A 161725-nucleotide genomic window follows, 5' to 3' on the forward strand; every position below is an offset into this window, starting at 1 on the left:
GTGGCGCGAACAGCGGCTCGAGATCTGGCCGTTGCTGGTACAATGCAATCAACCGCTCGCGTCGCTTCCCCGGTGTGCGGGCAGCGCCGAGACGAAGGCCGAACAACTTCAGGAGTCCGCGCAGCTGGTTGCCCATGGCCACGCGCGTGGTGATCAGTTGCGCACGAATGCGCAGCGCAGCACGGTCGATGTGCGTTGCTGACGCTTTCATATGTACGCGCTTGAACCAGCCTGTACGAGCAAGCTGCGACAGTCCTTCCGCGTCATGAACATCGCTCTTGTTCACGCGAGCTGCCAACACGCCCTTTGCGTGACGGGCACAGATACACTCGACCGGTATGCCGCGCTCAGTCAGCCCGTGGTACAGGAAGCTTGATAAGGGGCCGGTCTCCAGCACCACTCGAACCAAGCCAATACAATGCTTACCGAACCACTTGGCCAAAAGGCTTGGGTCACTGGCGACAACGTCACGCTTTAGGATCGCTCCGTCATCGTCCACCACGCACACGTGGGTGGTCTTGTCACTCACATCCAAACCAGCAAATATCGCCATCGGTCACCCTCCTGCATTGAAGCGCCAAGGCGACTTCGTACCATCCAGGAGGGTGGCTAAATCAATTACGCGGTGTCCAACAAAGCTGCCGCTTCTGACGGAGTTGATTTCGCGGTGGTCTTCTTCAATCCTTCGGCATCCGATCAAAAGCGATGTACCGGACAGACGCCGGCACTCACGCTTGAGCTGCGAGGCGATGTGGGAGCCAACCGCGAGCCCGCCCCGGTCAGTGGGTGCAGCTACGGTGGAACCTTCATATCCGATGCATTGCCACTTGCTTCTTGGAAGCCCCTCCTCGAAGATTCCGCCGATGCGAACCGGTCTAGATCATCTTCCGCGCTCGAAGCAGCGCGAGCTCGAACATGTCACGCGGACCCTATTCGAAGAGTTCGAGGCCGCCCATGCGATGGCAACGCAAAAATGGAAGAAGCAGGCGCGCATCTTCAAGGTCGTGCTCTACGGTTCCTATGCACGCGGCGACTGGGTCGACGATCCTGTCGGCGGATACAAGTCCGATTACGACATACTGATCGTGGTCAACGACGAGCGCCTGACCGACTTCGAGCTCTGGTCGGCCGCCGACGATCGGCTGATGCGCGACGTGACGATCCACCGCACTCTCTCTGCACCTGTCAACTTCATCGTTCACAGCCTTACCGACGTGAACAAGCAGCTTGAGCGCGGACGACCATTCTTCGTCGACATCACGCGACACGGCGCGGCGCTATATGAGGCCGAAGGAGTCCACTTTTCGCAGCCGCAGCAGCTCCCGCCCGAGGAGGCTCGCGCGGAAGCTCAGGAGCAATTTGACCGCTGGTTCCGAAGCGCCTGCGAATTTCGTGAGCTGGCGATGGCGGCGGTCGAGATGGGCATGTCGACAAAGGCCGCATTTCTGTTCCACCAAGCGGCCGAGCACTTCTACCACTGCACTCTGCTCGTCCTGACCCTCTATAGCCCCAAGTCCCACCGCCTCAATTTCCTGCGCAGCCACGCCGAGGAAGTGGCGCCCGAGCTGGTCGAGGCCTGGCCGCGCGCCGACAAGTTCTCACGCCGCTGCTTCGAGCTGCTGCGCGAGGCCTATGTCAACGCGCGCTATTCGCCGCACTACACGATCAGCGAGGAAGAACTGGCGTGGATCGGCGAGCGGGTCGCAGTGCTCGAAGAGCTCGTGCGCACTGTCTGCGAACGCCGCCTCGCCGAATAGCCTCCTGCATCACCCGATTTCGGGGCCGGTTCGCCCGCGCCCGATCGTCCAACTGACGCCGCGCTCGCGCATCGTGCCGCCGACCTCCTTGCTCAGGTGGCGGGCGAGCACCGGCTTCCACGGCACCAGCGTGAATTCGTGGGCCTTCTCGACGAGCGCATAGCGGCCGCCGGCGGTGTCCACCCGCCGCGCCAATGTGCCCTGCACGCGCTCGCCGTTCGGGGTCTCGACAAAGGGCTTCTCGAGCTCATCCGACAGCCGCCGCGCAAGCCGCAGCAGTTCGCGCCGCTGGAGCCCTGCCAAGGCACCGGGCCGGTAGACCATACCCTCGCCCGCCGGATCGGCCAATTCCTCCTCGACCAGCCATTGGCGGCGCGCCGCCGCCGCCTGGCGGACCTCCCGGCCGAAGCCCTTGTCGCGCAGCGCCTCGGGGCGCTCGGCCAGCGCTTCGTGGTCGAGCCAGGTCACGGCCTCGGCGTGTGCCAGCCGCTCGACCGGTATCGGGGACAACACCTCGACCGCGACGGGACGGTCCTTTAGCCGCATTTCCTCATAAGCGGCCGCACGCTGCAGATGATCGGCCGCGATAGTCCAGTTGCCGTCGTCCAGACGCTCTACAACGCCAGCGCGCCGCATTGCTTCCAGCCGCCGGTTATGCGCCTGCACGAATTCGCTGCCGGCATCGGGATCTTGCAAGCGATGGGCCTCCACCGAATAGATCCCGCCGTTCGCCTGCGCGACCGCGGCGATCGTGCGGTCGACTTCGCGCACCTCCGCGCGCGCTGGAGCGATGCGGACGATGGCGTGCTCGGGCAGCGGCTCGGTCCGCTCGCCCCTGCCGATCTCGACGTAATGCGTGCGCCCATCGGTCGCTTCGACCACGAGGTAGTGCCGGTCGGCGAGCTCGTCGGCGAGCCCGCGCAGGACCACGCGGCCGACCAGCGACGCCGCGAGCGGCCGGTCCGGTTCGTGGATCACACGGTCGGCCGGCAGCGGCGCCCTCCCCGAAAGCTCGCGGTTCAACGCCAGTATGATGTCGCCGCGCTCGCCCATCCGGCGCAGGGCGTCCGCCATCTCGGGCGCCAGCCGCCAGACACCCGGCGCGACTTCGTCGGCAAGGCCGAGACGTTCCAGCTTCTGCAACCGCCCCGCCCTTACCGACTGCTCGAATGGATCGCGCGCACTTGCCGAAACCACCGGCGCGCGCTCGGCTTCACGCAGCAATTGCCGGTCGATATCGGTCAGCCGTTCGGCGTCGATATCGCGGCGCATGCGGTTCTCGATTTCGAGGCGCGTGACGGGCCCCAGATCCTGGGTTGCGATCTCGCTCGCACGGGTGCGGAATCCGTGCGCGATGTACTCGCGGGCAATGACGAGATTGGAACCGGTTTCGTCGGTCCCGCGCAGCAGAATATGGCTGTGCGGACGGCCGGTGTTGAAGTGGTCGACCGCGACCCATTCGAGGCGGGTATCGAGGTCCTTTTCCACCTGCGCCATGAACCGGCGGACGAACGGCTTGAGATCGGGGTAGAGATCGCCGTCCTCGGGCGAGACGATCAGCCGGAACTGGTGCCGGTCGCCGGCGGTGCGCTCGAGGAATTCCTTGCCGTCGGCCACATCCTCGCGCGCCGAGTAGAGCTCGCCCGGCAGCCCCTCGCGGGTGACACCGTCGCGCTGGATGTATCTGAGGTGCGCGCGCGCCGCGCCTACGCCCTTGCCGCCGAACTTCACCAGGCGCGTCTTGACGATCACCCGCCGCGGTCCTCCTGCCCGCCCGCCGGTGCGCGCGGACAGCAGCCGTCCGCGCGACGCCCCGCGCCCGATGCGGCTGCCATCGAAGCGGGCGCGCCGGCTTGCCGACACCCGCACCACGGCGCCGGCCGCCAGGATGCGGCCAAGGTACTTGCGAGCCCGCCTTCCGCGCACGCTGCGCATGCGGCCGATTCTGGGCTCGAACTCGTCGTCCCCGCCGCTCACGGGCATTTGCCTCGCGCCGCATCGCCCGCCGCTAAGCCCGCGCTGACCGCGAGCGCCGCAATCTCGCAGCGGGAGCCCAAGTCTCGCGGCAAAAGGATGTGCAGACAGTGAGATAGCCGCGTTCGCGAGGCTATCCCTTTATCTTGCCCTCCCGCACCTTCACGGCCGCTGTCTGCCCTTCCCCGCTGCCGTACGCCATCCCCTCGCCGCCTCTCCCAGGCGCACACGGCAAAGGGGAGCAGCGCCCAGTGGACGCCGCTCCCGCATTGGCCGTGGGGCCGCTCAGCGCGCATCGGCAAATGCCTGGTCGGTTGCATCGCGGCTCCCGAACCGTCGCAATCCGAGCATGGCATGGACCCGGTCGCGGGCGTCCACGACGAGGACCGCGACATAGAAGCGACCATCCAGGAGCCCGGTGACAGCGACCCGATCGAGCAATTCGTCTTCGTCCAGATCGGGGCATTCGTAGCTGCCGAGCCAGCGCAGATCGCCCCGCGCATCCCAGTAGAAGTCGGCCGCTTCGGCTTCGACGAACACCCGCGCCAGCCCCTCGCCAGCTGTGTTTCCGAACTCCGCCTTGAGCCCGGCAACGAGCCGTTCGAACACGCCGTCGGCGCTCTCGTTGCTTGCCATATCGAGCATGAGATCCTCCTTGATGCATCCGTTCCCCGCATCGGGAACGGGGTCTCGGAGGCGGGCGGCGGCGCGCCTGTCAGGGCCGCGCGGGCCATGCCCGCGCGCCGCGAAGCGGCGGCGGAGGAACCGATTTGCGCAGCAAATTGGAGGGGCCGCCGGCCTTGCACAGGCGCGCCGCTGCCCGTCACACTGGGCCTGTCACGAGACGAGCCCACCCTCTCCAGCTGGCGCCCCATCACGGCTCTCACTCCCCGCGCTGCGCTGCGGGCCGGCGCCACAGGAACACGGCATCGCGCGCGTTCGGAGGGTGCGCTGATCCATCTCGAGCGCCATCGTGCGGCGCTGCCGCGGGCACGCTGGCCGCGGCGGCTTCGTCCGCTGGTACGCGCGCAGCGGCGCCGCGCGGCAGCGGCTGCCTCGGGGCGTCATCCGTCGCCGCTCTGCGCCCAGGCTGGACCCGTGCGGAGACAAGGAAGATTGGGTCCGGCGCGGCGACGGGCGTGCCACGACGGTGGCCTTCCCCGCGCTGCAGGACATTGCCGCGACGATGCCCGCGCAACGCCTCGCCCCTCCCGTCGCCGGCAATCCGCGCGACATAGAGGCGCGTCTCCAGCGGCAGCGGACGGCCGCGCTCGAGGTAATCGCGGTAGCGGCCCGGTCCGGCATTGTAGGCCGCAAACAGGCCCGGGTAACCGAAGCGATCGTACATCCGGCGCAAGTACGCCGTGCCAGCGAGGATGTTGTCGCGCGGGTCGTGAGGATCGGGTCCGAGCCGGTGATCCCGGCGCAGCTCGGTCCAGGTTCCGGGCATGAGCTGCATCAGCCCCATGGCGCCGGCAGGGCTGGTGATCGGCCGGCCGCGAAGGTGCGTGCGCCCGCCGCTTTCGGCATCGATCACGCGCAGGATCCAGTCCTCGGAGATGGCAAAGCGCGCCGCGGCCTCGGCGACATGGACGCGCCAGGGCGGCGCCTCGCGCGCCCGCAAAGGACCGGCCAGGAGCGTAGCGGCGAGCGCCAGCGCCAGGACGGCGGTGTGCCTCAGCGCGGCCACAGAAGCCATGCCTTTCCGACGATATCGCGCGCCGGCGTCGGCCCGAAATAGCGTCCGTCGAACGAGGCGGCCACGCCCGCCATCAGCAGGAAGGCCTCGCCCTCGCGCAAACGGCGGCACCCGTCCGACCACGGCAGCGCGCGGCCTCGGCCGTCGCGCGTCCGGCGCGTGGCAGCGATGGTCCCGTTGATCGTAATCGCCTGGCCGCGCGCGCAGACGCGGTCGCCGCGCACGGCCGCGACGCGCTTCACCAGCGGAACGTTGGCGGGAAGATAGTGCCGACGCGCGGCGAGCGCGCGCCACGGCGTCGGGGTCCGGGCGATGACCATGTCGCCGACGGCGATCGCTGCATCGGGGCTGACGCGGTAGAGCCCGCGCGGCGCGCTGGCGCTGGCGTTCCACACGAGGCGCGGCGCCGGTGGATCGACCATCGTCAGGCCGAGGGCAGCGATCCCGAGCATAGCCAGGGCGAAGCGAAGCCGCAGCCGCCGCAGCGTCTCGCACGCCGACTGCGTCCGCGCGTTCCACGCGAAGCGCGGGAGGTTGCGCCCGTCAGCCATCGCCGCGTTCCGCGTCCTCGGGCACCGTGTCGGCTCCACGGTTCCGCACTTTCTTGCCGGCCTTCCTCCGCGCTTTCGCGCTGCTCGGCGCCGCGCTGGCCCCTCCCCTCACCTGGTCTTTGCGCGCTGGTTCCGGCGTCTCGACCTTCGGCGAAGTGGAGCGCGACCAGAAGATCAGGTCGTCGATATGGTAGCGCACGAAGCGGCTGTGGAGCCGGTAGCGCGGGCCGGTGCAGCGGCTGCGCATGTACTGCAGCTTGCGCGCCGAGATTCCCAGATAGGCGGCTGCCTGTTCGGTGTTGAGGAACGGCGTGCCGCGCCTCGCGGCCAGCGCGCGGGCGGTCTCGTCTTTGTCCTTGTCGTCATCAGCGCTGGCCATGTTCGTATGCCTCCTCATCCCGTGTCTCGCGCGACCAGTTCCTGCCGCACGGTGCGCCCGACTTGCCCGCCGCTGCCGCGGGCGAGGAGGCTCGAAAATCCCGCACGCGAAAAAAGAGCCCCCGCGCGCCGAGGCGCGGGGGCGAGGCGGGGAGAGCCGGATCAGTCGGCCGGATTCCAGATCAGGGCGTAGACGTTCTCGTCGTCCTGACCGGCGGCGCGGCCGAGGTTGGCGTAGATCCGGCGCGGCCCGAATTCGGGCGCGGCAAGACTCAGCGAAACGTAGTCGCGGCCTGAGGCTTCACCGGTGCGGATCCAGCCTGCGCCGACTTCGACGCCGTCCGAATAGACCCGATAGTCGGGCTGCGCTTCGCCGGTCTTCGACCGGTTGGGGCGGATTTCGACGTTCGCCCGGATCGAAAGCGTCTTGAGCTGGCCTTCGAAACCCTGTTCGATCGTACCGCTCACGTAACCGATTGCTGCCATGGTTCATCTCCTTTGCTCGCAGCCGGAAGACCATCTTCCGGTGCGCGGGCAGACCGTCGGAACGGGGCAATGGCGCCGCGCGCACCCGCAGGGCCGCAGCGTCAGCGGAGGACCGGTGCCTGCGCGTTTTTTGGCGCGGCAGCGCGCATGCGCGAGGAGCCCGCAGCATGCGGGCGGGGAAAAAACCGCAGGCGCCGGTTGCGCGCGGCGGCGCACCGTTCCAGGTCGCTGTCCCCGGCACGAAGATGGCCTCCCCTGGCCCCAGCAAAGGACGATGCATGGCGGACTCAGGTGGAGCCTTGCGGCCCGAATTCGAGGATGCGGGCCAGCCGCTTCGCTCCGGTTCTGGCGCCGGAAAGCAGCGCCGCGACAGGCAAGCCGCCCTTCCAACCTCAGCCGGACTGCACCGAGCTGCGCGCGCATCCGCACAAGCGCAATCGGCTGTGGGCGCTGCGCTCTCGTTCGACGCCGGCGGCCGCGATCCAGCTGATCTGACCCAAGCAAGCGCCGAGCTATGGGCAGCGCTGTTTATCGACGAGGCGGCGCGCGGGGTGCTGCGCCGCGACGGGCTCGACCCGGCTAGCCTTCCTCTGTCCGGCCCGCATCCGTTCGCCTACGCGCGGGTCGGCGATGGCGCCCGGACGGAGGTGAGCGTTGCGGGGGCGGAGGGCGCCACGGCGGACAGCCTGTTCGACCTTTTCCGGGTCTATTTCCTCCGGCGGCTGAGCGCCTGAGCAGGGCTGACGGTGCGAGGCCGGGACGTTGCCGGGCCGGCGAGTGTTGTTCGTTTGCGCGGTCGGGTGCCGATCGACAACAAGCACATGCAGCGCCTTCGTCCCGCCGCTCCTGTGATTTTCAGCGATGGGTCTGCACGCGATTTCGGCGGAGATCGTGCTCAGCACGCCCCCTGCACTGATGCGCCTCAAGATCTCCCCAACCGGGCGGTCGCGCAGTATCGCCGAGAGGAAGCTCTGATTGCAAGCCCCACGTCGCGCCTCAGGCTTGGGCGGTCAGTGTCACCTTGACTCTAATCAATGTAGAAAAGGCGAAGGTTTGAGATTGGGCGACATTCCGTTAGGAGAAGCCTTTTACTTCGAGGAAATTGAAATTGTCGTCGATTTACAAGCGATCCGAGCCACGAAAGAAGCGGCAGAAACGGTCCGGTGACGAGGTCCGCCAGGAAGCGCTGATTGTTGGCCGGATGCTCCTATTAAAAGGCGGACCGAGTGCTGTTACAGTTGCTAATGTGGCGAACGAAGTTGGCATGTCGCATGCCAACGTCCTGCATCACTTCGGCTCTGCGGCTGCGCTACGATCGGCCTTGATGGGTTCGATGATCGCTGACTTGACCGATGCGTTCGGCGGCGTCGTGAGATTGCTGAAGACCGAACCAGCCGGCCCGCGCCAAGTGGTCGACAAGGTCTTCGATGCGTTCGACAAAGGTGGTGCGGGCCCGCTCGCCTCGTGGATCATCCAGTCGGGTGAGGTGGAACATTTGGAGCCTGTCAGACTCGCGGTTCGCGGGCTCGTCGAGGCGATCGTCGGTCAGTCGACCGATGGCGATGCCGACACCCGGGTTCGCCTGGCCGTCCTGATCATGGCCGTATCCGCGTACGGGGATTCGATGATCGGGCCCTACATCCGGGATATGCTTGATCAGGACGAAGCGGCCGTGCGTCAGCTGCTGGCGCGCGTCCTTCCGCTTTTCCTCATCCCGTCAGGCATTCCGGATCCGTCGGCGCAAGGCTAATCCTGACCGCGCCGGCAAGTGCGACTCAGAAGGTCTTGGTTGCCGTGAGCCGGACCGTTCGTCCCAAAGGGTCGATCAAGTCGCGTTCGAAGCCCGGTGCAGGCGCGCCATTGATCGTCACACGGCGATACCCACCCAGGAGATTTTGCACGTCCAGCGAGATCTTCAAATCCTTCGCCCACGCTTCCTGATCGGCCCACAGGTGCTCCGGCTCGGCATAGATTTCGAGGTTGAACAGTAGCGTCGGTGCGTAGCGATAGCCGGCGCCGCCCACTCGCGCCTCGCCTGACCAGTTTCCGTTGAGCGTGAGGCCGAGTCCGCTGCGTGCGGCAACAATCTGCATGTTGGCGCTGTGCCGCGGCGACGCGCCCTGTTCGAGCCGATCTATCGGAGCAATTCCTCCGCCGGTGACGAGGATGTCGTCCAGCTGCCAGCGGTGCGAGAGCGACATGCTAAGCCGCACGGGTCGGTCGCCGCTGCCGGCCCATCGAATTGCCGCCCCGCTGGTCAGCTGCGCGCGTGTTTCGTTTTCGATGTTGATGGGACGCGCGTCGACTGCGATCAGCCGCCCGTCAGCATCGCGGATGAACCGGTCTGGAAACGCCGCTTCTACCGCCGGCGTGAGCTCGGGAAGGGCCGTGATTCCGCCGATCTTACGCTCGCGGCGATAGTTAACGTTCAAGGTCAGTAGCTGATTCCCAAGAGGCCGCACCATCGCTTCGATCGACAACCGCCGTCCGCTGCCATCCCGCAGCGCCGGATTGCCACCGGTGATCCAGATCACCTCGGCCACCTCCTGCCGGGCGAAGTCGAATACCCTGCTGACCGATTCCACCAGCGGGGCGCTGAGCTGCTCGAACGTCGGCAATCGTTGCTCATATTCGTAGCTCGCGCGCAATCGCAGCGACTCGATAGGAGACCATGTGCCGCCCGCGTTCCAGCGCCAGCGCAGCGGGGTGCTCGCCACTTTATCCGCGCTGGTGCCGATATCGACCGACAAGTCGCCCAGTGGCTGCAATATTTCGAGCGCGCGGCTTGAAACGGGAAGGGCGAGCGTCGCGCCGGCCGACACTTGCTGCTGCGTCGCCTTGAAATCGTCCGCACTGCCGTCGCCGGAAGTGCGCGTCGTCCTGCTCTCACTGGAAACCCCGCGAAGACTAAGAACCATTCCGGCCGGGCCCGCAGGAACTGTGAGGATGTTCTTCCGTGCTTCGAGGTCCAGGCTGGCTGTACGGGTGAATCCGTGCGTTCGATCAGTCAATCTCCCACGGTTGATGACAGCGGAAGATGCGCGATCGAAGCGGTTTTCATTCCAGCTTTGCACCATGTTGAGGGCCGCTTGGGTGCGCCAGTCGGAAAGGCGCCCGGAAATGCTTGCCCTGAACCCCAAAGTCTGCACCGCACTGGTGGATCTGAGCGGTTCTGCACGACCGCTTCCACTTTCCTCGTTGGGGACCAGGCCCAGCAGGCCCTCGCCGCCAGCAGCGGTGAAGTTGAGGTTCGCCGTGCCGCTGAAGCTGCCCACCGGATGCGTGATTCCGCTGTTGAGCGAGAGTGATGAGGAGGAAGGTAGGAGTGTTTCGTAACGTTGCGGCTCCAGCCCCGCCGCCACTGCGCGTTGGTCTTCCGGCTCTTCCAGCAGCTCGCGATCCGACTTCAGCAGCCGGCTGTCGTACGAAACCGCCCCTTGCAGATTCCACCGCAAGTCGCCCGCGATCAGGAAGCGCCCGGCATTCAGGCGCGCGCCGCGACGGCCGCCGCGCGTCGCCGCCGATGCGGATGTGACTGCGTTCCAACTTGCGTAGTTCTCCTTCAGCACCAGATTCACGACCCGCTTTCCCGGATCGAATCCGTATCGTGCTGCCGCTTCCGGAGAGAGAATGGTAAGGCGCGCCAACACCTCCGGTGGGAACGCCCGTATCGCTGCCGGATCGACTCGCTTCCCGTTAATGACCAGTTCCGGGAGCTCGCCGCTGCCATCGATCTCGGGAGCGATCCGCTCGAGCAGTTGCTGGATGCTGTCGGCGCCGTAGATGCCGATATCCTCCTCGCCGAGTTCTGTCTCCGCCGCTACCAGCGCTTCGCCGCGGCGATCGGCGGTCACAACAATCATTGCGGGCTCCTCGCCGCGCGGCTCGGCGCCGTTCGCCTGAGATTCGTCAGGCCCAGCGGAAGGAGTGTCGGCGTGGTCCACTAGCGCCGCTGCGGCGGGGGCGGCGGTCAAGAGCAGCGCCGCTGATGACAAGACGACCGTTGCGGTTGCGGGCATGAGATGGGCGGCAGCTCTCTTCGCACCAACCACATGGCCGGTTTCAAGCGGCAGAGATGCCGGACGTATCATGGACAAGTCATCAGTATTCAGGGCTCAGGGGCGTCGTCGAGCCTCGATCCGCAAAAAGTGATGCCGCAGCCCGGTAGAGGGCTGCGGCACTACTTTTCGCTTCGCAGGATTCAGCCGCCCTGGGGGCGCGTGAAATCAGGAAAGCGAGCCCACGACGGTGCAGTCGCCGGTACCGGGGTCGACTTCGTCGAGGACCGCGTTCACGGTCACGACGCCGCCGCTGAGAGTCCCCGTGAGGTTGCCTTCGCAATCGCCGGGGGTGAAGGTGGTGTCGGCATAGACGTTATTCACCGTGAACGCCGATCCGGGACCATGAGTGATGCTGTGGGGCGTGTTCGGAAACTGAACGGTCGCGCAGAGTCCGAGGAAGCCGCCGGTGAGGGTGAAGCCGGTGACCTGCGTCGAGGTCGAGGGCGAGGAGCCGTTGAGCGTGGCCGTCGCCGTGCACGTGAGCTGAGGGCCGTTGCCCTTCTGCACGGTCACAGTGCCGGAAATGGACGAACTCTGAGCCCAAGCCGCCGTCGGTGCGACCGCGCAGAGGGCAGCGCTGGCTGCGATCAAAGCAATTCGTTTCATGATCCTTCTCCGTATATTCTCTCGTTGCGCCGGGTTCGTCCGGCGGCTCGGGAGGGTTCTCTCCGAAGCAGCCGCAGAGTCACTAACTTGAACATCAATGTCAATAAAGCGACGGACCGGATGCCTAGAACCGTAAGTATCTCACTGATTAGGAAAAGCTTTTTTCGTGTCCGCTTTGGTTGTCCAAAATGGACCTAAATGGCTTCGCGGCGTCTCGCCTCCTGCCTCGTCGTGCCCATCCGCGACCGACATCGCAGCTAGGCTGCATCGGCTCACGAACCGATCGTCCTGTATTCCTCCTGGAAAGAGGAAGGGCGGTCCGTTTGCACGAACCGCCCCCTGCCCCCCCCGTTGGGACGAACCCACGGAACTGCGCAGCCTGTCGTTCTAAAACCCTACGGTCGCGCTAAGGCCAATGATGCGCGGATCGAGTGTAAACGCGTTCGCGGTAAGCCCGGTGTCGTCGCTGTTCAGGAAGAAATCTGTGATCGGCGCATCGTTGAACACGTTCTTCACGTAGAGCTGCAGCGCGAAATCATCATCCGGTCGCACAAGCGTGATGGCAGCATTGACGTTATCCCACGCCTTCAACCGGTCTATTTCCGTGTTGTACACCCGCGCGTAGCTCTCAGATTGGCGATAATAGTCACCGCGCAGCGTCAGCATCCAGTCGCCGCCATCGATCGGAATCGTATATTGGGCACCGATATTGAACGTCAGATGCGGCGCGTTGGGGAGCTCGTTGCCTGAAAGGTCCGCGAAGAACCCGCGCCCGCCGTTGGGGGCATCGGTGAGGGGATCATAGGTGAATCCGAAGAGCGCATGAAACGGTAGCCCGGGCCGCTCCGGGTCGAAGCTACCATATCGCTGCGATCCGGCGCAAAGGGACCCGAGGGCAAAGTTGGCAAGTCCACCGTCAGGGGGCGCCGCCAGGAAGCTGTTCATTATGATCTCAACTTTGTCCCTGGGCGCGATGCAGTTCGACGGCACCGCCGGCGAGGGTCGGATCAGAACCCAATCCTCGTTGCCTTGGGTGCGGTTCATTACATCGATCGACTGTTCGCCGTTGCCGATACGGGTCTGGAGAAAGCCAAGCGTCGCATCGACACGGAATCGCTCCGTCGGGCTCCAAGCGGCCTCCAGTTCGGCGCCCCACGTAGTGGCATCGAAATTCTCGTTGAGCGAGATCCGGTCGACGATTTGCGAGACCTGATAGTCCTTGTAGAGGTTAAGGAACGCTGTCGCGTTGAGGGACAGGCGCCCGCCGGCAAAGCTGTTTTTCGTGCCGATCTCGAATGCTGTGACGTACTCGGGATCGAAATCGGCGGGAAGCGGCTCGTACTGAATGACCGCAGGATCCACATCGATCCGGGGCGGATTGGTACCGCCCGCCTTATATCCACGCGACACCGATGCGTACACGAGCGTATCGTCGCTGAAGGACGTCATCGGCTGCCAGTCGATCACGAAACGCCCGGTGAAGGCGTCGGACTTCAGCACCGACGGCGGAAATTCGCGGAACCCCCGGCTGATATAGCCGCCCGAGGTGGGCCCGGTGTCCTGACCGAAGTTCGCGGCGCCGAGCAGCAGCTGCGTCGGGATCGGCGTGGTCGTCTTGGTGTCTTTCGTATAGCGGCCGCCAAGAGTTACCTTCAGGCTTTCGGTCACGTCCCAATAGAGCTCGCCGAATGCCCCCCAGGACTCGATCTCGACGACGTTCTTGCTACGGAAATAGTTGTGGCCCTCGCCGTTGATTTGATCGATCGGATTGGGATCGACGTAGACGCATTCGCGCGCCTCAGTTTCCGGTGGCCCGCAATTCACGGTTGTCACGCCGTTGGTTAGACGGTCGGCATTCGAGTTGAACAATAGGTCCGCAATGTACGAGAAGACATTGCTCATCACGTAGTAGTCGTCTTGCGTATCGAAGTTCAGGTAGTTCGCGCCGACATTGAAGTTGATCGGGCCATCCATGTCGGACTGAAGGCGCAGCTCCTGAAACCACTGCTCATTCTCGGACTGGCTGATGTCTACCGTCAACCACCTGTCGGATGGACCGAGCTGCGGATCGGTATAGACGCCGCCCGGGGTGAGGCCGGGATTTGGGAGTAAGTTACCGCTAGCATCGACAAGCGCGGCGCTGTCGGGAAAAATCGGCGCGGAAACAAATCTGCTATAATCCTGGGAGGAGTAATAGCTGTCCTTTGCGAAGGTCGTCTGCGAGTACAGGCCGACGCTGCCCAACCCCAGTTCGAGATTGAGCTGGAATATATCGTTCTTTGCCCGGAACACCGGATCATAGCTCGTTTCGATCTCGCGCAGGTTACGCGACTGAACGACGCTGGCGTAGGGCGACGTGTCGAAACTGATGCCCTGGACATTTTGGCGTGTGATGGGATCGCGGCCGACAGCCACGACACCCGCTGCAAAGAACTGCGACGAACCGCGCAAGTTTGGCGCTCCGAAGGCCGCGTCGCTGTACAGGGTGCTCGGCAGACAGCCTTGGCTCAGCTTTGCCTGCATGTAGCCGTAGGGCACGGTCGTATCGCCGACCTGCGTCGGGCCCGGGTCGCGCGTACACAGCTGCTTGCCCGTTCGCGAGCGGTTGTCGTCCTCCTCGAAATGCTGCCAGATGAAGCTCGCGCTGAAGTTGTCGCTCGGCTCCCACCCAACCGACAGGCGCGTGGACCACAGATCGCGCCCGTTCACCCGCTTGTTGGTATAGGTGTTGAAGTCGTAGCCGTCGCGCTTGGTCATCATGCCCGCGGCGCGCACCGCGAGAGTGTTGCCGAGCGGCACGTTGATATGACCGCTGAGTCGGCGGGTGTCGTAGCTGCCTGACTCGGCCTTCACCTGTCCGCTGAACTCCGAATATTCGGGAAGCGCGGGGATCATGTTGACGACACCTGCCGTCGCGTTGCGGCCGTAGAGCGTGCCCTGCGGCCCGCGCAGCACCTCAATACGCTCCATGTCGAAGAATTCGGACTCGAACAGCCGATTGCGGATGAGCGGAATGTTATTGAAGCTGACTGCAACCGCCGGATCCGACGCTGCCGAAATCGCCTTGGTCCCAATGCCGCGGATCGAGAAGTTGTACATGCTGAAATTGCTTTTGGAGAAGTTGACGTTCGGCACGGCTCGCAGCAGTTCCGAACCGCCCTCGATCTTGTACTCGTCGAGCGCTTCGCTGGAGAGCGCGGTGATCGCAATCGGAACGTCGATGAGCCGCTCTTCGCGTTTCTGCGCGGTCACGATGATGAGGTTGTCGCCGGTCCCTGCCGCGGCCTGCGCTTCGCCCTCGGCGGGTTCCGTCACCGCCTCCTGTGCATGAGCGGCGCCCGCAAGCGAGATAGCCATGGCGATCGTGCTGGAAACGCCTGCAGTTGTCCTGAATCTCATTATTCTCTCCCCATGGTCCTCGGGCGCATGCAGAGATTTACCCCCGCCCCCGGAATCCGTCTCGATGCAGCCATGCGGACCTTGAGGAACTCACCGCTTCCAGTGCCGCGTGTGAGCCGGTCCGTTCTGTCTGACTGCAACCCTCGCCAATCATAATGGCTTAGGTTACATTGATGTCAATAACGAAAAGATGTCCCGGACTGGAATGGCTCCCGGTGCGCAGGGCCGCCCCCTATTTGCCAGGGCGCCGCACCACTCATTCCGCTCGGGAAACGGGGAGAGAACGACGAGCAGAACGCCGGCGTTACGAGGAGATGGCCAGCAGATGCATGGAACTCGATCGAAGCGGATAATGCGGCCCGGACCGAACGAAAGCCGCTGTGCGTTCGCTGGTAGCGATGCGTCCTCCACGACGCGTGGCCCACCGCCGAGGTGCGCACCCTTCCCGGTGCTGGCACCTGCAAGGCGAGTGCACAGGTTCTTGTCGCCGGTCGGATCCGGGAGCCGTTCCGCTTCGGCCCACCACCCGCGATTGAATAGGGTGAACAACCCGGCGGCGCGTTCCGTCGCTGATTCGCACGTCTCTGCGGCGCTCACCGGAAACACCCGCCGCTGCGCCGGCGGATCACGGAACACCCCGGACCAAAGCGTCAGCTTGTACAAGATTTTAGCGCTCGCGCCCGCGCGACGAATCGTTAGTGTGGTCCGATGAACGATCCAGGGGGCTCGATCACCAACATGGCAAGAAGCGAAGTCGCGGCCACACGTGCGCCGCGGTCAGCTCGCAGTGCGTTCGCCGGACGCATGTCGCGGGGCCCCGTGCGCTGTGCCGCGCACGGGCGGCGTGCGTCATGGCACCGGGCACGCGGCGATTCGCATGCGCTGCACTGCGACAGCGGCGACAAGTCGGCGCCCGGCCGCGGGTCCTCTTTCTGCAATCCTTCGCGCGAGGCGATATAGTTAACGGCAATGGCACGAAGCGGAACGTCGCGGTCGAGGAATCCGGAAAGCGAACTTTCCGAAGGGCAGAAGACCTGTCTGCGGCTTGTTGCACAAGGCATGACATCGAAGGAAATCGCGCAGCAAACGGGGCTCGCGCCGCAGACGGTCGATACCTATCTGAAGGTGGCCCTCGCGCGTCTGGATGTGACGAACCGGCGCGAGGCGGCGCGAAGATTGGTGGCTTGGGAGCTATCCCAAAAATCGGGATCACCATCGGGAGCTGTTGCCGGCGAGCCGCCATCGTCCGATCCTCCTTCTCAGACCGGCGGCAGGACTTGGCACACTCTGCTGGGCCTGCCGCCGGTCGGAGGGGCGCTTCATGATCTGACATGGGCCCGGAAGACGTACTTGGCCTTGCGAGTGGCCTTCATCAGCGCGGCGGGGCTTTCCGCCGTGACGCTCGTGATCGCCGGTCTGTTCTGGACCCTTAGCGAGATCGGATGAGCCCTTCTCCGGATGCGTTCGTGGAGCGCGAGAGGTCCGCCCAAAGCGGGCCCGCAACGAGGAGGAGATGCTGATGTACGAATTCAGACCGGGTGCAGGCGCCGTCGTCGCAGCCGATACCCAGAACACGATTTCCGCTGTCGATGATGCGCTGCTTAACGGCGTGAAGATGTGCGCGTCGGTCATCGAGGCGACACAGGGGTCCAATCTCCCGGCTACGCAGAGCCAGAAGCTGCTCATGTCGCTGAGCGGGGGCATCCAGTCGGTCGTTCAGGGCCGCGGCGAGATCGTCGCTGCGATCCGGCAGCTGACGGCGATCAAGGCGCGCAGCAACTTCGCGCCCGAGAACTTCGGGTGCCCCGCAGGCTGGGAAGACCTCGTCGCGCGCGGTGTGGCTGAGGCGCAGCCCGCGACTTCAGGGGTCGAAGGCTGATCCCGGCCGGATTGACGGATCGGCGGGGACCTGATCGTGTCCAATCATGATCATCGCAGTTCTTTTCTGGCTCCTCGTGATTGTGACGTGCGCGCACGCGGCGACCTTCGGGGGGAAGGACGGGCGGCGGGCCGCGGTCCTGGTGATCGCGGCATCCCTGCTGACGCTCCCGGCGACGGTGCTGGGGCGCGGGTGGGGGAGGACGGAACTGGCGATTCTCGCCGTGGACGTGATGCTCCTGATCGGCCTGTATGCGCTGATGCTCCGAAGCCGGCGCTATTGGCCGATCTGGATGGTGGGCTTCCATCTCGTGGCGGTGGCCAGCCATCTCGGCACGATTGTGGTCCCCGACTTCACGCCTGCGATCTATCGCGCCCTGGGAAGTCTCTGGGCAATTCCGATGCTGCTCACGATGATGATCGGCATCGAGCGGGATCGCAAGGCGCTCGCTCCATAGGCTCCCTGGGTGAGCGTGCCGCGGACCAGACATCGCCACCGGTCGGTGCATCGGGCACGGGAACGTTGCACGACCTGGCGGAAATGGCACGGTCGCTCGCGCAGCGCTTGGCGGTCATCGACAGGGAACTTGAGGCGCCGGCCGGGACACAGGGCCCGCGCGTCGGCGATAACGGAGTCTCCGAGGTGTCTGGCCGGCGCGAGCTGGCCGCGACAGCCCGGCACTACCTTCGCTGCCGGCGGCAACGGGCAGGCGCCCTTTCCGATGACCTGTTCGCCGATCCCGCGTGGGACCTTCTGCTCGACCTGTTCGCCTGCGCGAATGAGGGCAAGCAGGTCACGGTATCGGACGCGTGTATTGCCGCAAATGTTCCTGCCAGCACGGCGCTGCGGTGGCTGTCGCGGATCGAGTGCCGCGGGCTCATTGCACGCCGGCCGGATCCTGCAGATGGGCGCCGCACGCATCTGGAGCTGACGCCCGAGGCCGAAAAACAGATGGCGCAGTGGCTGCGATCCACCTTCTCGGCCGGCTAGGGGTGGTTCCGATGCGCGCCGAAGGTCCAGCAAGGAAGCAGTCGCGCAGCGAGGCTCAGGCAAAGGCGCGATCGGCTGCGACGGCTTGCCCGCTGTCTGTTGCAGGTGCGCACGGAGCGGCTTGTCCGGCGGCGAAGGCGCGCCGCCTCGTCAACCGCCCTTCCCTTTCGGATCGGTCGGAAGCTGATCGCGTCGCGCGCGGCGCAGCGCCGCCTCGGCGCCGATGAGGGAGCCGCACCGGCGCGCCGCATCGGTCCAGACGGAGAGCCGTACGAGCGGTTCGAAATGGAGATCGCGCTCGATGCCGAGGCCAAACGGGAGCCGCACCGAGACCAGTTCGGCGAGCGAGAAGGTGCCAAGTTCGGGGCATCCGAAGCCAAGGTCGGCGAGGCCGGACAGGGTGTCGCCGTCCTCGTCCAGCTCCGTCGCGATCCAGGTCGCGGCGCCAGCGGGATTGAACAGCTTGAGCACGGGCCAGGGATCGAAGGCCTGCCCGCGCTCGGCGTGGCGCCGTGCCAAGGCCGCATTGAGACGCAGGACCCGGACGACAGGGGACGGAAGGTCGATCATGCCTGCGCCTCCGTCTTTCGCACGCGGTGCCGGGCGAGCAGCCAGTCGGCGGCCTTGCTTGCCGCGCTTGCGGCACGGAAGATCGCCCGGCTGTCCTCGCGCAGCACGTCGAGCCAGCAGGCGATGTAATCGGCGTGCCGGACGGTCGGACGGATGCCGAGCGCCGCGCAGAGGAAAGCGCTGCCGAGTTCGGCGACGAGTTCCTCACGCGCGTAGCCTTTGGAGCCGAACGGATCGGTCAGATCGCGCGCGAGGCGCGAGGCGTGTCCGGTCGCATGGGTGAGCTCGTGCAGGCACGTGCGGTAATAGTCGATCTGGTGGAAGAACGACGGCTGCGGCGGAACCTGCACGTAGTCGGGACCCGGCGCATAATAGGCCATGTCGCCGCCGATCCGGACCTCGACGCCGCTCGCTGCGATCACCTCTTCGGCGACGGGAACGACCTCCCGCTCGGGCAGCGGCGGGGCGGGCACGGGAATGTCATCCGGCAAGCCCTCGCACTGCGCGGCATTGAACACGGTGAAGCGCTTGAGGAACGGGACGCTGCGCGGTTCCTCTCCGGTTTCGCTGGCGCGCTGCCGTTCGGCTGCGGGAACGAAGCGGTCGGCAAAGACGACCGCGGTGCCGCGCTCGCCCTTGCGCACCGAGCCGCCCGCTTTGCGCGCCTGCCGGAAGGTCAACCAGCCTTGCGCGGGATAGCCATGCTCGATGACCGCGCCCCACAGGATGAGGATGTTGATACCCGAGTAGCTGCGGCCGGTGAGCGCGTTGCGCGGGAGGCCGGGTCCGGGTGTGCCGGCACTGGTGCCCCACGGCTGGACCCATGGCAGGCGGCCTGCCTCGAGTTCGCCGACGATCCGCTCGGTGACGTCGTCGCAGAGATCGGCGCACGATGGTCCTGCCGCCTTGTCTACGATGGCGGACGGAGTGAACCGGCAGCGCCGGGTTCCGGTGCGGCAGTCGGGGTCCGGGTGCATGATCGAGCCTCCTTCCCGCCCCAAACCCGACCGGGCCTCCCCCGAAGCGGGGGGTGGGCGGTGAAGCGACCTGCCGGGCTCGCCGCACGCGGCGGCCCGCACCGTCAGGCCGGAACGATCAGTGGAGGAGCCGGCGTCAGCCGGCTTGCGGGCCGCAGCGGGCGAGCCCAGAAGGGAGCGCCGCCCACCCCGCGCGAGAGGGGCAGGCCCATCAGGAACGCCGCCGCGCGCCGCGCGGCGTCCGCTTTGGGTCATGCGCCTGTGCCGACCACAAAAAGACGCCCGCGGCACCCATGGGCGTCGCGGGCGCGCAAGGGACGGATGCGACTTCGTCCCTTGTGAGGAGCCCTTCACATGATCAGCGCACGCGGGTCCAAACCTTGGTGCGGCAGAAGATCGCGGCCTTGCAGCCCTTGACCTCGAGCTTGCCGTCGCGGCGCAGGGTCAGGTAGCCCTTGGCGGCTCCGTCGCCCGATTCCGGATCGTAGACCGGGCCGCCCTGCCATTCGGCCGGGCCGCCGGTGAACCCGCGCAGCACCACCAGGCCCTTCAGCTTGCGGTCCCTGAGCGACTTGTCGGGATTGCGCACGTCCCGCAGGTCGGGATTGGCGCGCAGCCGCGTCGCGTCGATGATCTTGCCGCACACGGCCGCGCCGCAGCGGTAGATCTCGACCCGGCCGCCTTCGCTGCCGGTCGCCCAGACGCCGAGAAGCCGGCTACCGTCCGCCGCTGCTGCCGGCGCGGTTGCGGCCAGCAACAGCCCGAGCATGACCGCCACCGCCCTCACGACGCCGGCTCCGCATCGGCGGGAGGCGTGAGCGTGTCGAGGGCCCTGGCGACGAGCGCGCGGTCGTCATGCTGCCACGGGTGGAAGCCCGGGCGCATGTACCCGATCGCGCTGCCCACCAGCAGGCGCATGGCGCCGGGGCGGACATAGAGGTAGTGCAGCAGCTTGCGCCAGGTCGCGAAGTCGTTCCTGCCGTCCTGCTCGAGCAAGCCGGCAGTGTTGCGGAAGATCACGTAGTGGAACCGCACGGTCGCCGCCGCCATCGCGAAGGAGCGTCCGAGCCACCGCCGCCAGCGCGGGAACTTGCGCGTCGCGTGGAGCCAGGTGTCGAAAGCGACGGCCTTGTGCTCGATCTCCTCGATCGCGTGCCAGCGCCACATGCGCTGCGCTTCCGGCTCGGCGCCGGCAAGATGCTCGGGGTTCGAGAGAACGGCGTTCGCCAGGGTCGCGGTGAAGTGTTCGAGCGCGCAGGTGGCTGCAAGCTGCATCACCGGCTTGCGGCGCTTGGCCCAGGCAATCGTGCGCGCAGCGCGGTCTTCCGCCGGGCGAATGTCGTATCCCGCATCGCGAGCCTGCTTGTTGAAGAACACGTGCTCGCGCGTGTGCATCGATTCCTGATAGACGAAATCGTCGATCTGCGCGCGCAGCGTCTCGGGCGCGTCGTCACGGTAATGGCGCACCGTGGTCATGAAGAACTTCTCGCCCACCGGGAAGGTCGAGGACAGCGCGTTGAAGAACGCGGTGCGCCCGGGGTCGCCGTCGTGCCACCAGCGGCGGACGGGCTCCTCCCGGCCGAATTTCCAGTTGCGCTTGTGAATCGTGATATCGTCGGGGGTTCGGGTTGAAGACATTGTCGAATCCTTCATCACGTGGAGTCTCTAAGCTTGCTCCGCATGATAATTTACATTGATGTATATGTAAACTCATTTTATGCATGCTTTGGAAGGCGGTCGGAGGGGCGCGGCACCGTGCTCGCGGATGCAGCGCATGGATCCGGACGGCACCGTCAGAATCTGATCGGAGCAAGCGATGGCATACAGAAGGAGCGAACCGGTCCGGCGGCGCAAGCGGATGGGGGACGAGGTCCGGGACGAGGCGCTGGCGGCCGCTCGCGCCCTGCTGCTCAGCGGAGGTCCAGCCTCTGTCACCGTTGCCAGTGTCGGGAGTGCACTTGGTATGACCCACGCCAACGTGCTGCATCACTTCGGATCGGCGGCGAGCCTGCAGTCCGCACTAATGGGCTCGATGATCCGCGACCTGACCACAGCACTCGACAACGTGGTGGAGCTGCTCAAGACCGATGCGGCGGCGCCGCGGACCGTGGCCGACAAGGTGTTCGACGCGTTCGATGAGGGCGGCGCGGGACCCCTCGCCGCATGGATCATCCTGTCCGGCGACGTGAAGCAGCTTGAACCCGTGCGCGAGGCCGTGCGTGCGCTGGTCGAAGCAATCGTCGGGCAGTCCACCGACGATGCGGCGCCGGAACGGGTCCGTGCCGCGGTGCTGATGATGGCGGTCAGCGCCTTCGGCGATGCGCTGATCGGTCCGCACGTGCGCGAGATGCTCGGTCAGGACGACGGCGCAATGCGCGACCTGATCGCGCGGATCCTGCCGCTGTTCCTGATTCCCTCGGGCATTCCCTCCGCAGCGGTTCCCTGACGCTGGAAGCACTTGCGCGAGCTGGCGCTGATCCGGGCTGCGGCCCAACGAAGCAGATCATCACAGTGCAGTCGACCGTGCGAACGAAGTCCGCTTGAGAAATCCGGGTCGCTTGCCGCGGTGGCCGAGAAGCGACCCCGACGACCAACGGTTCGCAACTACACCTTTGAATAATATGAAATATACTCGTGCAGCCTCCGTCAAGCTAACGGTTTATGTGGACCGCCACTTCACTCACGGGCCGGAACGGTCAATTACATCCATAGTGAACCCGTTTCATCTGCAACCATGTTGCATCTGATTGATGCAAGGCTATGCTGACCAGGCATCGGGCAACGAGACGCACGATGCCGGGCTTGAGAACCCGCTTGAATCGAGAGTTTCAGCGCCATCCGGCCGGGTGGCCGTCGCGCATGTCCAGGCGTTTTCGCTAAAGGCGGCGGCGCATAGTCAAGTATGTTCTCGACACCCGGCTTCGGCCGCCTCGTCGTCCAGCGCGGACGAGGCGACTTGGCGATGGATCACGACGACAGCAGCACGCTCCGAGCCCGCGGCATTGCGACAGGCGATCCCTTACCGCCCGATAACTGGGCCGCCCACGGCGCTCGCGCCCGCGCGGCAGCTGTCTACAGCGAAGAGCACCCGAGGCTTGCCCGCTTCCTCAAGGCACGGGCTCCAGCGCAGGACATCGGAGACCTCATCCAGGAGTGCTTTCGCCGTCTGATGGCGAGCAGCGCCTATCCACGCGTCCTGACGCAGCAGCCCGGCCCATACCTCTTCCGCACCGCGCGCAACCTTCTGGCCGAGCGCGGGCGCGCCGACGCACGCCGGATGGCCGCGCATCACACAAGCTACGAGGAGCCCGAGATCGCAGGTCCCGATCCCCATGCCGCGCTGGAGGCGCGCGACGAGATGCGGCGCGTCGGCGAGGCGCTTGGCCGGCTGCGGCCCAAGACCCGTGACATCTTCCTGATGCACAGGATAGACGGTCTCACCTATGAGGAGATCGGGTCGGCCATGGGGATGAGCGTGAAAGGCGTCGAGAAGCACATCGCGAAAGCCATGCGCACGATCCGGCGGGTACGGAGCAAGCGTCCGTGACACGCGATCGGAAGGCGTCCGAATGGTTCGCGCTCATGCGCGGCCCCGATGCAGACAAGCACCGCGCCGCTTTCGAGGACTGGCTGCGCGATCCGCGCAATGCTGCCGCCTACGCCAGCTGCGAGGACGACTGGCATTTCACCCGCAATCTGGCCCGCGGCGACGTACCCAGGCCCGAGGAAGCACGTGGCGCTTTGCGGCGGGTGCCGCTGCGCTGGGCGGCTGTGGCGGCCGCAGCAGTCGCCCTCGTGTGCGCCTGGTACCTGCAAGCCACCCCCCGCATGAACGACATGGCCGGAACGGAGGCCGCGGCCGGCACGCTGCGCCTCGCCGACGGCAGCACGGTCCTCCTGATGGACGGGGCGCAGATCGGGACCGAGTTCACGGCCAGCGAGCGGCGCGTGCGCCTGGAGGGCGGCCGCGCGCGCTTCACGGTCGCGCACGATGCGAACAGACCATTCATCGTGCTCGCGGGCAATTCGCAGACCACCGCGCTCGGCACCGTGTTCGAGATCGATCTGCGCGGTGCCCACCCGCGGGTTCATCTGATCGAGGGCGCGGTCGAGGTGCGCTCCTCGCCGGACGCCGAGGCCGTTCGACTCGCGCCGGGGGAGAGCGCCGAAGTCGAGGGCGGCGCGCCGCGCCGGATCACTCCGGCGGCGGGCGCTCGGTCGCAGCATGGGCACGCGGACGCCGCCCAAGGCACTGCCACCACAACGATGCTCGAGGCCGACGGACTCCCGCTTCGGACGGTGATCGAGGCTGCCAACCAGCTCAATCCGGTCCCGATCGGGCTTGCCGAGCCGGAACTGGGCGCCCTCGCCCTGTCCGGCCGCTTCGACCTCGCCGACAGCGCGGCCCTCGCCCGCAAGCTCGCGGCTGCGCTCGACCTCGAGGTTGCAAGCAGCAGCGACGCGTATGTCCTGAGCGCCCGGCGAAAAAACCCGGGGGGATAAGCCGCCGACCGGCATTTGCCCCTCCCAGACGGCCGTCATGGCCGCATGGGAGGGATGAATGCACAAGAGAGTCCTGGCCGCGCTCCTGGCGTCAAGCTGCGCAGTGGCCGCCACGTATGCCCAGCCTGTCCTGGCGCAAGCGAGCGACGCCGACCGCCGGGAATACGACATTGCCGAGCAGCCGCTCAGCGAGGCCCTGCGCGAATACGCCCGCGTCTCCGGCCGCGAAGTCGTGGCCGATGCGAGCGTGATCGAGGATCGGCGCGGCAACCGCGTCCAAGGGCGGTTGTCGGCCGACGAGGCCCTGCGCCGGCTCCTTGCGGGAAGCGGCTTCACGACGGAGGTCGTCGGCGGCGCTCTCGTCCTGCACGCCGAACGCGGCACCCGCGTGGCCGCTAACGACGGGTCAACGGAACCGATCCTCGTGGTCGGTACTAGGATTCGCGGTCAGCAGCCCGTGGGTTCGCCCGTGCTAACGCTGGACCGGGCCGATATCGAACGAAGCGGCCTTGGGACCGTGCAGGATCTCCTCCAGGCGGTACCGCAGGCCTTCGGCGGCGGGCAGAACGAGGCAACCCTCGGCGCCAGCACGCGCAACGGCGCCGGAACGAATGGCGGCTACGGCTCCAGTATCAACCTGCGTGGCCTCGGCGCCTCGTCGACGCTGGTGCTGATCGACGGCAACCGCCCGGCCCTCGGCGGGCTCGGGGGCGTATTCGCCGATCTGTCGCTCATCCCCGTGAACGCGATCGAGCGGATCGAGGTCATGACCGACGGTGCATCGGCCATCTACGGCGCGGACGCGGTCGCGGGTGTCGTCAACATCCGCTTGCGAAATCGGTTCGAGGGCGCCGAGACGATGCTGCGCGTGGGGACGGCAAACGGTGCCATGGGATCCATCCAGCTCGGCCAGCTTCTCGGCAAGCGGTGGGACAGCGGCGATCTGGTGCTTGCCTATCAGTTTCACGACCGAGACCGTCTGCCGGCGAGCGCACGTCCGTTTGCGACCGAGGATCTGCGGTCCTTCGGCGGTCCGGACTATCGCTCCCATTATGGTGCGCCTGGGACGATCGTCGCCGCAGATGGGGCCACCTTTGCCATCCCCGCCGGACAGGACGGACGCGCGCTGGATCCGGCGGCGCTTGTGGCGGGAACGGCCAATCTCCACGACGTTCGCGCCGCAACGGACATTGTTCCGAGCCAGCGCACGCACAGTTTCTACGCAGCCGGGGCGCTGTGGCTGGGCGAGACTTCGAAGCTGAGCGCCAGCGTGCTCGCCGCCCGGCGGTCCTACGAGAAGGTCGCCCTTCCCGAGACGGACACGGCGGTGACGGTGCCCGTGATCAACCCGTTCTACATCGACCCGATCGGCACCAATCAGCCGGTCATGGTGCGCTACAGCTTCGCCGACGAACTCGGTCCGCAGATCGACCGCGGCCGTGTCTCCGGCATCACGGCAGCGGCGGACTTCGAGCAGTCGTTCGGTGCATGGCGCATCCATATCGGCGGCACATACGGGCGCCAGCACGAGCGGCGCACCGACCTCAACGTCCCCAACCGCGCACGGATGGCCCTGGCGCTTGCCGATGCCGATTCCGCGACGGCGCTCAATGTGTTCGGTGACGGGAGCGGCAACAACCCCGCGACCCTCGACCGGATTCGAGGCAGCCGTGTGTCGACAACCCGCTTCGAAAGCCATGCAGCTGCGCTGCGGGCGGATGGCCCGTTGTTCCGGCTTCCGGCCGGTGAAGTCCAGCTGGCACTCGGCGCGGAATACCGGCGGGAGAAGTACGATGCGCACTCTCGCGTCGATATCAGCACACTCGCGCCGGTCGAGCGGGACGCCCCGGAATTGCCAGGACCGCGCCACATCCGTTCGGCCTACGCCGAACTGCTCATCCCGATTTTCGGAGATGAGAACGCCATGCCCGGCCTGCGGCGCCTCGACCTTTCGCTGGCCGGCCGCATCGAAGATTACAGCGACGTCGGCCGCACCGCCAATCCCAAGCTAGGTGTCATTTGGGAACCGGCTGAGGGAATCCGATTGCGGGGTTCCTACGGTACATCGTTCAGGCCGCCGAGCTTCGAAGAGCTTATCGGCCCCACGGTATCCCTCTATCTCGCGACCATCGTCGCCGACCCGAACGCGCCAGGGCGGGCGAATGTCCTCGCTCTGTTCGGATATGCGCCCGGCATTCGGCCGGAGCACGCAACGACATGGACCGCCGGCATCGACCTCACGCCATCGCTGATTCCGCACTTCCGGGCCTCGCTGACCTATTACGACGTCGATTACCGGGACCGCATCGGCACAGCGACGCAGGATTTTGCGAGCTTCCTGAGCCGCCGCGATGTGTTCGGCGGCTTGATCGACGAGCCGCCATCCCCCGAGCGCGTCGCCTTCTATTATGCGGCTCCGACGTTCTCCAATCCGCTCGGGATCGCGCCATCCGAGATCACCGCGATCCTGGACGGTCAGGTCCGCAACCTCTCGGCGGTCCATCAGACAGGGCTCGATGTCGAGGTCGGCTACACGCCGCCGCTGGCCGGCGGACGGCTCGATCTTGGCGTGATGGCGAGCCATATCTTCAAGATCGACCAGCAGCTGGCACCGGGCGCCCCCTTCACCGACGTGGTCGGCACCTTTGCCCATCCCGTCGATTGGCGCGCCCGCGGGCGCGCTGGATGGTCCCGCGGCGGGTTCTCCGCCACCGCCCACGTGAATCATACCACCGGGTACACGAACCAGATTCCCGCGGTTCCCGAGAGGGTCGACTCCTGGACAACGTTCGATCTCCAGCTCGCGCAACGCATTGAGGACCTGGCTGGCAGCCGTGAGCTGCAACTGGCGCTGTCGATCCTCAACCTGTTCGACAGCGCACCGCCTTACGTGAACAACAAGACCATCACATCGGCGCTGGCCTACGATCCCGAAAAGGCGGACGCGGCGGGGCGCACCATCGCGCTGCAGGCGACGGTCCGGTGGTAAGCCACCGGTTCGCATGGCCGCTGGCGCTCGCTCTCGCAGCTCCGGCGATGGCGCAGACCACGCCCGCCGAGATCGTCCAGATCGCGGACATCTCCGGCCTCTCCGCGTCGCCCGACGGTCGCTGGATAGCCTATCGCCTCGAGAGACCGTCGATTGCGCGCAACGTCATCGTGACGCGGTGGTACGTGGTCCCCGCCGATGGTTCGGGTCGCCCGCGTGATGTCGGAAGCGGTGGTCTCGCCATGTGGAACGGCGTCGGCGTCGTCCAGCCAGGCACGGCACACTGGGCGGCGGACTCCGGGACCTTTTACGCGCGCGCGCTGATCGACGACGCGGTCGGCATCTGGGCGTTCACGATCGACGGGCAAGCGCCGCAGTCGGTTGTCGTAGGCGACGCTAATGTCTCGCGCTTCACCACGATCGGCAACGGGGAGATCGTCTACGAGACGGGTCCGTCGCGCGATGCCGTCGCACGGACCGAGGCGGCGGAGCGCGATCACGGCGTTCTAGTGGATGAGCGAGTCGATCTGGCTCAGGGCGTCTACCGCGGGGCGGTCATCGACGGGCGGGCCGCCAGCGAGCGATGGTCGGGACGCTGGTATGAAAGGGAGCCGCTGCTCGCGTCGGCGGCGCGGACGGTGCGTGTCCATAATCATCTCACCGGCCGCGAACGCGCCGCGACGCCCGGCGAACAATCGCGTCTGGACGTTACCGGATCGGCGCTGCCAGAGGACATCGAAGGGATATTGCCCCACCCAGCCGAAGACCTTTCGGTCGTCAGCCATGTCGCGCTTTCCGGCGAACGGTGGGCGATCACGCTTCAGGATAAGGCGATCCGGCAACAAATCTGGATCGTCGATCGGGAACGCGGTGCTGCAACGATTCTGCAGGAAAGCGAAGGCTTGCTGAACGGCGGCCGGGCCGAGACGTCGCCGTGCGCCCACGCTGCCGAGGCGCTCATCTGCGTTGAGGCGAGCCCTGACGTCGCGCCGCGGCTCGTCCGCATCCCGCTTGCCGGCGGCCCTATCCAGGTTCTCCATGCGCCTAATGCGGATCACCCCGGCGGCGGGCTCGACGCCGAGTTCCTGACCTGGAGTGCAGGCGGTGAAGATGCGTCGGGCTGGCTCATCCGTCCCGAAGGACCCGGGCCTCATCCGCTCTTCATCACTTACTATCGCTGCTCCGGCTATCTTCGCGGCGGCCTTGGCGACGAATGGCCGCTGTTCGCCCTGGCGAGCAGCGGGATTGCGGCGCTTTGCATGAATGCACTGCCGATGGTGGAGGACAGACCCGAGGCACGGTACAATCACGGTCTTGCCGCCGTCCGATCGGCGATCGAGAAGCTTGAGGGCGAAGGCATAGTCGATCCGAAACGGGTGGGCATGGGCGGCCTGAGCTTCGGCAGCGAGGTTGCGATGTGGATCGCCGGCCACAGCGATCTGCTCACCGCCGTCTCGATCGCATCGGTCCAGATCGAGCCGGCGTATTACTGGTTCAACAGCATTGCGGATCGCGGCAGGTTCGGTGACATACTTCAGCGCCACTGGGGCCTTGGCTCGCCCGACGAGACGCCCACGGTATGGGAACGGCTGTCGCCGGCCCGCTACAGCGCCAGCGTGCGCGTCCCGGTCCTGATGCAACTGCCCGAACAGGAGGCACGGCTTTCGCCCGAGCTTCACGCAAAGCTTATTGCCGCGGGGGTCGGCGAACTGCACGTGTTCCCGCTGGCGCCGCACATCAAAGTGTCGCCGCGGCAAAAGCTGGCAGCCTACGAACGCAATCTGGACTGGTTCCGCTTCTGGCTCCTAGGAGAAATCGATCCCGATCCGGCGAAAGTGGCTCAGTACGCACGCTGGCGGAAGCTGGGCGCTCAGCGGCCTCCGGGTCGTTCGACGGCCTGCAGCCAGAGCTCGAGATCGGCGATTTCCATCAACCGGAAATGCCGGAAGTCGTCTTCGACCCTGCTTTGGGAAAGATAGGTCTCGATTGCCGGCCGATCCAACAGATGCATCGCCGCAAGGCGTCCTTCCAGAAGCAGCGGCCTGAGCTTTGCGCGCTCGCGGACAAAGATCTGGCCAGCCATGGTCTGCAGCCTTCCCTTCGTCCTGCGGCCTGCGACCGAGGGCGGAAGGCGCCCGGCGAAGGCTTTGCGCGCCACTGCGCGATCGCGTCCGCCGTCAACCCACTCCCAGCTGGGTACGGAAAGGCAAAGTTCGACCAGCGGCTGCGAGAGCAGCGGGGCGACGACATCGCGGCCGTACCAGCGATCTGGGCGGTCGAGGAAATCGGAGATCCGGATCAGCGCCTCGACGTGTTGCCGCGCACCCGGCGGTCGGTTCGTTGCATCCAGCAACCAGGGATGCAGCGGCGGCTTTTCCGGCAGCGAGTCCGGTACGGCAAAATCGGACTCGCGCGGCCATGAAGGTCGAGCGCCCCGTACCCGCCGGTGCAGGTAGACACGTCCGACGTGCCAGGCGGTGGTGCTTGTCACGCGCGCAATATCGCCAATCACCTGAAGGAGGCGCCGCCCGGTCCCGAACCTGCAACCAGCGTCGAGAGCGGGCGCAATCGAGTTGCTGTAGTTGAAGACGTTGTCCCCGCCGATTCCGCTCAGATAGGTGGCCGATCGGTCCCGCTGCCAGACGCTTTCGATCGCTCGATCGAAGCCGCGCAGGATATTGGCCGCTGCCGGGCGCGGTGTAAGCCTCTCAGGGGCACGCGTCAGATCGACAACGGCGTCGTCATGCCAGACTTCCGCAAGCTCCCCGCCCGTGTGTGCGGCCACATCGCGCGCGAAGCGTCTTTCGTCGCCATCGGCGCTTGCGGTGGCTACCGTCACGGCCCTGTACCGCCGTCCGGCCTCCGCGAGGCACTCGGCAATGATGGAGCTGTCGAGCCCACCGGACAACTCGAGCAGCAAATCGCCGCGGCGTGCCGACCATTGGTCGACCGCCGAAATGGCGCACTCCGCCAAGGCGGCGGGTGCACGGGCAGAATCAGTCTCGACCTGCAGGGCGGCAAAGGTCCAGGGGGACCAGACCGGATCGATGTCCACGCGTTCCCCGTCGCTGCGGAGCCGCGTACCGGCAAGCAGTTCGCGGACGCCGGCAAGACCGGTGCGTGCGGTCCGCAGGTTGCGGTAGGCGAGGCTGAGCCGCAGGAAATCGACGTCCGGTTCAAGCGTGAGGAGGTCGCTTGCCAGCTCGAGATGCGAGAATCCGAGGACGCCGCCTCCCAAGCGGGCCCAGTAGAACGGAAGGCCCGTCAGGGGCGCGCGAACGATCGATACGTCTCCGCCCTTCTCTTCGGTAAGCCGCAGGAAACTGCCCCATGCGTCGGCCGCGCCCCCGGTCGCATCGAACATGTCGCCGATCACCAAAGTACCGGGTTCGGTGTGGGCAACCGCCAGGCCCTGACCGGCGAACAGGAGCAGGTTCGGGCTCGCGACGACGGGCCGCAGCCGCTCGCGCTGCGCCGCAAGGCAAACCTCCCGGCGATGACCGCCACCGGCGACGAGTGCAAGGAGCCCGCGGCGCATCACAGAACCGTGATCGGCGTGAAACCGAGAGCATCGTCGGCCGCGCAAGTCAGGATATGGTGCTCCGTCTGGACCCAGCAGTGGGCGGCAAAAGGATCTGTGCGGACACCGAAGACGAGGGTGGCGGCATGCCCCCTCGCAAGGAGGAGGTCCATCAGCGCAAGCGAATCGATCAGACACCGCCGCGCAATCGGGACGAGTGGCCTGCAGGCGGAAAAGCCGAGAGCGGTCGCGATCACGGCTGCTGGGTCGGAGGGCTCTGCGAGCTCGCGCTTGCGATCCTGGAGGGCGAGAATGGTCTGCGCGATCCGGCCACGGCGCGCGGCGCGCTTCGACCGCACGAGGCTCGCCGAGACGCGCGCAATATCGCCGAGCGATGCCTGATTGTCGCTCAAGGGACCGAGATCGTCCTGGGGCACCGCAACAGAGACTGGATTCAGGTTGCTCTCACCCGCGACGGCGACCAGAAGTCCGGCGCCGACAAGGCGGGCAGCGTCACCGGGATGCACCTCCCGACCCTCACGCATCGCTTTAAAGACGGCGCGGTCCCCGGCTGCCAACGAGACATAGCGGTCGGTGTGCAGATCGAAGAAGATCGGCTTGCCGCCCACCTCGCAGAAGGCGACGCCCGGCGAGAGATGCCATCCCATGGAAGTCTCCGGCTTGCCGGGTGCCAGCACTGCCGGCACCCGGCTTTCACCGATCAGTCGTCGCTGAGACCGATCACGGGAAGGAGGCCCGCGCCTTCGAATGGCCGGCCTTCGTTGCCCTGCGTGTCCGCGCTGATCGCTCCCAGCTCGATGACATCGAGCGGTTCGCTTGTGCGTTCCATGGTCACTTCCTTTCAAGAGCACCGCAGGATTGCGGCATCTCGAAGGCTATGGGGGCGGAGCGATATAGCCAGTTTATACGGCCGCTATGCTACGAATGTTGCGCCAGCCCTGGAGGTGGGGGCCGCAGGCGCTCGGCGATCCGGTCCGCTGCCGCGATACGCGCGCGGTGGAACTGCCCGATCTTCTTGCGAAGGTCGGCCCACCGGCCCGCTTCGAAGTCGGCCTCCATTGCCCGCAAGGCGTCCACGCTCGCAGGATCGGCTGCAAGTTCGGCCCGCCTGAGCACGTGGCACCGGTCGACGGCGTTGAAGATGGCAAAATGGAGCTCGCGGTTGCCGGACTGCAACGCGATCGCGCGGAACAGGTCCGCGATACGCAGCGGGTAGTTGTCGGGCGTCGCAGCGGGCGATGCGCCGCCGAGGCGAGGAGGCACGCCGGGCGATCTCAGGGCGAGGCGCAGAAGCGCTTCGAGCCAGGCGTAGGAATCGCGCAAGTCGCTTTCGCTGAGCGCTGCCTGGCGGAAGCCCTCGTGATGCCGGCTCTCGACAAGGCGTTCGCCACTGAGCCGCTGCAGCGCGTCGCGCACCGGTGTCGCGCTCGCGGTCAGTTCGTGCGCCAGATGCGCGGGCTCGAGCCGGGCGCCGGGCGCAAAGTGCCCGCTGATGATCCGCTCCTTGAGCTCGCGGTAGACGCGCTCCATGGTTGCGCCCGGGCTCACGGCGCATTCTCCGCAGCGTCCGCTTTGCGCTGCTGGGCGACATGCTCGGCGAGCAGCGCCGCCTGGTCTGGGCGCAGCGCGTCGATTGCGGCTAGCGGCTCGCCCGGATAACCGCCGAACAGGACCGAGGGGCACTGCCCCTCGAAGTTCCCAAGGTTGGGCCGGTGCTGCGCGTATCCGACGAGTGCCGCGAGCTCGGGCGAAAAACGCCGGGCCACGTCGGGCGGATAGGCGAGCCACTGGTTCTCGTAAGGCTTGAGCCAGCCAAGGCAGTAGCTGACGATGATCCCGCGCCGCACGCGGCCGCTCGAGTTGCCGCCGGCGCCGTGCAGGGTCGAGCCGAGGAAGACGATCGCATCGCCGGGGCCGGCCTCGGCCACGATCGGTTCGCCCTCCGGTGTTTCGGAATGTGCGGCCGCGCCGTGGCTCCCGGGCCAGATGCGCGTCGCGCCATTGTCCCTGGTGAACCTCGAGAGCGGCCACATGACATTGACGAGGTATTCGGTGCGGCCCGTCTCGCCCGCCCACATGTCCTGGTCGCGGTGCGGAAACTGCGCCCGCGCGCCGGGATGGAGCTCGATCGCCTGGGTCAGGTTGAGCTGGATCCGCTCGCACCAGGGTCCGAGCGCGCGCTCGGCGAGCGCGAGGATTGCCGGATGCATGACGAGGCCGGCGATATGCGGCGAACGGATCAGGAGGCGGCCGAAGCGCTTGGTGCGCTCGCCGTAGAAACCGCCCTGGCAGAACGGCGTTGCCGCGAAGCGTTCCTCCAGATCGGACCCGATCTCCGCGATCCGCGAGGCGGGAACGGCCCCGCGCACGATAGTATGACCGTGCTTCATCAAGGCTGCGGAAGGGCTTTGGTTGCCGGCGTCGGGGATATGCGGCGCGGCGATGTGGATGGTGTCCATGGCGCCCTCCCTCATGCCGCCTGGGCCGACAGCGCGCGAACCTGCGCCTCTGCCGAGATGCCGTTGAGCGCGAGGCGGGGAATCGTCGTGTCGTCGATCTCGATGCGCAGCGCGGTCAGGAGGCGGCCGCCCTCGCCCCTCGGCGCGCCGAGCGAGCGGCAACCCCAGCCGAAACGCCTGATCTGCTCGAACCAGGAGACTTCCGCGACGCCGGTATAGCTGCAGATGCCGTGATCGAGCGCATACTGCGCAAGACCGACGAGCAGCGCGTCGCGTGCCTTGCGCCGGAGGCGTGCACCGATCTCAGGCGACAGGCAAAAGCGCGTGATCTCGAAGACATCGGGTCCGCGCGGAACGGGCCCGTCGACGAGCTCGGGATAGAGGCTGTCGAGCAGCGCCGGCCGCGTCGTTTCAAGCAGACGCGCGGAAGCGAGGTGGCATGCGGCCTCGTCGGTGACGATGATATAGACCGCGTTCCCGTCGTCGAACTGGTCGACCTCGTAGCGCCCGGCGAGAACCGGCAGGTCCCATTTGAGCAGGTCGACGAAGACGCGCTTGCGCGCTTCAAACATCGCGCGCAGCGCCTTGTGCTCACGGTTGCGGGCCTCGCGGCCGATGATGCGTAACATTGGACTGTCTCCCCTTGTTGCGAGTGAGACAGACCAATTGAACGGCATGTGCGGCGAAGACCATTCCCAGAAATGGGGGTGTCAGGGCTCGCCGATCTCGCCGAAATGCAGGGCGCCATCGAACAAGGCGCGCACGGCCAGCCGCGCGCGTGTGGGAGCTTCGTAACGGCGGCGCGCATTGCGCATATGCTCCACCACGGTCCCGTGCCGGATTCCGAGAATGCGCGAGATCTGCGGATCGGTTTTGCCGCGGGCGGCCCACACCAGACATTCGCGCCGGCGATCGGTCAGTCTCGGCGCCGCAGCGACCGGACCGCGATACAGGCTGCGCGCCGCCTCGAACGCGAACGCCGAGATCGATTGCGCGAATGAGAGCGCCCGCACTTCCGGCGCCTGGCCCTCGCTCCAGGCGAACGAGCAGGAACCGTGCGCATCGCCGGGAACATGGGCCGGAATCGTGAGCCCCTCGCCGATCCCGTGGCGGCGTGCACGGTCGAGCACCGCAGCGTCGGCAGGGCGAAGCTGGATGATCTTGGGCACATCGCGCCAGGCAAACCCGGCGGCGGTTCGCCGGCTCGCCCGGTGGACGGGATCGTCGATACCGAGCCGCTGGCTGTCGAACCAGTGCACCCAGTCTTCGGGGTAATTGTGGAGACGGACGCCCGCGTCGGGCGCGCCAAGGAAGTCGACATGGTGTGTGAGCGCGTAGAAGCTGCAACCCAGCAGCGCGCAGACTTCGCCGAGCAGGTCCTTGAGATCTGCCGCGGTGCGGACTTGGAAGAATTCGAGACGGAACCGGTGCGCCGTTTCCAGCGTCGCCATAGTCGCTGCGACGAACAGGCGATGCGTTTCAAGCCGCCCCGGCAGTCCGCCCCTTTCCACCAGTCCGAGCCGGCTTTGCTCTCCCGATAAAGCGCCGACACGGGATGAATAAACCAACAGCCACAGACCAGGGCGGCTGACACCGAAAAGCCTTTTCACTAAACACGAGACGGTGAATATATTCGAACTATATTCCAAATATCGCCGTTGATGTCAAAGCGCCCTCCCTTCGTCAGTACGGACAGCACTGAGAACTGGCGGAGCGCTGCACCCTATATTGCCTTGATGCGCGCGGATCGTCGCAGCTTCGCCTGGGAATGGCTCCGTCGGCACCGCCCCTACCGTCAGGCCTGGGAGGAGCGTCATGTGCCGCCTGCCGCGTTCGGCCTGCTGGCCTTCGAGGATCCCGATCGCCCCACCCCGCTGGCGCGGCCGATCTGGACACGCGAGCGCGACCCGCGGGTGATCGAGAGCACGCCTGTGGCAGGAGCGCATGGCGAGGGCGATCTCCTTGACATCCGCACGCTCGCGGACCTCGTCTCGGTGGAAGTCGACGAGACCGGTTCCGAGCACTGGCTGCTCAGCGACGGCCATTGGGCCGTGCGGCTAGCGCTCCACGATGGAACCCTCCTCGCCGGACCGGCCCTGCTCGAGCACCGTCTGGTCGGTCTCGACGCAGCCGAACCCAAGCTCGAGACGCTCGAACGGTTGATCGCGCTCGCGCGCGGCGGCGACATGCCCGCGAGGCTCCGGCCGCGCGAGGTCCGTGCGCCGCGCTGGATTTTGGAACTTAGGACCGCCGATGGCCTCGCAGCCGGGGCATCCCAACAGGTGCTGGCGCGCGCCTTCTTCGGCTCAGCCATACCGGGCCGTCGCTGGCGCACCGACAGTGCCTCTTACCGCCTCCGTGTGCAGCGGCTCGTGAAAGCCGCGCGGCGGCACCTGACAAATCCGCTCGACGGGCCCTGGTTCTCATAACGACTCGCGAGGCTGACGCTCTCGGAAGCGACTCGTCGCCGCGCTTCCGGGAGCGGCGGGATCGGCGCCCCATGCGCAGACAAGCAATAGCGTTCTGGCGTTATGCGATTGCTTCGCAATAGTCAAAGCTCTAGGGGCACTTGCGATCGATTCGCAAGTGTGGGAGTAGTCGAGTGTTCGGGCATGTTGCACGCCGTCTACAGCTGGTTCTCTTGGCCGGCAGCTTCCTGTCCGCTCCACTGCTGGCGCAAGGCGTTCCAGACGATGAGATTGCGGAGGCTGACACGGGAGCCGACGTTGATGCCGCCGTCGATACGGACGGCACGATCGTCGTCACCGGCCGCGCGCAAAAGCTCTACCGCCTGGACGAGACCACCTCTGGAAAGATGGCGGCGCCGCCCCTGGAATCGAGCCTGGTCATCGCGACCATTTCGGAGCAGCTGATCGAGGACCAGGGCGCACGGGACGCGCAGGATCTCTATCGCAACATCTCGGGCGTCAGCTTCTTCAGCTATGCCGGCGTGACCGCGCGCGGCTTCCGGCAGGAGGAGATTTTCTACGACGGATTGCGCGGTGATCCCTATGCCGGGTTTTCCGTCCCGCAGCTGTTCAATATCGAACGGGTCGAGTTCCTCAAGGGTCCGGCCGGAATGCTCTACGGCCCCGGCGCGCCAGGCGGTCTGTTCAACTATATCACGAAGAAGGCCCAGTCGGATGCCCTGGCCGGCGAGGTCAAGGCGATTGCGGGAACGGAAGGCCGCTGGGGCGGGTCGGCCGAGCTCAACGCGCCGCTTGGCAGAGGCTTTGCTGCTCGCGGAGGGTTGTTCTACGAGGACCGCGGCACGTTCCGCTACAACGCCGCTTCGCGCACGCTGATCGCCGATGGCGGGGTCTCGTTCGATCCGGGTCCTCTCCGGCTCGATCTCCAGGCGACCCGCTACGAGCAGGAACTCGATGCCAATCGCCTGCGCGGCGTACCCGTCGATAACGAGGGCGAGTTCCTGACCAGCCGCCGCTGGAACCACAACGAGCCGACCGATTTCCTCAACCTGGAATCCGACGTTCTCCAGGGCCGATTGGAAGCGGAACCCCTGGCCGGCCTGACGCTCGACGCGACGGTCCGCTACAACAACGCGGTCGAGGTCCAGAATTACCATGAGCCGCGCGGACTGTTCGATTCCGACGGGGACGGTGTGATCGATGCCACAATCCGCGAATTCCGCGACCAGCGGCGCGAGCAGGAGACCTGGTCCTTCGGCGCGAATGCGGTCTGGGCGGCCGAGCTTACGCCATCGGTCCGCAACCGCGTTCTGGCGGGCTTCGACCACTTCATCTCCGACCAGCACTTTCAGGGTCGCTCCCTGCGCGGGGCAGAGGTAGCGACCGCCGGGCTACCAACTCCGCTGAGCCTGTTCGATCCCCAATACGGCATGTCCGATCCTGCGACGTACAACCAGGGGCCGTTCGACACCACGTTGACCGATGCCGAGCGGACCGGCTTCTATCTCCTCGACGAGCTTACGATCGGGCGGCTGATCCTGGTCGGCGGGGTCCGGCGCGACAGCTTCTCCGATAACGCCGACGGTACGGTGTTCGAGGATGAGGAGACGACCTACCGCGCAGGCGCGGTCTACCGCCTGACCGACGAGATCTCCGCCTTCGGCCAGTATGCGACGAGCTTCGAGCCGCAGAGTGCCAGCTCACAGAACCCGCTCACCGGCGGCCCTTTCGCGCCGACCTCCGGAAACATCGTCGAAGGCGGGTTCAAGACGGCCTTGGCGGGAGGACGCGTTCAATCGTCGCTGTCGGCCTATCGCATCCGGCGGACCAATATCCTGCAGGCGGACCCGCGCGGTGATACGGGGGGCGACGGGGTCGACGATCTGATCGCGCTCGGGGAGATCACCAGCAAGGGCATCGACTTCGACATCGCGGCCGATGTCACGCCGAACTGGGTTGTCACTCTCGCCTATGCTTACAACGATACGCGGATCACCCAGGACAACGACGGGGGCGGGTTCTCCAACAATGTCGGGGACCGCTTCGCCAACGCGCCCGAGCACCAACTCGGCTTCTGGACACGCTACCAGTTTCCTGCGCTCGGCCTCGCCGCGGCGCTTGGAGGCGACTACGTCTCCGACCGGATCAGCATCGATGGGCAGCCGGTCAACGCCTACATGATCTTCGATGCGTCGCTCATCTACGAGACCGGACCGATACGGGCGATGCTGCGCGTCGATAACCTGTTCGACACGACCTACGCTGCTTCGGGATTCATCTCGCGCACCGGCCATTTCCCGGGCGAGCCGCGGTCGGTCTTCGTCGAAGTCGGCTACAGCTTCTGATGGATATGGCGCGCGGAATCGACGGCGGGAGCGTGGTCCGCGCGAAGCCCGCGCCGAAGGCCGCGCGCGCCTGGTGGGCCGTTCACCAGTGGGTCGGCCTCAAGCTGAGCCTGTTCATGACCTTCGTGCTCTTCACGGGCACCCTGGCGGTGATGAGCCACGAGATCGACTGGTTGCTGCAGCCGAGCTTGCGCGTTGCGCCGTCGAGCGCCGAAGGGCCCGTCGCCTGGGCGAGGATCGCGCAGAATGCCGCCGCCTGGCCCGGCGTGGCGAAAGCCAATGCGATCGATGCGCCGACGGCGTCTGCCTTCGCAGCCAGAGTGACAGTCGAGCGTGCCGATGGCTCGCTCGGGTTCCTCCACGCGCATCCGAGAACGGGCGTGATCCAGGGAGAAGGCCCGTGGGTCGGTGCGCAGCGCGTGCTGCGCAACATGCACCGGCACCTCAATCTGCCGGTGATGTACGGCGTGCCGATCGTCTCGTCGCTTGCATTCCTCCTGCTGGTCAGCCTCGTCACGTCGTTCGTGGTCTACAAGAAGTGGTGGCGCGGCTTTGCCAAGCCGCTGCGGCGCCGCGATGCGCGGACCTGGTGGGGCGACTTCCACCGGCTTGCGGGGGTCTGGTCGCTTTGGTTTGTCGCGCTGATCTCGCTTACCAGCCTATGGTATTTCGCTGAAAGCCTCGGCCTCGATGCACCGGGACCGCCGCGCGTGGAGCGCGAGGCCCTGCCGGCGGTGTCAGTGGGCACCAGCGACCTTTCCGCATCGTTCGCGGCGGCACGCGCGGCCTATCCCGATCTGCAAGTGCAACGGGTGATCCTGCCGAGTCACGATGAACCGCTGCTCCAACTGCACGGTGATCACGAAGCTGTCCTCGTCCGGCCGCGCGCCAATGCCGTCTGGGTCGACACGCGCACCGGCGAGGTCCTGCTGACCACCGACGGGCGAGACATGAACCTGCACCAGCGGATCGGCGAGATGGCCGATCCGCTGCATTTCGGCACTTTCGGCGGCTACTGGACGAAAGTGCCGTGGTTCCTGTTCGGACTAGCGATGACGGCGCTCTCGCTCTCGGGCGCGGCGATCTATTCGCTGCGGATCGCGCGCGAGCGAGAGCAGGCGGTCCGCATCGGGCGCAGCTTTTCCGGTCTGTGGCGTGGGATGGGCCGCTGGCGCTGGATCAGCGTGGCCCTGATCGCCACCGCCTTCCTGCTCCTGCCGTCTTTGGCCACTCAGGCGAGCTGAATCGCTTTCGGCCTCCCGTGCTCGTCGACAGCGACAAGGGTAAAGCGCGCAGTCGCGGCATGTCTTCGAGCCCCGCTCAAAAGAGCCTCGGACCACAGTTCGACGGTCACATGGACAGAGCTGCGGCCGGTCTTCGTCACCTCCGCCACCAGTTCGACCATATCACCTTCACCGATCGGCGCGGTGAAGTCGATCCGCTCGGAGGACGCCATGACCAGCACCGCCCGTGCGCGGCGCGTTGCGGCGATGAAGGCGGCCTTCCCCATCATCCGCAGCGCGTCCCCGCCATAGAGCGTGCCGTAGTGATTGGTCTGGCCCGGGAAGACCATCTCGGCGAGCCGCAGCACGCCCTCCGGCTTTGCGGCTTGGTCAAGGACCAATGGCGGCAGCGGCAGCAGGGTGGCGGGACCCTTCCGCGCCACCAACGTGAAGCGCCCTCGCGTGCACAGGCGCCGCTCCCCCGACACCGGCACTTCCGCGACCAGTTCCACCTCCACCTCGAGGGAGCTCGTGCCGACCTGCACCACGCGTCCGGTGACCTCGATCATTTCGCCTGCGAACGCGGGCGCGGCGAAGTCGATCTTCTCCGACGAGGCGGTGACGAAAGGCGCACGGCCGTGCCGCGACGCCGCCAGGAACGCGACTTTGTCCATGTGCGCGAGGGCGACGCCGCCGAACAAGGTGCCGTGGTGATTGGCGTCGCCCGGGAATACCATGTCGATGAGCTGGACTGCCGGCCCTACCCTCCCGCTTGGGTCTTGAATCGTCATCATTACATCAAGCTCCCACTTGCGCCTGCGAACGCAGCTTCCGCGCCGCCCCAACCATCGCCGCGATCGCCGGCTTCACCTCTTTCCAGGCCCGCGTCTTGAGACCGCAGTCCGGATTGACCCACAGCTGCGCGGAACGAAGGTGGGTCTGCGCCAGGCGCATGAGAGCGACCATCTCGTCCTCGTCCGGCACGCGAGCCGAGTGGATGTCGTAGACCCCCGGCCCGATCGCGCCGGGATAGCGATACTGCGCGAAGGCCTCGAGCAGCTCCATCTGCGAGCGTGCCGTCTCGATCGAGATGACGTCGGCGTCCATCGCCCCGATCGCGGGCAGAATGTCGTTGAACTCCGAGTAGCACATGTGCGTGTGGATCTGGGTCGCGTTCCCCACGCCCGCTGCGGCGAGGCGGAAGCAATCGACTGCCCAATCCAGGTAGTGCTGCCACTCGCGTCTGCGCAGCGGCAGCCCTTCGCGCAGGGCTGCCTCGTCGATCTGGACCGCCTTGCATCCCGCCGCTTCGAGATCGAGGACCTCGTCGCGAATGGCGAGCGCAATCTGACGGCAGGTTTCCTCGCGCGGCTGGTCGTCCCGGACGAAGCTCCAGTTGAGGATCGTCACCGGACCCGTGAGCATGCCCTTGACCGGTTTGTCAGTCAGATCCTGCGCATAGCGCCACCAGTCGACCGTCATCGGCGCGGGCCGCGATACGTCGCCGTAGAGGATCGGCGGACGCACGCAGCGCGATCCGTAGCTCTGCACCCAGCCGCTGACGGTGAAGGCGAACCCCGCGAGCTTCTCGCCGAAGTACTGCACCATGTCGTTGCGCTCGAATTCGCCGTGGACGAGCAGATCGAGCCCCACGTCCTCCTGCCAGCGGATCGCCCGCTCGGTCTCGGCCCGCAGGAACGCCCCGTAGGCCGCCTCATCCATCGCGCCGCGCTTGTACTCCGCGCGCGCTTTGCGAACCTCGGGCGTTTGCGGGAACGAACCAATGGTGGTGGTTGGTAAGGCGGGCAACGCGAGCACATCAGCCTGCACACGGGCGCGCTCCGTATAGCTCGCGCCACGCTCGCGCATCGCAGGTGTGAGCGCAGCGACGTGCGCGCCTACCGCGGGATCATGGATCCGCGTCGACAGACGTCGCGCCGCGACCGCTTTTTCGGCCACCGCAAGGTCCTCGGCCACTGCCTCGCGGCCGCTATTCAGCGCACGCTTGAGCAGATCGAGCTGCTCGATCTTCTGCACCGCAAACGCGAGCCATTGCCGCACTTCTTCGTCCAGTCTCGTCTCAAGCGCGAGATCGACCGGCACGTGGAGCAACGAACATGAAGGCGCGAGCACGAGATCACGTTCCGTCGCAAGTGGCGCGAGCCGGTCAATCAGGCCCGCGATATCCGTCCGCCACACGTTGCGCCCGTCGACGACGCCCAGCGACAGAAGGCGGTCCTCCGGCACCGCCTCGACCACTGCGCCCAGTTGATCGGGCGCGCGGACGAGATCGACATGGAGCCCGGCGACCGGAAGCGATGCCGCCAGCCCGAGATTATCCCCCAGGCCGCCGAAATAGGTCGTCAGCATCAGCTTCGGGCCGGCGCCGGCCAGCTTGGCATAGGCGCGGGTGAAGGCGCGCCGCTGACGTTGGGACAGATCGGTGACCAGGATCGGCTCGTCGACCTGCACCCATGCGGCGCCCGCCTGCGCGAGCAAGCCGAGGAGGGTGGCGTAGTGCCCGAGGACATCGTCGAGGAAATCGAACGGATCGACGCCGCGGCCCTTGGCGAGGCTGAGCCAGGTGATGGGACCGAGCAGCACCGGACGAGTCTCGAATCCTTGTGCCCGGGCCTCGCGGTATTCCTCGAGCGGCTTGAAGTGGCAGAGCCGAAGTGCGCAGCCCGGTTCGATCTCGGGCACGATGAAGTGGTAGTTGGTGTCGAACCACTTGGTCATTTCGCCGGCGGTGACGCTCGCGGGTGCCTTGCCGCAGCAATCGCCGGTGCCCGCCGCGCCCCTCGCCATCGCGAAATAGGTTTCGAGGCCGGCAGGCCCTCTCCTCTCGCCATCGTAGCGCGCCGGAATAGCCCCGAGCATGATGCTGGTGTCGAGCACGTGATCGTAGAGCGAGAAGTCGTTGGAGGGCAGCCAGTCTGCGCCAAGCCCGCCCTGGCGGGCCCAGTTGGCACGGCGCAGGCCGGAGGCGGCCTCTTCGAGTTCCGTCTGGGTCATCGTCCCGGCCCAGAACTTCTCGAGCGCGAACTTGAGTTCGCGGCGGGGACCGATACGCGGAAATCCAAGTGTAGCAACGGTGACGGTCATCTTCATAGAACCCCGATGAGGACGGGGGAACCGATCGGGCACGCACGCCGGACGCGCCGCGGGAAGTCCGGCCGCGCGCCATGCAAGCGACCAGACCGGGCACCCCGCCGGTGGACGTTATCGCGTCGGAGGCAGGTCTCCTGGCTCGCGGGTCACCGCAGACAGTCAGGCCTTCCCGGCGGAAGTCCGCCAGTGGCACATCTCGACTGTCTGCTCGCCGCTTACAGTTGCGGGGGCAGCGCCGGCATCGCACCGGCTTCCCGTCTTAGCTCCGGGACGGCAATGGCCGCCGCGGAGAACCTCGACACGCGCCTACTCGGAGGTCTGCTCCGCGAAGTCAAGAGGCATATAAAGATATCTTTATATCCAGATTGCTCGTGCAAGGCCGCCGAGCCAGCCGCTCCGCTGCGGGCGTGGCGCCGGTTTCTCGTCAGCCCGAGCCTATCCGCTTCGTCCGATTCATATCTCGCCCCGTCGCGCCACCGGGAGCCTTTGTGCGATCCGTCCGTCCACGCGTCACCAGGGGACGTTGCAAACTAAGGACGGTCAATGAAGATCATGTCAAACTCGCTGCTTACCAAAGCTTCGCTCGCGCTGGCGCTCGCTGTGGGCGGAACCGCGCTCCAGGCCCAGGACACTGACACGCCTCCGCCGCCCGCTCCGGAAGAGCCTGTGCCGGCGGAACCCGCACCGGAACCTGCGCCTGTTCCGACGGATCCAACTGCTGAACCCACGAGTGAGCCGGTCGACGCGGATGGCGATGGAATCGACGATGTGACGGGCGAACCGGTCCCGCAAGACAGCGACGCATCACCGGACCCCCAATAGCCTGAGGGGCGGCCGGGGCTGCTCGGTCGAATCTCACGCAAGGGCGGCGGCAGATCCGCCGCCCTTGTGCCATCAGCCTCATTGCATTGCGCCGGAGCCAAGCAACGCGGAACGTTCACCAGTTTGGATTGTCCTCAGCTCGCCGAACCTGGGGGCTGCGGCGGCACCTGCGGCTCACGCAGATGGGGATACTGCGTCAGGAATCGCTCCTGGGCCTGAGGCGAACCGACGACATAGATTTCGCCCGCGCCGCAGGCCTGCTGCAAGGCACGCTTGCGGTCCTCGTCGATGGCCGCGCTCGCCGGGCCTGCCCAGCTCATATCCTCGCCGATGCGCGCGAGCGTCTGTCCGCTGACCGGGTCGCGCAGGATGACATAGGCGGAAGGGTCAACGTCGAGCCCCATCTCCGCGTGGGACCATGCAAGCTTATCCGCGGGCTTGCCATAATACAAGCACCCGAGCCCACCTACACCTCCGGCGTAGGTGTGCTGCCACCCTCGGCACAGGCCCGTACGCGTGCGTGTCGAAGCATTATCGGCGCTGCCAACAGCCTCGTTGGGTCATGGCTAACCTTCGCTTCAACCCCGGATCGCTCCGCTCTCTTGGCCCTGATGGTCATCCAGAGGCGGACGCAGATACTGGCTCGGCGCCGCCCCAAATGCGCGTCGGAACATCGAAGCGAATCCACTCGTGCTCTCATAGCCCACTTCGAAGGCGACCTGCGTGATCGGCCTACCAGCGGCTAGCAGGGAGAGCGCCTCCATCAGCCGCACCTGCTGACGCCATACCGCGAGACCCATCCCGGTCTCGTGCTTGAAACTACGCGTCAGCGTGCGGCGCCCCATACCAGCAATCTTCGCCCAGTCGTCGAGGTCACGCGGATCGGATGGATTGGCGAGGATAGCATTGCACACCCGCAGCAACCGGTGATCCGAGGGCATCACGACCTGATATGGCGCATTGGGCATCCGTGCGATCTCGGCGAGCAGCAGGGCGATGATCGCGCCCTCGCGGCCTTGGAGATCGTACAGCGGCGGGAAGTCCACAGCTTCGAGGATCAGCGCCCGCAGCAGGTTCGAGACCTCGAATACGCGGCAAGCGGCGCGGGCGTGTTCGCCGCCAAGGCGCAAGTAGAGGGTGCGCAGCGAGACGGGCCCGCGGCAGGCTACCTCGTGCTCCATTCCAGCCGGCAGCCACACAGCGCGCTGAGGGGGTATGACGAAGCTCACATCGCGCGTCCGGACCGCCATCACACCCGAGGAGGCATAGAGGATCTGGACGTGATCGTGTCTGTGCATGGCGTCGACGAACCCGGCCGGATATTCGTCGCGCAGGGCGATCACCGGACGGTCGTTCAACAGCACTTCGTCACTGCGTCGCATGGCCCATTCCTGACAGACTGCGCCCGATTGCACCAGTATGGCCAGGTTCGCGGCGCCGCAACGGCCGACAGGCCGATGGCCTGTCTCCAGCGCTCATTGGCCCGAAATCATCGGCTCCATTCGCGGTCGACCGGCTATGTCTATCGAGCAAGCTTCGGACAAAGAAGGAAAAGACACGTGCCCACCGCCCCCGAGGCCAAGACCGACGATCCGATCGATCCGGATATCCGCCGTTTCGTCGACGCGATCAACGCGGCCTATGCGAGCCATCTGGGACGAGCGAACGAGGGTATGGCTGCGCGCCGCGAAGTTGCCGAGCTGGTGCGAGAGAAGTGGCGCAGCGGCGGGCCGATAATGGCGGAGAGCCGAGAGCTGGACATGGGCGGCCTGCGCTTGCGCCTCCACCGGCCGAGCCTGGCCGAAGCGCTGCCTGTCATGCTCTACGTCCACGGGGGTGGCTGGACTCTGTTTAGCATCGACACCCATGACCGGCTGATGCGCGAATATGCCGCGCGCGCCGGCATCGCGGTGATCGGCATCGACTACAGCCTCGCGCCCGAAAGCAAGTTCCCCACGGCGCTGGAGGAAGTCGCCGATGCGCTTGACTGGATCGCCGAGCGGCCCAGCGAGCTCGGGATAGACGCCGATCGCATATTCGTGGGCGGCGACTCTGCGGGCGCGAACCTTTCCGTCGCGGCCTGTCTTCTGCGGCGCGAACGCGGCCGGCCGCGGCTGGCGGGCATGGTTCTCAATTACGGCGCGTTTGCCGCCGAGGCGACCGACAGCTATCGCCGGTTCGACGGGCCGCTTTTTTCCCTCGAGGCCGCCGAAATGGACCAGTTCTGGGAGAACTACGTCCGCAGTCCGGATGACCTCGTCAACCCGCTCGCCGCGCCGTTGCACGGCGATCTGCACGGACTGCCACCAGCATTTCTGGCGATCGCCGAGTGCGACATCCTCGCAGATTGCAATCGGGCGTTGGCGCGGAAGCTGGTGGCCGCAGCCGTTCCGGTAGAGGCGGTCACCTACGAACGCGCCACCCATAGCTTTCTCGAGGCCATGTCGATCGCGCCGCTTGCATCCGCGGCACTCGACGATCAGGCAGCTTGGATAGCGAGAATAGTGGATCAGGTAGAGCACGGAACATGAGGTTCTTCTTCGACCATCGGCAGACCGAACACGCACCCGAGCGGGAACTGCATAACGGCGACTGGCTGACCTATTCGGAAAGCCCGCAGCGCATCCTCTCCATCCTCGACCGATTGGCCGAATACGAACCGGTCAGCGATCATGGCATCGCGCCGATCCTGGCGGTCCACGACGAAACCTATGTCGCGTTCCTGCGCTCGGCTCACGCCGACTGGCTCGCAGCGGGCCGCGCAGGCGACGCAATCGCTTATACCTTTCCCGTTGTCGGCCGCCGTCCCCTACCGCTCGACCGGATCGACGGACGCCTCGGCGCCTATAGCTACGACGCAGGCACACCGGTAGCGTCGGGCACATGGGAGGCGGCATACTGGTCCGCGCAGACCGCGTTGTCGGCACTGGGCGCGCTTGCCGCCGGTGAGCGCCGCGCTTTTGCCCTCTGCCGCCCGCCCGGCCACCATGCGGGCCGCGATTACATGGGCGGCTATTGCTATCTCAACAATGCCGCGATCGCCGCACGCCAGGCACAATCGCTCGGGCTAGGCCCGGTCGCGATCCTCGACATCGATTACCATCACGGAAACGGGACGCAGGACATCTTCAGCGACGATGGCGACGTGTTCTTCTGCTCGATCCACGCCGATCCGGTGACCGACTACCCCTTCTATTGGGGCCACGCCGACGAAACCGGCATAGACGAAGGGGCCGGAGCAACGCTCAACCTGCCTCTGCCCCGCGGAACGGGCGGCAGCGCCTATCTGCAGGCGCTCGGCGCGGCGCTCGATGCGATTTCTGTGCGCGACCCGAAGTTGCTTGTCCTGTCCTTCGGCGCGGACACGCACGCGAGCGATCCGATCTGCTTCTTCGATCTCGACCGCGACGACTTCCACGCGATCGCAAATCGTATCGCAGCGCTCGATGTTCCGGTGCTGATCGTGATGGAGGGCGGATACGCGGTCGGCGACCTGGGCCTCAACGTATCCGCCTTCCTGTCCGGCTTTTCGGCTTGATCAGTTCAGGTCGAACCGCAGACTCGCGCCGACCGTGCGCGGGCGCGTCACCGAGCCGGCGAACTCGAACGGCGCGTTAAGGATGCCATAGGTGTTGGTGATGTTCTTCACGAACACACCCAGGTCCAGACCGGGCGAGACCTCGGCCGAGGCGTTGAAGTCGAAGATGTTGTAGTCGCCCTTCTCGAGCGTCGCCCCGAAAGCGACGGGCGCTTCCGAAACGTAACGGTGTGAGAAGCCGAAACGAGGCCTGAGCGGTGCGTCCGCGAAGTTGAATTCGAGCCGGTTGGCGATCGTCCACTCCGAGGCGCCCGGCAGGCGCGAGCCCTCCGAATATCCGCCGCCCGGCGCGAAGCTGTCGGGCAGCATCTCAGAAAGGCGTGCGTCGTTGTAGCTGATGCTGGTGCCCAGATTCACGAAGTCGACGGGCCGCACGTTGATCGCCGCTTCGAAGCCGTCGATCTCCGCACCGCCGCCGTTGGTGGTGTAGGCGTCGAAATCGACCGGCGTGAACAGACGAACCTGAATGTCGTTCCAGTCCATGTGATAGGCGGTCAGATCGATCGTCACCCGCTCCTGCGCACCCGTGATCCTAAGGCCCACTTCGTAATTCGTCGTGTTGTCGCTGTCGAACGTCAGCGGGGCGCCGGAGGCTACCGCGTAGACATTGGTCCCGCCGATCCGGAAGCCTTCCGAATAGAGGGCGTAGATCATGAAGGTGTCGTTGGGCGTGTAGGTGACCGAGACCTTCGGGATGAACCCGGATTCCTTCTTCTCGCCCGGCTGATAGTCGAACGGCGGGATCAACTCCGCGTTGGGCAAGAACTGCAGGCGCGGGCTCGAGCGGTATTCGAACAGCCGGCCGCCCACGGTGAGCTCGAGCACATCGGCAATGGTGTAGGAGCCTTCGCCGAATAGCGCGATTTCCTGCACATCGTTGCTGTTCACGGTCCGTTGGAGGAAGTCGTTCGGTGCGATCTCGCTGCTCGGCTGCCCGTCGAACTCGCCGGGATTGGCATCGATGTAGTCGCCGATCCCTTCGAGGTAGGCGTGATCGGTCCCTTCGGACTCGAGCTTCGTGTAGTTTGCGCCGACCAGCCACTCGAATGGCCCGGCGCCGTTGGAGACAAGGCGAAGCTCCGCATATCTGGTTTCCGACGTCCCGGTCGAGCCCGAGAGTTGCGGCGTCCCCGTGCGCGGATCGATGCCGAGGAAGACGGAGTCGTCGAGCGCGAGATCGTTCTCCTTGCGCACGTAGCTGCCGAGTGCACTGAACGTGGCAAAGCCCAGATCCTGCTCCAGCCGCAAGCTGTGGAGCTGAAATTCAGTATCCTGATATTCGGGAACGTTGGTGTTGCGCTCGTATGTCTCCGGGTCGTCGCCGAACAGGACATAGGTCTGATCGTCGAGGTCGTATTCTTGATACATGCTGAGCGCCGATACAGTGGTCGTATCGGTGGGGGTCCATACAATGGAGCCGCGCAGCCCGCGCACCCGCAGGTCGTTACTGCCGTCGATGCCGGTGCCAATATTGTCGAGATGGCCGGCGTCATACCGCTGCAGCGCCACGACGCGCACTGCGAGTTTGTCACGCACGATCGGCACGTTGATCAGGCCCTTGACCGCGTAGTTCGCCTCCCCCGCGCGCTTGGTGCTCGACAGGATACCTTCGAATCCAGCGTCGAGCCCTGCCGGGTCGGCCATCTCGGCGACATAGTTGATCGCACCGCCAAGCGATGAGGAGCCGAACAGCGTCCCCTGCGGTCCGCGCAGCACCTCCACCCGCTCGAGATCGAAGGTGTCGACATCGGGGATCGCGAGCGGAAAACCCGGTTCGATCAGCGGGATCTCATTGAGGTAATAGCCGGTCGTGGCCTGATTGGCCTCGTGATAGGTGGTCGATGCCACACCGCGGATCACAACTTCCGAGACGCCGGGCTGGTAGTCGTTGAACACCACGCCGGGGACCCGGGTGACATAGTCCGACAGGCTCTGCGCATTCAGCTCGTCGAAGTCCTCGGCGGTCACCGCTGAAATGGAGCCGGCGATTTCCCGCAGCGACGCCTCCCGCTTGGTCGCTGTCACGATGATTTCCGTGCGACTTGTCGCGTCCGTGGCAGGCGCCTGCGCCTCCGGCTGTGCCTGCGCCTCCGGCTGTGCCTGCGCCTGGGCCGAGGCCGCCGTGCCAAGGGCCAGCAGCGAGATGCCGACGGCGATTGTGGTCCTGGCCGATAGGAAGGTCATCGCGGGTGCTCCCTGAGTGCTTTTCTGTCGCACGATCAGGCTATCATCTTCGCGCGCGCCAGCGGTGGCAGTCGGGCCAGTTATCCGAGTGATCGGGCCACTTGGGTCACTCGCATGTCATATCCAGCGTCTAGTGCGCCCCCCTTTGGCCCAATCGGTGGACTGGGTGACCCGTTCCGCGCGGTGACCTCTCGCGTCTTGCATATGCTGCGGCCACCGGCGACTGGGCAGAGGAAGATTTCATGAACAGGTCCGTTCACCTGCCCCAGCGGCTTCCTTGCGGGCGTCGCCCCGAGCCCTCTGGTGGCTGGCGCGCCTGGTGCGGCCTTGGCTCACACCGCGCGGCGGGTGGCCTGCGGCCCGATATCGAGCCCCCGCATCCGCCTCGCAATCCGCACCGATTCGAGCAGCTCGGCCGTACGCGCGACGACCGCGTCTCGTATTGGGAGCCCGCGAACCAGGTGGCACAAGTGCGCCACCTCCCGACATTGGATAATCCGGCGATGCCGATGGCTGATATGTATGCAGGCCATCAGGGCAGCGCAGATGTCCGTAGGCAGTTCAACGAAATGGCGCTGTTCTGGGCGTTCGCCGCGCATTGCGTGAGCGGATCGGCTGACACGCCCATAGCGTCCTGACGAGGTAGAAAAAGGCATGTCCCGCAGCAAGAGCAGCGATATGAACGCGCACGAGAGCGACGAGTCCGTGAGGGAGCAAGGCATGACCAAACGGGGTCCGTTCGACCGCTTCACGCATGCAGACGTGCGCGTGCTGATCGAGGAGTACCCACTTGCATGGGTCATCTCACCACACAGCGGCGCGGCGAGCCTCCTGCCGCTGGTGGGGGAGTTTGACAACGAGAACCGGCTGACGGCGCTGATCGGTCACTTCGGTCGTCGTAATCCGCTGGAGCAGGCATTCACTAAGCAGGCGCGCGCATTGATCCTGTTCAACGGGCCGCAGTCCTACGTTTCGAGCGAACTGGCTGTGCGCGCCGATTGGGCCCCGACCTGGAGTTATGCGCAGGTGAGCATTGAGGCCAGCGTCGCCCTCGAACCCGAGCGGACCGACGCTGCGCTGAACACTCTAGTGGAGACGATGGAGAGGCGCGCCGCCCAGCCCTGGCGGATTGCGGCATTGGGAGAGCGCTACCCTGAGATGCTGCGGCAGATCGTCGGCTTCAGGGCAAACGTCAACCAAGTCGGGGGTCGCTTCAAGCTGGGGCAGGACGAAGACCTGGAAACGCTGCGCTCCATCATCGCTGGAACCAGCAATCCGGCGCTCGCTCGGTGGATGGTGCGGTTCAATCGCGAGCGATTGGCAGACGAGCAGCCTGATGCCACTGCCACGTAACGGCGTCCACGTGACCGGCGGCCGCCGCTGGCGCGGTGCGAGGTCGAGCTATGCTCCGAAGTCGCGACCCTTGCGGACATCTCAACGGAGGGCGCGAGCGCGATGGCGGCGGTCGCGGCGACTGGTTCGATGCCGGGGATGGTCATCAGCCTGTGTCGCACCTCACCCTCCTTTGCCCACCGCGCGATCTCTCGGTTGAGTTCAGATATCTGCTTGTAGAGCTCGGCCGTCGCCGCAGTCTATGTGCGTGTATTCAGATCAATATAGGAGCGGCTACGGTGCAAGTTCTGGATGCTTTTGCATCGCGAACCCTGTTTCGAATTGAATACTTAGTGTCTCATAGTCTGAGCACAGGGGGCAGGGTTCGCCCGATCCAGGGCGAAGCCTGCTCATAGGCATGGCCGACCTGTAGCACCGCCAGGTCGGCATGGGTCGGCCCGATGATCTGCATTCCAATCGGCAGATCGTGCGCACCGCCGAATCCCGCGGGCACCGACAACGCCGGCAGACCGGCCATCGTCACGGGCAAGGTCACCTCCATCCAGCGGTGATAGCTGTCCATGTTGTGCCCGGCGATCTGGGCCGGCCAACGCAGTTCGATGTCGAACGGAAAGACCTGTGCGCTCGGCAGAACGAGGAAGTCGAACGTCTCGAACGCCTTGCGGAACGCCTCGTAGATCCGCGTACGGCCTATCTGCGCCTCGGTAATCTCGACGGCGCTGAGCTTGCGATAGCCCTCCACCTCCCAGATCGCTTCCGGCTTCATCATCGAGCGCTGTCCGGGCTTGTCAGCGAAGGGGAGCAGATCGGCACCGACCGACCAATGGCGCAGCGTCACCGCGGTCCGCCACATTGCCTCCGCCGGCTCGGCAAGCTTCGCTAAATCTACGGTCATGCCGATCGCTCCAAAAGCGTGCAGCGCCTTCTCGCAGGTTTCGAGCACGCCCCGCTCCATCGGCAGGGCGCCGCCCAAGTTGCGCAGCCAGCCGATCCGCTTGCCCTTCCAATCGCGACCCAACGGCTTCGTGAATATCGACGGATCGTCCTTGAGCGAGAAAGGCACGCGAGGATCGGATCCGGCCTGCACCGAAAGCAGCAGCGCGACATCCTTCACCGTTCGCGCCATCGGGCCGGAGGTGGCGAAGGTCTGGCCGAATATATCGCTCGATGGTGCCGACGGCACCCGGCCGAATGCCGGCCGAAAACCGAAGATATTGTTCCATGCCGCCGGATTACGCAGCGAGCCGCCGAAATCGCTGCCGTCCGCCAGCGGCATCATCCGCAACGCCAGCGCCACCGCGCTTCCACCCGAGCTGCCTCCCGCTGACTTGCGTGGATCAAAGGCGTTGCGTGTCGTGCCGAAGACCGGGTTGAAGCTGTGCGAGCCGAGCGCGAATTCCGGCACGTTGGTTTTGCCGGTGAAGATCGCGCCGGCCGCCCGCATGCGCGCGACGACGAGGGAGTCCGCCGTCGCAATATTGTCGCGCAGCAGCGGCGAACCTTGGGTGTGCGCAATGCCGCGTGCCGGGGCCGTATCCTTCACGGCATGGGGAAAACCGTGCAGCGGCCCGCGAAATCGGCCTCCCGCGGCCTCCTCGTCCTGCGCCGCGGCTTCGTGCAGCAAGCGATCGCCATCCACGCGGGACACGATAGCATTAAAGTGCGGGTTGAATGCGTCGACGTGGGCGAGATGCGCAGCCATGAGTTCGCGGCTTGACAGATCGCGCCGCCGGATCGCCGCCGCCAGATCGACGGCCGGCATGGCCAGGATATCGCTCCGGAGCGTGGTCGCGGCGCGCGCGTCGCGGCTCATGGTCTGACCGGCAATCGCCACGGCCGGGGCCGCTGCGAGCAGCGCGCGCCGCGTGATATTCATTGTCGATCCTCCACCGCTGGGCTCGGCCGCCCCCTCGTAAACCAGGGTTCGGGCAGCGCACGATGGCGCGGCCATTGCTCGGCCAGCGTTCCGGCGTCATAGATCCGGCCATTCTTCATCACGCGATCGATCGCCGCTGCATTCTCAATCCGCTCGAGCGGATTGGCGGACATGATCAGGATGTCGGCATATTTGCCCGGCTCTAGGCTGCCTATCTGGCTTTCGCGCCCGATCACCTCGGCGCTGTCGAGTGTCGCGGCACGCAATATTTCATGCGGCGTGGCGCCCCCCTCGGCATAGGCGCGCATCTCGTAGTGATAGCCCAGACCCTGGATCACCGCATGGCTGCCGATCCCGATCAGTCCGCCGGCACGGCGGATGCGGATCGCGTCAGCGGCGAACGAGGCTACCGAGCGGTCCATCGGCGCCACCCAGGTGCGCCCGCGCATCTTGGTCTCTATAATCCCCGAAGGCACGAAGCGGCGAAGCTTGGCGTCCTCGTCGATTGCGCCCGCGATCACCTGATTGTCGAATGGCGAGAAGCCGCCATAGAGCACGCCGAAGGTTGGGGTGTAGCCGATCCGCGTCTCAGCGTAGAGGCGTACGACATCGTCGCGAAGCGGCGAGATCGGCAGATTATGCTCATTCCCTGCCATGCCGTCGATCGCGTGAGTGAGGTTCAGGTTGAAGTCGCTCGCGCCCTCCGTCGTCGCCATCATCCCCATTTTGCGCGAGGCATCGACCACCAGTTTCCGCTGGGTGCGGTTGCCGACCAGATAAGCTTTGAGATTGTGCGTGCGGTAGTAGTCGCGATAGCGGGTGAGCACCGCGGCCGCTTCTTCGGCCGAATTGATTTCGCTGTTCACGAAAATGCCCGGCCCGGTCGAGAAGGCACGGGGTCCCACCATGACGCCGGCGTCGATCATGTCTTGATAGCCGAACACGTCGATAGTGAACGGCTGGACGTCGAGCCCGCTGGTCACGCCGTAAGCGAGGTTGGCGAGCAGGCTCCAATGATTCGCCTCGAGTACCTTGCGCGGCAGCTCGAACCAATGAGCATGGGTATCGACGAAGCCGGGGGTCAAGTATTTTCCGGTGACATCGAGGATCGTTGCGCCGGCGGGAATTTCGACCTCGCCGGTCCTGCCCACTGCCGCGATGCGATTGTTGGTGACGACGACGTCGGCGCCCGCGATCACCTCGTTGCCGCGCATCGTGATCGCCGTGCCGCCACGCAGCACCACCGTGCCCTTAGGCACATCGCGCGGCAGCTCGACCACCGCCTCGACGGTTGCCGCCTGCTTCTCCGCCGCACCCTTGGGTAGCGACGCGGCGCGATCGAGATCAATCGTACGAACGGTCGAGCCGAGCGACCACAGCAGGGTGCGCCCGTCGCGCGACCAATCGAGATAGTCGGCGCCGATGTCGGTGAGTCGCACCGCCGAGATTGCAGGACGCGAGAGCTCTAGCGACGGTGCATCAGCGGTGAAAGCAGGCGGCGCGTTGACTAACCAAGCCTGCGAGGCCGCCTTGACCAACAGCCGCGTGCCGTCCGGGCTGACGCGGATATCCTCGGGGGGGGTCTGGATTGCCGAGAAATAGCGGTTGGAATTGGGCACGCGCAGGTCGACGAGCTTGCGCGGTGCGCCGCCCGTCACCGGTACCGCCTCGACCGAGGCGCCAGTGGTGTAGCGCAGCCACTTGCCTTTGGCATCGAACGACAGCGCCTTGACGCCCGATTTGCTCAACACGATGTGCGGCTCCCCGCCCGCGAGCGGCACCATCACGATGTCGGTGGGCCGGTTGGGCGCGAGATCGGATGCGGATTGCAGCCGCTCCAGCGCGTTGGCGCGCAACACCGCTACCGAGCGCCCGTCGGGTGAGACAGCGGGTTCGCTGTAGAAGGCGGAGGCGCGCAACAGCCGACGTGGCTTACCCCCCGCGGCGGAAATCGACCACAGCGCGCCACCCTCGCCGCTCCATGTCACATAGAAGAGTGAACGACCATCCGGTGACCAGGAGGGTTGGAACGCCATCCCCTCAACCCCCGACACCGCGCGCGGCGCACCGCCGGCGCGATCTTGGATATAGAGCTTGCCCAGCGCGGCAAATGCGATGCATCTCCCGTCTGGCGACAGGCGCGGCGCCTGAATCACGCGCACGCGCACCGGGCCGGTCTCGTCGGGTACTTCAACGCGCGTATTCGGGCGCACCGCCAGATCGACCGGTGCGGTGAACGGCACCGGCGTGCGCTTTCCGTCGGCGAGCGCGATGCGCACAAGCTTGCCGGCGATTGCGGTCAGCACCTGGCGATCGCCGGGCATGAAAGCGACGCGCGGCACGAGATCGTTGTAATAGCCGCCCATTTGGCTGTCCGGATCGACCGGGAAGCTGAGCCAGCGGTCGTCGCCGGTTTCGAGATTGCGGACGCGAAGGCCGGTCTGCGCGCCCCAGCGGCTGGCATAGACGAGCAGCTTGCCATCATGCGATAGCGCCGGGCGCATTGCGGCGCCGGGAGAAGTAATGATCCGCTCGTCGGCGCCGGTCGACAGCTCGCGGCGGACGATTTCCCAGTGCGGCAAATTCTTGTCAGACCACAGCGCACCGGTCTTGCGCGCGAAATAGAGATAGTTGCCGTCGGGCGAAGCTACCGCGCCCATCACGTTGACGCGTTCGTCGTGGCGCTCGGTGCCGTTGGGCCGCGCCTGAGTCACCTTGATCCCCGCACCGCCGCGCGGGTCATAGGCATGTAGCTCAAAGGCTAGGATATTGTGAATCGTCCGCGACACATGGACGAACCGCCCGTCGGCCGACCAGGACGGTGAGGTGTAGATCGCCGGCTCGGTATCGGCTGACAGTTTGCGCGCGTCGCTGCCGTCGGCATTAGCGACCCACAGGTTGGCGGCGCCCGACTTGTCGGAGATGAATGCGATCTGCCTGCCGTCGGGCGAGAAGACCGGCTGCGTCTCGAACGCATCGCCCGCCAGCAGCGGGCGCGCCATACCACCGGCGATGTCGAGCGCATAGATATCGCCGAGCAGGTCGAACAGGATCGTCCGCCCGTCCGGTGATATGTCGGGGGCGATCCACGTACCCTCCTGCGCGTCGAAGCGCATCCGCTCGGCCGCGGATGCGGTCGACGCGGCGGGAACGGAAGGCTCCTGCGCAAGGCCGGGGGCGGCGGCGAACGCTACCGCCCCTGCCACGGCGGAACGAACCAGCAGGCCAGGCCGCTTCAACACTCCTCCCCTCACAGACGGACGCGGGCACCGACGGTCACGAACCGACCGACCGTATCGTAGAAGGGTGAGAAGAGCGACGCGATCGGAGGATCCTTGTCGAACAAATTCGACACATTGGCATAGACATCGATCTCCCGGCTTCCCCACTCGACCGTCTTGCTGAGATGAAGATCGACATAAGTATAGGCCGGAACCCGGTTGTTGGTGATGTTCTGGTTCCGGTTATAATAGCCGGGCGCGATGTGGCGCGCACGAACTACGGCGTTGAAGCCGTTGTCGGCATAGCCGATGCTGCCGTTGATCCGCCAGTCGGGCATCCCGGTTACGAAAGCGTAGCTGGTGTTCTTCACATATTCGATTTTGTCGATACCGTCATCAATGCTGAGGCTGTTCACCCAGGTGCCGACCAAGCGGAAGCTGAGCCGCCGCGTCGGATCGTCTCCGAGCGAGGTGGCGTAGGCAATCTCGCCGTCCACGCCGTTGGTGTGGTAGCGCTGGAGATTGACCGAGTTGGACTGCACCCGGATCAGGTTACCGCCTGCATCACGGAACACGCGGGCGCACAGTTCTTGATTGCCGTTGCGGCAGCGGTTGACCAGGTCTTGCGCCCCAACCGACGAGATGACGCCATTGATCCTGATGTCGTAATAGTCGAGCGATGCGGTCAGCCCGCGCAGCGGCGAGGTGGTGACGCCGGCGGTCCAGGTGTCTGCCTCCTCGGGCAGCAGGTTGGGATTGCCGCCACCGTTGATCAGCACATTTACGGTCTGGCTTACGTTGGTTACCGGGTTCACGTCGACGATGTTGACGTAGCTGATCGTTTGAGTGCTGTAGAGTTCGCTGAGGCCAGGTGCGCGAATATCGCGCGAGCGCGTGACCCGGCCGATCACTCCGGGAACGAACTCGTTCGTAGCGCCAAGCTTCCACGACCAGATGCCGCCGCTGTTGCGATAATCCGAATAGCGCACCGCGCCGTTGAACTCGAGATTGTAGAAGAATGGCACGTCCCTGAGCAGCGGGATTACCACTTCGCCGAAAGCTTCCTTGACCGAATCCTTGCCCGCGAGCTCTCCGAACTGGAAGGTAGTGAAGGCGCGTGCGCGATCGAGCGGGCCGGATACCGAGCGGATCGATTCCCAGCGGCCCTCGACACCGACCGCGATGGACATAGGACCTGCCCACAGGTCGAACGGCTCACCGCGCAGGCTGACGCCAAACGTGTCGAGCTTGGTCGTCGCGCGCGACTGCGGCGTGCCGGTGACATAGGCGATCGCCTCCGCCGAAGGTGCGCCATGGCCGAACAGATTCAGCGGCACGCAGTTTGTGGAAGGGTCGGTAAGCGCGACGCGGCAGACCGGCGTCCCGTCCGGGCCAATCACCGAATCCACCGCATTGGCGAACTCGCTGGTCAGGCGGAACCCGGGAGTGTCGATGTTGTTCTGATACTCGCCGTGGCTGTAGTAGAGGCCGTATCGCCACTTGCCGCCTCCAAAGCTGCCGTCGAGCGCGATCGTTCCCTGATAGGTTTCGCGCTCCAGATCGATCGTGGTGTACGAGAGATCAATATTGTACCGGCCCATCGTGAAGCTGGTCTCGCCCGCCGCGTCGAGTTGTGCCTGGATTTCGGGTCGCAGGAAGGCATTGTCACGCTGGATCGTGATATTGCCGCGATTGTGGTCCCCGAACCAGATATAGTTGCCCCAGTAACGCGAATAACGGCCTTCAAGCGTCAGCTTTGCGTTGTCGAACACCTCGTAGGAAACATTGATCAGGCCAGCGACGCGTTTTTGCGGCGTGGCGAGCGGGCTGTACTCGTCGTCCGACGGCGCTTCGCCGCCGATCATGCTGCTTACGCCGGAGACAGGATTGTCGACGCCAACTTTGACGCCCAGCGCCGGAGTACGCAGCGATCCGTCCGGATTGAAACCCCTGTCCTTGAGAACGCCCGAGGTGATGATGCCGCCGATGAACGCGTTTCCGTAACCGACGTCCGGCGTCAGCGTAGACACACCATCCTGCGTGATCAGCGACCAGCGTCCGGTATTTTCGCGTGCCGTCTTGGTCATCAGGCCGTCATTCTCGAGATATTCGCCGCCGACCATAAAATGACCGCGGCCTCCCCCGAAATCGGTGCCGAATGCGGCTTCAAGCCGACGCTGGCCGGCATCGCCGTAGGTTGAGATGCCTGCCTCGGCGCCCAGCTTGAAGCCCTCAAGGTCATGGTCGAGCAGGATATTGACGACGCCAGCGACGGCGCCCGACCCCCAAGCCGCCGACGCACCGCCGGTTACGATATCGACATTCTTGACCAGTACCGAGGGGACGGTGCTGAGGTCGTTATCGCTGGAGAAGCGGCGGCCGTCGAGTAGTACCAGTGTGCGCGCCGCACCAAGGCCGCGCAGGTCGACCGGCATGCGACCTGCTTGGGCATTGGTGCCCGAGGTCTGCGGCGACTGGCCCGCCTTGAACTGCGGTAGATCCGCCAGCGCGGCGCCGACATTGGCGCGGCTTGCGATGCTCAGTTCCTCCGCGTCCACGCGCAGCAGCGGTGTCGGCGATTCGAAGCCAGGCCGATCAATGCGTGTGCCGGAAACGACGATTTCCCTTTCTTCCGCGACGGCCGGCGGCGTATCCTCACTCGTCTGCGCGAAGGCGGGCGTCGTGCTAAAGGCGGCACCCACGAGGGCCGATGTGCCGAGAATGGCGCCCCGGAACGTCGCGCTCCACAAGTCGATCTTGGTCATGTTTCACTCCCTAATTTCTGTACGTAGCTTGCCGCGCCCATTTTTGGGTCGTCAGCGATCGGACTTGTTCTCCTGCTTAAGCGAACTCCTGTAGATGCGTCGCAAAAGGACCGTTGAAGGACGTTGCCGGAACCAATCGGCCCGTCAGGCTTCGGAACCGGCGTATCGCTCGATCCCATCGACAAAGGTCCGGAGCACCTTCGCCTGTAGATATTCGGATGAGGGCACCGTCAGCAGATCGCGATCGAACACGGCGAGATCGGCAAGATAGCCGGGCGCAATCCGCCCGAGCCGGTCTTCCTGGAACCCGGCATAGGCCGCAGTGCGGGTATAGGCGATCAGCGTCTCCTCGATGCCCACGCGTTGCTCCGGATGCCATCCGCCCGGATTGGCGCCGTCGATTGTCTGGCGCTGCACCGCAGCATCGATCCCGGTCAGCGGGTCGAGCGGGGCCACCGGCCAGTCCGAACCGAAGCAGGTCGCGACCCCGGCATCGAGCAGCGACTTGAACGCATATGTCCGGTTGAGCCGCTCCTCGCCGATCCGCTTCACCGCCCAGCGCCCATCGTCGGCTGCATGATAGGGCTGAACCGAGGCGATCACCTTCTGCCGCGCCATCTTCGTCCAAGCGCCGGGCGTGAGGTGCTGGGCATGCTCGATGCGAAATCGGCGGTCGCGCGCGCCATTTCGGCGCGCCGCATCGGCGAAGATGTCGAGCACCGTGTCGTTGGCCTCGTCGCCGATCGCATGGACGGTCATGTTGAGTCCGGCGGCGTCCGCGGCGGGGATCCACTCGCGCATCGTCTCGACCGGCACGGACCACACGCCGCGCTGATCGGGAGCGTCGACATAGGGCTCATAGAACCGCGCCGTCCGCGCGCCCAGCGACCCGTCGGACACGCATTTGAGCGCCCCCCAGCGCACCCAGTCGTCACCGCGGCCCTCTGCCTCGACTAAAGCCGCCAACCTCTCCCAATCGCCGAGCGGCACCATCGAATAGAAGCGCAGGTCCGTAGGCCCTGCGCGGCGCAGACGGCGCACCGCATCCTGCACCGACCAGTCGACTTCAGTGTTGTGAACCTGCGCGACTCCCTTGCTCAGCGCATGGCGGATTCCGCCGCGGATGCGTTCGTCGATCATCGCCTCGGTCAGCGGCGGAATGATCTTCAACACGCCGTCGCGCGCATTGTCCTTGAGCACGCCGGTCGGTTCGCCCTTGGCGTCGCGCTCGATCACGCCCCCCTCGACATGCGGCGTGTTACGGTCGATTCCGGCGATCCTGAGCGCTGCCGAGTTGAGGAACAGCGAGTGCAGATCGGTGCGCGGAATTGCGATCGGGCGGTCGCCGGTCACGCCATCGACCCACGACCTCTGGGGGAGTTCGCCGCCCCAGCGCTGTTCATCCCAAGGGCCACCTGTGAGCCATTGCCCGGGGCGCAATTGCTGGACGGCCGCGCCGATCCGCTCGACGAACTCGGCTCTCGATTTGACACTGAGAAATTCGGGTTTCTGCAGAAAGTTCGAACCGCGCAGGAAATGGGTGTGGCAATCGATGATGGCGGGCATCACAAACGCGCCCTTGAGATCGATGATCTGCGTGCCCGGCCCACTCGCCGTCCGCACAGCATCCGCGCCCAGCGCGGCGATTCGGCCGCTGGCAATCCCGACCGCATCGCTTCGCCCGCCGCGCTCGCCGGTCCATACCCGGCAATTGATCAGCGCGATGTCGAGGCGCCGCGACGCCGCGAGCAGCGGACCGCAGAGAAACGCCGCTGCGGCGGTTCCAACGAAAGCACGGCGATCGATCGAGATGGGCATCAGGTCGTGCGACTCCCGTTAGCGAAAACCCTGGGCGATTTTATTTCATACGTGTGACGCCACAGTCATTGCGCAACCTGCACATGAGCGCGGTAAAATATTAAGGCAAATGTAGTGCCGGCATTGGCATTTTGATGCGCGTTGGGAAATGACGACGAAATTTCGCAACAGAGCGTTTGGAGGTCGACCTCATGAGGACGAGGGTGGGGCCACAGTACCACGGCCTTGCGTTACTCCGCCGGAGAAGTCCGCCGGAACGGCGGCGCGATTGTCCGGCGTGATGGGGGTTGCTATCAACCCGAACAGATCCCGCGGATCGCCCGGCGCCGTAATCAGGTCGAGCGTGCGCCCGCCGCCAGTCTCGGCCGCGAGGTCGCGCAGCAGTCGAAGCGCCGCGAAATCCTCGACCGCGAAACCGACCGAGTCGAACAGCGTGATCTCATCGCGCCGCGTCCGCCCGGGCGCTTCCCCGGCGATGACTCGCCACAATTCGGTCACTGGGAAATCGGCGGGCATCTGCTGAATTTCGCCCTCGACGCGGGTTTGTTCGGCCAGTTCCACGAACACGCTGGCACGCGCCAATATGTCCCGGTGCAATTCGGTCTTACCCGGACAGTCACCGCCGACGGCATTCAGATGCATGCCGCTGCCGACCATATTGTCCGACAAGATTGTCGCATGCGACCTATCAGCGGTTACCGTCGTGACAATATTGGAGCCTATCACTGCGGCGCCGGGTTCTTCGCAAACGGTCAGGTCCAAGCCGCGCCCGGTCATGTTGCGGACGAACTTTGCAGTCGCCTCCGGATCCGGATCGTACACTCTCAGTCGTTCGACTCCCAGAATCGTTCGGAACGCGATTGCCTGGAACTCCGACTGCGCGCCCAGTCCGATGATTGCCATGCCGCGCGCATCGGGAGGCGCGAGGTGCTTCGCCGCGAGCGCGGACATCGCCGCCGTCCGCAGCGCAGTCAGAATCGTCATCTCCGAAAGGAACACCGGATATCCAGTCGCGACATCGGCCATCAGTCCGATTGCGACCACCGTCTGCAGCCCCACCCGGTGGTTGTAGGGATGGCCGTTCACATATTTCACGCTATAGAGCGCATCGTCCTGCGTGGGCATCAACTCGATTACGCCACAGCGACTGTGGCTCGCCAGTCGAGGCGCGCGTTCGAACTGCTCCCAGCGGCGGAAATCGTCCTCAAGATAGGCGGCCATTCGCCGCAGAGCGGCATCAATCCCCACCCGCTCAAGAATCTGCTTTATCTCGGGCACGCCGACGAACTGCACCATTGCCGCCTCCTATCCTCGCCGGCGATGCTAGGGGGCGTCGGCGCGCAAATGACAGGGCCAGACTGCGCAATCTATCAAACGGATTCGTGCACCTTGTCGCGTTCCTTCAGGCATTGTGCGAATTTGCTGCGTCCAAGAAACTTGGACCGTGACAAGGGTCGAAAGACGAGTCTAAACTGATCGCGATGCACAACATGGACAATCTCGACCGTCGCCTGATCGCCGTATTGCGTGAGGACGCGCGGATGCCGATCACCCGATTAGCCGATGTGCTCGGCATCTCGCGGACGACTGCTCAGGTGCGGCTCGACCGGCTCCTGGAGAGCGGCACGGTCCTCGGCTTCACCATCCGAGCTCAGCATGCGGAAGACAGCCTGCGGGCGATCATGATGATCGAGATCGAGGGCCGTTCGACGACCGCGGTCATCAAGCGGCTACGCGGTTTCCCGGAGATCGTTGCGCTGCACACGACCAATGGCGGCTGGGATCTCGTCGCCGAAATCATCGCCGCGACGCTCGTCGATTTTGACCGCATCCTGCGCGAGATTCGGCAGGTCGAAGGGGTGCTCAACAGCGAGACGAGCCTGCTGCTTAGCAGTCTCTAGAGAGACCCGAAAATGGGTTGGATGCCGCTGGTCAGCGCCGGTGCGAGCCGCCAAGGGCGAGTATCCACGTTCCGTTTAATTTCGGCTGTCCAAGCTCCGTGCGAACGATGCAGCTTTCGGGATCACCACGGATCACCCGTGGAGGCGCAGGCATTACCTTTGTGCCGAAAACAATTTACAATCGTCCTTCGCGGCTCGGCTCGGGCATCACAAGGGCAGTTATGAAAGCAACACCGGCGGCGAATGCCACGTACCAGTAGAATGCGCTCTCGAAGCCTAGTTGCTTACATAGCAAGGCAACCCACTCTGCCGTGCCACCGAAAATAGCTGCGGCGACGCTGTGCGCAAAACCTACACCGAGTGCACGAACGTGCGCTGGGAAGAGTTCGGCTTTGAACAGTCCGCTTACCGATGTGTAGAAGCTGAGGATTAGCAGTGCTGCGACTACCAAGGCGAAGGCCCCGCGGGGCGTCGTTCCTGCGTTCTCAAGCATCGACAGGAGCGGCACGGCTGCCAGTGTCATCATGCCGGAAAAGATAAGAAGACATGTCCGCCGTCCGATCGTATCCGAAAGCCGGCCGATGATAGGCTGCAACAGCATGAAGACGATGACCGCGCCAGTCATCACGCCGCTCGCCGTCTGCGCGCTCATGCCGGATGTGTTGACGAGGAATTTCTGCATGTACGTGGTGAAAGTGTAGAGGCAGATTGCGCCGCTTGCACTTAGCGAAACGACAAACATCACTGATTTCGGATGTGCGGCAAGGGCCCGGAAGGTGCCGGCGTCGAGGTCAGGAGTTCCAACCTGCCCGGTCTCGTGCATATGGTTTCGGAAAAACAGAACGGTAAGCGCCAGCACTGCCCCGATCGCGAACGGTACGCGCCATGCCCACTCGCGTATTACCTCATCCCCCAGCGTCTGCTGAAGCACGACAAGCACAAGCAGCGCACTTAGTTGACCGCCGATAAGTGTGACGAACTGAAACGACGCAATGAAACCACGCCGGCCTTTTCGCGAAATCTCGCTCAAATAGGTCGCGGCGGCTCCATATTGACCACCTGTCGAGAATCCCTGGATGAGGCGGGCGATGAGAAGCAACAGCGGCGCGAATGCGCCCGCTTGCGCATACGTAGGCAGCACCGCGATCATGAGCGATCCCACGCCCATCATCAGCACCGAGACCACCATACCAGCTCGACGACCATTGCGGTCGGAAAACCGACCGAAAAACCAGCCGCCGAGAGGTCGGATAAGGAACCCTGCCGCATATATCCCTGCCACGTTGAGCAGCTGGGCCGTCCGGTCGCCTTCGGGAAAGAAGGCGGCGGCGAAGTAGAGTGATGTGAACGCGTAGACGTAGAAGTCGTACCATTCGATCAGGTTGCCGGCCGATCCAGCCACGACCGCCCGCACACGTTGGCCGACCGTCAGATCCTCAGTGGAGGACGGGTGTTGAGCAACACCAGTCATGTGCGGTCTCCCGAAGCGACGAGGGGTGGATTCGCGGACGCAAATAGGGCGCCGGTTGCAATAAGATCCTCGATCTCGTCGTCATCGAGTCCGCAATCGTGGAGCACTGAGCGACTATCCTGCCCCAAACCACCGGCTGGCAGGTCGGGCATCCGGTCGATGCCGCCGAAATCTACAGGTTGCGGAAGTGCGCGCCGAATACAGGACGGATACTTCGAGCTGACATCGAAGAAGCCTGTCTCGTTAAGATGGGGATCGCTTAATAGATCCTCGAGCAAATTCACTTCCGAGCATGGCACGTCGCGTGCCGCCAGCGCGGCAATCCATTCGGCAGTGGTTCGGTTCGGAAGCACTTCCGCCACCACGGCGTAAAGATGATCGATCCGCGACTGCCGCAAGCGTGCATCGTTGAACCAGGGTTCGGCCGATACGTCGGTCCGACCGACTTCAGTGAGAAAGCGACGCCACTGCTCGCCCGTATATGGCAGTACCGCAATCCAACCATCCGCGGTGCGGTAAGGCCGCCGGTCGGCGGCCATCACGCGGGGGTAACCCAGCGGGCCTGCATCGCAAAAAGTGGCCCCTGCGAGATGTTCGTTCAGAACGAATGATACCATCGCCTCGAACATTGGCACCTCAACCCGAAACGGCCCGTCCTGACCATTTCGGCGAGCAACTAGTGATGCCAACACCCCATAAACGACGTGAAGCGCCGCCACCTTGTCTGCGAGGATCGTGGGTATGAACTGCGGATCACCGCCCTTCTGGGTCGACAGGCCAGCCAGACCGCTTGCCGCTTGAATGATATCATCGAAGGCTGGACGGTCACGGTAGCGACCTCGTTGCCCAAATCCGATCGCTGCACAGTGGACAATGTGCGGATTGATTGCAGCCACCGACTCGAACTCAAGTCCAAGCCTGGTGGCTGCATCGGCGCGCATGTTATGAAGTAGTACGTCACTTCGCTCGATCAGGCGATGAAGCGTTGCACGGCCGCGCGGATGCTTGAGATCGAGCGCGATCATCCGTTTGTTGCGGTTATTATTAATAAATAGAGCGCCTGCACCGCCAGAGCTGGGATGCGACTCGCGCGCGACATCGCCGGTCAGCGGCTCAACCTTGATCACCTCGGCTCCGAGATCGGCCAGGATCTGCCCTGCATAGGGCCCGAGCACAACCGCTCCCACCTCCAGTACGCGGATACCTTGAAGCAACGGGGTCACGCTTGGGGCTCCCGCGGAAATTGCCTCGATGCTATGTTCATTTCCCCCGCCCTCTTTTGCTGCTCGACCGGCTCGTTTTTCCGGCGTCGGTTGGGGGCAAAGCGTAATCAAAGCCAACGATCGCTCAATGTCGTCGTTGATATTGGTCAATGCATGTCGCGCGACCACCAGTTGACGGGTCAACAGCGCGGCCATAACCCTCTCACGACAATGCGCCAGCGCCTTTCACTGTCCCAGCTCGAAGCGTTTCTGAAACTGGAGGCGACGACCAGCTTCCGAGATGCCGCTCTTGAACTTGGCGTTTCCCAGCCGGCGCTCAGTCGCACTATTCAGCAAATCGAAGCTCGGCTTGGTGTCCGCTTATTTGACCGGGATTCGCGGCACGTCCGGCTCACGATGGCGGGGGAGCGCCTGCGTCCGATAGCCGTGCGGTTGCTGAATGAGCATGAAGAGCTTTTCAGCGACTTTGAGGCGTATGTTGATGGGCGGGCCGGCTCAGTTCGGGTGGCCGCCCTTCCTTCTGTCGCTGCAACATTGTTGCCGGGCGCTGTACGCCGATTTCGAAAAACGCACCCTGGCGTCACCGTGGAAATCTGGGAAGATGTCGGCGCGCCGGTTCACTCTGTCGTCAAGGAAGGCGAGGCCGATCTCGGCATAGCGCCCCCTCCCCCGGAAGCGCGTGGACTGAATTTCCGAACTCTCTACCAAGACCGGCTGGTGCTTGCGTGCCGTACGGATGACGAACTTGCCTCCAGCGCCCGCCATGATTGGTCCGTTTTCCGGGAACGACCATTCATCGCCATGTCCACTGACACTGGCCTGCGCACTCTCATTGATCGCGCGTTCGCGAATGCGGAAATCGTCGTGGAGCCCCTGTTCAACTGCAAGCATCCCACCACAGCCGGCGCGCTCGTGGTGGCCGCGCAAGGGATCAGCGTCCTCACGCGGCTCACGATGGAACAGATCCGACTACCCGAGCTTACCTGGCGAGCGCTCGACGCGCCCGAGGCGTCCCGGCCGATCGGACTGGTCACCTGTCCGTCGCGTTCAATGATGAGTCCGACTAGGGATTTTATCCGGGATCTGGAGATAGAAGCGCGTGAATTCGCGCTGTCGTCGGATCAGCATTAATCCCCAATAGCGATCCGGAACCAGGACGTTATTGACCGATCACCTAATTGTCATTGCCGCCCGGCCGAGCTTCGGGCCAGTCTTCTCCATCCGTACCGCCGCTGAGGTCACGGATCACCGCCACGGCAAAATGCCGGCGGATTTATTGGGGAGGACGAAATGAGTAAGAGCTCCTTCGAGCAGCGGGTTTCCCGCGCGCTGAGTTCCACCAGCTCGCTTGTGCTTGCACTCGGGTCGATTCTATTGCTCCCGCAAGCAGCGCTCGCGCAGAGCACATCTCAACCTGCGGACGATCCGACGCAGGAGGCAGGGACGCAGGAAGCAGATGTGGCTGCGCTTCAGGAAGAGCCGGTGAGCGGTCCCGAGATCACCGTCACGGCAACACGCGTCGTCAGAGACGGCTACTCGGCCCCGACTCCGCTCACCGTCTTCGGCGAGGAAGACATCCTACGTGCTGGTGCGGCCAACGTCTTCCAGGCGGCCGTGCAGCTTCCGTCGCTGGCCGGCAGCAACGCGACGACGACGTTCGGGACGACGCAGAGCACCGGGACCGGCGGTCTTTCGACTCTCAATTTGCGCGGTCTCGGCACCAATCGGACGCTAACGCTGCTCGATGGGCAACGCGTGGTTGGAGCTCTGAACATCGGCGTCACCGACGCGGGAGCCTTTCCCCAAGCGCTCGTAAAGCGCGTCGAGATCGTCACGGGCGGCGCCTCTGCCTCCTGGGGCTCAGACGCGGTGGCCGGTGTGGTCAACTATGTGCTCGACCACGACTACGTTGGCATAAAGGCCAATATAAACGGCGGCATCACTACCTATGGAGATGACGAGCAAGGTGTGGTGTCATTGACCGCCGGCACCAAGTTCCTGAACGACCGCGCGCATTTCATCATCAGCGGCGAAATCCAGCGTAACGCCGGCATACCACGCGGGATCGGCGATCGCGACTGGTATGATGGTACACGCATCCTTCAACGTACCATAGCGGGTACACCCACCGGAGAGCCGCAATATATTGTGGCCCCCCACGTCGTCGATATGCGGTTGGCGCCAGGCGGGATCATCACCGGCGGACCGTTGATGGGCATCGCCTTCGGCCCTGGCGGTCAACCTTACAATTTCCAGTACGGCTCTCTCATTGCCAGCCCCAACATGTCGGGCGGCGATCAGAGCGGCGATATCGGCAACAATTCGAACCTCGACGCAGAGCAGAAGCGCGACACGCTTTATGTACGCCTCGCCTACGATATCTCGTCCGCCTTCACAGCGTACGCGACCTACAATCACGGATCGGTGCGAACGAGGGCGCATTCTTATCCTGGCCAGTACCGCACCGGTACGCTGACGATGCAGTGTGACAATGCCTATCTGCCGGCGTCGATCACCGCCGCTTGTGCGGAGAATGGCATCACAGGTTTCCAGTACGGCAGCTACATTGCCGACTTGCCCGACAGCATCGCCATCAACAAGCGCAGTATGGATCGCTTCACAGCGGGCCTTGATGGGACATATTCACTGTTCGGCAGCGATTGGACACTCAGCGCCTATTATGCACATGGTGAAACGTTCACGGAAAGCCGGATTCTGAACGCCGGTCTAAATCCGCGCCTATTTGCCGCAATTGACGCGGTGGAAGGGCCAAATGGAACCATCGTGTGCCGCTCGGCACTGGCGCAGGAAAACGGGTGCGTTCCTTTCAACATAATTGGCACCGGCGTCGCGTCACAGTCCGCAATCGACTGGATACTCGGCGAACCATATCTCCATACTTGGCTCACGCAGGATGTCGTAGCCGCAAGTACTTCCGGTGAGCCCTTCAGCAATTGGGCGGGACCTGTTTCGCTCGCCTTAGGTATCGAATATCGGCGGGAAGGCTTTCGGCAAGAGGCGGATCCGCGCTCAACTGGCGACGCCGGCGACCCGCTACTGAATCCAAGTGGCAACAATTGGTTCACCGGCAACTTCCGGCCAGCCTCAGGCCATTACGATGTGCGCGAAGCCTTCATCGAAACGGTGATACCGCTCATCGACAGCACGGCCCTCGGCAACGCCGAGCTTAACCTAGCGGCACGCGCGACCGACTACAGCCAGTCCGGGTATGTCACGACCTGGAAAGTCGGCGGCACCTGGGACACCCCACTTGACGGAATGCGTTTGCGGGGACTGATCTCGCGCGACATCCGCGCGCCAAACCTGAGCGAGCTTTACCGCGCGCCGCAGAATTTCACAGGTACGGTGATTGATCGCTTTCCTCCTTTCGCGGGGGTGGATCAGACGATCAATCAGGCAACGCTCGCAAACCAAGATCTGGATCCCGAGAAATCCCAGACGAAGCAGGTCGGTATCGTCTACCAGCCCGGATGGCTTCCCGGCTTCAGCACGTCGGTCGATTTCTACAGCATCAAGGTCGAGGGCGGTATCGGGACGATTAGCGCCCAGCAGACCGTCGACCTTTGCTTCCAGGGCAGCACCGCGATCTGCAGCTCCATCATCCGTGACTCTGCGGGTCGTATCAGCGAGGTGCGGCTGGTTCCGTTCAATCTCGCTTCGACAAAGACCCGGGGATTGGACATCGAGGCGTCATACCGCACGCCGCTCGACGATATCCTTCCTGGGACCGACGGGATGCTGACGGTCCGCGGCCTTGCTACGCACGTCTTCAACTTCGATACAAATTCGGGTCTTCCCAGTGCTATCGAACAGCACCTGGCCGGACAAAACAGTGGCAACATCGCGAACTGGCGCATCTACGCAAGCCAAGGATACAGCGACGATCGCATCTCGTTCACAGTGATGGAGCGGTACGTCAGTCCCGGTGTCATCAACAACAACTGGATCGAGTGCACAGCCGATTGCCCACTGCCGACGCTGAACAATCCGACGGTGAACAACAACCGGATCGACGGCCGCTTCTACGTAGATATCGGTGGTAGCTGGAAGCTCACCGACCCGGATCAGGGTTTAAAGAGCGAACTCTATTTCAAGATCGACAACCTTTTCAACGTCGATCCACCGATTGCGGCATCCGCCGGCGCGAACCCTTACCTCGTGCGTGCGACCAACGCATCTCTCTACGACCTGCTTGGCCGGTTCTTCCGCGTCGGGGTCCGACTGTCCTTCTGATAGCACAACAAAATTCGAATTACGTGGAGGAGATTGCGGTGATGTCTGCGAAGCTATTCCTTTCTACAGCGGCAACGCTCGCCCTTGCAACTGTCCCAGCACATGCCGAGGAAGGGAATCCATCCGCCCAGGAAACCGCCGCCTCGCGGGGGCACGGCAGTGTGACGATCAAGCGCGACCAATATGGGGTGCCCAGCATCCATGCCGACGACCTCTACAGTCTATACTATGGCTACGGCTATGCGCTCGCCGAAGACCGCCTGTTCCAGATCGAAGCCACCAAGCACGCCTCGCAAGGCCGTGCGGCCGCCGTGTTCGGCGCGGACTATCTCGAAAAGGATCGCAACATCCTGGCCAACTACGATCCGCAGTCATTACGGCCTCAACTCGCGGCGCTAAGGGGCGAGCGACGGATTGTGCTCGACGGGATGGCCGCTGGCATCAACGCGCGCATTCGCGATGTGCTCGCCGATCCGCAGAATCTCCTCCCCAAGCAATTCATTCACTACGAGTTTCAGCCGGAACCTTGGACCGATCTCGATGTCGTCATGATGTGGGTGGGGCATCTGCTGTTCAAGTTCTCCGATTATTCGTCGCAGATTTCAAACGCCGCGCTACTTGAGGAGTTGCGCGCCCAGCACGGCGATGCCGAGGGGCGGCTGATCTTCTCCACGTTGCGTTGGCGGCATGATCCGGCCGCACCGCTGACGGTTCACGTCGAGGATCAGGAAGCGGGACGCGCTGGCAAGCCGGGGCTCCCGTTCCGTCCCGTAGAGTTTTCAGGCCTCAGGCCGATCTCGCCTGCCGCCGGCGCCGCCGAGGTCCGCCAATCGATCATTCTGTGGGGCGGGACGGGCCCCGATAAAACGCCGAGCGCCAGCAACACCTGGCTGATCAATCGTGACAAGCTCGTAGACGCCGATGCCGTGATGGTGAGCGGGCCGCAGGTGGGTGACCAAGTGCCGAGCAAGATCTGGAGCGCGTCGCTGCATGGCGCCGGACTTAGCGTGACCGGCATGACCTATCCCGGCCTTCCTTATCTGCATTTCGGCACCAACGGCAGTATCGCATGGGGACGCACCGCGCTCGCTGGAAGTATACTCGACATCTATCAGGAACAGCTCAATCCGGCGAATCCGCACGAATACCGCTTCGAGGGCCGCTGGGTACCGATGACAAAGCGTAGCGTGACGATCGAAGTCAAGGGCGGACAGCCCGTTACACTTGATCTCTACTCCACGGTTCACGGTCCCATCTTTACCTGGGATGAGGAAAATCACACCGCCTATTCCAAGCGTCGGGCCTGGGCAGGCCGCGAACTCGAAACGATGTTCGCCTACTTTGATGAGATGAAGGCGACGAACTTCACCGAGTGGTCGGCGGCGATCGCCCACAAGTCTAACAATCAGAGCCAGTACTATGCGGATAGCAAAGGCAATATCGGCTATATTCAGGCGGGCCGCTATCCGATCCGTCCAGAGGGAACCGATGTTCAGCTGCCCACGCCCGGCACAGGCGAGCTCGAGTGGACAGGCTTCCAGCCCGTGGCCGACAACGCACGCGTACTAAATCCCAAGCGCGGATATATCGCCAACTGGAACAACCGCCCCTCGATAGACGTGCTCAACACCGACACGCTCCTGTGGTCGCGGTTGAACCACGTCGACGCGATCACTCGCCAGCTGGACGCAAAGGCGAAGCTCACCGTTTCGGAAGTCTGGGACATCAACCGCGACGCCTCGCACGCGTCGGAGCAGCATACCTACTTTGTTCCACTCATCGAGGCTGCGGTCGCTGGCGAACCCGCGAACAGCCGCATCCGCACTCTCGCCGACGTGATCACATCGTGGGACGGACAAGAGCGCGATCCGACACATTCGGGGCATTATTCGTCACCGGGTGTGGCCGCGTACTATCAGTGGATGGAAACCGCACTCTCGCAATTCTTCGCACGCGATGTTCCAGAAAAATACCTGGGAGGCTGCGAGTCACAGGGCGCGGCGCTTAACTGCCCTTGGGGACAGCCGCTCGGCGCACAGGTCCTCTACTTCGCGCTTACTGAAGGAAAGGCGGGCAGCCCCAAGCCGGCGTATGACTTTCTCCACGGCACCCCTCCTGCCGCATTCATTCGCGCGACCCTGGCTGCGGCGGAAGCGGAGTTGCAGCAGCGTTACGGGGCCGATCCGGCCACTTGGCTGCTCGAGACACGGCCGAAGACCTGGGATACGACGAGCCCCCTCGATGTCCCTTGGAACATGCCAAGCGAACGGATCACCTTCACACCGGATCAGAAGCGTGGAGCGATGAATGCGATCTATGTTTTCCGCGAAGGGAAGATCACGATGTGCGAAGCCGTGCCTCCCGGCCAGAGCGGCTTTATCGCGCCCGACGGCACGCCGGATCCGCACTATCGCGATCAACAGAGCCTCTACACAAGCTTCGGCTGCAAGAACCGTCCGGTGACGCCGGCTGAGATCGAGGCCAGCAAGGTCAGCGAGAAAAGGCTGTCCTTCTGATCTCGCTTTCGGCGCATTCGACTTAAGGAGGAGATATGAATTTCACGATCTCGATGACCCGCTTCATCGTAGCGGGGGTCCTTGTGGCATCGTCGATCCCGGCCTCGGTCGCTGCGCGGGCAGACACATCTCGGTCAAGCCAGCACGCGGTCAAGCCGCCCACGGTCCGAACGCTGACAGAGCAGGAAATGATCGACATGATGGTCGGATCGGGGATCCAGGCCACGCGAGCGACGAACACGGAAAGCATGGTCAGGCAGGTGCGGGAGGCGTTCGCGCAAGGCCGCAAGTTCACGATGGTCGATCTCGATGCCGTCGAAGACGACTGGATCATCGCAATGCCCGGCGCAGTCGGAGGCGGCGGCCGGTGGGATTTCGTGCTCGACTACGCGGAAAAGGCCAGCCTGCCGACGATCCCCGATCCATCGCTGAAAGCGATGGAGGTCTTGGGGGAATACAGCGGTCGCAAAGTGGACGCCGTCATCCGTGCCGAGTCAGCCGAGGCAACGCTTCGCGCTTTTCTGGTTGCGAGTTCGCTCGGCGTGCCGGTCCTGGACTCCTGCCTCTCTGGCCGCGCGAGGCCCGAGGCGCAGCAGTCGATTCCGGATGCTCAGAATATCAGTCGGGCGGGCGTAAGCGCGGGTGTGAGTCGCTGGGGAGACGTGCTGGTGTTCGAGCATGTCGCCTCGCCGGTGCGGCGAGAGCACTTGATGCGTGCGCTTGCCGTCGCGAGCGGCGGTGGCATCGCCGTCGCCAGCACTCGCTACACCGCCGCGGAAATCAAATCGGCGACCATCGGCGGCAGTCTCTCGCAGGCAATGCTCTGGGGTCGCACCGTGCGTGAGGCTGCCGCGACAGGACAGGACCCGGTCGACGCCCTCGCTGCAGTGTCGCGAGGATACCGGCTTTTCCAAGGCATCGTGTCGAAGGCGGAAATGAATGGCGACAAAGGCTTTACCTACTGGGACGTTGAGATGACCGGTACTGGCGCGTATGCCGGCCATCATTATAAGATCTTCGTGAAGAACGAGAACATCGTGACTTGGCTGGACGGCGAGCCAGACGCAATGTCGCCCGATTTCATCGCGAATTTAGATCCCGAGACCGGTATGGCGATCCCCAGTGGAGGCGAGCTTGGCGGCTACGATATCGGACGCGAAGTCGTAATCGTCGGTATTCCTTCGTCACCTATGTGGCGGAGTCCGCGAGGAATAGAATTGCTCGGCCCGCGGCACTTCGGTTTTGACTTCGATTTCGTGCCGATCGAACAACAAATCAGGCACCGCCCGCAGTTCGCGACGTAGTGCGCGTTGCGGCGCCGCACATTGCGCCGCGAGCCGCTTGAAAAATGACCGCGTCGTCTCACCTACCGGTGTACTTCAGCCCTTGATGTCACCGACGTCAGCAGATGGTCGCACGCGCTCCTTCTGCGGACAAGGCCAGTTGAAGGTCCAGCCCACCGGACTGACCATGCGCCGAGCCCGGCTCGGCCGACGCGGACCGGTCGGACCTTCAGTTGAGCAGAGCTTTGTGAGTGGGTGGCGTGCCGACCGACCGGTCGCTGCCGACTGCTTCCAGAGCCGAGAGGATAAGGCAGAAGCCTCTTCATCTCGTCGCGTTCAGAAGCAGTTGCCTGTTGGGTAAGTCGGCTCTCTGCACGATCAGCGAAAAATTTCAGGCGGCGGGGATCACTTCACCGGCGGTGGGAACCCAGGCGCAAGTCCCGCATCGCCGCATTACAGCGCAGATCTAACCCATCGCCTGGTGCGTGGCTCGCCACCTAGTCATGGAAGTGCCATCGACCGAGCGTCAAAACCACCTTCACGGCCGGCTTTCCCGTGACCGCCCCTTCTTCAGATTGCATGATTCCCCCGGGAACTACGCCCAGGCCCCTTCAACGGACCTTCGCGCCCGGCAGTGGTGGTCGTATGGCCGTCGATGGGTAACCCATTGAGCAGTCGCAAGAACCGCTGCAGTTACCGCTTGTTTTTATCACAGCACCACGCCCGAACGGTGCGCAAACATTATTGCTATTGCGTCTCAATACGCCTTGTGCAAGTGGCTGGAAATCAGGGGTCTGAGTTTTGCGATTCAGCCTTGCCGTGCCGGAGAAGCACCATCGTGTATGCCTTTCTTGATCGACGTGTGGGACAGCTCGGCGAGCGCGATCTATTTGTTCTTACCGCCATGCGGGAGTGGATTGCGGCGGCGAGTACCGGCAGGTGCGTCCGCAAGGCTCTGTCGCGCCGCTTCGAGGCACGGGAGGTCTCGGAGGTGCTTGGCGATTTCGTTTCGGTCATGACCGCACTCAAGCGAAACGCCTACGCCAAGCTCCGTTTCGCGCCGCCCGGCTGGCGCAAGGTTACCGACGACGAGGCACGCCTCCTCACTCTCTTCGCGCTTGTACGGGGCGGCGAGCCGGAGCGGGTTGCGGCGGCCGCTTCGGGGCTCGTCAGCGACAATGCGGTGCCACCGCTGCTCGCGAGCATCGATGCCGTTGGGCGGGCGCTGGCGGGATACATGTCATGAACATGCTGACCCGGGTTCCCGCGGCCATTCCCCCTGCCGCCGCGTTCCAGATCGTATCCGTGACTTGGGTGCGCCACTGGAACGAGCATCTCTTCAGCTTCGCCGTGGAGCGACCTGCCTCATTTCGCTTCCGCTCCGGTGAATTCGTGCTGATCGGCCTGCCCGGTAACGATGGCAAGCCGCTCATGCGTGCCTATTCGATCGCCAGTCCGGCTTGGGCGGATGAGCTCGAATTCCTGTCAATCAAGGTGCCGGACGGGCCACTCACCTCCAGGCTGCAGGCGGTACACCCGGGGGATCAGCTCTATCTCGGGCGCAAAGCCACCGGAACGCTGGTGGCCGATGCACTGCTCGGCGGCGGACGGCTGTTCCTGCTATCTACTGGCACAGGTCTGGCCCCGTTCCTCAGTCTGGCGCGCGACCCCGAGATCTACGAGCGGTTCGATGACATCGTGCTTGTCCATTCGGTGCGCCGCGTCAGCGATCTTGCCTATCACGAAGCGCAAACGGCTCTCTGGGCGCAGAACCCGCTGATCGGCGAGGCTGCGGCGGTGCGCTTCCATTATTTACCGACCGTTACGCGCGAGCCGTTCCATACCACCGGCCGTATCGGTACCCTGCTCGAGGCCGGCACGCTGTTCCCACCCGGGCTCGCCGGACCGCAACGGTTCGACCCGGCCAGCGACCGCGTGATGTTGTGCGGCTCGATGGCAATGATCCGCGATACCGCCCGATTGCTGGAGCAGCGCGGATTTGCAGAAGGCTCGAATGCGCAGCCGGGCAGTTATGTGATCGAGCGCGCATTCGTCGATTGATCTAGTGAGTGTTGGCCATGAAACAAAAGATCGACATTGAGACATTGTGCCATGAGAAGGGTCTGCGCATAACAGAACCGCGCCGGGTGATCTCGCGTGTTCTCTCGGAGTCCGACGACCATCCGGACGCCGAGACACTGCACGCGCGCGTCACGGCGATTGATCCGGGAATATCGATCGCCACCGTCTATCGGACACTGCGTCTGTTCGACGATGCGGGCATTCTCGACAGGCACGAGTTCGGTGACGGACGCACGCGCTATGAAGCTGCGTCGGACGCGCATCACGACCATCTCATTAATGTCGAAACCGGCGAGATCGTCGAGTTCGTCGACCCTGAGCTCGAGCAACTCCAGGCGCTGATAGCCGAACGCCTGGGCTATCGGCTCGTCGATCATCGCATGGAGCTCTACGCCGTCCGGCTCGCTCGGCCCGCAGAGAGGTGACCGGCTCCCGGAGCGAGCTTGCCTGTCTCATTGCCGGTACTTGAAGCGGCGCGAGGGAAGCCCGCGCGCTCCAGCAGCGGATGCCGTTCTACCGCACGAATGTCAGGGTGGAGATGTGCTGCACCTTGGTCACTGGCTGACTGGCGACCGTGGCAGAGGCGTCCTCACCGTGCACCGTTCCCAGAATGTAGCGGCCCGCGCCCCGGTCGGGCACTTCCAGCCTGCCACTCGCGTCGGCGGTGAAGGTCTTCTGCCAGCGATCAGGCGAGATCACGTTGACGCTCGCACCAGCGAGCGGTTGGCCGCGGAACAGGACGGTAAACGCGTCAGCGCCAGGACTGACCGGCACGATTTCAAGGTCAAGCCTGGCCGTGGTCTCGGTCCGACCTGCGCGGGCATAGAAGATCGCGCCCGCCTTCGCGCCATCCGCTTCCCATGGTTCGAAAACGCTGTCGTCGCGCACGCGGACATCGCCCACATCTTCGATCGCCGCAGCGAGATGGTTGGCATGCCGCGTCGTGGCGATCGCCGCTGACGCATCAGCGAGGAACACCTGCGGTGCATTCAGGCGGTGAAACTCTGGATCGCCCTCTTCCGGCACCGGTTGGGCCGGCTCGCCCAGATAGATCCGCGCCGGCCCGCCCGCGTCGCGCTCGACCCAGACTTCGTGCGCCGCGGCAGGCGCGGCGAGAGCAAGGGCGGCAAGCATCATCGGTAGCAGTCGGCGCATCAGTTTTCTCCTTTTGAAAAAGCGGACGTGTTCGAACGGACGGGACGGCGGCGCGCGCGCCAGGTGATCCAGGCAACGACGCTCCAGGCACCGGTGCTGAGATGGCCGAACCAGGCTATCGCACCATAGGCCGCACCGAAGGCGGCAAGGTCGACCACGAACGCCAGTCCCAGCAGCGCATAGCCGCCGATGCGTACCCGCAGGGATGCGACCGGGCCGAACCGGCGTCCAGCGATGCCCGTCTGGTGCCGTTCCATCGACAGCGCGACAAGCACGAAGCCGGCGAGCGCGAGCAGGATGGCGAGCAGATGACTCATGCCGCCACCATCGCGTCTGCGCGTTCAGCCCGGCGGCGCAGCGCTGGCGCGGCGCGCACGCGCGCTGCCTTGCGCGCCGCCCAGCCGAACCCGGCCGCGAGCAGCAGCATCGCGCAATCGAAGCCGACGAACAGCCAGTCCCCCGTGGCGAGGCTCGGGAACAGGCCGCGCGGCGTGGTCAGCGCGTTCACCACCGGCACCACCGCAAAGAGCAGCGCGGTCGCCGCAAGGCCTTCTACCCAGGCCCGCTGGACGGGGCGGACGATCGCCCACGCCAGCATCGTGCCCCAGGCGATGAAGAGCGAGTGGGTCTCCCAATCCGCGCGTCCCTCCATGCCGAGCGGCAGCAGGCGATTGGCGAGGAAATAGACCGCCAGCCCCGCGCCCAACCCCGCGATCGCGGCGACGTTCAGCCGTTCGACGAGGCGGAAACCGAAATGCGGCCGATCGGGGTTCGCCAGCTTTGTCCGGCGCTTGACCGTCCACATGACGAGCCCGCTGCCGACCATGATCGTCCCTGCGACCCCAGACAGGAAATAGAGCCAGCGCAGACCCCATTCGGCGAAGCGGCCGGCGTGAAGGCCGATCATCACGCTTTCGGTCTCCAGCGCCGGACCTTTGGGCAGACCCGCGTTGATCGGCCGGCCGGTGACGCCATCGAGTGTCAGAGTCTCTCCGCGCGACCCAATTGCATCTTCGGGCGCGCGAGTCAGGAGGACGGTCGCAGTCGCATCGCCGGGATTCTTCACGGTCAGAAATCCCGTCGTCGCACCGCCCCATTCGGCCGATGCCGTGCGCATCATATCGCCGATCGGGGCGAGCGGGACAGATTCTCCACTGCGCTCGACCTGCTCGGACTGGGCAAAGACCGTTTCGAAGAATCTGTTCGAATCCGCGTAGTTGGCGGCGATCCCCCATGGCATGTAGAGCGTCGCGAGCGTCACCAGGCCGGTGAAGGTGATCATCAGGTGGAAGGGCAGGGCCAGTACCGCGGTCACATTATGCGCGTCGAGCCAGCTTCGCTGTCCCTTGCCGAAGCGCAGCATGAAAAAGTCGGCGAAGATCTTCTTGTGCGTGACGATGCCCGACAGGATTGCGACGAGCATGAACATCGCCGCGATGCCGACAAGGTAACGTGCCCAGATCACCGGCATGTAATGCAGGTCGAAATGGAAGCGGTAGAGGAAGAAGCCGCCGCGCGTCTCGCGCGCGTCGATCTTGTCACCATTGCCGTCCAGCACCGCGCTGGTATCGCCCCGGCCGGTGCGGGGAGCGTCGCCGCCGGGCTGCCAGAAAACCTGTGTCGTCGCGCTGCGGCTGTTCGGCGGCGTGATGAACCATGTCTCCGCGTCGGGGGCGACGTTCTGGAGATAGCGGACAGCGCCCTCGGTCGCGATAGTCTGATCGGTCGCGCCGACCACCTCCGGCTGCATCCAGCGGGTGATCTCTTCTTGGAAATAGGCCGCGGTGCCGGTCGCGAACATCGCAAACAGCAGCCACCCGAACAGCAGCCCCGTCCAGGTGTGGAGCCAGGCCATGGATTGGCGGAGACTCTCCTTCACAGCCGCCCTCCCACCTCGATTGACAGCCAGAGGCCGCCGCCCAGCACCGCCGCGGCGACAGCCATCGAAAGCCACAGCCGCGCCAGCGAGCGCATCACGAACGCGGTCAGCGCGAGTATCGCGAACAGCGCGAAGGAAAAGAGCGTCGCCGCAACGCTCGCTTCCGCCGGCGAGGTCGGAAGGAGCCGCGCCACGCAGGCCGTGACGAGCGAGGTCAGTACATAATTGGCCGGAATCGCCGCCACCACGCGCGCGGCAACGTTCCAACGGCTCACGCCCCTATGCCGGAAAGCATCGGTCGCCACGGCTTAGAACCGCCGCCCGAGGCTGACCATGAACGTGCGCGGCTCACCGGGAGTGGTGCGCGTCAGCGAGGCGGTCGGGAAATAGCGTTCGTTGAACAGATTGCGGACGTTCGCCTGCGCCGACCAGTCGCCGACGCGATAGAACACCGCCGCGCTGACCAGCGTATAGCCGTCGAGATAGAACGGCGTGGAAGTCGCCGAGGGGGTGCTCGCCGGGCGATTGCTCTCATGATGCACGCCAAGCCCTGCGCCGAGATGGGCAAGTGGGCCGTCCTGAACTGTATAGCGTCCCCAAACGTTGACGACATGACGCGGCACGCTGGAGAGACGCGCGCCCACCAGCAGCCGGGAATCCGCCGTGACCTCGGCGTCGAGGAAGCTGTAGGCGCCGGTCAGTTCGAGGCCCCGCAGCGGGCGCCACGCCGCCTCCAGCTCGATCCCTCGCGTTCGCTGCTCGCCGGTCAGCACATACGTGTTGGGCGGTGCATCGGGGGAGAGATCGGCAGTGGCGACATTGGTGCGCGTCAGCTCGAACACGGTGGCCATGCCCGTCAGCGTGCCGTCCGCGCGCGCCACCTTCACTCCGGCTTCATAATTGACACCGTGCTCGGGCGGCAGAGTGGAGCCGTCCGACGCGCGATAGCTGCCCTGCGGGTTGAATGACTTCGCGTAGTTTACATAGAGGGACACCGTCTTGCTCAGCGCCAGCGTCGCGCCGGCGCGGGGACTGAAGGCGGTATCCACCACCTTGGGATTGACGTCGCCGTTGTTGTTGATCGCGCTCGACGCACGGTCCCAGCGACCGCCGAGCGTGACCGTCAGCAGGTCACCGAGCGTGACATGGTCCTGCAGGTAAAGGCCGCGCTGCTTGGTAACGCTGGCATAGGTGGTGCCTGGTACATCGGGATTCGGCCCGCTGACGGTGCCGTAGACCGGCTCGTAGAGATCGAGCCAGTAAGGCCCGCCATCAAACAGGTTGGTCTGGTTGCTCTCGCGGCGCCCGTAGTCGAGGCCGGCGAGAACGTAATGACCGACCGGCCCGGTCGCAAATCGCAGGCTCACATTCGTGTCGACACCGAAATTGTCGCCGTGCTCGTCGAACGGGCCGTAATAGAAGCGCCCGACCTCACGGAAGTCGTCGGAGATGCTGCTTACGAACAGCCAGTGATCCCAGGTGTTGTGGAAATTCTGATAACGCAGGGTCTGGTGGACGGCGATCGCGCCGTTGAACGCGTGATCGAAGACGTATCCCAGATTCCAGCGCGCGTTTTTCTGGATCGCCGGATACTCCCCGTCGTTGATCGACAGGTCGATCGGCAGCGGACCGTTGGGATTGGGCAGCGCGGTGCCGTAGGCCGTAGTCGGCGACCAGGGGTTGATCTTGTCATCGACATAGCGGCCAAGCAGCGTCAGATTGGTCTTCGGCCCCGGCTTCCAAGTCAACGCCGGCGCGAAGAAGAGACGCCGCTGCCCCGAGTAATCAACGAAGAAATCCTGATCGCGATAGACTGCGGCGACGCGCGCGAACAGGCTGCCGTCGCTGGTGAGCGGCACATTGCCGTCCATCTGGAATTCGAACAGTTCGTAGGAACCGCCCGCAAGCGAGACGTCGAGAAACGCGTCGTCACGCGGGCGTTTGCTCACTAGGTTGACGATGCCGGACAGCGGCCCCTGCCCGAACAGTCCCGAAGCCGGCCCCTTGACCACCTCGATCCGCTCCAGCCCGGCCAGTTCGCTGGTTGCGTAGCCGGTATCGTCGCGCAGGCCGTCGAGGTAGGTCGCGCCCGAGGAAGCGTCGAATCCGCGGATCTTGAAGCCGTCGAAGAAGCCGTAGGTATTGCCGTGCGACACGCCGGCGACATTGTGGAGCGCATCGCCGAGGCGGCGCACACCCTGATCTTCGATCAACTGCTCGGGCAGGATCGAGATCGCCTGCGACGTTTCGAGCGTCGGGATATCCGCCTTGGACGCCGACGCGCTCTCATCGGGACGGAGGCCGGTGACGATGATCTCAGCGCGGCGGCTCGATGCATCCTGCGCCTCGGCTTCCTGGCCGCTTGCCGGCACGGCCGGCATACACAGAGCAACGACGGCCGCACCGAGCCCGAGACGCATAACGATTTCCCCCTTCGCGTTTCGCGGCCTTTATCGCTATTGCGAATTGATCGCAACTGTTTATTTAATCTTTTTCAGTCTTATTGCAAATGCATCTCGATTGCTGATAAGGCGCCCGCGCCGACCACACGGCGACCGAAAACGGTCCGATGAAATCGACCGCTGTCCGGTTGAATAAATGGGGGTTCCTTCGATGACGGCTAAATTCCTGCTCCTCGCATGCAGCGCGCTTACCGCTGTCGCTGCACCGGCACTTGCGCAGACGGATGCGACGGACGAGGGCCGCGGAAGTGCCACTCAGGCCGACACCGTCACTGAGGATGACGGCGAAATCGTCGTCGTCGGCCGCTACACGCTGCCCGACAGGATCGATACGGCAACCGGCCTCGGGCTCACCGTTCGCGAGACGCCGCAGTCGGTGAGTATTATCACCTCACAGCGCATCACCGATCAAAACCTGCGCAGCGTCGCCGACGTGATCGAAAACGGCGTTGGCGTGACGATGACCGAGATCGACGACGTGCGTAACAGTTTCTTCGCGCGTGGCTTCGATATACGGAACTATCAGGTCGATGGTGTGCCCACCGCCTGGGCCCTGGCGGGGAGTGCGGGCGAGACCATCGCCGACGTCTCGATCTACGAGCGGGTTGAGATCGTGCGCGGCGCGACCGGCTTGCTGAGCGGCGCGGGCGATCCCTCCGCCTCGGTCAACCTCGTTCGCAAGCATGCCGACCGCACCGACTGGGCCGGTTATGTCAACGCCAGCTACGGGAGCTGGGATACATGGCAGGTATCAGGCGATATCGGCGGTGCCGTCACCTCCGACGGCCGTCTGCGCGTCCGCGCAGTGGGCCGCTATGAGGAGGGCGACAGCTACATCGACCTCTACCACAACAAGAAGCTGGTCCTTTACGGCACACTGGACGCGGACCTGACCCACGACACGCTGCTCCGGGTCGGATTCAGCCATCAGGAGGGACGCCCCGACGCGCCCGCCTGGGGCGCCCTCCCCTCATTTTACAGCGACGGCAGCTTCGCCGCCTGGCCGCGTTCGAAGACCGCCTCGGCCGACTGGACCTTCTGGGACACCACCAACCAGAACTTCTTCGCCACGCTGCGCCAAGATTTCGGCGGAGGCTGGAGCGCGCAGGTCAACTACAACCGCCTACGCAACGCGGAAGCAACCAACATCCTCTACATCTACGGGACGGTGGACAAGGATACCGGCCTGGGCCTCGCCAGCAACCCTTTCGCCGACGAGGGCGAGAGCATCCAGAACAGTTATGACGCCCAGATCAAGGGCAGGATCCGCTTGTTCGGCCGTGACCACGACATCGTGCTGGGCGCACTGGACAGCACCATCAACCGCTACACCAACACCTTCCAATCGCTGAACATCACCGATCCAGCGAACCCCTATTCCTTCCCGCCGGCGGGCGATTTCAACAATTGGGACGGCGATTCTTATCCCTACCCTGGCTTCTCTCCCACACCCACGCTGGCGGTGAAGGAGCGGATTGAGCAGACCGGCTATTACGGCGCGCTGCGCCTCAACCTCGCGGATTCGTTGAAGCTGATCGGCGGCGGACGGCTGGCGAGCTGGAAGCAGAGCGGCTTCAGCTACGGCGTGAGCAGCGACTACGGCAACGACGACGTCTTCATCCCCTACGCCGGCGCACTTTACGATTTGACGCCGGACCACCGGCTCTATGCGAGCTACACCGAGATCTTTCAGCCGCAGAATGCGCTCGACCGCAACTTCCGGCAGCTCGATCCGCTCGCCGGCAAGGCCTATGAGGTTGGCATCAAGAGCGCCTTCTTGGGCGACGCGCTCCAGACCTCAATCGCGCTGTTCCGCATCGAGCAGGACAACGTGGCCCAGCCGGACGGCGCGCCGATCCCGCCTCCGGGCGGCGGCGTGCCGCAGCAGACTTACATCGCTGCCGACGGTGTGGTCAGCAAGGGATTCGAGGTCGAGATCACTGGCCAGCCACTCGCGGGCTGGAACGTCAACTTCGGATACAGCCAGTTCGGGGCGGAGGACGCCGAGGGCAACAAGGCCAACACCGACCAACCCCGCCGCCTGCTCAAGCTATTCACGACCTACACTTTCCCGAGTGCGCTCGACCGCCTGACGATCGGCGGCGGCGTCAACTATCGCAGCAAGGCCTATTCGGAAGGCGACAATCCGGTCACCGGCATGCCGTTCCGCTTCCAGCAGGACGGCTACGCGCTGGTCAATCTTATGGCGCGCTTCGCGGTGAGCGACCGCCTGCAGCTCCAGGCCAATGTCGAGAACCTGTTTGACGAAACCTATTACAGCCAGATCGGCTTCTACAGCCAGTATCGCTACGGCGCCCCCCGCAACCTCACCGTCAGCGTGAATTACCGATTCTAATCGTTTCGCAGGCCGCTACCTATGATCACTCGGGCACTCATTTCAGAAGAACATGGGGACTTCGTCCGAGCCCAGTTGGAACCTCGACGCTCGCGCATTTCGAAAGGGCCGTCACAGCGTAGCCGGGTGCGCCGTACGGCGCTCGACGTCCCTCAGTTGGCTCCGCGAAAGCTGGTGATTGCACCGGAGGTGTCGTGGCCTCCCCGCTTTAACGAGTACGGAAACTATGTTGCCTCAATTGGTTGTCCTCCGGCGACGCCGACCCGGAACGGCCTATGCGGAAAATCACTCGCTCTTTGGAGGCCTGTCAGGGCGGCTCGACCCGCGGGGGCGTCGCGCCCGCGCGGTCGCACGAAACGTCGCCAGCCAGATAGAGCTTCCGCCCCGCGCCGTCACCGATGGCGCCGCCGAGGTCGAGCGGGCGACAGCCGGACCCGTCGTCGAACGACACATTCAGGCGTTCGCCTGCGTGTACCGAGACCAGGAAATACCCTCACTCGTCGGTCGTCACGACATCGGCACGCGTGCGCAGGATCCAATATCGGATCGGGATGATGAGCAGAAAGAACAGGAACGTGCCTTCAAGGGTCGATGACGCGGGACGTGGTCGCATCCTGCATGGCTAACCGGGCGCGCGCCGTGTCTTTATATCGCGAGAGCTGGAACAATCGAATGCCGTCCCCATTCAATGCCCCGTGTTATATAGATCCCTGACGGTGGCCGCGGCGCTGCTGTTCGCATCTGCGTGCGAACAGGCAGATGGACCAGCCGCGGAGTATCAGCCGGGCGAAGCCGGGACTGTCGACCACGCGCTCTGCCTGCTCGGATTTGCAGCGATTCCTCTGGAAGAAGTCACGACAGGCCATCATCTCGTGCAGGCGCGCATCAACGGCACCCAGGCGAGCTTTGTCCTCGACACTGGTGCCAATATGACAGTCGTCGACACCGCTCAAGCCGACGGGCTCGGAGTCTCCACTGGTGCTTCTACAGTCGGCCGAGGTTTCGGCCGTGCCGCGGTTCCCGGGGCAGGCGGCCGCGCAAGGCAGGTCGCAATCGAAACATTTTCGATCGGATCCGTCACCATCAGGCAGAACCGGATCGTCACCAGCGATCTCGCGCATCTGCTCACGCCTCTGGGGCGGATCGCAGGCGAAGAGGTGGTAGGTATTATCGGTCAGGACGTGCTGAAGGAGCACCGTGCTACAATCGATGTCGCCGGATCCATGCTCTACCTTATGGCAGCGGACGAAGACCCGTCACCCGTCCACGCGGAGGCGTGCCGCGGGACAGAGCGGGAAAGCGAGTCCGTCACGTAAAAGCCGGATCGCAGGAACCGGGCGACTGACCTGCCGCCGTTGCAGCCGCCTTTCGCAAGGTGCTGCGCACGATCGGCGCTACATTCAGTTGAGGCCGACTTCTGCCTTGTAGATGCGCAGATAATCATCCAGCCGACGCTGCCGCTCTGCGTCCCAGATACCGTTCAACCGCTTGGGCTTGTCGTGCGAGAAGGCGAAGCGGAACTTGCCCGGATAATCGACGCTGAGCTCGAAACCGCCAATCACCTCCCCGGCTTCCTGCTTGCGCTGCTCGTAGAGGCGGGTGATCGCCTGCTTGCTTTCGGCGCCCAGGCGGAACTGCGGATCCTCAAGTTCGTCCCGTTCGTTCCGGCGGATCACGATACTCACGGTATCGAGATCGTAACCATCGGCTTGCTCGGCGATTTCGACATCCAGGAGGATACGCTCCCAGTGCGGATAGGGAACGTCGCGCACCACGGCGACAACCACCGCCTGCTGCGCCTGAATGAAATCCATAAAGCGCCCTACTTGTTAACGAAGGATTGTTCCATCCACCGACCCCCGTTGACCCGGTATGCCGCATCGAACGAGTCCGGGCGGGCCGTCGCGTTAGTCGCATCGTAGTTCATCTCGATGCGCACTTCAACGCGATTGCCCGGCTGCTCCGCCAGCTCCGCAATCCGATCCTCGAAGCGGGAATAGGCGCCCTGGTTCAGATTGGGTTGGCCGTCGCCCAGCGGTTTGCCGTTGCCCGGCACGACATTCAGCCGGTTGGTTTGTCCGCCGAAGCGGTCGGCAACGACGTGGAAGCCGACATCGGTGTCGCGGCCTTCATGCCCGATCTGTCGCTGCAGCGACGGATCATTGCGGCCTACGGGGTCCAGCGCGATTTCCCCTTCGGCGACTTCAACCCTGCCCCGCGCATCGGTACTGTAGCTGTAATTGCCGAATTCGTAGCGGGTGTTGGCAGCGGCGTGGTTGGCCGCGCGGTTGAAGTCAGCAGCATCGTCGAAGCTGCGGACGGCCAGCTCGGCCGCGTCGTCGGCAGCGCGCCCGCCTCCGGCCAGGAATTCGTCGAGCTGCGAACGCATGCTCTCGATCGACTGCCGCGCGCCCATGGGCAAGGCGTCGATCGCGCCTTGCGGAATGGCGTGTACGGCGTCGCCGACCGTTTTCAGCGCCGGTTCGAGCGCCTCGCGCATGGCAGGATTGCGGGCCACGGCGCCGACGGCGTCGGCTACGGTCTGGGCCCAGTCGCCGATCTTGCCTGCCTTGGCCAGATCGCCGAGCGCGGGCACCATCGACACCGCCGAAATGCCGGCGTTCAGCAGGTGAGCGCCAGCCCCGCCCCAATCGCCGGAGAACAGCGATCCGAGAGACCGACCGGCGGAAACCGCTGCATTGCTGCCATCAGAGATCGGCGTCGGATCGATGATCCCGGTGATGTCCAGCGTCATCTGCGCCAGGTCGAGCGCCAGCTGCGCGGAGTTGCGCCCCCCGCCAGGGCTGTTGTCGTTGGCCGGGGGATCGGACGGACCGTCGAGCGCGGCGGCGAGCTGCCCGCGCTCGACGGGGGTCAGCGTTTCTTCGAGCCTGGCGAGAGTCGCCGCAGCCCCCTCCGGATCGGTGGCCCGCTGGTCGCGAACATCGGCCGCCAGGGCTTGCATGTCGAGCCCGTTCGCGTCGGTATGCCTGGCGGCCAGCCCGGCGGCCGCGTCCGTATCGCCGGCGGGAGGCACCGGGGGAATGGTGCCAGTCGTCTCCAGTCTGGTTTCCGCGCTGACAGTCATGGCGATCCTCGCTTTGGCCCGTGGTGTAATTCAGCCGATATCGGCCCGCAGCATAGCGGCCGGGTTGACCGACGCGCCCGAGAAGGCGTCGGCCATGGTGTCGACGATCCCGAAGAACAGGAAGGTCGAGAGCACCTGGCTGATCTCGCCCAGGCTGGGCATCGTGCTGCCGGGACCGTAGATCTGACCCGGCTTCGTCAGGTTGAGATCGGTCTGGGTGGCGATCTCGCCGGTCAGCTCCGAGCGCCAGCCCGAACCGGTCGCGTTTTCATTGAGCACGAAGCCGTCGCGCGTCATCGCGTCGACCATCTCGCCGTTGTTCGACATCGACAGCGACAGATCGCCGAGATCGTTCTGGCTGATGCCGTCGACCACGATCGCCTGGTCGCCCTTGGTGATGGTCACCTTGCTGGCGACATAGGCGTTGGGGTTCTTGCCCCATTCCTCGGTGTCGATGGTGATCTTGGTGCCGTTTTCCAGCTCGAACGTGGTCGTGCCCCAGAAATCGAACGCCCGCTTGCCGTCCACGTCGACGTGCGGATCGCCCCAGATGCAGGTCACTTCCCCGGTCTCGGCGTTCTTGATGAAGATTTCGGAGTTCCGCTCGTCCAGCTCGAGCGTGTAGCCGTCGCCCAGATCGATGGACGCCTCGTGCTCGCCGTCCATCGAGGCGGTCCACTGCGCGCCCTCCGCCGGCTCAAACACAGGGCCGTTCTGGCCGGCCGCCATGCTACCACCAGTGACGAGGAATGTGCTCGGGAGGCTCGGGAAAGCCAGCGGCCCCGCGGGCAAGCGGCTTGAGAACAGCGCCAGGATGCCCCGGCCGATCTGGGTCGCGATGCCGTCGATAGGGGCATTCCCGGTTGCACCGGGGTTCAGGTAGGCGTTCACCGTCAGGTTCGTGTTGTAGATGATGTCGGTCATTGCGCTCATCCTTCCTTGAGGGGGATCACGATTATCGAGCTGCGGCCACGGCGGCCGCGATACGTTCGATGGACTGGATGACGTTGGCGGGCGTCGCGGGCGCCTCGCTTTCGATGACCGAGCCGATCGCCGCGTCGAGCCGGTCGAGCGTGCGTCCGTCGGCAAAAGCAGTCATATCCGCTGCGATGGCGCCGGCGAGATCCTGCATGGCATTCTCGAGTTCAACTGTTTCGAGCGCGGTTGCCGAGATAGCCTGGCCGAGTGCATCGGCCAGACGGCCGATCTCGTACGGCCGCGGCGGCTGCGACGGGTCGGCACCGCGCAGAAACTCGCCGGCAAGCCGCCCGGCCACTTCGAGTGCGACCGACCGCGCGCCGGCAGTCGCGGCCTGCCCGACACCTTGCGCGGACGACGCGAGAGAGGTGAGGGCGGTAGCGGCGGAAGTGATGCGGTCGATGGTCATTGCCGTTTCCTGACGAGCTGTTGGGAAGCATAAGACCACATCGCACCGCGCGCCGCGCTCCACGATCCGATTAAGCAGCTAATCGATCTGATTAGACCAAGCCCAGCCGCGGCGAGCCGCTCTGCGGCAGGAGGAGCAGCCCCTGCCGCCGACAGGCCGCTATTCCTTGCGGAATCCAGCGTCAGTCAGCGTGATCCGGGTAGGGTCCATGGTGAAGAGCATCCGCCCGCCCTTGCGCGCGAGAGCGGCGTAGCGGTCGAGCGCCGCCTGGTCGCCACTGCGCACGGCCGCTTCATGCGCGCCGGCCATGATCACGCCCTGCACCGCCAGCATCTCGGCGAACTCCTGACGTAGCGAGTCGCTCGAAAGCCGATCGGCCACGGTTACGTAGGCATTGGCGGCCTGGCGCCGGACCGCCGCCGCCTGCGCACGGCTGACATCGCCGCGATAGTCGTTGGCCACGCCCCACTGCGCGAGAAGATAGAACGCCAGTGCATCGACAGCATCGTTGGCGCGATAGCCCAGCCCCGGGGCCACGCGCTCATATTCCCTGAGCGCCTGCTTCGAGAGCACGAGCTCGCGCATCTCGCGCGCTTCGGACGGTCCGGCCCTGCCGGCGCCGTCGGCCATGATTTGCGCGAGCCGCTCCCGGACGGCATCGCTCGGCGTGTAGCGCGCCGACACCGCCACGACGCTCGGCGTGCTGTCGAGGGAGCGCGCCAGCGAACGCGAGAGCTGACCCAACGCGGGGGCATCCGATGCCGTCGCATTTTTTGCGCTACGAGCCCTTTCGGACCGAGTTACGTGATCCTGCGAAAGCGTGTTGGTCAGCGCGCCCATGTCGAAGGCGCCGTATTGGGCCACGACAGCCTCGACAGGAGCCGTCGCAAGCAGAAGAAGCAGTATCGTTTTACGCATGGAACAGTCCTTTCCTGAATGAACCAGCCCCCAATTGCCGTAAAGCCCCCTTGAGCCCCATTGCCCTTCGTCCGGCGGACGCCTGGATAGCGCGAAGGGTCCGGAGGGATTGCCCCCGGACCCCGCAGTATTCGCGATGGTGCGCAGCGTTTACTGCTTGCGAGCCATGCCCGACATCGCCTCGCCGATCGCCTTGATCGCGGTGCTGGTGGCATTGAACATCATGCCGAACTGCTGAGACAGCGCACCGAACTGCGCGGTCATGCTCGGGTCGTCCTTGCTCAGCTGGCCGGCCATGTCTTCCAGGTCGCCCGCCATCTTGTCGAGTTCCTTGCCGAGCTGGGTGGCGATCGCCATCAGCCAGCCGCCGGAGCGCGCCTCGCGCGATTCGCGACCTTCGCTCAGCCGCGAAACGAAATCGTTGATGGTTTGCTGCATTTCGCGCTGGGCATCGCCGATCTGCGACGGACTGGCCCCGGTCTGCGCACCGAACGCTTCGATCGCTTCGTTCAGGTTCAGCATCTGACCCTGCACGTCGCCCAGCGAACCAGCGAAAGCGCCCTGTGCCATGTCGATGACCGACTGTGGCATGCCCAGCTGAGTGCCAAGCTGTTGGATGATCTGCTGGCCGATGCTGGAGGCAAGCTGCGAGATAAGTTGCGAAGCGATTCCGCCGAGCGGACCCATGGCTGCGGTGGCAACGAGGTTCACGGGATTGAGATTGATGCCGAACATTTCTGCTTCTCCTGTGCGAACGGGCGCCCTGGCCGGGCTCTCGTCGAAATGCGTTCGAAAGAACGTGGTCGACGGCAGTGTTATGGGTCATTCTCGGCATCTCATCTCTCAACGATCCGACTAAGCGGGTAGTCGGATCGCTTAGGTCAAAGGGTGGAACATCAGCCCGGCGAGCGCCGACAATTCGCGCACGCCGTCGAGCTCTAGCTTCTGGCACATATTGTTGAGGTGCACGCGCACGGTGTTTTCGCGGATGGCGAGCAGCAGGGCGATATCGGCGTTGGACCGCCCCCAGCCCAAAAAGCGCATCACCGCGACTTCGGTTTTCGTGAGCTGCCCGATGGTCGCGGCATGCCGATCCGGAATGCGCGAGCGCGGAATGCGAAAGTCGCCCACGACCTGTTCCTGCGGTTGTGCATCGTCCGCCTTGCGCAAGAGACGCATCAGGCGGCGCAGTTGTGCCTGCTCGTCCTGGCCCTGCAGATCGTCGCTCATCTGGCAAGGACCTCGATTATAGCGCGAACCTGATCGTTGCGGCTGGCGAGATCGCCGATCACGGCCCGCGCGAAAGCCGGCACCAGAAGCGCGATCATCAATGTCGCCGCCCAGTTCTTGAGCGACAGGGACATCGCGAAGACATTGAGCTGCTGCGCGAAACGGTTGAGCAGCCCCAGGCCCGCATCGATCACATAAAGTAACACCAGCACCGGGACTGCGAAGAGGGCCACCAGGGCCATCAGGTGTCCGAACGCAGTTTCGAAGACGAGTAGGGCGCTGGCATCCAGCGTCGGCCAATCCGCGCTCATCGGCCACAGAACGTAGCTTTCCATCACTACGCCGACGAGCAACAGGATGCCGCCCGCCGACGCGAAGATGACTTGCGCCAAGCGGCCAAGCAGGGCGCCGTGGAGCGACGTCATGCTGCCGCCGAGGGGTTCGGTCACCTGGCCGATCGTGGCGCCCACCTTGGCATCGATCAGCTCGCCGGCGGCTTCGAGGGCCCACATCACCGCACCGAACAAGAAGCCGATCGTCAGGCCGACCGCGGCTTCCTTGAGGAGGAGCCGTGCCCAGGCGAAGGCGCCTATCTCCGCCGGATCGAAGGGCGGTTGCATGAAATACGAAACCATGCCCAGCGTGATAACAATGCTGTTGCGAACCATTGCCGGAATGGTGTCGGGTGCAAAGATCGGCACCAGGACAAACGCGAATCCGAACCGCGACGCGGCGACGGCCACGATCAGCAACTGGTTCATCCATTCGCCGGTCCCTTCCACCGCCTATCCCCTGACCATGGCGGGAAAACCGGAGAAGATGCTGTCACTGAACTGATAGAGCGTACCGCCCAGCAGCGACGCGGTGATGAACAGCGTCAGCACAACGGCGAAGAATTTCAGCGTGAATTGCAGGGTCTGTTCCTGCAGCTGGGTGGCCGCCTGCACGATTGCGACCACCAGCCCAACGACAGAGGCGGCGATAATCGGAGGGGCGGAAAGCAGGAGCACCAGCCACAGGGCCTCGGTCGTAATGCCGATGATATTGTCGGTCATCGCCATGCCTCTGGCGCGGCGGGCGGCGCGAGACGCTGCATGAGGATCGCGCGCCTAGGCATAGCTCAGCACGAGGCCATGACTGATCTTCACCCAGCCATCGACGAGCACGAACAGCAGCAGCTTGAACGGCAAGGATATGGTCACCGGAGACAGCATCATCATGCCCAGCGCCAGCAGGATGTTGGATATGACGAGATCGATCACGAGAAACGGCAGAAAGATCAGAAAACCGATCTGGAATGCCGTCGTGAGCTCCTTCACCACGAATGCGGGGATCACCACGACGAAGTCGGTCTCCTGCGCGGGGTCGGTGCCATACGATGCGGCAATTCGTTCCTGGGTGCGCTGGAAGAAGGCGCGCTCGTCCGGATCGCTGTGCTTCAGAAGGAAGGCCCGCAACGGCTCTTTCGCAAGGTCGGCGCGCTCGAACAGTTGCTCGGTCTGCGCCTGCGCCTCCACATCTGCGGAAGCCGCCTGCATCTGCTGCAGGGTGGGATACATGACGTAGAGCGACAGGATCAGCGCCAGGCCGTTGAGCACGATATTGGGCGGCACCTGTTGCAAGCCCAATGCGTTGCGGATCAGCGAGAGCACGACCACAATCTTGGTGAACGACGTGACCATAACCGCGAAGAACGGCGCGAGCGCGATCAGAATGACGGTGACGAGCGCGGAACCGGGGGTGAACGCGGAAAGATCCATCGCCTAGCCCTCCCCTTCCACATCGCCCACGAGCACGCCGTAGCCATCCCCGATCGACACCAGCGTGCCGTTCGCCAGCAAGCGGCCGTTGGCCAGTATCCGAACCGGCAGAGTGCCGTCGCCGGACGCGACATCGAGAACAGCGCCCCGCTGAATGGACTGCAGGCGGGACAGCGGCAGGCTGATCGTCGCGAGCTCGAACGAAAGCGGCACGGTAATGGATGCCCCGTCACTGGTGCCCGTACGGTCGTCTTTGCAAGAAGGCTGCGCCGCGTGTTCTCCGCCCGGCTCGGGAACGGCGGTGTCCGGGGTCGGCATTTGGCTCAAGACATGCTCCTGTCATCCGGAAGCGATTGAAAACACAGGCTGTGGGGATCGAAGTGTCCTTGCACCGGCGCGCGCGAACGCACGTGGAGGCCCGCCCGAAGCCGGCCGCCGCCCAGCAGGATGAGATCGCCGCGCGCGAGGTCGGCTGCCTCATGCGGCGCGAGCCGGGGCCCTTCGATTACCAGATCGACCTCGACCGCCACCTTGCCGAGCAGCTCGGGCGCGAACGGCGCGGGATTGGCCCGCACGCCGCGTTCGCGCGGGATAGCGAGGAAAAGACGGTGCACGACCGCCCCGGCCGCAAGGCCCTCGACGGCCAGGACAAGGCAACCTCCAGGCGACCTCTCGATCACCAGGTCGACCGGCTCGAGCTCGAGGCCCAGAGCGGCTTCGATCACGGCGACCGCCGATTCTGCGCGTTCGAGCCAGTCAGCCGCAACAGTGCTGTCGCGCGGCAGGAAGCGGACGGCTTCGCCAGACCACCGCTCGATGGCGATATGCAGGCCCCCGGCGCAGCGAAACCAGCAGACTGCCGGCAAAACCTCTGGCAGCACGGCCGCCCGCAGCGTGACGCCCTCTACGTGCACACCATTGAGCGAAATCAGCAATGCCTCGCGCTGGGTCCGCTCTTCGCGCGAGATCCGCGGGAGTCCGACAAGCCGGTTCATTGCGACGTCCCATCACCAGCGGCCGGCCAGCGGGCGAGCAGGCTGATGCCGCCAGGCGTCACACCGATCAGGATGGTTTCGCCCTCCGCCTCGATCAGAGCGACACGCTCGTTCTGTCCCACCGGCATCGCGCGCAGGAAGCGGAGCGGGCGGCCGCCTTCTTCGTCTCCGCCCCGGAACCGGTCCTGCCAGTGCTTCAGCCCCTTGATCGCAAGCCAGGCGAGGCCCAGAACCAGCGCGAGGGCAATGGCGACCGCCGCAAGGCTGCCCAGAAATGCCCCGGCGTTCATGGCTGGTCCTCCCGCATCCGGTCGGCTGCCTCGCCGGCGCGTGCGCGGCGCGCCCAGAGGATGATTTCGGCGATCGCGTCGAAATGGGCCTCGGGGACGAAGTCGCTGACGGCGCAGTCCGACCAGATGGCGCGCGCGAGACCGACATTGCGGACGATGGGAACTCCTTCGCTCTGCGCGCGCGCGCGCATGGCGGCGGCAAGCGGGCCTTCCCCCTTGGCGGCGATCACCGGCACCGGGCACCGCTCGGGATCGTAGTCCAGCGCGATGGCAAGATGGGTCGGGTTGGTCAGGAGCACATTGGCCGTACCGGCCGTGGCGATGGCGTTCTGATTGGCCCACTCCTCGTGCATCTGCCGCCGCTGCTGCTTGAGATGCGGGTCGCCTTCGCTGTCCTTGTGCTCCTGCCGGATATCGCGGCGGCTCATCATCAGCTTCTTGATGTACCGGTGGCGGGACCAGGCCCAGTCGGCGAAGGCGACCAGAAGAAACACGGCCATTGTCGCACCGGCGAGCTGGATGGTGAGGGAGCGGGTGAATTCGAAAGCAAGCCGGGCCGCCTGGGGGCCGGCCGCCGAAAACAGGCCCCAACCCGATATCTCCAGCACTTCCGTATAGCGATCGAACGACAGGGCGATGATCAATCCGGTAATCGCCAGGATCAGGACGGCCTTCACGAGCGTTTTTGCCAGCTCGAACAGATTGTCCATGCTGAACATCCGCTTCAGCCCCGCCAAGGGATTGAGCTTGTCCAGGCTCGGCTTCATCTTCTCCCCCGTCAGGAGAGCGCCGGTCTGGAGGAACTCCCCGGCCATGCCGACGAGCGCTGCCGGGATCAGGGTCAATCCCGCCGCCAGCAGGACCAGCCCCAGCGCTCCCCAGCCGAGATCCACCACGGCGTGTTCGAAGCCAGTCCCGGTGGCGAGGCTGAGCGTATCGCGCGCAAAGGTGTCCAGGCGCGACCCGAGATAGCCCGTCGCCGCGATCGCGAGGACGAACCAGGCGACCATGCCGATGCCGCTTCCGAAATCCTTGGACTTCGCCAGATCGCCCTTGCGCCGCGCATCGCGCAGTCGCTTCGGGGTCGGCTTTTCCGTTTTGTCCCCGCCGTCGTTCTTTTCGGCCATGCACGCTCCGGCCCCGGCCACGCCAGGATTGATCGTTCTGCAGGGCTAGACGGAAGGGGCGACTCCGAAGGTGGCGAGAATATACGCGCGTGATGCGTTAGATCAACCCGTGAAGCGAGTATCTACATGCCACCGATAATTAATTACACTAAGAAGACTCCTTTTACATTAGAGTTACACGAAATAGCTCGAACAAATTAGTGTCAAAATAATGTCAATCTCATAATCTGCGGGTCAAAATTCTGTTATTTAAACCGCTCATCGGCTCAAAACACACAGCTCATCGCTCGACGGTTTCTCACTAGCCGAACCGAAAACATAACGGCGCCAATGGAATCGAAACGGCGATTCTCAAAGATAATAGACTCTATAATAAGACAATATCGTCATCAAACACGCAGAGAAGGCGCGAGTGGGCGACTCGTCAACTACTACCTGCGGGTGATATGCGAGGTAATTCCATGGGGGACGCGACCGGTTATAAAGTCTCGATCATTTTGTCAGTTTTCTCGTTATCCGTTCTTTCCATCCATGTGCCACTGAAGGCGGAATCATTTAGATCGATAGATCCGGGTGTTTGCCCGGTAGAAGGGGACATTCGCCTCTCCGCCCCTTCGACTGCGAACAAGTTCCAGGCCCTCGCGCGTTGCCACGTCGAAACCGGCGAACCGGCAACCGTCTCGAACGTGCCCCCGGCGATGGCTCGCATAATCGGCATGACGGAAGAACAGATTCGCGAGCTGGAAGAAGATCGCGAGAGGTATGAAGCACAAAAGGCCAAGCGGCATTCTACGCTGCACCCACAGTCAATCTCTTCCCCGTTCGATCGGGAGATTCGACAAGTAGCTCGGCAGCACAATATCGACCCGCTCTTCCTCCACGCCATCGTGGAGACGGAGTCCGCCTATCGCCCCACGGCGGTTTCGCACGCCGGTGCACGCGGCCTGATGCAGATCATGCCTGCGACAGGGGCTGAGCTGGGGCTCGACGAAGCAGCGCTTTTCGAGCCTTCGCGCAATCTCGAGGCGGGCGCACGCCATCTCAAGACGCTGCAGCGCCGGTTCGGCCGCAATCTCGAGCTTGTCCTGGGGGCCTACAACGCGGGCGTCGGCGCAGTGGAACGATACGGGAGCCGCGTGCCGCCTTATGCCGAAACGAAAGCTTACGTCGGCAAGGTGATGGGGCGATATCGCGCAATGCTCGGCCATGGAGGGGGCACGCCCTGATGCTGGCAGGCTGGCGCCGGAGGCTTCCGCACAGCCATTTCCGCGCGGCGGATCTGCTGCTCGTGCTAACAGTCGTAGCCGTCATCGGGCTGCTGATCCTGCCCCTGCCCGCGCTTGCGCTCGACATCCTGATCGCGGCGAACATGACCGTCGCCGTCCTGCTCCTGCTTAGCACGCTCTACGTAAGCAAGCCCCTCGACTTCTCGACGTTTCCCACGGTCCTGCTGCTCAGCACCCTGTTTCGGTTGGCCTTATCGATCGCCACCACCCGGATGATCCTCACCCACGCGGAAGCCGGGCATATCGTCGAGCAGTTCGGGCAGATGGTGGCGGGCGGCAATCTGATCGTCGGACTGGTCGTGTTTCTGATCATCACCGTCGTCCAATTCATCGTAATCTCGAAGGGCGCCGAACGCGTCGCCGAGGTGACGGCCCGCTTCAGCCTCGACGCCATGCCGGGCAAGCAGTTGTCGATTGACAGCGATTTGCGTTCAGGCCTGATCGACAAGGACGAGGCGCGCAGCCGCCGCCGGGTTCTGGAGCTGGAGAGCAAGCTTCATGGCAGCCTCGATGGCGCGATGAAGTTCGTGAAAGGCGACGCCATCGCCTCCATAATCATCGTGCTGGTCAATCTGATCGGCGGGCTTGCCATCGGTATCCTCTCGCACGGCATGTCGGCTGGCGAGGCCATGACCACCTTTTCGATCCTGACTGTCGGTGACGGGCTGGTGGCACAGCTTCCGGCCCTTCTCAGCGCCATGGCCGCTGCCTTGCTGGTCACCCGGACCACGGACGAAGACACCGAACACAGTCTGGCCCCCGCAATTGCACGCCAAGTCGGCGGCAAGCCGCGGGTCCTCTTCATCGGCGCCGGATTGTGCGTCCTCCTGGCACTGATACCGGGCTTTCCAACTCTCGTCTTTCTAGGCCTTTCAGGCGCTCTCGCCCTGGGCGGCGCATGGAACACGCCCGAAACCGGCGAATGGATGCGCGCCCGGCTCAAGCGGTTCGAAACCGCCGACACCACCGCCCCCCAGCGCATAGACGCCGTTCCGCAACCGCTGCGCCCGGTGCGCCCGCTGGTGATCGAGATCGCCCGCGATGGGCTGGATGCACGCGCGATGCAGGATCTACGCGACAGCATCTCAGCGATGCTGGATCGGCTCCAGCTGCGTGTCGGATTGCCATTGCCGCCGGCGGAGATCGTGCAGGAGCCTTCTGCCGGGCCGAACCGGTGGGCACTCTATCTCTATGACGCGCCGGTTGTTGCCGGGCAGATCGGCGACGATGCTTTCGCCGAGGATCTCGCCGAAGCTGTCGAAGCGGCCCTGCGTCGGAACCTCGGCCGCTTCCTCGGGCTGCAGGAAGTCACCTCGCTGCTCAATCGGCTGGGCACGGACTATCCTGACGTCGTCAAGGAAGTCGTCCGCGCGGTATCCGCCGCGCGGATAGCAGAGGTTCTGCGCCTGCTCGCAGAAGAGGAGGTGCCGCTCCACAACATGCGTGACGTGCTCGAAGCGCTTGCGGAGGCAGGACAGTCCGAACGCGCGGCTCCTCCGCTCGCGGATCGGACGCGCGTCGCGATGCGCCGCTACCTCACGCCGCCCCACTGCATCGAAGGCCGTTTTCGCACCATCGTGATCGGACCGCAGCTCGAACAGTACCTGCGCCAGAATCTGCGCGACATCGACGGCTCTCAGCGCCTTGCCATTCAGCCCGAGCATATCCGTACGATGCTCGACATGATCGCGCACGAAGTCCGCTCCAGCAACGCGCGCGCCGTTGTCACGGCGTACGACCTGCGCCGCCCCTTGCGCGGCCTGACCTCGGGAGAACTCTTCTACGTGCCCGTCTTCGCTTTCAACGAATTGTCGCCTTCGGTTCCCATCGATGTGGTTGGCCAGCTCGATCGCACACCTCTGGCGGTGACGGCCTCGCGCGAGGAGGAAACAATATGAGAGCGTCGCGCTTGTTGCCACGCCTCGCCCTGCTCACCTGTGCCGGCGTCGCCCTGGCCAGCGCCGCGCCGTCGCTCGCGGGCACACCGCCTTTCTCCGACGACGAGGTCGACTTGATCGCGCGCGACCGCGAGGTCGGGACCTTCGTGAAAGAGTTCTTCTCGGCTGCGGGGCTGTCGGCAACGGTCGATCCGCACGTGCGCGGACGGGTAAACGGCCGGTTCGAGGGGCCGCCGGCCATAGTGTGGCAACAGCTCGCACGCGCCTTCGACCTCGTCGCCTACTACGATGGGGCAGTCGTTCGCGTCTATCCGGCGTCCGCCGTGAACAGCGAGGCGGTCGCGGTCGCGAGCGGGCGCGCCGGAGACCTCGCCGGTGCGGTCAAGGCTGCAGGGCTGCCGGATCCGCGGAACACCGTTCGCGTCGCTTCAGCGACCAGCGTGATGGTGACGGGCGTTCCCCGCTTCCTGGAACAGGTGCGCCAGCTTGCCGGCAGCGGATCGGGGACTGTCCGCTCCTTCGGCCTGGGCTCGCCCGAGCCAGCGGTCACTCCGATGCGCATCGAGAGGGCCGGACCGCCACTCGAGCCCTACGATCTACGGGTGTTCTATCTGCAGTATGCGCGTGCGGACAGTACCCTTTTGAGCGCTGGCGGGCGCGAAGTGCTGGTTCCCGGAGTGGGAGCCACGATCTCGCGCATCATGGGTGACGGTGAGCCGGTGCGCGGCGATATCGCAGCCTCGTTCGATGGGCGCACGCTTCGTCAGTCACAACCCCGTCTCGGCGGCCGTGGCCTCGATTCGATCCCTCCCGGCCCGGCGCAGATGCCAGCTGAAGACGATTACCTGGGCATCCCGCGCAGGATGCCGGTGGCAGACAGTAGCACGCAGTCACGCCGTGAAGCGGCCGGGCCGCGCATCGCGATCGACCCGTCGCTCAATGCCGTGATCGTGCGCGACCGGCCGGAGAACATGCCGGCCTACGAAGGTCTCGTCGAAGCTCTCGATATCGAGCCGCAGATCGTGGAGCTGGAAGCCACGATCATCGATCTCAACATGGACCGCTTGCGCGAGCTCGGCATCAACTGGCGCATCCGCAGCGAAGGTTTCAACGCCGTGTTCGGTGGGGACATCGTGCGCCGCTCGGGCAACCCGGCGATCGACAGTCCGGCCAATCGCGGCCTGTCGCTGCGCGGCGTGATCGGTTCCAACCGGGAACTGATCGGCCGACTCACCGCGCTGGAGGAAGAAGGGGCGGTGCGGATCGTCTCGCGCCCCCAGCTCGTGACGCTCTCCAATGTCGAAGCGGTGTTCGATCGAACAAGCACGTTCTATGTTCGCGTGGCGGGGGATCGGCAGGTCGATCTGTTCAACGTGACCGCCGGAACGATGCTGCGCGTCACGCCGCACGTGATCGTTGACGACGGGGCGACTCGTATCCGCATGGTGATCGAGGTCGAAGACGGCACCGTACTCGACAGCGAGGTGGATGATATTCCGATAGTGGAGCGCGCCAGCGTGAATACGCAGGCGCTTGTCAACGAAGGCGAAGGCCTTCTGCTGGGCGGTCTTACCGTCAATTCGGAGTACGATGCGGAAAGCGGCATTCCGCTTCTCAAGGACATTCCGGTCGTCGGGAACCTGTTCAAGACGACATCCCGGCGGCGCCAACGCATCGAACGCCTGTTCCTGATCACGCCGCGTCTGGTCAGTCTGGATAAGGCCGCTGAGACAAACCAAGGCGGAGCCGAGCAGGCTTCGATCGAGCGCGCTCCGGTCGTGCCGGTAAGCCTGGGGGCACAGTGATGGCAGCCGAGCCGGACACCCTGGTCGCATCCGACGAAGTTGTCCGTGTCATCGGCGGCAGGTTATCCGGCCGCGAGCATCCGGTCGTTGGCCAGGAGCGGATCTGCATTGGCCATGGCCTGGCCAACGATATCGTGCTGCGCGGCCGCGACACGCGCGACACGATGCTGGAACTGCGCCGCAATGGCGGCAGCATGGCGCTGAAAGTCCTGCGCGGCCGGGTCGACCTGCTTGGCCGCGCTTTCGAGGAAGGCGAGGAAGCGGCCCTGCCGCCCTATCTTCCTTTCCGCCTGGGCGAGTTCGTTCTCGCTTATGGACAAGCGTCTTCCGATCGCTGGCAGGACGCTTCCCGCGCAGCCGTCTCCAGCGAAATCATGCCGAAGGTTTCGCTGCCGGCGCCGCGACTGAGCGAACGGCTCTACCGGATCGGGCATAGCCATGTGGCTGGCGCAGGCCGGCATCTGGCGCAGCCGCGCGTACTGCTGGCGGGCTTTTCGTTGCTTGCGGTGGGCGTCGCGGCAAGCGCCATCTGGTCGAACTTCGACGCGCGACGCTCGTCGCCGCCCGGTTTCGAAGAAGTCCTGCGCGACAATGGCCTGGGTGGCCTTGCCGTCGCCGCAAACCCGGCAGGCGGGCTGATCGTCAGCGGCGCGGTGTCGAGCGAGACGGACCTGAAACGGCTGCACGAGCTGGCCGCTGACGCGCAAGTGCCGGTCATGCTCGACGTCAGCACATCGCACGCCTTGGCGAGAACCGCGACCGACGTTCTGCTGGCGCAAGGCGTGGATGCCAAGGCGCGGGCAGATACCGCGACACCCGGCGGCGTACTCGTCAGCGCTCCCTATCTGACCGCAGACCAGCAGGAGGACCTGCGTGATCTGCTGACGCGAGACGTGCCGGGGCTCCGCCATGTTGCTTTCACCATCGATGATGCCCGGGGCGACAATGCATTGCAGAGGTTTTTCGCAGCGAGCGGTGCGGGGCTGGCGACGCTCGTCCAGGACCCGCCACACATCGTGACCGCCGATGGCGCACGCTGGTTCCCCGGTTCCGTCTTGCCCACCGGACATCACCTGATCGCAATCGAGAAGAATCGTATCCGCTTCGAGAAGGACGGACGCGTAGAAGAACTGCAACTCTAGCCGGAAGAAAGGATCCACAGATGACCAACCTGACCATCAATGCCGACATGGGAACCCTGGCGGCAACCCCGCTGACGGGAAACCGGATGCGCCAGAGCGATGCTCCGTCCAACTGGTTCGAAGCCTTCGCCAGCGCGTGGGGCCGCGCGCTCGACACGCAGGCGGCAGCGATCGAACAGCGTTCGGACATGGTGGCCAATGCAGGCGGCGACAACCCGTCGCAGATCACCGAACTGACCGCCGAATCGCTGAAGATGAGCTTCCTGGCCAACAGTTCGCACAGCTCGCTCGACAGTGTCGGCAAGGCTCTCGAAACCATGGCGCGCAAGAGCTGATCATGTCGGTAGAGGCCATTGCATCGATCGCCCCGCCGCAGCCCCGGATCGTCGATCTGGGTCCGGCGACGCCCCAGCAACCGAGCCAGCAGATGGCGGGAGATTTCGCCGCGGCGCTGGACCGTAGCGCCGGCACTGCACCCGTCGGCGACATTCCGCCCGCCGTGCGCGGCATGTTCGAGACGCTCGACCGTGTGAATACCGAGGCACAGAATGTCACCCAATATGCACGCGTGGCCGAAAGCTCAGGCGGCGAGTTGACGCCCGGCGAGATCGTGGAACTCACCATGCGCTGCCAGGAATTCATGTTCCATTGCCAGCTGACCTCCAACATCGCGAACCGCAGCTCCGACGGGATACAGCAATTGTTCCGGCAACAAGGCTGAGGGTTCGCTCCGGGAGAAACGATCATGGGGAACATCACGCTTCCCGTTCGCCGGGCATCGCTCGCCGCCTTGTTGGCGGTGATGTTGGCCGCGTGCGGCCAACAGGATGTCTACGGGCAGCTGCAGGAAAGCGAAGCCAACGAGATGGTCGCCGCCTTGCGCCAGGCGGATATCCCGGCGGACAAGCGCCAGTCGGGCGATGGCGAATGGAGCGTCTCCGTCACGCGCGAGGAATTTCCCGAAGCGGTCCGCATTCTCAATGCAAGCGGCCTGCCCCGGAACGACTTCGCCAGTCTCGGCGACGTCTTCGAAAAGGAGGGGTTCGTATCCTCCCCGTTGGAGGAACGAGCGCGCCTGATCTTCGGCCTTTCGCAGGAGCTCAGCCATACCGTGAGCGAGATAGACGGCGTGGTTCAGGCCCGGGTGCATCTGGCGATACCCGAGGCTGCGCCGCTGTCGGACGAGACCAAGCCGTCTTCGGCAGCGGTGTTCGTCAAGTACCAGCCTGGCTATGATCTGCCCGGAAGGACCGGGGCGATCAAGACGCTGGTCACCAACAGCATCGAAGGCCTCAGCTACGACCGGGTCTCCGTCGTGATGGTCGAAAGCGAACCAGCCGCCGGCGGCAGTCAGGCGCTGGGCGGGACCGGCTTTCCCATCGTCGCAGCGATCCTGGGCGTGCTCGGGCTGACGGGGCTTGCCGTCGCCCTGTTTGCGCGTCGCCGGTCGGGACGGCGGCGCGAGGTGGCCACCGTGCCGCAGGCGGCCGAATGACCGGTGGCGGGGTCATGAGCCGCCGGCGGCTTGCGGACACGGCAACCATCGCCCGTATCCACGGCCTCGCCCTCTCGCGGGCCGAACGCTTTCGCATGCGCCTTGGCGAAACCGCGTCCCCGGCTCGCCCTCCCGCGCTCGACGAGATGGCGGGCTGGCCGACGTGGCCGCTGCGGGACGATCAAAAGCGCCGGACGATCTTTGCGCTCGCTGCCCTACTTGCCTGCCGGGAGAGGCTATCCGGCGTGGTTTCCGGCCTCAGCCTGCGCAGTTACGCCGCAATCGTCGGCGAGGATATGCTGGAACGCGTGCTCGACTGGCCGCGTGCCGGCAATGCTCCCCTTCCCGCGGCGGAAGACCTCGACAATGCGGGGCGAGCACTCGCGGCCGCCGAACTGCCGCCTTCGCTGGCAGAGGCCGTGCTGCCGCCAGCCGAAGCGCCGGCCAGCCGCGCGGCCGATGCCTCCGCCGGCTGGGTTGTCGAGGCCGAGAAGCTGCTTACGGCGGCGGGGCGGCTATGACGTTCTTCCTCCTTCACGACGGTGGGGCGGCAGTCCTGGCGACCGATCGCAGGATATTGAAGGCGCAGGAACGCACGGCCGTAGAAGACGCCACAACCCTCCTGGAACGCGCGCGCGAGCAGGAACAGACCCAGCAGGCGCGATGCGCCGCGGCGCGGTCCGAGGCGCACGAACGCGGCTATCGCGACGGGCGCGAGGAAGGCCGGGCCGCCTTCTCGCAAGCGATAGCCGAACTGGCGCGCCAAGCGGAAACGCATCGGCGGGCCGAAGAGCGCGAGATCGCCGCCCTCGCCCTTTCGGCCCTGCGCCGAATGATCGACGATATCGGCAACGCCGAGATCATGACCGGGCTGGCGAAGCGGGCCGTCGCCGCTGTGATCGGTCAGGGCGAAATCCGAGTCCATGCCGCACCGCAACTCTGTTCCCGCATTGCAGAAGCTCTGTCCGCCGACGAGGCCACGTGCGATGTTCCGGTGTTGCCCGATCACGAGCTTGCCGAGCACCAATGCCGGATCGCCGCGGGCGGAACGCGGATCATTGCCGATCTGCCCCTGCAGATTGCAGCCATCGAGAAACGCTGGAGCGTCGGCCATGGCGATTGAAAGCCGCGTGCGCGCGCTGCACGATCTGCTCGACGAAGGCCCGCCTTACGAACAGCGCGGCCGCGTGCGGGGCGCCCTGGGAACCGCGATCCGCGTCAGCGGGATATCCGCCCGCATCGGCCAGACCTGCACTCTGTTCAACGATGCCGGCAAGCCTGTTCTACTGGCCGAAGTGATCGGCCTGGCCGATGGCGAGGCGCTGCTGGCCCCGATGGGCAACTTGCGCGGGCTGTCGGCCAATACCGAAGTGAGCTTGAGCGTCGGGCGCGACTACGTACCCGTGTCGGACGCGCTGCTGGGACGCGTGCTCGATGCCAGACTGGAACCGCTCGACGGCGGCCCGCCCATCCAAAGCGATGCACGGCAGCCTCTTTACGCCCCCGCCCCCAATCCGATGGAGCGGCAGCGCGTCGATCGGCTGCTCGAGACCGGCGTGCGCGCGATCGATGCCTTGCTGTCGATCGGGCGTGGTCAGCGCATGGGCGTCTTCGCCGCCGCCGGCGGGGGCAAGAGCACGCTGCTCGCCACGCTGGCGCGGCAGGCCGAAGCCGACGCAACGGTGATCGGACTGATCGGAGAACGCGGCCGTGAGGTGCGCGAGTTCGTCGAGGACACGCTCGGGAGTGAGGGGCTGGCGCGCTCCGTCGTCATCGTCGCAACCTCGGACCGTCCGGCGCTCGAGCGCGCGCGCGCGGCGCACGCCGCCACGGCCATCGCCGAAGGTCTTCGGCGCCAGGGACGGCACGTTCTGCTGCTGATGGATTCGGTCACCCGCTTTTCCCGCGCCTTGCGCGAGATCGGCCTTGCGGCAGGCGAGCCGCCGGTCCGCCGCGGCTTTCCGCCCTCTGTCTTCGCGGAGCTTCCCCGACTGTTCGAGCGAGCCGGCTGTGATGCGAATGGCGCGATCACCGGCATCTACACCGTCTTGCTCGAGGACGAGGACGACGATCCGATCGGGGAGGAAGTGCGCTCGCTGCTGGATGGCCACATCTATCTGTCGCGCAGCCTTGCAGCGAAGGGGCACTACCCCGCCGTAGACGTGCTGGGCAGCCAGAGTCGGTTGTTCGCAGCGCTTGCTAGCGAGCCCCAGAAAACCGCCGCCCAGGCGCTGCGCGGCCTCATGGCCAAGCTCAAAGAGATCGAATTGCTGGTTCAGATCGGAGACTATCAGGCCGGGCAGGATGTGCTGGCCGACAGGGCGCTGGCTCAGCGCGACGCGATCGACCGCTTCCTGCGTCAGCCAATGCACGAATGCAGCGACTTGGACGCCACACTGGCCCTTTTGCGGAGTTTCGAACCATGAGCGAGGAAGTCGGGCAATTGCTGCAGCTTCGGCGCGTGCGCTTTACCGACCGGCACCGGTGCGAACGCCAGCTCAAGGCCGCACTCGAGCGTCATGACGAGGCAGCAGGGATCCTTGACGCTCTCACGCAAGATCTGGTCTCAAGGGCTGCCGACTGCGAACGGGCCCGACAGACCCGGATGAGCCGCCCGTCCGATCCTGGCGTCGCCGACTATTGTCGTGCGACCGAGGCGACGCTCGCTGATTTGCGATACAAACTGCAGGCGGCGCAATCCGGTCTCGACGACGCGGTTCAGGCGTTGATAGCGGCGCGCCAGCGGCGCGCGCGGGTGGAGCAGTGGGCCGGGGCTATCGAGGATCGCCTGCACGACGCACAGAAGCGCGAACGAAAACGTCGCCAGTCGCGGCGCGACGACGACCAGGCTGCGCAATCTCCCCGCGACCTATGCGAGATGCCGCTGTGAATGGCCCGGTCTCCGCCGCTTCGCCCCGTCCAACCAACGAGGCGCGCTCCTCCCCTCGCGCAGTGAATCCGGCTCCGGACGAATCGAATGCACTGCGCGATCGTTTCCAGCAGGCGCTGTCCAAACGTGGCACGTCGCTGGACGACGAGATGGAGGCTCGGGCGAGCGAGGACGGTGGTCGAGCCTCAATGGGCGAAATGTCTCTTCCGGCAAGCGCGTCTTCGGGCAAGGAGGAGCAAGGCGCCGCCAATCGGTTGCCCGAGGCTTATGCGGCACAGACGAATGCATCGCAGCAGGCGGCCGCATTCGTATCGCAAGGAGGCGAGACCGCCGGCCCGGCTGGACACGCTATGGACACAGCAATGCTCACGCAGTTCGCCGAACGCATGGCGCTGCCTGCTTCGCAGTCCGGACGAACGATCATGACGCTCGATCCAGCTCAGTTCCGAGTAGCGGAAGTGAGGATCGAGGGTGCAGTAGCCGAGGGTCTCTCCATTACGCTGAAGAACCATTCAGATGCGACAGGCGGCGGTGCTGAGGGAGAGAAGCACCAGCCCTTGGAAGCTCTTCGCGCCCGACTTGCGGCTCGCGCGATTCCCGTTGCCCTGCTCGACCAGACCTGAAACGAAGCTGCTTCCACCGGTCTTTGTAGATAGTTCACCTGCGGCTTAGGCAATCATGGACGACGCGGAGAGATCAGCCCTTTTGGATGCGGCGCGCCTGCCGGTCAGCGAACAGATGGGCAAACCGCCCCTCTTTGTCGTGCGTCAGCTTAACACCGATGGTGCCTGGGCTTTTCTCTTCGCCGATATGCAGCAGCGGCACGGCGTGCCGTATGATTTCTCGGGGACGCCGAAATCGGAAGCCGCCCGGCACGGCGCCGTGTCGCGCAAATACGTCGCACTGCTGCGCAAGGGGGAGACCGACTGGCAGGTGATCGCCTGCGCTATCGGTCCGACCGGCGTAGTGTGGGAAAGCTGGCCGGAAAAGTATCGGCTCCCCCAGAGCCTGTTCGACCTCGTCGCCGAGTGACCGGGCCCTAATTCGGACCCTCCTAATAGGTACCGTGCTCGCGGTCGGGATGCCACCAGGCGAATGTGAACTGCAGATCGAAGGTGCTGAAGATCACGTTGCCGCGGTTACGTTCGTAGCCCATCGCCGGTTGGCCGTTCAGCGTTCCGGTCCACCAGCCCGTCTGGCTGCGCCCGACGAAAGTCATTCTGCGCCCGTCATCAAGGTGGAAATCCATATAATGGACGCCGTCTTCGACGGTGTCGCTAATGGTGCAGGCGCGGTCCGGCGCATGATCGATCGAGCACCGCAGATCATCGTTCGCCAGCGCGGGGCTGCTGTGGCAGGCTGCCCCGGCCATCAGCAGCATTCCGGCAGTGATGGACCGGCATGTCATCGATTGAATATATCAACCGCCCGGCTGCCGCGGCGTACGGCCTCGCCGGCGCTGTCCGCCGGCCGTTCATACAGCCGTGTTACGAGAGACGCCGCCTCCGCCGGATCGTCTGCGCCGCGTAGTGCGTTGCCGGCAGCCGATTCAGTATGCGTCAGTTCCCATTGAATGAAGTCGAGCTGTTCGGCAAAGGTCGAGCTTTGGATATCCTTCCCGGCCCATTCGCGGAAGCTGGCCTGGCGCGGCCCTTCCCACTGGGCAAGCCCATAACCGGGCCCGCCGCCGATCTGGTGGATGTAGGGGTTCATGCCGCTTTCGGCGTCGAGATTGGCCACGATGCCGGCCGCCTGTGCTTCAGACCAGCCTTGCGCCCGGAAATAGCTCATGGCCTGATCGATCCGGCCGCTACGGCCACCCGCGCCGCTCGGCGTCACGCCTCCGGCAGCCTGCGAACTGCCAGCTTCCGTTGTGCCCGGGGTCCCCGGCGGCGCGCGCAGGATGACCGCATCGTGCTGGAGCGCCCAGTCCAGACCGTTCTCCGAAATGCGCTGCGAGCCGTCGGCGTTGACGTTGTTCGATCCGATCATCTTGCCATTGCCGGCATAGATCTCGGTATGCGAAACGCCCCCGCCCTGGATGATGACCACATCCCCAGGCCGCGCTTCCGCGGGCGAAACGGGCGTCCATCCACGGCCGCGCAATGTGCTGTCGAGTTGATCCACGGAATCGGTGTGGAGGCCGGCGGGCAATTGCCCGGCTTCGGTCAGGACCGCCGAGACGAAATTGGCGCAGCACACATTCGACGGTACGTTGGCGTTCATTGGAAGATCGTCGCTCTGATCGACCTTCAGCGACGACGCGTTCTGGCCCAGATACTGGCGCGCCACATCATAAGCATTCGACGAGCCGCCCGCCTGCGCACTCTCGACCGCACCGACCGAGCCCGCGCCGCCTGCCGATCCACCTGTCGGAATGGTGATCCGGTCCCCCGGAAAGATCAGGTCGGGATTGGCGACGTGAGGATTGGCCGCGATCAGCTCATCGAGCGAGACGTTGTGCGCCCGCGCAATATCCCAAAGCGTGTCGCCCTTCACCACGCCGTAGTCGCCGGTGGGATTGGGACCATTGACGTACGATGGATTCTGAACCGCGGAAACGCCCGTCATACCAACACTCCTGCGACTTTGTGGTTGTGCTGGAGGGCAGCTTATGTCGGCGAGCCTGGCCGGTCTGTAATCGGATCGTGCATCAACAGCGCCGTTTGTCTAATCGTATCGAGTACTGACAATCCGGAGCGACGGACCATTTTTGCGGGACGGTTTCCAGCTCGGAGAACGACCATGACGCTGACGCCCGTTCAACAGGCCGCCTACGACGACATCTCCTCGCACCTTGAAGACGGCTGGTTCAGCGGCGTCAACGAAGACGACCTGAACGCCATCCGGACCACCCTTGGCGATCTTGGCGCAACCGACGCCGACGCCGTGATCGACGCGATGGCCGATGCAGGCAAACTGCAGAAGTTCGCCGACGAACTGAATCAGGGCGAATTCGCCGGCATCGGTCAGGATGGCCTGAGCAACGACGAGCGCAAGGCGTTGTTTGCCGATCTGGCCGGCAAGCTGGACGGGGACAGCCTGGCGAATTTCAGCAACGCGATCGCCGAGGCCGAGAGCAAGCACACCGATTTTCAGTACGTGACCGAACTTGGCGATGCTGTGGCGACGCATGCCTCGCCGCAGGTCAAGCTCGATTACATCGAGGGGCTGTCGGACAAGGTCGGCGGTGAAGGAATCACCGACGTCGATCTTGGCGGCGGATCCTCGACCCGAAACATCGATTCCGAGGCCGGCGCGATCGGCACCGTCCTCGGCTCGATGAACGGCTCGTGGGCGGAGCAGGCGTTCCGATCGCTTTCTAGCGAACAACTTGACGCCGTGCTGGCAACGGGAATTGACGAAACGGTCAGGGTTTCCGGATCTTCGGTGACCTCGAGCTTCGATACGGCGCGCTACGAAGACGTCATTCGTGCCGCCGGCACGATGAACGATGCCGATCTCAAGGCACGGATTTTCGACGCGGCGGCGAAACCGCTTCGTACCGTGCGAGACGCCGACGATTTTCCCGCCATCTCGCTTAACGACGAAGATCTGCAGGGGATGAGCACTGCGCTCACGAGTCTGATAGAAAGTGACACGACGGGCATTATCCGCGAACTCACCTACAATACCGAGACACAAGACGGCTCGGCCCTCGCGGCCTATTCCCAGATCATGATCGAAACTGGCCAGACCGAGAAGCTCGCCGACCATATGACGAAGCTGCAGTTCGGAAACGATCTGTCCGAGAATGCGATCGAACGGCTTGACGAGGTCACGGTTCGCGATGGCCAGGAATTCCGCGAGAACGCTGCGGCTCTGGGGTACTTTACCGGAGCGGTTTATGCCGGGGCCGAGGCGCATTCGGGGGACGTGAAGAAGCAGCAGGAAGTCGTGACCGGGTTTCTTGACTTTGTTCTCGGCAAAATTCCTGGCGCCGGCGGTATCAAGCCGACCGATGCCCTGCTGGGCCAGGATATGGTAGGAGCAGCGGTCGAGGCGGCCATCAACGATCCGGGCGCGGCGCCGGCACAGCGGCTGGAGCGGGCAGCGCTTCCACAGAATCCCGGCACTGGGGAACTCGCCGTGGGCGATCCGATTACCAATTCGTTCGACACGACCATCAATCGCGTGATCCGCTCGGCGCAACCTTGATCTCGAAGGCCGCATCACGATTTGCGTTGTGTGCTGCTCTTGCGCTGCTCGCGGGCGCGTGCGGAGACACCGACGGCGTGACGGATTTCCCCAATCCTCCAGCAACGCTGATTCAACCCGACGAATATGCCTGGGGTGACGCCACCGCATCACGCGACGAACGCATGGCGCGGCATGTCACCAATCGCCTTGGCGAACGCTTCGGCCAGGCGCGGGAGTTGCACTACGTAGCCCCGGATCCGCAGACCGTCCGATATCTGGAGCAGTGGTACCTGACGCGATTGGGAGCCGGTTGGACGCCTCTCGACCTTGCTGGAACGTTCGGTCCGGGGGAGGCGGGTTTCGGCTTCGTGCGCGGCGATCACGCCATCGTCGCCGCATGGCTGCAACCGCAGCCAGATGGGCGGGTTCCCGTCACCTTCTTTCGCTACGGCCAATGATCCAGGCGACGGCGCCCACGAGCAAGGGGACGCCTAGTGCCTGGTGCCCTTTAGCATCGCTATCACCTCGGGCGGTGCGGGTTTCAGCCCCGCCTCGCGAGCACCGGAGGGAGGCCAGGCGTTCTCCGTCACCAGCTTGCGGACCGTGGTCGGGTCCGGCGGCGGCCACGGGACGCCCGGGCGGCTCAGGAGAGAAATCAGCCGCTGCCGGGCTGCTTCCTCCGCCCTGGAGGTGAGCCGCAACGGCTCCGTAATACCCCGTGCGGGAAGCGCCCCGCCGGCCCCAACGGCCCAAGGATCGGCGCCGGCCTCAATCAGTACTTCGGCCACCCGCATCGAATCCATATCGACGATCGTCTGCAGCGCGGTCGTACCTGTCGCGTCGGTCCAGCCGAGATCGGCGTCATGGCGGATCAGCAGCCGCGCCGCGTCGGGCCGCGCATGACGGCCGGCGGTCAGCATCGGCACGATTGCTCCCCCCGTCTTCTGCGGGTCGGGGCTCGCGCCAGCCTCAAGCAGCCGTTCCGCAAGGTTCATGTCGCCGGCCTGGATCGCAAGATCCAGTGGTGCCCCCGCCACGACGCCGTTGGCTGGTGCACCGAGCGCCAGGAGCGAGTCCACCATCCTCTGGTCGCAGCGCGCCACCGCAAAAGTTAGCAGGTCGCCAAACTGTCCGTCCGGCCGGAACTCGGGATAGACTTTGGGCGGAACGTGCGTGTCGAGGAGGCGCGGATCGCCGCGGGCGAGGCGGACCACCGCATCGACATCGCCGGCGAAGACCGCAGCGGCGATGTTGCGCCCCGGCTGGCCGTTGTTGACCGCATCCAGGACCAGTCGCTCTTCGGGCAGAGTCACGTGCCTCTCATCGAAACAGGCCGACGCAGCATCATCGCATCCTCCCGCCGACAGCAATGCGAGCGTCACGGCGAAACCAGAGAGCCATTGCCTCCTCATCAATGGGGCAGGTTGTGGAGCACCCAATCCATCCCATGGCGATCGACCGGATTGCTCCAATCGAGCCAGTTCTTGCCCACCGGCCTCGAAGCGTCAAGGGCATGCGGGGTGCCGTAGGCTTCCGGGATATCCGCAACCGCAGCTCCGCCAATGCCGCCCGCCACCCCTCCTACCGGGCCGAGGAAACCGCCGAAGAACCGCCCAATCGCGCCGCCGATTACCCGGTCGCCGCCATTCTGCAGGATCGAGAGCACCTCGCCGTCGACGTACCAGGCATCGACCTGCGCTTCGGTCGCTGTGCCGTTCGCCTGGTGGATCGCGTTCGCATCCGCGATCGTATCGTTATGGAGCCCGGCAGCATTGAAGGTGTTGGCTGGGCGGCCCGCAGCAATTGCCGCTGCGGAGGCGAGACCACCGCCGAGTGAATGGCCGGCGAAACTCACCTGATTGGCGATTTCCGAACGACCAATCCGTTCGCCGATCGCAAGCGCGGCACGATAGTGGCCAGAATCGATGCCCGCGCTCTGCTGCACGTTCGCAATCCAATCGCCCAGGCTCTGCGAACCGCGAAACGCCACAACATATTCCGTGGAAGTGCCCTCACCGGTCGCATAGATGCGGGCGCGGAAGTCGGCACCGACCAGCAGCGAGGGGTCGAGGTTGAGCGCTCGCAGATCCGCCTCCGAAGCCACGCGGTAGCCGTCGGGCGGGTGGGGCGAATCTGCGTAGACGTCCTCTGCGATCAAGGCATGCGCGCGCAGTTCTTCCGGTGTGGGCGAGGCGGGTGTCAGCCGCGAAGCCGGCGATGCCTGGACAGGATCGGGGCGCACGTCACCGGGGGCATGCGAAGAGGCTGGTCTTGGATCTTCGGGATCGCCCGCGAGGTATCTGGCGTCCCGCACCGTCGACATACCGGAAATCGGATCCAAGCTCACCAGCCGTCTCCCTGCACTGACGATATGTGGCTAGCCGGCCGAACGGCATGCGTCCCTAATCGATCGGATTAAGCCTTGTCGAAATTTTACGGACCGGGACGGCTATATCGATGAGGCCGAGATCAGCGCAGGCTGGAGCGGCGAGCGGCTGGGACGACGCAACCCCTCCGGTCGGTCCGACGCAAGTTCCAAGGCTGTGGCGAGCGTGCAGTGAGAAGTGAGACGGGCGGCGGCCGGGTCGCGTGACCGCCGCCCGTCGCAGCGGCCTCTGGCCCGCCGGGGGGATAAAACCCGGTCAAGAGGGGCGCTGCCGGGTACTAGGCGTTGCCCACCTCGTCCGCTCCGTAAGCTCCCCGGACGAAGCTTCCAAGATAAAGAAAAGTTGATAATCGAGAGAGCGCCACGGCCGCGCCGGTGATCTCGACCGTCGCGAGCATCGGCAGGCGGACGCCTGACGACCGCTTGGTCAGCACTCGCCCGCCGCCCGCCTCGGTTGAGAGTCTAAAGGAGCTGGCACTCCATCGTCTCGAGCAGCAATGCCAGCCGATCTGTCTCGGCCTGCAACGTTCTGCGATCAGCAACATCGGACCGCACGGTAGGAGGCGTTACCGCTACCTCGACGAGATTTACTGCCTCGATGGGATCTCGATCGAGATCGTAAAGCTCCCATTCCTGATCGGCCTTTCCCGCAGGATCGAAATAGCGGACCAGCTTGTACCGCGATGTTCGAACGCATCGGACATGATTGGGCTGACGGACAGCGCCGGCCGTCATCGTCACTGGCCCCTTGCCGTACGTGCCCTCCCGTACCGCATCTACCGTTCGGGCATAAATATTGAAGTGCTCGTTGGCCCGGCGCTGGTGCGAATCCGGGCTCGCGGGCAGAGGCGCGGTGATTTCGTCATCGGTGATGAACAGGACCCCTTCCCGCTCCCGTCCGTCGGCTTCGAGGACTGTGTCATTCGGCCATTCGCCCTTGACCAACGGCGTCAGGTCGATCCCCGGCAGCGGCGGGACCGGGCGGCGTTCGGCGAGCCGGCGATGAATTGCTGCCCGCTCAGCCTGATCGACGCCAGCGAGGCCGAGCACGGTGGGCAATATATCGATGTGGCTGGTCACGGCGCCGACCTGACGTACTACACCGTCATTCCCCGGGTCCGCTGCGGGTTTTGAATGCGCAATCCGGGGATCGCGCACGACAACCGGGACATGCAGTGCCTCCGCATATGCCGTGTGCCACTTCTCCATCATCATGCCGTGGGCACCGCCATACTCGCCGTGATCGGTCAGGAAGATCACGATCGTATTATCGGCCTGCCCCGACTCCTCGAGCGTCTTCAGAACCGCCTCGATGTGCGTATCGACCACGGAGTGCAGCCAGCCGTAGAGCTGGAGAAACAGCAGGCAGTTCAGATCAGGATCGTCCGCCAACTGGAAGGGAATGCAGCTCTGCAGGGCGGTTCGCACCGCAAGTTCGGCCGTTTCGTCGGGGGCGCGGTGGGCCCGTTCGGCGACACTCAGGCCCGCTTTCGCGGCAAGGGCCAAGCCCATCTTGTATGCGTATTCATGCTGGCAACTCGGCTTGCCCGCCAGCGTCTCGTTCTGTGTCGGCGAAGGTGCGGCGCAGTTCTGCGGAAAACCCAGAGGATTGAGGGGAATGCGCGCCGTTCCCGCGACAGGTGCCGGCGCGAGCTCCTGCACTCCCGGCACGGTCAGGGGGCCGAAGATCGACTGTGTCGTCGGAACATAAGTCCGGCCATCTGGAAGTTCGATCGGCTGCGACGCGCCGCTCGCAGGCAGCGCCTGCGCCACCACACCCGGATAAGTCGCGATGTCGTGCGGATTGGTGAAGGAGACGACCGCCAGCCAGGGTTTGGTGTCGTCCGCTTTCGGACGGTCGCCGCCCGGATCCTGCGCCGCATCCGAAGCATAGATGCGGTTGTAGTCAAGGCCCAGTGCCTTGCGGCGGATGAAGGTACAGGCGAGATCCGAAAAGCCGACATCGCGGTAGATCCCCAGATCGTTCGGCAAGGGCCCGTGCGGCTCGGGATAGGACGTTTCCCAATCGTCGAAGCCGTAGCGCTCGAGCGAGTGGTCCGGCGGATTGCTCACGTGCCATTTGCCGAAATAATGGGTGGTGTAACCGGCTTCGCGCATCCACGAACCAAGCGTCGGGATGCCGTCGGGCGCGAGCCAGGGAAACGCTGCTGAGTCGCCGCTTTTGAAGAGCCCGTCGGTTTGCGTGACGCCGGTGCGCGTGCCGTACTGGCCCGTATAGATTGCGGCGCGACTGGGAATGCAGGCGCTCGAGGCGATGGTATGGTTCCGCAGCACGACCGCACCCTCGCGCAGTCGCAGGAGTCCCGGAAAGAACTGCGCATAAGGATTGGTAGGACTCACGTCGCCCTGGAAGCCGAGGATCGCCTTGAGCTCCGGCGCCAGCCCGCCTTCTGCACCGTAAGAGAAGCGTGGGAAGCGGTACTGGTCGCACGTGATGAGCAAGATGTTCGGGCGGCGGGAAGCGGTCATGTCCTTGGTCATGTGGCCCTCCGGGTAAGTGGTTTGCGAAGTTGCAGCGGCTGAAGGAGCCGCGGCTAAAGGATGCCGCCCCTGACCGAACTGTTGGTGGCGGGGACTGTCGACGGCAGCGAACTCACACTGCCCGCTGCACCTCGCGCGTCGGCGATGATCACCGCGGCTGCCTTCTCGCTGATCATGTAGATGGGCAGAACGATGAATGTTCCGGGTATGTGCGGGAACACGCTCGCATCGACCACGCGCAGGTTCTTCGTCTTGCGCACCCGGAAATCGCCGTCGAGGACGGCCTCGGGGTCGTCGCTCCTGCCGATCTTGCAGGTGCACGAACAATGGTGGCCCCAGGCCTGATCCCTGACCCACTGCGTTAGCGCCTCCTGCCCCTGGATCTCCGGCCCCGGCATCAGCTCGCGCATCACGTACGGGGAGCCCTTCATCATGCTCCGGGCGAAGCCCACGGCCTCCACCACGGCAGCAATATCGGCGCCATCAGCGTCGCTACCTTCCTCGAAATAATGGAAGTTCACATAGGGGCGATCGAGGGGATCGGCGCTGACCAGCCTGACCTCGCCGGCCGTGTTTCGGGTGTGTCCTTTGAGAACGGCCCAGGTGAACTCATTCCGCACCGGCTCGAAGTGCGAGAAGTAGCGCGGAAAGTAGCCTTGGAAATGGGTTGCCAAGGCGAAGACGAATAGGTCGGGATCCGGCTCTTCGGGCGCCGATCGCCTGAGGAAGGCAAGTGCGCTCCCGCCCGATGTGTAGACGCCCGTTCGGGTAGCCTGCCACTGTGCCAGCGCTGCGTCGAAATCGGGATCGTCGCCGAAAGTGGCATCGGCATTCACCGTCCAGTCGGAGGCCATTTCGAAGACCACCCCCACTTCGTAGCGGTCTTGCAGATTGCGGCCCACGCCCGGCAGGTCCGCACGGACCGGAATGCCATGGTCGGCAAGATGCTCTTTCGGTCCGATACCCGATAGCATCAGCAATTGCGGTGTGTTGAAGGCCCCGCAGGCGAGGATGACCTCGCGCACCGCATGCACTTCTCCGCGCGTCGGCTCGGTCACTTTGCAACGAACCCCGGAATTGGGGTCCGCGCCGTAAAGATGTTCGCCTTTCAGATACTCGACGCCGATCGCCACGTTCTCGTCGCCATCCGCGAACAGGATGCGGGTAATGTAGACTCCAGTCCAGATCGTGAGATTTTCCGGAAACTGCGCCGCTACCTGGCGGATAAATTCGCGCGGGCCGCTGCGCGCATGATCGGCCGTGGCCAAAGGGATCGTCAGATAGCCCTCCCGGCCCTCATCCGCCGCCCTTTTGGTATTGGGGTCGAGCAGCGGGTCGATAGGCGCCATGCCGTAACCTTGCCCGGCCACCCCGACGGCGTACTGCAAGGTCGTCTGGAGCTGCCAGTCCTGGGGGCTGCCGCTGGTGTCGGACTTCTCCGTCACCAGCCATCCACTGCTCCCGTGACCGGTCGCTATGACCTCGGCGGGGCTCAGATATTCGCAGCGTTCGAGCTTCTCGAAATATTTCCGCATCGAGATGGCGCTCCAGGTTTCGTCGCCGGTAATCTCGGCGATACGGTCCCAGTCGCTGTTGGAAGGATAGACGGTGATCAGAGCGTTGTGGGCGGTGCAGCCGCCCAGGGCACTGGCGCGCGGGTAAAGTACCCCGTCCTGGCTTGGCACGAACTTCGGGTCGCGCTCCTGCTGTGCCTGGTCCCGGTAATGGCGAACGTAGTAGTCCCACCGGCAGTCCTGATCCTCTGTCGCAAGGCCGTTGAAGCCGGGAACGGAATAGTTGAGGTTGTCCTCGTCGCCGCCTGCCTCCATGAGGAGGACCTTGAAGCCCGCTTTCGCGAGGTTGGCCGCCAGCGGCCCACCGCCCGCGCCAGAACCCACGATGATATAGTCAAATTGGGTGCTGTCGTTCACCACGCCCCTCCTGCTGCCCTACTCACGGGTTTGAACGTAAGCACTTTGGGAGAAGGCCCGCCGATGCGTCCACCGATCAATTCTTATGAATTCTCGCGAAATCTTACCTTCATGAAGAGGTTCAGGGCCGCAGATGCTCATTTACGCTCTGCAGAAACTCGGTGATTGCATACGTTTCAAATGGTCATTTTGATGCTCTCATACGCCGGGCGTTGCCCGGACGCACTTCAATGGTACTGCAAACCGCCGATGGACCGATGCAGTGATGGACGTTACCGCTTGCCGGAGGGAGGGCGAGGCTGCCTTCCAGATTGGGCGTTGCGGATGCCGGGTTCAGTGGATCGGATGATCAATGTACTTTCTCGGGCGGCGCCATCCCATTTGCGGCACGCGCCCTTTCCGCATCTGGTCGTGCAGGAGGCGCTCGATCCGCGGGTCTACGCGACATTGGCGGCAAGTTTTCCTCCCCTCGAAACCCTCGCCGGACGCCGGGCATGCGAGGATCGTGCGAGCAATCGCAGGTATTCCACACCCGCCTGGCCATTGATGCTGCGCGAGGACGTGGCACCGATTTGGAAGACGTTTCTGCAGCAGCATGTGTCGCAGGCTTTCCTTGATGCGGTGTTCACGATCTTTGCCGGGTGTTGGGACCAGGGCCTGCTCAATCTGCTGGACCGCGGCGACCGAAAAGCCGGCGTTCTTTACCGCGACAGCCATCGGGAATTCCGAGTCCTCGCCGACGCTCGAGTGGAGATCAACAGTCCGGTTCGCGGTCCGGCATCATCGCCGCGCGGAGCTCACCTTGACGCCCCGAACCGGCTTTTTAGCGGCTTGTTCTATCTGCGCGACGGGGATGACGATTCTGTCGGCGGCGAACTGGAGCTGTTCCGATGGAGGTCGCGGCCCAGCGAGGCACTCGATGTCTTCGAGCTGCCCGCTCACGCCGTCGAACGCGTGGCGACGATCCCGTATCGGCCCAACCAACTGGTGCTCTTCCCGCAAAGCCTTTTCGCCTTGCATGGCGTCGGCAATCGACAGCCGACCCCGCACACCCGCCGCTATGTCTTTATCACGGCGGAAATCGAGGACGATTGGCTGACCTCGCATCACACCAATCCAGCTGCACCGGCCTCGTCCTCGTGCGGCTGCTGATCTACGGCATGCAGTCGAGCGGGGCGACCGCATTCAGCCTCTTTCTCGCACAAAGGCCGGGCTGCCTTGCTCTGGTGGATGTCCTGAACAACTACGCGGCCCCGCACGTCGAGACCGAGCGCGACATCCTCGCGAAGGTCGTGCTCACAACGGCATACCCGTTATCCGTCCATCGGGAGCGCTTCCGGCCGGACCGGACGATCCTGTTCCTGCGAGACCCCAGGGACAATTTCGAGAGCTTGCGCCGCAAGCATTATCGCAATCATTCCGGGCTGATCGATGAAAAGTTCGCGCTGCTGGACCGCGTGTTTGCGGCGCGCGAGAGCTTCGATGCGGTGATCGAATACGAGGACTTCGTCATCCGTGCACCGAAGGTGAGCGCGGCGGTCACCGACCTTGGATGGCCGGTCGAGCAATCGTACTACACCTTCCGGCGAACGCACAAGGAACTGGCGGAGGCGTTGTGGAGCGCGGTCCCGGACCTGTTCGATCACTTCGAGTTTTCGTTCGGCAACGTGCAATCGGGCGAAGTGTCGGCGCAGTTTGGCGATCGAAGGCCAGTGGTGGGGCTGGAGGCTCTTCTGGAGACGCTTTGTCCGCTGGTTCTTGACCATTATCGCCAGCGCGAAGCGAGAGGCCGCCCGCCTGGTGGCGCCTAAGAGGAGCGGGCCGTCGGAGGCAGCCGATCAGGTCGCCACTCTAACGCAATATAACCGCGCTCGGTGGCGAGTTCCCGTATTCCCAGGCGTGCGTAAAGGCGGCGTGCCGGATTGTAGGGCGTAACGGACCCTTTCAGGATGCGGCCGCTTTGTCTGCAGGCATCCATGAGGGAAGCAAGCACGGCCGCTCCCAAACCGCGGTTGCGATGGTCGGTATGGAGCACCAGGTCGACCACCCACAATGCACCGGACTGCTCTGCCAGGATGATCATGCCGACCGGAGCGCCCCGGCCGCCGGGCCGGCCGTCCCCTCCGAGGACGACAAACTGCTCTGCGTCGGGATAGTCGACTTTCACGCCGCTCTGCTGAATTCCAAACTGCTGCCTCGCGATCGTCTCACGCAGCTCCACGGGCAGCGGCGCAAGCTCTCGCTCCCGCGATGCGACGAACATCTCGTACAGGAATGCTTCGTCCTCCGGCCCGGCCGGACGAAGCGTGAATCCGCAGCTCTCGATCAACGCACACCCCGTGGACCGGCACGGCAAGATATGAGATTGGCAGTGCAGAGCGTTTCGAACGGGGACGGAAGCAAGTGTACGATCATGTCTTGCCTATCACGATGGAAGAGTTTCAGCCGTTCCTCGGGCGGTCCTTCAACGTCAAGAACATCGACGTGGCGGTAGAGCTCAAGCTGATCGAAATCCAGGAATCCACCCAAGGGCGGCCCTGGCCGCCGAACCTTTCCAAGCCGTTCCTGATGATCTTCTCCGGGCCGCCCGAGCGGATCCTGCTGGAAGGGCTGCGCCTCCTGGAACTGCCAGGTGGGCCGACCTTCCAGCTCTACGTCATCCCCATTCTGACCCACGACCCGGCCTCGACCGGGCAACAGTACCAGGTCATCATCAATTGACCGGCCGCACTGCGGCCATCTTAGTTGCGGGAGGGGAATACGCCTTCGAGCGCAATCACATAGTTCAACACCTGGTAGGGTTGAACGATGCTGAACGGCACTGAGTTACCGCTTGGTCCGACAGCAACCGTGCCTTGTACCTGCCCATTCAACTGCGCCGATGCACCGCCTAGCGGCACCTGGGTCCCCCCTGCGGCTGCATAGACCCGCGTGCCGCCCGGGCTCACGACCCCAAGCTGACCATCTTGCTGCGGGCTGTTGCTGCTGGCCGGTTGCGTGGTTGCGTTCACGGTCACGTCTACGCCGAGATTCCCCGTCGGCGTGAAGGTCGCCCCATGTGTGTGGATCGGCATCTGCGCCGAGGTGAGCGTGACGTTTTCGGTGCCGCTCGTTTGTCCCAAAGTATAGTGGCCGAGGCCCGGAGACTGCCCCTGTCCGACCGGTACCCTGCCTTGCAGATTCGGCAATGCGAAGGTGGTTTGTCCGTTGCCGCCGTAAACTGTGCCGAGCAGGGAAAAAAGCGCGGTGTTGCTCGAGATCGCCAAGAGCTGCCCCTGGCAAAAGGCCCATCCGCGAGGCGCAAAGTTTGGCGCCCAGATCATCACGGTTCCCAGGAATGGTTCACTCATTGCCAGCGCTCCTCAGTTGATGGAGGAGCTGGCCGGCAGCCGCCGGAACGCTTCCCCCAATGGTCGATATCCGGAGCGGTCGGCGGGGAATTCCCCTTCCCCCGGCCGGGTTGCCCCCACTCTCCAGCATGGGTAACACAAACTCGGTTCAAGTAAAGCCGATGATGATCAGGGTGGACTCAGTTGCTGACTAAGAAGAACGTTAGCTAACAGGTGAGTTGACGCCGGCATGACTGCTTGCGAACGGCGAAACTTCGAAAACCCGATCTTGTTGGGCGACCCTCCAGCGGCGTCGCTGCAAAAAAAGATCCGGTAACGACTTGTTTAGGCAGACAGACGCATGTCTATTTGATATTGCGGTCGGCAGGGGAGGATCAGCGCGGCGCGTCAACGCCAAGTTGATCCGCAAATGGCCTTGGGGGGATCGGGCCGGTGCGTACATTCGCTTTCTCGCTCGCGTTATCTTGGGCCTCAATGGTTAGCACCTCGCTCGCGGTGCTTCGTCCGGCCGGCTTGCGCAAAGCGGCTGCCGGCACGCTCACCATGATCGCGCTCGCACTCATTATTCCGCAGCAGGCTCTGGCGCAGTCGGCGGCGTGCAGCGCTCTCAATGCCGATTACAGTTCGGGTGCCCCGATCACGCTGGCCCCTCCCTCCGGAAGCAACGACTCCCGGTACACTGAATATGGGCCGCCGTTCGCCGGTGCACCATTCGCGGTAGGCGAAACGATAAGCTGGTCAGCGCAATCATCCGGTCCCGGCGATACGACGGGGAGCGGAGACTGGACAGTTGCCCTCACCTTAGCAACGAACAGCCGTTTCCCGGCAGACCTCTACAACGACGGCGGCAACTTCAATGACTCGGGATCTTTCCAGATCACAGCGGCCGATGACGGATATCTTTCCGTTTACGCGCTCGTCGAGAATGTTCATCCGATCTCCGGCCTTCCCCAGGATCCACCGAGTTCGCTCACCTTTTCGGTAAGCTGCGCTGCCGCCCTTTCGCCCCCAACACTCACAAGCCTCACGCCGACCACCGGCACCATCGCAGGCGGTACAAGCGTCGTTCTCACCGGCACCGGCCTGACCGGCGCAACCGCGGTGACCTTCGGCGGCGCAGCAGCAAGCAGCTTCACCGTCGACAGCGCGACGCAGATTACCGCGGTCACGCCTGCGCATGCTGCCGGAGCTGTCGATGTCGTGGTCACCACTCCCGGCGGCAGCGCGACCGCGGCGGGGGCATACACGTTCGAGGCGCCGACCCTGTCAGTCGGCGACGTGTCGTTGGCCGAAGGCAATGCCGGGACGACCAGCTTCACCTTTACCGTGTCGCTCAGCAGCCCTGCCGGCCCCGGCGGAGTGACGTTCGACATTGCCACCGCCGACAACACCGCCAGCGCGGGGGATGGCGACTATACAGGAAGTTCGCTGACCGGGCAGACCATTCCAGCCGGTGCGAGCACCTACGATTTCACTGTGTCTGTGAATGGCGATACCGCCTTCGAGCCGAACGAGACCTTCTTCGTCAATGTCACGAACATCACGGGCGCGACGGTTGCCGATGGCCAGGGAACCGGCACGATTCTCAACGACGATGTCGCTGCTCCCACACTCACCAGCCTTGCTCCGGTCACCGGTACGACGTCAGGGGGGACGAGTGTCACGATTGTGGGCACCGACCTGACAGGCGCGACCGGAGTGACCTTTGGCGGGGTTGCGGCGACGAGCTTCACGGTGGACAGTGCAACGCAGATCACAGCGGTCACCCCGGCTCATGCGGCCGGCGCCGTCGATGTCGCGGTGACGACGCCCGGCGGCAGCGCGACCTCGGCGGGCGGCTTCACTTATACCGCTCCTCCGGCGCTATCGATCGACGACGTGTCGGTCATCGAAGGAAACTCCGGCAGCAATTTCGCCATCTTCAGCGTGTCGCTCAGCGAGCCGGCTCCGCCTGGCGGTGTAACGTTCGACATCGCGACGGCCGACGGCACGGCCACGGCAGGCGAGGACTATCGCTCGTCGAGCGACCTTGGCGTGACCATTGGCGCAGGGTCCGTCGCCGCCCCCTTCTCCGTGGAACTGTTCGGAGACACCGCCGTCGAACCGGACGAGACGTTCTTCATCAACATAACCAATGTCACCGGCGCGACCGTGAGCGATGGTCAGGGCACAGGCACGATTCTCAACGACGATATTGCCGCCCCTACGCTGACCAGCCTCGCCCCGGATACTGGCAGCACCGCGGGCGGCACGAGCGTGGTCATCACCGGTACGGATCTGACCGGCGCGAGCGCTGTCACCTTCAGCGGCACCGCGGCAAGCAGTTTCACGGTCGACAGCGCGACCCAGATCACGGCAGTCACGCCGGCGCATGCGGCTGGCACGGTCGACGTTGTCGTGACCACCCCCGGCGGCAGCGCCACCGCGGCGGGTGCCTTCGCCTACGAGGAGCCGGCGTCCACCGATGCAAATCTGGCGAGCCTGGCGATCAGCAGCGGTACGCTCGACCCGGCATTCGCGCCGGGGACCACGAGCTATGCGGTTGACGTACCGAACGCCGTCAGCGCGATCACCCTCACCCCAACCGCAGCCGATGACGGCGCAAGCATCACGGTCAATGGCACTCCGGTCGCCTCGGGCGCAGCCTCTGCCCCGATCGCGCTCAGCGTCGGAAGCAATCCGATCACCATTGTCGTCACCGCGGAGGACGGGGTCACCACCCGAACCTACAACATCGTCGCCGCGCGCGCGATCGCGGTGCCGACCATTACCAGCATCGCGCCGGATACCGGCAGCACCGCGGGCGGCACGAGCGTGGTCATCACCGGCACGAACCTGACCGGTGCGAGCGCCGTCACGTTCGGCGGTACCGCTGCAACGAGCTTCACGATCGACAGCGCGACCCAGATCACGGCGGTTACGCCTGCACACGTCGCCGGCGCCGTCGATGTCGTCGTGACGACACCCGGAGGCACCGCCACCGCGGCAGGTTCCTTCAGCTATGAGGAGCCAGCTTCGACCGACGCGAACCTGGCCGGCCTCACGGTCAGTACCGGCACACTCGATCCGGCGTTCGCGCCGGGCACCACCAGTTATGCGGTTGACGTACCGAACGCCGTGAGTTCGCTCACCTTTACTCCAACTGCGGCCGATGACGGAGCAAGTATCACAGTCAACGGCGCCCCGGTCACGTCGGGTGCGGCCTCGGCGCCGATCGCGCTCAGCGTCGGTAGCAACACGGTCACCGTCGTCGTCACCGCCGAAGATGGCGTCGCCACCCGGCTTTACACCATCGATGTAGCTCGGGGTGCAATGCCCGCGCCGCAGATCACCGGTGTCGATGTCCCTGTCTCTGGCACGTACAAGGCCGGCGACATCCTTAGCTTTACGGTCGACTTCGATCAGCCCGTCATTGCCAATATCGCCGGAACTCCCGCTTTGTCGCTCGATGTCGGAGGCTCCGCACGCGGCGCATCGTATATGTCTGGAAGCGGAACCGCAGCCTTGGCCTTTCGGTACGTGGTGCAGCCCGGCGATCTGGACGCGAACGGCATCGCGATATCTGCACTCGAGCTGAATGGCGGGACAATTACGAACGTCGACGGAACCGGCGCGGACCTCACTCTTCACAATGTCGCTTCCACCGCTTCGGTGAATGTCGATGCCGTCGCCCCCACCGTCCTTTCTTCGGACGTCAGCGGCAGCCCCGCTTCCGACGCGACTACTGCGGAGTTCGTCGTGACGTTCTCGGAACCGGTTACCGCCGTCGATTCTGCGGATTTCAGTCTGGCAACCACTGACTCTGCCGCCGGAACCATCAGCGGCGTCTCGACGGCGAACAGCATCAGTTACACCGTTGCGGTAAACGGGATTTCGGGAACCGGAACGCTGCGCCTCGACGTGGTAGACAACGGCTCGGTCCAGGACGTGATCGGCAATCCGCTGGCGAGTGCTTTCACTTCGGGCACGCCATGGGCACGCGGCGGTTCGGCAAACTCGCAGCTCTCGGCCCTCGTCCCGAGCGCCGGCACTCTTGACCCGGCCTTCACGGCGGGAACCCTCAATTACGTGCTTGAGGTCGCTCATAGTGTCGAAGCAGTGACACTGACGCCTACGGCTGCAGATACGAACGCAACGATCACGGTCGACGGTCAGGTGGTGGGATCGGGCAGCGCCAGCCAGTCCTTCACGCTCGCGGTCGGTATGACGCCGGCAGTGACTATCGAAGTCACCGCGCAGAACGGGAGCAGCACCGTATACACCGTGGCGTTCTCCCGGGCTGCGTCAGCCGACGCCAATCTCTCCAACCTCGTGCCAAGCGCCGGCGCGCTGGCTCCCACCTTCGACCCGGCAACCACGACTTACAGCATCGCCGTCGCGAACCCCATCGACACGATCACCATCACGCCGACCGCAGCCGACAGCAACGCGTCGATTGCGGTGGACGGGCAAACAGTGGCGTCAGGCAACGCGAGCCAAGCAATTGCTCTCGGAGTCGGCTCGACCATGATCCCCGTGGTTGTCACCGCACAAGATGGCGCCACGGTCAGAAGCTACACCGTCACCTTCATCCGGGCGGTGGCAGCGCCGACCGTCACAAGCATTTCACCGGCGAACGGCTCCACAGCTGGCGGCGAACCTGTCGTGATTGCCGGCACGGGGTTCACGGGGGCGACGACGATCACATTCGGCGGCGTCGCGGCAGCGAGCTTCACGGTCGACAGCGCAACCCAGATCACGGCCGTTACGCCGGCACACGCGGCCGGGATCGTGGACGTCGCGGTGACGGCACCCGGCGGCAGCGCCACTGCAGCGGGCGTATTCACCTACGAGGAGCCGACTCCGGCGCCCACGCTCACCAGCGTCGCTCCGGATGTCGGTACTACGGCCGGCGGCACGAGCGTCACGATCACAGGCACGGCATTGACCGATGCGACGACCGTTATCTTCGGCGGCATCGCCGCGACGAGTTTCACTGTCGACAGCGCCAGCCAGATCACTGCGGTGACGCCGGCTCATCCTGCCGGTCCCGTGGACGTGGTCGTCACCACTCCCGGCGGTAGCGCCACCGTGGTCGATGCGTTCACCTATGAAGACCCCATTCCCACGCCTACGCTCACGAGCGTTGCACCCGATGCCGGCACCACCGCTGGCGGTGTGAGCGTCACGATTACAGGCTCGAACCTGATCGGCGCGACAACCGTCACCTTCGCCGGTCTCGCTGCAACGAGCTTCACGATCGATAGCGCAACGCAGATCACCGCAGTCACCCCGGCGCATGCTGCCGGCGCGGTTGATGTCGCGGTGACGACACCTGGCGGGAGCGCCACTGCGGCAGGCGCCTTCACTTACGAGGAGCCCATTCCTGCGCCGACGCTCTCGAACGTTTCGCCGGATACTGGCAGCACCGCGGGCGGCACGAGCGTGGTCATCACCGGTACGGATCTGACCGGCGCGAGCGCTGTCACCTTCAGCGGCACCGCGGCAAGCAGTTTCACGGTCGACAGCGCGACCCAGATCACGGCAGTCACGCCGGCGCATGCGGCTGGCACGGTCGACGTTGTCGTGACCACCCCCGGCGGCAGCGCCACCGCGGCGGGTGCCTTCGCCTACGAGGAGCCGGCGTCCACCGATGCAAATCTGGCGAGCCTGGCGATCAGCAGCGGTACGCTCGACCCGGCATTCGCGCCGGGGACCACGAGCTATGCGGTTGACGTACCGAACGCCGTCAGCGCGATCACCCTCACCCCAACCGCAGCCGATGACGGCGCAAGCATCACGGTCAATGGCACTCCGGTCGCCTCGGGCGCAGCCTCTGCCCCGATCGCGCTCAGCGTCGGAAGCAATCCGATCACCATTGTCGTCACCGCGGAGGACGGGGTCACCACCCGAACCTACAACATCGTCGCCGCGCGCGCGATCGCGGTGCCGACCATTACCAGCATCGCGCCGGATACCGGCAGCACCGCGGGCGGCACGAGCGTGGTCATCACCGGCACGAACCTGACCGGTGCGAGCGCCGTCACGTTCGGCGGTACCGCTGCAACGAGCTTCACGATCGACAGCGCGACCCAGATCACGGCGGTTACGCCTGCACACGTCGCCGGCGCCGTCGATGTCGTCGTGACGACACCCGGAGGCACCGCCACCGCAGTAGGCTCCTTCACCTATGAGGAGCCGATACCCACTCCGACACTGACCGGGGTTGCGCCAGCTAACGGGACCACCGCAGGTGGAACGAGCGTGGTCATCACCGGCACTCATCTGCTCGATGCCAGCGCCGTTACGTTTGGCGGGATCGCTGCGACGAGTTTCACGGTCGACAGCGCCACGCAGATTACCGCGACGGCGCCGGCGCACGGAGCAGGTGCGGTGGATCTGGTGGTGACCACACCGGGCGGCAGCGCGACCGCTCCGGCTGCATTCACTTACGAAGTGCCCATCCCCGCACCGATCGTGACCGAGATCACGCCGGATACCGGCACGACAGCGGGCGGTACGAGCGTCACCGTCACCGGCACCGACCTCACCGGTGCGAGTGCCGTCACTTTCGGAGGCATCGCTGCGACGAGCTACACCGTCGATAGCGGGACGCAGATCACGGCCACAACCCCGGCGCACGCGGCGGGCGCAGTGGACGTGGTAGTCACCACCCCCGGCGGTAGTGCCACCGCCACGGCGGCATTCACCTATGAGGAGCCCACTCGTCCGGACCCGACCCTCGACCCGGAAGTCGTCGGTCTTCTCAAGGCCCAGGCCGACATGGCCACGCGCGTCGCCCAGAACCAGACCCGCAACTTTCACCGCCGACTCGAGCAGTTGCACCAGGAGGGCGATCGCCGCAGCTCTAGCATGAGCGTCCGCATCGGCTACTTGCAGGATCATTGCGGCAGCGCTTCCGAGCAGCAGCTTGCAAAGCTGCTCGCCCTGTCGGACGTCAGCCCCGACCAGATCGGAAGCGCAAACCCGATGTCGGATGCGAACGCCTGTCGTTCGAGGGGCGAACCGATGCTGGCGGCGCGCGATGGGGCCCCGGTGGATAGACCCTCGCGTCTAGGAGGATCGACATCAGGGCCGGTTGCCGTGTGGTCGGGCGGTTTCGTGAACTTCGGCCAGAGCGACGGCGGCGAGCTGGATCTCGATTACACAATGATCGGGGTCAGCGGCGGGGTCGACGCACTTTTCTCCGATCGGCTCGTCGGCGGGATCGGCTTCGGTTACGGCCGCGATCGCGCAGATGTCGGCAGCAACGGCACCAGGAACCGCGCGAACGCCTACAGCGGCGCGCTCTATGGAAGTTACCAGCCAGTCAAACAGCTGTTCATCGACGGTCTGATCGGTGGCAGCCTCCTTGAGTTCGACTCGCGCCGCTTCGTGACTGCGAACGGCGAATTTGCCACGGGGAACCGTAGCGGAACCCAGCTGTTCGGTTCGCTGACGGCGGCTTACGACGTTCGAAACGAGAAGTGGCTGCTCGCCCCCTATGGGCGCGTGGAGTTCTCCCGCTCATGGCTCAAGGGATTTACCGAGGCCGGCGGAGATATCTACGGCCTGACCTATGGTGAACAGACAGTCGATATCCTGTCGGGGGTGGCGGGCCTGCGAGCAAACTATGCCTTCGAGATGGAATGGGGCATTCTGAGGCCCGGTCTGCGCACCGAGTACACGCACGATTTCCGCAGCACATCGCGGGCGAGCCTCGGCTACACAGACCTCGGAGGACTTCCATATTCGCTTGAGTTCGACCCGAACAGCCGCGATCATGCCACCTTGGGACTATCGCTCGAGATGATGTTCCGGAACGACATCAATCTTGGCGTGGACTATCGCACTAGTTTCGGCGGATCGGGCAATCAGGATCACGTTGTCGGAGTTCAGGTCGACGGGCGATTCTAGCAGCGCTAGCGGTACGCAGCCAGCGTGCCATCGGTGGGCGTGGGTCGGTGAAGATCATTTTGAAGCAGGATAGCGCAATGCTCAACTTGATCGGTGCCATCAAACCAGACCTCATGACGTGAGGACGTGGTCCCTGAGCTCTACCGCGCCCGACAGGTGCGGAAGGCTTCGCGATTGGCGATAAGCGGTGGGAATTTCTGCCAGGATTTCTGTCAGGATTTTGGTTGTGGCGTGAGAGCGACATTAGCTATAGGGCAAAAATCCGCAGAGTTCTGCGGATCTCGGGAACGCTGTGGCGTCGCCGGAATGGTGAGTAGTCGGTTTTTGGTACCGGCATTCGCAGGTTCGAATCCTGCCGCCCCAGCCAACGCTGATCTAAGTGCAGGGTGTGCCAGCGCGCTGACCGGAAAAGGTCGCGCATGTCGTTCCAGCATCTCTACCTTAGGGGCCACGTCTTCTGGTGGCGCCGAATTCATCGACTCTCCGATAGCCGAACGCTGAATCTGAGGTTCCTTGAGAACTTACGAGCGATCGCAAGCAGTTAGCCGGGGGGCTGCGCTGACTGCCGCGACAGGGGGCGTGGTCACAATGTTGGAAAGTCGAATTCGGGCCGCATCTGTGAAGCCGACGGAGGCAAGCGTGGATCAACTGGCCGACAATATCGGCGCAACGAAAGTTCGGCTGTAGGCGGATGACCTCGCCACTGGACGAACTTGCCGTCTTCCGGCGGAGTACCCGGGATGGATGCTGGAGCGTCAGGGCGGCTACCGCACCTGAAGATTGGCGGCGTCTCAGCGGCGGCGCGATTCACTCACAGCTGCATTTAGGCGCTCGTTGCCGCCAGTCGTGCGATGATGCGATGCAGCCTTGAGCGGGCTCCGGACTCCAGCGCATCTCCGCGCGCCAGCCGTTCGCGAGGAGCACTCGAATTTGCGCGCAGCCCGGGACGGCGAAGAGCCATGCGAGACCGCTCGTCAAGGCGACAGCCGATCCTCCAGTGCCCGCCGCGCGAGATAGAGCGGATCGTCGCCTCCCGGAAGGTCGGGACGAACCCCCGAGCCTTCCCAGTTGGCACCGGTCGTCAGGTTGACCGGCCGCGCGTCCGGTATCGAGATCGCATACCTCTCGCCAAGGTCGACAGGTTCGCCAATCAGATTGGCGACACCGCCGCTGCGAGAACCGACAATAAGGGCACGCCCGAGCGCTTGGAGCGAATAAGCGACGAACTCGGAAGCAGACCCGGATCTCCTGTCGATGAGAATGGCAACGGGTCGCGCAGTCCCGCCAAGGGGCAACTCGAGCGCCGGCAGACTTTCGCTTGACGTTCCGCGACGCCGCTCAATCGTCTGCACCGCCTCTGTCATGGGCGCCAGGGCGCGAACCATGTGCTGTGCGGTACGCGCGTCGCCCCCGCCATTCCCCCGGAGATCGATGATGAGGCTGTTGGCGTCCGACAAAAGCGACGCAGCAGCCTCCAATTTCGGCTTGGCGAGATCCCAGGGATAGAAACTTGAGATCCGCAGATAACCGACATTACCCTCGAGCACCTTGGCCTCGCGAACGCCGGCGTTGACGTTCGCGCTTTCCGAACGCCATGCCATGAGCCAATCCTCTGCTCCAGCGTCGCTCCCCGGCCGCTCGAACATGAAGTGCGGATCGTAGCTGTCGAGGAGGAGGTTCGTTTCGGCGACGAAGGCAGCCTCCTCCAAACATGTCCGCTGCCGAGCTTCCGCTGCCTCCTCCTGCAGACGGCGCGCAATCCGGCTCGCCATGTCCTCTTCGAAGTACCGCGTTTCGATGGCGCTCGCTGCGGCCTCCAAGGCGGCCGCCTGCTGGGGACAGGCGCCTGCGGCTGCGAGCGCAAGAATAGGAACTAGCATCGGTCTATCCTTGTTTTACATAAGGACTTATGTATAAGCACGCATATGCAGAGACATCAAGCTACTTTGGGTACCCTGCTTCGCCGCCTCATCGACGCGCTCGATGGTGCGGTGGAAAGTGCCTATCGTGAGGCCGGCCTCGACTTCCGGCCGCGCTACACGCCCGTCATCAGGCTGCTCTTGGACGCAGGACCAATGCCGATCAGGGACATCGCCCGGCATGCCGCCGTCAGCCATTCTGCCTTGAGCCAGACGGTGTCACAGCTTCAGCGGGAAGGCTGGGTCGAACTGCAACCCGGCCATGACCGCCGAGAGCGTGTGGTCCATCCATCCGCCAAGACGCGCAAATTGGAACCCGCTCTTCGTAAGCGGTGGGCGATCACCGCAGCGGCCGCAGCATCTCTCGACGCCGAGCTGCCTTGCGCGCTCGAGCCACTCCTGCGGCAAGCGCTCGAAGCGTTGGATTCCAAGCCGTTCAAGGAGCGTCTCGCTGAGGCCGCTTCGGACACCGACGGAACGTAAAAGCTACAGAGACTGTCGAACCCGCTTGCAAAAGCAAAACGATAGAGCAGGCGACGCGTCGCCGCGCCGAGCCAGAAGGCGGCGTTGAGGGCATGGGAAAGCGATCACGACCTCTTCGCTCGCGGCATTGCCGAGAAGGTCGAAGACCCCGAACTGATGCGCGAGCCGCTCAGCCAGCCGGGCGTGGTGATACGCCGGCTGTGCGGCACTGAGCGAGCAGATCGCCGCTCTACCGAAGAACAAACCTGCGAGAAAGCGTTCCCCCGCGCCCAGAGCGGGTGGACAAGCCAGCGCGCAACCCGCCCTCCCGGCCGAAGAAACGGACAGTACCGCCGAAGCCAAAGCGAGGCCGAACAGCGCCACACAAACGAGCGCGAGGCCCCAGCCAAGCGCCTGTCGGAACCCGAACGCGCGCGGCGTGGGCTTGAGCGCAGCCACTCCACCGAAATTTCGAAACTGCAAGTGAAGGTGAAGAAGCCCTTGGAGCCACCGCACAAAGCAACCAAAACTGGCTTGCCTCGTAACGGCGCCATGGTTGACCGTTCACGGTGGGAACTGCACCGCAGCAAGCGGCTCCCAGCGAACGCTTGCTTTCAATCGTTCGTCACGACGGTCGCGCATCATCGACGGAACGGAAGTTCTCCTCCAGAGTTTATTCGCATCTGGAAAGCGTTTCACGGCCGCCCTGCGGCCGGGCGAACTTTCCCTCGGGGGACTCTGTATGGGTGCGAGCAGTTGAGGGGCATGGCCACTAATCGGATTCTCTCCCCACCAAGTCAATTGAGTGAGTACGAGGCGCTTATGGCGGCCGCGCCGAGCGTTCTGGAGGCACTGCCGGGTGCGGTCTATCTCTGCGATGCCGAAGGTTACCTCACGCGTCACAATCTGGAAGCGGAGACGCTGTGGGGCCGCAAGCCCGCGCTGGACCGGCAGGAACGGTTCTGCGGATCGTACAAGCTCTATCTAGCCGATGGAACGCCGCTTGCGCCCGAAGACTGCCCGATGGCAGTCGCTGTCGAGGCGGGCAAGGAAACGCGCAATGGCGAAGTCGTGATCGAGCGGCCCGACGGCACGAAGATCACGGCGCTGGTGAACATTCGGGCGCTACGCGGTCCGGACGGCGAAGTTCAAGGGGCCATCAACTGCATCCAGGACATCTCGGAGCGCAAGGCGCTCGAGGAAGAGCTCGTGCGCAGGAACCGCGACCTCGAGGATTTCTTCGACAATGGTGCCGTCGGCCTGCACATCGTCAGCGGTGACGGCACGATCCTGCGCGCCAACCGCGCAGAACTCGATTTGCTCGGCTACTCCGCCGATGAGTACATCGGACGATCGATCACGGACTTCCATGCCGATGCTCCCGTAATCGACGACATTCTTCATCGCCTGTCGCGCGGCGACCAACTCGACCGCCATCCCGCCCGGTTGCGCGCCAAGGACGGCTCCATTCGTGAGGTGCTGATCACCTCCAACAGCCGTATTGAGGACGGGGAGTTTGTGAACACCCGCTGCTTCACAATCGACGTGACCGACTGGCGCAAGGCTGAGCAGGCGCAACGCGAGAGCGACGAGCGCCTCGCCGCGACCCACGAGGCCGCCCCCGTGGGAATAGCGGAGGTCGACGAGCAGGGCCGCTACATTCGTGTGAACGACGCCTTGTGCAGCATTCTCGGTCGCTCGCGCGACGAAGTGCTCTCTTCGAGTTTGGTGGAAATCACGCACCCGGAGGACCGCGCTCGCGAAGCCGAGCAGTATCAGAGCCAGGTTCGCGGCGAGATCGACAGCTATTCGAGCGAGAAGCGCGCCATTCGGGGCGATGGCTCGATGGTCCATCTGGAGGTTGCAAGCTCGTCGGTCCGTGATGCGCAGGGGCGCTTCCGCTTTGGCGTGCGGATCATGCAGGACGTGACCGAGCGCAAGCGCATGCAGGAGGAGATCCGGGCGAACGAGCGTCGCTTGAGCGATTTGCTGCAAGCACTGCCGGCGGCGATCTATACGACCGACGCAGAAGGCAGGATAACCTTCTATAATCAGGCGGCCGCTGACCTCGCGGGCCGCGAGCCCGAACTGGGCGTCGACGAATGGTGCGTAACCTGGAAGCTTTTTTGGCCGGACGGGACGCCTCTGCCCCATCACGAATGCCCGATGGCCGTGGCCTTGCGAGAAGACCGGGCGGTTCGCGGCGAGGAGGCGATAGCCGAGCGACCCGACGGAAGCAGAACGCCCTTCATCCCCTACCCGACGCCGCTGCGAAACGCCGAAGGCCAGCTCATCGGCGCAGTCAACATGCTGGTCGACATCAGCGACCGCAAGGCTGCCGAAACGCGGCAGAAGGTTCTGATCGACGAACTCAACCATCGGGTTAAAAACACGCTGGCGACAGTGCAGTCGCTGGCCCGGCAGACCTCCCGGCATGCGCGGGACCTGCACGGGTTCGGCGAGACCTTCGAGGCGCGGCTTCTGGCTCTGGCGAGAGCGCACGATCTCCTGACGGCACGTAGCTGGACAAGTGCGCCTCTCGAGAAGCTGCTCGACGATATAGTCGCACCATACAGCGGCGATCGCGGACGCCTGCGGATGAACGGGCCGCACGTGGAGCTCGACCCTCGCACGGCGCTCTCGATGACCATGGTGCTGAGCGAACTCGCGACGAACGCGGCGAAGTACGGCGCGCTCAGCAGGCCCGCCGGCACCCTTTCGGTCGACTGGGAACTGTCGGATGACGCGGACGGCGCGCTCGAACTGACCTGGTCGGAGCGCGGAGGCCCACCGGTACGTGCGCCGGCTCAGCAGGGCTTCGGTACGCGGCTTATCGAGCGCTGCATCCAGCGCGACTTGGGCGGGCGGCTAAATCTGCAATTTGCGGAAAGCGGCGTTGAGTGCCGGATCGAAGTCCAGCTCGGGGTGTTGGCGGCGGATGCCTGATTTTACCGGAGTTCGCGTTCTGATCGTCGAAGACGAGGCGATTGTCGCCATGATGCTGGAGGAAATGCTCGAGGAACTCGGCTGTGAGATCGCGGCGTCGGTGGCCACCGTGGCCGGAGCCGAGCACGCCGTCCGGACAACTGATGTCGATCTCGCGCTGCTGGACGTAAATCTCTCTGCCGAGACGACAATCGACTTCGCGCGCGGATTGGCCAGACACCCGATCCCGTTCGCTTTCTGCACCGGCTACGGCAGCGCAGGTGTGCCCGAGGACCTACAAGACCGGCCCGTGCTCACGAAGCCGCTCGCGCCTTCGGAACTTCGCAAGGCGATCGAGCGCGTGCTGTCGCCGAGCGACTGAATATCGCGTCGAACCCCTGCCGCGTGCGCGCAGTGTCTGCCGAATGGACGAGTGCGAATCGGGCGTTCGCATGATGCGGCCCGGCTAAGGGTGCCTCTCCGGCGCCTCGGACCGGGCTCGAGCCGCATGACCCGGAATGGACGTTTAACTGATCTGACAGCCAAGACCTGCCCCGTTGTCCCTCACCCAACACCTGTTTCCGAGACAGCGATACCGTTGCCGGCATGGCCGCAGCTACCGGCGCCTCCGACATAGCACATCGGGAGCATTCATGATTCGCGAAGTGCTGCTCACCACCGCCGCTCTTCCGGCATTCGAAGCACACGCGCAGGACGCGCATCCTGCCCCGATGAGCGACAGCGAAATTGTCGTGACCGGCACGCGTACGGAGGGGCGAGCGGCGCTGGAATTGTCGGCACCCGTGGACGTTTTGGGAGGCGGAGAGGTCCTGGAGAGCGGCTACCCGGATCTCGGCCGCGCGCTCAACATCCTCGAGCCGGGCGTGAACTTCGCACGCGCCGCAACCACCGCGACCAAAGTACCGTGTTCAAGCTATCCTCCACTACCTGAATGAGACCATCGGGATGATCGTAATCCACCGGCAGTAGGATGAGGTTGCTGCATGCAGCGCCCACGGCACCGGCCAGTTCGCGTGACAGGATGGCAGGTTCGCTTGCCGTATCGTAGCAAGTGACGGCTGCCAGATTTTACGCAGCTTTCAGCACAGCGCTGTGGCGGGCGCGGTCTTCGCATTCTTGAAGCAAGGCATCGGAACGGGGCAGCGGCGCTAAAGCGAGGAGCAGTATTGTGAGGAAGGGGAAAAACTACGACTTCTCGCGCGGCGCCAAGGCATCGAGGCTACCGGCGAGTCCCTATCGATTTGTCCGCACCCGCCGGACCGGTCGAGCGGCGCACTACAAGCTCTCCTTCCATCTGCAAGGGCTCGGATGGTGGAGCGTGGGTGCGGGCGTCGATCAACATTTCCACAGCACGGCTGACGGTCGCCGCGATCGGCTGTTCGATTGCGGTCAGCGGCGGATCGGTGAAGCGCACTACCGGCGAGTTGTCGAAGCTGATCAGCGACAAGTCCTCAGGTACGGCTAGGCCTCGCTCGCGTGCAACCTGTAGTGTGGCCAGCGCCATCTGGTCGTTGCTGGCAATGATGGCGGTCGGATGATCCCGGCGATCAAGCAGCGAGTTGGCCGCGGTAATTCCGCTTTCAAAGCTAAAATCGCCTTTCTCGCACAAGCCATCCACGGAAAGGCCGGCGCGCTCCATCGCTTCGCACCATCCGTCGATGCGCCAGCCTGCCAAGCTATACTCATCGGGCCCGGCAATGAACCCGATGCGCCTGTGGCCCAATCTGAGAAGATGGTCGGTCGCCAGCGCGGCGAGGTACTCGTCGCCCATCGTAATCGCTATGCCCGGGCCTTTCTCTTTCGAACCGATACGAGCGAAGGGAATGCCGCTTTCCGCCAACAGACCGGTGATCTGCAGGTTCTCCGAATGCGGCGGCGTCACGATTACCCCATCGGGCCGCAAAGCTGCGATTGCCGCGCCCAACTCTCGTTCGACATGGTCGCTATGGGTATCGACCAATTCAAAGATCATGCGATAACCGCGCTCGGCCGCGGTCAGCATTCCCCCCAAGAGCATCTGATCGACCCAGTCGCGTCCCTCGCGCGCGCGCCAGTCGGCTATCGTGCGGTCGCGGTCGTTGATGGCAAGGATCAAGTAGGAACGCGACCCACTCATCCGCTGCGCTGCTATTGATGGTACGTAACCGAGCTTATCGATACTTGCCTGGACCCGTTCCTTCATGGCTGGACGGACATTGGGGCCGTTGTTGATGACGCGGCTCACGGTCTGCAGCGACACTCCCGCATCGGCTGCCACGTGTTTGATGGTGACCGTTTGGCGGCGCCTACCCGTTGGTACTGAACCCCGATTACCCACTGCCATTAGCGTCCCCGTCATTCACCTGCCAAGAGTGGATCAGGCAACTGTGGCCTCTTCTGCTCTGCAGAACTGTGCCACATAGTCTTCGTGCTTAGGAAAGGTCTTCACTGTTTTGTTGACGTTTTCCCGCAATGAAGAAAGAAATCGTGACAGTTCCGCGTCACTCATTTTCTTCGCGATCGGATGATGATTTTGCGGCCTGATGCCTTGGCCAAGCATGACCTGCACCCAGCTGTTCTCGGCGAATATCTCCTCATTCTTTCGGAATACGCGGCCCGTTTCCCGGAACAGTTCGATCTTCTGGCGCAGCGTATCGGGGATTTCCATCATGGCGCACTGCCGCCAGAACGCGCTTTCGCGCCGGTCGGTGGCCTTGTAGTGCAGGATCAGGAAATCGCGCACCTGGATCACATCAGCAAGTTGCTGGTCGTTGAACTCGGCAATATCCCGTTCGCTTACCCGGCCCGCCGGCATCATCCGTATCAGCCGCACGACCGCGCGCTGGATCAAGTGGATGCTCGTAGATTCAAGCGGCTCGAGGAATCCGCTGGCTAGGCCAATGGCAACGCAGTTGCGATGCCATTGCTTGCGCCGGACGCCAGCGGTGAAAGGTATCGCACGCGGTTCGCTGATAGGCGTGCCTTCGAGCGTTGACATGAGTCGTTCGCGCGCCGCGTCTGGCGACAGGTAGCGGCTGCAGTAGACGATGCCGTTCCCGCCACGGTGCTGCAGGGGAATCCGCCACTGCCAGCCTGCATCGTGCGCAATGGCGCGGGTATAGGGTACCGGTGGTCCGGAAAGCTCCGTTTGCACCGCGATCGCACGATCGCACGGCAGATAGTGAGACCAATCGTCATAACCGACGTGCAGCGCGCCTTCGATGAGCAGCGCGCGAAAGCCCGTGCAGTCAATGAACAGGTCACCTTCGAGCCTCTGATCATCCTCCAGACTCAACGCGGCGATGTTGCCGCTGTCGCGATCGAGGTGGACCTGCTCGATCTTGCCCTCGACGCGTTTTGCACCGGCTTTCTCGGCAATACGGCGGAGAAAGGCAGCATAGGCAGTTGCGTTAAGGTGGTAAGCATAGCTCAGGCCGTTCTTGGGAAGATGTGTGAATTTGCGCGCATAGGCGGCAACAAATTCCCGGCAGTAGTCGCCGTAGCTCTCCGCGTAGCCCCGCTCGCACCCTTCGGCCCAGAAGTGCTGGAATCCCGCAGCCCAATGATCGCGGCCCGTGGTCCCGAAGGCATGAAGATATTTCTCTCCGTCACGCCTCCAGTTCTCGAATTCGACGCCCAGCTTGAAGGTCGCCTGCGTCTCACGCATGAAATCTGCTTCAATTACGCCGATCAAGCGATTGAACAGGATCAATGGCGGGATCGTCGCCTCCCCCACGCCGACGGTGCCAATGGCGTCGCTTTCGACCAACGTCAGTTCGATCGCCTCGCCCATCGTATGCGCCAGCGCCGCGGCAGCCATCCAGCCTGCAGTGCCTCCACCGGCGACGACGATCCGCATAGGTGTGAAGTCGCTTCTCATTTGTTCAGTGTCCTGAGCAGGTAAGTCTTTATCCTGCCTGCGGTCTCGGCGGTCAGCGGGGCAAGGATGCCTCGGGCCTCTGGTGGGATATGGTCGGTCACCTCCGGCGGATTTTCAAAGACGTAATGGTCGAACAGATCGCGCCAGAATGCACGTTCGGGTTGTGGCAAGTCGCGCAGCGCGAGGATAGCGTGATTGAGCGCGTCTTGAGGCTGGCCGAGAAAGCTCGGCGTGTCGCGCCACCAGTAGTTTACAAGCACATTGAAAGGGTCGAGTCCTTCGACATGGTGCCACCACATTGAGGGAATGTAGACCGCGTCCCCCGGCTCCAGTTCGACCACTTTCGCATGCTTCAACGCCTCGGCGAAACGCGGGAAGGCATCGAAGTCGGGCGCGTGGAAATCGACCAGGCTCACTGCACGACCGGCCGGCGTGTTCTCGAGCGGGCCGATGTAGAGATTCGCGAACTGCTCGGGTGGGAAGATAGTGAAGCGTCGTCGGCCAACCACACAGCAAGCCAAATTGCGAGGGAAGTCGTTGTGAGCCGCCACGCAGGTGTCGCTACCGATCCAGATGCTTTGGAGCGGTCCCCGGTCCGCGACCGGCGAGATATTTTCTTCGACCAGCCCGTCGAAGAACAGCTTCATGTCAACAGAGGCGAGGTAGATCGCGGGTGCTTCCGTGCGCCCTTCGTTGTCATCAAAGCCGCGAAAGATGTCAGTCAGCTTCCCGCGTGCGGTGCGGAAGTTCATCCCGAAGTCGTCGTTGTAGAACAGTCGTCCGCCGCCGCCCGGCTGACCGATGGTCACCGTGAAAGGGACCGAACGGGCACGATCCAACAGGTAACGGCGGGCGGCGCGTCCGGATTGGAGCCCCGCCTTGACCAGTGGCCAATCCGATACCAGTCCGCGCACCACGAATGGAGAACCGGTTTCATCAAGTATCGAAGAAAGCGCGGCACTATCGCTCGCCTCGCGCTCCGGGACTTGCTCGATGCCCGTGAAAATTGAAGAGTCGGGCTCAGCCACGCGCCTGCTTCGCATCCTTGCGGGCGATCAGCTCAGAAAAATTGGACAGCGAGGCAAGCGCCATGAAGATGGGCATGAGATAGCCATCCTCATGCAGCGAGCCGAGCGCATCGGCGTCTAGGGCGCGCAATTTATCTTCGTCGATGATGTGGAAGCCAATCAGCGATTGATTCGACCCGTCGCTAAGCGACACCTCGAGGGTGAACGGCTCGAGCAGATCGTGACGCGCAAGGGTGTCGTAAAAGGCGCCACTTTCCTGATAACCGGCATGCAACGCGCCGAGTTTCTCGGTGATCGTTTCCAGAAATGGTGTCGCGCGACCGGCTTCATCGAAGACCCGGATCCCTTCGCCGCTGACCGAAACGCGCGGGTGCCCCATATCAACATGCACTTGTCCCGCGCCTTCGCCATCGCGTGAAAGCCCCACAAGGAACGGTTGGATAGCCATCGAGAGCGGCCGATAGTGCGCCTCCCACTCACCGTCCGCGAGGAAGAGGTTCTCACCACTCTCGAGGCCGAACAAAGCGAGTGCCGAAAAGCGCCCGCCATCGGCCTCGCGGCGGAAGACGATCGGATAGTGTGCCTGCACCTTGCGAAACTCATCGGGCACCGCCAGCGCGGCCATGACCGCATCGCCCAGTTCCGCACCCGCGCCGGTGTGGACGCGTAAGTCGGCGTGATCTTTGGTGTTGAGTATCTCGTGTTTGCTCATTGGGAGGCGATCTCTCCTTGTGCCCTTGCAGGCTCTCCGGCGAGAGCATCGAAATAAGCGCGATTTGTCGGCAGCGCAGACGCTAGCGCTCGCTCTCGTTCACGAACCTCGACCAGCTTGCTTCTCGCCTCATCACCCGCAGGGAACTCGGAATCGGCGGGGAGGATGGATCCCATGCCGTAGAGCACGTACTGCTGGCTGGCGGCGGAGAAAATCTCGTTGATCTGGGGGAAGTCCGCCTCCGAAGGAGGGTGGTCACGCCACAAGACGAGCTGGTCGGCCAGCGACTGCGGGATTGTCGCGGGGTCGCGCTGTGCCAGCCAGTAAGGTTCCGTGCGGGCGCTCAGCACGTAGTGAAGTTTGAGAAAGTCGACCGTCCGGTCCCAGCGATAGCGGAAGAGCGAATTGAACCGTGCTGCGTGCAGAATCAGGGCTTCGCGGCTGCGCGGGAAATTGTCGGCCAAGGCCTTGAGTGACAATTCGATCAGCACGATGGCAGAGGCTTCGAGCGGTTCGATGAATCCGGCGGACAGACCCACGGCCAGGCAGTTCCCCCGCCAGAATTCCGCGCGATGGCCTGTGGCGAACTGGAGTCTGCGCGGGGTAAGCGATGCAGAGTCCACTCCGGGAACATTGGCCGCGATATATTCAGCAAGCACTTTGGCTGCCGCGTCGTCGTCCATGAAGCGTGAGGAATAGACACAACCAATGCCCCGGCGCGACGGCAGCGCGATATCCCACAACCATCCTGCCTTGTGAGCAGTCGCCACCGTCTGCGAGGCAATCGGGCTGTCGGGCAATGTCGGCACTTGAGCCGCCAGAGCGCGGTCATTGAAGGAGACATCCGAACGATCGACCCATTCGACACCGATCTCTTGGCCGATCAGCCGCGCGGCCATGCCGGTGCAATCGATGAAGAAATCGCCCCGGAGCGACTCTCCCTCCCGAAGGCGGAGCGCGGTGATGAGCCCATCCTCGCCGGTTTCGACGTCCATCACCGTATCGCGGACGTGGGTGACGCCAAGTTTCCGGACGGCATGGCGTGCGAGAAGCACGGCCAGCTTCCCGGCATCTAGGTGGTAGCCGTAGTTCAACGCACCGGCAAAGTCGGGCATGGCGCGCTGCCGCGGTGCAAGGTTGCGATCACAGATCGAGGCTTGCGGGTTCATGGCATAGGAAAAGGGCAGATCGTCTCCCCTTTCCTTCCATGCGGCCAGAAGCTCAGCCATGTCCCCGGCAATGGGTGCCGTGAATGGGTGGTAATAGCTGTCACCAGGTCCGCCGCTGACCCAGCCATCGAAGCGTGACCCCTGTTTGAACGAAGCATCGCAGGCAGTCAGGAACTCGACTTCGCCAATGCCGATGGTGGCAAGTGTCTTGCGCAGGGTCGGCCAGCTTCCCTCGCCCACGCCGATCGTGGGAATGTCGGGCGCCTCGACGATCGTGACGTCGAGTTCAGGGCAGCGCGCGGCGAGGTAGGCTGCGCTGAGCCAGCCAGCAGTTCCCCCGCCTACGATCACCAGTCTCGCAAAGTCGCCGTGCATACGCTCATCCCATAGCCCCGGACCTCATCGGAGACAAAGAGTCGCACTGCGCGAAGGCAGTGCGACTCTCTTGCAAGCCGATGGGGGCGGGAACGCCCCCCACCACTCACCAGGTAAAGCGCACGCCGGCTGCGTACCGAGCGTAGCCCGGGGCCGCGAAATACACCGCCTGATCAGACCTACGATGACCACGGCGGCCTTCGCTCAGGAGGTTGATGGCCTCGCCGAAGATGGTGAGCCCATTTGCGAATTCGTAGCTCGCGCTTGCATCGACTTGACCGTAGGCCTCAATGTAAAACGGATCGAACCCGTAGTTGGTCAAAAACTCATCGCGCCAGTTATAAGCGACACGCGCCTGCAGACCGCCCCGGTCGTAGAATAGAACGGCATTGGCGCTGTCGGAAACACCGGTCACGGCAAACTGCTCTTCCGTATAACGCAAGGTGTTGTCGAAATGGGTGTCACTATTCACGATCGTGTAGTTGAGTATCGCCCCGAAACCGGTGTTCCAGAAGTCATGCTGGATGGCGAACTCGAACCCATCCAGCGTCGCCGACTGGTCGCTGTTGAAAGGCCGCGTGAGCGTGAAAACCAGGGAGGGATCGCCAGGCTGCCCAATAATGCCCACCGGGTCGCCCTCGTCGTTCCGGGTGACGAGGTCCGGACTGTTGGTCGCCACGTAATCGAGAATCTCGGCAAAGGTCGCGTTGGCGCCGAGTGCAGCCCGGGCCGCCTCCATCGCTGCGCCCTGGGACGGATTGGGCAAATCGAACACAGGCTCCTGTGTCGTTACATTTGCTATGAAATTACTGACATTCTTACGGAAATAGCCGACCGAAATATAGCTTGCGGGCCCGTAGTACCATTCGGCAGACACATCGAAGTTTTTCGACTTGTATGGGATAAGATCGGGATTGCCGCTGCCCCCCGTGCTGCCGCCATTCGGACGAGCAGGGGAATTGACGGTCAAACCCCCGTTCAGTCGGCCGTAGTCCGGCCGGGTGATCGTGTGACTGTATGAGGCGCGTAGAACGACGTTCTCGATCGGCGTGATATCAAAGTCGATCGCCGGGAGCCAATTATCATAGCTGCTTGTCAAGGTGGTAAATATCGAAGCATCGCTGTTCTGGATCGCGATTTCATTGTCGGCGACCTGCACCGTGCCGACCGGAACCGGAACTAGCGCTGTAGAAGAAACATCTGTCACTTCGTACCGCAGGCCAAGACGCAGGTGAGCCTCGTCGGCAAGGATGTCGAATGAGTGAAGCGACTGCACGAACGGCGCGATAGTCTTTTCACGAAGGCGACGGTCGACGGTATATTCAGCCAGACAGCCTTCGCCTGTGGGCGTGCCGGACCATGGCGCGGAACAGATTCCAATTTCCGATTCAAGGAGTTGGATCAAGTCTTCCGTGGCAATCCGAAAATAGGTCGGGATGATGTTCGGGTCCTGTGAACCATCCATGCCATCGAGATCGGTGCGAAGATCCCTGGGCGTGAAGAAATCATCCGGTGTCTCTTCCGCGCTCAACGTGCCGCCCCAACTGTCGCTTTGGAGGAAACCGTAGGCAGTGCGAACCTTGTTGTCGGTATAGGTCGCGCCGAAATCGAGGCTTTCGATGAAGCTAGCATCGAAGTCGTACGCGCCTCTCAGCGATACCTCGGTGATCCGGTCCTTCATGTAGGCGTTACGGAAGGCATTGCCCGATGGGCGGATATTCGACCGATCGATCTCGAAGCCCGGATACATGTCGACCGAGATGACAGGCATCTCGCTGGTGAAATCGACGCGCTGGCTCTCCACACCGAAGATCGAAGTCCCCACTGCGATGTTGCTGCCATAGGGAGATGTCGGCTTGGATTCTGCGGTTGAGTGGTGCGCATCCAGCACCCAGCGCATGCCGCTCGGGTGGTTCCATTCGATGTTTCCGCCGATCGAGTGATTGATGCTGCGATTTGCCGCGACCGCACCCGTGATGGCCAGGTCCTTCCCAGGTGCGAAGGTCTCGGCGTAGAAGTTGGCACCAGCGACTGGACCATCGGTCCAACTGCTGCTTGTCTGATCGTGATTGAACCACACACCGATGCTGTTGGTGCGCGCATCGAGCGTGTTCTGCGAGAAGGTATAGTCAAACGTCGCGTTAATCTGATCCGACGGCTGGAATTGCAGCACAAGCTGACCGTTGATCCGTTCACGATCGATATCGGTGAAGTCGTAGGCCGCGTTCTGCGGGACCTGGTAGATATCGTCGCCTTCCGGACGGTTCTCGATATTGGCGTACCGGGCGTCGCCCGGCATCGCCAGTGAGCCCCAGTTGCCCTCCGTTGCAAGATACCCTTCGCGCCACTCACCAACCGTGAACTGCGCAAGGCTGGCCTTGCGTCGCTGGTAAGAACCACTGACCAAAATGCCGATCGTATCGTTGGCAAATGTCTTGCTAATGATGCCCGAAACCTCGGGCGTGATCTCGGTGTCCTCGAACGTGTGGTCGATTACGCCCTTGACGCCGATGCTGCCCTGAAAACCCGGTCGATCGAGCGGGCGCGGCGTCTTGATGTTGATGACCGAGCCGATACCGCCGGTCGGCAGCGAAGCGCGGCCTGACTTGTAGACTTCGACGCCGGCAATGCCCTCGGAGGCAAGGTTGGCGAAATCGAAGGAGCGCGACGCGGGAGCCGAACAGCAGTCGCCCAAGCTCGACGCTGGCATCTGGCGGCCGTTGAGAAGAACGAGGTTGAAATCCGGCCCAAAGCCCCGGACCGTTACCTTCGATCCTTCGCCGCTCTGGCGGTCGATTGATACACCGGTAATCCGCTGGAGCGATTCGGCGAGGTTGGTATCCGGGAATTTGCCGATATCTTCCGCACTGATGGCATCCACCACGCCGACCGCGTCGCGCTTGATGTTCATTGCGTTCTGAAGACTTGCGCGAATGCCCGATACGACGATGACATTCTCGTCCGCCGAACCCGGATCGCCTGCGGCCTCTTGAGCAGAGTCGTCGGCGGACGAATCCTGCGCCTGCGCGACCGGCGCCCACGCGCTCAGCGCCACAAACGAGGTCCCCGCCAGCGCCCTGACGAGAAACGGGTTGCCCTTCAATTTCATCTGATTCTCCTCCCGATTTCATGCGCTTCGCGGCATGCAAAATTCTTATGTGAACGTTCACCTAATTGATAACGTTCACTTCGTCAACATCGCCATGCTCACGAAGAGGGCAAAACATGAGGGAAGTGTCACGCGAGGCGGCTAAGATTTACGCTTGGTGCTGCTACGGCACTCGTATCATCGAAACGAGGCGGCCGACCTCGGCTGGGGGTCGTGCGGTAACTTTGGCAACCGCGGCCGCCACAGCGAAATTGAACAGCATGCCAACAGCGCCGATCCCTTCGGGTGATATGCCGAACAGCCAATTTTCTTGGACGTTCGCGGTCGGTTCCCAGAGCTTGAAGTAGGCGATGTAGAGAAAGGTGAAACCAAGCCCCGTCACCATGCCCGCGATCGCACCTTCCCGGGTCATCCATCGTGTGAAGATGCCGAGGAAAATTGCCGGGAACAGCGAAGCGGCGGCCAACCCGAACGCGAATGCGACCACCTCCGCCACCCAACCGGGCGGATAGACCCCGAGGTACCCGGCCACCAAGATGGCAGCCGTCGCCGCGATCCGGGCCGCGGCCAGTTCGCCCTTCTCGGTGATCTGCGGCCGGAACGTCTGCTTCAGCAGATCGTGGCTGACCGAACTCGAAATGACCAGCAAGAGCCCGGCGGCGGTGGACAATGCGGCCGCCAGACCGCCGGCCGCGACCAGCGCGATCACCCACCCGGGGAGGCTCGCGATCTCCGGGTTGGCGAGCACCATGATGTCCCGATCCACGTACACTTCGTTGGTGCCGTCCGGAACGTCCTCATTCATCACCAGCCGCTCCCCCGAAGCTCCTCTCTCGCCGGTGAAAAGCGGTGCGCCATCGAACGCGCTGCCCGCACGATATTGCATCACCCCGTCCGCATTTCGGTCGCGGAACGCGATCAGGTCGTTGGCTTCCCAATTGGTGAACCAGCCAGGCGCATCCGCATAGGCGGCCTCGTTCACGCTTTCGGTGAAGTTCAGTCGGGCGAAGGCGCCCACAGCGGGCGCTGTCGTATAGAGCAAGGCGATGAAAAGAAGCGCCCACCCGGCTGACTTGCGGGCGTCGGAGGCGCGCGGGACGGTGAAGAAGCGCACGATGACATGCGGCAACCCGGCCGTACCGATCATCAGCGCAGCGGTGATGCAGAATACGTCGATCATCGACTTGGTGCCGGCGGTATAGGCTGCGAAGCCAAGATCCTGGACGACGAGATCGAGCTTCTGGAGCACGTAGAGGCCGGACCCGTCGTTAAGCTGCGAACCGAGGCCGAGCTGCGGCACCGGATTGCCGGTCAGCATGAAGCTGATGAAAAACGCTGGCACCAGATAAGCGAAGATCAGCACGCAGTATTGCGCGACCTGGGTGTAGGTGATGCCCTTCATCCCGCCCAGCACTGCATAAATGAAGACGATGCCCATACCGGCGATGACGCCTATGGTAACCGAGACGTCGAGAAACCTGGAGAAGACGATACCCACTCCGCGCATCTGCCCGGCGATATACGTGAAGCTGATGAAGATCAGGCAGACCACGGCTACGACCCGCGCCGTCTTGCTATAATATCGCGCACCGATGAAGTCCGGCACCGTGAACTGGCCGAACTTGCGCAGGTAAGGCGCCAGCAGCAGCGCCAGAAGCACGTACCCGCCGGTCCAGCCCATCAGGTAGACGGAGCCGTCATAGCCAAGGAACGCGATCAACCCGGCCATCGAGATGAAGCTCGCCGCGCTCATCCAGTCGGCCGCGGTAGCCATGCCGTTGACGACGGGATTCACCTCTCCGCCGGCGACATAGAACTCACTGGTGGAGGACGCCCGCGACCAGATCGCTATGCCGATATACAGGGCGAAGCTGGCGGCTACGAAGACGTAGATGAGCGTTTGGGTACTCACTTGTGCTCACCGTCGGTGAGGCCATACTTGCGCTCGGTCCGCCGCATCAGAACCACGTAGATCACGATCAGCAGGAGGAATATGTAGATAGAGCCTTGCTGGGCGAACCAGAAGCCGAGAGGATAGCCGCCGATCGAGAACCGGTCGAGGTACTCGCGGAAAAGGATCCCCGCGCCGAAGGAGCAGATGAACCATATGCTCAACAACACGCTCAGCAACCTGACGTTGGCGCGCCAGTAGTCGGAATCCGCGGCTTCGCGCGCCTCAATTTCGTCCTCGGCCACCGGCTCTCCTCCCTAATCCTACGGCTCGCTCGTGCCGACAACAATTCTTCTGGTCTTCACCCGCCTCCGGACCCAGCCCCTCGTCGCCGTGTCTCGTCCAACGCAGAGCGCGTCTGGCCAAGTCCTGGCCTGCCGCACACCAGGAACTCTCTCTTCTCCTGCGAGCCGGCGGAGCCGTCAAGCGCACGTTTCCTTTCACTTGACCTCGCTATCGCACCGCCCGCATGACGATGGGCGCACGGAAGAAAGGTGAGGAACCGATGAATTGGATCGCGGGGAAGATTGCCTCCAGCCTGTTGGTATCCACCGCCCTGATCAGCGGCGTCGGCCCCGCACAGGCGCAGACGCCCGGCAGGACCCTGGAGGCGCCGGCTGCATTCACGGTCTCGGCCGAGCGGCTCGCCCTTTTGCGCACGCAGTTGCAGCGCTATGTCGACGAGGGCAGGCTGGCCGGCGCGGTGGTTATGATCCAGCAAGACGGCAAGCGCGTCTTTTCGGAAGCCGTGGGATGGCGCGACAAGGAAGCCCGCGATCCGATGCGGGAGGACACGATCTTCCGCATCGCCTCCCAGACGAAGGCGCTGACAAGCGTCGCGGTGATGATGCTGATGGAGGAAGGCAAGCTTCTGCTCGGCGATCCGGTCGGCAAGCATCTGCCCGAATGGAAGGAAACGACCGTGGCAGTAGCCACACCCGCGGGCGGCTACCAGACCGTTCCCGCCAATCGGGCCATCACGATCCGGGATCTGCTCACCCATACCGCCGGCATCTCCTATGGCAGTGGTCCTGCGGAAGACGCATGGCGCGATGCAGGCCTGTTCGGCTGGTACTTTGCGGACCGCAGCGAACCTGTATCGAGCTCCGTCGCCCGCATGGCATCGCTGCCCATGGCGGCGCAGCCCGGCGAGAAGTTCGTCTACGGCTACAACACCGACATTCTAGGCGTGATCGTCGAAAAGCTCAGCGGCAAATCGCTGCAGGAATTTCTCGACGAGCGCCTGATCAAGCCGCTCGGTATGAAAGACACCTCCTTCTATCTGCCGCGCGAGAAAGCTGGCCGGCTCGCGGTCGTCTACGAAGGTGAGGAAGGCGGCGTGAGGCGCGCTGTGGATGCGAATGCATGGACGACCGGCGGCCATTTCGGGCAGGGACATTATTTGGACGGCCCTCGCATCGCCTATTCGGGTGGCGCGGGCCTGTTGTCGACTGCGGCCGACTACAGCCGCTTTCTGGAGATGATGCGACAGGGCGGCGAACTCGACGGGCGGCGTTACCTGAGCCGCAAGTCGGTCGAGCTGATGGTGTCGGATCACCTCGGGCCGATCGAATATACCCCCGGAATGGGCTTCGGGCTCGGCTTCTCCATCCGTACGGATCTGGGGGCCGCGGGCGAGCCAGGATCCGAGGGCGAGTTCGGCTGGGGCGGTGCCTATCACAGCCAATATTGGGTTGATCCGGAGGAAAGGCTAACGGTCACTTACATGACCCAGCTGCTGCCGGCCGGCGATATCGACGACCACGGAAAGCTGCGGGCGTTGATCTATCAGGCGATCGACTGACCGCGACGGCCGGGGGGACGCGAACAGGCTTTCGAGTCGAGGCGCGACGGGACTGGAAGCGGACCTGCGGATTTCGAGTGGGCCTGATCGCAAGCCTCGTCCGAACCGAAAAGCAAACGGGGGAAGCTCCCCTTGCCCGTCCGTTCAATCCCAGGAGATTCGGTGTAGCGCCGCCAGAAAATGGTGAGGCACCAGTTTCCGACCGACATTCGCGGGTCCGATCCCGCCCCCAAGGCAGCAATCCACTGGCAGTTGGCTCTCCCGCGAAACGCGGCTCCGGGTCCCAAGGTGGCGTGCCCTCGGGCAGGTCTGCCGTGCCGCCCGCACAAAAATTGGCACGCGTCACGCCTCCGCAATGAATCCGCAAAGGAGGCGTAACAACTCTTCCCCACCAGCGCCCTCGTTCACATCGGAACAGCTACGAGGGCAAGGTGGTGCATTCGTTCAGAGCGATGTCGCCGCTGATTGCGGCCGCCGGAATTCCATCCCGGAATCCGGCGTGCCGGCGCGCGCATGGCGTTGCCGGCGCAGGTCGCCTGCTGCCCGACTGGCGTGAATTCCAGGGGGAATGAGCTAAAAATGAAGAGTACCGTCAACGTCCGCGCCGCGCAGCTCCTTGCCGGGGTGGCATTCGCCGCACTGTCCGCAGCACCGGCCTTCGCGCAGACTGCTCCGGCCGCTGATGCCGGCGCATCGGCAGAAGCGGAAGCCGAAGCAAACGCCATCGTCGTCACCGGCTACCGCCAGAGCCTGCGGGAAGCGATCGACATCAAGCGCGAGACGATCGGCTTCTCGGACTCGATCGTCGCCACCGACATCGCCGACTTCCCCGAGCAGAACCTGTCCGAAGCGCTACAGCGGATCCCCGGCGTGACGATCGAGCGCGAGAAGGGCCTCGGCACCCGCGTCAACGTCCGCGGCCTGCCGACCGAGTTCACGCTGGTGACGATCAACGATCTCGCCACCGCGTCCGGCTCGGGCGGGCGCGACGTCGAGTTCGACATCTTCGCGTCCGAGCTGATCCAGTCGGTCACCGTCCAGAAATCGCCGACCGCGGCGGATGAGGAAGGCGGCATCGCCGGCTCGGTCAAGATCAGGACCGCGCGCCCGTTCGACAATCCCGGCCTGCGCGTGGTCGGTTCCGTGGAAGGCGCATACAACTCGATTTCCGAAGAGATCGATCCGCAGTTCTCCTTCCTTGCGAGCGACACTTTCGGGGACTTCGGCGTGCTTCTCTCGGTATCGAAGGGGCAGCGGACCAACCGCACCGATTCCAACTCCGGCATCAACTTCCGTCCCATTTCGCGCTGGACCGACCGCGGCGACGCGCAGACCGACCAGGCGCTCGAGGTGCTCGAGCGTGATGCCGGCATCGTGTTCGACGACGTCAACGACGGGAACGAAGTCGACCGGGTGGTCTTCCTCGACAAGGTCGGCGACCGGATCTACCTCAACGATCAGGACAAGCTCGGCTTCTCGGGATCGCTGCAATACCGCCCGAGCGACCAGCTCAGCGTGACGTTCGACGCCTTCCTCGGCTCGTTCGACACGGTCGAGGACGAATACGACGCGGCCGCCTATTCCGCGTCCAGTCGGTCGACGCTCGGCATCATCCATGATTACGACGACACGACCCTGTCGGAGCACGGCATCGTCGTCCTGCGCGACGTGTCCTACACCGCTACCCAGCATGAATTCCTGAGCAAGGAGCGGATCACCGAGACCGACTACCGCCAGTTCGGCGGCGAGATGAACTGGGAAACCGGCAACTGGGAGATCGACCTGCTCGCCGGCTATTCGAACGCCAGCAAGTCGCGCGACAACGCCAACCTGAAGCATGTCGCCTACGCCCCCTCACGCACTCGCTATACCGAAACCGGGGGCGAGACGATCCCGAGCGACGATCCGAACACGATCGACATGTACAACTCGCCCGAATCCTATCTCTTCGAGGCCTACGAGACGACCTACGAGGAGATCGAGGACGACAAGTACACCGCCCAGCTCAACGTCACCTACAATTTCGACAGTGTGCTGAAGCGCGTCAACTTCGGCTCACGCTACACCAACAAGACGACCGAGCGTCAGTACGGCGAGGAGAAGATCCAGGGGCCGACGCGCGGGGACTCCTCGTATGTCAACGAGCGGACACTGGCGGACAGCGAACTCGGCTACGTGACCGAGATCGTCGGCGGCAAGGATTATCAGGCGCGCGACCTCGACTGGCAGCAGATCTCGAACGATTACGCCCGCGACTTCTTCCGGCCCGAGGGCTTCCTCTCGCCATTCGACGACGGCCAGTTCTACCGCGTCAAGGAGGAGACGATCGCCGCCTACGGCATGGCCGATTTCGAGTTCGACATCGCCTCGATGCCGGTCTTCGTGAACGCCGGCGCGCGCTACATCAAGACGACGGTGCGCTCGTCCGGCTTCCACCAGGTGCAGAACCCCGACGGCTCAACCGGCTATACCGACGAGCCGGTCTCCAGCGAGGGCAGCTACGAGAAGGTTCTGCCGTCCATCAACGCGCATATCGAGGTGGCGGACGACCTGCTCCTCCGCGCGGCCGCCTCGCAGACGCTGATCCGCCCGGCGCTGACCGACCTTGCCTACAAGCGCACGGCGAGCTGGAACGAGTTCCGCTTCACCGATGGCAACCCCAGCCTCAAGCCGACTTACGCCGACCAGTGGGAAGTCGGCATCGAGAAGTATCTCGGCAGCGACGGCCTGCTCGCCGCGTCCTATTTCTGGAAGAACATCAAGGGCGTGGTGCAGAACGAGCTGACCGGCGTGGTCGAGGACGTGACCAAGTACAACGCCAACGGCACGATCGACGGGGTCTATGATTTCGACGTCTATCAGCCGGTGAATGCCGAGGGATCGTACAAGGTGAGCGGCGTCGAGCTGGTCGCGGTGGTGCCGTTCTGGTGGTTCCACGAATCGTTAGAAGGCTTCGGCGTGAATGCCAACTACACCTTCCTCGACAGCTCGCTGACGGGCGAATCCGATCTCGACATTCCGACCTCACCGATCGGCCTCTCCGACAACACCTACAACGCGACGCTGTTCTACGAACGCGGCCCGTTCGCGGCGCGCGTGTCCTACAACCACAAGAGCGCCTATGTGGAGCGCATCGAGCGGAACATGTACCCGGTCTACCGCGACGCCTACGGGCAGGTCGACCTGGCCGTCAGCTATCAGGTGACGGACAACTTCCGAGTCGAACTCCAGGGCATCAACATCACCGACGAGGCGACCACGGGCTACACGATGGATCCCGCCTTCCCGACCACCTACGAATTTTCGGGAAGCCGCATCAGCCTGGGCGTTCGCGCCCAGTTCTGATCGCCCCGACCGGTGGTTTCAGGAGCGCCCTCACGCCTGGAGGGAGGGCGCTCCAACCCCGTCTCGGCCGATCGTCTCACAAGCTTAACATGGGCCGCCTATCGGCGCGGCAGCCGGCGAGATATCGGCCATCTCCGTCACCGCAGGGGTAAAGACATGTTCTGGCTGAACGCCATCCTCCTGATGCTCGATCCCACACCGGTTGCGGCGGAAGATCCGGTCAAGATCAACGATCTGGTGATGGTCGGCACGCATAACAGCTACAAGCTGGCGATGCCCGGCGAACGTATGGCGCAGCTGCGCGAGTACGACCCGCAGGCCGCAGACTCGCTCGATTACGCGCACCGGCCGCTGACCGAGCAGCTCGATGCGGGAGCGCGGCAGATCGAGCTCGACGTCTATTACGATCCGCGCGGCGGCCATTTCGCCGGTACGTCGGACGATCCGGCGCTCCGGCGCCCCGGGTTCAAGGTCCAGCACGTTCCTGGCCTCGACGACCGCACGAACTGCCCGACGCTGGTGCAATGTCTTGCCATCATCAGAGGCTGGTCGGACGCCCATCCGGACCATGCGCCAATCCTCGTCATGATGAATGCGAAGGACAGCACCGGCGATGCCGACCCGATCGTCGAGGCACTGCCGTTCACCGAAGCCGCCTTCGATGCGCTCGACCGCGAGATCCGATCGGTGCTCCCGGCCGACAAGCTGATCGTTCCCGACGACGTCCAGGAGAGCTATCCGACGCTGCGCGAGGCGGTGCTCGCCGATAACTGGCCGACGCTGGAGGCGGCCCGCGGGCGCCTGATGTTCGCGCTCGACGAAGGGCCCGAGAAGGTCGCGCTCTATCGCGGTGATCGCGGTTCGCTCGAAGGACGGGTGCTGTTCGTCAACACCGACGAAGATTCGCCCGCGGCGGCCTACCTCACGCTCAACCATCCGATCCGTGAGGCGGATCGCATCCGGCGCGCGGTGGAGGCGGGCTTCATTGTGCGGACCCGCGCCGACGAAGGCACCGCCGCCGCGCGGACCGGCGACACACGCCAGCGCGAAGCGGCACTCGCCAGCGGCGCGCAGTACATCTCGACCGATTACCTCTGGCCCGATCCCCGCTTCGGCACCGGCTATCGCGTCGGGCTCTCCGGCGGTGCCGCCGTCGCCTGCAATCCGGTGAGCCGCCCGCAGGGCTGCGGTGCCGATCCGCTCGAAGCGCCCACGCGCTGACCGCCTTTCTCAACATCACACGTCAGGATACGCCGATGCCGCTTCCGCTCCGCCGCCCTTCGATCATGCTGCTCTGCGCGCTCGCCGCCGTGCCCGCCTCCGCTCAGGACCAGACCGCCTCGCCCGCGGCCGGTCCGACGCGCGCCGCGCAAGGCGATCTGAGCGTACCAGCGGGTGCGCGCCGCATCGGCGACGATCTGACCGACCACTACCGCGACCTGCTGGCGGAGCGCGAAGTGCGCAACGTGATCCTGCTGATCGGCGACGGCATGGGCGATTCGGAGATCACGATCGCGCGCAACTATGCCGAGGGTGCCGGCGGCGCGTTCAAGGGAATCGATGCGCTGCCGGTCTCCGGCCAGTACACGCACTATGCGCTCGACCGGGAGACGGGGAAGCCCGACTATGTGACGGACTCCGCCGCGTCCGCGACCGCCTGGTCCTCCGGCGTGAAGACCTACAACGGCGCGATCGGCGTCGACATCCACGCCCGGCCGCATCCGACGCTGATTGAGATGGCAAAGGCAGCAGGCCTCGCCACCGGCAACGTCACCAGCGGCGAAATCGAGGATGCGACGCCAGCGGCGCAGATCGCGCATGTGACGCAGCGCAAGTGCTACGGTCCGATCGCGACGAGCGAGGTGTGCCCGGCCAATGCGCTCGAGAACGGCGGCGCCGGGTCGATCGCGGAGCAGGCGCTGGCGCTGCGGCCCGACGTGCTGCTGGGCGGCGGCGCGGCCACCTTCGCGGAGGTCGCCAAGGCCGGACCGTTCGAAGGCCGCACGCTGTTGCAGCAGGCCCAAGCGCGCGGTTACGCAATTGTTCGCGACGCTGCGGAGTTGCGGGCGGTGGGCGAAGCGGGCCAGCGCCAGCCGCTGCTCGGCCTGTTCGCGCCCGGCGTCATGCCGGTGCGCTGGACCGGTCCGAAAGCGTCGTACCACGGCAATCTCGACCAGCCGCCCGTCCGCTGCGCCGACAATCCCGAACGGACCGAGGCCATCCCGACGCTCGCCGCCATGACCGAGAAGGCGATCGAGCTGCTGAAAGGCAACCCGGACGGCTTCTTCCTCCAGGTCGAAGGCGCCTCGATCGACAAGCAGAACCATGCCGCCAACCCGTGCGGCCAGATCGGCGAGACCGTCGATCTGGACGAAGCGGTGCAGGCCGCCCTCGCCTTCGCCCGCGCCGATGGGCACACGCTGGTGATCGTGACCGCCGATCACGCGCACACCAGCCAGATCGTCGGCAACGGCACCCGCGCGCCGGGTCTGACGGCCGCGCTCAGGACGCACGACGATGCGGTGATGACGATCAGCTACGGCACCGCCGAGGAGGGATCGCAGGGCCACACCGGCGCGCAGCTTCGCGTCGCGGCCTATGGCCCGCGCGCGATCAACTTCACCGGCCTGACCGATCAGACGGACATGTTCTACATCATCCGCGACGCGCTGAGTCTGGGCAGGCCCACCGGAAACTGAACCTCGGGAGGGCGGCCCGTCGCAGGCCGCCCTGCCCGGTTCAGTCCACCACGACCTCGCTCTGGACGTGCAGCTCCACTTGCGTGGCGCCGACCGCGGAAGTGTAGATCGCGTACTCGATGCCATCGATCTGCTGGGAGCCCGCTGCCGTCCAGCCTGCTCCGAGCGTCACCGAATCGTCCGCGTCGCCCAGCAGCTTGAGGATCGGATCGCTGCCGCCGGCAATGCCGAGGACATCGGCCGCCGAGAGGCTGCTGATGGCATTGCCATGCAGATCCAGCGCCTCGACGTTCGCCAGCCGCGTGTCGAGCTCGGTGCCCGACAGGCTCTCCCCGTCGCGGAGGCGGACGGTGTCCGTGCCCGCGCCTGCGTTGATCGTGCCGCCGGTCCACAGGAGCGAGTCGTTGCCGTTCGTCCCGAGCTGAGCATAGGAGTTCACCGTCAGGTCGACCGTGTCGGATGCTGAGGTACTCGCCCCGTCAGTCGTGAACGCCTCCACCCGGATCTGAACGCCTGAAGCGGTGGTATTCTGATCCGTCAGCGCGTCACGCGCCTGCAGGAACCCGATCTGATCGAGATCCGCCTGCGACAGGCCGGTCAGGGTGTAGGTGTCAGTCGCGGCGTCGTAGCTCACGCCGTCGACCTTCTGATCCGCCCCGACGTAGAACGAGGCGAACTCACCCAGGCCCGTCAGCTTCAACGTCGTCGTCTCGCGAGAGGCATCGACCGCGCCCGGAACCGAGGCATCGGCCGCGTCGGCCATGGAGGCGTTGAGATTGAGCGGGATGACCCGGTTCTCGGGGCCGAACGTGTTGGTCGCCGTAAGGTCGACGCCCTGCGCCACCGGGTTGACCGTAACCGGACCCAGATCGAAGTTCTGGATGAGCCCGTCGTTGAAGACGGTCTCGCCGCTCTCGACCGTGACCGACAGGTTGTCGAGCGTTCCGCTCCAGTTCTCGGGTGGCACGATGGCCACGTAGGACGGAAGCGAACCGTCGGGGTTAGAGATGACCCAGGTGTTGGTGCCGCCGGCATTGCTCGCCAGCGTCGCCGTCGCGGCGGAATCGCCGACATAGACGAGGAAGCCGTTCGGCAGGTTCGACAGCAGGATGGAGTTGATCGTCTCCGATCCGTCGTCGTCGACGAGCGAAACCACCAGGTTGGTGATCTGAACCTGGCTCGACTCGTCGCCCGACGAGGGCCCGCTGCCTACCGTCACGCCGTTATTGATCATGATGACCTGGCCGGTGCTGGTGGCGGTCCCCGTCTGCACGAGCGCCGAGCCGCTCTCCTGCGTCCGCACCAGCGCGCTGAACGAAACCTCGCCTGCGGTGCTGTTGTCCGGCGTATAGACGAGGTCGATCGGCGCGCCCGGAGTAACCCCGGTGATGACGTAGTAGGTCTCGCCGTCCACCACCTCGGTCGTCAGCGGAGCGCCGTTGTGGGTGAGCGTACCGTTCTCCAGCCCATTCGTGCTGCCGACGGCGTCCACCTTGACGTAGACCTTGCCATCGATGATCTCGCCAAACGCGCCGTCGGCATCGTTCGAGACCGTGATGGTCACCGGAATGGACGCGGTGCCCTCGTCGATCGCTTCGGGCGAGATGGTGATTTCGCCCGGATCGGTTACCGGATCCACCGGCACGGTCATGTCGTCGATATCGGCACTCTCGTTGTCGCCGCCCGCGACCGAGACGGTCAGCCGCGCATCGAGGTGGAACGCGCCCGGGGCATTGTTCGCATTGCTGTTTTCAGGCGCGGTGATCCCGATGCTGTCGAGAAGGCCGGCCAGTGCCGCGTCGGCATCGCCGCCCGGCGGCACCGTTACCGAGGCGGTCCAGACCTCGACTCCGTTGACGATCGTCGAAATCATGCCGTCGATCACCGTGCCGGGCGGAACGTCGGTCAGGCTGACCGTGAAGGTATTGTCCACCGTCGCGTCCCGGATCGTGACTTGCGCGTCGACGACGTCGGACAGCGCGAACTCGGTGTCCTCGCCGGCGTGCGCACCGTTGTACGCCCATTGGTCGATCTGCGCGGGAATCGCGCCGTCGCCGCCGGTGAACTCGGTGGTGAGATGCCAGGTTACGGTGTCGGACACGACGGCCGTCCCTGCGTTGAGTTCGCCCCGGTCCTGCGTCTGGACCTGCATGCTGATCGGCACGTCCTGGAGATCGCCGGCGAAACCGCTGACGTCGAACACGACCGGCAGATCGATGCCGCCCGCGCTATTGATCGGCAGAGCCGCCGCGTCGTCGTAGATCAGCAGCCAGGTGCCCCCGCCGCTATATTCGGCGCCCTGGACGGAAACGCCGTCCGGCACGCCTTCGATCACGACGCGGATCACCTTCTCGCTGCCGTCGGCATCGGCCGTTCCGGTGGCGCTGCCGGCATCGGGAACCTTGGCGACGTTCAGGGTCACCGTGACCATGTCGCCGGCATTGAGTGTCGCCGAGTCGGGCGACGCATCGTCGCCCACCACGTCGTCGGAGACCGTGGTAACGCCAGCCGATCCTGCGATGGCGGTGATCGACACGTCGACCGCGTCGGTCACCGGAGTGGCGCTAAGGTCGAAGATGCCGTCCTGCACCGCCGTGCCGCTCGCGCCTGCTGGCGTCGAGCCGTAGCTGTCGTCGGTAATCTCGTACTTGAAGTCAAACGAGCCCAGGGAGCCGTCGAGATTGGCCGCGCCCTTCGCTCCGAGTTCCCCGATCTGCGCGCCGGTCAGGACGTAATAGCTCTGCCCGTCGATCGTCTCGGTGGTCAGCCCAGCGGCGGACAACGGCGTTCCGCCGAGATAGAGCGTGAAATTCGTGCTATCGGCGTCATCGACCGAGATCCACACGGTCGTGAGAGCCTCGTCGGCATCGCCGTTCTGGTGGACGATGCCGAGGCCGAGGGGCGTCACGACATCCTCTGTCAGCACGGCGCTGGTCGTGACCCCGGCCTCGGCCGACGGCGTGACCGTGATCTCGACCGTCTGCGGAGTGCCGGTCCGCGAGTCGCCGTCGTTCTCGGTCGTCACGGGGGTGACGGTGAACGCCTGCGTTCCGCTGTAGTTCGCGGGGGTCGATATGGTCGCCGTCTCGAACTGCTGCTGCGTCAGCACCCAGACGCGTTCCGCGCCCGTGCCGCCGACCAGCATCGTGCCCGCGCTGAGCGAGAAGCCTTCGGGCAGGCCCGTGACGCGCATCGTCAGCACTTCCGAGGTGTCCGTATCCGAGAGATCCGCCGTCACCAGTTCGCTGAGCATCACCTGGTCGGCGCCGCTGTCGAGTGCAGCCTCGCTGTAGGTCGCGTCCACCGGCGTAACGGTGGCCTCGTCCGCCACCCCGCGAACGGACACGTTCACGTTCAGGCTCGTAGCCGCGGATACATCGGCCCCATCCACCGATACGGCGGACACGCCCAGCGTGAAGTCGTCGTTGCTGTTGGGCGGCGGCTGAATGGCCAGCGCCTTGCTGGAATCGAAATCCGTCAGCGTCACGCTGCCGCCGACCGGCGTCTGCAGCACGCCGTCATAGAAGAGCTGAGCGCCCGGCGGGATGTTGGAGATCGTCACCGTGAAGGTTTCGGACGGGTCCGAACTCGTCGGCCTGACATCCAGCGGGATGGCCGTGTCCTCCACGCCCGTAGCGCGCGCGTTCAGGGCCATGGTGACCTCGTCGGCGACCGGTTCGATCACCAGGTTCGACAGAGTGGCCGAACCCGAGACGGCCTCCACCCGCGCACCGGTGTCGGGGTCGGTATCGACGGTGAGCGTCTCGACGCCGATCTCGAACGCTCCGGACAGGTTCTCCGGCGCCTTGAACTCGAGGGTGTCGAGATACTCGACCGGAATGTCGACCGGAGAGCCAGCGTAAGTGACCGTGACCCACTCGCCGTCGCCGTCCATGTAGCGGAACTGCGAACCGATGGCGGTGTTGGAGCCGCCGTCCCCGGCGATCAGCTCGGGCGTCAGCCGGGCAAAGACCTGTTCGTCCGCGTCCTGATCGCTCCAGCCGGCTTCGAGGTTGAAGCCGCCCTCGGTGCCGAGCGCGAACCAGGCATCTTCCGCGCCCACCGTCGTGTAGGCGTGGCCGGGCGTCATCGTGGCGTCGGCGGTCCCGTCGCCATCGCTGTCGCTGCCCACCGCCTCGGCCACCGGCGTGACGGTGACCTCGATCGGCAAGGTGGTCGTGGTCGTCTGGGTGACGTCGCTGCCCTCGATGCTGACCGTGTCGGCCGTGGTCACCGCGACGTCGATCGTCTGGTCGGCGCTGCTGTGCGCGGGCGCGGCGATCGTAAAGCCGTCCAGCACCGCCTCGCGCTCCGCTTCGCTCAGGCTCGCGTCGAACGTGATGGTGTAGATCCCGCCGGACTGACCTGCCGTATACCCGGCGCCGCTACCGGTGTCGGCGACGGTCCAGCCTGCGGGCACCTCGAACTGCACCTCAGTGATGATTTCGGTACCGTTCCCACCCTGGTCCGTGACCTCGATGCCGGAGAGGAAGGCCGCGGCCGTGTCCTCGGGCACCGAAACGTCTGACGCGGTCACGTCCCCGCCCACCGGCGTGACATGCAGGTCGAGCGTGACCGAAGCCCGCTCCACGCCGCCGGTCGTCGGGCCGGCGCCGACGCCATCGGCATCGCGGTCCTGCGCGTTGAGCCTGACCGTGATCGTCACGTCGCCGCTGAAGTCCTGCGGCGGTGTGATCGTCATCGGCGGCAGGCCGGTCGGAGACGTGCTCAGGCCCGGCGCCGCGACCGTGACCACCGGGTTCGCCGCCGTGACTTCGACGCCGTTGACGGTGGTGCCGATCGGCAGGCCCGAAATCTCGAACCAGCGGACTTCGGAGCCGTCCGTGTCCGCGCCGGCATTGCCGTCGATGCTCGGGAAATTGACCGACAGGAGATCCGACAGGTCGAAGCTCGTGTCCTCCGCGAACGTGTGATCGCTCACGGAGGTATCGCCATCGCCGTCGACCAGCGAGAGCTCGATCGGATCGGTCACCGCCTCCACGTTGACCGTGACGTCGGTCGAGGAAGCCGCACCGGGCACGCCGGGGATCGGCGTGCCGTCGTCACCGACTTCGTAGCTGGTCACGCCCACGTTGACTGTGAAGTTCGCGTGGCTTTCGGGCGGCGGGAGCACCTGCAGGGCTTCGTAGTCGGCGCTGCTCAGCGTCATGTCCGATGTGAGGCCGGAAACGTGCGAACCGTCGGAAAGCTGGATGGTGACGTCGCTGCCGTCCGATGTCAGCAGGACATTACCTGCACCGTCGAGCAGCACCGCGCCAGCCGGAAGACCGCTGAGCGTGATCGCACCGAGCAGTTCGGGATTGTCGCCCGCGCCGGCACCGTTCTGGTCGGTCGCATCGGTGACGACCGGTGCGTTGAGGCCGAGCGCAACCGCTTCGTCCTCGTTGGTCAGAACCGCAGCGGCGTCGACCGGCACTTGCGGGGCGTCGGAAACGGGGTTTACCGTCACCGTCACCGTGGTGACGACGGTAGTCCCATCATCGGCCGTGGTGGAATAATCGAACGTATCGGTCCCGCTGAAATTGGCATCGGGCACATACGTGACGGTACCGTCGGGATTGACCGTCGCGGTGCCGTTCGCCGGATCGTCGGCGACCGTGTTCTGGTCCGTCGCATCCGCGCTGGTCGTGAACGTGATGCCGCTGCTGTCCTCGTCCAGCGTAAACGAGCGCGCGGTTGCGGGCTGATCGTCGGTAATGGTGATGATGATGAAGTTCGCATCATCCACGTCGCCGTCGCCGTCCACCACGCCGAAGCCGATCGGAAGCTCGATCTCGCCCCCTCCGGTATGATCCAGCGGACGCGACAGGTCGAAAGTGTAGCCGGCGCTGGCCGACGCCGGATCGGTAATGGTGGCCGTGAACACCACCGGTCCGCCCGCTCCGGCAGTCGCAGTCAACGTGTGACCGTCCGCGCTCACCGAGTAGATCAGTTCCGCGCCTCCGGAGGAAAGGCCGAGATCGATCAGTCCGCTTTGAACCGCATCGAAGGTGACATCGATGCCGTCCGCACCCTTCGTCACGTCGAGCGAGCCGGTCTGCGTCAGCCCCGCGGCGTCGGGATCGCTGCCGCTCGGCAGGTTCGCCTCGTTGACTGCGGTGGTGTCCGGCGTGCCGATGGAAGGCGCCGTATCGTCCACGGTCACCGTCTGGCTTGCCCAGCCGCTGACGTCGCCGTCACCATCGATCAGGTTGTAGTTGAAGACATCGTCGATCGAGAGGTCGTTGTCCGGTTGCGGGTGGTCAACCGAGGCCCCGCCGCTCACCGCGGGATCGCTGGTGTAGCTCCAGGTACCGTCCTGATGAACGGTCAGGCTGCCATGGATCGTATCGAACGTGCTGCCCGCCGGGCCCGCCGCCACCGTCGCAGTGGTCAGTTCGCCGGCCTCGTTGGTGTACTGGATCTGGTGCACCCGCGCGCCGTCGGCGCCCTGCACGTCGTTGGCGAGCAGCGACGTTCCGGTCACCGTGTTCCCGCCTTCGACGGTGCTGACACCGGCGTCGGCCGCGGCCGTCGGCACGTCGTCCACTATCGTCAGGTCGAGACTTGCCGGAGCGCTGGAATCGGTATCGTGCACGGTATAGTCGACCGGGATCGACAGGCCGTTCTCGCCGCCCGCGGCCGCGTGGTCGAGTTTGCCGGTCAGCGTCAGGGTGACGCTCTGGCTCGTCCCCGCCGCGTCGTTCGGGTTGTTGAGCACCAGTGTGAACACGGGGGCGCCGCCCGCGCCCGCCGTCGCGGTCAGGGTGTGCCCGTCGGCGCTCACGGTATAGACGAGCGCCGTTCCGCCCGAGGTCAGGTTCTGCGCCTCGAGGCCGCTGACCGTGGCGCTGTCGAACACCACGTCGCTGATCGCGTCCGGCCCTCTGACGATCGCCAGATCCTCGGTCACAGAATTGGTGGGCGAGCCTGCACTGCCCGCGCCGGGAATATCCTGCTCGTCGAGCGTGAGCCCCACCGGGCCGGCCGAAGGATCGGTGTCGGTCACGGTAACGGGCTGGACCGCCGTGGACGTCGATCCGTCGCCGTCCTCGATCGTGTAGCCAAAGCTCTCGCTCACGCCCGCCGGATTGTTCTCGGTCGCGTCGCTGGTGTAGCTCCAGCTGCCGTCCTGATGGACGGTCAGCGAGCCGTAGCGCGTGTCGACCGTCAGGCCGCTCACGGGCACGGCCGCCGCGACGTTGTCGCCGGCCTCGTTCGTGTAGGTGATCGAGATCACCTTGGCGTCGCCGTCGGCGCCCGCCTGATCGTTGCCCAGCAGGTTCGCGCCGGCCACCGCCCCGCCCTCGTCCAGCGTTACGCCGGGGTCGTTCACCGCCATCGGACCATCGTCGACGACGGACACCTGGAAGCTGCCCGCGTCGCTGTCACCGTCTGCGTCGGTGACGGTGAAGCCGAAGGAGAGATCGACGTTCGACCCGCCGTGATCGAGCGGCCCCGTCAGCGTGAAATCGTACCCGAGCGAGGGCGTGCCGGGATTGGTCAACGCCACCGTGAAGACGACCGGGCCGCCGGCCCCTGCGGTCGCGGTGAGCGTGAGGCCGTCGGCGCTCACGGCGTAGACCACGGGGACGCCGTTCGACGTCAGGCCGGCCGGGGCCGTCTGCGCGCCGTCGAAGACGGTGCTGACGGTGCCGCTGTCCGCACCGGTGCGGATATCGAGCGAGCCGGACTGGGTCAGCGCGCCGGCGTTCGGGTCGGTTCCGTCGGCCAGATTGGCTTCGTCCACCGTAACGGCCTCGACGCTCTCGATCGTGGGCGCATCGTCGACGATCGTGACGCCGAGGGTGGAACTGCTGGTTCCGCCCGCGACGTCCTCGACCGCGAGCGCGATATCCTCGATGCTGCTGCCCGATGCCGCGTCGGGATTGGTGACCGTGTCTTCCAGCGTATAGGTGTAGCTCAGGCTGCCGCCCGTGGAGACGCCGCCGACTTCGCCCGACGAGGTGTAGCCCGTGAGAGTCAGCGTGCCCTGCGGCGTGTCGATCTCGACCGGAGTGCCAGCCGTGACCGCCTCCAGCTCGGCGAGCGTCAGCGTGAGGCCCGCTATGGTGACGCTGGCGAGACCGTTGCCGGCGGAAATCGCGATGGTGCCGGTTGCAGCGGCGCTCTGGCCCGCAGGTCCGTCGCTCGTCAGCCCCGCTTCGTAGACCGTGGCCTCGCCCGCTTCGGCGCCGTTCGTATCGGCAGGGGTGATCGAGGGCGCGCCGTCTTCATTGCCGTTGATCGTGATGGTCAGCGTCGTGAACGAGGTGCCGCCTTCGCCATCGGAGATAGCATAGCTGAAGGCGTCCGAAAGCGGCGGGCTCGACGCGTTCAGGCCGTTCACGACCGGATTGTCGTTGTCGAGGACGTAAGTGTAGCTGCCGTCGGCATTCAGCGTAAGCGTGCCGTAAGTGCCGGTGATCGGAACGCCAGGCGTCGCGCCTGCTGCGAAGTCGCCGAGGTCGTCGGCGGTTCCGGTAATCACGTGGGTGACCGCCAGACTGTCGGCGTCCGGATCGGTGTCGGCCCCCGCAGGCGCGGAACCGCTGCCGATCACGCCATCGGCGGCCGAGACGACCAGATCCGCTCCGTCCTCCACCACGCTACCCTGGTCGGGCGCCGCTTCGGGTGCCGGATTGGTGACGGTCCAGTCGAAGCTCTGCGTGATCGTAGCGCCGCTGCCGTCGGTGGCGGTTACGACGACGGTATAGGTGCCCGCCGGATTGCCGGCAGTCCCGGTCTGGCTCGCCGAGTTGTCTATCGTCCCGCTGATGATGCCGGTCACGGGATCCAGCGTCAGGCCCGCCGGCAGACCGGTCGCGCTGTAGCTGAGCGTATCGCTCGCATCGACATCGGTAAACGCGGAGGTGACGTCGATGGTGGTGACGCCCTCTGCGTCTTCGTTCGCCTGATCGGGCAGCGCGCCAACTGCCACCGGCCCATCATTGGTGCCGGTCACCGTGATCTCGAGCGTCGCGGTATCCGTACCGCCCTCGCCGTCGCTTACGGTATAGCTGATGCTCGTCGTCCGCGTCTCACCCACGGCAAGATCGTCGAACTCACCGTTCGGATCGAAGCCGTAGCTGCCATCAGGGTTGAGCGTGAAGGCACCCCCGCTGCTGCCCGCGATCACCGCGCCGACATTGGCCGCATCGCCGTTCACCGCACCCACCGTCAGCGCATCGCTATCGGGATCGCTATCGTTACCCAGCACGCCGCCCGCAGTATCCACTGCGAGCACGGTGTCCTCGTCGGTCGTCTCGGCATCGTTGACGGCATCCGGCGCCGGGTTGGCAACCGTCCACTCGAAGCTCTGCGTGATCGTGGCCCCGCTGCCATCGGTGGCGGTTATGACAACGGTGTAGGTGCCAGCCGGATTGCCGGCAGTCCCGGTCTGGCTGGCCGAGTTGTCGATCGTTCCGCTGATGATGCCGGTTGCAGGATCGAGCGTCAGACCAGCCGGCAGACCCTCTGCCGTGTAAGTCATCGTGTCGCTCGCATCGACGTCGGTGAAGGCCGCGGTGACGTCCACTGTCGTGACGCCATCCGCATCTTCATTCGCCTGATCGGGCAGCGCACCAACTGCAACCGGCCCATCATTGGTGCCGGTCACCGTAATCTCGAGCGTCGCGGTGTCGGTCCCGCCCTCGCCGTCACTCACCGTGTAGCTGATACTGGTCGTCCGGCTCTCGCCCACCGCGAGATCATCGAACTCGCCGTTCGGATCAAAGCCGTAGCTCCCATCGGGGTTGAGAGTGAAGGCACCCCCGCTGCTGCCAGCAATGACTGCACCGACATTGACCGCATCGCCGTTCACCGCACCGACCGTCAGTGCATCGCCATCGGGATCGCTGTCGTTGCCCAGCACACCGCCCGCAGCGTCTACTGCGAGCGTTGTGTCCTCGTCAGTGATACCGGCATCGTTGACGGCATCCGGCGCCGGGTTCGCGACCGTCCACTCGAAGCTCTGCGAGACGCTCCCGCCGTGACCGTCATCAGCAGTCACGACGACGGTGTAGGTGCCAGCCGGATTGCCGGCAGTCCCGGTCTGGCTGGCCGAGTTGTCGATCGTTCCGCTGATGATGCCGGTTGCAGGATCGAGCGTCAGACCAGCCGGCAGACCCTCTGCCGTGTAAATCATCGTGTCGCTCGCATCGACATCCGCAAAGGCCGCGGTGACGTCCACCGTCGTGACGCCATCCGCATCCTCGTTCGCCTGATCGGGCAGCGCCCCCACCGCAACCGGCCCGTCATTGGTGCCGGTCACCGTAATCTCGAGCGTCGCGGTATCCGTGCCGCCCTCGCCGTCACTCACCGTGTAGCTGATGCTCGTCGTCCGGGTCTCGCCCACCGCGAGATCATCGAACTCGCCGTTCGGATCGAACCCATAGCTGCCATCGGAGTTGAGCGTGAAGGCACCCCCGCTGCTGCCAGCAATGACTGCGCCGATATTGGCCGCATCGCCATTCACCGCACCGACCGTCAGTGCGTCGCCATCGGGATCGCTGTCGTTGCCCAGCACACCGCCAGCAGCGTCTACTGCGAGCGTTGTGTCCTCGTCAGTGGTATCGGCATCGTTGACCGCATCCGGCGCCGGGTTCGCAACCGTCCAGTCGAAGCTCTGCGTCACCGAGGCGCCGCTGCCATCGGTGGCGGTTACGACGACGGTGTAGGTCCCC

General features: G+C 64.5%; 127 protein-coding genes, 1 tRNA gene and 1 riboswitch (1 of these 129 running past the window's edge). Of the genes, 57 read left to right on the top strand and 71 right to left on the bottom strand.

Annotation, left to right across the window (positions count from 1 at the left end):
• Nucleotides 1-553: the 5' portion of an IS110 family RNA-guided transposase gene (locus AC3A5N_RS00505; RefSeq protein ID WP_487735348.1), read on the bottom strand. 464 nt of this gene lie to the left of the window's left edge; the window shows 553 of its 1017 coding nt (coding positions 1-553); its start codon is at nucleotides 551-553; its stop codon lies off the left edge, out of view.
• 310 nt (nucleotides 554-863) lie between these two features.
• On the opposite strand from AC3A5N_RS00505, the gene AC3A5N_RS00510 reads away from it, so the two are divergent.
• A complete protein-coding gene (locus tag AC3A5N_RS00510; RefSeq protein WP_487735349.1) occupies nucleotides 864-1757 on the top strand; it encodes a HEPN domain-containing protein in 894 nt (297 codons plus the stop codon).
• Between the two features lie 9 nt (nucleotides 1758-1766).
• Here AC3A5N_RS00510 and rlxS read toward each other — a convergent pair whose 3' ends face one another.
• The 6 genes from rlxS to AC3A5N_RS00540 all read right to left on the bottom strand — a co-directional run bounded on the left by rlxS (nucleotide 1767) and on the right by AC3A5N_RS00540 (nucleotide 6845).
• A complete protein-coding gene (gene rlxS, locus AC3A5N_RS00515; RefSeq protein ID WP_487735350.1) occupies nucleotides 1767-3740 on the bottom strand; it encodes a relaxase/mobilization nuclease RlxS in 1974 nt (657 codons plus the stop codon).
• 276 nt (nucleotides 3741-4016) lie between these two features.
• Complete coding sequence (locus AC3A5N_RS00520; protein WP_487735351.1) at nucleotides 4017-4376, bottom strand: hypothetical protein; 360 nt, start codon at nucleotides 4374-4376, stop codon at nucleotides 4017-4019.
• A 238-nt stretch (nucleotides 4377-4614) separates the two neighbouring features.
• The gene (locus AC3A5N_RS00525; protein ID WP_487735352.1) at nucleotides 4615-5421 is read right to left on the bottom strand and encodes a lytic transglycosylase domain-containing protein; all 807 of its coding nucleotides are present in this window, start codon (nucleotides 5419-5421) and stop codon (nucleotides 4615-4617) included.
• A complete protein-coding gene (locus tag AC3A5N_RS00530) occupies nucleotides 5409-5981 on the bottom strand; it encodes a S26 family signal peptidase (protein ID WP_487735353.1) in 573 nt (190 codons plus the stop codon). Before AC3A5N_RS00530 ends, AC3A5N_RS00525 begins: the two co-directional genes overlap by 13 nt.
• The gene (locus AC3A5N_RS00535; protein WP_487735354.1) at nucleotides 5974-6360 is read right to left on the bottom strand and encodes a hypothetical protein; all 387 of its coding nucleotides are present in this window, start codon (nucleotides 6358-6360) and stop codon (nucleotides 5974-5976) included. The genes AC3A5N_RS00530 and AC3A5N_RS00535 overlap by 8 nt, the downstream gene beginning before the upstream one ends.
• A 161-nt stretch (nucleotides 6361-6521) precedes the next feature.
• A complete protein-coding gene (locus tag AC3A5N_RS00540) occupies nucleotides 6522-6845 on the bottom strand; it encodes a DUF736 domain-containing protein (RefSeq protein ID WP_487735355.1) in 324 nt (107 codons plus the stop codon).
• 278 nt (nucleotides 6846-7123) lie between these two features.
• Between AC3A5N_RS00540 and AC3A5N_RS00545 the strand changes: the two genes are divergently transcribed.
• On the top strand, nucleotides 7124-7579 hold the full coding sequence (locus AC3A5N_RS00545) for a hypothetical protein (protein ID WP_487735356.1): 456 nt from the start codon (nucleotides 7124-7126) through the stop codon (nucleotides 7577-7579).
• A gap of 374 nt (nucleotides 7580-7953) precedes the next feature.
• Nucleotides 7954-8595 carry a TetR/AcrR family transcriptional regulator gene (locus tag AC3A5N_RS00550; RefSeq protein WP_487735357.1) on the top strand — a complete coding sequence of 214 codons (642 nt, stop codon included), beginning with the start codon at nucleotides 7954-7956 and terminating at the stop codon, nucleotides 8593-8595.
• A 25-nt stretch (nucleotides 8596-8620) separates the two neighbouring features.
• On the opposite strand, the gene AC3A5N_RS00555 is transcribed toward AC3A5N_RS00550, so the two are convergent.
• The 3 genes from AC3A5N_RS00555 to AC3A5N_RS00565 form a co-directional block, all read right to left on the bottom strand.
• On the bottom strand, nucleotides 8621-10708 hold the full coding sequence (locus tag AC3A5N_RS00555) for a TonB-dependent receptor domain-containing protein (protein ID WP_487735358.1): 2088 nt from the start codon (nucleotides 10706-10708) through the stop codon (nucleotides 8621-8623).
• 363 nt (nucleotides 10709-11071) lie between these two features.
• Nucleotides 11072-11512: a hypothetical protein gene (locus AC3A5N_RS00560; RefSeq protein ID WP_487735359.1), complete on the bottom strand. Its 441-nt coding sequence runs from the start codon at nucleotides 11510-11512 to the stop codon at nucleotides 11072-11074.
• Between the two features lie 387 nt (nucleotides 11513-11899).
• Nucleotides 11900-14911 (bottom strand): TonB-dependent receptor, encoded by a 3012-nt coding sequence (locus AC3A5N_RS00565; protein ID WP_487735360.1) that lies wholly within the window; start codon nucleotides 14909-14911, stop codon nucleotides 11900-11902.
• 969 nt (nucleotides 14912-15880) lie between these two features.
• On the opposite strand from AC3A5N_RS00565, the gene AC3A5N_RS00570 reads away from it, so the two are divergent.
• The 4 genes from AC3A5N_RS00570 (at nucleotide 15881) to AC3A5N_RS00585 (ending at nucleotide 17780) form a co-directional block, all read left to right on the top strand.
• Entirely contained in the window at nucleotides 15881-16357 is a 477-nt protein-coding gene (locus AC3A5N_RS00570) for a helix-turn-helix domain-containing protein (protein ID WP_487735361.1), read from the top strand.
• 73 nt (nucleotides 16358-16430) lie between these two features.
• Nucleotides 16431-16790: a hypothetical protein gene (locus AC3A5N_RS00575; RefSeq protein WP_487735362.1), complete on the top strand. Its 360-nt coding sequence runs from the start codon at nucleotides 16431-16433 to the stop codon at nucleotides 16788-16790.
• Nucleotides 16791-16836: 46 nt separating this feature from the next.
• The gene (locus tag AC3A5N_RS00580; protein WP_487735363.1) at nucleotides 16837-17247 is read left to right on the top strand and encodes a hypothetical protein; all 411 of its coding nucleotides are present in this window, start codon (nucleotides 16837-16839) and stop codon (nucleotides 17245-17247) included.
• 65 nt (nucleotides 17248-17312) lie between these two features.
• A complete protein-coding gene (locus AC3A5N_RS00585; RefSeq protein ID WP_487735364.1) occupies nucleotides 17313-17780 on the top strand; it encodes a winged helix DNA-binding protein in 468 nt (155 codons plus the stop codon).
• Nucleotides 17781-17930: 150 nt separating this feature from the next.
• Here AC3A5N_RS00585 and AC3A5N_RS00590 read toward each other — a convergent pair whose 3' ends face one another.
• The 4 genes from AC3A5N_RS00590 to AC3A5N_RS00605 all read right to left on the bottom strand — a co-directional run bounded on the left by AC3A5N_RS00590 (nucleotide 17931) and on the right by AC3A5N_RS00605 (nucleotide 20965).
• Nucleotides 17931-18350, bottom strand: coding sequence for a DUF2958 domain-containing protein (locus tag AC3A5N_RS00590; RefSeq protein WP_487735365.1), 420 nt, complete (start codon nucleotides 18348-18350; stop codon nucleotides 17931-17933).
• Complete coding sequence (locus tag AC3A5N_RS00595; protein ID WP_487735366.1) at nucleotides 18347-19327, bottom strand: ArdC family protein; 981 nt, start codon at nucleotides 19325-19327, stop codon at nucleotides 18347-18349. Before AC3A5N_RS00595 ends, AC3A5N_RS00590 begins: the two co-directional genes overlap by 4 nt.
• Before the next feature lie 358 nt (nucleotides 19328-19685).
• Nucleotides 19686-20114 (bottom strand): DUF2147 domain-containing protein, encoded by a 429-nt coding sequence (locus AC3A5N_RS00600; RefSeq protein ID WP_487735367.1) that lies wholly within the window; start codon nucleotides 20112-20114, stop codon nucleotides 19686-19688.
• Nucleotides 20111-20965, bottom strand: coding sequence for a metal-dependent hydrolase (locus AC3A5N_RS00605; RefSeq protein WP_487735368.1), 855 nt, complete (start codon nucleotides 20963-20965; stop codon nucleotides 20111-20113). Before AC3A5N_RS00605 ends, AC3A5N_RS00600 begins: the two co-directional genes overlap by 4 nt.
• Before the next feature lie 178 nt (nucleotides 20966-21143).
• On the opposite strand from AC3A5N_RS00605, the gene AC3A5N_RS00610 reads away from it, so the two are divergent.
• The 5 genes from AC3A5N_RS00610 to AC3A5N_RS00630 all read left to right on the top strand — a co-directional run bounded on the left by AC3A5N_RS00610 (nucleotide 21144) and on the right by AC3A5N_RS00630 (nucleotide 28798).
• Complete coding sequence (locus tag AC3A5N_RS00610) at nucleotides 21144-21773, top strand: TetR/AcrR family transcriptional regulator (RefSeq protein WP_487735369.1); 630 nt, start codon at nucleotides 21144-21146, stop codon at nucleotides 21771-21773.
• Nucleotides 21774-22229: 456 nt separating this feature from the next.
• Nucleotides 22230-22874, top strand: coding sequence for an RNA polymerase sigma factor (locus AC3A5N_RS00615; RefSeq protein WP_487735370.1), 645 nt, complete (start codon nucleotides 22230-22232; stop codon nucleotides 22872-22874).
• Nucleotides 22871-23830, top strand: a complete 960-nt coding sequence (locus AC3A5N_RS00620; RefSeq protein WP_487735371.1) for a FecR family protein — start codon at nucleotides 22871-22873, stop codon at nucleotides 23828-23830. The genes AC3A5N_RS00615 and AC3A5N_RS00620 overlap by 4 nt, the downstream gene beginning before the upstream one ends.
• Nucleotides 23831-23888: 58 nt before the next feature.
• On the top strand, nucleotides 23889-26819 hold the full coding sequence (locus AC3A5N_RS00625) for a TonB-dependent receptor domain-containing protein (protein WP_487735372.1): 2931 nt from the start codon (nucleotides 23889-23891) through the stop codon (nucleotides 26817-26819).
• Nucleotides 26813-28798: an Atxe2 family lasso peptide isopeptidase gene (locus tag AC3A5N_RS00630; RefSeq protein ID WP_487735373.1), complete on the top strand. Its 1986-nt coding sequence runs from the start codon at nucleotides 26813-26815 to the stop codon at nucleotides 28796-28798. Before AC3A5N_RS00625 ends, AC3A5N_RS00630 begins: the two co-directional genes overlap by 7 nt.
• On the opposite strand, the gene AC3A5N_RS00635 is transcribed toward AC3A5N_RS00630, so the two are convergent.
• The 7 genes from AC3A5N_RS00635 to AC3A5N_RS00665 all read right to left on the bottom strand — a co-directional run bounded on the left by AC3A5N_RS00635 (nucleotide 28690) and on the right by AC3A5N_RS00665 (nucleotide 34270).
• Nucleotides 28690-30357 carry an asparagine synthase-related protein gene (locus tag AC3A5N_RS00635; RefSeq protein ID WP_487735374.1) on the bottom strand — a complete coding sequence of 556 codons (1668 nt, stop codon included), beginning with the start codon at nucleotides 30355-30357 and terminating at the stop codon, nucleotides 28690-28692. The two genes, AC3A5N_RS00630 and AC3A5N_RS00635, sit on opposite strands and share 109 nt — an antisense overlap.
• Nucleotides 30357-31037 carry a lasso peptide biosynthesis B2 protein gene (locus AC3A5N_RS00640; RefSeq protein ID WP_487735375.1) on the bottom strand — a complete coding sequence of 227 codons (681 nt, stop codon included), beginning with the start codon at nucleotides 31035-31037 and terminating at the stop codon, nucleotides 30357-30359. Before AC3A5N_RS00640 ends, AC3A5N_RS00635 begins: the two co-directional genes overlap by 1 nt.
• A gap of 23 nt (nucleotides 31038-31060) precedes the next feature.
• The gene (locus AC3A5N_RS00645) at nucleotides 31061-31189 is read right to left on the bottom strand and encodes a benenodin family lasso peptide (protein ID WP_487735376.1); all 129 of its coding nucleotides are present in this window, start codon (nucleotides 31187-31189) and stop codon (nucleotides 31061-31063) included.
• 89 nt (nucleotides 31190-31278) lie between these two features.
• Entirely contained in the window at nucleotides 31279-31908 is a 630-nt protein-coding gene (locus AC3A5N_RS00650) for a GntR family transcriptional regulator (RefSeq protein WP_487735377.1), read from the bottom strand.
• Complete coding sequence (locus tag AC3A5N_RS00655; protein ID WP_487736300.1) at nucleotides 31905-32750, bottom strand: phytanoyl-CoA dioxygenase family protein; 846 nt, start codon at nucleotides 32748-32750, stop codon at nucleotides 31905-31907. Before AC3A5N_RS00655 ends, AC3A5N_RS00650 begins: the two co-directional genes overlap by 4 nt.
• 80 nt (nucleotides 32751-32830) lie before the next feature.
• Nucleotides 32831-33448 (bottom strand): acyl-homoserine-lactone synthase, encoded by a 618-nt coding sequence (locus AC3A5N_RS00660; protein ID WP_487735378.1) that lies wholly within the window; start codon nucleotides 33446-33448, stop codon nucleotides 32831-32833.
• 81 nt (nucleotides 33449-33529) lie between these two features.
• The gene (locus tag AC3A5N_RS00665) at nucleotides 33530-34270 is read right to left on the bottom strand and encodes a LuxR family transcriptional regulator (RefSeq protein ID WP_487735379.1); all 741 of its coding nucleotides are present in this window, start codon (nucleotides 34268-34270) and stop codon (nucleotides 33530-33532) included.
• A gap of 210 nt (nucleotides 34271-34480) precedes the next feature.
• Between AC3A5N_RS00665 and AC3A5N_RS00670 the strand changes: the two genes are divergently transcribed.
• The 3 genes from AC3A5N_RS00670 to AC3A5N_RS00680 all read left to right on the top strand — a co-directional run bounded on the left by AC3A5N_RS00670 (nucleotide 34481) and on the right by AC3A5N_RS00680 (nucleotide 38837).
• Complete coding sequence (locus AC3A5N_RS00670; protein ID WP_487735380.1) at nucleotides 34481-35248, top strand: transcriptional regulator domain-containing protein; 768 nt, start codon at nucleotides 34481-34483, stop codon at nucleotides 35246-35248.
• A 212-nt stretch (nucleotides 35249-35460) separates the two neighbouring features.
• The gene (locus AC3A5N_RS00675) at nucleotides 35461-37593 is read left to right on the top strand and encodes a TonB-dependent siderophore receptor (RefSeq protein WP_487735381.1); all 2133 of its coding nucleotides are present in this window, start codon (nucleotides 35461-35463) and stop codon (nucleotides 37591-37593) included.
• The gene (locus AC3A5N_RS00680) at nucleotides 37593-38837 is read left to right on the top strand and encodes a PepSY-associated TM helix domain-containing protein (protein ID WP_487735382.1); all 1245 of its coding nucleotides are present in this window, start codon (nucleotides 37593-37595) and stop codon (nucleotides 38835-38837) included. The genes AC3A5N_RS00675 and AC3A5N_RS00680 overlap by 1 nt, the downstream gene beginning before the upstream one ends.
• On the opposite strand, the gene AC3A5N_RS00685 is transcribed toward AC3A5N_RS00680, so the two are convergent.
• The 4 genes from AC3A5N_RS00685 to AC3A5N_RS00700 all read right to left on the bottom strand — a co-directional run bounded on the left by AC3A5N_RS00685 (nucleotide 38825) and on the right by AC3A5N_RS00700 (nucleotide 44131).
• Nucleotides 38825-39610, bottom strand: a complete 786-nt coding sequence (locus AC3A5N_RS00685; RefSeq protein ID WP_487735383.1) for an acyl-CoA thioesterase — start codon at nucleotides 39608-39610, stop codon at nucleotides 38825-38827. The two genes, AC3A5N_RS00680 and AC3A5N_RS00685, sit on opposite strands and share 13 nt — an antisense overlap.
• Nucleotides 39611-39614: 4 nt before the next feature.
• Nucleotides 39615-41927 (bottom strand): 5-methyltetrahydropteroyltriglutamate--homocysteine S-methyltransferase, encoded by a 2313-nt coding sequence (metE, locus tag AC3A5N_RS00690; RefSeq protein ID WP_487735384.1) that lies wholly within the window; start codon nucleotides 41925-41927, stop codon nucleotides 39615-39617.
• Between the two features lie 107 nt (nucleotides 41928-42034).
• A riboswitch (cobalamin riboswitch) is annotated at nucleotides 42035-42239 on the bottom strand.
• 644 nt (nucleotides 42240-42883) lie between these two features.
• Entirely contained in the window at nucleotides 42884-43153 is a 270-nt protein-coding gene (locus AC3A5N_RS00695) for a hypothetical protein (protein WP_487735385.1), read from the bottom strand.
• A 174-nt stretch (nucleotides 43154-43327) separates the two neighbouring features.
• Entirely contained in the window at nucleotides 43328-44131 is an 804-nt protein-coding gene (locus tag AC3A5N_RS00700) for an AraC family transcriptional regulator (RefSeq protein ID WP_487735386.1), read from the bottom strand.
• A 177-nt stretch (nucleotides 44132-44308) separates the two neighbouring features.
• Between AC3A5N_RS00700 and AC3A5N_RS00705 the strand changes: the two genes are divergently transcribed.
• Together AC3A5N_RS00705 and AC3A5N_RS00710 are read left to right on the top strand one after the other, a co-directional pair.
• A complete protein-coding gene (locus AC3A5N_RS00705) occupies nucleotides 44309-45280 on the top strand; it encodes an alpha/beta hydrolase (RefSeq protein ID WP_487735387.1) in 972 nt (323 codons plus the stop codon).
• Nucleotides 45277-46287 carry a histone deacetylase family protein gene (locus AC3A5N_RS00710; protein WP_487735388.1) on the top strand — a complete coding sequence of 337 codons (1011 nt, stop codon included), beginning with the start codon at nucleotides 45277-45279 and terminating at the stop codon, nucleotides 46285-46287. Before AC3A5N_RS00705 ends, AC3A5N_RS00710 begins: the two co-directional genes overlap by 4 nt.
• On the opposite strand, the gene AC3A5N_RS00715 is transcribed toward AC3A5N_RS00710, so the two are convergent.
• On the bottom strand, nucleotides 46288-48531 hold the full coding sequence (locus AC3A5N_RS00715) for a TonB-dependent receptor (protein WP_487735389.1): 2244 nt from the start codon (nucleotides 48529-48531) through the stop codon (nucleotides 46288-46290).
• A 242-nt stretch (nucleotides 48532-48773) separates the two neighbouring features.
• Between AC3A5N_RS00715 and AC3A5N_RS00720 the strand changes: the two genes are divergently transcribed.
• Together AC3A5N_RS00720 and AC3A5N_RS00725 are read left to right on the top strand one after the other, a co-directional pair.
• Nucleotides 48774-49169 (top strand): hypothetical protein, encoded by a 396-nt coding sequence (locus tag AC3A5N_RS00720; protein WP_487735390.1) that lies wholly within the window; start codon nucleotides 48774-48776, stop codon nucleotides 49167-49169.
• Nucleotides 49170-49251: 82 nt separating this feature from the next.
• Nucleotides 49252-49884 (top strand): FMN-binding negative transcriptional regulator, encoded by a 633-nt coding sequence (locus tag AC3A5N_RS00725; RefSeq protein ID WP_487735391.1) that lies wholly within the window; start codon nucleotides 49252-49254, stop codon nucleotides 49882-49884.
• A 337-nt stretch (nucleotides 49885-50221) separates the two neighbouring features.
• Here AC3A5N_RS00725 and AC3A5N_RS00730 read toward each other — a convergent pair whose 3' ends face one another.
• The 5 genes from AC3A5N_RS00730 to AC3A5N_RS00750 all read right to left on the bottom strand — a co-directional run bounded on the left by AC3A5N_RS00730 (nucleotide 50222) and on the right by AC3A5N_RS00750 (nucleotide 60860).
• Complete coding sequence (locus AC3A5N_RS00730; RefSeq protein WP_487735392.1) at nucleotides 50222-51760, bottom strand: amidase; 1539 nt, start codon at nucleotides 51758-51760, stop codon at nucleotides 50222-50224.
• Complete coding sequence (locus AC3A5N_RS00735) at nucleotides 51757-54999, bottom strand: LpqB family beta-propeller domain-containing protein (RefSeq protein WP_487735393.1); 3243 nt, start codon at nucleotides 54997-54999, stop codon at nucleotides 51757-51759. Before AC3A5N_RS00735 ends, AC3A5N_RS00730 begins: the two co-directional genes overlap by 4 nt.
• 11 nt (nucleotides 55000-55010) lie before the next feature.
• Nucleotides 55011-57746, bottom strand: a complete 2736-nt coding sequence (locus AC3A5N_RS00740; RefSeq protein ID WP_487735394.1) for a TonB-dependent receptor plug domain-containing protein — start codon at nucleotides 57744-57746, stop codon at nucleotides 55011-55013.
• Nucleotides 57747-57890: 144 nt separating this feature from the next.
• Nucleotides 57891-59564, bottom strand: coding sequence for an amidohydrolase (locus tag AC3A5N_RS00745; RefSeq protein WP_487735395.1), 1674 nt, complete (start codon nucleotides 59562-59564; stop codon nucleotides 57891-57893).
• A gap of 189 nt (nucleotides 59565-59753) precedes the next feature.
• Nucleotides 59754-60860: an ornithine cyclodeaminase gene (locus AC3A5N_RS00750; protein ID WP_487735396.1), complete on the bottom strand. Its 1107-nt coding sequence runs from the start codon at nucleotides 60858-60860 to the stop codon at nucleotides 59754-59756.
• 194 nt (nucleotides 60861-61054) lie between these two features.
• Here AC3A5N_RS00750 and AC3A5N_RS00755 point away from each other — a divergent pair, with 194 nt between their 5' ends.
• Nucleotides 61055-61465 carry an Lrp/AsnC family transcriptional regulator gene (locus AC3A5N_RS00755; RefSeq protein ID WP_487735397.1) on the top strand — a complete coding sequence of 137 codons (411 nt, stop codon included), beginning with the start codon at nucleotides 61055-61057 and terminating at the stop codon, nucleotides 61463-61465.
• A 175-nt stretch (nucleotides 61466-61640) separates the two neighbouring features.
• Here AC3A5N_RS00755 and AC3A5N_RS00760 read toward each other — a convergent pair whose 3' ends face one another.
• Together AC3A5N_RS00760 and AC3A5N_RS00765 are read right to left on the bottom strand one after the other, a co-directional pair.
• Nucleotides 61641-62936, bottom strand: coding sequence for an MFS family transporter (locus tag AC3A5N_RS00760; protein WP_487735398.1), 1296 nt, complete (start codon nucleotides 62934-62936; stop codon nucleotides 61641-61643).
• The gene (locus tag AC3A5N_RS00765; protein ID WP_487735399.1) at nucleotides 62933-64354 is read right to left on the bottom strand and encodes a CaiB/BaiF CoA transferase family protein; all 1422 of its coding nucleotides are present in this window, start codon (nucleotides 64352-64354) and stop codon (nucleotides 62933-62935) included. Before AC3A5N_RS00765 ends, AC3A5N_RS00760 begins: the two co-directional genes overlap by 4 nt.
• On the opposite strand from AC3A5N_RS00765, the gene AC3A5N_RS00770 reads away from it, so the two are divergent.
• From AC3A5N_RS00770 to AC3A5N_RS00800, 7 genes are all read left to right on the top strand, one after another.
• On the top strand, nucleotides 64313-65290 hold the full coding sequence (locus AC3A5N_RS00770) for a LysR family transcriptional regulator (RefSeq protein ID WP_487735400.1): 978 nt from the start codon (nucleotides 64313-64315) through the stop codon (nucleotides 65288-65290). The genes AC3A5N_RS00765 and AC3A5N_RS00770 overlap by 42 nt on opposite strands.
• A gap of 159 nt (nucleotides 65291-65449) precedes the next feature.
• The gene (locus AC3A5N_RS00775) at nucleotides 65450-68413 is read left to right on the top strand and encodes a TonB-dependent receptor plug domain-containing protein (protein WP_487735401.1); all 2964 of its coding nucleotides are present in this window, start codon (nucleotides 65450-65452) and stop codon (nucleotides 68411-68413) included.
• 41 nt (nucleotides 68414-68454) lie between these two features.
• Complete coding sequence (locus AC3A5N_RS00780) at nucleotides 68455-70929, top strand: penicillin acylase family protein (RefSeq protein ID WP_487735402.1); 2475 nt, start codon at nucleotides 68455-68457, stop codon at nucleotides 70927-70929.
• 35 nt (nucleotides 70930-70964) lie between these two features.
• Nucleotides 70965-72233, top strand: a complete 1269-nt coding sequence (locus AC3A5N_RS00785) for an S-methyl thiohydantoin desulfurase family protein (protein ID WP_487735403.1) — start codon at nucleotides 70965-70967, stop codon at nucleotides 72231-72233.
• Nucleotides 72234-73050: 817 nt separating this feature from the next.
• Nucleotides 73051-73458 (top strand): hypothetical protein, encoded by a 408-nt coding sequence (locus tag AC3A5N_RS00790; RefSeq protein ID WP_487735404.1) that lies wholly within the window; start codon nucleotides 73051-73053, stop codon nucleotides 73456-73458.
• Nucleotides 73455-74273, top strand: coding sequence for a ferredoxin--NADP reductase (locus AC3A5N_RS00795; protein WP_487735405.1), 819 nt, complete (start codon nucleotides 73455-73457; stop codon nucleotides 74271-74273). Before AC3A5N_RS00790 ends, AC3A5N_RS00795 begins: the two co-directional genes overlap by 4 nt.
• Nucleotides 74274-74290: 17 nt before the next feature.
• Nucleotides 74291-74719 carry a Fur family transcriptional regulator gene (locus AC3A5N_RS00800; RefSeq protein WP_487735406.1) on the top strand — a complete coding sequence of 143 codons (429 nt, stop codon included), beginning with the start codon at nucleotides 74291-74293 and terminating at the stop codon, nucleotides 74717-74719.
• An 88-nt stretch (nucleotides 74720-74807) separates the two neighbouring features.
• On the opposite strand, the gene AC3A5N_RS00805 is transcribed toward AC3A5N_RS00800, so the two are convergent.
• From AC3A5N_RS00805 to AC3A5N_RS00825, 5 genes are read right to left on the bottom strand one after another with little or no spacing between them, the layout of a single operon-like run.
• Nucleotides 74808-75449 carry a DUF4198 domain-containing protein gene (locus tag AC3A5N_RS00805; protein ID WP_487735407.1) on the bottom strand — a complete coding sequence of 214 codons (642 nt, stop codon included), beginning with the start codon at nucleotides 75447-75449 and terminating at the stop codon, nucleotides 74808-74810.
• Nucleotides 75449-75766, bottom strand: a complete 318-nt coding sequence (locus AC3A5N_RS00810; RefSeq protein WP_487735408.1) for a DUF3325 domain-containing protein — start codon at nucleotides 75764-75766, stop codon at nucleotides 75449-75451. The genes AC3A5N_RS00805 and AC3A5N_RS00810 overlap by 1 nt, the downstream gene beginning before the upstream one ends.
• On the bottom strand, nucleotides 75763-77328 hold the full coding sequence (locus AC3A5N_RS00815; RefSeq protein WP_487735409.1) for a PepSY-associated TM helix domain-containing protein: 1566 nt from the start codon (nucleotides 77326-77328) through the stop codon (nucleotides 75763-75765). The genes AC3A5N_RS00810 and AC3A5N_RS00815 overlap by 4 nt, the downstream gene beginning before the upstream one ends.
• Nucleotides 77325-77603: a hypothetical protein gene (locus tag AC3A5N_RS00820; RefSeq protein WP_487735410.1), complete on the bottom strand. Its 279-nt coding sequence runs from the start codon at nucleotides 77601-77603 to the stop codon at nucleotides 77325-77327. The genes AC3A5N_RS00815 and AC3A5N_RS00820 overlap by 4 nt, the downstream gene beginning before the upstream one ends.
• Nucleotides 77604-77636: 33 nt before the next feature.
• Nucleotides 77637-79748, bottom strand: a complete 2112-nt coding sequence (locus tag AC3A5N_RS00825; protein ID WP_487735411.1) for a TonB-dependent siderophore receptor — start codon at nucleotides 79746-79748, stop codon at nucleotides 77637-77639.
• A 193-nt stretch (nucleotides 79749-79941) separates the two neighbouring features.
• Between AC3A5N_RS00825 and AC3A5N_RS00830 the strand changes: the two genes are divergently transcribed.
• The gene (locus AC3A5N_RS00830) at nucleotides 79942-82146 is read left to right on the top strand and encodes a TonB-dependent siderophore receptor (protein ID WP_487735412.1); all 2205 of its coding nucleotides are present in this window, start codon (nucleotides 79942-79944) and stop codon (nucleotides 82144-82146) included.
• A 307-nt stretch (nucleotides 82147-82453) separates the two neighbouring features.
• On the opposite strand, the gene AC3A5N_RS00835 is transcribed toward AC3A5N_RS00830, so the two are convergent.
• Entirely contained in the window at nucleotides 82454-82597 is a 144-nt protein-coding gene (locus AC3A5N_RS00835) for a hypothetical protein (protein ID WP_487735413.1), read from the bottom strand.
• A gap of 265 nt (nucleotides 82598-82862) precedes the next feature.
• On the opposite strand from AC3A5N_RS00835, the gene AC3A5N_RS00840 reads away from it, so the two are divergent.
• Complete coding sequence (locus AC3A5N_RS00840; protein ID WP_487735414.1) at nucleotides 82863-83462, top strand: retropepsin-like aspartic protease family protein; 600 nt, start codon at nucleotides 82863-82865, stop codon at nucleotides 83460-83462.
• An 84-nt stretch (nucleotides 83463-83546) separates the two neighbouring features.
• Here the strand turns inward: AC3A5N_RS00840 and AC3A5N_RS00845 are convergent, their stop codons facing one another.
• The 14 genes from AC3A5N_RS00845 to AC3A5N_RS00910 form a co-directional block, all read right to left on the bottom strand.
• On the bottom strand, nucleotides 83547-83960 hold the full coding sequence (locus AC3A5N_RS00845; protein ID WP_487735415.1) for a hypothetical protein: 414 nt from the start codon (nucleotides 83958-83960) through the stop codon (nucleotides 83547-83549).
• Between the two features lie 8 nt (nucleotides 83961-83968).
• Nucleotides 83969-85234: a DNA/RNA non-specific endonuclease gene (locus AC3A5N_RS00850; protein WP_487735416.1), complete on the bottom strand. Its 1266-nt coding sequence runs from the start codon at nucleotides 85232-85234 to the stop codon at nucleotides 83969-83971.
• A 30-nt stretch (nucleotides 85235-85264) separates the two neighbouring features.
• Complete coding sequence (locus tag AC3A5N_RS00855) at nucleotides 85265-86158, bottom strand: DUF1521 domain-containing protein (RefSeq protein WP_487735417.1); 894 nt, start codon at nucleotides 86156-86158, stop codon at nucleotides 85265-85267.
• Between the two features lie 31 nt (nucleotides 86159-86189).
• The gene (locus AC3A5N_RS00860; protein WP_487735418.1) at nucleotides 86190-86621 is read right to left on the bottom strand and encodes a hypothetical protein; all 432 of its coding nucleotides are present in this window, start codon (nucleotides 86619-86621) and stop codon (nucleotides 86190-86192) included.
• 159 nt (nucleotides 86622-86780) lie between these two features.
• Nucleotides 86781-87539: a DUF6683 family protein gene (locus AC3A5N_RS00865; protein WP_487735419.1), complete on the bottom strand. Its 759-nt coding sequence runs from the start codon at nucleotides 87537-87539 to the stop codon at nucleotides 86781-86783.
• A gap of 150 nt (nucleotides 87540-87689) precedes the next feature.
• Entirely contained in the window at nucleotides 87690-88274 is a 585-nt protein-coding gene (locus AC3A5N_RS00870) for a hypothetical protein (RefSeq protein WP_487735420.1), read from the bottom strand.
• Nucleotides 88275-88415: 141 nt separating this feature from the next.
• Nucleotides 88416-88769 (bottom strand): helix-turn-helix domain-containing protein, encoded by a 354-nt coding sequence (locus AC3A5N_RS00875; protein ID WP_487735421.1) that lies wholly within the window; start codon nucleotides 88767-88769, stop codon nucleotides 88416-88418.
• Nucleotides 88766-89530 (bottom strand): type III secretion system export apparatus subunit SctT, encoded by a 765-nt coding sequence (gene sctT, locus AC3A5N_RS00880; RefSeq protein WP_487735422.1) that lies wholly within the window; start codon nucleotides 89528-89530, stop codon nucleotides 88766-88768. The genes AC3A5N_RS00875 and sctT overlap by 4 nt, the downstream gene beginning before the upstream one ends.
• Before the next feature lie 24 nt (nucleotides 89531-89554).
• Entirely contained in the window at nucleotides 89555-89824 is a 270-nt protein-coding gene (gene sctS / locus AC3A5N_RS00885) for a type III secretion system export apparatus subunit SctS (protein ID WP_487735423.1), read from the bottom strand.
• A gap of 54 nt (nucleotides 89825-89878) precedes the next feature.
• Nucleotides 89879-90529, bottom strand: coding sequence for a type III secretion system export apparatus subunit SctR (gene sctR, locus AC3A5N_RS00890; RefSeq protein WP_487735424.1), 651 nt, complete (start codon nucleotides 90527-90529; stop codon nucleotides 89879-89881).
• 3 nt (nucleotides 90530-90532) lie between these two features.
• Entirely contained in the window at nucleotides 90533-90847 is a 315-nt protein-coding gene (locus tag AC3A5N_RS00895) for a FliM/FliN family flagellar motor switch protein (protein ID WP_487735425.1), read from the bottom strand.
• 5 nt (nucleotides 90848-90852) lie between these two features.
• Nucleotides 90853-91524 carry a hypothetical protein gene (locus AC3A5N_RS00900; protein ID WP_487735426.1) on the bottom strand — a complete coding sequence of 224 codons (672 nt, stop codon included), beginning with the start codon at nucleotides 91522-91524 and terminating at the stop codon, nucleotides 90853-90855.
• The gene (locus tag AC3A5N_RS00905; RefSeq protein WP_487735427.1) at nucleotides 91521-91814 is read right to left on the bottom strand and encodes a FliO/MopB family protein; all 294 of its coding nucleotides are present in this window, start codon (nucleotides 91812-91814) and stop codon (nucleotides 91521-91523) included. The genes AC3A5N_RS00900 and AC3A5N_RS00905 overlap by 4 nt, the downstream gene beginning before the upstream one ends.
• Nucleotides 91811-92941, bottom strand: a complete 1131-nt coding sequence (locus AC3A5N_RS00910) for an EscU/YscU/HrcU family type III secretion system export apparatus switch protein (RefSeq protein WP_487735428.1) — start codon at nucleotides 92939-92941, stop codon at nucleotides 91811-91813. The genes AC3A5N_RS00905 and AC3A5N_RS00910 overlap by 4 nt, the downstream gene beginning before the upstream one ends.
• Before the next feature lie 461 nt (nucleotides 92942-93402).
• Between AC3A5N_RS00910 and AC3A5N_RS00915 the strand changes: the two genes are divergently transcribed.
• The 13 genes from AC3A5N_RS00915 to AC3A5N_RS00975 all read left to right on the top strand — a co-directional run bounded on the left by AC3A5N_RS00915 (nucleotide 93403) and on the right by AC3A5N_RS00975 (nucleotide 104489).
• Nucleotides 93403-94167, top strand: a complete 765-nt coding sequence (locus AC3A5N_RS00915) for a lytic transglycosylase domain-containing protein (RefSeq protein WP_487735429.1) — start codon at nucleotides 93403-93405, stop codon at nucleotides 94165-94167.
• On the top strand, nucleotides 94167-96125 hold the full coding sequence (locus AC3A5N_RS00920) for an FHIPEP family type III secretion protein (RefSeq protein ID WP_487735430.1): 1959 nt from the start codon (nucleotides 94167-94169) through the stop codon (nucleotides 96123-96125). Before AC3A5N_RS00915 ends, AC3A5N_RS00920 begins: the two co-directional genes overlap by 1 nt.
• The gene (gene sctC / locus AC3A5N_RS00925; protein ID WP_487735431.1) at nucleotides 96122-97930 is read left to right on the top strand and encodes a type III secretion system outer membrane ring subunit SctC; all 1809 of its coding nucleotides are present in this window, start codon (nucleotides 96122-96124) and stop codon (nucleotides 97928-97930) included. The genes AC3A5N_RS00920 and sctC overlap by 4 nt, the downstream gene beginning before the upstream one ends.
• Nucleotides 97930-99072, top strand: coding sequence for a SctD/MshK family protein (locus AC3A5N_RS00930; RefSeq protein WP_487735432.1), 1143 nt, complete (start codon nucleotides 97930-97932; stop codon nucleotides 99070-99072). Before sctC ends, AC3A5N_RS00930 begins: the two co-directional genes overlap by 1 nt.
• 20 nt (nucleotides 99073-99092) lie before the next feature.
• Complete coding sequence (locus AC3A5N_RS00935; protein WP_487735433.1) at nucleotides 99093-99407, top strand: hypothetical protein; 315 nt, start codon at nucleotides 99093-99095, stop codon at nucleotides 99405-99407.
• A 2-nt stretch (nucleotides 99408-99409) separates the two neighbouring features.
• Nucleotides 99410-99793, top strand: a complete 384-nt coding sequence (locus AC3A5N_RS00940) for a hypothetical protein (protein ID WP_487735434.1) — start codon at nucleotides 99410-99412, stop codon at nucleotides 99791-99793.
• Between the two features lie 24 nt (nucleotides 99794-99817).
• Nucleotides 99818-100567 (top strand): type III secretion system inner membrane ring lipoprotein SctJ, encoded by a 750-nt coding sequence (gene sctJ / locus AC3A5N_RS00945; RefSeq protein ID WP_487735435.1) that lies wholly within the window; start codon nucleotides 99818-99820, stop codon nucleotides 100565-100567.
• On the top strand, nucleotides 100564-101088 hold the full coding sequence (locus tag AC3A5N_RS00950; RefSeq protein WP_487735436.1) for a hypothetical protein: 525 nt from the start codon (nucleotides 100564-100566) through the stop codon (nucleotides 101086-101088). Before sctJ ends, AC3A5N_RS00950 begins: the two co-directional genes overlap by 4 nt.
• Before the next feature lie 56 nt (nucleotides 101089-101144).
• Nucleotides 101145-101690 carry a FliH/SctL family protein gene (locus tag AC3A5N_RS00955; protein WP_487735437.1) on the top strand — a complete coding sequence of 182 codons (546 nt, stop codon included), beginning with the start codon at nucleotides 101145-101147 and terminating at the stop codon, nucleotides 101688-101690.
• The gene (locus tag AC3A5N_RS00960; protein ID WP_487735438.1) at nucleotides 101680-102993 is read left to right on the top strand and encodes a FliI/YscN family ATPase; all 1314 of its coding nucleotides are present in this window, start codon (nucleotides 101680-101682) and stop codon (nucleotides 102991-102993) included. Before AC3A5N_RS00955 ends, AC3A5N_RS00960 begins: the two co-directional genes overlap by 11 nt.
• Nucleotides 102990-103457, top strand: a complete 468-nt coding sequence (locus AC3A5N_RS00965) for a hypothetical protein (protein ID WP_487735439.1) — start codon at nucleotides 102990-102992, stop codon at nucleotides 103455-103457. The genes AC3A5N_RS00960 and AC3A5N_RS00965 overlap by 4 nt, the downstream gene beginning before the upstream one ends.
• A gap of 62 nt (nucleotides 103458-103519) precedes the next feature.
• Nucleotides 103520-104080 carry a hypothetical protein gene (locus AC3A5N_RS00970; RefSeq protein WP_487735440.1) on the top strand — a complete coding sequence of 187 codons (561 nt, stop codon included), beginning with the start codon at nucleotides 103520-103522 and terminating at the stop codon, nucleotides 104078-104080.
• Nucleotides 104081-104135: 55 nt separating this feature from the next.
• The gene (locus tag AC3A5N_RS00975; RefSeq protein ID WP_487735441.1) at nucleotides 104136-104489 is read left to right on the top strand and encodes a hypothetical protein; all 354 of its coding nucleotides are present in this window, start codon (nucleotides 104136-104138) and stop codon (nucleotides 104487-104489) included.
• A 22-nt stretch (nucleotides 104490-104511) separates the two neighbouring features.
• On the opposite strand, the gene AC3A5N_RS00980 is transcribed toward AC3A5N_RS00975, so the two are convergent.
• Nucleotides 104512-104838, bottom strand: a complete 327-nt coding sequence (locus AC3A5N_RS00980; RefSeq protein WP_487735442.1) for a hypothetical protein — start codon at nucleotides 104836-104838, stop codon at nucleotides 104512-104514.
• A gap of 23 nt (nucleotides 104839-104861) precedes the next feature.
• Complete coding sequence (locus AC3A5N_RS00985; protein ID WP_487735443.1) at nucleotides 104862-106028, bottom strand: phage tail tip lysozyme; 1167 nt, start codon at nucleotides 106026-106028, stop codon at nucleotides 104862-104864.
• A 174-nt stretch (nucleotides 106029-106202) separates the two neighbouring features.
• Between AC3A5N_RS00985 and AC3A5N_RS00990 the strand changes: the two genes are divergently transcribed.
• Both AC3A5N_RS00990 and AC3A5N_RS00995 read left to right on the top strand, forming a co-directional pair.
• Nucleotides 106203-107615, top strand: a complete 1413-nt coding sequence (locus AC3A5N_RS00990; RefSeq protein ID WP_487735444.1) for a hypothetical protein — start codon at nucleotides 106203-106205, stop codon at nucleotides 107613-107615.
• Nucleotides 107612-108055 (top strand): hypothetical protein, encoded by a 444-nt coding sequence (locus AC3A5N_RS00995; protein WP_487735445.1) that lies wholly within the window; start codon nucleotides 107612-107614, stop codon nucleotides 108053-108055. Before AC3A5N_RS00990 ends, AC3A5N_RS00995 begins: the two co-directional genes overlap by 4 nt.
• Nucleotides 108056-108088: 33 nt before the next feature.
• Here the strand turns inward: AC3A5N_RS00995 and AC3A5N_RS01000 are convergent, their stop codons facing one another.
• The 4 genes from AC3A5N_RS01000 to AC3A5N_RS01015 all read right to left on the bottom strand — a co-directional run bounded on the left by AC3A5N_RS01000 (nucleotide 108089) and on the right by AC3A5N_RS01015 (nucleotide 114416).
• Complete coding sequence (locus AC3A5N_RS01000) at nucleotides 108089-108910, bottom strand: ankyrin repeat domain-containing protein (RefSeq protein WP_487735446.1); 822 nt, start codon at nucleotides 108908-108910, stop codon at nucleotides 108089-108091.
• Between the two features lie 98 nt (nucleotides 108911-109008).
• Nucleotides 109009-109944 carry a Tle-like phospholipase domain-containing protein gene (locus AC3A5N_RS01005; protein ID WP_487735447.1) on the bottom strand — a complete coding sequence of 312 codons (936 nt, stop codon included), beginning with the start codon at nucleotides 109942-109944 and terminating at the stop codon, nucleotides 109009-109011.
• Between the two features lie 501 nt (nucleotides 109945-110445).
• Entirely contained in the window at nucleotides 110446-112485 is a 2040-nt protein-coding gene (locus tag AC3A5N_RS01010; protein WP_487735448.1) for a sulfatase-like hydrolase/transferase, read from the bottom strand.
• 53 nt (nucleotides 112486-112538) lie between these two features.
• Nucleotides 112539-114416, bottom strand: a complete 1878-nt coding sequence (locus AC3A5N_RS01015; RefSeq protein ID WP_487735449.1) for a GMC family oxidoreductase — start codon at nucleotides 114414-114416, stop codon at nucleotides 112539-112541.
• Nucleotides 114417-114761: 345 nt separating this feature from the next.
• Between AC3A5N_RS01015 and AC3A5N_RS01020 the strand changes: the two genes are divergently transcribed.
• Together AC3A5N_RS01020 and AC3A5N_RS01025 are read left to right on the top strand one after the other, a co-directional pair.
• Nucleotides 114762-115568 carry a 2OG-Fe(II) oxygenase gene (locus AC3A5N_RS01020; RefSeq protein WP_487735450.1) on the top strand — a complete coding sequence of 269 codons (807 nt, stop codon included), beginning with the start codon at nucleotides 114762-114764 and terminating at the stop codon, nucleotides 115566-115568.
• The gene (locus AC3A5N_RS01025) at nucleotides 115556-116227 is read left to right on the top strand and encodes a hypothetical protein (RefSeq protein ID WP_487735451.1); all 672 of its coding nucleotides are present in this window, start codon (nucleotides 115556-115558) and stop codon (nucleotides 116225-116227) included. Before AC3A5N_RS01020 ends, AC3A5N_RS01025 begins: the two co-directional genes overlap by 13 nt.
• Here AC3A5N_RS01025 and AC3A5N_RS01030 read toward each other — a convergent pair.
• Nucleotides 116224-116745: a GNAT family N-acetyltransferase gene (locus tag AC3A5N_RS01030; protein ID WP_487735452.1), complete on the bottom strand. Its 522-nt coding sequence runs from the start codon at nucleotides 116743-116745 to the stop codon at nucleotides 116224-116226. The two genes, AC3A5N_RS01025 and AC3A5N_RS01030, sit on opposite strands and share 4 nt — an antisense overlap.
• 101 nt (nucleotides 116746-116846) lie before the next feature.
• Between AC3A5N_RS01030 and AC3A5N_RS01035 the strand changes: the two genes are divergently transcribed.
• Nucleotides 116847-117137: a DUF6916 family protein gene (locus tag AC3A5N_RS01035; RefSeq protein ID WP_487735453.1), complete on the top strand. Its 291-nt coding sequence runs from the start codon at nucleotides 116847-116849 to the stop codon at nucleotides 117135-117137.
• A 20-nt stretch (nucleotides 117138-117157) separates the two neighbouring features.
• On the opposite strand, the gene AC3A5N_RS01040 is transcribed toward AC3A5N_RS01035, so the two are convergent.
• Entirely contained in the window at nucleotides 117158-117766 is a 609-nt protein-coding gene (locus AC3A5N_RS01040; protein ID WP_487735454.1) for a phage tail protein, read from the bottom strand.
• Nucleotides 117767-118240: 474 nt separating this feature from the next.
• Between AC3A5N_RS01040 and AC3A5N_RS01045 the strand changes: the two genes are divergently transcribed.
• Nucleotides 118241-125662, top strand: coding sequence for an IPT/TIG domain-containing protein (locus AC3A5N_RS01045; RefSeq protein WP_487735455.1), 7422 nt, complete (start codon nucleotides 118241-118243; stop codon nucleotides 125660-125662).
• Nucleotides 125663-125953: 291 nt separating this feature from the next.
• Nucleotides 125954-126029, top strand: a tRNA-Ser gene (locus AC3A5N_RS01050).
• A gap of 607 nt (nucleotides 126030-126636) precedes the next feature.
• Here AC3A5N_RS01050 and AC3A5N_RS01055 read toward each other — a convergent pair.
• Nucleotides 126637-127263: a S41 family peptidase gene (locus AC3A5N_RS01055; protein ID WP_487735456.1), complete on the bottom strand. Its 627-nt coding sequence runs from the start codon at nucleotides 127261-127263 to the stop codon at nucleotides 126637-126639.
• Between the two features lie 345 nt (nucleotides 127264-127608).
• Here AC3A5N_RS01055 and AC3A5N_RS01060 point away from each other — a divergent pair, with 345 nt between their 5' ends.
• The 4 genes from AC3A5N_RS01060 to AC3A5N_RS01075 all read left to right on the top strand — a co-directional run bounded on the left by AC3A5N_RS01060 (nucleotide 127609) and on the right by AC3A5N_RS01075 (nucleotide 131924).
• Nucleotides 127609-128064 (top strand): MarR family winged helix-turn-helix transcriptional regulator, encoded by a 456-nt coding sequence (locus AC3A5N_RS01060; RefSeq protein WP_487735457.1) that lies wholly within the window; start codon nucleotides 127609-127611, stop codon nucleotides 128062-128064.
• A 156-nt stretch (nucleotides 128065-128220) separates the two neighbouring features.
• Nucleotides 128221-130989 (top strand): PAS domain-containing sensor histidine kinase, encoded by a 2769-nt coding sequence (locus tag AC3A5N_RS01065; RefSeq protein WP_487735458.1) that lies wholly within the window; start codon nucleotides 128221-128223, stop codon nucleotides 130987-130989.
• Nucleotides 130982-131350 (top strand): response regulator, encoded by a 369-nt coding sequence (locus AC3A5N_RS01070; protein WP_487735459.1) that lies wholly within the window; start codon nucleotides 130982-130984, stop codon nucleotides 131348-131350. Before AC3A5N_RS01065 ends, AC3A5N_RS01070 begins: the two co-directional genes overlap by 8 nt.
• 271 nt (nucleotides 131351-131621) lie before the next feature.
• Entirely contained in the window at nucleotides 131622-131924 is a 303-nt protein-coding gene (locus AC3A5N_RS01075; RefSeq protein ID WP_487735460.1) for a hypothetical protein, read from the top strand.
• A gap of 284 nt (nucleotides 131925-132208) precedes the next feature.
• Here AC3A5N_RS01075 and AC3A5N_RS01080 read toward each other — a convergent pair whose 3' ends face one another.
• The 8 genes from AC3A5N_RS01080 to AC3A5N_RS01115 form a co-directional block, all read right to left on the bottom strand.
• On the bottom strand, nucleotides 132209-133312 hold the full coding sequence (locus AC3A5N_RS01080; protein WP_487736301.1) for a LacI family DNA-binding transcriptional regulator: 1104 nt from the start codon (nucleotides 133310-133312) through the stop codon (nucleotides 132209-132211).
• Between the two features lie 33 nt (nucleotides 133313-133345).
• Nucleotides 133346-134848: a tryptophan halogenase family protein gene (locus AC3A5N_RS01085; RefSeq protein WP_487735461.1), complete on the bottom strand. Its 1503-nt coding sequence runs from the start codon at nucleotides 134846-134848 to the stop codon at nucleotides 133346-133348.
• Nucleotides 134845-135876, bottom strand: coding sequence for a cupin-like domain-containing protein (locus AC3A5N_RS01090; RefSeq protein ID WP_487735462.1), 1032 nt, complete (start codon nucleotides 135874-135876; stop codon nucleotides 134845-134847). Before AC3A5N_RS01090 ends, AC3A5N_RS01085 begins: the two co-directional genes overlap by 4 nt.
• A complete protein-coding gene (locus tag AC3A5N_RS01095; protein ID WP_487735463.1) occupies nucleotides 135869-136588 on the bottom strand; it encodes a SapC family protein in 720 nt (239 codons plus the stop codon). Before AC3A5N_RS01095 ends, AC3A5N_RS01090 begins: the two co-directional genes overlap by 8 nt.
• Complete coding sequence (locus AC3A5N_RS01100; RefSeq protein ID WP_487735464.1) at nucleotides 136585-138132, bottom strand: tryptophan halogenase family protein; 1548 nt, start codon at nucleotides 138130-138132, stop codon at nucleotides 136585-136587. The genes AC3A5N_RS01095 and AC3A5N_RS01100 overlap by 4 nt, the downstream gene beginning before the upstream one ends.
• A 106-nt stretch (nucleotides 138133-138238) precedes the next feature.
• The gene (locus AC3A5N_RS01105; RefSeq protein ID WP_487735465.1) at nucleotides 138239-141241 is read right to left on the bottom strand and encodes a TonB-dependent receptor; all 3003 of its coding nucleotides are present in this window, start codon (nucleotides 141239-141241) and stop codon (nucleotides 138239-138241) included.
• 163 nt (nucleotides 141242-141404) lie between these two features.
• On the bottom strand, nucleotides 141405-143153 hold the full coding sequence (locus tag AC3A5N_RS01110; protein WP_487735466.1) for a sodium:solute symporter family protein: 1749 nt from the start codon (nucleotides 143151-143153) through the stop codon (nucleotides 141405-141407).
• Nucleotides 143150-143437, bottom strand: coding sequence for a DUF4212 domain-containing protein (locus AC3A5N_RS01115; protein ID WP_487735467.1), 288 nt, complete (start codon nucleotides 143435-143437; stop codon nucleotides 143150-143152). Before AC3A5N_RS01115 ends, AC3A5N_RS01110 begins: the two co-directional genes overlap by 4 nt.
• A gap of 260 nt (nucleotides 143438-143697) precedes the next feature.
• On the opposite strand from AC3A5N_RS01115, the gene AC3A5N_RS01120 reads away from it, so the two are divergent.
• The 4 genes from AC3A5N_RS01120 (at nucleotide 143698) to phoA (ending at nucleotide 151040) form a co-directional block, all read left to right on the top strand.
• Nucleotides 143698-144996 carry a serine hydrolase domain-containing protein gene (locus tag AC3A5N_RS01120; RefSeq protein WP_487735468.1) on the top strand — a complete coding sequence of 433 codons (1299 nt, stop codon included), beginning with the start codon at nucleotides 143698-143700 and terminating at the stop codon, nucleotides 144994-144996.
• A gap of 579 nt (nucleotides 144997-145575) precedes the next feature.
• Nucleotides 145576-148341: a TonB-dependent receptor gene (locus AC3A5N_RS01125; protein ID WP_487735469.1), complete on the top strand. Its 2766-nt coding sequence runs from the start codon at nucleotides 145576-145578 to the stop codon at nucleotides 148339-148341.
• Between the two features lie 156 nt (nucleotides 148342-148497).
• Nucleotides 148498-149562 carry a phosphatidylinositol-specific phospholipase C1-like protein gene (locus tag AC3A5N_RS01130; RefSeq protein ID WP_487735470.1) on the top strand — a complete coding sequence of 355 codons (1065 nt, stop codon included), beginning with the start codon at nucleotides 148498-148500 and terminating at the stop codon, nucleotides 149560-149562.
• 35 nt (nucleotides 149563-149597) lie between these two features.
• Nucleotides 149598-151040 (top strand): alkaline phosphatase, encoded by a 1443-nt coding sequence (gene phoA, locus AC3A5N_RS01135; RefSeq protein ID WP_487735471.1) that lies wholly within the window; start codon nucleotides 149598-149600, stop codon nucleotides 151038-151040.
• A gap of 40 nt (nucleotides 151041-151080) precedes the next feature.
• On the opposite strand, the gene AC3A5N_RS01140 is transcribed toward phoA, so the two are convergent.
• Entirely contained in the window at nucleotides 151081-161676 is a 10596-nt protein-coding gene (locus AC3A5N_RS01140; protein WP_487735472.1) for a beta strand repeat-containing protein, read from the bottom strand.
• Between the last annotated feature and the right edge of the window lie 49 nt (nucleotides 161677-161725).

The organism is Pelagerythrobacter sp. Soil_C_18 (assembly GCF_057657235.1).

Bases quoted from the DNA above. Each gene is read 5' to 3' on its own strand.
- AC3A5N_RS00765 (WP_487735399.1), bottom strand. From the start codon at position 64,354: ATGGCCGCGCTGTTGACCCGTCAACTGGTGGTCGCGCGACATGCATTG.
- AC3A5N_RS00855 (WP_487735417.1), bottom strand. From the start codon at position 86,158: ATGACCGACATCATCTACAACACGAACCTGACGGTGAACGCCTACCTG.
- AC3A5N_RS00965 (WP_487735439.1), top strand. From the start codon at position 102,990: ATGAGCGAGGAAGTCGGGCAATTGCTGCAGCTTCGGCGCGTGCGCTTT.
- AC3A5N_RS00740 (WP_487735394.1), bottom strand. From the start codon at position 57,746: ATGACCAAGATCGACTTGTGGAGCGCGACGTTCCGGGGCGCCATTCTC.
- AC3A5N_RS00700 (WP_487735386.1), bottom strand. From the start codon at position 44,131: ATGCGACGCAGTGACGAAGTGCTGTTGAACGACCGTCCGGTGATCGCC.
- AC3A5N_RS00605 (WP_487735368.1), bottom strand. From the start codon at position 20,965: ATGTCTTCAACCCGAACCCCCGACGATATCACGATTCACAAGCGCAAC.
- AC3A5N_RS01020 (WP_487735450.1), top strand. From the start codon at position 114,762: ATGATCAATGTACTTTCTCGGGCGGCGCCATCCCATTTGCGGCACGCG.
- AC3A5N_RS00730 (WP_487735392.1), bottom strand. From the start codon at position 51,760: ATGAATATCACGCGGCGCGCGCTGCTCGCAGCGGCCCCGGCCGTGGCG.
- AC3A5N_RS01095 (WP_487735463.1), bottom strand. From the start codon at position 136,588: ATGAGCAAACACGAGATACTCAACACCAAAGATCACGCCGACTTACGC.
- AC3A5N_RS01075 (WP_487735460.1), top strand. From the start codon at position 131,622: ATGATTCGCGAAGTGCTGCTCACCACCGCCGCTCTTCCGGCATTCGAA.
- AC3A5N_RS01065 (WP_487735458.1), top strand. From the start codon at position 128,221: ATGCGCGAGCCGCTCAGCCAGCCGGGCGTGGTGATACGCCGGCTGTGC.
- sctC (WP_487735431.1), top strand. From the start codon at position 96,122: ATGAGAGCGTCGCGCTTGTTGCCACGCCTCGCCCTGCTCACCTGTGCC.
- AC3A5N_RS00825 (WP_487735411.1), bottom strand. From the start codon at position 79,748: ATGCGTCTCGGGCTCGGTGCGGCCGTCGTTGCTCTGTGTATGCCGGCC.
- AC3A5N_RS00710 (WP_487735388.1), top strand. From the start codon at position 45,277: ATGAGGTTCTTCTTCGACCATCGGCAGACCGAACACGCACCCGAGCGG.
- AC3A5N_RS00760 (WP_487735398.1), bottom strand. From the start codon at position 62,936: ATGACTGGTGTTGCTCAACACCCGTCCTCCACTGAGGATCTGACGGTC.
- AC3A5N_RS00745 (WP_487735395.1), bottom strand. From the start codon at position 59,564: ATGCCCATCTCGATCGATCGCCGTGCTTTCGTTGGAACCGCCGCAGCG.
- AC3A5N_RS00895 (WP_487735425.1), bottom strand. From the start codon at position 90,847: ATGCCGACCCCGGACACCGCCGTTCCCGAGCCGGGCGGAGAACACGCG.
- AC3A5N_RS01055 (WP_487735456.1), bottom strand. From the start codon at position 127,263: ATGGCATGGCGTTCGGAAAGCGCGAACGTCAACGCCGGCGTTCGCGAG.
- AC3A5N_RS00560 (WP_487735359.1), bottom strand. From the start codon at position 11,512: ATGAAACGAATTGCTTTGATCGCAGCCAGCGCTGCCCTCTGCGCGGTC.
- AC3A5N_RS00685 (WP_487735383.1), bottom strand. From the start codon at position 39,610: ATGATGACGATTCAAGACCCAAGCGGGAGGGTAGGGCCGGCAGTCCAG.
- AC3A5N_RS00670 (WP_487735380.1), top strand. From the start codon at position 34,481: ATGTCAAAGCGCCCTCCCTTCGTCAGTACGGACAGCACTGAGAACTGG.
- AC3A5N_RS00545 (WP_487735356.1), top strand. From the start codon at position 7,124: ATGGCGGACTCAGGTGGAGCCTTGCGGCCCGAATTCGAGGATGCGGGC.
- AC3A5N_RS00865 (WP_487735419.1), bottom strand. From the start codon at position 87,539: ATGCGTAAAACGATACTGCTTCTTCTGCTTGCGACGGCTCCTGTCGAG.
- metE (WP_487735384.1), bottom strand. From the start codon at position 41,927: ATGAAGATGACCGTCACCGTTGCTACACTTGGATTTCCGCGTATCGGT.
- AC3A5N_RS00845 (WP_487735415.1), bottom strand. From the start codon at position 83,960: ATGGATTTCATTCAGGCGCAGCAGGCGGTGGTTGTCGCCGTGGTGCGC.
- AC3A5N_RS00580 (WP_487735363.1), top strand. From the start codon at position 16,837: ATGATCATCGCAGTTCTTTTCTGGCTCCTCGTGATTGTGACGTGCGCG.
- AC3A5N_RS01125 (WP_487735469.1), top strand. From the start codon at position 145,576: ATGAAGAGTACCGTCAACGTCCGCGCCGCGCAGCTCCTTGCCGGGGTG.
- AC3A5N_RS00755 (WP_487735397.1), top strand. From the start codon at position 61,055: ATGGACAATCTCGACCGTCGCCTGATCGCCGTATTGCGTGAGGACGCG.
- AC3A5N_RS00665 (WP_487735379.1), bottom strand. From the start codon at position 34,270: ATGGCGACGCTGGAAACGGCGCACCGGTTCCGTCTCGAATTCTTCCAA.
- AC3A5N_RS00920 (WP_487735430.1), top strand. From the start codon at position 94,167: ATGCTGGCAGGCTGGCGCCGGAGGCTTCCGCACAGCCATTTCCGCGCG.
- AC3A5N_RS01045 (WP_487735455.1), top strand. From the start codon at position 118,241: ATGGTTAGCACCTCGCTCGCGGTGCTTCGTCCGGCCGGCTTGCGCAAA.
- AC3A5N_RS00645 (WP_487735376.1), bottom strand. From the start codon at position 31,189: ATGGAACGCACAAGCGAACCGCTCGATGTCATCGAGCTGGGAGCGATC.
- AC3A5N_RS00930 (WP_487735432.1), top strand. From the start codon at position 97,930: ATGGCAGCCGAGCCGGACACCCTGGTCGCATCCGACGAAGTTGTCCGT.
- AC3A5N_RS01120 (WP_487735468.1), top strand. From the start codon at position 143,698: ATGAATTGGATCGCGGGGAAGATTGCCTCCAGCCTGTTGGTATCCACC.
- AC3A5N_RS00565 (WP_487735360.1), bottom strand. From the start codon at position 14,911: ATGAGATTCAGGACAACTGCAGGCGTTTCCAGCACGATCGCCATGGCT.
- AC3A5N_RS00800 (WP_487735406.1), top strand. From the start codon at position 74,291: ATGAAACAAAAGATCGACATTGAGACATTGTGCCATGAGAAGGGTCTG.
- AC3A5N_RS00915 (WP_487735429.1), top strand. From the start codon at position 93,403: ATGGGGGACGCGACCGGTTATAAAGTCTCGATCATTTTGTCAGTTTTC.
- AC3A5N_RS00520 (WP_487735351.1), bottom strand. From the start codon at position 4,376: ATGCTCGATATGGCAAGCAACGAGAGCGCCGACGGCGTGTTCGAACGG.
- AC3A5N_RS00985 (WP_487735443.1), bottom strand. From the start codon at position 106,028: ATGACGGGCGTTTCCGCGGTTCAGAATCCATCGTACGTCAATGGTCCC.
- AC3A5N_RS00805 (WP_487735407.1), bottom strand. From the start codon at position 75,449: ATGCGCCGACTGCTACCGATGATGCTTGCCGCCCTTGCTCTCGCCGCG.
- AC3A5N_RS00530 (WP_487735353.1), bottom strand. From the start codon at position 5,981: ATGGCTGACGGGCGCAACCTCCCGCGCTTCGCGTGGAACGCGCGGACG.
- AC3A5N_RS00850 (WP_487735416.1), bottom strand. From the start codon at position 85,234: ATGACTGTCAGCGCGGAAACCAGACTGGAGACGACTGGCACCATTCCC.
- AC3A5N_RS00960 (WP_487735438.1), top strand. From the start codon at position 101,680: ATGGCGATTGAAAGCCGCGTGCGCGCGCTGCACGATCTGCTCGACGAA.
- AC3A5N_RS00875 (WP_487735421.1), bottom strand. From the start codon at position 88,769: ATGAGCGACGATCTGCAGGGCCAGGACGAGCAGGCACAACTGCGCCGC.
- AC3A5N_RS00780 (WP_487735402.1), top strand. From the start codon at position 68,455: ATGTCTGCGAAGCTATTCCTTTCTACAGCGGCAACGCTCGCCCTTGCA.
- AC3A5N_RS00975 (WP_487735441.1), top strand. From the start codon at position 104,136: ATGGACGACGCGGAGAGATCAGCCCTTTTGGATGCGGCGCGCCTGCCG.
- AC3A5N_RS00810 (WP_487735408.1), bottom strand. From the start codon at position 75,766: ATGAGTCATCTGCTCGCCATCCTGCTCGCGCTCGCCGGCTTCGTGCTT.
- sctS (WP_487735423.1), bottom strand. From the start codon at position 89,824: ATGACCGACAATATCATCGGCATTACGACCGAGGCCCTGTGGCTGGTG.
- AC3A5N_RS00860 (WP_487735418.1), bottom strand. From the start codon at position 86,621: ATGACCATCGACCGCATCACTTCCGCCGCTACCGCCCTCACCTCTCTC.
- AC3A5N_RS00660 (WP_487735378.1), bottom strand. From the start codon at position 33,448: ATGTTACGCATCATCGGCCGCGAGGCCCGCAACCGTGAGCACAAGGCG.
- AC3A5N_RS00625 (WP_487735372.1), top strand. From the start codon at position 23,889: ATGCACAAGAGAGTCCTGGCCGCGCTCCTGGCGTCAAGCTGCGCAGTG.
- AC3A5N_RS00980 (WP_487735442.1), bottom strand. From the start codon at position 104,838: ATGCTGCTGATGGCCGGGGCAGCCTGCCACAGCAGCCCCGCGCTGGCG.
- AC3A5N_RS00830 (WP_487735412.1), top strand. From the start codon at position 79,942: ATGACGGCTAAATTCCTGCTCCTCGCATGCAGCGCGCTTACCGCTGTC.
- AC3A5N_RS00715 (WP_487735389.1), bottom strand. From the start codon at position 48,531: ATGACCTTCCTATCGGCCAGGACCACAATCGCCGTCGGCATCTCGCTG.
- AC3A5N_RS00655 (WP_487736300.1), bottom strand. From the start codon at position 32,750: ATGAAGCACGGTCATACTATCGTGCGCGGGGCCGTTCCCGCCTCGCGG.
- AC3A5N_RS01040 (WP_487735454.1), bottom strand. From the start codon at position 117,766: ATGAGTGAACCATTCCTGGGAACCGTGATGATCTGGGCGCCAAACTTT.
- AC3A5N_RS00950 (WP_487735436.1), top strand. From the start codon at position 100,564: ATGACCGGTGGCGGGGTCATGAGCCGCCGGCGGCTTGCGGACACGGCA.
- AC3A5N_RS00540 (WP_487735355.1), bottom strand. From the start codon at position 6,845: ATGGCAGCAATCGGTTACGTGAGCGGTACGATCGAACAGGGTTTCGAA.
- AC3A5N_RS00725 (WP_487735391.1), top strand. From the start codon at position 49,252: ATGACCAAACGGGGTCCGTTCGACCGCTTCACGCATGCAGACGTGCGC.
- AC3A5N_RS00680 (WP_487735382.1), top strand. From the start codon at position 37,593: ATGGATATGGCGCGCGGAATCGACGGCGGGAGCGTGGTCCGCGCGAAG.
- AC3A5N_RS00695 (WP_487735385.1), bottom strand. From the start codon at position 43,153: ATGGGGCTCGACGTTGACCCTTCCGCCTATGTCATCCTGCGCGACCCG.
- AC3A5N_RS00720 (WP_487735390.1), top strand. From the start codon at position 48,774: ATGAACAGGTCCGTTCACCTGCCCCAGCGGCTTCCTTGCGGGCGTCGC.
- AC3A5N_RS00990 (WP_487735444.1), top strand. From the start codon at position 106,203: ATGACGCTGACGCCCGTTCAACAGGCCGCCTACGACGACATCTCCTCG.
- AC3A5N_RS00905 (WP_487735427.1), bottom strand. From the start codon at position 91,814: ATGAACGCCGGGGCATTTCTGGGCAGCCTTGCGGCGGTCGCCATTGCC.
- AC3A5N_RS01070 (WP_487735459.1), top strand. From the start codon at position 130,982: ATGCCTGATTTTACCGGAGTTCGCGTTCTGATCGTCGAAGACGAGGCG.
- AC3A5N_RS01100 (WP_487735464.1), bottom strand. From the start codon at position 138,132: ATGCACGGCGACTTTGCGAGACTGGTGATCGTAGGCGGGGGAACTGCT.
- AC3A5N_RS01105 (WP_487735465.1), bottom strand. From the start codon at position 141,241: ATGAAATTGAAGGGCAACCCGTTTCTCGTCAGGGCGCTGGCGGGGACC.
- AC3A5N_RS00910 (WP_487735428.1), bottom strand. From the start codon at position 92,941: ATGGCCGAAAAGAACGACGGCGGGGACAAAACGGAAAAGCCGACCCCG.
- AC3A5N_RS00940 (WP_487735434.1), top strand. From the start codon at position 99,410: ATGTCGGTAGAGGCCATTGCATCGATCGCCCCGCCGCAGCCCCGGATC.
- AC3A5N_RS00575 (WP_487735362.1), top strand. From the start codon at position 16,431: ATGTACGAATTCAGACCGGGTGCAGGCGCCGTCGTCGCAGCCGATACC.
- rlxS (WP_487735350.1), bottom strand. From the start codon at position 3,740: ATGCCCGTGAGCGGCGGGGACGACGAGTTCGAGCCCAGAATCGGCCGC.
- AC3A5N_RS00900 (WP_487735426.1), bottom strand. From the start codon at position 91,524: ATGAACCGGCTTGTCGGACTCCCGCGGATCTCGCGCGAAGAGCGGACC.
- AC3A5N_RS01085 (WP_487735461.1), bottom strand. From the start codon at position 134,848: ATGAGAAGCGACTTCACACCTATGCGGATCGTCGTCGCCGGTGGAGGC.
- AC3A5N_RS00510 (WP_487735349.1), top strand. From the start codon at position 864: ATGCGAACCGGTCTAGATCATCTTCCGCGCTCGAAGCAGCGCGAGCTC.
- AC3A5N_RS00795 (WP_487735405.1), top strand. From the start codon at position 73,455: ATGAACATGCTGACCCGGGTTCCCGCGGCCATTCCCCCTGCCGCCGCG.
- AC3A5N_RS00770 (WP_487735400.1), top strand. From the start codon at position 64,313: ATGTCGCGCGACCACCAGTTGACGGGTCAACAGCGCGGCCATAACCCT.
- sctJ (WP_487735435.1), top strand. From the start codon at position 99,818: ATGGGGAACATCACGCTTCCCGTTCGCCGGGCATCGCTCGCCGCCTTG.
- AC3A5N_RS00750 (WP_487735396.1), bottom strand. From the start codon at position 60,860: ATGGTGCAGTTCGTCGGCGTGCCCGAGATAAAGCAGATTCTTGAGCGG.
- AC3A5N_RS00595 (WP_487735366.1), bottom strand. From the start codon at position 19,327: ATGCACCCGGACCCCGACTGCCGCACCGGAACCCGGCGCTGCCGGTTC.
- phoA (WP_487735471.1), top strand. From the start codon at position 149,598: ATGCCGCTTCCGCTCCGCCGCCCTTCGATCATGCTGCTCTGCGCGCTC.
- AC3A5N_RS01010 (WP_487735448.1), bottom strand. From the start codon at position 112,485: ATGACCAAGGACATGACCGCTTCCCGCCGCCCGAACATCTTGCTCATC.
- AC3A5N_RS00590 (WP_487735365.1), bottom strand. From the start codon at position 18,350: ATGATCGACCTTCCGTCCCCTGTCGTCCGGGTCCTGCGTCTCAATGCG.
- AC3A5N_RS00935 (WP_487735433.1), top strand. From the start codon at position 99,093: ATGACCAACCTGACCATCAATGCCGACATGGGAACCCTGGCGGCAACC.
- sctR (WP_487735424.1), bottom strand. From the start codon at position 90,529: ATGGATCTTTCCGCGTTCACCCCCGGTTCCGCGCTCGTCACCGTCATT.
- sctT (WP_487735422.1), bottom strand. From the start codon at position 89,530: ATGAACCAGTTGCTGATCGTGGCCGTCGCCGCGTCGCGGTTCGGATTC.
- AC3A5N_RS01080 (WP_487736301.1), bottom strand. From the start codon at position 133,312: ATGGCAGTGGGTAATCGGGGTTCAGTACCAACGGGTAGGCGCCGCCAA.
- AC3A5N_RS00775 (WP_487735401.1), top strand. From the start codon at position 65,450: ATGAGTAAGAGCTCCTTCGAGCAGCGGGTTTCCCGCGCGCTGAGTTCC.
- AC3A5N_RS01035 (WP_487735453.1), top strand. From the start codon at position 116,847: ATGGAAGAGTTTCAGCCGTTCCTCGGGCGGTCCTTCAACGTCAAGAAC.
- AC3A5N_RS00570 (WP_487735361.1), top strand. From the start codon at position 15,881: ATGGCACGAAGCGGAACGTCGCGGTCGAGGAATCCGGAAAGCGAACTT.
- AC3A5N_RS00870 (WP_487735420.1), bottom strand. From the start codon at position 88,274: ATGTTCGGCATCAATCTCAATCCCGTGAACCTCGTTGCCACCGCAGCC.
- AC3A5N_RS00785 (WP_487735403.1), top strand. From the start codon at position 70,965: ATGAATTTCACGATCTCGATGACCCGCTTCATCGTAGCGGGGGTCCTT.
- AC3A5N_RS00635 (WP_487735374.1), bottom strand. From the start codon at position 30,357: ATGCGCCGCGGGCTCCTTGCACTCGTCGCCGGTGGCGGTCATCGCCGG.
- AC3A5N_RS01130 (WP_487735470.1), top strand. From the start codon at position 148,498: ATGTTCTGGCTGAACGCCATCCTCCTGATGCTCGATCCCACACCGGTT.
- AC3A5N_RS00615 (WP_487735370.1), top strand. From the start codon at position 22,230: ATGTTCTCGACACCCGGCTTCGGCCGCCTCGTCGTCCAGCGCGGACGA.
- AC3A5N_RS00555 (WP_487735358.1), bottom strand. From the start codon at position 10,708: ATGATTGTTGTGACCGCCGATCGCCGCGGCGAAGCGCTGGTAGCGGCG.
- AC3A5N_RS00610 (WP_487735369.1), top strand. From the start codon at position 21,144: ATGGCATACAGAAGGAGCGAACCGGTCCGGCGGCGCAAGCGGATGGGG.
- AC3A5N_RS00535 (WP_487735354.1), bottom strand. From the start codon at position 6,360: ATGGCCAGCGCTGATGACGACAAGGACAAAGACGAGACCGCCCGCGCG.